Raw genomic sequence first — 230,686 nt, forward strand, 5'->3', positions numbered from 1 at the left:
AAGTGATGGGCGCAGGCCTGCCGGGGGGCGCCTCCTTCATGGAGGACTACACCTACCACCTGGAGGCGGACAACAACCTGGTACTGGGGGCCCACATGCTGGAGGTCTGCCCCTCCATCGCCGCAGGCAAACCCGTGCTGGACGCCCAGCATCTGGGCATAGGCAAGAAGGCTGATCCAGCCCGCCTGCTGTTTGCGGCCCCCGCCGGCAAGGCGGTCAATGCCAGCCTCATCGATCTCGGCAACCGCTTCCGGCTGGTGGTCAATCAACTGGAGGTGGTGGACCTGCCAGAGGCCATGCCGAAACTGCCGGTGGCCAGCGCCCTGTGGCAGCCCCTGCCGGACCTGCAGACCAGCGCCGAGGCCTGGATCCTGGCGGGGGCCGCCCACCACTCGGTGTTCACCCAATCGGTGGACATAGCGCAGCTGCGCACCTTCGCCGACATCATGGGCATAGAGTTCGTGGTCATCGACGAGCACACCCGGATCCCCGAACTCAAAGAGACCCTGCGCTGGAACGAGGTCTACTACAAGATCTGCCACTGACGCCTTAATCGGCCAGCGGCCACCACCATGACAACAGCCCCGCCAGCGGGGCTGTTTCTTGATGACGAGTCGAGCTTGTCTTACAGGGTGCCCCCTTCACTCATCCCTTGCCGGGGCAAACGCCACCCTTGACATGACGATTTAATTAACCTGCTGTTTAAGCTGAATATTTCCATTGGTTTATCGTTTTTGATAGGGTATGGCAACCTTTCCAGCCGACCCAGCCATCATGTCCATCGCTTACTATGATCAGCACGCCCGCGCATTTGCCGACAGTACCTTGAGTGTCGATATGCAGCCTCTCTATCAGCACTTTCTGCCGCTGCTGCCACCCGGTGGCCATATCGTCGATGCCGGTTGCGGCAGCGGACGGGACAGCCACTTTTTCATGGCGGCGGGATTCAGGGTCACGGCATTCGATGGCAGCAAGAAGCTGGCGGCGCTGGCCAGCCACTATATCGGCCTCGCGGTGGCGGTATGTCGGTTCGAGCAGTTTCAGGCCAGCGAGCCGGTGGACGGGATCTGGGCCTGCGCCAGTCTGCTCCATGTGCCGTTGGCGGACTTGCCTGCCGTCATGAGGCATCTGGCCATTCAACTGAGAGCTGGCGGCCACTTTTATTGCTCTTTCAAGTACGGCCGTGGCACGCTTGCCCGTGACGGGCGAACCTTCACGCAACTGGATGAAGATGCCCTTTACGCCCTGCTGAGCGAGTTACCTCTGGTCGCCATCGATGTGTGGCAGACGACCGATCTGAGACCGGGCAGAGCCGAAGAACGCTGGCTCAATGCCGTACTGCAGGTCAAACAGCCATGAACTCGCTGATGCTGGTCGGCGGCGGACACGCAAGCGATCCCCTTTTTACCGACCCCCTGCTCCCCCATCTGCTGGCGGCACTGGCCGAGTGCGGACAAGGGGCGCGGATCGAGCTGTGCGTCTCGTTCATCCGGCAAAGCGGTCTGTTGCTGCTGCGTGAGGCGCTGCAGCAGGCACAAGCCAGAGGGGCGCACCTGCGCGTCATCACCTCCGACTATCTGGACGTGACCCAGCCGGTGGCACTGCGCGAGCTGCTCAAACTGGATCCCGCCCGCACCACGGCCCTTGTCTATCAGAGCGCAGGAAACCGCGGCTTTCACCTCAAATCCTATCTGTTCGTGCGCCAGCATTGCTCACACCACCTCTGCGGCCGGGCCTTTGTGGGCTCGAGCAATATCTCGGCTGCCGCCTTGAACGACTCGCTGGAGTGGAACTGGTCGCTGACCGTGGATGACTCGCCCTGTGTCGAGGCACAGCAGAGCCTGCAACAGCTGATGACACAGGTTGAACTGCTCGCAAGGGATCCACGGGTCGTGCCACTGACTCACCGCTGGATTGATGACTATCTGGCGCGCTATCAGCAAAGCAGCTTGCGGGAACTGAGGGCTCTGACCGGTGACAAAACAAAAGATGCCGAGGCACTGCGCGAACGGCCAATGCCCAACAAGGTGCAGCTGGATGCCCTTGCCGCGCTGCATGCCACCCGCAACGCGGGTTACCAGCGGGGATTGGTGGTCATGGCGACCGGTCTTGGCAAAACCTGGCTGGCCGCCTTCGATGTACATCAGATGCAGGCGGCTCGCTTGCTGTTTGTTGCCCATCGGGAAGAGATCCTGACGCAGGCCAGAGCCACGTTCCAGCGCCTGTCTCCCTCGGCCCGTACCGGCCTCTATCAGGGGGAGCAGCAGCAGGATGTGGACTGGCTGTTTGCCTCCATCCAGACGCTGGGCAAGGGCCGGCATCTGCTGCGCTTTGCCCCCGACCACTTTGATTACATCGTTGTTGACGAGTTTCATCATGCCGCCTCCCCCTCGTATCGCAGGTTGCTCGATCACTTTCAACCTCGCTTCCTGCTGGGATTGACTGCCACACCGGATCGAACCGATCAGGCCGATATTCTGGCGCTCTGTGACAACAATCAGGTCTTTGAATGCTATCTCGCCGAGGCCATTGAACAGCATTTTCTGGTGCCGCTGGTCTACCACGGCATCCTCGACGACACCATCGACTATGCGGCCCTGCCCTGGCGAAATGGCCAGTTTGACCCGGATGCGTTGGAACATGCCTTCGCCAGTCAGCGGCGGGCACAACACGCCCTGCACCAGTGGCAAAAGCTGGGTCAGCAACGCACGCTGGCCTTTTGCATCTCCATTCGCCATGCCGAGTTTATGGCCCAGTGTTTCACTGCGGCCGGAGTCAGGGCGATGGCCATCCATGCCCAGTCATCCCTTGACCGCACCTGGGTACTGAAACAGCTGGAAGCGGGAGAGCTCGACATCATCTTCTCGGTCGACCTCTTCAACGAAGGCACAGACCTGCCCGCCATTGATACCGTACTGATGCTGCGCCCGACGGAGTCTCGCATTGTCTTCCTGCAGCAACTGGGACGCGGATTGCGTCTCCATCCGGGCAAAGAGCGGCTGCAGGTGATCGATCTGGTGGGCAACCACAAGGCCTGCCTTGGCAAACCTATCTTGCTGGAACAGCAGTTGACCCGCCGCCATGGCGTGCACGGCGAACCCGTACTGGCGCCTGGGTGCTTTATCAATCTGGATCCTGCCCTGCTGCCCATGCTGGATCGCCTCAACGCCACGCGCCGCCCGCCACTGCTGCAAACCTATCGCGAACTCAAGGAACAGTTCGGCTACCGACCGACAGCCCACCAGGTCTGGCAAAGCATGCAGGCCAATCAGCTTGAATTCGATACCCGCGCCTTTGGTGGCTGGTTCGCACTGGTGGCACAAGAGGGCGATCTGGACGCAACCAGTGAGCAGGTTTGGCAGCAACTGCGGGAATTTCTCCATCTCGCCGTTGAAACCACCCAGCTGGCGAAAAGTTTCAAGCTTATTTTGCTGCAGGCCCTGCTCGAGCTGGACGGGTTGCGCTCGCCGCCGACCCTTGCCGAGCTGGCCAGCCACTCCCGCTACCTGCTGGAACGCCATCCCCGGCTGTTGAAACTGGATCTGCCCGATCCGCAACAGCAGCTTGCCGCAGACAGCGCAAGCTGGTTGCGCTACTGGCGCAATAACCCGATAAAACACACCACTGGTGAGAATAACGCTGCGCGCCGCCGCTACTGGTTTGTGGTCAAGGATGATCGTTTTTGCACGGATTTCGCGCTCAATGAGACGCAGATAGATCAGCTCCACCATATGATGCAGGAGCTGCTGGACTTGCGCATGGCTCAGTATCTGGCCCGCAAGTCTCGGATTCGGTCGGCACAAAGCACGGCGTCATCAGACACTGGCGAGCGTGCAGAGGTTGTGGCGCTGGGCAGCCTCCGCCAAACAGCGCCTCTCAAGCCGGAGAACAGCGCGGTGGAGAGCGGCTCCTTGCTCTCCTACTTCCCCAATCTCAAGATTGCCTGCGGCCACTTCAAACATGGTGACGAGAGTGATATGGCGCTGCAGCGCCTCGACAGCAGTTGGGGAGAACTTGATCCCAAGCGCCACTTCCTGGCCCGCGCCAGCGGCAATTCGATGGATGGCGGCAAACAACCGATTGTGGATGGCGATCTGCTGTTGCTGGAGTGGATCACCCCGGACAGTGCGGGCTCTATCACCGGCAGCATCATGGCGATCGAGCAAGAGGATGAGAGCGGCCTGAATCAATACCTGTTGCGGGTTGTCACCAAAAACAGCGCGGGCCAATACCGTCTTAAAGCCAATAACCGCGACTATCCCGAGCTGTCCGCCAACGAAAATATGCGGACATTCGCTCGCTTGAAAAACGTAATAAAATTCTATGAAAGCAGGGCAAATTAGATCCTCATATCGTATCCACTATATGTTTCAGAACTGGCGTGATTGTTACGTGTTTTATAGCCGGACCAACTCAGGATCCTGTATGCAGAGGTCCATTGGTAGAAAAGGTTTGCAACATGCAGCATAAAAATCAACGCAGAACGATGCCAACTCTCCCTTTTATCAGGTAAAGTAGCGCCAACCCCATGATCTAATAGCACTAATTATTATCTGGATGAATTGTACCAGATGGAGATGGCTGTTGATGAATCTTCTACTCTCATCTGTTCTCGGAAATGACAAGATCCTCTCTTTTGACCTTGAATTAACACGGGATGATAACTTACGGCACCTTGGTGCACTTCTTGATGATCAGCAATTAAGCCTTAAAGGTCCTCAAGAACTCTCCATCAAAGAACTTAACAATCTAGCCCATCATGCAGACTTGGTTCTCGGCCATAATATTCTGGATTTTGATCTCCCCTGGTTAGCCAAACAGGCGGTGCGTCCCCAACAGCTTCTCGATAAACCGGTGATCGATACTCTCTATCTCTCACCCCTTGCCTTTCCCAAGAATCCCTATCACCGCTTGGTCAAAGATTACAAACTGGTACGAGATGCCCTCAATGATCCGGTCGCCGATGCAAGACTCGCCCTGCAGGTTTTCTCCGAACAATTGGCCGTCCTGCAGTCCTTACCCCTGCCCCAGCTACAACTCTATCAATATCTTTTTAGCCAAGGAGTCACAGCACAGTTCAGCACTCAAGGTCTCTCTCTGGTATTTGCCAGGTTAACGGGTCGTCCTCTGGTCAAGGTTTCTGAGCTGCCCACCCTCATTAAGAGCATTGCCCACGAGAAAGCCTGCCCCAATCAGCTTAACCGGGTGATTGGCGATGCCTTGCGCCAACCCATGCTGTTGTTGCCGCTGGCCTATGCTTGCGCCTGGTTGCCTGTGTCCGGCGGAAACTCTGTACTACCCCCCTGGATTTGGCGTCGCTTTCCTCAAACAGCGGAGATCATCAACACAGTTCGCGAACGCCACTGTGGTCACGCTGACTGCGGCTACTGTCAGGAGAACCACGATGCCCGCCGTCATCTGCAACGCATCTTTGAACTCGACAACTTCCGAAGCCTGCCTGATGGAACCCCATTGCAAAAGACCCTTGTTGAGGAAGCAATGGCCGGAGTCGCGCTACTTGGCATCCTGCCCACCAGCGGTGGTAAATCGCTCTGCTACCAGCTCCCCGCACTGGTACGCAACCAGCGCAGTGGCGCTCTCACTATCGTGATCTCGCCGCTACAGGCACTAATGAAAGATCAGGTGGACAACCTTAAATTCAAGGCAGGTATCGAAGGTGTCGCGGCCATATCCGGACTGCTCACCCTGCCTGAACGTGGTGCGATTCTCGAACAGATCCGCATGGGGGATATCGCCCTGCTCTATATCTCCCCCGAGCAGCTTCGCAATCGCACCGTCAAGCAAGCCATACGACAACGTCAGATCGGTGGCTGGGTATTTGACGAGGCACACTGCTTATCAAAATGGGGCCATGATTTTCGCCCCGATTATCTCTACTGCGCCAAGGCCATCGCTACCATTGCCAGCGAGCAACAAGTCCCCGTTCCACCAGTCTTTTGCTACACAGCAACGGCCAAGCCGGATGTGGTTACAGACATCTGCGACCAGTTTCTCGACAAGCTGCCCCAACCACTGCGCCGACTGGAAGGGGGGGTTGAGCGAACAAACCTCGAGTACGCAGTCATCGAATGCCCCGGTCTCAATAAACACGGACATATCCTCAACTTACTCGAGCAGTTCTTCGGTGAAGATAAGCCTGGTTCCTGCGTTATCTACTGCGCGACCAAACGTAATGTGGACGAACTGGCCGATTTTCTCGGGCAACAACAGCCCCTTCCCGTCGCCCGCTTTTACGCCCGAATGGACAATGCCACAAAGAAGGAGACTCTGGAGCAATTTATCAATGGCGAGATACGGGTCATCTGTGCAACCAATGCCTTTGGCATGGGGATCGACAAAGATGATGTGCGCCTGGTGGTCCACGCCGATATTCCCGGCTCCCTCGAAAACTATTTGCAAGAAGCGGGGCGAGCGGGACGCGATACGAGGCAGGCGCACTGCGTATTGCTCTTTGATGAACAGGATATAGAGAAACAGTTCCGACTCGAGGCCATGAGTGAAGTTAGCCTGCGAGACATCAAACAGATCCTGCGCGGAATACGGATCCGGGCCAATAAGGGAAGCAAACAGGAGCCCCCATCCCCATTGGTTGCAACCAGTGCAGAGCTCATCAACCAACCCGATGTAGAGACCAGCTTCGCCGCCGACGACAGCAATGCCGATACCAAGGTCAAGACGGCTATCGCCTGGCTCGAGCGCACCGGTTATCTGGAACGCAGCGACAACATCACCCAGGTGTTTCAAGGGCGCCCCCTGTTTGCCTCCACGAAGGAGGCGATGGACCTGATTGAGAGCCTGAAACTTGCTCCAAAGGCCAAAGCTATCTGGCAGGCCGTTATCCAGGCACTGATCAATGCAGCCGATGATGACGGTCTCAGTGCCGATAGCATTGCCGAAGAGGCCGGTCAGTACATGGCCGATCAGGGACGCGGCGTACAAGCCAGCGAAGTGATGCGAGTGCTCACCCAGATGGCGGATGTCGGGCTGCTCTCACAAGGCATGCTGCTCACCGCCTGGATCCGTCCCAAAGGGAAAGACAACGCCCGGATACTCACTGGCCAGGTACACAGCATTGAGAAGGAGATGCTCACGACCTTGCGGGAGCAACTGCCCGACCCCGATGCCAGAGTTGGTCACCCTCTCAACATGCGACACCTCAACCAAGCCATCAAGGAACAGGGCCATGAGCAATGTAACCCGGGCCTTTTACGAAATCTGCTGACCAGTTGGTCCCAGGATGGCCGCTCGGGAGGTGAGAAAGGCGCGATAGATGTCAAATACCTCTCCCGAGATCACTACCAGATAACCTTTAACCGACCATGGGCACAAATAGAGCAGACTATCGCTCAGCGCCATGCTGTCACCGGAGCCACCCTCGATTTTCTCTACACCCAACTGGCCAGTAGCGAGGAGAGTGTCCAGCGTCAGGTGATGATCTCGTTTGCTCTGGAGCAATTGGTTAAATACCTGCGTGAAGATATGGATGTTACCCAGCTGATGAATAAGCGAGAAGCTAGCAGCCAGCAGGAGTGGCTACTCAAAGGGGCCGAACGGGCGCTACTCTATCTGCACGAGCAACATGCGGTGGTGCTGCAAAATGGCCTCGCCGTTTTCCGCACCGCCATGACCCTCACCCTGACCTCGGAGCGTCAACAGCAGTACGGCAAGACGGACTACCAACCCCTCGAACATCACTACCGCCAGAAGGTCATCCAGATCCATGTGATGAACGAATATGCCCGCATTGGACTGGAGCACTTCAAAAGAGCCAAGGAGCTGGTGACCAATTACTTCTCAATGGAGGCCGACAAATTCCTCGGTCACTACTTCAAGGGAAGAGGCAAGATCCTGGAACTAGCAACTAGCGAACACTCTTGGAAGCGCATTGTCGAAGATCTGCACAACCGGCCTCAGGAGCAGATAGTCCAGGCCCCGCCCGAACAAAATTTGCTGATACTGGCTGGCCCAGGTTCGGGCAAGAGCAAGGTAATCATCCATCGCTGCGCCTACCTGCTGCGAGTCAAACAGGTCGATCCGGCCAAGATCATGCTGCTTTGCTACAACCACAACGCAGCAATCTCACTGCGCCGCCGTCTGGTTGAACTACTGGGACGCGATGGCGCCCGGGTATCGGTATTCACCTTCCACGGTCTTGCCATGAGCCTGACCGGTAATGCAATGCAAAACCGAACATCGGACGATATCAATTTCTCCGCCATCATCGATGATGCAATCAAGCTGCTCCGCGGTGAGCAAAGTCAGCTCGGCCTCGAGCTCGAAGAACAGAGAGAGAGACTGCTTGGTGGTCTGCAATTTTTGCTCGTCGATGAGTATCAGGACATAGACGAGCAGCAGTACCAACTTATCGCGGCACTGGTGGGCAAGAGCGAAGAGGATGAAGAAGCTCGTTTGCATCTGATGGCAGTGGGTGATGACGACCAGTCCATCTACGCCTTTCGCGAAGCAAATGTGAGCTTTATCCGCCGTTTTGAGCAAGACTACAACGCCCAAACCCACTTTCTGACCTGGAACTACCGATCCACGGCCCACATCATCGAAACGGCCAACCGCTTGATAGAGCACAATCAGGATCGCATGAAGCGAGCGCACCCCATCGTGATCGACGAACGGCGCAAGATGGAGGTCCCCGGTGGCCACTGGGAGGAACTGGAGACTGCGCGAGGCAGAGTCATCATCCAGCAGTGTCTGGATGCGCCCCAACAGGCGGCCGAAGTCGTGAGACATATCGCGCTCATCCGTCAGAAGGATCCGGACTGTCCACTGGAGTCGATCGCAGTGCTGGCCCGTAACGGGCTGGAGAAAGAGGAGCTGACCTGGGTTCGCTCGGCTCTGGCGGATGCCGCCATCCCCTGCCGCTTTAACCTGGATAAAGAGCACGGTTTCCCGGTTCACCGCTGCCGCGAGATCTTGCGCTACCAGAGTTGGTTACAACAGCAAGGCCATTCCCTGCTGACAGTTGAGCAACTTGCTGCCCCACTCCCCCCGCTAGAGCAGGCCAATCGTTGGGAGACTCTGCTGCATGAACTAATCGAGCAATGGCAAGGCAGTCAGGGGGAGCATGCCCTTTCCGCCCACCACTTCCTGATGTTCCTCTACGAGTATCTTGGCGAGCAAAGACGCCAGATCCGCTTTGGCAAGGGAGTACTGCTGAGCACAGTACATGGGGTCAAGGGTGAGGAGTATCGCTATGTACTGATCCTTGATGGCGGATGGCAACGCTGCGCAGAACGCAACTCGAACAACATCGAGGAAGAGAGACGCCTTTTCTATGTAGCAATGACCCGAGCAATACAACGTTTAGTGGTTATGTCCCGCGTGGATCAGCGGCATCCGCACCTTCCTCTTATCAACGAATGTTGTTACAACGAGTCGCACCAAGCCACATCACCTGCCCGACTACGCCGTTTTACCATTATGGGAATGCGTCAACTTGATATTGGTTTTGCAGGACGTAGTAACGAAAACAATCCTATCCACCACCAACTTCGCCGATTACAAGTCGGAGACGCAGTGCGTATTGATATCGATAATCTTCAGAAACTTCATGTGTTCCATGGCCAAAAAACCGTTGCTCGGCTTTCCCAAAGTGCTCATCAAATATGGCAAAGCCAATTTTCAGCAATCCGGCATGCCACAGTGATCGCTATGGTTGAGCGAAGCAAAGAGCAGGAAGACGAGCCCTACCAAGCACAAATTCGAAGCGAACGATGGGAGCTCCCCATTATCGAGTTGGAGTTGTAACTGTGCCGCGAGAGGAGGTGCGCCAAGTCCACAGCACATACCTATCTGCACACATCTCATCCGTGTGGCGTGACGGGTTCGACTAGATGGTATCCCCCTCCAGCAGCCAGCGGCAGACCCTGTCTACCCCCTGGCGCCGGCTGTCTGGCCGGGCGAGCAGGGCGTACTCGTGGTCCGTCTCCAGCACGGGGGCGAAGGGAGCGACCAGGGCGCCGCTCTCCAGCTCCTCGGCCACGATTGTGGGATCCCCGAGGGAGAGGCCAAACCCCTGCAGCGCGGCATTCATCGCCAGGTCCAGGGTATCGAACAGCTGTCCCCCCTGGGGCTGCCAGGGGGTGGCGAGGAAGGCGGCGAACCAGTTGCGCCAGTCCCGTCGATCCGCGCTGGCATGGAGCAGGGGCAGCCGGGGCAGCTCTTCTATGGTGCGCTCGAACAGACGGTGCTTGGCGGCAAAGGCGGGGGCGCAGACCGGGGTCAGCCGCTCCTGGAACAGCGGCTGGCTATGGGGGTACCTGGCCTGACAGGGTTGATAGACGATGGCGAGATCGAAGGACTCCCGGGAAAAGTCGATGCCATGGCTGTGGCTGCCGCGCACTTCGACTGCCTCCCCCTCGAACGCCTGCAGCCGTCGCAGCAGCCAGCGGCTGGCACAGGAGGGCACCTTGATGCTGATGGCCTGCTCGTGGGGCAGAGTCTGCAGGGCACTGAGCCCCTCCCCCATGCGGGCCAGCCCTTCGCGAACGAAGGGCAGCAGGCGCTCGGCGGCCGGGGTCAAGGCCAGGCAACGGGTACCTCGCACGAACAGCAGGTGGCCGAGGCGGGCCTCCAGCTGGGCGATCTGCTTGCTCACCGCCCCCTGGCTCACGCACAGCTCGTCGGCGGCCAGGGTGAAACTCAGGTGGCGGGCAGAACACTCGAAAACCTGCAAGCCATAGAGGGGCAACTGGCTGCGGGGTTGGCTGGACAACATACAAGCCTCCATGCTTGAGAAAAACTCATGCATAACATGCCGAATAATCCGTTGTCCGGCAAGGAAGCGAGGGCTAAAAAGGGACATCTTTCACACACATCGGTGACGGCGCCATGTCTTCCCCCCGCATTGTCAGCAAACTGCCCCAGGTGGGCACCACCATCTTCAGCGTGATCGGGGATCTGGCCGCCCGCCATCCCAGCATCAACCTCTCCCAGGGGGCCCCGAGTTTCCCCTGCGATCCCGAGCTCATCCGGGTGACCCATGAGGCCATGCTGGCCGGGGAGAACCAGTATGCCCCCATGACGGGGCTGCCCGCCCTGCGCGAGCAACTGGCGGCCAAGATTGCGGCCAGCTATGGCCACCACTATGACGCGGGCGAGGAAATCACCATCACCGCCAGCGCCAGCGAGGCACTGTTCTGTGCCATCACCGCCCTGGTGCACCCGGGGGACGAGGTGATCATGTTCGAGCCGGCGTTCGACAGCTATCGCCCCATGATCCAGCTGCAAGGGGCCACCCCTGTGGTGATCGCCCTCAAGGCGCCGGACTTTGCCATCCCCTGGGATGAGGTGGCGGCCCGCATCACCCCGCGTACCCGCATGATAGTGCTCAACACCCCCCACAACCCCACCGGCACCGTCTGGCAGGCGGGGGATCAGGAGCACCTCGCCCGCCTGGTGCGCGGCACCGACATACTGATCCTCTCGGACGAGGTGTACGAGCACGTGGTGTTCGACGGCGCCCTGCACCAGAGCGTGATCCGTTACCCCGAGCTGGTGGAGCGCTCCGTCGCCGTCTTCTCCTTCGGCAAGACCTTCCACGTCACCGGCTGGCGGGTGGGTTACTGCGTGGCGCCCCGCCCCCTGATGGAGGAGATCCGCAAGGTGCACCAGTTCGCCATGTTCGCCGCCGACACCCCCATGCAGTACGGCTTCGCCCACCTGTTGCAGCAACCGGCCCACTATCAGGGGCTGGCGGCCTTCTATCAACGCAAGCGGGATCTGCTGGTCTCGGCCCTGGGGGATTCGCGCTTTACCCTGCTCCCCTCGGCGGGCAGCTTCTTTATGCTGGCGAGCTACGAGCGGATAAGCGACGAGCCGGACAGCCTCTTCGTGCAGCGGCTCATCCGCGACCACGGGGTCGCCACCATTCCGGTCTCCGCCTTCTATCACGACGGCACGGATCAGCGGGTCATCCGCCTCTCCTTCTCCAAAGATGACGACACCCTGCTGGCGGGCGCCGAGCGCCTGTGCGGCGTCTAGGAGGCACCATGGATTCTGTGCGCGTTGCCGTCCTGCAGATGGTCTCCGGGGATGATCTCGCCAGCAACCTGGTCCAGGCCGAGGCGCTGCTGCGCCAGGCCGCGGCCGAGGGGGCCGAGCTGGCCCTGCTGCCCGAATACTTCTACCTGATGCCTGCCGACGAGCGGGCGCGGGTGGCCCTGGCCGCCCCCGTGAGCGATCACCCTCTGCTGGCCTGGGCCCAGGGGCTGGCCCGGGAGCTCGGGATCTGGCTGCTGGCGGGCACATTGCCACTCGTAAGCGACGAGCCCGGCAAGATGCACAACAGCAGCCTGCTCATCGACCCGCGAGGGCAGCTCGCCAGCCGCTACGACAAGCTGCACCTGTTTGGCTTTTGCACCGGGCAGGAGCAGTATGACGAGGCCGCGACCATGAGCCCGGGCCGGGAGGTGGTGAGCCATCCCCTGCCCTGGGGCGTGCTGCGCTTCGGGATCTGCTACGACCTGCGCTTCCCCGAGCTGTTTCGCCTGGGGCCCGCCCCCGACTTCATCGCCCTGCCAGCGGCCTTCACCCACACCACGGGGCTCGCGCACTGGGAGCTGCTGCTGCGGGCCAGGGCGGTGGAAAATCTCGCCTTCGTGCTGGCCTCGGCCCAGGGGGGAGAGCACCCCGGCGGGCGCCGCACCTTCGGCCACAGCATGATCATCGATCCCTGGGGCCGGGTGCTGGCCCAGGTAGAGGAGGGTCAGGGACTGGCCATCGCCACCCTGGATCTGGCGGCCCAGCGCAGGGTGCGCAGCCAGCTGCCGGCCCTCACCCATCGCAAGATAGCCGTCGGCCCCTGAGGCCGGCACCATTTAGAACCATAGGCATGACACCACACTTCAAGGGACTGACCATGAAACTCAACACCGCAATGATGCTGGTGGCTCTGGCCACCGCCGGCCAGGCGGCCGCCAAACCCCTGGTGATCGCCACCGACGCCACCTACCCCCCCTTCGAGATGGTCGACAGCAGCGGCAAGCTCGGCGGCTTCGAAGTGGATCTGGCCTATGCTCTCTGCGCGGCCATGAAGACAGAGTGCGAGGTGATCAACCAGCCCTGGGATGCCCTGCTCCCCGGCCTACAGGTGCGCAAGTACGACGCCATCATGTCCTCCATGAACATCACGGACGAGCGGCGCCAGAAGGTCGCCTTCAGCCAGGTCTACTACATGATGCAGAACCGCTTCGTGGGGCGCAGCGACAAGACAGCCGACTTTGCCGACACCCCTGAGCACTTCAAGGGCAAGGTGATAGCGGTGCAGGAAGGCACGCCCCAGGATAACTTCATCACCGCCCGCTACGGTGAGGTGGCCAAGATCAAGCGCTACGTCAACGCCCAGTCCCCCATGCTGGATCTGCAGTCCAGCCGCGCCGACTACACCTTCGGCAACATGGTGCAGTTGAAGGTCGGCTTCCTCGACAAGGAGATGGGCAAGCAGTTCGCCTTCGTCGGTCCCCAGTTCAACGGCACTCAGGACAAGATCCTGGGAGAAGGGGTGGCGGTGGCCCTGCGCAAGAACGATGACAAGCTCAAGAGCCAGTTCGATGCCGCCATCGAGAGCGTCAAGGCCGATGGCACCTTCGACACCCTGCTCAAGAAGTACCAGCTCGAAGACCTGCTCTGATCCCGACGCCGGGCATCCGTCAGGCCATACCTTGCATGCCAGTCGACACCGACTGGCATCTTTTTATCCGGGATCTGCCGGCAAGGCGGCAAACTGCCCTCCGTTATGCAGGCCGCCTGTCACCTCGACGGGGAGAGCCTCCCCCACCTGCCTCTACTATGAGGAGGCAGAGCATGCCATGCTGCACTTATCCACGAGCCCCTGATCCCCCATCGGTCATCCGGCGGCGCCGCGAGCCGGTCACACCAGACAAGGAGGCAAGCCATGAACCCGTCCCCGCTGATCCGACGCTTCTCCCGCAATCCTCTGGGGCGGGATCTCGCCGTCGGCGATATCCACGGCTACTTTTCGCGGCTGGAACAGACCCTGAACCAGGCGGGATTCGATCCCGCTCGGGATCGCCTCTTCTCCGTGGGGGATCTGACGGATCGCGGCCCCGACTGCACAGCAGTGCTCGAGTGGCTGGCCAAGCCCTGGTTTCACCCTGTCTGCGGCAATCACGACGACTACGTCTGCCGTTACGAGAGCTGCGATCGGGAGAACTGGCTCCAGAACGGCGGCGGCTGGTTTCAGCAACTGACCCCGGGCGAGCAGGCGACCTTCGCCGCCCACTACCGCACCCTGCCTATCGCCATCGAAGTAGCCACTCCGGCCGGCCCGGTCGGGCTGCTCCACGCCGATTGCCCCTTCTCCTCCTGGCAGGGGCTGCTGGACCAACTGGATACGGGGGTGAGCGGCGGGAAGCTTCGGGCCATCAAGAACGTCTGCCTCTGGTCAAGGCGCCGCATCGAGCGGCTGGACGAGAGCGGTGTAGAGGATCTCGTCGCCCTGGTGGTGGGCCACACCCCGGTAGGCCGCCCGGCCCGCCTTGGCAATGTCTACTACATAGACACCGGCGGCTGGTATCCCGACGAAGGCGGCTTCTTCACCCTGCTCGACCTCCACACCCTGATGCCGCTGCCCCCGGGTACAGCCCGATAACCCCCATCCAGCCGCAGTCATGTACCTCCCTTGAGCCGACACCCTTGAGCGTTCAATAAACCGGCAGCCAGGGCGCCCGGGCTTCGCTCTGCCTGCGCTATGGTTTACCATGCTGGCAACTGCGGTGCATGGCACCGCCCACCCAGGCGCCATGGCGCCGCCATCGGACACCTCACCTCGAGCAACATGAGCAAAACAGCACAGCCCGGCAGCGAGCCTACCTTCTATTTCCACGATTACGAGACCTTCGGCATCAGCCCCGCCAGGGACAGACCGTCGCAGTTTGCGGGCATTCGCACCGACGCCGACTTCAACCTCATCGGCGAGCCGCTGGTGATCTATTGCAAGCCGCCCGCGGACTACCTGCCGGAACCGGAGGCCTGCCTCATCACCGGCATCACGCCGCAGAAGGCGATGAAGGACGGGCTCTGCGAGGCGGATTTCATCCGCCAGATCCACGAGCAGTTCGCCACCCCGAACACCTGCGTGCTGGGCTACAACAGCATCCGCTTCGATGATGAGGTGACCCGCTACACCCTCTATCGCAACTTCTATGACCCCTATGCCTACGCTTGGCAGAACGGCAACTCCCGCTGGGATATCCTCGACATGCTGCGGGCCTGCTATGCCCTGCGCCCGGAGGGGATAGAGTGGGCCCTTGACGACGAGGGCAAGCCGAGCTTCAGGCTGGAGAAGTTGACGGTGGCCAATGGCGTGGCCCACGCCAACGCCCACGATGCGCTGTCGGATGTGCTGGCCACCATAGAGATGGCCAAGCTGGTGAAAAAGGCCCAGCCCAAGCTGTTTGACTACCTGTTTGCCCTGCGCAACAAGAACAAGGTGAAGGCGCTCATCGACGTGGTGACCATGAAGCCCCTGGTCCACGTCTCCGGCATGTTCTCCCCCTGGCAGGGGTGCGCAAGCTGGGTGTCGCCGCTGGCCTGGCATCCGACCAACCAGAATGCGGTGATCATGGTGGATCTGACCCGTGACCCGACCCCCCTTGTCGAGCTCACGAGCGAGGAGATCCGCGAGCGCCTCTACACCAGGAAGGATGATCTCGGGGATCTGGCGGCCATTCCGGTGAAGCTGGTGCACATCAACAAGTGCCCGGTGCTGGCGCCGGCCGCCACCCTGACCCCGGAGCGGGCCGATCAGCTTGGCATCGACCGGGAGCAGTGCCGCAAGAGCCTGGATCTGCTGCGGGCCCATCCCGAGGTGCGGGAGAAACTGGTGGAGGTGTTCAATCAGGAGTTTGCCGGCAGCAATGACAGCGATCCCGATACCCAGCTCTACGCCGGTTTCTTCGGTCACGGTGACAAGTCCACCATGGATCTGGTGCGCGCCACCCCGGCGGATCTGCTGGGCGAGCGGGAGTTTGCCTTCACCGACTCACGGCTGCCGGAGATGCTGTTCCGCTATCGCGCCCGCAACTGGCCCCACACCTTGAGCGAAGCGGAGCAGAAGCGCTGGCGCCTGCACTGCAGCGACTACTTCAGTCGCCGTCTGCCGGACTATGTGCCCCGTCTCGAGGCGCTGGCGGAGCAGAATCAGAGTAACGAACGGAACTTTGCGATCCTAAAGAGTCTCTATCGCTATCTGGAAGATCTATGAGATGTGAGGTATTTCACACTTAAAACCCTGTCGGCTCCCCGCGCCCGCGACATAATGAGCAGGGGAGCCAAGCTCCTGATAGTTTGATAATTACATGCGCTGCCGGCATGGATGCCGTGCTCTCGACCGTTGGGGATCTCTCGTCTTATGCGTTCAGCTCTGCCTGCTCTCACCCTTGTCGCCTGTGCCTTGCTGCCCCAGGCCGCCCTGGCCGGGGTGCGTTTCGAGGTGCCGGACTACCTGCTGCGCCTGCCAGAGCAGACCTATCGGCTGATCGAGCGCAATTTCAATACCCTCTATCAGCAGACCGACTTCACCCCCCAGATCACCAACAGCTATTTCAACCACTCGGACCTCTATCGCTTCGCCGGCATTCCCCTGGCCATCACGCCCCAGAACGGCTTCCAGATGGAGATCTTCGGTCAGCTCTACAACAAGTCGTCCCAGATCTATGCCCAGATGAGCCAGGATCTCTCCCTCTATCGCACGCTGCGGGTCGACATGATGGGGGATCAGAGCGACGAGGTCGCCATCGGCATGGGGCTCGGCATTCCCCTGGGCGCCCGTCTCACCCTCAAGGCGCTCGCCTCCAGCAACGAGATCCCGGGCTATGGCTCCGCCAACTACGCCATCGGGATGGAGTGGCACTTCTAGGGATCAACATCATCCAGCAGCAAAAAGGCTCCCGAGGGAGCCTTTTTGCTGAGTGCGGCACTCAAAGATAACGGATCACCCGCCCCTGGCCCCCCGCCAGTTCCAGCGTCTCTCCCAGGGCAGTGTCGTCCCAGAAATCCGTGCCCCCTGCTGGCAGTTCAAACTGTGCAGCATGCTCGCCCCAGTTGAACAGGCAGAGCAGCTCGCCGCCCCCGGGCAGGGCCACCCGGCCTCGGCCAAACCCCATGTCATCGAAACGGGCCGCCGGGGTGCGCGCCGCGCACAGGGCCAGCAGCTTGCCAAGGTGCGTCCCCTGCACCTCGTCCAGATCCTGCAGCCGGTCGCCGGCCAGCACCATGCCACCGCTCGCCACCAGGGCGGCCAGGTGGAACTGATACTCGGACTCGCTGGCGTGCTGGCCCGGGATATCCCGCAGGCAGACGCAGTCGGGATCCAGCGCCCAGAGCCGGTCGTTCTGCCAGGCGCGGCAGAAGGCTTCCCGCGCTATCTGGCGAAAACGGGGGCCCTGGCGCTCCACGTCATCGCTCACCCGCATGCCGTGCACCAGGCCGAGGCTAGGCCAGATCGGGGCGTTGCAGCCGAGCAGGAAGGCGCCCTCCCCCGCCCCGCGCAGCACTGCGGCCATGCCACGTCTATAGGCCTCGACCCGAGTGGCGGCGGAGTCATGGAAGCGGCCGCCGTGGATGGCGCCCCAGAAGTTGGCATCCAGCTTGAAGTAGTGGATGCCCCACTGCTCGCGCAGGGTGCGAAACACGCTCTCGAGGTGGGCCTGCACCTCGGGATGGGTGCCGTCCAGCACATACCAGGGGGTGCAGCGCCAGCCGCCGTAGGTGACCCGCTCCGAGGGCAGCGGCAGGCCATCCTCCCCTTTCACGAACCAGTCAGGGTGCTGGCGGAACACGTCGGAGCCAGGCTCTGCGATGAAGGGGGCGACCCAGAGCGCGGGCTCGCAGCCGGCGGCGCGGATCTCCCCTGCCAGGGTTGCTACCCCCTGCTCGAACTTGGATGAAGGGGTGAGCCAGTCCCCCATCTTCGCCTGATAGCCGTCATCTATCTGCACGTAACGCAGAGCCGGGAAGCGCATCGCCCGCACCGCCAGGTTCTCGCGAATGTCGGCGGCGCTCACGTCCGCATAGTAGTGATACCAGGAGCACCAGCCACTCGGGCGCGCGGCCAGGTCCGCCACCAGCGAAGGGTGTTCGGCCTCGATATAGTTAGCCAGCGACCCCAGCAGTGCTTCCCTGTCCGGCCCCTCCAGGCAGATCAGCGCCTCGCTCTGCCAGTGCTGGCCGGGTGCGAGGGTGCGCCCTTCGGCGTTCATCACTATCTCCAGGCGGCCGTCCGGATAGAGGCGGAACTCGCCGCCGAAGCGGTGGCAGCTCGCGAACGCCAGCAGCAACCAGCCCCCCTCGCAGGCCAGCAGCAGCAGGTTGTGGACGGTGTGATAGCCGTCATCCTCGGTGATGCGATAGACGCCGGCGTCGGGGCAGCGACCCACCGGCTCTGGAGCCTGCCAGCTGCCCATGGTCTGGGCCAGCATCTGGAACCCCTCTCCGTAGATGGCCGCGTCGGGAGAGAGGCCAAGCGTCCCCTCAAACAGCCGCCAGTGGCGAACGGCCTCGGGACTGGACCCGGTATTGTCCAGCCTAACCCGGCACAGGGGGCCGTCCCACTGGCGGGTTTGCAGCAGTTGGGAAGGCAGGGCGGGATCGGCGGGCAACTGGCGCAATCTGGCCAGGAAAGAGGGGTACGACATGGGAGCTCCTTCTTGTGAATGGGGATGATGCCGGGACCATTGTATCCCCTGTGGGTCAGTTGACCCTGTTCCATGCCCCCCGTGCCTGTTAAACTGCGACCTCGCTCACAGTTGCCAAGATGAGGCCCCCGTGTTGTTGCAACGCGCCTTGCGCTACCTTCGTGATTTTCTGGTCATCATCGCCTGCCTGCTGGCGGGCAAGGCCCTGGCCGCCCTGCTGCCCTTCGCCTTCCCCGGCAGCATCATCGGCATGCTGCTGCTGTTCGTGCTGCTCTCTTTGCAGCTGATCCGCTTCTCCTGGGTCGAGCAGGGGGGCGGCCTGCTGCTGCGTCACATGGGGGTCCTGTTCGTGCCGGTCGCCGTCGGTCTGGTGGCCTGGCTCGAGCCCCTGCGTCAATCCTTCGGCCTCATCATGCTCTGCGTGGTGCTCGGCATAGTGCTGATCCTCGGCGCCGTCGGCCATCTCTACCAGAGGATGAACAGACAATGATGTTCTGGTTGGCCATTCCCCTGACCCTGGCGCTCTATTTCATGACCAGGGCCCTCTACCGCCGCCTGCCCTGGCCCGTCATCAATCCGGTGCTGATCCCCACCGCCGTCATCATCGGCCTGCTGCTCTGGCTGGATCTGCCGCTGGACCAGTACCAACGCGGTACCGCCCCCATCACGGCCCTGCTGGAGCCCGCCGTGGTGGCGCTGGCGCTGCCCCTCTACCAGCAGGCCCGCCAGATCCGGGACAAGCTCAAGCCCATCGTCCTCTGCACCCTCACCTCTGTGCTCATCTCGGTCTGCACCACCCTGGGCATTGGCCACCTGATGGGGGCGGATCCGGCGCTGCTCGCCTCCATCGCCACCAAGTCCATCACCACGCCGCTCGCCATGAGCGTCAGCCAGTCCCTCGGCGGCATTCCCGCCATCGCCGCCGCCGTGGTGGTGGTGGTGGGGATTGTCGGCGCCCTGATCGGCTACCCGCTGCTCAAACTACTCAAAGTGACCGATCCGGAAGCGCAAGGGCTCGCCATGGGGGCCTGCGCCCACGCCATCGGCACCGCCGCCTCCGCCGAGCAGGGGGTCACCCAGGGGGCCTTCTCGTCGCTGGCCATGGTGGTGTGCGGCGTGCTGACCGCCGCCGTCGCCCCCCTGCTGTTTGCCCTCTATCACTGGCTGACCTGAGCCCCCTCCCACGACTCCCCTGCCATGGCCGCCCCCTGCGGCCATGGCCTCTTTGCCCCTTCAAGCAGTCCATATGACACCGCCATGCCCTCCGTGCTGCGAGCAAGCGCACAGATTGCGAAAGACAAACGTTTCCTTTACCATCCCCGGCCCTTTGCCCATCAAGGCGTGAGCGCGCTCACACATTTTGCCGCGCTTGCTCCCTACAATGGCCCCCCAATTGGCCTTTGAGGACACAGTATGCATCCCCGCTTTGCCAAGCCGTTCGAGACCCTTTCCGCCCCGCTCCAGGCCGCCCTGCTGCCCATGCTGGGGGACGATTTCCAGGCCCGTTTTACCCCTGAGCAGGTGGCGACCCTGAAAGCCGCCACCGGGCTCGACGATCGGGCCCTGCGCCTGGCCCTGCTGCCGCTGGCGGCCGCCTGCTCGGTCGCCCCCATCTCCAGGTTCTTCGTCGGCGCCATCGCCTGCGGCCTGAGCGGCAGCTGGTATTTTGGCGCCAACATGGAGTTTGCGGGCCAGGGACTGTTCCACTCGGTGCACGCCGAGCAGTCCGCCATCTCCAACGCCTGGCTCGGCGGCGAGACCGGGATCAGTGAAATCACCGTCAACTACACCCCTTGCGGTCACTGCCGCCAGTTCATGAACGAGCTGAGCACCGCCAAGACCTTGAAAGTCTCCCTGCCGGATGACCTGAGCGAGCTGCAGTCCTTCCTGCCCCACTCCTTCGGCCCCGCCGATCTGGAGATCACCGATGCCCTGATGAGCCCTCAGGCCCACGACGAGCTGGTGCTCGAGAGCGACGACCCCCTGTGGCAGGCCGCGCTGGCCGCCGCCCGCCAGAGCTATGCCCCCTACAGCCAGGGCTATGCCGCTGTGGCGCTGCAGTTCGAGGACGGCCGTATCTTCTGCGGTCGCTACGCCGAGAACGCCGCCTTCAACCCGAGCCTCCCCCCCATGCAGATGGCCTGCGCCCATGCGGTGCTGGGTGGCGAGGAGCTCACCAGAGTGCGCCGCGCCGTGCTGCTGGAGAACAAGGATGGCCAGATCAGCCAGCGGGATTCGGCCCAGTCGACCCTCAAGGCCCTGGGATCCGTCCAGCTGGAGTACCAGGCGGTCTGATCCGGCGCCGGAATCTATTAGGGGAGCCACTGGCTCCCCTTTTTGCATTCATTTTCCAAATACCTTTGCCCCCTGCCAGGCCCCCCGGATCATGGGCCTGCACTGGCCGCGGCGCGCTGATTCGCGCCCAAGATGCATCAGGGGAGCCGCCGGCTCCCCTGATCTCATTGATGTTCCAGCTAGTGCGCGCCCCTGTCAGGACTCCCAGATGATGGTCCTGGCACCGGACCAGCGCTCGCCTATGTCCGCGTACTTTTGCTCCAGCAGGTGGCGGCGGATCTTCATGGTGGGGGTCAGCACCCCGTTCTCGATGTTCCAGGGGCTCTTGACCACCAGGATGCCGCGCAGGCGGGCATGGGATTCGAGCTGGCCGTTGACCCGGGTCAGGGCGGCCTCCAACTGGGCGTCGACCGCAGCCTTGTCCCCCTTCATGGCACTCTCGGCCAGCTGCACCAGGGCGACCGGTTGCGGCATGCCGTAACCGATGACGCACAGCTGCTCTATGATGGGCTCCTGCCCCAAGAGCCCCTCGATGGGCACGGGGGCGACGTACTTGCCCTTGGCGGTCTTGAACACGTCCTTCATACGGCCCGTGATGGTGAGGTAACCCTCCCTGTCCAGCTTGCCCATGTCGCCGGTGTGGAGCCAGCCCTCGGCGTCGATGGCCTCGGCGCTGTGCTCGGGATCCTTGTAGTAGCCCAGCATCATGCCGTCGCAACGGCAGAGGATCTCCCCCTCGTCGGAGATCTTGATGGTTACCCCGGGGCCCGCCTTGCCGACTGTGCCTATCTTGTCGGCCCTGAAGGGGTAGTTGAGGGTGGAGTAGGCGTGGTTCTCGGTCATGCCCCAAGCCTCGGTGATCTCGAGGCCTATGCTGTGATACCACTCGAGCAGCGCCGGGGCCACCGGGGCCGAGCCGCAACCCAGCACCCGCGCCTGATCCAGCCCAAGCCCCTTCTGCAGCTTGCGCTTGATGAGACCCGAGATGAGCGGGATCTTGAGCAGCAGCGCCAGCTTCTTCTGGGGCAGCTTCTCGTGGATCTTGATGCGGAACATGGCCCACAGCCGCGGCACCGAGATGAAGACGGTGGGTCGGCAGCGCTTGACGTCGTCGATGAAGGTATCGAGGGACTCGGGGAAGGCGATGGTGGCGCCGCTGAACAGGCTGCCGCCGTAGATGTAGACCCGCTCGGTGATGTGGGCGAGGGGCAGGTAGGAGAAGCCGCGATCCGCGGCCGTCAGGGAGACCGCTTCCACCAGCTTCTCGCAGGACCAGGCGTAGCGCTCCACGCTCAGCATGGCGCCCTTGGGCTTGCCGGTACTGCCCGAGGTGTAGACCAGGCTCAGCAGGGCATCCGGCGCCTGCACCGGGCTGTCCGGGATGGGCTCATGGGCATCGAGCAGCGCGTCCCACTGGTGGGCCGCCGGCATGGTGTCATAGGGCAGCGCTATGCGCAGCAGATCAGCGGGCACCCCCGCCTCCTGGCTCTTCCAGTCGTCCAGCTTGCCGACGAAGATCGCCTTGGCCTCGCTGTGACGCAGCACGTATTCGATGGTGTCGACGTTGGCGGTCGGATAGATGGGCACGCTCACGTACTGCCCCATCTGCATGGCGAGATCGGCGATGAACCACTCTGCGCAATTCTTGGAGAGCAGGGCCACCTTGTCCCCCGGGACCAGCCCCAGGGCACGCAGTGCCGTCACCATGCGGCGGGCCTCGTCGGCGACCTCACCCCAGGTGAAGTCGACGTATTCGCGGTTGATGGTCTGGCGAAGATAGATCCGGTCGGGACACTGCCGCTCCCAGTGATAGAGCATCTCGAGCGGCAGTTTGGTGGCAATGCGTGAGGTGGAGGCCATAGTTTAATCCCTGAAACAAAAGGCGAGCCTCATTATTAACCTTTTGATAACACTCAGGGAAGCAGATTACTTAAACTTCTGTTTGAATTGCGAATGGGATCAAGCTTCCGCCTGCTGCTGCAGACGCTTCCACATCTCCTGCACCAGCACCTCATCCTGCTCGGAGAGCTCCCCCTGCAAGATGGCCTCGTTCAGGCTGCGCAGCACATAGCTCTTTACGTCCCGCACCAGGGTCTTGCCCTCCAGCTCGGCGCGCGCCACCGCCAGGGAGATATGACCCCGAAGATAGCCGCCCGCAAACAGCTCGTCCTCGCTGGCCGTGGCGACCATGGCGTCGATCAGTCCCAACAACTTGTGTTCAAAATCGTGAATCGTCATTTAACGCAGCCTCATTTCCGGGATTGCCGGCAAAAAATTCGGGGGAGTGGAACCGCGATCTTGTTGATCGCGGCTCTCTGGCGCCAGGCCAGCCGCATCCTTGATGTCCTATTCCGGGCTGGCCACCGGGTAGATGACCTGATCCTTGTATCCCGTGGTTATGCGCAGATAACCACTTAACGACCGGTTCAGTGCCGGGTCATCGGTATCCACCAGCAGCGGACGGCCATCGAAGGCCGCCAGCTTGGACTTGGTGGCGAGCACCTGAATATGGTCTCGCCCGACGGCCCGGATCACCTCTGGACTCAGTTGCTGATTTCCGCGCCCGAACAGATGTCCCTGACCACCGATCAGGGTAATGATCAGGCGGCAGCGACGACCGCGGATCCGGGTCAGGATCTCGGCGGCGCTGAGATCCTGCCCGATAAGTTGGCCATTTTCCACCAGATCCACACCGAGCAAGGTATTTTCCAGACCCAGCTCCGCCATGCAGGCGGCCACTGTGCTCCCCGACCCCATCAGATAGAGGGTGTCAGGCTCCATCTGCTCCACCACGCCGGCGGCGAGATCGGCGAGCACCAGCTCCTCGGACTCCCGCCCGCCCTGCTTGACCGCCTGGACGTAGCGCAGATCCCCGGGCACCAGCAGCTGGCCGTAGTGGCGGGCGCGCACCTTGCCGGCGCGAAACGCCTCCTCGTCGATGTCCATCACCTCGGCATCCACCAGGCTCAGCAGCTCCCCTGCGATCATTCTGGCCGCCACCCGGCCACTCGCCGCCGGGGTCACGCCGTAGACCCCGGAGTGGATCTTGCACCCCGCCGGGATGCCGAGCACATGGCAGGACTCCCCCACCGCCGCGCAGATGTCCCGGGCGGTGCCATCGCCACCGGCAAAGAGCAGCAGATCGACCCCGGCTTCGCGCAGGGCCAGGGCGGCGGCCCGGGTATCCTCGGCGCTCGTCTGGGCCCCGGCAGGCTGGTAGAGGATGCGGTGAGGCAGCGCCAGCTCGGCGGCCAGTGTCTCCCCCATCTCCCCCGCCACCGTCAGCAGCTCGAACTGCTCTGTGAGCGAGCACAGGGGCAGCAGGGCCTGACGGGCCCGCTCCCGGGCCTTGGGCATGGCGCCCCGCGCCAGCGCCTCGGCCACCATGCCGTCGCTGCCCTTGAGACCGACCGCACCGCCGATGCCGGCGATGGGGTTGATGATGAGCCCTAATCGAAACATGTTTTCCTCCCGTTGGATGGCTGCCATTTTTATCTTTTCGCGCTACTGGGACAAGCCATAACCCCCTGCTAGAATGCGCTGCTTCAAATTTTTCAACCAAGGTTCAATCATGCTGGAATGGATTGCTGACCCCTCAGCCTGGGTGGCGCTCGCCACCCTGACCCTGCTCGAGATCGTGCTGGGCATCGACAACATCATCTTTATCTCCATCCTGGTGGGGCGACTGCCGGAGGCTCAGCGCCAGAAGGCGCGGATCCTGGGGCTGGGGCTTGCCATGGGCACCCGCATCCTGCTGCTGCTCTCCCTGGCCTGGGTGATGCGTCTCACCGAGCCGCTGTTCAGCGTGCTGGATGAGGCCATCTCGGGCCGGGATCTGATCCTGCTGGTGGGGGGCCTGTTCCTCATCGCCAAGAGTACCCACGAGATCCACCAGAGCCTGGAGGGCGCCGCCGAGGAGCCCGGTGCAGTGAGCAAGACCGCAGGCTTCCTGTCGACACTGGTGCAGATCGCCATCCTCGACATCATCTTCAGCCTGGACTCCGTCATCACCGCCGTCGGCATGGCAGACCACGTGCCCGTCATGGTGCTGGCCATCGTCATCGCCGTCGGTGTCATGATGTTTGCCGCCAAGGCCATCGGTGACTTCGTCGACGAGCACCCCACCATCAAGATGCTGGCGCTCGCCTTCCTGATCCTGGTCGGCGTCGCCCTGGTCGGCGAGGGGCTGGACATGCACATTCCGAAGGGCTACATCTACTTCGCCATGGCCTTCTCGCTGGTGGTGGAGATGATCAACATCCGCCTCCGTGGTCATCAGGAGCGGGCCAAGTAAGCCCCTCTTGCTGAGCCAAAAAAAAGCGCGACCCTGGGTCGCGCTTTTTTATTGCCGTGAGCGGGGCATCCCCGCCCCGGCCTCAGAGTGCGTTGCGGGTGGCGACCGCATCGGCCAGATTGCGCAGCAGCACCTCGGTATCGGCCCAGCCGATGCAGGCGTCGGTGATGCTCTGACCGAAGGTGAGCTCGCACCCTTCCACCAGATCCTGGCGACCCTCCACCAGGTGGCTCTCCACCATGACGCCGAACACCGCCTTGCTGCCGGCGCGCAGCTGACCGGCCACGTCCTCGGCCACCAGCATCTGGTTCTTGAACTGCTTGCTGCTGTTGGCGTGGCTGAAGTCGATCATCACCTTCTGGGGCAGACCGGCCTTGTCCAGCCCTTTCACCACCTCATCCACGTGGGCGGCGCTGTAGTTCGGCTCGCGGCCACCGCGCAGTATGATGTGACAATCCGGGTTGCCTCTGGTCGAGACGATGGCGGAGTGACCGTACTTGGTCACCGACAGGAAGTGGTGCGGTGCGCTGGCGGCGCCGATGGCATCGATGGCCACCTTGATGGTGCCGTCGGTGCCGTTCTTGAAGCCCACCGGGCAGGAGAGACCCGAGGCCAGCTCGCGGTGCACCTGGGATTCGGTGGTGCGGGCCCCGATGGCGCCCCAGCTCATCAGATCCGCCACGTATTGCGGGGTGATCATGTCGAGGAACTCGGAGGCGGTCGGCAGCCCCATGTCGTTGAGATCCAGCAGCAGCTTGCGACCCAGGCGCAGGCCGTCGTTGATCTGGCAGCTGTTGTCGAGGTAGGGATCGTTGATCAGCCCCTTCCAGCCCACAGTGGTGCGCGGCTTCTCGAAGTAGACCCGCATCACGATCTCCAGCTGGCCCTTGAGCTCGTCGCGCAGGGTCTTGAGGCGCTTGCCGTATTCCAGCGCGGCCACCGGATCGTGGATGGAGCAGGGACCTATCACCACCAGCAGGCGCTGATCTTCACCGGCCAGGATCTGATGGATGGCCTGACGGGATTCAAACACGGTATTTGAGGCGGTCTCGGTCGCCGGAAACTTCTCAAGCACCGCAACCGGGGGCAATAACTCTTTGATTTCACTGATACGAACGTCGTCGGTTTGATGCTGCATGACCAAGTTTCCTGCTAAATGACTGCGATGAAGAAACTTCAATCTAGCCCGCGACCGGGACGGTGTAAATAGAAAATTACATTCTTGGACAAGGAATTTTATCGGCGCACCTTGCAAGTTTTGATAATGCTGCTAGGGATGTTGGCAAACCGGGGGAGAAGACGGGAGGCAGAAACGAACAGGCCCGCACAAGGCGGGCCCGACGGACTTAAGCCTGGCTGATGCTGGCCAGCTTGGTGAAGTAGTCCGGGAAGGTCTTGGAGGTACAACCCGGATCATTGATGGTGACAGCGGTATCGGACAGCGCCACCAGGGAGAAGCACATGGCGATGCGGTGATCGTTGTAGGTATCGATCTCGGCGTGCTTGAGCTGCTCCGGCGGGGTGACGGTGATGAAGTCGTGCCCCTCCTCCACTTCCACGCCCAGCTTGCGCAGCTCGGTCGCCATGGCGTGCAGGCGATCCGTCTCCTTCACCCGCCAGTTGTAGATGTTGCGAATGGCGGTGGGCCCCTTCGCAAACAGCGCCGCAACGGCGATGGTCATGGCCGCATCCGGGATGTGGTTCATGTCCATGTCGACGCCGTGCAGGGGGGCCTGCTCGGCCTCGATGAAGTCGTCGCCCCAGGTGATGCGGGCGCCCATCTTCTCCAGCACGTCGGCGAAGTGGATGTCCCCCTGGATGCTGTGCTTGCCGATGCCGGTGACCCGCACCTTGCCCTTGATGGCGCCTGCCGCGAGGAAATAGGAGGCGCTGGAGGCATCCCCTTCCACCAGGAAGTCACCGGGGCTGACATAGGTCTGGTTGCCCTTGATGTAGAACACCTTGTAGTCGTCGTGCTCGATGACCACCCCGAACTGCTTCATGATGTGCAGTGTGATGTCGATGTAGGGCTTGGAGACCAGCTCCCCCTTGATGTGGATGCGGGTGTCGCCGGCCGCCATGGGTGCCGCCATCAAGAAGGCGGTCAGGAACTGGCTGGAGACGGAGCCGTCGACGTGCACGTCGCCGCCCCACAGACCCTTGGCATCCACCACCAGGGGCGGATAGCCATCTTTTTTCAGGTACTGGATATGGGCACCCGCTTCCCGCAGGGCATCCACCAGATGACCGATGGGACGCTCTTCCATGCGAGGCTCGCCCCCCAGCATGTACTCACCGGAGCCCAGGCAGAGGGCGGCGCAGAGTGGGCGCATAGCGGTGCCGGCGTTGCCGAGGAAGAGGTTGACCGGTGCCGATACCGCAAAGCTGCGACCCAGGCCATGCACGGTGCACTCGGTCTTGTCGGCGGAGAGCTTGTACTTGACCCCGAGCTGGGTCAGCGCCGCCAGCATGTGGCGGATGTCATCGCTGTCGAGCAGGTTGGTCAGCCGGGTAGTGCCCCGTGCCAGTGCTGCCAGCAGCAGGGCTCGGTTAGAGACACTTTTGGAGCCAGGCAGATTGACCACCCCGGCCACGCTAGAAATGGGTTCCAAACGCAACGAATTCATAGACTTCCTGTACAATCTCAAGTAAATCACCTGACCGGACGTTAACAGCCCGCGCACCGCGCGGCAAGACCGTCTGTGGCACAAAACCGGGGCAGCCGGGCTGGCGGTCAGGATCTTCTGGAAAAACAGACGCCGGGGAGTCCCCGGCGCCTTGCTATCGGGGGAAGACGCCTCAGCCGTGGCGCTTGGCAAAGCCATCCATAAAGCTCACCAGGGCCTTGACCCCTTCCAACGGCATGGCGTTGTAGAGGCTGGCACGCATGCCGCCGACGATGCGGTGCCCCTTGAGCGCCAGCAGACCGGCGGCTTCAGACTCCGCCAGGAACTGCTTGTCCAGGGCCTCGTTTTTGAGCTGGAAGGGCACATTCATGCGGGAGCGGCAGGCCGCATCCACCTTGTTGCCGTAGAAGCTGGAGTCGTCGAGGTAGCCGTAGAGGAAGTCGGCCTTCGCCTTGTTGCGCGCCTCCATCGCCTCCAGCCCGCCCTGTTCTTTGAGCCACTCGAACACCAGGCCGGCCAGATACCAGGCGTAGGTGGGGGGGGTGTTGAACATGGAGTCGTTCTTGGCGGTGAGCTGGTAGTCAAAGATCGAGGGCACGTCGGCTCTCGCCTGGTTCAGCAGGTCGTCCCGCACTATGGCGATGGCGAGGCCAGAGGGGCCTATGTTCTTCTGGGCACCGGCGTAGAGGATGCCGAAGCGGCTCACGTCGATGGGACGGGAGAGGATGGTGGAGGAGAGATCCGCCACCAGGGGCACATCGCCGGTGGCCGGGATGTCGAACATCTCGATGCCATCTATGGTTTCGTTCGGGCAGTAGTGCACATAGGCCGCATCGGCGCGAAACGCCGGGGTCGGCAGCAGGTGGCTTATCCCCTGCGCGTTCTTCGCCACCCCCTGGAAGGTCTGGATGTCCCCGTATTTCTGGGCCTCATCCACGGCGCTCTGGGCCCAGACGCCGGTCAGCAGGTAATCGGCCTTTTTATTGGCGCCGCCGAGCAGGTTCATGGGCACGGCAGAGAACTGGCCGCGACCGCCACCGTGCATGAACAACACCTTGTAGTTGTCCGGCACCGCCAGCAAGTCGCGCAGATCGGCTTCGGCCTTCTCGGCGACCGCCATATAGGGCTTGCCGCGATGGGACAGCTCCATGACCGAGGCTCCCAGCCCCTGGAAATTACAAAATTCGCGCTGGGCGCGCTCCATGACTTCAACCGGCAACATGGCGGGGCCGGCGCAGAAGTTGTAAATCTGTTTGCTCATGACGCTTTCCGTGGATGAATGAGAGTGATCGATGACTTGAATGTTTTTACACGACAGGCCCCCGTGGGGGCAAAGGCTTTTTGGGATCCGGCGCAACCTTTTGCCCCCATGGCCGACGCCACCACCATGGAAAAAGCCCTGAACGGGCCAGGGCTTGCAGAGAACATGCATGGAAACGGAGGCGAGACAGCACGGACGGCTTTCTGCCCCCCTTTTTGGCAACTTTACAGCTTGGCGGTGAGCTCGGGCAGCAGGCTGAACAAGTCCCCCACCAGGCCATAGTCCGCCACCTGGAAGATGGGGGCCTCCGGATCCTTGTTGATGGCGACTATCACCTTCGACTCCTTCATCCCCGCCAGATGCTGTATGGCCCCCGAGATGCCGACCGCGATGTAGAGCTCGGGGGCCACTATCTTGCCGGTCTGGCCCACCTGCAGATCGTTGGCGACGAAACCCGCATCCACCGCCGCCCGCGAGGCACCGACCGCAGCCCCCAGCTTGTCGGCCAGGGCGTCAATCAGGGCAAACTGCGCCTTGGAGCCGAGCGCCCGCCCGCCAGAGACCACCACCCGCGCCGCGCCAAGCTCGGGCCGTGCGGATCGCACCGCACGCCGCTCGATGAGCCGGGTCCGGCAGGCCAGCTCGGGAACGGGGAGGTGCTCGACCCTGGCCTCAGCCCCCCCGCTTTCGGCACAAGGGAAGGCCGATGCCCGTATGCTGAGCACCTTGACGGGCGCCGCACTCGTCACCCGGGCAATGGCGTTGCCCGCATAGAGGGGGCGCAGGAAGGTGTCAGGCCCCTCTATGTCCGTCACCTCGGAGATCATCTCCACCCCCAGCCTGGCCGCCACCCTCGGCAGCAGATCCTTGCCGTGGCTGCTCGCCGCCATCAGGCAGTGCTGATAGTCCCGTACCACGGGGGCCAGCAGCCGATCGATACCGTCATTGAGCCCTTCCGCCAGCATGGGATGTTCGGCCAGCAGCACCCGGGTGACTCCCTGCAAGGAGGCCGCCTGCTCCCCCGCCTCCGCCAGCCCCTGACCCAGCAGCAGCAGGTGGACCTCGGCGCCGATCCGGGTCGCCGCCGTGACCAGACGGGCGGCGCTGTCCGCCAGCTGGCCCTGATGATGTTCGGCAATAATGAGTACGCTCATGGCTGCACCTTGATGATGTCCGTTGATGTTCCTGTCTGTCCGCCAACGCGCCCGCTGGTGGCAGCCGGCCGGCCTGGGGGATAGGCCGTGACCCTGCATGTGCTCATGGGATCACCTTGGCTTCGTTCTTGAGCCTGTCCAGCAGCTCGTCCACCGAGCCCACCCTGATGCCGGCGCGCCGGGGGGCAGGCGCCATCACCCCGAGCAGCCGGGTCTGACCGGCGGGCTCGACCCCAAGGGCCGCAAAGGGGGCGCTCTCAATCGGCTTGCGCTTGGCCTTCATGATGTTGGGGAGCGAGGCGAAGCGGGGTTCGTTCAGGCGCAGGTCCACCGTCACCACGGCAGGCAGCCCCATGCCGAGGGTCTCGAGACCACCGTCTATCTCGCGGGTCACCTGCAGCTCCCCCTCCACCAGCTTGATGGCGGAGGCGAAGGTGGCGAGCGGCCAGTCGCAGAGGGCCGAGAGCATCTGGCCGACCTGGTTGTTGTCGGAATCGATGGACTGCTTGCCGAGCAGCACCAGGCTGGGCTGCTCCCGCTCGCACACCTTTTGCAGGGCGCGGGCCACGGTGAGCGGGGTCAGAGTCTCGTCGGTGACATAGTGCAGGGCCCTATCCGCCCCCAGCGCCAGGGCATGGCGCAGCTGCTCGGCCGCCGCCTCCGGGCCCAGGGTCACCACCACCAGCTCGGTGGCCACCCCGGCTTCGCGCAGCCTCACCCCCTCCTCCACCGCGATTTCACAAAACGGGTTGATGCCCATCTTCACATTGGCGAGCTCCACATCGGAGCCATCGCTCTTGACCCGGATCCTGACGTTGAAATCAACGACCCGTTTGACAGCGACCAGCAGCTTCATGGCGGTCATCCCTCGTATCGGTTGAGTGAATCCATTTTGCACCCTCACACTTTTATGCTGACAAAATGGTTTACGTTTACGTAAACTACCAGCACTACCCTAGGCCAAGTCGAGCGCAGAGGCAAGATGGAACGCGAAGCAATGGAATTTGATGTCGTCATCGTCGGTGGCGGCCCGGCTGGCCTCAGTGCCGCCATCGCATTGAAGCAGCAGGCCCCGGATCTCTCGGTCTGCCTGCTGGAGAAGGGGGCTGAAGTGGGTGCCCATCTGCTCTCCGGCGCCCTGCTCGATCCCGTCGCCCTCAAGGAGCTGCTGCCGGCGCGCTGGCAAGAGGCGCCCCTCGGCGTACCGGTCACGGATGATCGGGTCCATCTGCTGCAAAGCGCGTCGCGCGCCCTGCAACTGCCCAACTGGGCTGTGCCCCCGCGCATGCACAACGACGGCTGCCACATCATCAGCCTCGGCAACCTCTGCCGCTGGCTCGCCCGGGAGGCCGAGGCGCTCGGTGTCGAGATCTACCCCGGCTTCGCGGCGAGTGAACTCATAGTGGAAGAGAGCAGGATAAGAGGGGTGCTGACAGGGGATCTGGGTCTCGACAAAGAGGGCAACCCAAAGCCGGATCACGTGCCCGGCATGGCGCTCTATGGCCGCTACACCCTGTTCGCCGAGGGGGCCCGCGGCCACCTCGGCAAGCAGCTTGGCGCCCTGTTCAAGCTGGAAAATACCGCCCAGCCCCAGCACCAACCCCAGCACTATGCCATCGGCTTCAAGGAGCTGTGGCAGGTGCCCGCCGGTCAGTCTCATCCCGGCCGAGTGCTGCACGGCAGCGGCTGGCCGCTCGGGGAGCTGCGGGGCAGCAAGAGTCAGGGGGGCTTTTACCTCTATCATCTGGCGGACAACCAGGTAGCGGTCGGCCTCATCGTCGATCTCAACTACCAGAATCCCTGGCTCAGCCCCTTCGACGAGTTCCAGCGCCTCAAGCACCACCCTCTCATCGCCGCAACACTGCAGGGGGGGGAACGCATCAGCTACGGCGCCCGGGCCATCACCAAGGGGGGCTGGCACTCATTGCCCCGCATGCATTTCCCCGGCGGCCTGCTCATCGGCTGCGATGCGGGCACCCTGGATTTCTCCCGCATCAAGGGCATTCACACCGCCATGAAGTCCGGCATGCTGGCGGCCGGCACTGTCGCCATGAGCCTGCGCGGTGGCGATGAGGGCGGGCGGGATCTCGCCGAGTATGGCGATGCGCTGCAACAGAGCTGGCTGGCCCGGGAGTTGATCGCGGCCCGCAACTTCGGCGCCGCCCTGCACCGCTTCGGTCCCTGGCTCGGCGGCGCCTTCAACTGGCTGGAGCAACGGCTGTTTACCCGCGCCTCTCCTTTTACCCTGCTGGACAAGGAGCCGGACTACCGCCAACTGCGCCTGGCCAGCCGCTGCCAGCCCATCGACTACCCCAAGCCGGACGGGCGACTCAGCTTCGACAAGCTCTCTTCGGTGTATCTGGCCAACACCAGCCACGACGAGGATCAGCCCTGCCACCTCAAGTTGCAGGACGAGCGCATCCCGGTGGCGGTCAACCTGCCCACCTGGGCGGAGCCCGCCCAGCGCTACTGCCCGGCCGGCGTCTTTGAGATCATTGAGGCCGAGATCCCGGAGACGGAGGGCCAGCCTCGCTTGCAGATCAACGCGGCCAACTGCATCCACTGCAAGACCTGCGACATCAAGGATCCCAGTCAGAATATCGTCTGGACCCCGCCTCAGGGAGGCTCGGGTCCCAACTACCCCAATATGTGAGATAGGCAAACGGATGTGTGACACCAAGGATGCTCAGCCCCAGAACATCGTCTGGACCCCGCCTCAAGGAGGCTCGGGTCCCAATTACCCCAATATGTGAGATAGGCAAACGGGCCTGTGACATCAAGGATGCTCAGCCCCAGAATATCGTCTGGACCCCACCTCAGGGAGGATCCGCCCAATATGTGAGATAGGCAAACGGATGTGTGACATCAAGGATGCTCAGCCCCAGAACATCGCCTGGGCACCGCCCCAGGGAGGCTCGGGGCCGAACTATCCCAATATGTGAGATAGGCAAACCGGCTAGTGACATCAAGGATGCTCAGCCCCAGAACATCGTCTGGACACCACCTCAGGGAGGCTCTGGCCCCAACTACCCCAATATGTGATCCCTGAGATCCCAGGGATCCTGGTCAATTTACCTCTCGGCATTCCCCCGTCCGGGCCGGGTTATGCCGGCCCAGGCAGCTGCTCCGACCTCGCCGTTTTTTTGAGCAAACAGGCTGAACCCCCGATGAATAGCCCCTGACAAGCGGTGCCCGCCCCTGTATAGTTCGCCGCATTCAGGTTGTCCATCGGCCTCGTTATGCTATTTCATGGGATCGCTTTCTGTGCGATCTAGGGCCGCATGAACCTGTGCAACCATCCCTGATTACCCACGACTTCTTAAGGGGGGACAGATGATCACCGCCTACATTCTCAATAACAAGGTGCTGGACATAGTCACGCTCGGGCCGGACGACATAGTCCCCGACAACACCGTCTGGCTGGATGCCTACAAGCCGGACACGGCGGAGCGAGAATGGTTGACGGGCCTCTTCCTGGAAGAGGTGCCCGACAAGGAAGAGCTGGACGACATCGAGGCCTCCGCCCGTTTCTACTGGGACACCGATGGTCTGCACATCCACTCCCTGTTCCCCCAGCGGATCGGCCGCGACACCAAGGGTGTCCACGTCTCCTTTACCCTGCGCAACAACCTGCTGATCAGCATTCGCGAGGATGACATCGGCCTGGTGCGCCTGCTGCGCCACTACATGCGTCAGGACAGGCTGGAGGTGGAGAACGCCCTCGACATCCTGCTGGAGGTGCAGAACCTCAAGGTGGAGTACCTCTCGGACCTCATCGAGGATGGCTACAAGACCCTGGAGAACACCGCCGATCAGATCTTCGAGCCGGATCAGATCAACTCCATGCTCAAGGAGCTGATGGCCCAGGAAGAGGCCAACGGCCAAATCCGTCTCTCCCTGCACGATACCCGCCGTGCCCTGCGCTTCCTCAAACGCAGCCTGCGCCAGCGGATGACAGGGGAACAGAACAAGTGGATCGACGAGATGTTGCACGACGTGGAGTCCCTCTTGCCCCACACCCAGTTCCTGTTCGACAAGATCAACTTCCAGCTGGAGGCCTCCATGGGGGTGACCAATCTGGAGCAGAACAAGGTGATCAAGATCTTCTCGGTGGCCGCGGTGATCTTCCTGCCCCCCACCCTGATCGCCAGCATCTACGGCATGAACTTCGGCCGCATGCCGGAGCTCGCCTGGGAGTATGGCTATCAGATGTCCCTGGTGCTGATGGTGATGTCGTCGCTCGGCACCGGCCTCTTCTTCAAGCGGAAGGGCTGGCTGTAACGCCATCCGGCGTCAGACAGGCTGAACAGAGATTGGGGGGCATGGCCCCCCGATTAATTCCCCCGCCTTGCAAAGGGCATCTCGCCGCCCCATATCCCCCTGCATCAATAGTTCAACCCCGGAACGGGCCTTATGACCCTCTACCCCGAACATCGATATGACGATCACGGCCAGCTGCGCCCGCCGCTCTGGTTCTGGCCCATCGCCCTCTTGTTGACCCGCTCGGTCTGGCTGTTTCTGATGGCCGGCGTCACCCGGGAGAGCGGCAGCGCCATCCTGACCCTCTTCTACCCGGACAAGATGAGCCTCTACATCAGCCTGCTGACGGACGTGCCCGCCATGCTGGCGCTGCTCGCCTGCGGCGGCACCTACCAGCAGACCAGGAGTGCGCGGGCCTGGCTCAGACGCCACAGCCGGGGCCTGTTGCTCTGCTCCACCGCGAGCGGTCTGTTGATGCAGCTGCACAGCCTCAATCTGCAGAAATGGTCGTTCAGCTGGCCCACCGCCCTGGTGCTGGTCGCCAGCCTCTGGGCCCTCTGGTATCTGCTCAAGAGCCGCCAGCTGCGGGATTACACCCGGGATCAACCCCATTAATGGCCGCCGTCGGCCGCCTCATTGGCGGGTGACCCGGATCTGCAGGGTCTGGTGTTCACTGCCGCTCGCCACCCCGACCCGTGACGGATTGGACAGCGCGGCCCCCTGGCCCTCCTGACTGGTGGAGAGTTCCCCCACCGTCAGCCACTGCCCCGGGGCGCCGCTCACCTCGGTGGCGCTCTGCCCGGTCTTGATGTCACCCCGCTCAAGCCTGGCCTGCTCGCTGCTGAGCGCTATCTGTACCCTGTCCCCTATCAGGGTGGCGGTGGCGTAGAGGCCGTTCATCAGCGGCATCATGCCCACCACCCGCCCCCCCTGCCAGCGATAGAAGGTGACCGGCTGATAGGAGCCCATCTGCAGCAGCACGGGCCGCCCCGAGAGGCCGCGCACCTGCCAGTTGTCCTGCTGGGTGCGCTGGTAGTCCTCGGCCCCCCCCTCCAGCAGCCACTGCCGTTTGGCGTTGTCATTGCCGATACCTATCCCCGCCTGCCGGCTGCTGGACGCTCCCGCCACCCGCCACTCAATGAGCAGACTCTGGGGTGGCTGATTGAGCCGATCCAGCACCCTCTCGGCCTCCTGCAACTGGGCGGGCGTTCCGCTCAGCACCAGCTGGTTGCCCATGGCACTGACCCCAAGCTCGGGGTATAGCTCCTTCAGGGTCTGCACCATCCCCTCTGCCTCAAACACCGATATGACCTTCACCTCGGCCCGCAAGGGCAAAGCCCAGAGCCCGCAGCACCCGAGCACCCAATACCATCGCCAAGCTCTCATCCTCGTCTCCCTCTTGCCGTCCCTTTTGCCGTCTCTCATGGCGCCTCTCTCATCACTCCTTGCGATCATGGGCCATGGCGCCCCGATTGCAATGGCAAGGGGCAAGCTGTCTGGCCCATGACAGTGTCATGGAGGTCCTTATCCGGCTCGTTTTCGAGCCCAAACAAAAGACTCATTGAGAGACCACTCAATACAAATAAAAATGGTTATCATTTGTTGTCACAACAATATCCCTCGGATACAATTCGGACTCATTTTTTCGAGTCAGCCTCTGATGAAGCCAGAACCTGTCGTCTCCTCCCCTGCAGCCATCCATCTGGCCCTGCTGATCAACATGCTCTCTATGGGCAGCATGATGATGGTGATGCCCCTCGGGCCGGATCTGGTGACAAGCCTCGGCATGGCCCCGGAGCAGACCGGTTACTTCAGTGGCGGCGCCACCCTGGGGGCCGCCCTGATGGGACTCCTGGCCGCCCCCTGGCTCGATCGGGTCAACCGCAAACCCGCCCTGCTCCTGTTGCTGACGTTGCGCTTCCTGCTGCTGATGGCCTGCGCCCTGGTGCAAGACAGCCTGCAACTGCTGCTGCTCTTCATCCTGTCCGGCTGTGTGGCCGGGCCCCTTGCCGCCATCCTGATGGCCGCCGTGCTGGATCTCGTGCCCCCCGCCGAGCGTGGACGCCGCCTCGCCTACGTGGGGATGGCGTTTTCACTTGCCGCCATCCTGATCGTGCCCGTCGCCCTGGTGCTGGCCCAGTGGCTCGGCTGGCAGAGCCCCTTCCTGCTGTTTGGCGCGAGCGGCCTGCTGCTGGCCCTGCTCTGCGCCCGGCTGCTGCCCTCACTGCCGGTCACCCGCGCCCCGCAGGGCCAGGGGCTGCGCCAGCTGCTGGGGTCACCGCTCTGTCAGGGGGCCCTGTGCATCCTCTGCCTGCAGATGTTCGGCCACTTCCTGCTGATCCCGCACTTTGCCAACTACTTCCAGTTCAACCTCGGTTTCCCGCGCGAGCAGATCGCCGCCCTCTATCTGTGCGGCGGCCTCGCCAGCATGGCCACCATGCGCCTGTGCGGCGGCTGGATAGATCAGGGCCGTGCCCAGGGCGCCATACTGCTCACCAGCCTGCTGCTGGCGCTGATCACTTTGCTCGGTTTCGCCATGCCGGTCGGCCTGCCCGTCTACCTGCTGTTCACCCTCTTCATGGCGCTGAGCTCGGCCCGCGCCAGCACCACCCTCGCCATCACGGCGGCCATTCCGGCCCCCCATCAGCGCGCCGCCTTCATGTCCTTCCAGGGCACCGTCACCAATGTGGCGGCCGGGCTCGGCAGCCTGCTGTCGGCCAAGTTTCTCATCTCGGACGAGAGCGGCGCCCTGCAGGGTTTCTCCACCCTGGCCTGGATCAACATCGGCTGCGGCCTGCTGGCCTGTGCCGGCGTCTGGTTCCTCATCCGGGGGCTGGAGCGAGCAAGAGATAACAATAATCCTGCCTCTGGTACTGCCAGACAAGGAAGTCAGTGAGCATTTGGGCCCACAGCGCCCTACCCCATAACCTCTGTTTATTCATGGAGTTTTGACAATGCAGTTGCAGCATGGCGTATTTCGTTTGAACCCGATTTTGCTCTCCCTCGGCCTGCTGGCCGTACCTGGCCTGGCCCAGGCAGAGTCGGTCAAGGCCAACGAGACCATGGTGGTCACCGCCACCCAGACCAAGCACACCGAGCTGTCCGCCCCGGCCAGCGTCTCGGTGGTGACCCGTGCCGATCTGGACAAGATGAACGTCAACAACATCGGCGATGCCCTCAAGCACGTGCCGGGTGTCAACATCGTCTCCACCAACCCCACCGGCCGCAACGAGATCAAGATCCGTGGCATGGGGGGTGACTACACCCTGCTGCTGATCAACGGCAAGCGGGTCAACGCCCGCGAGACCCTGGGCAGCGCCTACGGCAACGACTTCGACTTGAGCTCCATCCCCATGGCCGCCATCGAGCGCATCGAGGTGATCCGTGGCCCCGTCTCCTCCCTATACGGGGCAGATGCCCTGGGCGGCGTGGTCAACGTGATCCTGCGCCAGGCCAGGGAGAAGACCGAGGCCGCCGTCGGTTACACCCACAGCATGCCCACCAAGGGAGATGGCGGCGATGCCAACCAGGCCAGCGCCTATGTTTCCGGCGCCCTCATCGACAACAAGCTGCTGGGCAGCGTGGTGGTGGAAGGCTATCAGCGCGACAACTGGAAGAGCGATCAGTCCAACAACCCGGACGCCGATGCCCTGGAAAAACGGGAAGTGGTCAACGTGCTGACCAGCCTGAAGTGGCTGGTGGCAGACAACCAGGACATCGACTTCGATCTGGGTTACAACCAGAACGACATGGACAGCTACTTCAACAACGTGCCCCGCGCCCCGACCGCACCGGCCACCCCCCACAACGTGCAGAACCTGGATCGCCTGAGTCTGGGGCTGACCCACAACGGCCGTTGGGAGCACTTCGACAGCCGCGCTCGTTACTACTTCGAGCAAATCGATCTGATGGATGACTCCCAGCTCAATGGCGGCGCCGCCGATGTCACCCAGACCAACAACACTGTGGACGGTCAGGTCAGCGGTTACCTGGGTGATCACCTGCTCACCTCCGGTGCCGAGCTGCGCAAGACAGAGCTGGAGCACAGCCGCAACATCGCCAATGGCAGCGTGGATGCGACCCAGAGCGCCGTCTACCTGCAGGATGAATTCGGCTTCGGCGATCTGGCCCTGACCCTCTCCGGTCGTCTGGATCACCACGAGACCTATGGCACCGAGTTCAGCCCGCGCGCCTATGCCCTCTACACCCTGACCGACGAGTGGGTGATCAAGGGGGGCGCCGGCAAGGCGTTCAAGGCCCCGACTCTGGCCCAGTCCAGCGAAGGCTTCTCCACTACCGCCTGTCGCGGCGCCTGCCAGGTCATCGGCAACCCGGATCTGAAGCCGGAAACCGCCGTCAGCTACGAGCTGGGCACCGCCTACGAGGCCGCGCGCTTCGGCGCCGGGGTGACCGGCTTCCACAACGAGATCGAGGATCTGATCCAGAGCGATCAGTGGGGCCCGGGCTACCGTCCGACCGTGATGACCTACCTCAACGTCAAGGAGGCCCGCATCAAGGGTCTGGAGCTGACCGGCTGGGTCGACGTGCTGGACAACGTGAAGCTGACCGGCAACTTCACCCTGCTGGACTCAGTGGACAGGAGCACTGGGGACGATCTGGCCAAGACCCCGGATCACACCGGCAACCTCGGCCTGGACTGGCAGGCGAGCGAGCTCGTCAGCGCCAACCTGGCCTGGCAATACGTTGGCAGCCAGGTGCTCAAGGTACCGGCCCGCAACTCCCAGGCGTTCACCTCCAAGCACTACCAGACCCTGGACGTCAACACCAACTGGACCGTCACCCCGGCGCTGGACTTCAAGCTCGGCATCACCAACCTCACCAACACCAAGCGTGACGAGGTGGCCACCGACGCCGACTTCATCCTGGAAGGACGCACCGTCTACGCAGGTGTCGATTACAAGCTGTAAGCTCTCCCAGCGGGAGCCCCGAGATCGGGGCTCCCTTTTTGCGTTTCTACTGCCCCTATCAAAGGAGTTGTTGCGTGCTCAGATACCAAGCTCAGCTGTTCTGGCTCGGAGTGCTGCTCCTCTTACTACTGATTTCTCTGTCACTGGCCACCGGCGCCGGTGTCTATGGTGGCCGCGAGGTCGCCGGTTTCCTGCTGGGCGATCCCGCCCTGGTGGCCGATGAAAAACTCGCCATGATAGTCAATACATTGCGATTGCCCCGCACCCTGGCGGCCCTGGTGGTGGGGGTCTGTCTCGCACTCGCCGCCTCCATGCTGCAAAGCGCCACCCGCAACCCCCTGGCCGAACCCGGCCTGCTCGGGGTCAACGCCGGTGCCGTCTTCGCCCTGGTGATAGGGCTGACCTATTTCGGTGTCGAATCCGCCTACGGTTACCTGCTCTGGTCCGGCATGGGGGCCCTGCTCGGCAACCTCATAGTGCTGGGTCTCGGCCTCATGGTAGGGCGCTCCAACCCCCTCAAGCTCATCCTGGTGGGGGTCGCCCTCTCCGCCACCTTCGGCGGCCTCTCCAACTTCCTGCTGCTCTCCAACCGGGTAGTGCTGGAACAGTTCCGCTTCTGGAACTTAGGGTCGCTCGCCGCCTCCAGCCTGGAGTCCGTGCTGACGGTGATCCCCTTCGCGCTGGCCGCCCTGCTGCTGACTCTGGCGCTCTGCCGTCAGCTCACCCTGATGCAGATGGGGGACAACCAGGCCCAGGCGCTCGGCATCCGGCCGACCCGGGTGCGCATCGGCGTGCTGCTGGCCGCCACCCTGTTCACCGCCTGCGCCATCGCCATCGCCGGTCCCATCGGCTTCGTCGGCTTCCTCGCCGCCTACTGCGCCCGCCTGGTGGAGCCGGTGCGCCTGGCCATCCAGGTGCGCTTCTCCGCCCTGTTCGGGGTGCTGTTCCTGCTCGGTGCCGACATACTGGCGCGCTGGCTGCTGCAGCCGTTCGAGTTGCCCAACGGCGTCATTCTGGCGCTGATCGGCGCCCCCGTGCTCATCCTGGTGGTGCGCAGCGGCGGCTTCCGCTCCCTGCTGGCCGTCAAATAAGGTGCCCTCCCATGAATAACGCCATAAACATGAGGGCCCCCCTGCCCGAGACCCCAGTCCCCACCGGCACCCTCTGCCTGCGCCTCGGCCGCCGCACCCTGCTGCTGGAGCGCCGCGCCTGGCTTATCACCCTCGCGCTGATCGTCGCACTGGTGCTGCTCTCCCTGCTGGCCCTGACCCTGGGCTCCGGCAAGATCACCATGATGGGTGTCGTCCAGACACTGCTTGGGGAGGGGAGCCGGCTCGACCAGGTGACGGTGTTCAAGATCCGGCTGCCGCGCATCGTCGCCGTGCTGGTGGCCGGCGCCGCCATGGGCCTCTCCGGCTGCCTGGTGCAGACCCTGGTCCGCAATCGCCTCGCCACCCCAGACATGATAGGGGTCAACGAGGGGGCCTCCCTGGCCATCATCATCTTCTCCCTCTATCTGACCCTGGGCAGCTGGCCCTGGTGGGCCGCGCCCTTCGGTGCCCTGTTTGCCGCCGCCGTGCTCTATGCCCTGTGCAACAAGCCGGGGGAGCAGGGCTACCTGTTCGTGGTGATCGGCATAGGCGTCTCCGAGCTGATGAACGCCATCGGCCAGTTCGCCATGTCCACCCAGTCCCTGGTGCACCTCACCAGCCTCTACCTCTGGAACATGGGCAACTTCGTCGGCCAGGGCTATGGCACTGTGCTGCCGGTGGGGATACTGATCCTGCTCATCTGCCCCTGGATCCTCTATCTCTCCCGCGCCCTCGGCGTGCTGCGCCTAGGGCCCGTCACCGCCAGAACCCTGGGGGTCAACGTGAACCGGGTGCAGCTCGGGGTGCTGGCCCAGGCCATACTGGTGGCGGCCCTTGGCACCGCCATCGGCGGCCCCGTGGTGTTCATCGCCATGGCGGCCCCCATACTCGCCTCCTGGCTCTCCCGGGATCGCATAGTGCCGCTCTGGATTGCGGCCCTGTGCGGCGCCCTGATGCTGCTCGCCAGCGACACCCTGGTGCGGGTGCTGGCCAGCCCCCACGAGGTGGCCACCGGCATCATGACCCGTATCCTCGGCGGCCTGCTGCTGCTGTTCATCCTTATCAAAGACAGGCAGAGAGCCGACTGATGATGCACTCCATCCTTTTCCAAGACCGACAAGGGGCCCTCCTATGACCCTCTGCGTGAATAACCTGCGTTTCGGCTATCAGCACAAGCCCGTGTTTGACGACGTCTCCTTCACCCTGCCCAAAGGCAAGCTGGTGGGCATCGTCGGCCCCAACGGGGGTGGCAAGTCCACCCTGCTCAAACTGCTGGCGGGCCAGGAGCAGCCCCAGTCCGGGGAGATACTGCTCAAGGGCAGGCCCCTGGGTAGCTATGGCATGAAGGCCCTGGCCCGGGAGCTGGCCTACCTGCCCCAGCGCCCCCTGGTGCCGCCTGGCATCCGGGTCGAACAGCTGGTGCAGTACGGCCGCCATCCCCATCAGGGTTGGTTCACCCAGTGGAGCGAGGAGGACGCCCGCATGGTGGACTGGGCCAGGCAGCGGATGCAGCTCGATGCCATCTGGCAGCAGAGCGCCAATTCGCTCTCCGGCGGCCAGGCCCAGCGGGTCTGGCTCGCCATGGTGCTGGCCCAGGATGCGGATCTCATCTTGCTGGACGAGCCCACCAGCGCCCTGGACATAGGCCACCAGACCGAGGTGATGGAGGCCATCCACAGGGTCGCCGCCGAGGGCAAGACGGTGCTCATCGTCATCCATGATCTCGCCACCGCCGCCCGCTACTGCGACGAGCTGATTGCCCTGGGGGACGGCGGCATCCAGGCCATGGGCCCGGCCCGGGAGGTGGTGACCAAGTCCCTCATCGATCGTCTCTACCAGACAGACGTGGACATATTGCACGCCCCCGGCGATGGCGCCCCTGTCATAGTGCCCCGCAGGCGCTGTGAAGAGGTACCGCGCCGGCGCCAGGATACGGCCCCGAGCAAGCAGTCGGCCTGAGAGAGATAGCAAGAAACCGCCTGATGGCGGTTTCTTTGTCTGGGCAGTGGCGGGGCACGGGAGCCCGGGCGCCGCTCACAGCAGCAAGGTGGTGAGCACGCCCCCCGGCAGCGGTTGCCAGCGCAGGGTACAGCGCCAACCGGCCGGCAGGGTCGGCGCCAGGGGGACCTTAAGCTCGAGGGTGAGGGTCTGATCCGTCATCCCCAGCCAGCGGGCATCCAGAAAGTCGAAATAGCGCCCCACCCTGGGGTAGAGCGCCTTGAACAGGCTCTCCTTGGCGGAAAACACCAGGGTCAGCCCCCGGGCTCTGTCGAGCCCGAGCGAGCGGACCCCGGCCTCCAGCCGCCCCCACTCATCCTCATCGACGATGCCGGGCCAGAGCTGCGCCCCTTGGTCGGCCTCGAGCCAGGCCTCCAGATCCAGCCCCATCCCCCCCTGGGCGGGGCGCACCCCGCAGAGCGCCACCCCCTGCCCCGCCAGCTGGCTGTGGCTGATGCTCCCCTCCATCCCCACAGGCCACAGCGGCTCGCGGGCGCTCCCGATGGCCACCCCATGCGCGCCCAGTCCGAAGGGGCGCAGGGCCTCACGGGCCGCGAGGCGTCCCGCCAGAAACTCCCCCAACCGCTTGGGGGCTGCCCCTTGCAGGCTGGCGGGCAGCGCCATGCCCAGGGCCTCGAAGCAGGCGGGGGTAAAGGCGGCGGCATCGAAGCAGATGCGATGGAGGGTCAATGGGGACGTACCCGGCAGCAGCAGGCGATCCCGTTGCAGAAGGAAGGGAGTGATAGGGGATAAGGGGGGCATCAGGGCTCCTCGCAATGGAGCCTTATGGTAACAAAATCGCCAGGGCTGGCACCACAAATACAAATGACAATGTTTCTCACTTGAGCTTCTGTGGTAGCATGTCCCCGCCCATTTGGACCCCGGTTTTAGGCTGACTGGCAGGCACGACCAACAGGGGCCGCCCGGCATGGGCCAAGAGTGCCGCCGATTTCACCCATTAAGGATGTAACCATGAAGATCTTCTCCCCCCTGGCAGCCGCGCTCGTGCTGGCCAGTCTGGTCGGCTTTCAGGCCCAGGCCGGTACTCGCCAGGTGCTCGATGCCAACGGCCAGTCCCAGACAGTCCCCGATGATCCCCGGCGCGTCGTGGTGCTGAGCGAGCTCGATCTCGACAGCGCCCTGACCCTGGGGGTGCAACCGGTCGGCACCGTCAACGGCCGCGGCCAGTCCACCCTGCCCCGCTATCTGCTGGACAAGGCGGGCAAGGAGATAGCAGTGGTCGGCGATCTGGACAACCCCAATCTGGAGAAACTCATCGATCTGGAGCCCGACCTTATCCTGACCGGCCAGACCAAGCCAGAGCTGCTGGCCCTGCTCAAGGAGATAGCCCCCACCGTCGTCACCGGCAACTGGGGCGATCCCTGGAAGACCGTGTTCAACCGCAGCGCCAATGTGATGAACAAGGAAGCCGAGGCCAAGGCCTTCCTCACCCGGTATGACGCCCGCCTGGCAGAGGCCCGCAGCAAGCTTGCCAAGCACCAGGGGGAGCAGGTGAGCATAGTGCGCTGGAACCCCAAGGGGCCGAGCTACATGCATGGCGGCACCTTCGCCAGCAGCGTGGTCACCGAGATGGGGCTGGCTCGCCCTGCCCACCAGATAGGCGACAAGAGCCCCCACTCCCCGGCCCTGAGCCTGGAGTCCCTCAACCTGCTGGACGGCGACTGGCTGGTGATCGGCACCCTCAGCGCCAGCGGCGATGCGGTAGATGCCATGAAGCAAGCCGAGCAGACCCCGGCCTTCCAGCAGCTCGGCGCCATCAAGGGCAAGCGCTTCGGCGCCGTGGACGGGTCGCTGTGGACCTCCACCGGCGGCCCCCAGGCGGCCCTTAGGGTCATCGACGACGTCGAGCAACTGCTCGCCAAGCCGGACGCGGCCCCCATCACCCAATAAGTCCGCGTGATTGACCGCCCACAAAGAAGCCCGCATTTGCGGGCTTCCTTTTATCTGCTGTGCGGCGCCTACTCCGGCAAGGGCAGCGCCTTTCTATCCAGTTTGCCGCTGCCGGTCTTGGGCAGGGCATCCAGCAGGATAAGCCGCGCCGGCACCATGTAGTGAGGGAGCGTCGCCTGCAGCCCCTTGCGCAGGGCCAGCCGATTGAGGGCCACCCCGGCCCTGGCCTCCACATAGCCCACCAGCATGGCGTCGTCCCCCTCGCCCACCAGGCGCACCGCCGCCTCCTGCACCCCGGCCTGGCGGCGAAGGCCCGCTTCCACCTCGCCCAGCTCGATGCGAAAGCCCCGCAGCTTGACCTGATCGTCGCGCCGCCCCAGATAGAGGAAGCGGTCCGCCCCCAGCCGCCGCACCCGATCGCCGGTGCGATAGAGGCGATGGACATCGACCCGCAGGAAGGCCGCCGCCGTCAGGGCAGGCTTGCGCCAGTACCCCTCGCACAGGGCCGGGCTCTCGATACAGAGCTCGCCGCACTCCCCCTCTGCCACCGGCTGCCCCGCCTCGTCCAGCACCCAGTGACGATAGCCGGGCAGGCTGTGGCTGATGGTGATCTGGCCATCAGTCGGTGGCCAGATCACCTCGCTCACCAGGGACCAGACGGTGGCCTCGGTCGGCCCATAGCAGTTCCACAGCCGCCGGGTGCGGGCACAGAGCTGCTCGGCCAACCCTGAGTCCAGCGCCTCGCCGCCGCACAGGGCGGTGAGGGTATGGCGCCCCTGCCAACCGGCCTTGAGCAGCATGCGCCAGCAGGCCGGGGTGGCCTGCAGCCAGTTGATGGAGGGGTCGGCCTCGAGCAGCGCCAGCATCCCCAGGGGATCCTTGTTGTGCTCGCCACCGGCCACCGTCAGCCGGCCACCGCCCCAGAGCGGCCCCAGCATCTCCAGCAGGGAGATGTCGAAGGCCGGGGTGGTGATAAAGAGCCAGTGACAGTTCGGGGAAAGTCCGAGCCGCTCGCGGATCCCGTCGAGGAAGCAGAGCAGGGCCCGCCGACTGATGACCACCCCCTTGGGTTCGCCGGTGGAGCCCGAGGTAAACATCATGTAGGCGGCCAGGGCGTCATCCACCCTGGGCCAGGAGAGGGTCCCGCCAGGGGCCGGCCCCTTGAGGGGGCGCAGGGGACAACCGAAATCCGGGGCCCCCACCTCGTCGTCGCAGATCACCGCCGACAGGCGCGCCTGACGGGCGATCCCCTGCAGCCGCGCCAGCGGAAAGTCCGGCTCAAGGGGCACGAAGCAGAGACCGAGGCGCAGGCAAGCCAGCAGGCTGGCCACCAGATCGGGGCTGCGGGAGAGATAGAGACCGACCCGCTCCCCCACCGCCAGACCCTGCAGGCGAGCGGCAATCCGGCCCACGCGATCATTGAGGGCGCCGTAGCTAAGCCACTGCTCATCTGATCCGCCCTCACTGATGCCCTCCCCGCCCATACGGATGGCGGGAGCCAGCGGGGTGGCGGCCAGACATGCCGCCAGCCGTTTGCCCAGATTGGCCGCCCCCTCGAGGGGGGCGGGCCGGGCCTGTATGGCCGGGACCTCATGCCTGATGGTCACTGTCATGATACGGCCTCCGTTTGGCGCACCAGCCAGTGGCGATAGAGCCGGCTGGGGGATGGATGGGCCTTGAGGGTCTGCAGGGTGAGTGGCACCCGATCCTGCGCAAGCGCCTCGTTGAGGGCCGCCAGCAGGGCGAGCTGCTGCACCGAGTCTATTCCCAGATCCATCAAGGTTTGCTGCCAGATGCCGGGCACGCCGCAATGGCGCTCCCACAGGGCCACCAGCGCGCGGGCCTCGGCCGGTGGCTGAGCCTGGTCGGACTCTGCTCTTGTGGCTGCCCCTTGTGCCATCGCCGGGGACGACGCGGCCGCCGCCGGTTTGGCCGGCTGGTTAAGATCCGCCTGCGCCAGCCAGCCGAGCTCGGCCCGCCAGTCAGCCAGCACCGCCTCGGCCTGGGCCTCGGGGATCTGCTCGCCGTCGAACTCGAGGCGCAGCTGGAGCGTCTCGCCCCGGCTGCTGACCACGAGCGACAGAGGAAGCTCCACCTTCTCTACCACGGCGCCAAACTGCGGCACCAGCTGGTAGGGTTCGGGGGTGGCAGGGACCGCCGGCATGGGGTAGTTCTCGAACACGAACAGGCTCTGGAAGAGACGCGATCTACCTTTCGTCAGCGCCGCCAGCGACTGGGTGCCGTGCTCATTGAGCGCCATCAAATCCGTCTGCAACTGGGCGATATGCTCGGCCAGGGTCAGCTCGGTGCGCCACTCCAGCGCCAACGGCAGGCTGTTGATGTAGAGCCCGACGCTCGCGGTGATCCCCTCGATGGGATAGTCCCGGCCCGGGGTCACGTTGCCCACCAGGGTGACAGCATCGCCAGAGCGGCGAGCCAGCAGACGGTGCCATGCATATTGGGCCAAGAGGCCCGCGGTCACCCCAAGGTCGCGGGCACGGTGGGCGAGCAAGGTAGCCACCTCGGTCGGCAGCGCCGTGGCGCACACCGCCGGTCGCTGCTGGGTATGGCGCCCGCTTGAGCGAGCGTCCAGGGTCACCCCGAACAGGCAGGCGAGATCGTTAGGCGTTGCCAGCAGCTCGCCCCGCCCCTGCCAGTAAGCCTCGGCGCTGCGGGCTTGGCTCGCGATATGGCGGCCAAATTCGAGCCAGGCGGTATCCGGCTCGCCCTGCGGCAGCAGGCCGTTCATCAGCGCCTGATAGCCGCGATGCAAGGACCCCAGCAACACGGGGCCGCTCCAGCCATCCAGTACGCCATGATGGGCGCTGAAGACAACCTTGTGGTGATCGGGGGCCACTTTGAAGCAGGCAAGGCGCAGCAGGGGGGCTTGCTCGAGCGGGATCGGGCGGGCCAGATCCTGCTCCCGGTAGGCCTGGACCCGTGCCTCTGCATTTTCCACTTCAGACAAGTCCTCATAGTGGAATGGCAACTCGGCATGCTTGAGGATGCGCTGGAGCGCGACCCCGTCCGCCAGCACCAGCTCGCTGCGCAGGGCCGGCCAGCGGGCGATCTGCCCCTGCCAGGCCTGACGGTAGACGGCCAGGTCCAGTGGCTGGCGGTACTCCATCTCGGTCTGCAGGTGGTAAGCCGTGTCACGAGGCGCCAGCGCCCTGTGATGGAACATGCTCTGCTGAAGCGAGGTCATGGGCAGCAATGTCTCCACCTCGCGCCCGCTCAGCACCCGATCGAGCGCAGCTTGCGAGAGAGCGATCTCCGGGAAGTCGCTCGGGGTATGGCGCGGGGCCTTCTGGGCGCAGCAGTGTTCCACCAGCGCCGTCAGGTTGTCCGCCAGCCGCGCCATCAGGGCGTCGCTCCCTTGCTGGTTGAGGGCGCCCACCTGGCGCAGGGTGAGGCGGCCGTTGTAGACGCCCCCGTGCAGGCTCACCAGCTCCCTCGGCAGGTTGTCAGGGGAACTGGGTGCCCCCGGTGCCAGCGGCAGGGGGTGCCAGGGCTGAGCGGCCTCGCCCTGATGGCTGACCCCCAGGTAGTTGAAGACCAACAGGGCCTGGGGCAGCTCAGACCCACGAGGGTGGTGCAGCCGCAGGGCGTTGAAGCCCACCCCCTTGTCCGGCACGGCGCGCAGCTGCTCTTTGGTGGCGCACACCAGCGCATCCCACGCCCCGGCATCCGCCAGCGCCAGCGGGTAGGTGCTGGTGAACCAGCCCAGGGTGCGGCTCACGTCTAGTTCAGCATCGATGGCCTCACGGCCGTGGCCTTCCAACATCACGCAGTGACGGTTGCCGTAACCCAGCTCGCTCAGGGTACGAGTCAGTGCCGCCAGCAGCAGGTCGGGCACCCGGGTGAAGTAAGCCTGGTTGGCGGTGTCGATAAGACGGGCCGTGGTCTCCTGACTCAGTTGCAGCAGGCTGGCGGCGGCGCGGCCATCGGTGGCACGCGCCGCTTCCAGCAGGTGACCCTGGCTGCCTTCCCCCTGAGCCAGCCAGAAGCCAAGCTGCTCCTCTTCCCGTTTGGCGTAGGCCGCCAGCCCCTCGCCCCACTGGCGATAGCTGCTGCCCTTGGCAGGCAGCGGCTCGCCCCTGCTCACCCGTGCCAGATCTTCGGCCAGGATGCGCCAGGAGACCGCATCGATGACCAGATGATGGAAGGCGAGGAAGAGCCCCTCCACCGCCTCGCTCTCCCCCTCGAGGGAGAGATTGCGCAGGCGAGCCCAGGCCAGGGTATGGCCGCTGGCAGGGTCGAGATCCCCCTGCAGCTCGGTCAGGCGGGCCTGCAGCCCGGCCTCATCGAGATTGGCGGCATCCAGGGTCGGCAGCGGCGGCAATGGCAGTTCGGCCAGGTAGCGCTGGCCGGTCGGGGTCACCGCCAGGCGCAGGGCATCGTGGTGCTGGCGCAGGGCATCCAGCCAGCCGCGCAGGGCCTCATCGTCCACCCCGGCCGGCAGGCGCAGGATCACCCCCTGATTCCAGTGACCGGACTTGGCAAAGCCCTGCTCGAAGAACCAGTGCTGGATGGGGTGGAGCGGGAACTCGCCGGTCAGGCTGCCCTGCTCGCTCCTGTGGCTGACTGCCTGCTGCTGGCCGAGCTGGCGGCAGAGGCGGCGCACCGTCTTGGCTTCGAACACGTCCTTTACGCTGCAGTGCAGTCCCGCATCCCGCAGCCTGGTGGTGAGCTGGATGCTGAGGATGGAGTCACCGCCTAAGCGGAAGAAGTCATCCTCCACCCCGAGCGGTTGCTTGAGCACCCCTTGCCAGATGGCGAGCACTGTCTGCTCCAGTTCGTTTTGCGGCTCGCCCTTGCTCTGCTGCCAGACGATGGCGGGCAGGCGGCGCAAGTCCAGCTTGCCGTTGGGGGTGAGCGGCATCTCGGGCAGCCAGCAGAGGCGCGCCGGCACCATGTATTCGGGCAGACACTCGCCGGCCCGCTGCAGCAGGGCATCGCCGTCGGGCTCGCTCGCCCCGGCCTGCAAACAGGCGTAAGCGAGCAGGCGCCCCTCCTGCACCACCACCTTGATCTGGCGGATGACCGGGCACAATTCGGCGAGCCGGGTCTCTATCTCACCCGGCTCGATACGATAGCCGCGCAGCTTGATCTGCTTGTCTATCCGGCCCAGATACTGGATGTTGCCGTCGCGGCGCAGCAGGGCCCGATCGCCGGTGCGATAGAGGCGATGGGTACGTTCCGCCAGCGCCAGCTCGATAAAGGCCTCCTCGGTGCGCTCCGGCAGATTGAGGTATCCGCGAGCCAGCCCCAGCCCCGCCAGGCAGAGCTCGCCTGGCACCCCCACCGGGCAGAGGTTGCCCGCCTCGTCCAGGATCAGCGCCTTCAGGTTGTTGACGGGGCGACCTATGGTGATGGGCGCCCCCGGGGTGAGCCGAGCGCAGAGCGCGGTGACGGTGCACTCGGTCGGGCCGTACATGTTGAAGAGTGCCACCCGCGCCCCCCAACGCTCCACCAGGCTGCTCGGGCACGCCTCGCCGCCAAAACCGATGGCCTTGAGGGAGCCGAGATCCGTCGGTGGCAGCAGATTCGCGAGCAGGGCGGTCGGCAAAATCATATGGCTGGCAGCGCAAGCGATCGCAGCACTGATCACCCCCTCCCCCGGCTCGCCGAAGTGCAGGGCCGCGCCGCAGTACAGGGGCAGCAAGCTGGTCATGTTGCCCGCATCGAACGAGAGGGACATGCAGTTGAACATGGCCCCATCCTGATCAAGGGCGATGCGCTCACCGTGATCCGCCATCAGGTTGACCAGGCTGCCCTGCTCCACCATGACCCCCTTGGGCAGGCCGGTGCTGCCGGAGGTGTAGATGATCTGGGCCAGCATGGCGGCGTCCCGAGGCAGTGCGGGCGTGCTGGTTGGCATCTTGTCCAGCGCAAGCTGGTGCAGGTTGTGGTAACCGGCATCTGTGCCCTTGATGGCCTCGGCAAGCCGGGCATCCGGCTCTCCCCCGAGCACCAGCGCAATACTGGCGTCGCCAAGGATATGGGCCAGCCGCTCGGCGGGATAGGCAGGGTCGAGGGGCACATAGGCTGCCCCCGCCTTCCAGCAGGCGAGCAACGCGATAACGAAGGCGACATCGCGTCTGGCCTGGATGCCGATGGCGGCGCCCGGGGTGACCCCCTGAGCCTGCAGCCAGTGAGCCAGCCGGTTGGCACGCACCTCCAGCTCGCCATAGGTCAATGCATCAGCGCTGTCGCTGACCGCCAGCGCGTCCGGCAACTGAATAGCCCGCCGCTCGATATGGCAGAGCAGGGTGTCACGGCTCGGGTAATCCGGCGGCAGGTCGGCAAGCTGTGCGGCCATCGCCGCCTGATCGGTGCCCGCCTCCAGCGGCAGTTGCCAGATGTCGGTCTCGGGGGCCGCCACCACGGCGCGCATCAGGTACAGCAGGCGATCGGCAAGAGCCTGGATGGTCTCTCGCTCGAACAGGGCGGTGGCAAACAGCCAGTCCACTCTGACGGAGTCCATCAGCTCGGTCACCTTGACCGAGATGTCGGTCTTGGCCGGCAGCACAGGCGAGGTCTCCTCCACCAGCTGGCAGCCGGGGATGAGATCGTTGAAGTCCACCTTGGCCTGATAGACCAGCATGATCTGGAAGATGGGGTTGATGGCAGTAGTGCGATCGGCACCGATGGCCTCGGCCAGCGCCTCGAAGCGGTAGAGCTGGTGATCGAAGGCCGCCAGATCCTCCTCCCGGCACTGCTGCAGATAGTCGACAAAGCTGGGCTTGCCGCTGAGTTGAGTGCGCAGCACCAGCGTATTGACGAAAAAGCCCACCAGCGACTCGATCTCGTGGCGCTCGCGATAGGCGAGCGGGGTGCCGATCACCACCTCCTTCTCGCCGCTCTGGCGCACCATCAGCAGGGCAAAGAGGGCGTGCAGACCGATGAAGTTGGAGGTGCTGTGGCGCTGACAGAGGCGCTTGAAGCTTTCCCACAGATCGTTGTCGATGGTGGAGAAGACCAGCTCGCCGCCGCTGTCCTGATGGGCCGGGCGCGGCTTGTCGAGCGGCAGACCGTGCACCTCCGGGCTGCCACCGAGCCGGTCGACCCAGAACGGCTTGAACTCGGCGTGATAATCGAGAAAACGGTCCGAGTTGAACCAGTGGGCATAGTCGATGTAGGTGAGCGGCAGCTCGCTCACCTGCAGAGGCTCGCGGTTCTGGTGGGCAAGAAAGGCGCGCTTGAGATCCGCGAACATGTTCTTGACCGACCAGCCGTCGGAGATGATGTGGTGCTGGGTGATCAGCAGCACGTGCTCGCGGCTGCCGAGCCGGATCAGGTGCACCCGACTGAGATCCCCTTTGGTCAGGGAGAAGGGGCGCCCTATCTCCTCGCGCACCCGGCGGGCCACATAGGCCTCCCGCTCGGCTGCCGGCTGCTCGCTCACGTCCTCAATCTGCAACGTGAAGGGCGTGTGGGGCAGGATCTCCTGCGCGCCCCTGCCCGCCTCGTCCTTGATGAAGCGAGTGCGCATGCTGGGGTGGCGGGCAAACAGGTGGTCGAAGGCAAACTCCAGCGCCGCCGTGTCCAACTCTCCCTTAACGCGAAAATAGACCGGCATGTTGTAGAGGTGGGAAGCCTCCTCGTACTGCTCGATAAACCAGAGCCCGCTCTGGGACGAGGAGAGCGGCCCCTGCCGGGCGCCCTCGGCGACGATAGGTGCCTCGAAGGCTGCACGGGCCGCCAGGCAGCGCACCAGCTCATCCTTGTGGGCCTTGATGGTGGCACCGATGGCCGGTGTCACCGCCTCCTTGCTCGACTGGGAGATAAGCTGGCCCTTGTCGTTCAGCGCCAGCTTCACTCCCTGCCGTTCCAGCTGTTTCAACAGCAAAATCATATTGTTCATCTGTTTTTCAAGCCTCAGGCACTCAGGGTGGCGCCACCGTCGACGACCAGATCCTGCAGCGTGATGTGGCTGGCCAGATCCGAGGCCAGGAAGAGGACGGTATGGGCGATCTCCGCCGGGGTGGCGACCTTGCGCAGGGGAATGCCGAGCTTGAACTGCTCAGGCAACCCGGCAATGGTGCGGGCCATGGCCTCCTCGTTTGGCAGCATACCGCGCAGCATGGGGGTATCCGTCGAGCCCGGCGACACCAGGTTGGCGCGCACGCCGAAGGGGGCCAGCTCCAGCCCCACCGTCTGGGTCAGGCTGGTGACCGCCGCCTTGGAGGCGCAATAGGCCGCCATCTGCATGCGCGGCACATGGGCGGCGTTGGAGCCGATGGTGACGATGGCACCGCGCTGCTGCCCCTTGAAGTGGGGCACCAGGGCCCGCAGCAGATAGAAGACGCCGCTGGCGTTGACCGTCATGCAGTCGTGCCAGTCATCATCGCTTAAGGTTTCGGTAGGACCGAGGCGCAGCACCCCGGCCCCGTTCACCAGCACATCCAGCCCGCCGTCCGCCAGCAGCGCTGCGCAGCAGGCGTTGACCGCCTTCGAATCGCCAATATCGAGCAGCCGGGTGGCATAGGGGTAGTCGGCATCGGGAAACGCCAGATCCAGCCCCACCACGATTGCTCCGGCCGCCACGAACTGCATCGCCACCTCGCGGCCGATGCCGCGCCCGGCCCCGGTCACCCAGACCCGTTTGCCAGTAAAATCAAAGGCCATTTTTTGCTGATCCTTCGTTATCTTGCTCATCACCACACCATCTCCACGCTCTCTTCGTCCTCGGCAAGCAGGCCGTCGAGGAAACGGCAGAAGTCGTCGAGGCGCGGGTGATCGAACACGTCGGAGACCTTGACCTGCACCCCGAACTCGGCGCCGAGCCGGTTGACTATCTGGATGGTCTGCAGGGACTGGCCCCCCAGCTCGAAGAAGTTGTCGGCGGGCGCCATGGTGGCCAGCCCCAGGATCTGCTGCCAGATGGCGCCGACCCGGTTCTCGGTCTCGCTGCCAAGGGTCAGGGCTTCGCCGCCAGCCTGGTAGGCGGCCAGCAGGGCCTTGCGATCCAGCTTGTTGGAGCCGGTGCGGGGCAACTGGTCATAGTGGCGATAGTCGGTGGGGATCATGGCGGCAGGCAGCACCCTGGCCAGCTGCGCCTTGATGACCCGGCTGTCGCGCTCCGGCCCCGCCACGAAGGCCACCAGCCGGCGCACGCTGCCGATGCTCACTCCCTGCACGCAGGCCTCATCGACCCCCGGCAGGGCCAGCAGTTGGGCCTCCACCTCGCCGGGCTGGATGCGATAGCCGCTTATCTTGAATTCGTTGTCGCGCCGGCCGAGGTAGACCAGCCGGCCGGCCACCAGGCGCACCCGATCGCCGGTGCGATAGACGGGCATCTGTTCAGCACCGACACACAGGGTATCGAAGCTGCCTTGCACGCCCCCCACGTAGCCGTTGGCCAACTGCGGGCCGAGCAGCACCAGCTCTCCCTCGCTGGCGGGTTGCTCCCCCGCCCCCAGGATCAGTGCCTGCATGCCGGGCAGCGGCAGGCCGATGGGCAGCTGGGCCTGGCTCGGGTCTTCCTGCTGCAGCTCCTGGGTGGTCACCACCACTGTGGTCTCGGTGGGGCCGTAGGTGTTGAAGAGGCGCACATCGGAGCGGCCCTGACGCTGCCACTGGGCCAGTTGCTCGGGGTAGACCGCCTCGCCGCCGATGATGACGGTGGCCAGATTGGCAGGAATATGGGCCTGGCCCGCCGTCAGCGCCACCACCCACTCGTTCCAGAACGCGGTGGGCAGGTCAAGGTGGGTGATCCCCATCTGCTCCACCCCGGCCGCAAAGGCGGGCATGGATTCGAGCAGGGCGTCGGTGCGCAGCACCAGGGTGGCGCCGGCGCTCAGGGTGGCGAACACCTCCTCGATGCTGGCGTCGAAGTTGAAGGGGGCGAATTGCAGCATCCGCGCCCCCTCGCCCAGGTGATAGCGGCAGCGGGCGGCGGCGGCGAAGTGATCCAGGGCGCCGTGACTGACTGCCACCCCCTTGGGCAGGCCGGTCGATCCCGAGGTGAACATCAGGTAGGCGACGGCGCGACCGGCGGCCGGCTGGTTGAGCCGATCATCGCTTACCAGGTCCCCCGCCAGCAGGGTGCGCCCCTCAAACAGGCTGGCCAGCTTGTGACGGTACTCGGCCTGGGTGAGCAGGGTCTTGACCTCCCCCAGCCGCAGGATATGGCCCTGACGCTCCAGCGGCTGCTCGGGGTCGAGCGGCACGTAGACGGCGCCCGCCAGCAGCACCGCCAGCTGGGCGAAGATGGCCTGGGGGGTACGAGCCAGCATGACCCCCACCCTGTCCCCGGGTTGCACGCCGGACGCCTGCAGGGCGGCCGCCATCTGTTCGGATCTGGCCAGCAGCGCCTCGTAGCTGAAGCGGGCCTCTCCCTGCGCCGTGCTCTGAATCAAGGCGATCTTGTCCGGGGTCTGGGCAGCGAAGTGGCTGAGCGCCTCCAGCACCGGCCGCACCTGGAGAGCTTCCTGGGCGGGGCCGGCGATCAGGGCCCTGGCTCGCTGCTCGGCCAGCCAGTCGGCCTTTAGCGTCCCCAGGGTCTGGGCGGGCTCGGCCAGCCAGCGGCCCAGCAGGGCAAACAGGGTATCGGCGATGGCCGCCAGATCCCCCTGCTGGTAACAGCCGGGGTTGGCGTCCAGATCCAGGCGTGGCTGGCCATCGACGCCGACCTGCACCTCGATGGTGAGATCCTCCACCGGGCCGGCGCTGATGTTGAGAATATGGGCAGATAGCGGCCCGAAGCGGCGAGCGTGATCGAACGGCATGATGTTGACCAGGGGGCCGAACAGGCGTTTGTCGCCCCCCACCAGGCCAAGGTCGCGGCGCAGCAGCTCGTAGCGGTAGTGCTGGTGTTTGCGCACCCCGCGTTTGGCCTTGGCCACGGCGCCGGCGGCTCCCGCCAGATCCAGTTCTTCACCCAGTGTCAGCGCCAGCGGGGTGATGTTCATCTGCATGCAGGGCACGGTCAACGACGCCGAGCCGATGCGGTTCATCATCATCAGGCCGAGCAGGGTCTGGCGCTGGCCGCTTGCCAAGGAGAGCTGGGCAGAGAGGCCGGCCAGCAGCAGATCGGGCCAGCCCAGCTTGTGCTCGTCGGCAAAGCCGGTCAGGGATTGCCACAGCACCGCCGGCAGCGGACGGCTCTCGCGGATAAATTCGGCGGCAATCGGCGCCCGTAACGAGCCAAAGGATGTCACCTCGGGCCAGCCTTGCAGCTGCTCCTGCCAGAAGGCGCGGGCGGCGGCGTTCTTGCCGCTCAGCTCGCGGCTCGCCTCTTCGGCCAGCACCTCAGCCAAGGAGCCGAAGGGGGATGGGGAGTTCATCTCACCGGCCAGCCCCTCTGCATACAGCTCGGCAATGCGCTGGAACAGCAAGGTGGTGCCAAAGCCGTCGAGGGCGATGTGGTGCACGCAACTGTAGAGGTAATCGCGGCCGGGGCCGCGCAACAGGGCGAAGCGGCAGGGCGCTTCTTGGGTCAACTCGAACGGGCGGCGCAGATCGGCCCGGGCCCAGGCGCGGGCCAGCGTCTCGTCGTCGCGTTCGAGGGAGACCTCTTCATAGGCCAGGGGCAGCCCGGCCGGGACAAAGCAGACCGCCTCCTTATCGTCTTCGAAGTGGCCCTTGAGCGCCTCGCATTCCCCCACCGCCTTGGCAAGGGCTGCGGCCAGCACGGCCGCCTCGACCTTGCCGTCGAAGGCGATGCACTCGGCGGTGTTGAACATCGCCTTGTCGTCGTTGAGCAGATGTCCGGACCAGAGCCCCTGCTGGGGGATGGTCAAGGGGAAGCGGTTCATGGGGTCACCTCCAGCGCCTGGGCTGCCAGCTTGGCCTCGATGAGGCGCCACCAACCGTTGAGGGTCGGCAGCTTGGCGAGATCCACGAAGCCGAGCTCCACCCCGGCGGCGCGCCATTCGGTGAGCAGGGCCATGATCCGTACCGAATCCAGACCGTAGTCGATGAGGTTCTCGTCGGGGTCAAACTCCCCTTCGTCCTCGTCGATGTGGCTCAGCAGCCGCGCCTTGAGTCCCTCATACGTCAGCAATGGGTTGGTCAGCAACGGATTGCTCTGGGCGGCAGAAGCGGAAGCCGGAGCAAGGGCCAGCACCTCCTCGCAGCGGATCACCTTGCCGCAGCGGGTCGCCACGTAGTCGAGCGCCATCTGGTGGTCGGCCAGGGAGAAGTCCGCCACCCCGTCCGCCAGGAAGAAGGGCTGGATGTCGCGCATGAAGGCGTCGCAGGCGGTCATCATGCAGCCAATATGGCCGTAGATGCCGCCGATGATGAGCTGATCCCGCCCCAGCTCCTTGAGCATCTGCTCGAGCTCGGAGCGCTGGAAGGCGCTGTAGCGCCACTTGACCAGCACTGTGTCGTCACGCTCCGGGCAGAGTGCTGCCACCACCTGCTGCTGCTCGGGCCGTTTGTTGAGCCCTGGGCCCCACATGTCGTTGAGCAGGGCGCGATCTTCAGGGGATTGATCCTTGGGCTGGGCGGTGTAGAAGACCGGGATGCCGAGGGCCTTGCACTGCTTGCGCACGGCGGCCAGGCGCTCAGTCAGGGCAGCAATCAACGGGCTATTTTCGCCATAGAAGGCGGTGAAGTACTCCTGCATGTCGTGGATCAGCAGGGCGGCGCGTTTGGGATCCAGGGTCCAGTCGACCTTGTTGGCCTTCCACTGGCTGGGCATGGCGTAATTGTTCAGGGTTGGGATAGCCATAACGTCATGATTCCTTTTTAGTTTTATGCTGTTGTCAGGGGCTGGTTGGCGGCGATGGCGTGCGCAATGCGCGCCCGCAGCCCCTGCTTGTCAATCTTGCCTACCGCCGTCATAGGCAGGGCATCCAGGGTTTCGAAACGGTCGGGCAGCTTGAAGTCCGCTACCCCGCGCTCGCGCAGAAACTTGCGCAAGGCAAGCGGCTTGAGCCCCGGCTCGGTGGTGACGATAAAGGCGCAGCTCTTCTCCCCCATGGCGCTGTCGGGCATGGAGACCAGAGCCGCATGTGTGATGGCCGGGTGATGCAGCAGCTGGTTTTCCACCTCTTCCGCCGCGATCTTCTCGCCGCCTCTGTTGATCTGATCCTTTTGCCGCCCCACCACGGTGAGGCAACCATCGGCATCCTGTACCACCAGATCGCCGGAGCAGTAGAAACCCTCGCTATCGAACACCCGGGCGTTGTGGGCCGGGCTCTGGTAGTAACCGCGGAAGGTATAGGGGCCGCGGGTGTGCAGGGCGCCAGGCTCGCCGGGGGCAACCGGATTGCCCGCCTCATCGAGGATGCGCACCTCGTCGTCCGGGCTCATGGGACGGCCCTGGGTGTGAATGACCTTCTCGTCGGGATCAGAGAGCCGGGTGTAGTTGACCAGCCCTTCCGCCATGCCGAACACCTGCTGCAGCCGGCAGCCGAGCAGCGGCCCAATCTTGCTGGCCACCGCCTCCCCCAGCTTGGCGCCGCCCACTTGCAGCAAGTCGAGGCTCGCGAGCTGAGCGCGCGCGGTGGGATCCGTTTCCGCTGCCTGCAGCCAGAGCGAGACCGCCGGCGGCACCAGCGAGGTGAGATTGACCCGGTGGCAGGCAATCAGCGGGAAACAGCTGATGGGGCTGGGGTCGGGTGCGAGCACCACTGTGCCGCCCGCCTCGAACACCCCCAGGGCGCCCGGGGAGCTCAGGGGGAAGTTGTGAGGCGCCGGCAGGGCGCACAGATAGCGGGTATGGGGGCCGAGGCCACAAATTTCGTTGCTGCGGCGCACGCTGTACAGGTAGTCGTCATGGGTGCGGGGAATGAGCTTGGGAGTGCCGGTGCTGCCACCGGAGAGCTGGAAGAAGGCCACCTCGTCCGCCGGAGTCGGGGCAAAGGAGACGGATGGGGGGCCCCCCTCATCCCCCTCTCCGAACCAGCGGGTCAGCCCCAGCTCCCCCCCATCGCCATCGAGCAGCACCAGTTCGGCGCCGATGGTTGTCAGCAGCTCGCTCTCGCGACCCTTGCTCGCAAACAGCGGATGGGCCAGCGAGCCGATAAAGAGGCGCGGTGTGATCTGCTCGGCATAAGAGAGGAGCTCCAGCCGGTTGTGGCTGAAGAGCGCATTGACCGGCGCTATACCCGCTTTGAGCAGGGCAAAGAACACCAGATAGAATTCGGCCACGTTGGGGAGCTGCACCAGAGCGGTATCCCCCACCCCCAGGCCGCGGTGGGCCAGACGCCCGGCCAGCCGGCTCGAGGCAGCGTCCAGCTCGCCATAGCTGAAGCGGCGCTCGCCGCAGAGGATGGCCTCGGCCTCGGGGGCCAGCTCGCACTGGCGTGCCAGCATGGCGGTCAGCGGCTCGCCGCGCCAATACCCCTTGGCGCGGTACTGCTGGGCCAACTCCTCGGGCCAGCGGGTATAAGGCAGGAAACGTCGAGTCTCGCTCATTGCGCTACCTCCAAATCCAGGCCCAGGGCTTTTAGCATGGTCCCCAGCTTGGTGCCGGTCTCGGCCCACTCCATGGTGGGGTCCGAGCCCGCGACTATACCTGCGCCGGCAAACAGCTCCACCTGATGGCCGTCGAGCACGCCGCAGCGGATCACCACGGCCCACTCGCCGTTGCCCTGGCTGTCGCACCAGCCGACGATGCCGCTGAACAGGGCGCGCCGGAAGGGCTCCTGCTCGCGGATGAACTGGCGCGCGAGATCCGTGGGATAGCCGCACAGGGCCGGGGTGGGGTGGAGCTGGCAGGCCAGGGAGAGCACTGAGGCGTCGCTGCCGTGCAACTGGCCCGCTATGGGGGTGCCCAGATGCCAGAGGGTGTCAGTGCTCATCAGGGTGGGTTTTTGGGGGATCGCCAGCTCGCGGCAGTGGGGCGTCAACACCCGGCGGATCTCGTCGATCACCAACTTGTGTTCATGCTGATCCTTGCGAGAGGCCAGCAGATCGCGGGCCACCGCCTCGTCCTGCACCGGCTCGCTCGCCCGTCTGGCGGAACCCGCCAGCGGGTGGGTGAAGACCTCTCCCCCGCTGACCCGCAGCAGCAACTCCGGGCTGGCACCGAGCAGGCGACGGCCCTGGCCCAGTGGCAGGGAGAAGTGGAAGGCGTGGGGATTCTGAGCCATCAGACGGGCCAGCACCCGCTCGGGGTCGGCGGGCTTGTGCAGGGTGAGGATCAGCTTGCGCGACAGCACCACCTTGGCGAGCTTGCCTTTGGTGAACGCATCCAGCGCCGCACTGACCGAGGCCTTGAATTCACCCGCAGCCGGGGTGCTCTGCACCGCGATGACACTGTTGGTCTCGGGGGTCTGCTCTTCTGGTGCGATGCGATCGCCCCGCTCATAGCGGCCGGGCACATAGAGACAGGAGGCTTCCGCCGGATCGAAGGCGAAGGCGCCGATGAGCAAGGGGTTGGCCTGGCCTGCGGCCCTGGCGGCATCGAGGGCCCGGGTTATCTGCTGTGCCAGCAGTGGCCACTCGCAGGCGGGGGTGGTGATGGGTTGCCCCAGGTCAGTGGCACTGATCGCGCCCTGACCCGAGGTAAACAAGAAATCAGGCGACATCTTCGCCTCGGCAGGTGCGCCATTTTCCATTACTCGAGTATTCACGTTACACCCTCAAAGAAGATTCAAAATGATAATGATTATCAATTTGACTTTGTGCGGCGGTAAAATACTCGTTTTGAAATCATGGGGTCAATGGGATTTTGAGTCGGTAAAACAGGAGCCTGTCTGTGGGTATTGGCACTATGGCGCCACGGCGGGCCTGCTGGCACAGGGGACGACAACGCTACTCGAATGAACACGGATTGCCATCCCCATATGGGGGATGCGACAGAAACGGGGTCAGGCTGCCCCCACTGGCGGCCGACCCGCTTTGCCCCTAAGATGGCGCCATCCGTTGTTGCCACCCATTTGATGGAACCTTCCCATGTTGAAACACCTGCTTCTGCTCCCCTTCGCCCTGCTGCTGGCGGCCTGCTCGCTCACCCAGTACAGCGTCAGCGAAGGGGAGATCAACCAGTACCTCAAAGAGCGAGTCGCCTTCGAGAAACAGCTGGGGATCCCCGGCATCATGTCGAGCAAGATCCGCCTGGACGACATGGAGAGTCGCATCGGCCGCAACCAGACCGACAGGGTCGAGCTGGATGCCGCCGGTGATCTGGAGGTGGCGAGCCCCCTTGGCAGCCAGCAGATGAAGATCCGCCTCTCCCTCAGTGCCCGCCCGGACTATGTGGCGGAGCAGGGCGCCATCTACCTGCGTGACCTCGAACTCATCTCGGTCAAGACGGAGCCGGCCGACGTTGGGGCCGCCCTCACGCCGCTGCTGCCCACCTTCAACCAGTCCCTCTCCCTCTTCCTCTCCCAGACCCCTGTCTACCGGCTGGATGGCAGTCGCAAGAACGAGGCGCGTATCAAAGAGAAGGTCGAGGCCCTCAAGGTGGAGCCGGGTCGTCTGGTGATCCCCTTCAAGCTGATGTAACCCCTGCCGCCGCGCCCCCCTCTCCCCAGAACCCCGGGGCGCGGTTTTTCGCTTCTAAAGTTCCCTCCGTTGCCTCATAATGCACACCATTCTCATTTAGATTCATGAGAAGCGTCATAATAAAATCAAACATATGGGTGAAAAGGACATGAGAAAAACCGTACTGGTGCAGGCGATCGCCTGTGCTCTGCTCAGCAGCGCCGCGCACGCTGCCGTCAAGGTGGAAGACAAGACCTTCAACACCGCCGCCAGCATGTTGGCCTATACCGAATTCGAACTCTCCGGCGAGCCGCTGGCCGAGGCCCTGGGGCTGGATCTGGATGTGCTGGACGCCAACCGTGCCAACGAGCCGACTCCCTTTGACTTCGCCGCCGGTATCGAATCCTACGAATACTCCGAAGAGGCGATGTACGCCCTCAACTATCAATCCGGCATGGGCCCGCACCTGGTGAACGGGCCGCAGAACCTGGCTCGCGGTGGCACCCTGGCCGACCTTGGCAAGCGGGTGCTGGCCATGGCCGATGCGGTCGGCTTCCCGGCAGATGAAGTGCCGCAGGGCATGTATCCCCTCTCTCTGCCCTACGCCTCCGCCAACCCGGAGTTCGCGCAAGCCGTCAACGCCACCCCGGTCAACGGCGATCAGCTCACCATCAAGACCGCCAAGGGCACCGAGAAATCGGTCAAGACCCAGGTGCCTGCCTACTTCCGCGACTACGCCACCCTGCGCTGGAGCGGCAGTGACAACCTGCTGGTCCCGGCGGCCGTGGGCGGCATACTGCTCAAGGAAGTGATGTGGTCCCAGGACTTCCTCGGCGGCATGCACGTGGCCGAGAGCGATGAAGAGGTGGAAGCCGCGTCCGCCACCATGGATCAGGATGGCAAGCACAAGCTCGGCGTTTCCGCCGCCGACGGCTTCAACGGCATGATGCTGACCGAGCAGTCCATCGACAAGCTGGCCATACTGCAGGGCCAGCTCGGCTTCGATGGCAAGCAGCTCGGCGCCAAGATCAGCCCCCAGTACGATCCGGCCAAGGGTATCGTCTATTTCCCCCATCAGGTGAAAGTGACCGAAACCAGCAAGAATGACGTCGGTGCCATCGGCAAGCTGGAGGTGGTGGACGGCTCCGCCCAGCTGCGCGACGCCTGGATGCTGCTGTGGCCACTCTCCGAGTTCTACGCCTTCAGCGATCAGCGCAGCGCCAACACCAACCAGAACCCGGCCTTCCACGCCGTGTTTGACGGCGCACCGTTTGCCGCCGCCCCGGCCGCCAACAAGGCCAATGATCTGGCCAAGGCAGTGGCGGGGAGCGATGCCTTCTCCCTGGCCCTCAACCTCTCCAACCTGACCTTCAAGAACCTGGCCGCCCTGCACTTCGAGCCCAAGGCCGGTACTCTGGTGGACAGCTGGCAAGGGGGCAAGCAGAGCGCTCACGTCACCACCTTCGACGCCGCCTACGCCCTGGTCGCCCTGCAGATCTTCCAGCGTGCCCAGGATGCCTTGCCAGTCGGTTACGCCGCCGGTGACAACGGCGAGCTGAACCTCAAGACCCGGCAGGGTCAACAGGCCCTCGAGCTGGTGCGCAAGCAGGCTGACTTCATCCTCGGCAAGCTGGTGGGCAAGAACGGCCTGGTCCACGACGGCCTGACCCTGGGCGGGTCGCTGGATGCCGGTCAATCCATAGAGGCGCAATTTGCCGCCATCCGTGGCCTGACCGCCGCCTTCCTGGCCACCTCGGATGCCAAGTACCGCACTGCCGCGCGGGATCTCTTCATCGCCACCGACAAGGCCTACTTCAATGCCAAGGCGGGTACCTGGCTGGCGGGCAAGCAGGGGGAATACACCCCCTGGACCCAGGCCGCCATCTCCGGCGCCCTGCGCTCTGCCATGCTGAACCTGCGCAACGAAGGGGCCGAGAAGGCACCCGAGCTGGAGCTGGCCAAGCTGACCGGCCAGTACGTCAGCTGGTTCCGTGGCACCGTCAACGGCGGCATGCAGATGGCCGAGTGGGTCGGCGACTCCGGCGAGAACGTCATCGACGGCGCCGGTGGTGACACCGACGAAGACGGCGTGCCCCAGGTGACCGCCGCTGGCGGCAAGCACGGCACCGCCATGGTGATGGCCGGCAAGGCCATCGTCAGCGAATAAGTCAGCGATGACCGCATGAAAAAGGGAGCCTTCAAGGCTCCCTTTTTGTTGGTCTCGATCTCATCAGGCGAGCTTGGCCAGCATCTCCTTGGTCACCAGCACTATGCCCTGCTCGGAGCGGTAGAAGCGACGGGCATCCTCGTCCGCGTTCTCCCCCACCACCAGGCCATCGGGCAGCACGCAGCCCTTGTCCACCACCACCCGGCGCAGGCGGCAGCCCGCCCCCACTTCGACCCCGGGGAAGATCACCGCCTGATCCAGGGTGCAGAAGGAGTGCACCCGCACATTGGTGAAGAGCACGGAGTTCAGCACGAAGGAGCCGCTGACGATGGAGCCGCCCGCGAACATGGAGTTGATGGTCATGCCGTGCTGGCCGTTTCTGTCCTGCACGAACTTGGCGGGAGGTGACATGTTCTGGCTGGTCCAGATGGGCCAGTTCTCGTCATAGATGTCGAGCTCGGGCACCACGGAGGCGAGATCCATGTTCGCCTCCCAGAAGGAGTCCAGGGTCCCCACGTCACGCCAGTAGGGCTTTTGCCCCTCCTTGGCCCCGACGCAGGAGATGGTGAAGGGGTGCGCAAAGGCCTTGCCCTCTCCCACTATGCGCGGGATCACATCCATGCCGAAGTCGTGCTTGGACTCCTGGTTGTGGATGTCCTCCTCCAGCAGCTGATAGAGGTATTCCGCATCAAAGATGTAGATCCCCATGGAGGCCAGGGAGACCAGGTCATTGCCCGGCATGGCGGGCGGGTTGGCCGGTTTCTCAACGAAGGCGCGGATCTTGCGCTGCTCGTCGATGTCCATGACCCCGAAGGCGGAGGCCTCCGCGCGCGGCACCTCGATGCAGGCCACCGTCACCTTGGCGCCGAGGCGCACGTGATCGAGCAGCATGGCGGCGTAGTCCATCTTGTAGATGTGATCCCCCGCCAGCACCACTATGTATTTGGGGCCGTAGTCACGAATGATGTCGACGTTCTGGTAGATGGCATCGGCGGTGCCGCGATACCAGTGCACCTCGTCCACCCGCTGCTGGGCGGGCAGCAGATCGATGAACTCGTTCATCTGATAACGCAGGAAGGACCAGCCAGACTGCAGGTGGCGCAGCAGGCTGTGGGACTTGTACTGGGTGACCACACCCACCCGGCGAATGCCGGAGTTGATGCAGTTGGAAAGCACGAAATCGATGATACGGAACTTGCCGCCGAAATGGACGGCGGGCTTGGCGCGATTGTCGGTCAACTGCTTCAGGCGACTACCGCGTCCCCCTGCGAGCACCAAGGCCATACTCTGATTCAATAGTTGCCGTGCTTTGGCTGTGTCTACGGGTTCTAGCAACATATCTACCTCTGCTCTGTTGGGGCTGTTTTCAACCCATCTTCGCTTTTTTTGCGAACTGTGAAAGTGTTTTCACTCACATTTAGTTGCTTTCCGACGGCCCTTTTCATGGAGTTGCGTGAGTACTCAAGCTTTGTGCCGGCGGCTTGGTTAGAATTTCTACATCACGAGCATCATCAAGGATGAAACGATGTTGAATAAACACGAGGGAAATCTGCTGCTGGTCAGCACCCTGGTCTGTATTCCCATGCTGTTGCTGCAGGGGCTCTGGCTTGCACCTCCGGCCTCCCCCCTCACCCTGCTGCTGGTCCTGATGACCACCCTCATCGGCTTCGCCCTGCTGCTCTTTCTCACCCACAGCGTGCGCAAGGGAGAGCGGGAGAGGCAGGAGCAGCGCTGGTTGCTGGCGCTGCAACAACGGGATCCCGCCATGCTGGAGAGCCCGCAGGCACAAACGGCGCTACGCCAGTTGCTTGCCTCCTTCAGTGAAGCCGAACTCGATGCACACCGCCAGATAAGCGAGCTGCAACAGCAGGCGACCCAGGACGAGATGACGGGCCTGCGCAACCGCCATGCGTTCAGGCGCGATCTCACCGAGCTGCTGCTGCAGGAGACGACCCAGACCGCCATCCTGGTGCTGATCCGCGCCACCGAGCTGGCCCGCCTCAATGCCCAGCGCGGCTTCCAGTCCGGGGATGCCTACATCAGGGATATTTCCAACCTCATCAATCTGGTGGTCAACCGCTTTCCCGGGCATCAGGTCTATCGCATCTCGGGCTCTGATTTTGCGGTGCTGCTCCCCTCTGACATCAACATTCCACCCCATTTGCTGGGACAGGAGTTCAAGCGGGCCTTCGATCATTATCATCGGGAACGGGAATTGGAAAATGTGGCCTACACAGGGCTGACCCAGCTCTCCCGCGCGCAGAATATCGAGGCTATCCTGGCCCGCGCAGATCTCGCCCTGGCACGGGCTCAGACTGAAACCATCAACGGCTGGGCCATCCAGCAACATGATCACTCCAGCAACCTCCATGGCCAGCAGCACTGGAAGAGAGTGCTGGAGGACCTGCTGTCACAGCCGGATTGCATCACGCTCTTCAGCCAGCCGGTGCAGGCGTTCAATCGGGACATGGTGCCCTACCAGGACATCTCTGCCCGCTTCAGCAATCGAGAAGGCATACAGCTCCCCACGGACACGCTCTTTGCCATGGCACAACGACTGGAAATGCTGATGCGGCTGGAGCAGATGCTGATCACCCATGTCATGCGCCAGTATCGTGCCTTCGACCTGCAGACCCACCGCTGGGGGCTCAACCTCTCCAGCTGCCTGCTGCAAAACAGCGCCTTTTTGATCTGGTTTGATCACCAGTTGCAAAAGGATGCGAACATCAGCGCCAATCTGGTCTTCGCTCTGGATGAAGAGCACCTGAAACACAACATGGTCGGTGGAAAGCGGCTGTTTGAACTGCTCAGGCGCCATGGCAGTCGCTCCACCATTCGCAACTTTGGCAAGGGGATGGACTCCTTCACCCTGCTTCATGAGCTGAGGCCGGATTATGTGAAGCTGGATCCGCTGCTGCTTGGCACCCTGGAACGGGACATTGCCAACCAGCAGTTCGTGCGGATGATAGTCGACGTCTCCCATCGCATGGGCTGTCTGGTGATAGCGGAAGGGGTGGAGGAGCTCGGTCAAAAGCAGTTGTTGCAAGGCATGTATGTGGACGGATTGCAGGGATATCTGATCGCACGGCCTCAGGAGCTGAGGCCTGACATTCCCCATCCGGGGGTCTTCACTGGGGACGTTTCAACTTCAGCAGGGTCAGAATGATGTCATTGAGCTGGCGATAGCGCTCCAGCTCCTTCTGATCGTAACGGGTCGCCAGCATGGTCGGGTTGTGGCGGTTCTTGAGGTAACGGTTGATCTGCAGACGATTGAAGCCGGCCACCTTGTAGACCTGTCCCAGCAGAGCATTGAGCTCTTCGTCATCCAGCCCGGCACGGGTCAGATAGTCCTCCTGGGACGGGCTCTCCAGCTGGCAGCTCTGCTTGTCGAGGTGGCCGTTCTCCTGCAGATAGGCGAGCCACTGCTCCACATAGAGCGGCTTGCAACCGGCCAGCAGATCGAAATAGCCCACCGCATCGCAGCGGCAGCCGGTCAGCAGTACCAGGGCCAGGGCATCGCTGTCACACTGGAAGGTCACGGGGCCGCTCTGGCCCCAATCCAGCGCCTGCACCCGGATCCGGGCCCGCGCGCCCGCCGCTGTGGTCACGTCAAAGACAAACATGGCACCTCCCGATCGGCAAAGGGTTGATGATGACCCATCTCGGTGACGGGTGCAAAGCCAAATCGCCCGCTCATGCTGGCGCCCAGCCAGACATGAAAAAACCGACGGCCTCGCAGCCGTCGGTTCTGGTCTCGGCGATGGCCCGCGTCGGGGCCATCAGTGCAGCACGGTTCAGGCGTCCAGCTCAACCAGCGCCTTGGCCAGCTCGATGGGCTCGAGCTCCTGGCCTTCCAGATCGGCGTTCCAGTTCGGGCCGACCAGCACATCGTCTTCGTCCAGATCGTTGATCCAGATATCGAGGAACTCTTCCAGCTCGATCACTTCCGGCTCGTAGTCCGCCCACTCGTCCACGCAGTGCAGACGGGCATCGCCCTCGGCAGACCAGAGCGGCATGACGTCGGCATCTTCAAACTCGGCGGAGCGGCACACCACCCAGTCTTCACCGTAACGCAGACCCCACACCTGACCCGACTCGCGGACTTCTTCGATAAACAGCTGGAAATTGGCGTCAAGATTGTCAGTTAGTTTGCTCATGGGGTCTCTCTCTTGCAGGCGGTTGGCCAACGCTGGCCAATAATGGGGCTGATGGTGTCCCAAAAGCCCCCCAGACTCAAGCCTTATCCCCAAAAAGGCGGGGATAAGCGCCATCAGGTACGATATTGGGCGACCAGGGCCCCCAACTCGTCGCAGGAGAGCGCCAGCTGGCTTGCCGCCTGCTCGGTCAACCGGTTCTGGGCCAGGGCATCCGCCGCCAGCTCGGTGATGGCCACCAGCCGCTGGTTGATCTCCTCGGCCGCCCTGCTCTGCTCGGCGGCGGCCGTGGCGATCTGGCTATTCATGGCATTGATGGTGTGCACAGATCCATCGATGGCATGAATGGCGCCGTCGGCATCACCGGCCCTGTCCGCGGTCGAGCGGGAGAGTTGCTGCAACTGGGTGATGCCGCTGACCACCCGGCCCGCCCCCTCCTGCAGCCGCTGGATCATCTGCCGGATCTCGTCGGTGGAGCTGTGGGTGCGGGTCGCCAGGGTGCGCACCTCGTCGGCCACCACCGCGAAGCCACGCCCCTGTTCGCCGGCCCGGGCCGCCTCGATGGCGGCGTTGAGGGCCAGCAGGTTGGTCTGCTCCGCCACCCCCCGGATCACGTCGAGCACCGAGCCAATCTGCTGGGTCTCCTGCTCGAGCCGGCTCACCGCCTGCACCGTCTCCACCATCTCGTCCGCCAGCTGGCTGATGGTCTCCCTGGTCTGGGCCACCACCTGACGCCCGTGCCGGGCGAGATTGAGCGCGGAGTCTGCCGCCTCGGCGGCCTGGGCCGCATGCTGGCCCACCTCCCGGCTGCTCACCGTCATCTGCTCCATGGCGCTGGCCACCCTCAGGGTATCCTGCTCCTGGCCGGTGACGATGGCGCCGGTCCGATCGACGACCTGGGCCAGCTGGTGGGCCTGCTCCCTGTTCTGGGCCGTGATCTGCTGGCTGCGCCCCACCAGCTGTGCCATCTGGCCGGCAAAGAGGTTGAAGTTGACCGAGAGCTGACTCAGCTCGTCCCGGCCCGACTCCGGCAGGCGAAAACGCAGATCCCCCTCCCCCCTGGCGATGTTGCCGAGGGCCGATACCGACTGGGAGAGGGGCACCACTATGCTGCGTACTATGAGCCCGACCACGGCAAACAGCAGAATGGCCAGCACCAGGCCTATCCCGAGCAGAGTGCGCAGCACCTCCTGATATTGGGCTTCGACGTCGTCCACATAGACACCGGTGCCGATGATCCAGTCCCAGGGGGCGAAGCGCTTGATGTAGGAGACCTTGCGCACCGGCTCCTCCACCCCGGGCTTGGGCCAGTAGTAGGCAACCTCACCGCCCCCCTGCGCCCTCGCCAGATCGGCGAAGGCGACGAACAACCTGAGCCCCTGCTTGTCCTCCACCCCGGAGAGATCCTTGCCATCCAGCTCGGGTTTCATGGGGTGCATCACCATGGTGGGGTGGCTGTCGTTGATCCAGAAGTAATCGTCAGCGCCATAGCGCAACCCCTTGATCAGCGCCAGCGCCTCGGCCTTGGCGCTCGCCTCGTCCAGCTCCCCCTTGCGCACCCTGGCCTCCAGCCCCGCCACCAGGCTGTAGGCAGTCTCGACCTGAGCCCGGGTCTGGCGGCTCTTCTCCCCCATCAGCCCCTGCTGATAGATCTGCAGGCAGAAGAACAGCAGCAGTCCCAACAGGGCCAGCACCATCAGGGTCACCAGCGACAGGCGCCGACCGATACTCCATTGTCTCAACATACCCTCGCCCCGCAGCAGCTACATATCCTTAACACAAGGTATGCCGCCACGACGCAGCCTGTCCACGATGTCAGCAAAAGCAGTGCCAAAAACATGATCCAGCCCAAAAATAAGAAAGGGCGCCTAGTGGCACCCTTCTCATTGTCGACCGGATGACGGGATCACCGCTCCCAGTACACCTCTTCCAGGCTGTCTTCCTTCTCCGGCAGGCCGCGGGAGAGACGCGGGCTGCTCTGGGCCAGCACTTCGTAGCTCACCCGGTTGGCGTACTTGCACACCTGGGCCAGGGAGGAGTAGGTGAGGAACTCGGAGAGGTGCTTGGCGGAGTTCGGCACATTCATGCGGTGATAGTCGTTGGCCACCATGTCGTGCAGCACCGCGGACAGGGCGCCGTCCCCGGCGCCATTGGTGTTCTTGATCTTCTCCGGGCCGCCCATGTAGGGGGAGATGTGGGAGTAGATCCGCGCCGGCTTGCGGCACTTGGCGCGGGCCATGGGGCGGCTGAACTCATACATGTTGAACTCGGGGATCACCCCGGGCAGCAGGGTATGGGTGGTCTCGCGCTTGTAGTCTTCCTCGGTGTAGCTCGCCATGTAGAGGCCGATGGGACCGGCGGTACAGAGCACCATGTCGGCCCAGTCCAGCGCCTTGTCGGCGGCGCCGAGCGGGTCTTTTATCCCGGTCAGGGCCTCGGCCTCGTCCTCGTTCATGGCGAGCACAGTCACGTTCTCGCTGATGAAGTCACGCCACCACTGGGGGTTCTCGTCGATGACGAAACGGGTGCCCAGGGTCAGCACCACGGGCACACCGGCCTCTCGGGCATAACGGACGGCAGCCATGGCCGCCTCCTTCATGGGGGTGCCGTCGGCGCCGCGCACCAGATAGGCGGTGATCACCAGGGCGGAGGAGTCCTTGATGATGGCTTCCGGAATGTGCGCCACGTCCAGGTGGTCCATCTTGCCGGCGTTGATGCCAAAGCTGCGCTCGCCCCCTTCGGTGATGAAGGTGAAGCAGCGACCGACAGGGCCGTCCACCGGCTGCAGGTAGTCGAGGTTGACCCGGGACGAGGTATTGCACAGATAGCGGTAGGCGTAGCTGCCGATGCGGATGTCCTGGCTCATCACCCCGAGCAGGATGGAGTGGGAATCGGCCAGCACAGAGTAGTTGTGCATGGTGTTGCCGATGGTGCCGCCGGCAAACTCGCTCACCACCATGTTGTTGGCCTTGAGCTCTTCATAGATCCGCTCGGCCACGTCGTCGCCTATCACCACCGAGTGGCCCTTGCTCAGGCCGTACCGGTTCAGAAAGTCCTCGTCCACATGGGCTTCGATATCCACCAGAGTCTGATCTATACCCACCACATAGGCCTTGCCCAGTTCGGTGAGCTGGGGATTTTGCGGGATCAGGGGATCACGCCTGTCGACCGGGAAGTAGTGTTTGGACTTGCGCTGACCGGGAAATTTCATGGCAATCTTCTGTGCTCTGGGGGAAAGAGGGGCGGGATTTTAACACAATCCACCCCGCCGAAAAGTCGCCCGATTAAAATATGGGGTCAGTATAGGCAAGGGTTTGCGAGGAAAACGTTTGATCTTTCCCCCTCAAAAAACCACCTCGCGGTGAGGTGGTTTTTCGCACTCAAGTGGCCCCCGGCCTCAGCCGAATGACAAACCCTGCACCAGCGCCAGCACCGAGAAGAGCCCCAGGGACAGCCAGAAGAAGAGGGTGCCAAACAGGCGCGGCTTGTTCGGCGCCTTGGGGATCTGGATACCGATGGCGTGCAGGATGCGCCCGACCAGCAGCAGCGCCCCACCCAGGTGCAGCCAGAGCGCCCCCACCCCGGCCAGTTCGCACAGGGCCATCAGCAAGAGGGTGAGCGGCACGTACTCGGCGAAGTTGCCGTGGGCACGGATGGCGGAGAGCATCTCGGGCGCCTCCCCTTCCCCTATCATCACCTTGAACTGGGCCCGGCGTTTGACCACCCAGAACGAGAGCAGCAGGAACAAGAGCCCCAGCAGGCCACCGTAGATCAGCGTGATATGCATCATCAAGACACTCCTTTATCGTTGAACCCGAACACCCGGCGCGCATAGTCGCGGCCGTGTAGACCCCTCACGCCAGCTCGCGGCAGATCAGCGACACCATCATGCGGATGTGGGCCTGATCGCTGTTGAGGGCGGCTATGTAGTGGAACTGCTCTCCCCCCGCGTCCATGAAGACGGCGCGGTTCTCGACCTGGATCTCCTCCAGGGTCTCGAGGCAATCCGCCGAGAAGGCCGGGCAGATCACATCGAGCCGCTTGACCCCTTGTTCCGCCAGCTGGGCTATGGTGACGTCGGTATAGGGCTTGAGCCACTCCTGCTTGCCAAAGCGGGACTGGAAGCTGGCACTCCACTGCTCGGGGGACAGACCCAGCGCCTCCGCCAGCAGGGCGGCGGTGCGGCGACACTGGTGACCGTAAGGATCCCCCTCGTCCTCGCTGCGCTGGGGAATGCCGTGGAAGGACATCAGCAGATGCTCCCCCTGGCCCTGCTGCTCCCACTGGCGGCGCACGCTCATGGCCAGCGCCTGGATGTACTCGGGGTGGTTGTGATAGTCGCGGATGAGGCGCATCACCGGCAGGTGGCGCTCCTTCTTCATCACCCGGGCCCAGCCGTCGAACACGGCGGCCGTGGTGCTGGCGGCATACTGCGGATAGAGCGGCAGCAGTATCACCCGGTTGACCCCCTGGGCCTTGAGCGCCTGCCAGCCCTCGTCGAGGGAGGGCGAGCCATAGGTCATGGCCAGCACCACGGGCACATCGACCCCTTCCCGCTTGAGCTCCTGCTCCAGCGCCGCCCGCTGCCGCTGGCTGATGGCCATCAGGGGTGAGCCCTGCTCGGTCCAGACCTGCTGATAGAGCTTGGCGACCCGGGGGGCCCGAAACGGCAATATGGCGAAGGTCAGCAGCGGGGCCCACAGCAGGCGAGGTATCTCGACCACTCTGGGGTCCTGCAGGAACTGACTGAGAAAGGCCTTGACGGCCGCCGAGGTTGGCGCCGCTGGGGTCCCAAGATTGACGAGCAAGATCCCGGTTTTCGTGGTCACGTTAGCGTCCTGTCGTGGGGTGTTTGTCGTGCTTGTGATAATGCAAGAAAGGGCCCTGTGTGGACCCTTATCTCAGACTCGTTATCGACCGATTGCGGTTGGCAATGGCAGGCTTAGCCCAGGATGGCGGCCAGCTGCTGGCTGACCTGATCCACCGGCTGGGTGCCGTCGATCTTGACGTAACGGGTGTTGCCCGCTTCCGCTTCCTTGCCGTAGAAACCGATGAGCGGTGCGGTCTGCTGATGGTAGACATCCAGACGCTTGCGAACCGTGGTCTCTTCGTCGTCGGCACGGATCACCAGATCCTCGCCGGTCACGTCATCCTTGCCTTCCACTTTCGGCGGGTTGAACACCACGTGGTAGGTACGGCCGGAGCCGGAGTGCACACGGCGGCCGCTCATGCGCTTGACGATCTCTTCGTCCGGCACGTCGAACTCCAGCACGAAGTCCACCACCACACCGGCATCCTTCATGGCTTGCGCCTGGGGAATGGTGCGGGGGAAGCCGTCCAGCAGGAAGCCGTTGGCGCAATCCGGTTGCGCGATACGTTCTTTGACCAGGCCGATGATGATGTCGTCGGAGACGAGCTGACCTGCGTCCATCACGGCCTTGGCCTTGAGGCCCAGCTCGGTACCCGCCTTGATCGCCGCACGCAGCATGTCGCCGGTGGAGATCTGCGGAATACCGTGTTTTTCCATGATGAACTGAGCCTGGGTACCCTTGCCGGCACCCGGTGCTCCCAACAGAACAATGCGCATACACGCTCCTAATTGATTGGTTATTCAATTCTTGAGAAGGCAAAAAACTACACGTTTTCGCCCATATTAACAAGCTCGCCCCGTGTGAGTGGCCAGATTATCACCAGCCCCTGGCGCCGTCTCTGCGACCAAAGACGCAGACCCCTGCCACGAAAAATGATTGAAAATGCAGCAGACACTCAGGGCGGACAACGCCGCCCCGGGGGCGGCGTCGGCCAAAAAAAAGCCCACTGCCTTGCAGTGGGCCAATTACATCACGCCTGGAGTAGCAGACGGTTGATACGGGAGACGAAGCTCGCCGGATCATTGAGGCCGCCCTGCTCCGCCAGCTGGGCCTGCTCGTGCAAGAGGCTGACCCACTCACCAAACAGCGCCTCGTCTTCGATGGTGTCGAGTTTCTTCACCAGCGCATGGTCGGGGTTGAGCTCCAGGATGTACTTCTGCTCCGGTACCGGCTGGCCGGCGGCGCGCATCAGCTTGATCATCTGGGTGCTCATGCCGTGGTCGTCGGTGACGATGCAAGACGGCGAGTCGGTCAGGCGGTGGGTGACACGCACCTCTTTCACCGCATCGGCCAGGCTCTGCTTGACCCGCGCCACCAGACCGGCGTTGGCTTTTTCAGCCTCCTCCTGGGCCTGCTTGGACGCCTCGTCCTCCAGCTCGCCGAGATCCAGCTCGCCACGGGTGACGGAGACCAGCTGCTTGCCGTCGAACTCGGTGAGGTGGCTCATCAGCCACTCGTCCACCCGCTCCCACATCAGCAGCACTTCGACGCCCTTCTTGCGGAAGATCTCCAGATGCGGGCTGTTCTTGGCCGCGGCATAGGAGTCGGCGGTGATGTAGTAAATCTTCTGCTGGCCTTCCTTCATGCGGCCAACGTAATCCTCCAGCGACACTGTCTGGGCTTCGCCCTCGCCGGCGGTGCTGGCAAAGCGCAGCAGCTTGGCGATCTCTTCGCGGTTGGCGTAATCCTCGGCCGGGCCCTCTTTGAGCACGTTGCCGAACTCGCTCCAGAACTTGGCGTACTTCTCGCTATCGTCCTTGGCCAGCTTGTTCAACATGGTCAGGACGCGCTTGGAGCAGGCCTTGCGCAGGGAGGCGGTGACCTTGTTGTCCTGCAGGATCTCGCGGCTAACGTTGAGGGGCAGATCGTTGGAGTCCAGCACCCCTTTGACGAAGCGCAGGTAGGTCGGCATAAACTGCTCGGCGTCATCCATGATGAAGACGCGCTGCACGTAGAGCTTGAGGCCGTGCTTCTGCTCGCGGTTGTAGAGATCAAAGGGCGCGCGGGCCGGGATGTAGAGCAGGCTGGTGTACTCCTGAGCCCCTTCCACCCGGTTGTGACCCCACAAGAGCGGATCTTCGAAGTCGTGGGCGACGTGCTTGTAGAACTCCTGATACTCCTCGTCCTTGATGTCTTTGGGGTTGCGGGTCCAGAGCGCGGTGGCGCGGTTGACCTGCTCCCACTCGCCGGGGGTGCCGACGATGGTTTCACCGTCTTCTTCGCGATCCGGGGTGCCCTCCTTGAACATCTCAACCGGCACAGAGATATGGTCGGAGTACTTGGCGACCACAGAGCGCAGGCGCCAGTCGTCCAGGAACTCCTCTTCCTCGGCGCGCAGGTGCAGGATGACGTCGGTGCCGCGACCTTCTTTGGTCACGTCAGCTACCGTGAAGGAGCCTTCCCCTTCGGATTCCCACTGCACGCCCTGGCCCGGCTCTGTGCCGGCGGCGCGGGAGATGACGGTCACCTTGTCGGCGACGATGAAGGCGGAGTAGAAGCCCACCCCGAACTGACCGATCAGCTGGGAGTCCTTGCCTTGATCACCGGAGAGGTGCTTGAAGAACTCGGCGGTACCGGATTTCGCTATGGTACCCAGGTGTTCGATCACCTGGTCCCGGGTCATGCCGATGCCGTTGTCCGAGATGGTCAGAGTCTTGTTCTCTTTGTCCACCACCAGGCGCACGCGCAGCTGGCCGTCGTTTTCGAACAAAGAGGCATCGGAAAGCGCCTTGAAGCGCAGCTTGTCCGCCGCATCGGATGCGTTGGAGATCAGCTCGCGCAGGAATACTTCTTTGTTGGAGTAGAGGCTGTGAGCCATCAGGCTCAGCAGTTGTTTGACTTCAGTCTGAAAGCCGTGGGTTTCGGCGTGAACACTTTGGGTCATCGACCAGTCCTCAAAACGTCGGGTTGAACAGATTCCCAACCTAGATGGGGCTGGCCCACCAAATATCAAGGGGCTTGCGTGCAAACTTGAGAGCAAACTTGCACACTGGCCCCTGGTGGCGGGCTTGGCTGCCCATTTCTTGTACCATCCAGCCAAACCTGTTGATGAGCCGTCGCGAGAAGCCGTCAGCAAGGTATCGATCCGCGCAGGAACCGGAGCGTATAAACATACGTGAGGCTTCCGAGCAGCACATGAGCCTTGATCACGGCTTCGCAGCAGGTTTAGATGCGTTGGCGTCCCATCAGGGAGTGCGACAGCGTGGTGCCATCCACCAGCTCCAGCTCCCCGCCCACCGGCACCCCGTGGGCGATGCGGCTCACCTCCACCCCGGCGGCGCGGGCCATGTCGGCGATGTACCAGGCGGTGGCATCCCCCTCTATGGTGGGATTGGTGGCGAGGATCAGCTCCTTGATGTGCTCATCCTTGAGGCGCCGCTCCAGGATCTCCAGCCCCAGCTCCTCCGGGCCTATGCCGTCGAGCGGCGACAGATGGCCCATCAGCACGAAGTAGCGGCCGGAGAACTGGCCGGTCTGCTCGATGGCAGCCACGTCTGCCGGGCTCTCCACCACGCAGAGCAGGCCGTTCTCCTCGCGCTTGGGATTGGCGCAGATCTCGCAGCGATCGTTCTCAGTAAAGGTGCGGCAGTGGCTGCAATGACCGATCTCGGTCAGCGCCCGATTGAGCAGGGAGGCGAGACGCAGGCCGCCGCTGCGCTCGCGCTCCAGCAGGGTGAACGCCATGCGCTGGGCCGATTTCGGGCCCACGCCCGGCAAGACCTGCAGCGCCTTCATCATCTCATCGAGCAGGGGACTGAATTTCATGGGGATATCCTTTAAAGCCGCGCCGAAGGAGTGATTCGGCCCGCTTGCCTGAAGCGGTGCCGACTCCTCCATCCGAACCTATCTTGTTGGCGCAGGACTATACCCGAGCCGACCCCGGGCGCCAATGATCGGTGCCACACCGAGTGACCACTCAAGGTAGCCTCAACTCTGGACGCAACGCCCGGTCCGGCATGAAACGACGCACGCCACCTCACAGGTACGACACCCAATGCAGAGACTGGGATCGGCAATCACGAAGCTGTTCATAAAAGAGGGATCCTAAATGGTTCGTTACACCGGGCCGCCCGCCGACAGGCAAAGAGGCGGCCAGCCCCCCACAAAGCATTTATCAGACCAACACCGGGAGATGGCCCGTCAAAAAATCACAAGCCAATGAAAATAAAGGGGTAATCTGGATGATAAAGGCGGTATTAGCCGCCGATAACGAGAGCGACGAAGGGGCTGTCCCCCTGATCGACATGACAAAAGTGACGAGGTCGACACTGGCTGAGAAGCCCCTGTCCCAACTGTGCCAAGGAGCAGTTTGAAGGCGATTGGCTCAAGGATCGTCCGCCATAAACCATGCAAGCGGAGGGACGGAAGCCGGGGAGAAAAGCCATACCAAGAACCAAAAATGGGATGGGCAGCATACAGAAGCAGCTAGGGACTACGGCAAATTGTTTGGTTTTGCTATCTAGCCTGCAGGTCAGGCATCAACCCAAGTAGGACAAAACGAGCCACCTCTTGGCTGATTTGTTGAGCCAGAGCCGGTTTTATGCCCCTGCCCCTTCAGTTTTCTATCCCTCAGGTTACTATGTGCCACTTGGCAACCAACTCCGTTGGGGTCGTTTGTATGAGAAATAGTGCAATGTAAATGCAGCAGATCGGTGCGGGAGCCTATAAACCGTTTATGAACAAACTCCAACATTACCAATTTTGTAAAAAATATATTTATTGTTAAATGTACTTCAACTAATTTAAATTTGATTAAGATGGAATGTTTTAAATATGATCACACAAATAAATTTCCTACTTATTCCCAGAGGGGAGAAAATTCCATCTTCATTAAAAAATACCGCATGTTTAGATATAGATCGCTGGGACGACTACACATTCAAAACACAATTTTTCCTATCGTTTTTCGATTCAAAAGGGACTTGTCATAAAATAGGAAGTGTGAAAATCGGTTTTAAAAATCAACCAGAAAAGTCCTCCACATATTAAAAAATGCCTGGCTCATTCTTGACATTATCAGATGATTATTTCTCTGTAGGCCAAGATGTAGATTATTACGAAAATATTTTCAAGTTAGATTCAGATGTGCAACGGACAATATTGACCGCGATCAGAGATATTCCATACTCTCTCCCGATATTACCCCTTATAGAAGATGAAAAGGTATTCAACACATCATTACTCAGATCTGTTAGTATATCTGCGATAAAAGGCCAGTTTGCTAGAGTTTTAGCTGGCCATCCCCCATTAACAGATTTCAAATTTAAATTTCTCCGCGCACCTACGGCTCATATATCGAGCACTATCGACTTAGATTTCATAGTTAAGGTGGAATCTAAACCAAGCACCAATATACATGCAATAATAGGCAGAAATGGTGTAGGCAAGACAACTTTATTAAACGGCATGATAGATGCAGTTATGAAAAGTGGCGATTCAGATTCACAGTTCATTGATATTGATACCTGGAATAACAGCCCAATAAAACAAGATTATTTTAGTAGTTTAGTGTCTGTATCATTTAGTGCTTTTGACATCTTTTCACCACCCAAAGAACAATCAGATCCATCCCTTGGAACATGCTATTTCTATATCGGACTAAAAAAAGACAACAATCAATTAAAAAGTTTAAGTGATATCCATAAAGACTTTACTAGTGCACTTGGATATTGTTTTAGCCAAGCCCCCAAAAAGGCGAGATGGTTGAAAGCGATAAACACTCTGGAATCTGATGAAAACTTTGCACAAATGAAGCTAAAGGAGCTTGCATCAAGCTCTGAGAGCAACTTTGAAACTACAGCATTGAAGAAAATTCAGTTAATGAGCTCTGGTCACGCAATTGTATTATTAACAATTACGAGGCTTGTCGCCACCGTTGAGGAAAAAACATTAGTTTTAATTGATGAGCCAGAAAGTCACCTTCATCCACCACTTCTTTCCGCATTTATTCGTGCATTATCTGAGTTGCTCTACGATAGAAACGGTGTATCGATCATTGCGACACATTCACCAGTTGTGCTTCAAGAGATACCTAAATCATGTGCTTGGAAAATGAATAGAACAGGCTCTGTTTCTGACTATAAAAGACCCAAGATTGAAACCTTCGGTGAAAATGTGGGTGTACTAACTAGAGAAATTTTTGGTCTTGAAGTCGTGAAATCTGGCTTCCACGGATTATTAGTAAAATCGGCTGAAAGTGGAAAGTCTTATGAAGATATTGTGGATGAGTATAATGACCAGTTAGGGGTTGAAGCAAGAGGGATATTAAGAGCCATCGTGACCATTCGTGATGGAAACAGTATATTATGATAAAGTTAAAACTTCCTAATTACACTTACATTCAAAGCATCAATGTATGCCAAGAGGGTATTACAGGCAATCACGAACTCCTTAATAACGTCATAAATCATAAGACTCAACTAAGTGAAGGTGAGGTAATTTATACTGCATCAGCATCCACTGGCGAACTATATAATATCAACCCGCTCCTCCATAATAAAGAGGATGATCCTGCAGTTATTGGTAATCTCACAAAATCAGATCTACTCTCACTTTACAACAATTACTTTTCAAAACAGAATAAACCTGCAAGATCTATTTATGATTCAATAATGATAGCCGCAGATGAAAGATGCCCCTACTGTGGTGGCATCGGGCGGCCTAGAAATCTTGACCATTACTTACCTAAAGCTTTTTACCCACAATTTTCTGTCTTACCTATAAATTTAATACCATCATGTCGAGACTGCAATATGGATGGGAAGGGCTCTGATTATTTCAAGGTAAAGGATGAGCAAGTCCTTCAGCCATATCTAGATAGCAAAGCTTTCTTTGAAAATCAGTGGATTTTTGCTAAATACATTAAAAGCAATGATAATAATGAACCAGGCATGATGGATTTTTTTACAAACCCACCTAATGAATGGACTGAGGAAAATAAAAACCGGGTCAATAATCATTTCAAGCAATTTGACCTTAGGTTAAGATATTCAAAAGAGGCAGCACCTCGTCTTATCACATATTTGTCTCAGATAAAAAAACTGACAGAGGTTGGCCTGAGCCTTATTATGGCTAAAGAAACCATACTCGAACCAGTGATCAAATCTGCACCATTTGTTAATCATTGGGAAAGAGTTATGTGTCTAGCACTAATAAATGAATTATGAATCACTGGCTTTGATTTTTTAGTCTTAGTAATCGTATGGTGCAATAAGCGCAGCGCATTGCCCCTCTTGCATTTTTAACTAGCGGTGCAATTCACTTCGTTCATTGCACCATACTTGCTGTCTCTTGATAAATAAAGACTCCATTGCAGCCTTACCCCCTTCTCTTTTACTGCCAGAGCCACTCTTTATTGGTCAGCATTTTATCGTTTATTTCTTGGCCAGCTTGATGCAAAACGCTGGTAAAAATGGATAGCCAGCTAAAACAATCACTTGCCAGGGCCTGGACGGGGTATTTCAATCAGCGGCCAATTAATAATTTCGTTAGTCACCCCTTTTTGATTATTTATACCTGAGCATACTCCCACAGACTCTGTGTCATCATACGCCAAATCGCAGATAAACAGACTGTGTCCCATGATGAGCCTCTTTATATCCAGTTAGCTCCCTTTCCCATTGCAATCCTTGAATACCCTCCCGAATAACGATCCCGGTTTTCCGATCGCTCGGGACCCCTGTGTTGGCGACTATGCCACCGGTAATCTGACAAGATAATTTCATGAACTGTACTAAGAAACCCGCCCTGTCCGGCGTCATGCTGGCGGCGATCGGCGTGGTCTATGGCGATATCGGCACCAGCCCGCTCTATACCCTGCGCGAGTGCCTCTCCGGCCAGTTCGGTTTCGGGGTGGAGCCCGCCTCCATCCTGGGCTTTCTCTCCCTGATCTTCTGGCTGCTGATCCTGGTGGTCTCGGTCAAGTACCTCTCCTTCGTGATGCGGGCAGACAACGCGGGCGAAGGGGGCATACTCACCCTGATGTCGCTCGCGACCCGCAACACCCCGGCCAAGTGGACGCCGGTGCTGATCATTCTGGGGCTCGTCGGCGGCAGCTTCTTCTATGGCGAGGTGGTGATCACCCCGGCCATGTCGGTGATGTCGGCCATCGAGGGCTTGAAGATAGCGGCCCCCTCCCTGGATCCCTATATAGTGCCGCTCTCGGTGCTGGTGCTGACCCTGCTGTTCGCCATCCAGAAACACGGCACCGCCACCGTGGGCAAGCTGTTTGCCCCCATCATGCTGATCTGGTTCCTGACCCTGGCGGTGCTGGGCCTGAACAGCATCCTCCAGCACCCCGAGGTGCTGGGGGCGCTCAACCCCATCTGGGCGCTGCGCTTCTTCATGACCTACCAGAGCGCCTCCTTCTTTGCCCTGGGCGCCGTGGTGCTGGCCATCACGGGGGTGGAGGCGCTCTATGCGGACATGGGGCATTTTGGCAAGAGCCCCATTCGCCGCGCCTGGTTTATGGTGGTGCTGCCATCGCTAGTGCTCAACTACTTCGGCCAGGGGGCCCTGCTGCTCGGCAATCCCGAAGCCATCGCCAACCCCTTCTTCCTGCTCGCGCCCAAGTGGGCGTTGCTACCGCTCTTGCTGCTCGCGACCCTGGCCACCGTCATCGCCTCCCAGGCGGTGATCTCCGGGGTCTTTTCCCTCACTCGTCAGGCGGTGCGCCTGGGCTATCTCAACCCCATCCGCATCGTGCACACCTCGGAGCAGGAGTCCGGCCAGATCTATATTCCGGTCATCAACTGGCTGCTCTATCTCTCTGTGGTGATCGTCATCATGAGCTTCGAGCACTCCAGCAACCTGGCGGCGGCCTATGGCATCGCCGTCACCGGCACCATGGTGCTCACCTCCATCCTCTCCTGCTCGGTGGCCCGCCACAGCTGGCACTGGCGCAAGCCGCTGGTGGCCACCCTCTTCGCCCTGCTGCTCGCCATCGACGTGCCGCTCTTTGCCGCCAACCTCGCCAAGATCTTCTCCGGCGGCTGGCTGCCGCTCACCCTGGGGGCCGTCATGTTCACCCTGATGACCAGCTGGAAGAGCGAGCGCTTCCAGCTTATTCGCCGCCTGAACGAGCACGGCAACTCGCTGGAGCCCATGATCGCCTCCCTGGAAAAATCCCCGCCGACCCGGGTGGCGGGCACCGCCGTCTATATGTCGCGGGTGGTCAACGTCATTCCCCATGCGCTCCTGCACAACCTCAAGCACAACAAGGTGCTGCACGAGCGGATCATCCTGCTCACCCTGAAGGTGGAGGATGTGCCCTATGTCCATAACGTGCGCCGGGTCTGCATCGAACAGCTCTCCCCCACTTTCTGGCGGGTGGTGGCGAGCTACGGCTGGCGCGAGACCCCCAACGTGGAGGAGATCTTCCACCGCTGCAACGCCGAGGGGCTGAGCTGCCGGATGATGGAGACCTCCTTCTTCATGGCCCACGAGTCCCTCATCATGAAGGAGCGCCCCTGGTACCTCTATCTGCGGGGCAAGCTCTTTATGCTGCTGCAACGCAACGCCCTGCGGGCGCCGGATCAGTTCGAGATCCCGCCCAACCGGGTGATAGAGCTGGGATCCCAGGTGGATATCTGATGGCGGGCGCCGCGCCCAAGGCCATGACACGCAAGAGGGAGGCAACCGCCTCCCTCTTGCGTGTCTGGAAGCCTGGGTTTTCCCACGGGTTCTCGAGCCACCAGCGAACGTGGCGCCCCTCACAGGATCGCAAAGAAGCGTCGCGTCTGGCACTCAAACCGGTGCGAGATCAAGGTAATGGGGGCCACTGACCCGATAAACTTGGCCCCCGCGGCAGGATGAGAGGCCCTCTTCCCTCCCCTGCCCAGGCTACGCCCCCGCTATCGAGACGCAGCCCGTTGCAACCCTGCGCATTGCATTCCTGTCCTGCCCCTGTCCGTTGTACCCAATGGCCGGCGCCGTGGTGGCAGGCCTGCAGATGGGAGTTCGATATCACATGACACCCCTCAAGATGATCGCCATCTGGCCCAGCCTGACCCCCCTCAGGATGGCGCCATGACGGCACGGACCCAGACTCGCTCCAGACTGCGCCGCAAATTTCATATCGACGGCATAGTGCAGGGGGTCGGCTTTCGCCCCTTCGTCTATGGGCTGGCGCTGCGCCACGGCCTTGCCGGTTATGTGTTGAACGACGCCAACGGCGTCACTATCGGCGCCGAAGGATCGCCTGAGCAGCTCGCCAGCTTTGCCCGCCAACTGCGAGAACTGGCGCCGCCACTGAGCCGAATCGATCATTTCAGCGAGCAGGAACTGCCCCTTGCTCATGATCCCGACTACAACGGCGCCTTTCATATCAAGGCCAGCCAGCAGCTAAGCGCCGCCACTGTCGCCATCTCGCCGGATCAGGGGATGTGCGAGGCGTGCGCCACGGACGTGGCCAACCCCGCGGATCGCCACCATCGCTATCCCTTTACCAACTGCACCCACTGCGGCCCGCGCTACACCATCATCCGCCGCCTCCCCTACGACAGGCCCCATACCGCCATGGCGGGCTTTGCCATGTGCCCGCGCTGCGCGGCGGCCTATGAAAACCCGCTGGACAGACGCTACCACGCCCAGCCGGTGAGCTGCCCCGAGTGCGGGCCCCATCTCAGCTGGCGCTCCGGCCGCGGCGATGCGCTGGCCGAGCGGGAGGATGCCCTGCAAATGGCTGCCCGCACCCTGCGAGCGGGCAAGCTTATCGCGGTCAAGGGGATGGGGGGCTATCACCTGATATGTGATGCCCGCAATGAACAGAGTGTTGTCAGATTACGAATGCTCAAGCGGCGCGAGCGCAAGCCGCTGGCGGTGATGATGGGCTCCCTTGCCGAGGCCAAACTGCATGTCACCGGCTGCGAGGCAGAGTGGAAGCTGCTCGCCTCTCAGGCCAGACCCATTACCCTGCTGCGCAAGCGCACTCACGATGATCGGCTCTCAGAATCACCACAACCAACCGCGCCGCTGGCCGACGGAATAGCCCCCGGCATTCCCTACCTCGGGGTCATGCTCCCCTATACCCCGCTCCACCAGCTGCTGCTGGACGCCTGCGCCATGCCGCTGGTGGCGACCAGCGCCAACGGTCGCGGCAGCCCTATCCTTATCGAGTGCGAAGAGGTGGTCAGGGAACTCGGCAGCGAGATTGACGGCATTCTGGATCACAACCGCCCCATACTGCACCCCTGCGACGACAGTCTGGTGCAGTGGGCAGGCGGACGGCGCCAGACGTTGCGCCTCGCCCGGGGCTATGCCCCCTGCACTCCCAGCCTGAAACAGGCGGTCAATTTGCCGCTATTGGCTGTCGGGGCGCAGCAGAAGAACCAGCTGGCGCTGGCCTTCGGTCGCCAGCGCATCTACAGCCCCTATATCGGCGATCTGCACAGCCTGCCGATGCAGGATCACTTCGAGCAGACCCTGGCGACCTTTCGCGATCTCTACGATCTCAAACCCAAACTGCTGGTCTCGGATCGCCACCCGGGCTACCTCAGCCACCAGTGGGCCAAGGACTATTGTCTGGCTCAGGGTGCAACCCATCTCGAGGTGCAGCACCATCACGCCCACCTGCTCGGGGTGATGGCAGAGCACGACATCAGGGGCCCTGTGCTGGGAGTTGCCTTCGACGGCACCGGCCTTGGGGATGACGGCACCCTCTGGGGCGGCGAGCTGCTGCTGGCCGATGTGAAGGGCTTTGAGCGGGTTGCCCACCTCACCCCCTTCAAGCTGATCGGCGGCGAGGCGGCGATTCGCGAGCCGGTGCGCCAGCTGCTGGGGCTGCTGTTTGAATCGCATAGCCCTGAGGAGATCAGCACCCTCGATATTCCGGCGATCAAGCAACTGCCCCTTAAGCGGATCAGCAATCTGCACCAGCTCTGGCAGCTGGGTCGCAACGCCCCCCATACCAGCTCCATCGGCCGGCTGTTCGATGCAGTGGCGGCGCTGCTGGGGGTGATCGATACCCCGGATTACGAGGGCGAAGCGGGGCTCCTGCTGGAGGCGGCCGCCTTGCAGCTGGCCCCCGATGAAGCGCCCTTCCCCCTCGCCTTTGACCTCAGCCAATCAACAGAGGGCCCACTGCAGATCGAGTGGGCCGAGCTGATCCATACCCTTGTCAGCGAGCGGCGCCAAGGCACCTCAACCGCCAGTCTGGCAGCCGGTTTTATCCACGCCATCAGCAATCTGGTGGTTGTCCTGGCCGAGCGCTTCCCCGGCTATCCGGTGGCGCTCGGGGGCGGCGTCTTTCAAAACCGGGTGCTGATGGATCAGCTTGTGCCCGGCCTCGCAGCCGCCGGCCGCCAGGTATTAACCTCTGAAACCCTGCCGCTCAATGACGGTGGCATCGCCGCCGGTCAGCTCTGGTTTGCCATCCACCATCTTGCCACGCACCAGCCTGCCACAGCCGGTTGTGCCACCTTGTCGGAGTCCTGAAATCCATGTGTCTATCCATCCCCTCTCAGGTGGTGCAGTTGCACCCCGAAGATAACTGCGTCACCGTCGACACCCTGGGGGTACAACGGCGCGTCAGCTGCATGCTGCTCGAAGAGCCCCTCCAGGTGGGGGACTATGTGCTGCTCCATATCGGCTTTGTGATGAGCAAGATTGACGAAGCGGAGGCGCAGGCCAGCCTCGAGAGCTTCCGCCAGATGGTGGCCCTGATGCCCAAGCAAGATGTGTTGCCATGCTGACCTTGAACGACCTGTTTCAGGGCTTTCGTCAGCCCGACGTCATCCGCGCCCTCGCCGCGCAGATTACTGAACTCGCAAAAGATCTGCACGAGCCGCTACGGGTGATGGAGGTGTGCGGCGGCCATACCCACACCATCATGAAGTACGGCCTGCCCCAGCTGCTGCCGGCCAGCATCGAGTTCGTCCACGGTCCCGGCTGCCCGGTCTGCATCATGCCCAAAGAGCGCATCGATCAGGCCATCGAACTGGCTAGAGAGCCCAACGTCATTCTGGTCACCCTGGGGGACATGATCCGGGTGCCGGGCTCCAAGGGCACGCTGGCCCAGCAACGGGCCAAGGGGAGCGATATCCGCCCGGTCTATGACCCCCTCGATGCGCTACGCATCGCCCGTGAGAACCCGGACAAAACCGTGGTCTTCTTCGCCATCGGTTTCGAGACCTCCACCCCCATGACAGCCGCGCTGCTGGCAGCAGCCGACGCTGCGGGGGTGGAGAACCTGCTGTTTCATATCAACCATGTGCTGGTGCCGCCTGCCATCCACGCCGTGATGGCCGACGGGGTTGCCAAGGTGAACGCCTTTATCGGCCCCTCCCACGTCAGCGTCATCACAGGTGCCGATATCTACCTTCCCATCGTCGATCGCTATCAGGTGCCGGTGGTGGTGAGCGGCTTCGAGCCGGTGGATGTAATGGAGGCGCTGCTGATGATGGTGCGCCAGAAGGTGGAGGGTCGCTACGCGCTCGAGGTGCAGTACAGCCGCGCCGTCACCGCCAGCGGCAACCGCGCCGCCCAGCGGCTGGTCGACCAATATTTTGAAACCCGCGAGCACTTTCGCTGGCGAGGCCTCGGGGACATCAACGCCTCCGCCCTGCGCCTGCGCGATGCCTTCGCCAGGCGCGATGCGGAGCGCCACTTTCAACTCAGTGAGACCCCCATCGATGACCACAAGGCGTGCCAGTGCGCCGATATCCTGCGCGGCCTGGCCAAGCCGAACCAGTGCAAAGTCTTTGGCCGGGGCTGCACCCCGACCCAGCCCATGGGCAGCTGCATGGTCAGCTCCGAGGGGGCCTGCAATGCCTACTACCGCTATATGGGGATCCAGCAGCAATGAGAGAAATTCAACTTAGCCACGGCGGTCGGGTGATGGGTGGAGATGAACCAGCCTGTTTCGGCAATCTTGTGGAGAACCAGACCCGATGAGAGAAATTCAGTTAAGCCATGGGGGCGGCGGCGTGGAGATGAACCAGCTGATCAACCAGCTCTTCTTTCGCCATTTCAGCAACGAGATCCTGCTGCGCGGTGAGGATGCCGCCCTGCTGCCGGTAAGCGGGCCCATCGCCTTCACCACCGACAGCTTTACCGTCTCGCCGCTGTTCTTCGAGGGGGGCGATATCGGCAAGCTGGCCATCGCCGGCACGGTCAACGATCTCGCCATGATGGGGGCCAAACCCGAGTATCTGAGCGCCAGTTTCATTATCGAAGAGGGCTTCCCCTACGCGGATCTCGTCCGCATCGTCGAGTCGATGGCCGCAGAGCTGGCCAACAGCGGCGCCCGCATCGTCTGCGGCGACACCAAGGTGGTGCCGAGGGGAGCGGCCGACAAGATCTTTATCAACACCAGCGGGGTCGGCACCTTCCCGCTGCCTGAGCAGAGCCGGGGTATCTCGGTGCGGAGCCTCAAGGCCGGTGACGCCATTCTGGTATCGCGGGATATCGGCAGCCACGGCGCCTGCATCCTGATGGCCCGCGACGCCCTGCAGCTGGGCTCGACACTCAAGAGCGACTGCACCACCCTCTGGCCCCAGGTGGAGGCGCTGCTGCAAGCGGGGCTTACCCCCCATGCCCTGCGCGATGCCACCCGCGGTGGCCTCGCCGCCGTGCTCAACGAGTGGAGCACCGCCTCCCAAGTAGGTATCGAGCTGGAGGAGTCCGCCATTCCGGTCTGCGATCCGGTGCGCGGCCTGTGTGAACTCTACGGTTTCGAGCCCCATGATCTCGCCAACGAGGGCACCATGGTGCTGGCTCTGCCTGCCGAACAGGCGCAGGACGCGCTGGGCATATTGCGGCAGTTCAACCCCTCCGCCAGCCAGATCGGCGTGGTGCAGACGAGCGATCGCCACAAGGTGGTGCTCAACAACCCCTGGGGCAGCCGCCGTTATCTGGAGCTGCCGCAAGGGGAACTACTCCCGCGGATCTGTTAAGGAATCACCATGCACGAAATGTCTCTGGCCATGGCCGCCATCGATCTGGCGGCCGAACAGGCCACCCAGCGGGGCTTTACCAAGGTGACCGCCCTCTGGCTCGAGGTCGGCAGCTTCTCCTGCGTCGACCCGGATACTATTGCCTTCTGTTTCGAGGCGGCCGCCAAGGGCACCGTGGCCCAAGGCGCCCAGCTCCACTTTCAGCACCAGGCGGCAGAGGCCTGGTGTTACGACTGCAACAAGACGGTCACCCTCACCGAGCGCGGGCAAGCCTGTCCCGAGTGTGGCGGATACAAATTACGAGTCGCGCAAGGCGATAGCCTGCGCATCACCGACATCGAGGTAAGTTGATATGTGTAGCGTATGCGGATGCGGCCAGGCGCGGATTGCCGGCCATGAAGAGGATCACGACCATGCACACCCCCACGCTCACGATCATGAGCACCATCATCACCATGACCATGAGCACGGCCACCCTCATGCCCATGATGCTCATCACGAACATGAGCAGAGCGCACCGCGCACCCTGATCGTTCACCACCACTATCACCATCAGGGGGATGTCCATCACCACTACCACGGGGTACGGGCGCCAGTGGGAGCAGAGGGTCATGAGCACCATCACGATCACCCCCACGACCATCATCATGAGCATGCCCACCCGCACCACCATAGTCATGCTCATGACCACGAGCATCCCCATGACCATGGTCATGACCATGACCATGACCATGACCATGACCATGACCATCAGCAGGGTGATCTGCACTATGGCAAAGGGGAAGCGGGATTGTCGGTACCCGGCATGGGGCAGCGCCAGCTGATCGCCATCGAGATGGATGTGCTGGCCAAGAACAATGCGCTGGCGGCCCACAACCGCGAACACTTCGATGAGGCGGCCCAGCTGGTGCTTAACCTGGTGTCGAGCCCGGGGTCAGGCAAGACCACTTTGCTGTGCGAAACCCTGCGCCAACTGGTCGACAAGCGCCCTTGCGCTGTGATCGAGGGGGATCAGCAGACCAGCGCCGATGCGGATCGCATCCGTGCCACCGGCGTCCCTGCCGTGCAGATCAACACCGGCAAGGGCTGCCATCTGGATGCCAAAATGGTCCACGACGCCTGCCACCAGCTGCCTGCCAATGAAGGGGGCATCCTCTTTATCGAGAACGTGGGCAATCTGGTCTGCCCCGCCAGCTTCGATCTCGGCGAGAAGTACAAGGTGGCGATCCTCTCCGTCACCGAGGGGGAAGAGAAGCCCCTCAAATACCCGGACATGTTTGCCGCCGCCCAGCTGATGGTGATTAACAAGATCGATCTGCTGCCCTATGTCAGCTTTGACGTGGCCCGCTGCATCGAGAACGCCAAACGGGTCAACCCCTATATTCAGGTGATCCAGGTCAGTGCCACCACGGGTGAAGGGATGGATGCCTGGCTCAACTGGCTGGCCACTGCCTGAAGATGAACCGATTAAACGCCGTTGCTAACGGTGGGTAACAAAAGAGGGAGGCTGATGCCTCCCTCTCTTTTATCTGTAGACCTTGTCGGCTGTGCTATCTGTCCAAAATGGACAGCGTCCCACACTCGCTTCCCCTCACCCTGGCCCTCTCCCCAGGGAGAGGGAACTGGTTTGTGGATGCCGCAACTATACGACCCCCTCAAACCCCTCAGGGGGGCTTCTAGCATAACAACCAGCCATATATTCAAGCCCCGAGATTCTCCAAACCCTAAACCCTGAGCGTGGTGAGATGGCACCTTCAGCTCCCTTCTCCCCTTGCGGGAGAAGGGTTGGGGATGAGGGGGAACCAACTATCAGGCTGCACTTTCGGCAAGCACCATAGTCTCAGGCTGCATCTCACCAAAGCGCAGCACCCGATGGCAGATCTGGCGCAGCAGCGCCTGCTGATGACTGAAGACAAGCATGGCGAGCCCACGTTGCTCGCACTCAATCATCAACTCCAGCCAAATATGACGCTGAATTTGCGGATCCAGCTGGGCAGTCACCTCGTCGGCAATCAGCAGACGGGTACGGGGATCGAGGGCGCGCAGCAGGGCGATGCGCGCCAGCTCGCCACCGGAGAGCTGACCGGGTTTACGACCGAGCCACGCAGGCTTGACCATAAAGCGGGCCAGCATGGCGTCATCGGGGCGCCAAACATCCCAGAGCGCCTGCCCTGTGGTGCGATAGGGGTTGAAGGTGAGTTCCGGGTGCTGGGGCACCAGCTGGATGGGGTTATAACCTTTTACCTGCAGAGGTACCGGCTGCCCATCCAGCAGGATCTGCCCACCTGCCCGAACCGGTTGCCAGCCCGCCAATACCCGCCCCAGCGTGGTTTTGCCATAACCGCTCGGGGCAGACATCCCCAGCCGCTCGCCCGCCTTCACCGTCAGCGACAACCCCTGCCAGAGAGGGCGTTCCCCCTGGGCGATTGTGAGATCCCGTACTTCAAACATCAGCAGACCTCCGGGGTAACAAAGGGTGAACGGCGTTGTTGCAAGCCCTGAGATTGGATCCCCGCCATTGCATATTTGCCGTGCAGCAAGCTGCCTGTTTAAGAGACGCGAACATCAGGAAACCTCCGGCACAGAGAAGAGAGCATTCAATTCCGGCAGCGCCTGCCAGTGGGCGCGGAGCATCTCGCTCCCCTGCCCCTGACGAAGATGGTGGCTACTCAGGGTATCGCTCACCTGCCCCTGATGCAGGGCCACGATGCGATCGGCAAAGCGGGCCGCCAGCGCCAGATCGTGGGTCACCCAGAGGATGCCGCTGCCCTGATTGGCCAATTCACGCAACTGGCTGAGCAACTGGCAGGCCAGCCCCTCGTCGAGCCAGGCGGTGATCTCGTCCGCCAGAATGTAGCGAGCGCCGCCAAGGGCCGCGGTGCAGGCCAGAATGCGCTTGGCCATGCCGCCGGAGAGCTGGCGCGGGAATCTGTCCAGGGTGGTCGCGGGCAGCTGGTAGCGCAGCAGTTGCTCGCCGAGCCGCTCGCGAGAACCGCTCTGGCCACAGAGGCGTGCCGCCCGGCCCAGCTGACGCTCCACCGTCAGCAATGGATTGAGGGCGCTTACCCCCTGTGGCACATAGCAGAGGGTGTGGCCGCGCAGACGAGCGCGGCTGGCATCGCACAGAGGTGTGCCATCAAGAGATATGCTGCCGCGCATCCGCAGATTGTCCGGCAGCAGGGTCAGGGCGCTTTGCAGCAGCAGGCTCTTGCCCTCGCCGCTCCCCCCCACCAGCGCCACTATCTCCCCTGGCGACAGTTGCAGGCTGATATCGGTCAGCAAAGGCTGCCAGCTGCGCCGCCCCAGCCAGGAGTAGTGGGCCGCCTCTATGGTCACATGGTCAAAACTCAGCATGGTTCACTCCTGTGCCACAACAGCTGTTGCAAGGCGCGAGTAGCCTGATCAAACAGCAGTACCAGTAGCAGCAACATCAGCCCTGGGAAGAGGGCCAGCCACCAGCCGCCACCGGCCAGATAACGCAACGCATCGGCCAGCAGCAGACCCAGCGAAGCCTCGTGGGCCGCCAGGCCAAAGCCGAGGAAGCTTAGCGCCGCGCTATGCAGCACCGCGTGGGGAAACATCAGCAGGGTGCCGATAAACCACTGGGGCAACAGCCCCGGCAACAGGTGGGTGCGCCAGCGGCGCAGCGCCCCCATCCCCTGACAGCGCGCCAGCACCACGTAATCGCTGCTGGCGATCCGCCGTGCCTCCGCGCAGAGAATCAGCGCCAGCTTGGGCCAGTGGGTCAGCGCTACCGCCAGGATCACCCCGCGCATGCCGCCCCCTGCGGTAAAGCAGATAAGGATCAACAGCAGCATATGGGGCAGCGCCAGCATGGCGTCGATAACCAGCCGCACCGCCGCATCGCACCTGGGGTGAATAAGCGACACGCTTGCCGCCACCATGGCCAGCAGGCCGCTGCACAGGGCTGTGCTGATGCCCAGCTCCAGACTGGTGAGGGTGCCCTGAAAGGCCCGTAGCCAGAGATCCCGCCCCATCTGATCGGTACCGAACCAGTGCACCAGCGAGGGAGGCTGCTGGCGGGCCAGCAGATCCATGGGCACATCCTGAGCCGACAAGCTCCAGCCATAGGCGGCCAGCAGTGCCAATCCAAGCAGGGCTACAGCGAGGCGCACTATGGAGGGAAGCGGATTAAACAGCATGCACACCCTCCCAGCCGTGGTTGATGCGGGCCAGCAGCAAACCGGCCACCGTATTGCCAATAAAGACCAGCAGGGTGCAGAAGAGCACTATGCCCATCAGCAGGGGGATATCCCCCCTCAGCCCCGCATCCACGGTGGCCTGGCCGAGCCCCGGATAGGAGAAGACCTTCTCTGCCAACAGGGATCCACCGATCAGCTCACCGAGGGAGGCAAACTGCAGGCAGAGCGCCGGGGTCAGGGCGTGGCGCAGCACGTGAAAACGCAGCATGGGCCAGCCGCCATCCCCCTGGGCGCGGGCGTAGCGGATAAAGTCGCTCGCCAGCACCTCGGCCACCCGCCCCCGGGTATGCAGGGCGATATTGCCAAGCCCCAGCAGGGCGAGGGTTGTGACCGGCAGCAGCAGATGACGCAATCGCATCAACCAGTCCGCCTCATCGGCAGCGAGCCCCGGCGTCCAGGCGCAGCAAACCGGAAGCCAAGGCCAGTGCACCGCAAACAGCGCCAGCAGCAAGAGGCCAACCCAGAAGGTGGGCAGGGAGGCGAGCAGATAGGCAAAGCGGCAAATCAGGCGATCGGGCCAGCGATTGAGATAGCGACCGGCGCAGAGCCCAAGCAGGATGCCAAAACAGCCGGAGAGCAGCCAGGCCCCCGCCAGCAGCAGGAAGGAGGCGGCAAAGCGCTGGCCTATTACCTCACCCACAGGCGCGTTGTAGAGCATGGAGTAACCGAGATCTCCTTGCAGCACCTGGCTGAACCAGTGCCAGTAACGCAGCCAGAGCGGCTGATCCAGCCCCCAGCGGGCGGCGATGCGGGCGTACTGCTCAGGCGGTACATGGAGCAGATCGTTGCCGATATAGGCCTTGATGGGATCGATGGGGGAGTAGCTCAGCAGCACAAAGGTGGCGACCGAGACCAGACACAAGAGCCCTGCCAGTCGCAGCAGGGCTTTCAGAGTTGCCATCATCATAGTGGACGAACTTAGCGGCACGTCCACCGCCAATCTTGCAGATTGTTGAGCAGGGACCAGCTACCGTGAATTTCCGGCGCCCCCTTGCCAAGATCGATGCAGCGGTTGGCGAGATAAGTGTGCTGCACATTGAGCAGCCAGGCCCAGGCCGCATCCCCCTGTACCCCGGCGCCACTCTTGCCATCCCACTCCACTTGCTGCCAGAAGGGCACGGCCGCCTGCCAGTTCGGGGCATCCAGCGCCTGCTTGAGGTGGCCATCCACCACAGGGTTGCTGTAGTAGCCCGGGTTGTAGAACTCCACCCCACCCGAACCGCTCTGGTAGTGGTGATAGAGCTCCATGGGATCCAGACTCCCCCACCCCATCAGCACCGGATTGGCGTGCATCTCGCGCTCCACCTGCTCCCAGCTGCCGGACTTGAGGCTCACCTCGAGGCCGATGGGTTTGAGCATGGCCCGCACCGCTTCCGCCAGATCCCGGCGGGTGCTGTCGCCACTGGTGTACCAGAGGGTAAAGGCGGCGCGCAGGGAGCCCTTGTGGCGAATGCCGTCACTCCCCATCTTCCAGCCTGCCTCGTCGAGCAGGGCATTGGCGTGGGCAGCATCGCCATCCTTGAAGGCGGTGGCTTTGTTCAGCCAGGGCAGGCCTTCTACCGCGCTGTAAGCAGGGATGGCGTGCCCTTCCAACAGCTGATCGGCCAGCAGCTTGCGGTCGATGGCGTAGTTGATGGCGCGGCGCACCGCCACGTCCGAGGTCACGTCGTTGCCGATGGGATAACCCTTGGCATCTTTGCCACCCGCTGGCGGAATGGGGAAGACGATGCCGCGGTTCTCCACGCTTGGCCGCACCCACAGCTTGAGGGAGGCAGGGACTGTGGGCGCCAGCGAGGGGGGAATGCGCACCAGGTCGAGCTGGCTACTCTGGGCGGCAGCATAGGCGCTCTCTTCATCGATAAAGACAAAGACCAGCCGCTTGAAGTCATTGTTGCCGCCAGCGTAATGGGGGTTGGCCTCCACCACCAGCTGCTGGCCGGGCAGGAAGCTCACCAGCCGGTAAGGGCCGGCGCCGACCGGCTCGCGGGCATAACGCTTGGGATCGTAATCCTGCTTCGACACTATGCCCAGCGACCCCAGCACATTGACGAAGGTGCTCTGGGGGGCACTCAAGCTGATGGCAACTTCGGTGGGCGACACCACCTCGGCCTTCACGAAGTTACCCATATCGATCTTGCCGCCGCCCTTGGCGGCGCTGTTGTAGGTAAAGGCCACATCCTCGGCATCGAGCGGCGCGCCGTTGGAGAATTTCAAATCCGGCTTGAGGCGGATAAGCCACCCCTTGCCATCCTGGTTCGGGGTCACCGCTTGGGTGAGCAGGTTCTGCCAGCCGAGATCGGCGTTTTGCTTGAGCAGCGGACTGTGCAGCAGCAGGTAGCTGCCGTGGCTCCAGCCGAGCAGAGGGTCGAACCCTTCGGTGGGCTCGGCGCCGATGGCGAGCTTGAGTTCGGCGGGCAGCGCCTGAGTGGCGGGGGCGGCCTGCACCCAGGGGCTGGCGCCGAGCAGCAGAGCCAGTACAGCAGTGGCGCCGCGTGGATCACAAGGTCGGATGGTCATGGTATTCCTCGTTCATGGGTTGCCAGGTTGAGTGAGAACGCGAGAAAGGTGGCACCGATAGAAGCGAATAAGGGGCCGATAGGGCCCCGTCTCTTTTTTGCCAATGCAGGCAGGCTAACGCCCGCGCGCACCGAATAGCCGTCTGCGACCCAGATCCACGCCGCCAACCCCTTGCTGCACCGGCAAGGAGAGCAGCATCTTGAGGGTGCTGCTCACCAGCGTTCTCCCCTGCTCGGCCCCGAGATGGGGATCCAGCGGCGACATCAGCGAACAGGCCAGCAGCTGCCCCGTCTCGGGCAATTCACCCACCATAAAGGTCAGGTTGCCGCAGGGGAGCTGCAGGGCGAGCCGATCGCTGCTGCTGCGCACCGGCCAGAGTTGATCCGGCCCCGGCAGCACCACCAGGCTCAGCATCCAGGGGGTGAGCACGCAGCCGAGCCACTGACCTTCAAACAGCGTGCACTCCGCCACGATTGGCATGGCCGGGTGATAGAAGGGCAGCCCTTGCATCTCTTCCCGGGCGATCCGCTCATATTGGGCCACCAGCAGGGTTGCGGGATTGCTGGCAAAACCGATGAACTCCTGCACGTATTCCTGCACAGCATCAACCTCGCTTAAATGGGACTGCGCCATAGACTCTCCCGTGCTTGTTCAGCTTTTTCTTGCTCAGAGAGCGGGATGGCGGGGGCGCCAACACTGGCCAGCAGGGTCAAAATCCGATCCTTGGCCTCCCCCATGGCCGCCGCCACCACTGGGGTGAGGCCGATGCGGGGTTCGAGGGATTCAGGCTCTATGCCGATCAGGGTGAGCCGCTTGGGGGATTCCCCCGTCATGTGCAGCGCCGAGAGCACGTCCGCCAGCCCCAGCTGATGGGGGGAGATCTTGCGGCCAAACAGGGTCGGGATCTCCTCATCCTTCAGGGTCACCACTGTGCCCGGCGGATTACCGCTGCGCACCGCATCCGCCAGAATGATGTGATCGCGATCGGCCATGGCTTCGAGCAGCTCCATGCCGGCGGTGCCGCCGTCGAGCAGCTCTATGCCGGGGGCGAAACGGTATTCGCGCCCCAGCGCCTCGACGATGCGCACCCCCACCGCCTCGTCACTCAGCAAGAGGTTGCCGACCCCCAGGATCAGGGTGTTCATCACAGCACCTTCACCTGAGTCGTTTCACCATTCTGGGTATCCACCACGTGGACCGCACAGGACATGCAGGGGTCGAACGAGTGGATGGTGCGCACCACCTCCAGCGGTTTGGCCGGATCGGCCACCGGGGTGCCCACCAGCGCCTGCTCGTAGGGGCCGGGCTCGTCGTTGAAGTTGCGCGGGCCCGAGTTCCAGGTCGACGGCACCACCGCCTGATAGTTCTCTATCTTGCCGCCCTTGATGACGATCCAGTGGGAGAGCATGCCGCGCGGCGCCTCTTCAAAGCCCACCCCGCGAAACTCCTTGTCCGCCGGGATCTCGGCCTTGATGTAGGCGGTGGTATCCCCCTTGCCGATGTTGTCGATAAGCGCCTTCCATTGGTGGGACAAGCTGTCTTTGAGCACACAGCAGCGCACCGCCCGGCCTATGATACGGCCCAGGGTGGAGTGCAGCTGTGCAGGTGTGATAGCAGAGCCGGTCAGCGCCTTGTAGATGCCGTTCAACTGGTCGAAGTGCGCCACCGTCTCCGGGTGCTTGGCGGCGAGTTTCACCAGGAGGTCGGCGAGCGGCCCCACCTCCACCACCTTGCCGTAGAAGGTGGGGGATTTGACCCAGGAGTATTTGCCGTCATCCTGCCAGCCGGTGTAGTTCGGCTCCGTCTTGCCCTCCCAGGGCTTGAGGGGGGCGTCATCCTTGTACCAGGCGTGCTTGTTGCTCTCGGCGATGCCATCCATCAGCCAGGCGTCCTGATGGCTCTCTATGGGGCGGTAAGCCGCCAGATCGCCGTTCTCGATATAGCCGCCCGGCATCAGGAAGCTGCCGCCGTTGGCGTCGGTGGGGAGCTCCGGCACGCTCAGGTAGTGTTTGGCCCCCTGCCCCAGGCTCAGCCACTCGGGGTAGTGGGCGGCGATGATGGCGGCATCCACCTTGTAGACCTGCTCGATAAACTCGCCGAGCCGATCGATAAAGCTCTTCACATAGAGCAGGCGTTCCAGGTTGAGCACGCTCGGCGCATCCAGGTTGATGGGGTTGGCCACACCACCCACCGCCAGATTCTGGATGTGCGGGCTCTTGCCGCCGAGAATGGCGACGATGCGGTTGGCATCGCGCTGGCACTCCAGGGCCTGCAGGTAGTGGGCCACGGCGATGAGGTTCACCTCCGGGCTCAGCTTCATCGCCTTGTGGCCCCAGTAGCCGTTGGCGAAGATGCCGAGCTGGCCGCTCGCCACCAGGGCGCGGATCTTCTCCTGCACCTTGGTCAGCTCTTCGGCGCTGTTGAGGGACCAAGTAGACACCCCTTTGAGGATGTCCGCCGCCTTTTGCGGATTGGCCTCAAGCGCCGCCGTGATGTCCACCCAGTCCAGCGCGGAGAGCTGGTAGAAGTGGACGATGTGATCGTGGATGTTGTGGGCCGCGATGATGAGGTTGCGGATGTACTGGGCGTTGACCGGCACCTTGGCACCGATGGCGTTCTCCACCGCCCGCACCGAGGCGATGGCATGAATGGAGGTACATACCCCGCAGATGCGCTGCACTATCATCCAGGCATCGCGCGGGTCGTTGCCCTTGACGATCTCCTCCATCCCGCGCCACATGGTGCCGGACGACCAGGCCTTGGTGACTATGCCGCCTTCGATTTCGCAGTCGATACGCAGGTGCCCCTCAATGCGGGTGATGGGGTCTATGGTGATACGTTGGCTCATACGTTGGCTTTCCCTCGGGCCTGATAATCTTGGTGAACACGTTCAAGTGATGGCAGTACCGGCAGCAGCCGGATCAGCAGCAAATAGGCACAGACCTCGATGGCGACGAATCCAAGGGAGATCAGCACTTCCGCCGCGGAGGGGAAGTAGTGGTAGCCATTGCCGGGGTTGAAGGCGAGCAGGGAGTAATCCAGTCGCCAGAGGGCTGCGCCCAGCAGCATGCTGAGGGCCCCCAGGAACAACATGCGCGAATCGCGGCGGCTCTTGTCCCAGTGGAACACCAGCAGCGGGAATATCATCAGCGCAATCTCGCTCCAGAACATGACGGCGTAGCGGTTGAACTCGGAGAGATAGGCCGACTTGTCGTTGATGACGATCTCGGCAAAGCGCAGCGCCACAAACAGGATCAGGAAGATGTCGATCACCTGGGTCAGCTTGTAGAACAGCGACTTCTCGTTGGGCCCCCGTCCCGCCAGCCCCGCCTGCACCAGAGAGCCCTCGAACACCACTATGGAGAAACCCATGATGAAGGCGGTCAACAAGGAGAAGACAGGCAGCAGCTCGTAGCTTTGCCAGAGCGGATGGATCTTCTCCCCCGCCACTATCATCAAGGATCCCATGGAGGACTGGTGCATGGTGGGCAACAGGGCCCCCAGCGCCAGGATGAAGAACATGATCTTGTTGAGCCGGGCCATGGAAGTCTTCCAGCCGAACTTCTCCAACAGCACGGGTGCGAACTCCAGCGCCATCACCCCGATATAGATGGTCATGCAGACCGCCGTCTCGAACAGCACCGAGGAGGTGTTGAAGAAACCCGGAATGTAGAAGTAAGGCAGGTTCCAGTAACGGCCTACATCTATGGTGATGGAGAGGCCGCCCAGCGAATAGCCAAACAGACTGGCCAACAGGGCCGGTCGCACCAGGGGGTGATACTCGCCCCGGTTGAAGACGTAGACTGCCCAGGCCAGTGCCCAGCCGCCGCAGGCGAAACCTGTACCGATCAGCAGATCAAACGAGATCCACAGCCCCCAGGGATAACCCCCGTTGAGATCGGTGACCGAACCCAGCCCGAAGATGAGGCGTTTGAGGATCAGCATGCCGCACAGGATGACGAAGGGCGCCAGCACTATGACGGGCCAGCTGACCAGCTTGCCACCGAGCGGATGTGCCTTGTGGTTACTCATGATCCTTGCCTCCCTTGTCAGAACCCGGCTCTTTGCCCTGCCCAGGCGCATGGTCCTCGTCATGAGGGTGCGCCTGATCGTGCTTCTTGGCATTGCGGCGAATGAGGACCGAGAGGCCGGTCAGCACCACCATGGGTAGCACCATCCCCTTGTAGAGGGTGTGCTGGATATGCTCCGAGCGCGCCCCTGAGGAGAGCTCCGGCAGATCCGGCATGTCGAGCTTGGTGTAAGGCACCCCGGCCAGCACCAGTACCTGGGTACCGCCCCCCTCCTTCTCGCCATAGACGTAAGGCTGGTAGCTCGGCACCTGGTGCAGGTAGGGATCGTTGGCGGTGAGGGTCTGGCGCGGATAGGCATATTCGCTGCCCGGGGTCGCCAGCAGGCGGCGCTTGGCCTCGGCCATCAGATCCTCGCGGCTGCCGAAGATCACGGCGCCGGTCGGGCACACCTCGACACAACCGGGCAACTTGCCCCGATTGATCCGCTCAAGCCCCTGCTGGTTGCAGAGCTCGCACTTGTGGATGGCCCCGAACGGGTTGTCGTAGTCATATTTGGGCACATCGAACGGGCAGCCCACCATGCAGTAGCGGCAGCCGGTGCAGACGCTCGGGTCGTAATGGACTATGCCGGTCTTGGGATCTTTTTTAAGAGCCTGCACCGGACAGACGGAGACGCAGTTGGGATCGACGCAGTGCATGCACTGCTTCTTGATGTAGGCATAGCCATCCACCAGCTGATCCTTGTGCTCACCCGTGCCGCTCTTCCACACCTGAATGATGTTGTTGGTGTAGGGCGTCAGCTTGTCGTTGTTGGACCAAGTCTGATCCCCCGCCGGGTTGGCCGGGTTGCCGTTGAGGCGCTGACACTCCGCCACGCAGGCCTGACAGCCGACGCAGAGGGTGGAGTCGTAGAGCATGCCAAGCGATCCGGGAATGGGCGGCTTGTTCTTGGCCGCCGCCATGGCGCTGCCGGGCACGGCGGCCCCTGCCGCCAGCGCGCTGGCGGAGGCAAACTTGAGGAAATTGCGTCTGTTCACGGTCACTCCTCCCGTGATGGGTGCTGCCCGGCTTCGTGGCGCTTCTGCTGGCGACCGAGTTCACGCACCGTCATCAGACTCACCCCCACCAGCACCCCGAGGGCGCCACCGATAAGGCCAGTCGCGGTGGGCGAGGTATAGCCCCCCTCCTGGATCTTCACATCGGGTTTATCCACCCGCGGAGTCGGGTTCTCCACCTTGGCGAGCTGGAAGATCCCCTTGCTGAACCCCACCCCCTGCTCGTTGCAGCCGTAGCAGGGGTGACCTATGCCCACCGGCCAGATACCGCCGCCCACGTCGCAGAACTCTAGGGTCGAGCAGTTGCCGTAGGTCTCCGGCCCCTTGCAGCCCAGATGGTAGAGACACCAGCCCTGACGGTGCCCCTCATCGCCAAACTCCTTGGCAAAACGGCCTGCGTCGAAGTGCGGACGACGCTCGCAGTTCTCGTGGATGAGGCGCTCGTAGGCAAAGAGCGGACGCTTCTTGGCATCCAGCGCCGGCAGCTTGCGGTAGGTGATGTAGTAGGCGACCGTGGTGAGGAAGTTGTGGGGATTGGGCGGGCAACCCGGGATATTGATGATGGGAGTGCCGATATTGCCGAGGGCCTCTTCCAGACTGACGGCGCCGGTCGGGTTACCACCACTGGCGGGGACGCCGCCCCAGGCGGAGCAGGAGCCGATGGCGATGACGGCAGCAGCATCGGCGGCGGCACGGCGAATATGGTCGACGATGGGCTCACCGGCCACCATGCAGTAGACACCGCCATCCTTGAGCGGAATGGAGCCATCCACCACCAGCACATACTTGCCTTTATAGCGCTCGATGGCGTTGTGCTTGTTCTCTTCCGCCTGATGACCAAAGGCCGCCGAGAGCACCTCGTGGTACTCCAGCGAGATGGTGTTGAGGATCAGGTTTTCTATGGTGGGGTGGGTGGCGCGCAGCAGTGACTCGGTACAACCGGTACACTCCTGCGCCCCAATCCAGATCACCGGCGGCCGCTCCGGGCTGGTGAGCGCCGTGGCCATCTTGGCCACGGCATTCTGGCTTAATCCCAGGGTTGCGGCCATCCCGGCGCACAATTTCATAAAGTCACGGCGATTAATTCCATGAGCCGATAAAAATGTATCCTCGACCATTCTTTTTATTCCCGTCAGTGAGCATTGTTTGACAAATGCTTAATGGCGGGAATGCTATGCCTCCCCCTCGCTCTGTATGTTGATCTTTATCAAGTCGGAGGGTATTAGTCGCCGATAAAACTCATCAACAAAAAACAAAAAATCCATATACAGCAATAGGTTATCGAAAACCATTCTCAACTAAAAAATACCCATTAGGGGTTATTTGTTGAAAATTTGGAATTAAAAACATTTAAACTTCGAGTTATTAGAATGATCCATCTCTCAAAATGAAAGCGATATCACAGAATCATTCTCCTGCGGATGATATTGGCTGTTATCGATACTGGGACCGCAATTTTTCCAAGTGGGGCTCATAAAGAAAGCTTGGAAAAAGCACTGTAATACCAAGTAATTAATCAAAATTGGATTGCGAATCATCAAATGACATACCACAGCAGCCTACACTCTGCTAGCTGATGCCATGCCTAGAGTGAGACTCAAAGCCCCCCCCACCAGAGACCTCCTGCAAACACGAAAACAACCGAACTCTGCTCCCTGACTCAAGGGAAAAACCAAGAAAGATAGTGATGCTGCCGCTGTTGCGTACTACCGGATATAAAAACACCGGCTAAAAGCCGGTGTCAGGTGATAACTAGATCTTTACAAACAATGAAATCAATCCGAAAAACTATTTATTTCCATATTAACCAAGCCCCCACTCTCTTTAAAATACACTTCAGTTTCGCCACCTTCCATGAAACTAATCAACTTAAGAGAATCTTTCGTCGGAATTTTATATGTTATAGAAATTTCACCGGTATCATTATTTTTCTTTGCAGAAGGAATTGTAAATTCATTATTTTTTTTACTACGAGAATGAGAAACTACATCATTGTAACTAGGAAGAAGAGAACCCCAACCACTATTGTCACTTAAACTGTTTACATAAAATTGTTTGTATGCAGCGTCTAGATTTCCATTATAGACACAATGATCATTTCTTTCATAATCACCATTATCATATCCAATAACAGTACAGACTATATCACCAATATTGTATTTTTCTTTATCAGAGATAGGAGTGAAGGAATCTTTATTGTTAGATGTATAAATCACACTCCATCCTTTATTATAAAAAACAATATCGCTTCCTATTTTTATAGCAAAGTGGTAAGGAAAGTCACACTCACTCTCGCCACTGTGCAATGGCTCAGAACGAGTTATAAAATCAATTTTGCTATCTTTTACTTTTTTGTATTCCCCATTATCACCTATATTTTCTTTGACATAGTGAATACTATCTAGATCAGACTTACCTCTTTTTTTGGGAAGATCAGAACGCATATTAACTTTACAAACACCAGGAATAGAAAGAACACCCTCATCTAATATAATCTTGCTATGTGACACAGCCTCCTTTAAAGCAATGCTTTTACTCTCAGATATAGTTAAGTTACCGATTGATTCTGGCGAACTATTTTTATCTGAAATTTTCTTGAAAAAATACTCATCAGCATAACTACTAGATGAAAAAAAACACAAGCACCAAATCATTCCTAGATAAAGCTTCATAACAATCCCTCTAAAAAACTAATGCGTTGAATCATATACATTATTTAAAAACATGTTGTGTTCTGCTTTGCGCCGCTTTACCAAACCTTTCTCTCCACCATTGGTAATATCAAGAAACTCTTTAGCAATTCCTTCATAATTTCTGCTAGCGATATTCTGTCGTAGTTTTGGTGCCTTACCGATAATAGGCAAAAGAAAATTTGCACCTGTATTGAAAAGCAGACTAACAAATGCATCAAACTCATTCTGGGATAAATCAATGTTTACATCTCTAGCCACCGCCCTCTCAAATTCACTTAGATCCTCACTAAATATTTCAAGCGCTGTTGCCTCATCAAGTCCATGCACAAAACGACTAGGGATAGAAATGTCTTCGCAACGTCCCTTCTCTATCAAGTGCCCATACCCAATAGTACAATAACCTTCAGAATCATTATAAGGAACATGCTTACCATTTTTAATTTTCACACTTTCCCAAGCTTTGATGAAAGCGATGCCTTGGGCGGAGGTTTTCCACTCTGCTGCAGGTCTACGGACAGTACTCTTTCTTTCCATGCCTTCGAAACTATTATGATACCCCTCTTTTAATATATCTATGGCATCTACAAGATCTTCGCGACGTTGATAAGGGCGAACACCTCTATTGGTCAATGGCTTTTTAAGATCACGACCAGACTGACAAGAATATATTTCAACATGTAGCATAAACACTACCGAGCCATTGATTTTAACTAGAGGTATCCCACGTTGTAATAATTTCCCCGTATAACCTACAGACTGCCCTTGCATAACAAAATCACCAACAGATACTTTTATGCGGTCAGGTGCCAGCTCACCATAACGCATAATAAATTCTCGGCCATCGTTGGTTCTATGCAGAATAGTTACTTCATAAGTCTCACAATAGAAATTAGCTACCTGTAGAACTTCTCCATTAGATACAGCAATAACCTCTTCAAAAGGATTCGTATAAAGGTCCCTAGCTGCATGCCTACGACCATTATTCCTTGGGTAACTAAATGTTGCCGCATTATTTCTCTCATCTGCAGACCAACATTTATTTTCCCATTTCTTACCTATATCATTCTCTGGTTTTACTTTTAGCGGAAAGATTATAGGTTTCGTGTTAGTACTGTTACGAAGCACTGCTATTGGATAAATATGCCAGATATCCTTACCAAGATTTAACTTGACAGCACTTTGCATCCACTCAAGCTTATCGATGCGCTGTTTTTCGTGATCTACCAATTTGTCAAAATCGGGTAGGTCAATTTTAGCCATCAGCTTGTCCAGCCACAGATAACTACTGGCCGAGGATTTTTCATACCACTCGCTGGGGTGCTTGACGATTAGCTTATGAAGTTGATCGGCATTACCGCTATTTTGCAGGGCAGCCTGGATCTCTTCACTGCTGAGCTCACCATTGCCATCGGTATCAAAACTATTTACCAGATTGGTAAAAAATGCAGACGGTGCATCGGGATCCAGATAGCCGTCAGAGCCTGAACCATCGACCTTTTTAAAACCTATCTTCAGCCAGTCATGTTGGCTCAAAAGCTCCACTTGCTCTTTCTTGACATATTTTCCTGACGAGACGCTGACCCACTCCTGCTTGGCAGCGTCTTTTTCCAGCTTGGGTGATTCAACCAGCTCTTCCAGACTCTTGTCACCGGTCGCAACCCAGAGATCTTTACCGTCCTGCGTTTTCTTCTCATGCAAGACGAGTTCGGCCGGCACCTTGGCATAGCTGGCACCGCCTTTTGTATTAGCTTTGTTGGCTAATACATCGTCCAGTCTGGGATCCTGGGTGAACACCTCAAGATGTACTTGATGCTTGCTCTTCTTGCCCCCGATGAGGGAACCCGGCGTTTCCACCAGGCCGAGGTAACCTATGGTCTCTCCCGCCGCTATGGCAACTGATGATGGCAACACATAGAGCTCACCGAGATGGGAGGGTGTACGCGCATTGACCTTGATAAATTCATCCTCAACGCACACCCAGGCCATGCCACAGCTACCGGGCGCCCCCTCCATAGTCGGCATCACATAGTTGCATCTGGCCATCTTGCGCGCCTTGTCACCAATCCAATGGAATTCCAATTGGTGCGCATCATACTGCAACTTGGTGCCCGCAGGCAGAGATACACTTCTGTCTCCCGCCATCAGACGACCTGTAGGTCCATTAAGAACAGGGTCCGCACGGCCAACCATATTAGTCAGCAGTTCCGCCTCTATCTGATCGAATAGCCAGGTAGGCAGGTTGGGTTTAATCACCTCGACAGCGTCCTGGCTATTGGCAATCCAGACTGCACTTCCTTCACTGACCAATACTCCCGCCTTCTCCGCCTCTTTTATCTGGGCACTGGAAAGCGGGCTCTTGATGATCACCTTGATGAAGTCATACACCTTGCCCCCGACATTCCCCTTTTGGGATGGCACACTGCTGTCCATTTCCAGTTCGGTATCCTTGGGCAGGGTGAAACGAGGCAAGGCGGCATCGGCACGCTGCTGATCGGCATCGGGATTGGCGTGAGGAACGGAATTGCGTGCATTCCAGCCCTTTTTCAGTACCAGTTTCTCGGCGGTTTGGTACTGATCCCAAGGCAGCAGATGCATATAGAGCGAATAGAAGGTGAACTCATTTTTCGCCTTCGTCTCGGGGTTTATTTCGCAATACTCATGTTCGACCAAACAGAAGCAGTTGGAATAGCGTAAGGATTCCTCTTGATACGCGGAGGTCAGGTAATCCTTCATCATCCGGAATGCCACCACCTTACCATCGGCCATGGCTCTGACGGGGTATTTATCCTTGCACCAGGGGGCACTCTGGTCGCTGATATGAATTCCGCCGTGCCATTTGTTGTGATTACCAAGGAGGTAATGGCCCGACTTTTCGCCATTGATGAGTGCCGTCAGCGCCTTGACGTCCTTGAATTCTTCCCCTTTGGCCGTGAGGATGGGAAATGCAAACTTCATGCTTTCTCCTTATTCAGAAAAGAGGTAGAACGCCGCTGGCTTCTGCTCCTTGAGCAGTGCCTCCATCGTCTTCTCGGTGGGGATGGCCTTGATGATCTCAACCAGCTCGGGGGCCTTGACCACTTCTACCCCCTTGGGTACAACGGGAGCCTTGCCAGCCCAGCCGGATCCTGACCCTGCGCTGCCGCCGGCATTGAGCTTGATGGCGGGGCCCACCAGCTTGATGCCGCTCGGATCCACTTTTACAAAGCTGCCGCCGCCCTTGAGGGTGATCTCGGAACCTGCCTCCAGCACCAGCTTGTCGCCCACCTTGATATGCACTTCCTCCCCGGCCTCCACCAGCAATGACTGGCCAAGCTTCTGATGTATGCTGGCATCCACGGTGAGGGAGTAGTCCGCCTTTATCTGGTCCCGCTTCTCCCCCTCCACCGTCAGGTGGTCGTTGGCCTTGATGCGGGTCACCCGCTCGTTGTCGATAACCCGATGCTCGTCGTGCTTGATATGCCAGGCGGCGTCGTTTTCGATGAGCAGGTTCAGGTCTTTCTGACCGTGGATATAAATCTCTTCCTGCCCCGCCTGGTCTTCGAAGCGCAGCTCGTTGAAGCCCTCCCCCTGGTGGGTTTCGGTGCGCAGCACTGTTCGGGTCTTGTTGGCCGGCAACTCGTAGGGGGGCCGGTTGGTAGCGTGGAAGGTGCGACCCGTCACTATGGGCTGGTCCGGGTCCCCTTCGAGGAAACTCACTATGACCTCGTGGCCGATGCGCGGGATGGCCATGATGCCGTACTGGCCACCCGCCCAGCCCTGGCTCACCCGTACCCAGCAGGAGCTCATGTCGTTGGAGCTGCCGTAGCGGTCCCAGGGGAACTGCAGCTTCACCCGGCCGTGCTCGTCGCAGTAAATCTCCTCCCCCTCCGGCCCCACTACGATGGCGATTTGCGGGCCATCCACCATGGGCCTGGCCGGCATCAGCGCTCGCCAGGTAGTGCTCGCCTTCACCACCCCAAACTCGTTGTGGTAGACGGTGGGGCCGCTCCCCCCCTCCTCTTCCAGCGCCTGGGGCTGCAAGCCGGTGTGGCTGATACGCACCACTTGCCAGTCGGTGTTGAGCGCCCCGTTAGGGTGCTCGCTGAGGGTAAAAGTCTGGCCCGGCAGCAGGGCCGCGCTGTTGGACTTGCCACTGCCGGTGACAGCGTCATTGCGCAGGGCATCCAGCCGGTGCTGGGCAAAGGCCTTGCCGCTCGGGTCCAGCTTGTAGCGGCCCGGGTAGTCGAAGTGCTGGTAGGTATCGCGCTGGTGCGCAAGCTCTGCCCCCAGCTTCTTGTGGGAGAGCCCATAGGCCGGGGTCTTGAAGCTGTAGTCTTTGAGCTCCACATCCGAGGGGCGCACCGCCTCCCGGTAGTGGAACTGGCGCACATAGTGGCCCTGTTCCAGGGAGCGGTTGCCGAGGTTGAAGAAGAGCGCGGGGCCGGCGGTCAGGGCCGCCGCGTCGTCGGCAAAGACGATGCGATGCTTGCCCTGCTCGAACTCAAAGAAGTAGAAGAGCCCCTCTTCGGCAGCGAGGCGATTGACGAAGTCGAGGTCGGTCTCCCGGTACTGGACGCAGTATTCCCGCTTGGCGTGCTCATTCTTGAGCGCAAAGGCGTAGTCGGTGATGCCGTGCTCTTGCAGCAGGATGCTGAGGATTTCGTCGGGCTTCTGCGCCTGGAAGATGCGGGAATTCTGGCGAAGCGACAACCGCCATAGCGCCGGTTTAACGTCAAGGGTGTAGCGGGTACGGCGAAAACCGCTGTCCCCCTGTGCCATGTCGCTCACCACCCCACACACCCGCCGTTGCAGCTCGCCGTTGTACCAAACCAAGAGCTCACAGGGCTGGTCCAGCGCGGCGCCGAAATCCACATCGGGCTCGGGGCTTGCCAGCTCAAGGCGCAGGTTGAACGGTCGGTTCAACCCCTCTTCCAGGGCAAACTCCGCCACCACAAAGGTGCTCTCGGGCAGGGCCCCCACCTTGACGGTAAATTGTAATCCTGTGCTGTCTGCCATCAGTGACTCCTTATCCTGCCTGTCCGCTGCCAGAACCAATGACAACGCCGCCGCAGCCGATGGCGGTGCCGGTCACGGCGATGGGCTTGCCATTGACCAGTACCGAGCCGACCCCCCCCGAGATGCTGCGCGGATGAGGGGGATTGTTGGGTTTGTCGTGGGGGGCCAGCGGATCCCCCTGCCGGGCCACCGGCTTGCCATCGAGGAACACATCAGGGCTGGCGGCAATCACCGGGGAGGGGTGAAATCCCTCGTGGTCGGTGCCTATGTCACCGAGCAATGCAATGGAAGGGCACATCTGGATTCTCCGTGTGGGCAAGGGCGCGCCACTGATGACGGCCCTGCCATGGCTCCTGCCACCCGGGTGGGCAGGAGGCGTAAATGCACATTGGGCTGGCTGTCCAGCAGCCTCCATGCCAACGCAAATGACGCGAAAATGTTGTTTTATATCAGTCAATTACAACCGGTCACTCTGACCATGACGCAGCGCACTGCAATGGATGGCACAAGACTGCGTGAAAAGATGGCAAAACATTGCCCACATAGAGAATTTCTCTATTCCTTGCGCAACGTATTGCTCGGGGCAGCATGATCACCCACCAACATTGCCTTGCTGCAACTGATAGAGGCGGATATTGAGCGCCTTCAGATCGTTCTCCAGCCCCTTCAGATCCGCCGCCGTGATGGGCTCCTGGGCTGCCCTTCTCGCCTCCAGCTCATCAAGGCGCAGGCTGAACGGAATGTTCTGCATCAGGTTCTTCTGCACCTCGTAGAGCTGGGACTTGAGATAGGAGATGGTCACCGTCTTGCGCTGGCGCTCCAGCTCCAGCAGTTGATCCAGCAGGGCATCCACCCCGGCGCGGGCATCCAGATAGGTCGGCACGCCGAGGGCGTCGCCCTGCTGGCCGGCCAGCGCACTCTGCCACTGCTTGTCGAGCGCCTTGACTGCCAGCGAGTCGGGGTAAAGCATCTGCAGCGAGGCACGCAGTCCCTCGCCGTAGCGATACCAATAGAGCGGTGAGGTCTGCTCCAGCCGGGCAAGCTGGCTCTGATAACGGGCCACCAGATCGCTCTCCATCCCTTGCAGGGCCTGCTCCCCCAGCACGATGCGCGCCTGGCGGATATCGTCATAGCTGAGGGCCCTGGGCAACTCGGCGGCTGGCTGCTGCAAGCGCTGGGCGACCACCATCTTCTCCTGCTGCTGCTGCTGCCAACCCAGCCAGCCCATCACCGGCAGGGCGCAGCTGAGCAGGCCGCAGCCAAACCAGAACCAGGCCGGACGCTGTTTGCGATGCTGCTCAATCTTGAGCACTGTCGGTTTGACCTGCCCCTTCTCCCGGCCCACCAGTATGCTGCCCTGGGGCAAGTGCCCGGTCGCCACCCCGGCAGAAGCGCCGTGGTCGCTCTCCATATCGGACTTGAAGAAGACCATGGGCGGGATCTGCAGCTCATCCTTGAGGCCGGGCTCATCGGAGACGATGACGATCTCGGTCTCGTCAAAGAGGTGGGTATAGCCTTCGATGAAATGCACCAGGTTCTCGACCCGGGGAATGCGGCTCAAGCCCGCGTTGTGCAGCTTCTCGCTGATGAGCTGCAACGCCCGCTCGCAGCGGTAGACCAGCCGCTTGTCCTCGTGACTGATCTGGTACTGGCGAATGACGTCGCTGATGCGGGCGATGAACCAATCCAGCATCTCGATGCGGGCCCGCTCCTGATGGACCGGTGGCCAGAAGCTATCCCACTGGGTGACGATGAGGTTGGCGAGAAACTCGCACCCCTCGGTAAAGCCGCTCAGACCCTGCAGGCGTGAGCGTGCCAGGGTGAAATAGATGGCGGTCTGCAGATCCACCCCGTGCTTTTCGAAGATCTGGCTCGCGAGCTGATGGATCCTGAGCCAGTCCACCTCGGGGCGGGAGGCGTGGCTGAGCTTGTTGATCTCCGCTCGCAGCGCCTCGTATTCCGGCAACATTCTGGGGTCGCGCCCCACCTTCAGCGCCTGCTGGCCTTGCTGGTCATGTGTCATATCGGCTTCCAAAACAGGGGGGGCACTGCCTGCCCCCCGCGCTATCAATAGAGGGATTCAGGCAATCTGAACTGGCTGAACAGGCCGCCGGCGAAGGGGTTCTGCGCGCTGTCGGTATAGACGCGATAGGTCATGGCCCCCTGATCCACCGGGAAGCGCACATCGAAGGTGGCCTCGTTGACCTGGGTCAGCTCCCCCTTGTCCATCAGGCGGAACATGGCCCAGGGGCCGACGAAGCCTTCGCTGCGCGGCGAGCGCTCGCGGGCGGCCGGCACCAGGGTGATCTTGCTCTCGGCCCCGTCGCGCATGGTGTTGGGCCACACCAGCGGGATCTTGGTGCGACGACCATGGGCATACTCCAGCAACTGGCCATCCAGGTTCAGCACGCTGCGCCGCTTGTTGGCGGTGAGCTCGATGGGCTCGAGGGCAAATTGCACCTCCAGGTTACCCTGCTGGCTGAAGAAGATCTGGCGGATGCGGGCGGCTCTATCCAGCTGTTTCACCAGTTCGGCCTGGATGGGCGAGCTCAGCTCCCCCTCCATCAGACCGCTCTCCACCATGGGCTTGAGATTGACCTGGTAGAAGCTGTCCAGGGTCCCGCCCGGCGCGAAGAAGCGCTCCATCTCGGAGAGGGGCACATCCTTGGCGGAGCCGGGTTCGAAGGGATAACGCCCCGCCAGCTGGCTGTTGAACGGGGCCAGCACCTTGTCCTGCCACTCCTGATTGAGGGAGGACATGGCGAGATCGATGACCAGCCGAGAGCTCTGATCGGAGAGCTGCCCCACCCAGCGATCCAGCGGAGCCGGCAGGCCACGGGCATACTGCTGCAAGGCAAAGACGGGGTCGGCGTACTTGTTGGTCAGGCGCAGCTGCACCGCCTTCAGGGCCGACTGGCCCGGCTCGGTGGCGTTGACGATGAGCTCCAGATAGTGCTGCAACTCCACCAGCTTCTGGTTCACCTCCTGGATGAGCGGGCCCTGCTCGCCCCGGCCAGCCAGCGCCGCGTTGGTGGCCATGAAGGGGCGACCGATGCGGGCCGTGATGGCCTGGGCCGGATCCCCTTCCACGTCGGAGATCTTGCGAATGCGGGTGTTGTCATCGAGGGCCGCCAGCACCCGCTGGAACGGCTGATCGTTGCCGGTGATGGCGGAGAGCACGTCCAGTGCCTGCTCAGGGCTCTCCAGAGTCTGCACGTCCAGATTGGTCAGCAGTTTTTGCCACTGGTTGACGTAGTCGGTGACGTAACGCTCATTGACCTGACGGGTGATCTCCTTGCGATCCGCCTCGCTCAGCTGAGTCAGCTTGCGCTGACCCAGCACCCAGGCATCCATGGCGGTGAGATCGATCAGCGTCTTGTCCTGCTTCTGGAAGAAATCGCTGAAACCGGGCCAGGTCAGCAGACGGGGCACCTGGCCGGCGCTGTCGCTGCGCAGGGCAAAGACGGTGTCGAAGGTGGGTCCCACCTCGTCGCGCACGTAGAGATCCGGCGGCAACACATCATTCGCCTTCACCACCAGGTTCTGGTAGACCCGCTGATACATGGGCAGCTTGCCAAGCTCGCGCTGGGCGCCATAGATGGGCTCCTTGAAGGGTACGAAGGCGGTGATGGCCCCCTGATCCCGGGCGGCACGGGCGCCGTGCCAGTCGGTGTGATCGAGGGCGTAATCCAGATGCGCCATCAGCTGCTCCTGCACCGCCCCCTGCCCCGGGAAGGCCTTCTGCCAGCGGCTCGCCATGTATTGTGCCACCAGCTCCTTGTTGCGGCCGGAGGCGTCATCGAGCATCCGCATCACCCGCAGTATGGCGAGTTTCTCCTCGCTGCCAGCCGGTGCCTGCTCAAGATCCGCCAGCAGCCCCTGCATCTGGGCCGGCAGGAAGCGCAGGTTCAGCAGTTGCAGATAGGAGCCTTCCACATAGGGGCCAATCTCGTCCCCCTGATAGAGGCCAAGGTCGGCCACCAGCGGGGTACGATCGCGGTAGTTGCCAAAGGAGAGGGTCGCCTCGCGAATGAGATTGAGGCGCGGCAGCTGGCTCACCCCGAAGGCATGGGCGTCCGCCACCTCGTTGGTCTCCATGAAGGCCTGGGCCTTGGTCAGCACGTTGCGACCCGCCTCCTCGTTGACCCGGTAGAAGTAGTGCCAGCCACCGATGAGGGCTGCCGAGAACAACGACAGACAACTCAGACCGATGGCCATGCGGCGACGGCGATAGAGGGTGTGCAGCCGGTTCTCCCCGGCCAGATGGGCCTCGGGGAAGATGATGGTGGAGAAGAGCTGGCGCACGAAATAGGTGTTGGACTCCCCGCGCAGGGCGGAGTGAATGGGCTCCGGCAGGTTGTAGCGGCGGGAGGCGGCCTGGGCGAACGCATCGAACGGCACCCCCTGCTGATAGACGGAGCTGATGTAGACACCGCGCACCAGCAGCGGCTTGCTCTCCTCTATGGCCAGGGTCTCGTCGAGCAGGCTGGTGACATAATCCTTCAGCCCCGCCAGCTGGCGCACGAAGGAGAAGAGGGCATTGCGCTGGGCGGCATCGAGCCGGGCCAGCATCAACTCCGGCAGGTTCTGGTTGAGGTTGTCCACCCACTGATCCCAGAACAGGGCCAGATCCTGCTGCCAGGATTGACCGCCACCGGGTTGGAAGGTCACCCCCAGCACGGCGTCACGGGCCTCCTTGTCGAGCTGCTCATACACCACATCGAAGCCGCGCAGCAGGTCGAGCTTGGTGAAGGTGACATAGAGCGGCAACCGGGTGTTCATGGTGGCCGACACCTCCTGCAGGCGCGCCCGCATCAGCTGGGCGTAGGCCTTGCGCTCGGCCACGCTGGCGTGGGAGAGCCAGGCCAGATCCACTGTCAGTACCAGGCCGTTGAGGGGCTGACGACGACGATGTTCGGACAGCCAGGTCAGCAGGTGCAGCCAGAGCCGCTCGTGCTTGCGCGCCAGGGGCTCCAGCTCGGGTTCGGACTGGGACAAAAGCTCGCCGGCGGGATCCAGCATCACCGCCTGCTCCCCCAGCCAGCAGTCCACCAGCTGATCCTGCGCCACGTCACGCAGCTCGGTGTCCAGCCTGGGATTGAGCTTGTTGGCCGGGTTGGCACGGTGAATAAGGCTGCTCTTGCCGCTGCCGGGCAGCCCCAGCACCAGGTACCAGGGCATGGCGTAGAGCGCCCCCTTGCCCAAGTGATCCCCCAGGGCCTGCAGCCAGCGGTTCAGGAACAGCGCCTGCCTGTCGAGCAGCCCCTTGACCGGATCCTGCTCCAGCACCACCTCGTGCTGGCGTTCGGCCTTGAGCTGCTGCATCTTGCGCCACACCCGCCAGGAGAGTACCCCCAGCAGCAGCCAGAGCCAGAGCAGGGTGAACACCACCCGCCCCCACAGCGGCGCCAACGGCTTGGCGTCACGGATCTCGAGGCGAGGGCCCAGCCACCACACCAGGATCAGGGCAAGCGCCCAGAACACCACACCGAGCAGAGGCCAGGAGGGTTTCAATTTCGGCAGCTGTTGCCGCAGAAAGGTAAAGATGGTTTTGAACATAAAATGTGATCCAACTCCGACTCAATGACTCATTTCGGCACTTATTTCGACAACGGGGTCGCCTGGCTCTCCAGGCGACTGACCAGCCCGGGCTCCCAGTGCGACAACCCAAGGCGACTCGCCTCTTGCCACAAGTGTTGATAGTGCTGGCGCGCAAGCGCCTCCATGCCTTCCTGTGCCAACAGCTCCGCCTGCACCAACTGGGCGTGAAAGCGATCTCTTGGCTCCTTCATCTGCGCCATTCGTTCATCGAGCAGGGCCAGGGCCGCGGCCACCCCCTGCTCCCCATGGCGCTGGGCTATCTCTTCGGCCAGGCAGGACTCCCCCTCGCCTCCCCCACCACCCCTGCCGGGTTGCAGCCAGCGGCCACATTCGGGGGAGAGGAAGGGGCTGCCGTCACTGAAGGCGAGGTCCCGCAAGGCTGGCAGACGCTGCAAGAAACCATCGAGCTCCTCTGCGATGGCCTGGGCCACTGCGGCAAATCCCAGCTTCTGCGCCACCTCGGCCGAGAGGCGATGCCCCTCGAACCAGTAGGGGGCCAGGGTCAGGCTCTGCTCGATGCGCTGCCAGAGCCCCTGATCGGGGCTGTTCATGGCGGCGCGATATTCATCCACCATGTCCACCGACATGGGGGCCAGCTGGGTTTTGTTGTCCCGGGCCACCATGGGCGGAGTCGTGATACCAGCCCAGATGGCGTGACGGCGCAGGCGATAGCCCACCGCCGCCTCCGGCTGGCGCTCGATCAGCAGATCCGCCACCTTGAGCTGGGTCTGGCGCCAGGCCCTGTCATTGGAGCTGTCGATCTCGACGCCGGATCCCTTGGTGCTGCCACTGAGCACCATGGAACCCGCCATGCCGGTAGCGGCGGCCGTCGCCACGACGGCGCTGCTCCCGGGTAGCACACCGGCATCCGCCTGGGCCTGGGCCACCTGCTGACGCTGGGCCCGCTTCAGCCCCATCAGCAGGGGATCGAGCAACTCGCCCTTGTCCGGGCACAGGGCCAGCCAGACCCGCTCCAGCTGCTCGGCCTGGGCCAGCAACTGGGCCAGCTCGGCTGCCGAGGCGCTGTCACTCACCCGCGGCAGAGCCCCCTCGAAGCGCTTGACGATTTGCACCATCAGCCGCTGTTTCTGGCTGGCATTGCCGGGCCAGGCCAGCAGCCAATAAGCCTGGATCCAGGCTTCCAGCAGACTGAGCGCGGCCCCCAGGGGGGTCGCCTTGGCCGGGTGCTGCAAACAGCGCAGCAGCTGGGCCAGCACCCGCATGTCCTTGGTGCGGCTCTCCAGCAACCCCAGACAGGCTTCTGCCACCGCATTGAGATCCACCTGGCCATGGGCCAGGGATCCCAGCTTGACCAGCTCTGTCTCCACATAATCCCAGCGCGGCTCGTCGGCCAGCACGGCGCCGCTGATCTGCTCATCCGGCAAGGGGGTGAGCAGACGGGCACACCAGGGGTGTTGATAGCTCATGGCGCCCCCTACCAGCGACACTGCTGGCGCAGGGGAAGCAGCGCCTCTTTCAGGCCGCTCAGATCGACCCGCAGCAAGGCGCCGTTGGCCGCCTTGACCTGCAGCTCGCGATGGCCAATCCAGCGCTTGAGCTCCTCGATGGCGGGCAGACCGCGGCCATACTCCAGCAGCATTCCCTTGTCCCGGATAAACCAGCCCTGGGCGCTGTTGCTGGGGGAGCCATCGAGCGCTATCTGCACCTCCTCGCCGACCCAGGGCGTATCGAGCCGCAGGCGGATATGGGTGATGCTGTCGACGCACCCTATGGCCAGGGTCGCTCCTCGCAAGGCGGGACGGGTGAGCGTCTCGCTACCCCGTCCCTCGTCGCTTTGCCGCAGGAAGGGTGGGCTGTCAGGGGTACGGCTCTGCTCCTGATCCCGGATGGCTTGCCAGGCTGCCGACTTGGGGGCTCCCCCCTCTGCGGCACTGACCGCGCCATTGCCAAGGGCGTCATAGCAGGAGAGCCGCACCAGCGGAGAGGGTTCGCGGCGGCACTGCTGCCAACCGTGCATATCCAGCTGCGGCGCCGCGCTGCCGGCGGCCAGCAGCAATAGGCCGAGGACGCTCATCAATTCACCTCCAGTTTCTGGCACTTGTGATCCAGGGTGCGCTTGGGAATGTTGAGGCTCTCGGCCACCAGCATGCGGTTACCCTGGAAGTGGCGCAGACGTGCCTCGATGACGGAGGCTTCGTACTGCTGCATGGCCCGGCGCAGATCCCGGATATGGTTGTAGTCGTCCATCGAGGCAGGCAGCTCCACGCAGACCCGCTCCCGCAGCTCAGGCGGCAGCGCCTCCAGCCCCACCTCTTCCCCGTGACGGCTGTGGGCGCAGGCCACCTCCAACAGGTTGCGCAGCTCGCGCACGTTGCCGGGAAAGTCATAACTTTGCAGCTGCTTCAAGAACTTGCGCTGCAGCCCCGCCAGGGTCTTGCCATCCTGGGCGGCAAACTGGTCCATGAAGTGCTGGCACAAGAGCGGCACGTCGTCCATGTGCTCCCGCAGGGGGGCGATCAGCAGCAGGCACTGGCAGAGCCGGTGGTAGAGATCGGCCCGAAATTGCCCCTCCTCCACGTGACGGCTGAGGGGCTGATGGGTGGCAGCGATGAGACGAAAATCGGAGTGGTACTCCTGCTCGGCCCCAAGGGGCCGATAGCTGCGGGTTTCCAGCACCCGCAGCAGCTTGGCCTGCATGGCGGCGGGCATGTCCCCCACCTCGTCCAGGAAGAGGGTGCCACCATTGGCCTGGGCCACCAGCCCCGCCTTGTTGGCCAGCGCCCCGGAGAAGGCCCCCTTCTGGTAACCGAACAGCTCGCTCTCGATGAGATTTTCCGGGATGGCGGCGCAGTTGATGGCGACGAACGGCTTTGCCGCCCGATCGGAGCACTGGTGCACCAGCCGGGCCACCACTTCCTTGCCGCTGCCGGTCTCCCCCTGAATGAGCACGGTCAGCTTGTGCTGACCCGCCAGGCTTATCTGCTCACGCAGCCCGCGGATCACCGCCGACTGGCCGACCAGCTGATCGCCGAGCAGCTTCTCGTGCTGGCGCAGCCGCTCTCCCTCCCCCTTCATCTGGCGCAGGGAGTCCCGCAGCACGCTCTGATCCCGCCGGCTGCGCCCCAGATCCCGAATAAGGGTGAGCTGGTTGCAGAACACCTGGGAGAGCTGGGCCAACTCGGGACCTTCTGTCCACTCCTGCAGTTGTTCGGCGCTGTCCATCATGGCCAGCACGGCGAACGGCTTGCCGTTGCCGTCCAGCAAGGGGAAAGCGTGCAGGCCGCACTGCTGGCCGAGGTTCGAGAGCAGGGCACGAAACTCCTTGTGTTCGATGCGGGCGCCGCCATGGAGGGAGTCCCAGGTGCGGGACTGGGCCTTGTGCAGCACATAGGCGAGCGGGTGGGAAAAGTCGTCCACCGCCAGGGCCAGGGCAACGGCCTGCCCCTTGACCCAGCCGGTGCATTCGAGCTGGCGTCCGCTCACATCCAGCATGCCGAGCAGTATTCCCTTGGGCTGGAAGCTGGCGTCCAGGGTCGAGCTCCACCAGTGGCACAGGTGCTGCTCGTCTCGCTGCTGGGTCAAGGCGAGGGCAAAGGCGAGGGCTTGTTCCATGGTCAGCCCTCCACCTCGGCCACGAACTGGTGATCGGCCACCGAGAAGCGGACGCACTTGATGGGTTCACCGGCCGAAAGGCGTTGCAGCAGTTGCAGGGAGACCGGCGGCAGCAGGGCGCCGTCGATAACCGATTCGAGCATGCGGGCCCCGTTTTCGCTGCGGTTGGCGCGGCGCAGTATCTCCTCGGCCACCTCGTCGTCCAGCACCACCTCGGCACCGAAGCGCTCCTTGAGCAGTCTGACCAGTCGGTTGAGCTTGCCGCCGACAATCTGCACTAGCGTGTCGTGACCCAGCGGCAGATAGGGGATCACCTCCATCCGCGCCAGCAGGGCCGGCTTGAAGAAGGCGGCGAGCTCCGGATAGAGCGCATCCAGCAGATCGTCCGGCTGCTCGGCATAGTCGACTATGGTCTGGAAACCGAGGTTGGAGGTAAGGAAGAAGACCACGTTCTTGCAGTCGATGATGCGCCCTTCCCCGTCCGCCAGCTCGCCCTTGTCGAACGCCTGATAGAAGAGGTTGAGCACGTCCGGATGGGCCTTCTCCACCTCGTCCAGCAGCACCACCGAATAGGGCTTCTGCCGAATGGCCTCGGTCAGCACGCCCCCCTCGCCGAAGCCGACATAGCCGGGGGGCGAGCCGATCAGGCGCGAGACGGTGTGCTTCTCCTGATACTCGGACATGTTGATGGTGGTCAGATACTGGCGACCGCCAAACATCAGCTCGGCAATCTGCAGCACGGTTTCGGTCTTGCCGACCCCGCTTGGACCCACCAGCAGGAAGGCACCCAGCGGTCGGCCCGGACGACGCAGGTCGGCGCGGGCGGTCAGCAGGTGCTTGTGCAGGTGGGCCACCGCCACATCCTGCCCCTTGATAAGCTCGCCAAGGTACTCCGGCAGCCGGGTCACCACATCCAGCTCCCCCTGGGAGATGCGATTGAGGGGCACCCCTGTCCACTCGGCGATCACAGCCGCAATCTGGGTCTTGTCGACGTGTGCGGAGACCAGCACCTCCCCCTGTTGCAGGGCGGCCAGCTCGCGCTCCAGCCCGGCAAGCGTCTCGGCGGCGGCTTGGGGATCCAACGGCGCATCGGCGAGATCCAGCGCCTCTCTGGCCAGCATCTCATCCTGCTGATCGGCGAGCAGCGCCGCGCGCAGCTCGACTATCTGGTGCACCAGCCCCTGCTGCTGCTGCCACCGGGCCTCCTGCTCGGCCAGCGACTCGCGGCAAGCCTGTTGGGCGGCCTGCAACTCGGCCAGGCGCTCTGCATTGTCACCAAGACCAATCAGGCTCTGGCGCTCCAGCTGGCGGATCTCCAGCTCGCGCTGGCGCAGAGCGTTTTGTAGATGGCTGACCGCGCGCGGCGGCGTGGTCAGGTTGATGGCCACCCGGGCACAGGCGGTATCGAGCACGTCGATCGCCTTGTCCGGCAGTTGACGGCCGGAGATGTAACGGGCGGAGAGCTGGGCGGCGGCTTGCAGCGCCTCCTCGTCGATGAGCACTCCGTGGGCCTTCTCGTAGATGCTGCGCAGGCCGCGCAGTATCACGGTGGCCTCATCGGCATTGGGCTCGCCCACCTTCACCAGCTGGAAGCGGCGCGACAGGGCCGCGTCTTTTTCCACGTATTTCTTGTATTCGCCCCAGGTGGTGGCGGCGATGGTGCGCAGCTCCCCCCGGGCCAGGGCCGGCTTGATGAGGTTGGAGACATCCAGGCCGCCGGCCTGGTTGCCGGCCCCGATCAGGGTGTGGGCCTCATCGATAAAGAGGATGACAGGACGTACCGAATCCTTGACCTCCTGCATTACCCCCTTGAAGCGTTTCTCGAACTCCCCCTTGACCGAAGCACCGGCCTGCATTGCGCCGAGATCCAGGGTCATCAGCTCGACCCCGCGCAGCTTCTCGGGCACCTGGCCCGCCACCATGCGCAGGGCCAGCCCCTCGATGAGGGCACTCTTGCCGACCCCCGCCTCCCCCACGACTATGGGGTTGTTCTTGCGACGACGGGAGAGGATGTCGATCATCAGGTCAATTTCATGATCCCGGCAGAGCACGGGATCCAGCGTCCCCTGGCGAGCCTGTTCGGTGACGTTGACGGTGAAGCGGGCCAGCAGGCTGGCATCGGCCGGCAGAGCGGCCTGGGTAGCAGTGCCGCTGGCGGACAGAGTGACCTGGGTTTCGGCAGAATCCTTGACCCACTCGTCGAACTGCTGGCGCAGCAGCTCCCGATTGACGTTGGCCAGCAAACGGGTCACCGAGCCCGGCAGGTAGCGCTGGGGTGTCATCAAGAGCACCAGCAGCATGACGCCGCTGCGCAGCTGGGCCTGTTGCAGCTCGGCCGAGGCCAGCAGCCAGCTGTCTTGCAGCCACTCCACCAGCAGCGGCGAGAAGGAGGGGTACCCCTGACCATAACCGCTGTCGGCGCTCGAGGGTTGCAGCAGGGTCTTGAGTTCCTCGACCTCCACCCCGGCCATTTTCAGGATCTGGCGCACATCGCTGAGGGGGGTCTCCAGCATCTTGAGCAGCAGGTGCTCGATGCGGATCTCGGCCCCTTGATGGTTGACGCAGAGGGCCGCAGCCTCCTCCAGCATGTGACGGCAGATGGGGTTGAGTCTTTCCACCAGTACGGGTAGCTCTATACGGATCAAGGGGTGCTCTCCTTAAGTATTTATTTTAATAATTCGCCCAGTTGACGCAGCACGTCCTGGGTCTGGTTATTGAGTTGGTGGTGATAGAGGCCAAAGATGATGGCCAGGATCAGGGCGCCGCCCATGAACAGACTGCGCAGGGAAACCTGCTTGCGCAGCTGGTAGCGGGAGGCCTGGCGACCGAGGTCGAGGTGAAACACGCTGGGGGCCTCGCCACCGGCCTCGGGGGCCAGCTGCTTGTGCAACTGCCTGACGATGCGCTCGAATTCGCCTTGCCCCTTGCTCATCACCTTGTAGCGCCCCTCGAAACCGAGGCAGAGGCACAGATAGATGAACTCCAGGATGTCGCGATAGCGCACCGGATCTTCCTGCAGGCGGGCCAGCAGCACGAACACCTTCTCGCCGCCCCAGGTCTCGTTGTGAAAACGGGTCAGCAAGGAGTGCTCGGACCATTCGCTTTGGCTGCCCCAGTCACGACCCATCACGGCCTCGTCGATGAAGGTGCAGAGGATGTAGCGAAACGACAGCACCACCCCGTTCTCGTAGCCCTGGGCCATCAGCTCCTGCTCAATCGCCTGGATCTCGGTCACCACCCGCTGATAGAGCTCGGGCACCCTGTCGTGGCGCGACAACAGGCGCACCCGCTGTACCAGTCCCAGCAAGGGGGTCACCGCATCTATCATGGGGTTGATGCTCTGGCCGCGCAGGCGGAACCAGTGGTCCGAATCCATGTCCAGCTGCTCGGCATGATCGAACAGCAGGTCGCTCAGTTGCTCGTTCTTGATAATGTCCGTGGTCATCTTTGCTTGTTTCCTTGGTGCTATCACTGGCTACGGATGGCCCAGAGCTGCATGTCGAGCTCCGGGAAATCGCCGGCGATGTGGAAGGCGAGCGTGTTGCCCACCGCCAGCATCTGCCAGGCCGGGCTCTGCCGGTCGAGCTGGAAGTAGCTGTAACCGGCGTGATAGGGCAGCTGACGCGGCGCCACCGGCAGCGGCAGCAGCGGAATGCCGGGCAGTTGCAGGCTGATGAGCTCGCGGATCTTGTCGCTCGACGCCACCTTGGTCTGTTGCAGCAACTGCTTGCGCAGCTGCTCCTGGGGCATCCGGGCGCGCACCGCCAGCACGAAGTCGGCGCTCTGCATCAGCTCGCTCTCCCCGACCACGGCCACCATGACGCCGTACTGGTGCTTGCGCAGCTGGATGGAGACGGCGCGGGGCGAGAGCACTGTGCTCAGCGCCTGCCGCAGGGCCAGCATCACCGGCTCGAAGCTCACCTGCTGATCGTCGTGACGATAGGCGGGGAATTCCGGGGGCAGGCGGGACTCGTCGGTGAAGGTCATCAGCTCGCCGCACAGCTGCACCAGCGCCTCGTGCAGCCGCTCCGGGTGCAGGGTGCCAAGACGCGCGAGGTGCGACAGCTGGGGCTGGGCCCGGTTGAGCAGTTGCAGCATCATGAACTCGGCCACATCGGCGACCCCCTGCTGACCCGGCGCCGCGATGCGCTGGGAGAGGCTGCGGGCCCGCTCTGCCACCAGACCCGCCGACTCGCCGAGGAAGCGCTTGAGGGTCGGGATGGCCGACACGCTGATGCTGCAGGGCATGAAGTTGGGATCCAGCACCAGGCCGCCATCCGGGCGCTTGTCCAGAATGCGGGCGATGGCAAGGGAGGCATAGGCGCTGCGATCTTCCCGCTCCAGCATCAGCCGTAGGCTGACCCTTCCCACCTCGAGGGAGACCACGTCCCCCCCTTCGCTGTGCAGGTCCCGCACGTCGTGGCGATGGGCCTGCAACCGGCTGGAGACCAGCCCCCCCTGCCCCACCTCGTTGACTCCGCTCACCGAGAGGGGCAGCGCCAGATAGACCTTCTGGTTCGCCACCGAGGCGTCGGTGACCTCCAGAGGGGATGGCAGCACATCGTCATTGGGAATATTGAAGACGGTGCCGTCCGGCAGTATGCCGGTGGCTCCCACCAGGGCGATGCGGCCAAAGCCGAGGTAATCCTCGTTGATGGCCAGCGACTGCAAGCCATAGAAATAGTCGGAGAGTGCGCTCAGGCGAGCGTGCAGCGCGTAGTCCGAATGCCTTTGTTGTTGCTGGAAGTGCTGGGGCTTGATGAAGAGCCCCTCACGCCAGATAACCCGATTTCGACTCGACATGGTTATTCTTCTTCTTGTTGCAGTTCCACTTCATCCAGACGCAGATGAACCAGGATTTGATAGGCCGTGCCCTTGCTCTTGACCTTGATGACCTTGCGCCACTCGGCGCTGTCGGGATCGGCATAGCGCGCGATCACCCCGATGTAGCGGGTCTTATCGTCAAGCTTGATGGGGGGCAGATACTTGAACTGCCCCGGCAGCAGGGTGTAGTCCTGATGATCCAGGTAGTTCTTGCCAAGGGCCTTCTCCACGTCCTCTGTCACCTGGTCGTAGTCGGTGGCGAGCAGCTTGGAATCTTCCGCCAGCAGCAGCACCTGAAACTCAATAGGCGCCGCCTCCCCGCTCTCGTTGGGGTTGACGTCGGGCTCGGCCACCAGGCTCAGCCCCAGGGTGGAGGGCTGGCTGTCATTGCTGCCCACCTGGATATCCGGGTTCATGGCCACGTCGGCCATCTTGCCCATGGTGGTACAAGCTGCCAGGGTCAGCACACAGGCCCCCAGCATCAACGCACGAATCATCAAATCAGTCCCTGTTGCTGACGCACGGCCTGGTCATAAGCCTGGGCATACACCTGGTGGAACAGCTTGTCGAACCCCTGCTGGCGGGCCGAGGTGAGCTCGCGGTAGTAGTGCTGATACATGTTCCAGGCCCAGCCCTCGTCGGCCATGCCGGGGGTGCCGGTGCGGCGGTAGTGCTCGAAGCGACCGAGCAGGGCCTCGGGCGAGAAGGCTTGGAGGATGCTGTCCAGCGCCGCGCCGATCGCCTGCTGGTTCGCCACGTGGTGGATGCGCACATTGCGCAGGCTCTCGGCCACCGCCGCCGGGGCAGTCAGGTGCACCGGGCTCTTCTGCTCGGCAAACATCACCGCCAGGGTCTCGTCATAGTCGAGCCCGAGCCGCAGCGGGTTGTCCTCGATGGGACGCAGGTGCTTGTCCGCCAGCGCCGCCTGATCGCTTTGCAGTTGCAACAGTCCCTCCACCATGGCCCGCACCGTCTTGCCCATCTCTTCGAGCATGTCGTGGGCCTGCTGGGTATCCTGCAACTGCAACGGCTGACCCAGGCCACGCATCAGCGGGGTCAGGGCGACGTGATCAACCCCCTCCAGCGGATGGGCATAATCGGGATGGTTCTCTATGGTGGGCATATCCAGAAATTCTTGGTTCATGGTGTTCTCGGCGGCAGAAAAGGGGGACAGGGAGGAGTATTCCCTGCCCGGTTGCGGGTTCGAGTCAGGCTGGTGACGAGCATCGACCAGCGGGGTCAGGGGGTTGCGCTCATGCTGCAGCGCCAGCAGGGGGTCGACGGCCAGGGCACGCGGATCGGCCATGGGCTGGCTGACCGGCTCATCGCCGGTCAGCCACTCGTCGAGCTGTTCGGCCGGGCGCGTGCCCAGCACCTGCTGCAGGCTCTGCTCGGCCGAGATGGCCCCCAGATAGGCACGCAGCCGGAACGGGCCGACGACGAGCTCGTCCCCCTGCTCCAGATACACCTTGCGGGCCCGTCCTATGGGCGAGGTCGCGCCATTGATGTAGGTCTGGCCGCTCAGATCGCACAGGCAGAAGCGGCCATCCTGGTGCTCGACCCGGGCGTGGGCCGGTATGACCGCCCCCAACCTGTCTCGCAGTTGCCAATCATCCTGCTCGGAGGCCCCCAGGGTCCCCCCCATCTCGTCGAAGCGGTATTGCCCCTGCTGGTTGCCGTCGAGCTGCTCGCTGTTGAGCACCACCAGGGAAAGTTGCTGGTTAAAGTCGTCCACATTCACTCCTGCACACAAATGGTCACGAAGGGATCACTCGGCGGCTGGCCAAGAAAGGTACTCCACCCCAGGCGGGCACTCTGCTCCTCCCCCAGCCGCAGCCCCCTGGCCTGCTCCTGGCCGAAACCAAGTCGCAGATCCCAGGCCAGCTGATCGCGCAGGATGAAGGAGACAAAGGTCACCAGGGCGGGGAAGTGCTCCCCGTTCGGCAGAAACCCGAGAAACTGCCCAAAACTCAGGTTGTTGATCTTCAATAGAAACTTGCCCGCACAGTCATTCACCTTGTCGCCGATGACAAAATCGTCCCCCAGGGTGGCGCAGGCGCTGCCCAGCCGGTTTTGCTGGTCCTGATGAATGGGTACCCTGCGCCATTGCCAGGCACTCACCTCCACCTGCGCCAGATCGAAACAGTGCGCCACCAGACCGGCCACCACCTCGGGGGAGCGGCTGGGGCTGGCCAGCAGCCCTGCATAGGAGAGCATCTTGGCGCGGTTGACCGGCAGGCTCTGGCAGACCGCCTCGTTGCCCAGCCCCACCAGGGCGAACATCAGGCGGGAGAAGCCATCCTTGCCGTTGTCCTGAAAGCGCACGTGATAGCGATACTTGCGCCAGATCCGGTGCAGCAGGGTCAGCAGACGGTGGTGGAAAAAGTCCAGAAAGAGACCCAGCTTCTGCTCCCCCTGGGCGTATTCCCACGCCAGGGAGTCCAGGTAGTAGCCGGGCATGGGCGACTGGCTGCCGTGCAGGCCGAGGAAGGCCACTTCCAGCTCGTGGCGCCCCTTGCCATCGCGGCCGATCTGCAGCACGTCGCTGGTGGGAAAACCGAGGGAGGCGGTCGCCTTGAAGCGGATCCCCTCATCCCCGGGCAGGTGATCGAGCCTGCGCTCCTGATCGGTACCGTCCAGCCGGTTGAGCAGTTCAACCAGCTGGAAGAAGCAGAAGCGGGGCGCGTCCCTGGCGGACGTCACATCAGGGAGTGCTGACCGATCTGGACTGGCCACAGGTAACGCTCCTTGTTGTCGAGATTGACCACCTCAAGCAGGTGGAAGGCATTGACGCTGGCATAAAGCGAGAAGAAGTGGGCCAGCACTGTGCTGAACAGATAGAGCTCCCCTTCGCTGCCAAAGGCGGACTGGCGAATGGAGAGCACCGACTTGAGCCCGCGCACCGGCATGCCCCGCACCAGCCTGTCTACCGGGCTGGTTTCGATCTGCTCTATCCCCGCCAGCCGCTTGCGCGACGCCTGCTCCGCCTGCTTGTCGTGCAGCGCCGGGAAATCGTAGGTGCGCAGCACCTGCACCAGTGCATCGCGGCGCAGCAGGGAGACATAGTTGAGCGAGAGGTTGGAGATCAGCGTCCAGTGCAGGCTGCCATCGAGGGCCGGTCGCAACGGCCGGGTCGGCCGGATCAGGTTGCGGAAGGTGGCAAACGAGGGCGAGCTGCCGGTGGGCACGCAGATGCTGCCCACCTTGAGACGGGCGGCACGGGAGCGGTTGGTGCAGGTCAGGGTGACAGAGATGGACTCATCCAGATTGACTGTGGTGGTTTCATCCCCCCGCACGAAGGAGAGGCTGTGCTCGAAACCGTCGCCGCTCACCGACTCTCTGACCCGCACCCGGTAATAGAGCGCCAGCCGCTGCTTGGCCCGCTCTATCTGGTGCTGGAAACTCTCGAACGGCTGATAGATGCGCGGCGTACCGCGGGAGCGCCCCAGGTTACCCTCGACCCAGCCCTCGACCTCATCGACCGAGAAGATCTCGAAGCTGTCCGCATGGCGATAACTCGCCTTGAGGGGGTACTCCGTCTGGCGGCCGTTGAGGTTGACCGGCTCGCTGTCGTGCTGGAACAGATTGATGGCCGGCACGCAGTTGAGCATGAAGGAGTCGGGGCGGATCTTGAGTTCCGCTGGCAGGGGCCGGTCGAAACAGAAGTGGATCTTGAATTCGCTCACCGGCAGTGGCTGTTTGGGCCAGTCGCCACCGCAGAGTTCGAAGAAGAGGAAGCTCTCCGGGAAGCAGAAGTACTCCTGCAGGATCCGGTAGCCGGAGTAGACGTTGTTCGGATAGGGCAGGAGCGCATCGTCGCGCTCGAAGCCGACGGGCTTGAGCGCCTTGGCCTCCTGACGAAAGCGCTTGCCGTCGATCTCCAGCTCTATGTGGGAGAGCTGGTTGGAGAGCCAGAAGTAGAGCTCATAGGCGGTGTAACTGTCGCCACCGAGGAAGAAACGCAGCTTGTCCAGCTGCAGTTCGCTCAATGGCAAGGGGGCATGCAGGGCGATATCCAGCGAAATGGTGGAGAGATCGTTGCCGCTTTGGGCAGCGATGTGGCGGATATCGGCCGGATAGACCCAGGCATCGTGACTGGTCTGGAAGTGACAGGTCACCTCGTCCATGGGCAGGCTGTCGAGCTGGCAGCCTTGCTTCACCAGCGCCGGCTGGGTGATGGCTCCCGGTATCACCGAGAACTGCATGATGGTCATGCTGGGCACGGGGCGCAGATAGTTGGGCCAGAGCATATTGAGCAGACCGTGAGTCAGCTCGGGGAACTCATCCTCTATCTTGGCGCGCAGATTGCCGGTGAGAAACGCGAAGCCTTCCAGCAGGCGTTCCACGTCCGGATCGGTATTTTGCTCCGACAGGAAACGGGTGAGTTCGGGATGCGCATCGGCAAATTCGCGCCCTTGCAGGCGCAAAAATGCCAATTCATCCCTGAAGTAATGTTCCAGCGACATTGAGATCAGACCATGCGGTAGTGACGGTGGCTGTCCATATGGACGTTGAACGAGGTAACCTGCTCGATATGCTCCAGTCTCACGTGGGCCGTCACCTGAAACGACATCTCAAGCGGGCTCGCCTGATGGTCGGGTGAACGCACATCCACATGAATGATCCGCGGCTCATAGCGGCGGATGCATTGCCGGATCGCCTCACGGATCCGCCCACGGATGTCGGCGCTGCCCTGGGTGGCATCATTGAGATCGATGACACCGAGCTCGGGCGCGCTGCGGCAATTGCCGGGGCGAGTGTTGAGGATCTGATCGAGCTGGCGTTTGACCGAGTCGATCAGCTCCTCAACGTCCGATTGGGGGGAGGAGACAAGCCCCTCCCCCCGGATCCGGTCAAACAGACTGGCCGCATTGCCTCTATCCCAGGAAGAGAGATACGGCATCGGGCATTATTCCTTGTCCAGACGACCCACCAGGGACAGCTCGAAGCTGGCCCCCATGTACTTGAAGTGCGGGCGCACGGCCATGGCGACCTGATACCAGCCCGGCTCCCCTTCCACGTCCAGCACCTTGATCTGGGCGGCACGCAGCGGGCGACGGCTGCGCACGTCTGCCGGCGGGTTTTCCTGATCGGCCACGTACTGCTTGATCCAGCCGTTCAGCTCACGCTCCAGATCCTGACGCTCCTTCCAGGAGCCGATCTGCTCGCGCTGCAGCACCTTGATGTAGTGCGCCAGGCGATTGATGATGAACATGTAGGGCAGCTGGGTGCCGAGCTTGTAGTTGGTCTCGGCTTCCTTCCCTTCCTTGGTGTTCGGGAACACCTTGGGTTTTTGCACCGAGTTGGCGGAGAAGAAGGCCGCGTTGTCGCTGTCCTTGCGCATGGTCAGGGTGATGAAACCCTCTTCGGACAGCTCGTATTCACGACGGTCGGTGATGAGCACCTCGGTCGGGATCTTCGCCTGCAGCTGACCCATGGCCTCGTAGACATGCACCGGCAGATCGTGGATGGCACCGCCGCTCTGGGGACCAATGATGTTCGGGCACCAGCGATACTTGGCGAAGCTGTCGGTCAGGGAGGTGCCCATCAGATAGGCGGTGTTGCCCCACAGGTAGTGGTCGTGATCCGAGCTGATGTCTTCCTGATAGTTGAAGCCCTTGATGGGGTTTTCGGTCGGATCATAGGGCAGACGAGCCAGGAAACGCGGTGCGGTCAGCCCCAGATAGCGGGCATCTTCCGATTCACGCAGGGAGCGCCACTTGGTGTAGGACGGGCCTTCGAAGACCGACTTGAGATCCTTGATGGACGGCAGATCGGTGAAGCTGTCCACGCCAAAGAAGGCAGGTGCGACAGAGGAGATGAAAGGTGCGTGGGCCATGGCGCCCACCGCACTGACATACTGCATCAGCTTGATGTCGGGGGAGCTGTGAGTGAAGGCATAGTCGCCGATCACGGCGCCGACAGGCTGGCCGCCAAACTGGCCGTAACCGGTCGAATAGACATGCTTGTAGAGGCCGGACTGGGTGATCTCGGGCGAGAACTCGAAATCTTCCAGCAGCTCTTCCTTGGTCGCATGGAGCACCTGGATCTTGATGTTTTCACGAAAATCGGTGCGATCCACCAGCAGCTTGAGGGAGCGCCAGGAGGACTCCAGCTCCTGCACCTCTTTGGCGTGCAGGATGACATCCATCTGCTTGCTCAGCTTCTTGTCGAGCTCGACAATCATGCTGTCCACCAGCGCCTTGTTGACCGGCTCCGAGGTGGTACCGCTGTCCAGAATGTTGGCGATCAGGGCGGCAACCCCCTGCTTGGCGACACTGTATCCCTCATCCACCGGGGTGATGCGGGCCTGCGCCATGATTTCGTCCAGCAAGGACGAGGAGGCCGCACTCGCCCCCGCTTGAACCTGTTCTTCGACCAAAGACATATTTTTTCCTTATCAGTCAGTCAATTAATCTGCGGATCACTCGGCAGGCTTAATCAGATCCAGCTCTTTGAGCAGTTGCTCGCGAGCCTCGTCACTGGACAGCAGATCCTGCAAACGATTGCGGAAGGACGGGATATTTCCCAGGGGTCCTTTCAGGGCAACCAGGGCCTCACGCAGTTCCAGCAGCTTGCGCAGCTCGGGAACCTGCTGGGCCACGCTGTCGGGGGTGAAGTCTTCCAGAGACTGGATCTTGATCGACACTGGCAACTCGTCCTGGCTGTTTTCTTCCAGACGGTTGGGAACGGAGAACTTCAGCTCCAGTGCAGATTCTTTCATGACAGAGGAAAAATTATTCTTGTCGATGGAGACGGTCTGACGCTCCTCAATGGGGGTCTCTTCCGTGCGTCCTTTCATATTGCCAACCACCATCATGGTCAACGGAAGCTCTATTTCCGCCTGTTGACCACCGGTTGCCGGCACATATTTGATATTGATACGCTCTTTGGGCGCAACAGTGGCGCCATCAATTCCTTTTCCCATGCTCTAAATACCAAGTTAAGGATCCATGAAGACCCTAAAGCTTATAGCCAATGCATCTGTCAGCAACTGTAACAAATGACAGTTGACGGGATCGGCAGGGATCCTGACAAAAAAACATCAGCCGACGGTGTATTCTCGATATATGACAAGGCGAGGCTTGGCAACCGAGAACACAGTATGCATCTTGTTACTTAATACAACCCGATAACGTCTCTACTCTTTGTTAGAGATCATCTTGGCTAGAGAGCCATTTGCGACAAATGGTATATTTTCAAATACAGATCAGTCAACAATAAAATATTTAAGATGGATTTAAAAACAAGAAAAAATAAAAAATATCAGTTAAAACATGAGGTTGCAATCATGCTGTCGAACTTAACACTGCATTGTGTCAAACAAGCGTAAATCAGAAAAGCCATTATTCATGTAGGATAAATCTGATATTTACCCAAGAGATTAAATGAACTTCACATCATGAAAAGGTCAATCGACAACCTATTTCAAGATTGATTTTGTAACAAAAAGTGTCTACTGATAAATAAGAAAGCCGCCATGAGGTGGTTTCATGACGGCTTCATGACTGATTAGTGACAAGAGAACCGGAGCAATATGAGGGAAAAGATATCATTCATTCACTGCGAATATGTGACATCGGCAACCATATTCATGGCGCTAAATGTCGTTGCGTGGCTGCATCAGCTGTCGGTTTTTTTCCAGTGTCACAAACCAGTGCTGCGCCAGTTTCTGTCCGGCTCCCTTCTCTTGTTCTGTCATGCCTTTTTCCAGCTCACGGCTGGCGGCAGTCGCATCTGTATTGCCATCCGTGGCTGCCAGCAAATACCATGCATAGGCATGCAATCTGTTGCGAGGCGCACCCCAGCCCTGTTCACGCATGGTGCCCATCCGATACTGCGCCTGTCGGTGGTTGGCATTTGCCGCCAGTCGGTACTGTTTCAATGCAAGACTGTAATCCGCCTCGCCGCCGAGCCCCAGCCGCAACATCTCGCCATAGGCATAGCGGGCATCCACATTGCCTTCACCCGCCGCAAGGGAAAGGCTCTGGCGAGCCGCCTTCAGCTCCCCCCTCTCCTGCTGCAAGATTGCCAGCTCAAGCTGAGCCTGACTCACACCGCCAGCAGCGGCCAGAGTCAGCCAATGTTCACGGGCAACCGCATCGGTCTGCTGCAGGCTCAACTGGTATTCGGCCTCATGGAAACCCTGGCCTGCGGCCAGCTCCAGCCAGTACCGGCCCAGCGCCAGATCCTGGGGCACCTGTTCACCCTCCAGATAGGCCTGTCCCAGCCACAGCTGAGCTGATGGGGAGCCCGCATTGGCGGCACGCTGATAAAGGGGAAACGCCTCTGTCATATTTGCTTGGCGAGCCAGGGTCAACAAGGCATCCGGCTGCTGCTGGGCGGCTGCCTTTTCGTACCAACGCAGGGCAAGGTCGGGACGCTTGCTCACCCCCTTGCCCTGCTCATAACGCAGGCCGAGCCGATATTGGGCGTCACGATTCCCCTGCTCGGCGGCCTTTTCCAGCCACTGAACCGCATCGGCATCGGCGCCGGGCTGGCTGGCGTACCACTCTCCCAGGACCAACTGAGCACCGACATGATCCCGTTTGGCAGCCTGCTCGAACCAGTCGAGACACGCGCTTACCAGCTTGTCCTGGTGCTGATGCTGGCACTCCTTGCCGAGTTGATAGCTGGCGTCGCGATTGCCCAGCTTGGCCGAACGCTGCCACCAGTCATGGGTCAGCCTGGGGTTCTTGGGTTCACCCAAACCAGCCTGATACCAGCTCCCCACCTGCAGCGCCGCTTTACCGCGAATATCGGCATCCGCCGCCAAAGGCCCGGTTTGCTCCGCGGCCTGCTTCATCCAGCGCATGGCCTCTGGATAATCGGGCTTGGCGGCCAGACGATTGGCCAGCTCATATTGCGCCTTGCCCTGGCCCTGGCGGGCGGCTTGAGAGAGTTCAGACTCGGTGAGTGGTGTAGTTGTGGTACAAGCGGTTAACCAGCTGCTCGCCAGTGCCAACCATAATATGCGGTATGTCATTATCTATATCTGCGAATAATTAAGATGGGAGGGGTGGCTGCGTGTATAACACTTTCTGACCACCTGGTGTATTTGCTATTTCTCTTCAGCTCTCTTTAAAATTGACCGTGTTCTAGGGACCCTCATGCCGATACAAAGCACTATTGCTCGTTCACATGGTCCAGCTTGACCAGGTCCAGACCCAGCTTACGCCCCTCATTTAACAGCTTATCGAGAATATCTGAGCGACAAATAAAGCCTGTATATTGATCTGCATCTAAATCCCAAAGCACGACTTCATATCCTCGCGCTTGCAGCCACAAGTCATAAAGCACCAACATGCTCCAAACCGATGCATCCTCATCCGGCTCAGAGCAAATGAAGTGCTCCTTCAAACCATGAATATCCGCCAATGCGTTGCCCTGTAACTCAACTTCCTCGACGTCTCGCCAGTCGATATTGAGACATCCCCAATGCTCATCGGAATTCAGCGCAACAAGTATTGACACTATACCGTCCTGAAGCTCATCGGCATTGGTATTCATCAGCGCGTTCACTCTGTCGACTCGGATCTCTTCAGGCAGAGGGGATAGCAACGTTGATAGAAACCACTTTTTTCTTCGTCTTTCGGCATAAACCATGGGTATCAACAGGGGAGACAAGATGATGACAGAGAGGAGCAGGAATACTTTTTTTATCACCTTCACTTGTTTTCCTCGACTGCTTTTCATACAAAACCACGGAACCAAGCAATGTCGCAATAGTATAAAAATGTCGCGCGGTTCGAGATAAATCGATCATGCAGGCTATACATGATCGATAAATGCGGACTACTCCTTTACCCAGAACAACATGTCATCCTCGTTGATATGGGTCTGCGAGGGCAGCCTCTGCCCTTTGCGCAGTTGCCACTGCTCATCGGTCAGGTTGCACCGCCAGTTGCCATCTTGCTCCGCCACTGAGCCCGGCATGGCAATGGGGTGTTGAGCCACTCGCAGTGCCTGCCATTTTTCTGCAATACCATTGTCTCTGGCATAATCGACCAGATCCTTGGGGTAATAGCGCATCTCCCGATAGCTGCTGTCATCCAACTCATAGAGCAGGGTCACGAGCGCCGCTTCAAAGGCCCAATAGCCAAAATAAATGGCATGCTTTGCCTTGTGTCTGTCGTACCAATAGCACTCTTTACAGCCCTTGTACCATCCCTTGAGATATTGCTTGATACTCACCTGACACTCAACCTTGGTGGGATTCACACCATCTCCCTTGATGGCATCGAATAAAGGGCGATAAACCTCTGGAATATAGGATTCGGGACCGCGAGGAAAACCGGGATAGCCCAAGCGAGCCAACAATACGCTCCACAGCGGATCATCGTCTCCTTCCGGATTTTTGCTGATATAGCGTACCAACTCGGGCAGCATCTCATCCTGCTCATAGAGGATGCTTAAAGAGAACATCCAGAGCAGATATTGATATGCATCTTGCTCCCAATAATAAAAAACACTATCTAAAAACTCTTTCTTATGACGTAACAGTTCTTTTTTTACTATCGAGAGACATGCTCTTACATCTTCGTGGGATGCACCACCAGAATAGAGGAGGATCGCATGTTCCAAGTTGTCCATGAACATACTTTCACTGGCCATGGAGCGTGTAGGACGTCTATGCGGATCACTCCAGCGTTCGTGTAAAGGATCGTTTATTTTAGCCCACCAACATGGGTCAAAATATGATGACTCTTTATAATCCTCTATCTGTTCTAAAAAAAATGGCTCAGATAGTAGTGGATCTCGACGCTGTTCAATAAACGAACTCATTCACTGCTCCTACTTGATCAAAATCGTACCTACGGCATTGGCTGACTTATCCAGCTTGGTTATCTGTATCACCTGACCAGACTTATTGACCACCATAAGCCAAGAGTCATAACCCTGCTCCTTTGACCAGGGCGAAACACGACCATCCTTTCGAGGTCGAAAACCTGACCTCATCATATGAATGTATCCAGTTTCCTTAGGACACGAACTTGATCTTTTGTCCCGCGAGCCGGGTGATCTTCTGATCTTTCATGCTGATCAATACATCTTCGGACAAGGCTTTGATCTTGACTCTACTGCCGACCCGGGCCAATAGCGCGTAAGCGTAACCAGCCCTGGGATCCCGGCGGGTGGTCTTGGCCAGGTTGTAATCAAATGTCGTCACCTTGAGCGCACCTCGGCTCATAGTGGTGCCCGTCTTACCTAAGTAGGTAATGAAGGCCCCCTCGTAGGAGGAGAAGATATCCAGCAAGCTGTCGTTGTTTCCCGGTAAATCCCCAGGATCTCGTCCGGCCAAGAGGCTGTGACATGCCGCTGTAGTTGCGATTCCATCTACCCCAGTTCGCCAATCCATGCCACCCGGCTGGCCCGTGTGGTAGGCGTAGAAGAAGTCTCGATCATGGGCGTAGATCATCGTACATCCGCTCAGCGCTCCCGAGGTTAGCACCACGGGCTGGCCTTCAACCAAGTTATCAAGAGGGATTCGGATACCGACCGTGCCAGCCGTGCCATTAACCACGTTGATTAAACTGACCTGCTCCCCCAGCACCTCCTTGCCCCAATGGTTACCAATCTGTAATCCCCCCTCAAGGGACGTTGCCTGAGCGCCGGTGGCAGTGAGGACCTTCTCGGTGAAGATGGCATCCTCGCGATTATAGGCCCGTGGCGCGTCCAGCCGAACCTCGGAGTCGACTCGGCAAACCTCGAACCCCAACATAATGGGCTGGGTCGGCTCACCGACCAACAAGCCACGCTTGGCCAAAGGCGTAATATAGCCCTTGATCAGTTTCTGAGTATCCTTGTTTGGTTTGCCCGGCTTGCGATCAGGCTTTGTCACACCTCTCGTTAACACGCTATCGGAGTGAATCGCCGGTGTACTGGCCACAAGGGGACCAGAATTAACCAAGGGGCTCGACAACGTCTCGCCCTGATTGATAACAGCTTGCACCATCATGGGTACGGCCGATGTCTGGGATGGCACCGAGCTAGCAATTAGTGAGGCTGGCGGAGCATCCGGCTTGGCTACCCCCTTCGGGAATACCGGAGCCTGCCCTGCCCAGCCTGAGCCTGAACCAGCGCTGCCGCCGGAGTTCATCTTGATGGTGGGGCCGACCAGGGTGACGCCACCGCCATCGACCTTGATAAAGCAGCCGCCGACCTTGACGGTAATTTCAGAACCCGCCTCCAGCACCACCTTGGCGCCGGCCTTGACGTGCACCTCCTGACCCGCCTGAGTGAGCCAGCTCTGCCCGAGTTTTTGGTGCATGGACGCATCCACGGTCAGCGAATAATCGCCCTTTATCTGGTCGCGTTTTTCGCCCTTCACCGTCAGGTGGTCATTACCCAGGCTCGGTGGGACCCCCTCCTTTCCCGGCACCTTTCTGATGCGGGTCACCCGCTCATTGTCGATGTCCCTGTGCTCGTCGTGCTTGATATGCCAGGCGGCGTCGTTTTCTATCAACAGGTTCAGGTCTTTCTGACCATGGATATAGATCTCTTCCTGCCCCGCCTGGTCTTCGAAGCGCAGTTCGTTGAACCCTTCACCCTGATGGGTCTCGGTGCGCAGCACTGTGCGGGTCTTGTTGGCCGGCAACTCGTAGGGGGGCCTGTTGGTGGCGTGATAGGTGCGACCGGTCACTATGGGCTGGTCCGGGTCCCCTTCGAGGAAACTCACTATGACCTCGTGGCCGATACGCGGGATGGCCATGATGCCGTACTGACCACCCGCCCAGCCCTGGCTCACCCGTACCCAGCAGGAGCTCTGATCGTTGGAGCTGCCGTAGCGGTCCCAGGGGAACTGCAGCTTCACCCGGCCGTGCTCGTCGCAGTAAATCTCCTCGCCCTCGGGGCCAACAACGATGGCGATTTGCGGGCCATCCACCATGGGCCTGGCCGGCATCAGCGCCCGCCAGGTAGTGCTCGCTTTCACCACCCCAAACTCGTTGTGGTAGACGGTGGGGCCGCTGCCCCCCTCCTCTTCCAACGCCTGGGGCTGCAAGCCGGTGTGGCTGATGCGCACTACTTGCCAGTCGGTGTTGAGGCTGCCGTTAGGGTGTTCGGTCAGCGAGAAGGTCTGACCCGGCAGCAGGGCCGCGCAGTTGGACTTGCCACTGCCGGTGACAGCGTCATTGCGCAGGGCATCCAGCCGATGCAGGGCAAAGGCCTTGCCGCTCGGGTCCAACTTGTAGCGGCCCGGGTAGTCGAAGTGCTGGTAGGTATCGCGCTGGTGCGCAAGCTCTGCCCCCACCTTCTTGTGGGAGAGGCCATAAGCCGGGGTCTTGAAGCTGTAGTCCTTGAGCTCCACATCCGAGGGGCGCACCGCTTCCCGGTAGTGGAACTGACGGACATAGGGGCCCTGCTCCAGGGAGCGGTTGCCGAGGTTGAAGAAGAGCTCGGGGCCAGCGGTCAGGGCCGCTGCGTCGTCGGCAAAGACGATGCGATGCTTGCCCTGCTCGAACTCAAAGAAGTAGAAGAGCCCCTCTTCGGCAGCGAGGCGATCGACGAAGTCGAGGTCGCTCTCCCGGTACTGGACGCAGTATTCCCGTTTGGCGTGATCATTCTTGAGCGCAAAGGCGTAGTCGGTGATGCCGTGCTCTTGCAGCAGGATACTGAGGATTTCGTCGGGCTTCTGCGCCTGGAAGATGCGGGAGTTCTGGCGAAGGGAGAGCCGCCATAGCGCCGGTTTAACGTCAAGGGTGTAGCGGGTACGGCGAAAACCGCTGTCCCCCTGCGCCATGTCGCTCACCACCCCGCACACCCGCCGTTGCAGCTCTCCGTTGTACCACACCAAGAGCTCGCAGGGCTGGTCCAGCACGGCGCCGAAATCCACATCGGGCTGGGCGCTTGCCAGCTCAAGGCGCAGGTTGAACGGCCGGTTCAACCCTTCATCCAGGGCAAACTCCGCCACCACGAAGGTGTTCTCGGGCAGGGCCCCTACCCTGACGGTAAATTGTAATCCTGTGCTGTCTGCCATCGGCGCGCCTCTGCTGTGAACCCGGCCCTGCAATACTGCCGGGTGACGTCAAGGGGAGTGAGAGATCCACCCTGGCCGCCGTTTTTTCGCCGCCATGGCTACCGCACGCCCAAAGGCGCGCGGTTGGAACTTCAGTCGTGATCTTTCTTGTGCTCGCTCACAGCTGCAAACGAGCAGAAGAAAAACAGACGGGGGCGTTATCGGATGGGAGTCACAAGCAGGCCGGTATCCCGGCCTTCGAGGTCACGCCAGATTGGCCTGGATGTATTGCGCCATCTGCAGGCTGCGGGCATCACCGCGTCTTTGCAGCTCGGCAATGACCTCCTGCAGGGTGCCGCGATACACCAAAGAGCCCCGCACCAGGGTTCTATGGCTGTGGCCAATGTCGGTGAAGGTGGCCCCCCCTCTGTGCAGGTGAATGTGTGGTTCATTGGTATCGGGATAGAACGACTCTCTTGGCATGCTGCCTCCTTGTCTGATTCAGAAAAGGGAGCACCCGAACGAGTGCTCCCTCATGGCATCAAGCCTCGATAGGGGCACGCCAGTCGTCAGCACCCGAGGTACCGGCTACTGTGTGTTCCCAGTCGATCTTGCGGTAGGCCAGGGAGACCTGGATCAGCTGGGTGAAGTCGGCGTTGGCCGGATCCTGGCAGTGGGGCATCTGGCAGTCGATGTCGACGATGGTGGCATCGGTCAGCACGGTAGAGAAGAAGTGCTCCTGCTTGCCCTCCACCGAGGTGCGGTACCACTTCAGGGTCACTTTCGGCAGCATCTCGCCGGAGGCCAGGGAGTTGTACATCAGCGGCACGGCCTTGTTCAGGGCCACGGTGAACTTGAACGGCTTGTGGACACGCTGGCCCGCAGGCTGACCGGATTGCGGGTCGGTCGGGACTGTGACCACGTGCTGGAACTCTTGCACCAGCATCTCGTCTTCGTGACCCTGCACGAAGATGTTGCCGACGGAGTCGGAGGTGAAGGCACCGGCGGTGATGTTGCCCTGGGTTTTACCTTCGATGCTGATATAACATGGAGTTGGCATGAGTTTGCTCCTGATTGGTTGAACGGTAATGACACTCAACCGAAACCATTAGCAGTGACCATGCCAATTCATTTTTTTGTTATAAAACAAAAATTTGAAGTTATTTCTCGCCCACGTCCCTATCTGCATACCGCAACGCCTTGCGCATCCAGAGTCTATCGCTGGCATTTATTGCAATGACAGTATTTAACCCCGCCATCACGGCAAGATATTGCCCATACCAGCATGTGATACTGCCATCGACGATGAAAGCACGGCTCTTTTGCCGTTATCTCACCCATTACAGCCCCTCTTTCTCTGACACGGCTCGGCCCTGAGGCAAGGAGCCGTACCAGCCATCATCGGGAGCGCTGGCGCTTCCCAAGGGGAAAATTGTCGTGGGCTGATCACATCGCCAGTCCATGGCAAACGCTATACCTATAACCATGGGGCTTGGCTCAGGGACATTGCGGTGGACCCCGCCGTCACGGCAGTCATTTTCCTCTGCTAATCCTGTTGCATATGGGGTTTTCAGCCAATAAAGAGGTTGAGTTCAGAGGATCTGTCATGGTGCACTCATGACACCAAGCCCGGATCCCGGCCCGCAGCCCCCCTTCCACCTTGGTGGCAGAGGGAGCCGATGGCGGCCGGATGGCACATTTGTCGCACAGCAAGGTGGTCCCATCATGTCGCATCACAGGCCTGTCACCCCGCCCGATCCCCTCAGCCCTCCCCTGTCCGATCCCAGCAACTTCTCCCTGATCCTGGGGGGCCCCCTCTATCAGCTGTGGAGTCGGGCACATCTTGGTGACATAGAGGCGCACATCAGACGACGGATCCTCGTACTGAGCGGGATCTGCTGGCTGCCCCTGTTGCTGCTATGCGGGTTGGAAGGCAGCCTGCTGCAAGGGGTGGCAGTGCCTTTTCTGCTGGACGTAGAGACCCATGTCCGCTTTCTCATCTGCGTCTCCTTGCTGGTGTTCGCCGAACTCGTCGTCCACCAGCGCATCCGGGGGATCGTCAGCCAGTTCATCGAACGGGGACTGATCTCGCCACTCTCCTTGCCACGCTTTCATGACGCCATTCGCAGCGCCATGATCTGGCGAAATTCTATCCCCGCGGAGGTCGGGCTCATCCTGCTGGTCCTCTCTATGGGGTACTTCATCCGGACCCACACCTTCGTCCTGGAGTCCTCGACCTGGTACGCCACCATGGAAGGGGGTCGCCCGACCCTGACCCTGCCCGGTTTCTGGTTCTTCTGGGTGAGCAACCCCATCATCCAGTTCCTGCTCCTGCGCTGGCTCTACCGGCTTCTTATCTGGACCCGCTTCCTCTGGCAGGTCTCCCGGATCCCCCTCTCCCTCATACCGACCCATCCCGATCGCAACTGCGGCCTCGGCTTTCTCGGGGGCTCGGCCTACGCCTACTCGCCGCTGCTGACCGCTCTGGGGGCCCAGCTGGCCGGCTTTATCGCCAACAAGATCTTCTATGACGCCGCCGTGCTCACCGCCTACAAACCAGAGATCATTCTGCTCGCCGGCTTCGGCTTGCTGCTGGTGCTGGCACCGCTGACGGTCTTTGCCCCCCATATTCTGGCGGCCAAGCGTCTGGGGCTGCGGGAATACGGCGCCCTCGCCGCCGAATACAGCCGCAGCTTCGAACACCGCTGGCTGCGCACGGCGGACAGAGACGGGGAATCCCTGCTCGGCGCCTCGGATATCCAGTCCCTCGCCGATCTGGGCAATGCCTATGCCGTCATCAAGGAGATCAAGCCAATACCATTCAGCCGGGACATGCTCCTGCAACTGGTGCTCGCGACTGTGGTGCCCTTCCTGCCCCTGCTCCTCACCCTCTTCTCCTTCGAGGCTCTGCTCGACAGGCTGGTGGGGGTGATCTTCTGATGCAGATAGGGAAGGAAAAGGTGGCATAAGACGGACGTATTGCCGTCTCCGGCAAGGAGACACAGCCACCCTGCGCTGAAGCCGAGGAAATTAGGGCACCAAAAAACAAAAAAGCCCGACCATCAGGTCGGGCTTTGAATGTGACGGTGGGCTTGGATTGACTGACGCCATCCCTGGCGCTCGCCCTGCGGGCAGCCTGCTGCTGTCCAAGGGGGCTATCCTGCCCTCTTGTCGAACCAGGGTCCGAACCGAGCAGCCCAGCAAACTGCTCTGCTCGAACCCGGCGAGGGTTCTCACCCTCCCTCTATGGGCATCAGGTTTACGGTGCCCCCAGATGCAAAAAACCGACCCTGAGGTCGGTTTTTCAATTTGGCGGTGGGTCGAGATTGACTCGCGCCATCCCTGGCGCTCGCCCTGCGGGCAGCCTTCGGCTGTCCAAGCGGGCTATCCTGCCCTCTTGTCGAACCAGGGTCCGAACCGAGCCGCCCGTCACCGGATAAAGTAAAAGGGCCTGTCTTGCGACAGGCCCTTTTACTTTATTTGGCGGTGAGGGAGGGATTCGAACCCTCGATACGTTGCCGTATACACACTTTCCAGGCGTGCTCCTTCAGCCACTCGGACACCTCACCAAATTTTTTACTGCTGTTTAACGTGTTCAATCGCCACGTGGTTCGTTGCGCTGCTGCGCTGGAACGGGGCGTAATGTAAGGGATAGGAGCAAGCCGGTCAATCTCATTTTTCATCTTTCGCCATCGTTTGCTCAATTTGCGAACCAACTGACCAAAAAGATGCCGTTTCCTATCCCTTTACATCAATTTTCAACCGCTTCGTGCAAATGTTCCCCTCTGATAGCCTCCTCCAGCGAGCCGTAGAACTCCAGCTCACCCGGGACAGGACGCACCTTGGCCCGCGCCAGGGTCTTGAGGGGCTGGAACTGCAACTCGGCCACCTTGAGCTGGACACCCGACTTGGCCATGCGTTTGGCAAATTGCTGGAAGGCAGAGAGCCCGCCTGCGTCTAGGATGGAGACTGCCTCCATCTGCAGGATCAGCACCTTGTGCTCCCCCACCTGGGCCAGCAGCTCCTCGAAGACCCGCTCAGCGGCGGCAAAGAACAGGGGACCGTTGATCTTGTAGAGCAGGGTCTGCGCCGGCACTTCGCTGGCATATCGACCGTGCTCGGCCAGGTTGTGCAGTCGGGTCATCTTGGCGATTTCACGCATGAATAGCAGGGACGCCAGGATCACCCCGAAGGTGATGGCGATGACCATGTCGAAGATGACGGTGAGGGACAGGCAGACCAGCAGCACCAGCACATCCGAGCGGGGCGCCCGGCGAACCAGATCCACCACCTTGTGAGCCTCGCTCATGTTCCAGGCCACCAGCAGCAGCAGAGCGGCCATGGCGGAGAGCGGCAGCCAGGAGAGCCAGGGGGCCAGCACCAGAATGGCGGCCAGCACCACCAGCGCATGGACTATGCCGGAGATGGGCGAGGTGGCCCCCGCCCGCACGTTGGCGGCGGAGCGGGCGATGGCGGCCGTCGCCGTGATGCCGCCGAAGAAGGGGGCCAGTATGTTGCCAAGCCCCTGCCCCACCAGCTCGCCGTTGGAGCTGTGCTTGCGCCCCGTCATGCCGTCCAGCACGACGGCACAGAGCAGGGATTCGATGGCTCCCAGCATGGCCATGGAGAAGGCGGCGGGCAGCAGCCGCTCTATGGCCGTCAGATCCCAGACCACGGGAGCACCGTCCGGCCCGGGCAGGGACCAAGGCATCACCAGGGTCGGGGCTATGGGGGGTATCCCCATGCCCTGGGTGCCATCGGCCAGGGTATAGCTGAACTTGCTGCCGATGGTGGCCACGTCCACTCCCAGGGCGTGCAGGCCGACACCCAGGCCCACCCCCACCAGCACGGCTGGCAGGTGACCCGGCACCGGCAGCCGCAATCTTGGCCAGAGCAGCAGCACCGCCAGGGTGGCCACCCCCACCAGGGTATCACCCCACTGCCAGCTGGGCAGGGCATGGGCCAGCGCCTGCACCTTGCCGACATAGGTTTCCGGCATTTCGGCCACGGTAAGGCCGAAGAAGTCCTTGATCTGCAAGGTGGCGATCACGATGGCGATGCCGCCGGTGAAACCCAGGGTCACCGAGGGCGGAATGTATTCGATGAGGCGACCGAGGCGCGCCATCCCCATGGCCACCAGGAAGAAGCCAGAGAGCAAGGTCGCCATCAGCAGGCCCCCCACCCCGAATTGCTGGGCCACCGGATAGAGGATCACCACAAAGGCGGCGGTCGGCCCCGAGATGGAGAAGCGCGAGCCCCCCGTCACGGCGATGACGATGCCAGCGATGATGGCGGTGTAGAGGCCGTGCTGGGGCGGCACTCCGCTGGCGATGGCCAGCGCCATGGCGAGCGGAATGGCGATGATGCCGACCGTGATGCCGGCGATGAGGTCGCGGCCGAAGCGCGCCACGCTATAGGGTTCATCGATGCAGGATTGGCGCAATGCGATAGCCAGCTTCACGCCTTGTAAGGAAGCTTGATTGTGCATGTCTAGGGTAATACCAGAAGAGGGAGACAAAGGCCGGAGTGAACCGGCACCCGATCATCATCAAGGGCCGGCAGAGCTGTCGACGCGGCGATGGTATCCAGGGCAACCATACCCGAGCCGGCCCGATAATTCGATGGGCAGGATCAAGAAATGGCCATTACCCCGCATTATTGTCATCGATAGCTCGCATATCGCCGATTTTCCCAGCCATCCCTTCCGTTACCCGGTCATCGCAAACCAGCTTCTTTCCCGCATCCCTCGCCCATCGCCTCAGAGGCAAGCCTATCGAGAGGCACATGCATCACCTCCCCCCCTCCATGATCGGCTTATCCATTGCCCCGCCCCCTCCAGGCCGGGGTGCGCCTTCACGGCCAGATCAACCTTGGCTGCCGGCGGGGCACCTCAAGCTGCTGATTGTGCTGAAAATAGTCCACAGCGCCCAAGTTTTGGGCAAACGGGCCGAAAAGCCATTTTTCCGTGGGATGGCGGGTTGACACCCGTCCGGGGGATCATTAATATCCGCTCCGTCTCGACGAGACAGGCAATTCCTCCTTAGTTCAGTCGGTAGAACGGCGGACTGTTAATCCGTATGTCACTGGTTCAAGTCCAGTAGGAGGAGCCAATTCCCTCGTAGTTCAGTCGGTAGAACGGCGGACTGTTAATCCGTATGTCACAGGTTCAAGTCCTGTCGAGGGAGCCATCTTCTAAAGCCCAGTCTCAGGACTGGGCTTTTTCGTTTCTACTGCCCCGGCACGGGGCAAGGCGAAGCAGCGCGGCCTCCCCTCCCTGTCCGCCTCTGCTCATCGCGTCTGGGGACGCTGCCACAAGATGACGCAGGACTACCCTCTCTGGGGTACCAGTCTGGTGCAGCGACATTTCCCCCTTGATGACAACGCACTCATCTCTCTGATTTATCAGTATAAAATTACTGATATCGGCCTTCATAGCGACTCAATTGACTGGCACAGCCCTTGCAATTCCTGACCTCAGGGACGTCACAAGGAGTTGCCTATGCTACCCATCAAGCCGCCCGGACCCGGTTGCTACGACGAGATGCTGCTCGCCAACAACCAGTTTCGCGATCACTACCACGCCTACCTGGCGTGGCTGCACCAGACCGACGAGAAGAGCATAGAACGCAAGCGTGAGGAGGCCGATCTGCTGTTTCACCGGGTCGGCATCACCTTCAACGTCTATGGGGATGGGGACGGCGCCGAGCGTCTCATCCCGTTCGACAGCATTCCCCGCATCATCCCCGCCCAGGAGTGGCAGCATCTGGACAAGGGGATCCGCCAGCGCGTCACCGCCCTCAACGCCTTCCTGCACGACATCTATCACGATCAGCGCATCCTGAAGGCGGGGGTGATCCCGGCCGCCCAGATCCTCACCAATGCCCAGTACCAGCCCTGCATGCAGGGGGTCGACCTGCACCGCAACACCTATGTTCACATCACAGGGGTGGACATCATCCGCAACAGCGACGGTGACTACTACGTGCTGGAGGACAACCTGCGCACCCCCTCCGGGGTCTCCTACATGCTGGAGAACCGCAAGATGATGATGCGCCTCTTCCCCGAGCTGTTTCACAACCAGCCCATAGCGCCGGTGGAGCGCTACCCGGCCCTGTTGCTGCAGACCCTGCGCGAGAGCAGCCCGGTGGACAACCCCTGCGTGGTGGTGATGACCCCGGGCCGCTTCAACAGCGCCTACTTCGAGCACAGCTTCCTCGCCCAGCAGATGGGGGTGGAGCTGGTGGAGAGCGCAGATCTGGTGGTCAAGGATGGCCAGGTGCTGATGCGCACCACCACCGGGCTGAAACGGGTGGATGTCATCTATCGCCGCATCGACGACGACTACCTGGATCCCCTGGCCTTCAACCCAGACTCCCTCATCGGCGTGCCGGGCCTGCTCTCTGTCTATCGTGCAGGCGGCGTGGTGCTGGCCAATGCCATCGGCACCGGGGTGGCCGATGACAAGTCCATCTACCCCTATGTGCCGGAGATGATCCGCTTCTACCTGGGAGAGGAGCCCATCCTCAACAACGTCCCCACCTGGCAGTGCCGGGAACCCGACGCCCTGGCCTATGTGCTGGCGCACCTGGAAGAGCTGGTGGTCAAGGAGGTCCATGGCGCCGGCGGCTACGGCATGCTGATCGGCCCCTGCGCCAGCCGCGAGGAGCTGGCCCGTTTTCGCGAGCTGCTCAAGGCGCGCCCGGACAACTACATAGCCCAGCCGACGCTCTCCCTGTCCACCTGCCCGACCTTTGTCGAGGCGGGCATAGCCCCCCGCCATATCGATCTGCGCCCCTTCGTGCTCACCGGCCAGGAGCTGCGCCTGGTGCCAGGCGGCCTGACCCGGGTCGCCCTGACCGAGGGTTCCCTGGTGGTCAACTCCTCCCAGGGCGGCGGCACCAAGGACACCTGGGTCATGGAGGGCAACCCATGCTGAGCCGCACCGCAAGCGAACTTTACTGGATGTCCCGCCACCTGGAGCGGGCGGAGAACACGGCGCGCATGCTGGACGTCACCCAGACCATGTCGCTGATGCCCTCCATCGACGCCGATCACAGCGAGCTGCTGGCCCCTCTCACCATCAGCGGCACCCACGAACCTTTCCTGGCGCGCTACGGCCAGGTGAACATGGAGAACCTGCTGCAATTTTTCTGCTTCGACGAGGAGAACCCGAGCAGCATCTTCAGCTGCCTGCGCATGGCCAGGGACAACGCCCACGGGGTGCGCGGCAAGATCCCGGGAGAGGTGTGGGAGAGCATCAACGCCGCCTGGATAGAGATACGCAGGCGCCGCAAGGGGGGGCTTTCCAGCGGCCAGGCACAGGAGTTCTTCGACTGGATCAAGGAGCGATCCCACCAGTTCCGTGGCGCCACCTACGGCACCATGATGCGGGGTGACGTGCTCTGGTTCCTGCGCCTTGGCACCTTCATCGAGCGGGCCGACAACACGGCGCGCATCCTCACCGTCAAGTATCAGGTGATCCGGGAAGACGAAGACAGCGTGCGCGAGTTCTACCGCTGGAACGCCCTGCTGCGCTCGGTGGGAGCCTATGAGGCGCACCAGACCCTCTACAAGACCCTCTCCCACGCCTCCATCGCCGAGCTGCTGATCCTGCGCAACGAGGTGCCGCGATCCCTGCGCGCCTGCCTCGACGAGATGGAGCTGATCCTGGCCCAGATCGAGGGCAACGCCGGCCAGACGCCCCGGCGCCTCACCACCATACTCAACGCCCATCTGACCTATGGCACCATCGAGGATGTGTTCGCCCTCGGCATGCAGGCGTACCTGAGGGATTTCCTCAGCGACATCGGCGCCATCGGCCAGAGCATCCACGCCGCCTACCTGGAGGTATTATGAGACTCATCATCGATCACCAGACCCGCTACCACTATGCCGACGTGGTGCGCCGCAGCACCCAGTACCTGCGCCTGACCCCTCACAGCACGGCCCGCCAGCAGATCCTCTCCTGGCAGCTGGAGCTGCCGGGCGAAGCCACCTGCACCACGGACGGTTACGGCAACATATTGCACGTGCTGAGCCTGGAGTCCCCCCACGAGGGGATATTGATCCGCGCCCATGGCGAGGTGGAGATCCGCGACGACGCCCTGGAGGACGAAGAGCCCTCCCTCATCTCCCCCCTGAGCTACCTGAGGCCCACCGCCCTCACCTGCCCAAGCGAGGCCCTGCGTGCCCTGGCGCAGGAGTGCCTGCCATCCGAGCCGACCCTGGCCGATCTGCAGGAGCTGATGGCGCGCATCCTGGCGCTCATGCCCTATCAGCCGGGCAGCACGGACGCCACCTTCAGCGCCGACGAGGCCCTCGCCTCGGGCAGCGGCGTCTGTCAGGACCACACCCATGTCTTCCTGACCTGCTGCCGCCACGCCGGTCTGCCGGCCAGGTACGTGAGCGGTTACCTCTACAGCCAGGACAGCAGCCACGTGGCGATGCATGCCTGGGCCGAGGTGTGGATTGACGGGCGCTGGCAGACCTTCGATGTGACCAACCTCACCTGCTCCGCCAACGAACACCTCAAGCTGGCGGTCGGCATGGATTACCTGGATGCCTGCCCGGTGCGCGGGGTGCGCTACGGCGGCGGCTGCGAGCTGTTGCAGAGCCAGGCGCGGGTCACCCGCCTGGATGGGCAGCAACAATGAGGGCCCAGGGAAAGCTGGCAGGAGTGCGGCCATGACCTATTGCGTCGCCATATGCCTGCAAGATGGCATCGTCTTCGCTTCAGACTCGCGCACCAATGCGGGGGTGGACCACATCGCCACCTTCCGCAAGCTGCACCTCTTCACCCGGGAGGACAGGGTGATAGTGCTGCAAAGCGCCGGCAATCTGGCCACCACCCAGAGTGTCATCAGCCTGCTGGCACAGGGGCAGGAGCTCCTTGCCCTTCCCAGCCTGTACGAGGTCGCGGCCCTCATAGGCCAAACCATACGTACCGTCATCAACCGGGATGGGGGCCAGCAGCAGGGGCATGTCAACTTCGGCTGCAACATACTGCTGGGGGGCCAGATCCGGGGGGAGCGCCACCGCCTGTTCCACATCTATCCGGAGGGCAACTTCATCGAGGCGGGCCCGGACACCCCCTACTTCCAGATTGGTGAGAGCAAGTACGGCAAGCCCATCATAGATCGCATCATCCAGTACGAGACGCCGCTCCAGACCGCCCTGCAGTGCGCCCTCATCTCCATCGACTCGACCCTGCGCAGCAACCTCTCGGTGGGCTTGCCCCTGGATGCGCTCGTCTATTCCGAAGGGAGCTTCTCGGCGGCACAGCTGCACCGCATCACAGAGCAGAACACCCACTTCCAGGCTCTGCGCAAGGCCTGGGGCGAGGGGTTGCAACGGCTGTTCCGAGAGCTTCCCCCCTTCCCTCTCTGAACGGGCGGGGGAGCGCCGTGGCGCTTTCCCGTCCCCCTCTTTCCAGATATTCTGGCTGCCATTCGCTTCCCTCTCGATGGAGTCCCCATGCGCCGCTTCAACCTCATGCTCAACGGCAGCCGGCTGATGATGTTCCCCTTCTATGTCTGCATCCTGGTTTGCGTCGCCCTCTTGATGGTGAAGTTCGCCATGCAGCTCTATGTGCTGTGCCGCGACATCATCGAGATCGACTATCTGGATCTCATCACCGGGGTGCTCACCCTGGTGGACTTCGTGCTGGTGGCCCAGATGCTGATCCTGGTGGCCATCTGCGGCTATGTGCAGTTCATCAAGACCCCGGAGCAGCGGGCGGCCCTGGGGGACAACTGGCTCAGCAAGATCAACTTCGCCTCCCTCAAGCTCATCGTCATCAACTCCCTGGTGACCATAGCCGGCATCGAAGTGCTCAAGGCCTTCCTGGAAGATGGCACCGGCAACGAGATAGAGATGAAGTGGTCTGTCATCGTCTTCCTGGCCTTCTCCACCGCCGCCCTCATCTACGCCATCACGGAGCGGCTGGCGGATCACAAGTGACCCGCCCCTGATTTCATTCAGGATCTATTCATCAACAGCCGAATTGATAACTCTTTTCATTACCCTTACCCCATTGTAAACTTGCTCGCCCCGGGCCGAACCGCCCGGGTGCTGGAGCACCTATGACAAGCCTTTCCCTCTCACCGCGACACCTCTGGCAATGGCTGGCCTATCACCATCAGGCCGCCGAGGGCTCCCTCTACCTGATGTTCTTCTCCGGCCTGCTGCTGTGGGAACCCCTGACGCCGACCTGGTCCCTGGCGCGCTGGAACCTGTTTCTCCATGTGATGCTCTCGCTCTCCCTGTTTCCCCTGTTGTTTGGCGCCTTCTGGCTCTCCCATCGCAGCCTGCTGAACAAGAGCCGCAAACCCTTTCTGCGCACCACGGGCCGCATCATCGAAGCCTTGTTGCTCATCTGTCTCGCCAGCGGCCTGCTGCTGGTGCTGCATGGCACCCCGGGGGACAGCCTGGGCAAGCTTGCCAGCTGGGCCCACTGGCTGAGCGCGCTAGCGTTGACGCCTCTGGTGCTGCGCCACGCCTGGCGCTGGACCATCTTGAAATGGCGCACCTGATCCCATGTTGAAGTTGTTGTTATCCCTGATGTTCGCCGCCCTGCTGCTGGCCAGCCCCCTTGCCAGCGCCCAGGAGATGGGCACGGCCATGGTAGCCTATGACGAGGGGAACGCCCCAAGCCTCGTCACCGCCAACCAGAGCGCCGGTTCGGTCACCCTGCTTGAACGAGAAAGCGGCAAGCGAATAAAAGAGGTGCAACTGGGGGGGGATCTGCGCCAACTGGCCCGCACAGACGACGGCACCCTGCTGGTCACCGACTACAACGGCGATCGCCTGCTGCTGCTGGACGAAGATCTCGACCTGGAAAAGGTGATCCCCACCGGCCACAGGCCCTATGGCGTCATCTTCGACCCCAAGCGGCGCTGGTTCTGGGTCACGCTGTTCGAATCAGCTCGCCTGCAGGCCTATGACAGCGCGGGCAAGCTGCAGCTGGATGTGGCCACCGCCGAGACACCCCGCGGGCTGGCGCTGACCGACGACGATCGCCTGCTGCTCACCCACGCCATGACGGGCCAGCTCGCCATCTATGATCTCGCCAAGCTAGCGGACGGGATCACGGGCGTCACCCTGCCCAAGCCACGCCTCATCACCCTGGCCGAAACCCACAGCGACACGCCAAGCGACTCCCAAGGGCTGCCGCGCCTGCTGGATGGCATCGCCCTCTCCCCCGATGGCAGCGAAGCCTGGCTGCCTCATGTGCTCTGGAGCTTCGATCACCCCTTCCAGTTTCAGAGCACCGTCTTCCCGGCGGTCTCCATCATCGATCTGGATGAGGAGAAAGAGCGAGTCGATGAAAGAAAACAACTCTTCCTGCAGATCAACCTGCCAAGCCTCGGCAACCGCAGTCAGATCGTCTCCAACCCCTTCGCGGCGCGCTTCGCCGCCGATGGCAAACGGGTCTATCTGACCCTGGCGGGCTCCGAGGATCTGCTGGTGTTTGATCTCTCCCGCAGCGGCAAATCCAACAGCAACCGTCACAGACGCAAGAAGTTCCAGGGGGGCGCCAAGGCGACCCAGCTCCTGCGCCACCTGCCGGGCCAGAATCCACGGGACTTGTTTGTAGACGGTGACCATATCCTGGTGCACAACGCCATGGGGCAGGATCTCACCCGCCTCCATACCGGCGGCAACGGCCCCTTCGCCCGGGTCACTGTGGATGTGCCCCACTTCGCCAGGCTGGTAGAGACGGATCCCCGCCCCGAGCCCCTCAAGCGCGGCGAGCGGCTATTCAATCTGGGTAACACAGCTTCCAACTCACGTTTCCCCATGGCGGGGGACAACTGGATGAGCTGCAACTCCTGCCATCTGGACGGGTTCAACTTCACCAACCGCCATCTGATGGCGGCCCATCGCCAGCAGAGCGGCGACAACGCTATCAACGGCCACGCCAACCTCGCCAACATGGTGGCGGGGGACTTTGTCGGCGAATACCTGCGCATGACCCAGCAGACCCAGGGTGGCATGGGCCACGACACCCGGGATGGGGCCGAGCCGGTCGATCCCGCCAGGCCGCAACCGGAAGTGAAGGCGATGATGGAGGATCTGCATGCTTTCGTGACCGCCGACGGCAACCTCCCCTATCTCGCCAACTGGCTGCGACTCGATGCCCCGCGCCCTGACCTTGACAATCAGCCCGCCAAGGCGCCGACGACCCACCCCAAGGAGTGGCTCAACTCCGCCTCCTGCCAGAACTGCCACAGCCAAGCGTTCCAGGACTGGAGCGAGAGCAACCACAGACTGATGGGCAACTCCCACCCCTACTACAAGGTGGTGCAGGCCCTGGCCCGCGAGACAGAAGGCGAGGCCTTCGGCCAGTGGTGCCAGGGCTGTCACATGCCCCAGCAGGTGATGACCGGCCAACTCGACCTGCCCAAGGGCTCCCACATGTTCGAGCAGGGAGGCGCCTCGCTGATTGCCGCCCACAAGGCAGGCGAGCCAGTGGTGGAGGAAGGCACCGGCTGCGTGCTCTGCCATCGCATCACCCGGCTCGAGGATGCCGGCGGCAACAGCGCCTTTACCGTGAATTTGAAGGACCGCGAGAGCTATGTGTTCGAGGATGCCCCGGGGGGGAGCCTCCAGCACTGGCTGGCCGAGCGGCAGATCAACGCCCGCCCCGCCATGCACAAGGCCTCTTACCAGAAGGATTTCTACCGCGATGCGGCCCTGTGCAAGTCGTGCCACAACGAGTTTGCCCCGGGCACCGGCGCCAATATCGTCAACACCTGGGATGAGTGGGAAAAATCCAGCTTCGCCAAGGCCGAGGATCCCGCCAAACGGCGCAGCTGCATCGACTGCCATATGAACCCGGAGCCGGGCAACGGCGGCGCGCCGGTGGCGGGCCAGTCCACCGAAAACGGCACAGTGAAAGAACGGCTCTATCGCCACTACTTTACCGGCGCCCAGCATCAGCTGGTGGGGCTGCGCAATCCAGACCTTGAGCAGGAGAGCCTGGCCCTGCTGCGCTCAAGCGCGACGCTCTCTGCCCGTATCGAACAGGCTGCCGATGGGCAGCAACTGGTGGTGCGGGTCGCCAATACGGGCGCGGGCCATGCCCTGCCCACCGGAGTAGCCGATTTCCGTGAACTCTGGCTGGAGCTGACCCTCACCGACGCCAACGGCAAGGTAGTGCTTGCAAGCGGGCAGCCGGTGGACGGCGCAGTGCCCGAGGACGCGCGGCTGTTTCGCAAGGTGTTCGGCGATGCCGAGGGCAAGCCGGTAGGGCTCAAGTTCTGGCGCTACACCAAGCTCCTGGAAGACACCCGCATTCCGGCCGATGGCTGGCGCGATGAAGCCTGGTCGCTGCCGGCGGATGCCAAGGGGCCCTTCAAGGCCGACATCAAACTCAATTTCCGCACCTACCCCAAGTGGGTCAATGATGTGGTGCGCGCCGCCGAGCCGAGCCTGCCGGAGCCACCCATAGTGCAACTCACTCGGCTACAACTCAACCGGCTGCAACTGACCCTGCAGCCCCTCCCCGTCACGCCCGATACGGAGCCTCAATCCTGATGTTTGCAAGTTTTCTCATTACCCTGCGCGAGGGGCTGGAAGCCTTCCTGCTGGTCGGCATCTGCCTCTCCTACCTCGCCAAGCTGGGAGCGAGCCGCTACAACAAGTTCATCTATCTGGGGGTGGGCCTGGGCCTTGTCGCCTCCCTCGTCGTCGCCTTCCTGTTCCAGGTGGTGGTGAGCCAGTTCGAGAGCGAGCGCTACAACCATTTGCTGATGGCGGGGATCCTCATCTTCGCCACTTTGGTGCTCACCTACATGGCGGTCTGGATGCAGAAGCAGGCCAAATCCCAGGTGGGGGCCATGACGGCGCGCATCGACGCCGCCATCGACGGGGGCAACCTGTTCGGTCTGGTGCTGCTCGCCTTCCTGGCGGTGATGCGGGAAGGCTTTGAAACAGTGCTGTTCTTCTCGGCCCTGGTCTATTCCGGGCAAGGGGTGGATCTGCACCAGGGGCTGATGGGGGCGCTGGCGGGACTGCTGGTCTCTGTGGTGCTGGTGTGGGGGCTGCTGCGCTCTACCCGCAAGGTGGCGCTGGCCCCCTTCTTCCGCTGGACCGGCCTGCTGATCATCATCATCGCCGCTGGGCTGCTGTCGTCCGCCATCAACATGTTGCAGGCGGCGGACGTCATCACCTTCTGGACGACGCCCGTGTTCAACATCAGCCACATCCTCGACGATCAGGGGGTCTTCGGCACCTTCCTGCGCGCCCTGTTTGGCTACAATGCCTCACCAGCCGGCTTGCAGTTGCTGACCTGGGGCGCCTATCTGGCCATCTTCGTCACCCTCTGGCATCGCAGCTATCGACCGCAGCCACAGCAGGCAGGATCCGGCGCCAAGGCCTGATATGCTGAGTGCCCGACATGGCATGGCGGCTCACCGGGGTGAGCCGCTTTTTCACCCGCACCTCTTCTCTTTTGCCAGCCGTTTTGGAACACCGTCATGAGCGACAACAACAAGAAAAACATTGCAGTGCTGGGAGCCGGTCCCGCCGGTCTGATGGCCGCCTGGCGCCTGTGCCAGGCCGGTTTTGCGGTCACCCTGTTCGAGCAGGAGAGCGTGGTGGGCGGCATGTGCGCCACCCAGACCTTCAAGGGGCGCGATGGTGAGTACCGCTTCGACTACGGCGGCCACCGCTTCATCACCAAGAACCCCGAGCTACTCGCCTTTATCGACGAGCTGATGGGGGAGGATCTGCTCCACGCGATGCGAAAGAGCGTGATCCGCTTTGGCGGGCGCACCTATGACTACCCCCTGAACCTGCCGAACCTGCTCAAGACGGCGCCGCTCGCCCTGATGGCCGGGGCGGTAAAAGACTTGCTGCTGTTGCCCTTTAGCAAGAAGCCGGATGATTTTGCCAAGGCGAGCTTTGCCGAGTGGATCCAGAGCCACTTCGGTCGCACCCTCTATCGCCAGTTCTTCGAGGGCTACACCGGCAAGCTGTGGGGCATCAACCCGGACAAGCTCTCCGCCGACTGGGCCGGTCAGCGCATCAGCCTGATCGACCTCAAAGACGTGGCCCGCCGCCTGCTGCCAAGGCGCAACGGCAGTATCTCGGTGCGCACCTATGCCCGCAAATACCGCTACCCGAAATATGGCTTCGGCCAGATCTTCACCACTCTGGGGGAGCGGCTGGTGGCCGAGGGCGTTGAGCTCAAAACCGGCGCCACCATCAGCCGCCTCGAGCAGGCTGATGGCCGCATCGAACGGGTTTATTGGAAACAAGATGACGTTGAGCAGAACGAGCGCTTTGATCAGGTGATCTCCACCCTGCCGCTGCCGCTCACCTGCCAGCATCTTGGCTTGCCGTGCGACCTCCAATACCGGTCGCTTCGCTTCGTCAATATGCCGCTCAAGCAGGAGAACCTGTCGGACAACACCTGGCAGTACCTCTCCGACCCCCATATTCTGGCCACCCGCCTGCAGGAGCCGCGCCGCCGCAGCCCCTTTATGGCGCCCCAGGGCCAGACCTCGGTGATGCTGGAGATCCCCTGCAATCCGGGGGATGCCACCTGGCAGGCGCCGCTGGCCGAGCTGCGCGGTCGGGTTACCGCCGATCTCGCGAGCCTCGGTGTCGATACCGCCAAGCTTGGCGATGAAACTTTTGAAGCGCGTAGCGAATACGCCTATCCGCTGATGGATCTCGGCTATCAGGCCCGTCGTAACGAAGCGATCAAGGCGCTGATGCCCATCACAAACCTCATCATGACCGGCCGTCAGGGGACATTCCGCTACATCTTCACCGACACCGCCATGGAGATGGGGATGATGGCCGCCGACATGGTGATCGATGGGGTGGACAGACGCCACGCCATCTTTAACCATCGCAACGAAAATACCGTGATCGAAACCCAGAGCGTGGCCTGATGGCCACGCCATTGGCATAAGTAAGGAGAACAGGATGACCATCCGCCCGGGTTTACTCGCCCTCACCCTGCTGCTGGCCCTGAGCGGGCAGGCACAGGCTTACTCCTACGCCGCCGCCGGCAAGGAGCCACTGATCGACGCCCGCGAAGCGCTGCTGGGCGCCGCCACTGACGGCAAGGATGCCAGCGCCACCTTGAGCGAGATTGCCGACGAACTGACCTATCTGGAACAGCACCACAAGGTCGAGTTGCAAGGGCCGCTGACAGCCGCCATCAAAGCCAAAGACGCAGCAGCCACCGCTGCCCTGCTCAACCGGGCCTACAAGGCGGAGATCGAGCGCCGCCTCGAAGGGGCCAGCCAGAATCTTGGCGACTACCAGACCGCCAAGGTGCTGGTGGTCAAGAGCAAGCGCTTCCTTGATCTGATCCTCCCCTCCCTCGGTGAAGGGGATCGCAAGGCCGCCGAGCAGGCGCTGGCCAGGGTGCTGGATGCCATCGGCAACCCGGGGGTATTCGGGGTAGGTGCCAAACCCGCCGATGCCGCCGCCTTCACCGAGGCCGAAAAAGCGCTGATGGCCGTGCTGGCGCCGCTTTGATGACCAACGGCCAATCATTGCGCAATCTCACTGTGACAAACGGTGGGTTTCGCTTCTCGCTACCCACCCTACCCACAGCCTGCCGATAGATGCACCCGGATGCCGGTTTGCCCCCTTCTCCCCTTGCGGGAGAAGGGCTGGGGATGAGGGGGAAGGCAGCGTCTCGGCGTTGGGCTTCCCCCTGCACAACCACCATTTTGCTGCTTGCCCTGCTGCAAGGGGTCTGGACGGGCTGGCTATTTACCTTCCCTGTGGCGCTGGATTCCGACGATGCCCTGAACTTTGCCCACGGGGTGGTGCGCTTCAGCGTGCTGGAGTTCTCCCCCCACTTCCCGGGCTACCCCGCCTTTATCTGGCTGGCGCGACTGATCCATCTGGCGGTGGACGACCCCGCCGCTGCGGTGCAGTGGTCAAGCCTCCTGGGCACAGCGCTGATAGCGCCGCTCGCCGCCTGGCTGGCGGTGAGAATATGGCAGCGCCCAAGCCTGCTCGCCCCCGTCTGGCTGCTGGTGCTGGCCCTGCCGCTCACGCCAACGCTGGCCCTCTCCGGCCTCTCGGACGGGCCGGCGCTCGCCGCCTGGCTCGGGGCGCTGCTGGCCTTGCAGCATCGCAGGATAGCGCTGACAGGCCTCATGCTTGGATTGCTGCTGGCCCTGCGCCCCTCCTACTTAGTGCTGGCCCTGCTGCCGCTCTGGCTAGGGTGGCAACAGAAGGGTGAGAGGCTTAAGTTTCTGTTTCCCATCGCCCTGGTGGGGCTTATCAGCCTGCTCTTTGTCTGGCAGGCCGATGGCTGGGCCTATTTTGGCGAGGGGCGACGCTTTACCGACGGCCACTTCACCCTCTGGGGCAACACGGCGGCGGCCCACGGCGATCGGCTGCTAAGCTGGGCGAGCACCTTCAACGATCAGCTCACCCCGCTCTGGCCCTTGCCGATGGGTGCCTTGCTCCTGCTGCCAGTCTGGCAGCGGTCAAAGGGCAAGACTGCCGCCCTCTCCCCGCTCTGGACCCTCTACTGGCTCGCCCTGCTGCTCTGGACCCTGTTTGGCCAGAACCCGGACAATCCCCGCCATCTGGCGCCCATTACCCTGCTCGGCATAGTGCTGCTGGCAGGTTGGCTGCCACACCGTGGCGAGATGCTGGTCGCGGTGGCCGGATTGCTGCTGCTCGCAGCGACCTTCACCCTACCCCTTCCGCCCGCCATGGTGCAGGCGGCCATGCTGGCAGAAAAAACCTGCCCGGCCCTGGTGACCCAGTGGGGGGTGCGGCTGCTGCGCGAAACCACCACCCTGCCCGTCACCGATGGCTGGTACCAGGGGGATGCCGCCCTTGCACTCACTCAGGGAGCCTGTCGCCTCAGCCGCCGCCCCATAGAGCAGAGCGAGATGCCGCTCCCCTACCAGGTGCACTGGTTTGCCCCCCGCTTTGGCGCCGAGCCCGGCCTCTGGCTCGCCCTGCCACGCTGACAGGCGCAGGGCTCTGACCCAAACGCATCGCTGCGTCAGCTGACTCGTCTACACTCACTGCGCATGGGCGTGGCAGGGAGAGGATGCATGGAGGGAGGCAAGGAGTGGGCACTGGTGCCCCTGATCCTGGCGCTGGCCAGCGCGCTCCTGGTGCTGCCTGCCTGGCTGCAGGGGGGCACTCAGGGGCACGATCTGTTCCACCACCTGCTCTCCGGCCACTATTTTGCCCGCCAGCTGTGGCAGGGGGAGCTCTATCCCCGCTGGCTGATGGCCATGAATGGCGGCTTTGGCAGCCCCACCTTCTTCTTCTATCCCCCGCTCCCCTACTACGTCAGCGCCCTCTTTGCCGGCCCGGCTGCCCCCGCCCAGCAGGCCATCTATCCCCTGCTCGGCAGCGCCACCCTGGCGCTGCTGCTCTCGGGCGCGTTCGCCTATCTGTGGCTGCGCGCCACCACGCCCCCTGGCCGGGCCCTGGCGGTCAGCCTGCTCTACCTGATCCTGCCCTATCACCTGGCCATGGATCTCTATGCCCGCTTCGCCCTGGCGGAGTTCTGGGCCTTCGCCTGGGCGCCGCTCATCCTGCTTGGCCAGGATCTCGCCCATCGCGGCCTGCGCCAGGGCCTGCCCCTGCTGATCCTGGGGCTGGCGCTGCTGGCCTTCTCCCACCTGCCCAGCCTGCTGCTGATGATGGGTCTGGTCAGCGTGCGCGCCCTCTGGTTCGCCTGGCGATCCCGCACCCTGGCGCCCTGCTGGATAGCCCTGGGGGCCCAGGGGCTGGGACTTTGCATGGCGGCGGCCCTGCTGCTGCCCGCCCTGGCGGATCAGGGGGCCATCTCCATGGAGCTGATGCGCGGCGGCATGTTCGACTTTCGGCGCAACTTCCTCGATCGCCTGCCCTCTGGCTGGGGGGACTGGCGCTTTCGCGGCCACCTGGCATGGCAGAGTCTTCTGACCCTGGCCCTGCTGCTCATCGCCTGGGCCGCCGCCCGCGAGCCGCGCCACCCCGAGCTCCTGTGCTGGGGGGCGCTCGGGGTGGGGGCCTTCCTGATGATGTTGCCCCTGAGCCAGCCCCTCTGGAGCCTGCTGCCCCCCCTGCAACGGGTGCAGTTTCCCTGGCGGCTCAATCTCATCCTCACCCTGGCCACGGTCGCCGTGGTGGCGCTGGGCACCCCCACTCACCGCCCCTGGCAGTGGCTCTGGTGGGGAACACTCCTGCTGACCCTGATCACCACCCTCACCTACGTCCGTCACGCCCCCCTCACCCAGGCCCCCACCCGGGAGGCCATGGCCTTCGAGTTCGACAGCAAGCGCAGCGCCCGGGAGTACAGGCCAAGGCAGGTGCCGGGGGGCATGTTCGCCCCGACCCTGCTCGCCTGGAAGGACGAGTTCCAGCCCCCGGTGAGCGCCGAGCCCCCGGGCGCCAGCTGGACAGTGCACCGCTGGCAGCCCAGGGCCCTGACCCTGGCGGTGACGGCGGCCGTGCCGACCCGGCTGGTCCTGCATCAGTATGATTACCCCGGCTGGCAGGCCTGGCTAGACGAGCGCCTGATGCTGACGGTGGGTGCCAACCCCCAGGGCCTGATGCAGCTCTGGGTGCCGGCGGGCAGCCACAGCCTCACCCTCAGACTGACGGCGCGCTGGCCCGAGCGGGCAGGCAATGCCCTCTCCTTGCTCGGCTGGCTGGGCTGGCTGGGCTGGCTGCTGCTTCTGTGCCACCACAGGGCAAGGCGTCCGGGGCGCTGATCCCGCCGCAGATCTGACCTCAAGGGCCGGGGCAGGATAGACCTGCTCAAGCCTGCCAAAGCTGATAGACTCAACACTCGCCCCTTTTCCCGGCCCTGCCACGACTCGGATACCCTATGCCTCAAGCCACGACCCTCTCTCCCCGTTTCCTGTTCATCCTGCTCGGCGCCCTGGCGGGCCTGACCCCGCTCGCGGTGGACATGTACCTGCCCGCCATTCCGGCCATAGCCCGGGATCTGGCCACCAGCATCGACGGGGCCCAGCTCACCATCAGCGCCTTCCTCGGCGGCTTCGCCATCGGCCAGCTGTTCTACGGGCCGCTCGCCGACAGCTTCGGCCGCAAGCCGGTGATCCTGGCGGGACTGACGATGTTCGCCGTGGCCTCGGTGGGCTGCGCCATGGCCGACTCCCTGCCGGAGCTGCTGGCCTGGCGTATGCTGCAGGCCGCCGGCGGGGCGGCGGGATCCGTGGTGGTCAATGCCCTGCTGCGGGATCTGTTCGAGAAGGATGCGTTTTCGCGGGCCATGTCCTTCGTCATCCTGGTGATGACGCTGGCCCCCCTGGTGGCCCCGGTGGTGGGCGGCTACATCAGCGCCCATGCCGACTGGCGGGTGATCTTCTGGCTGCTGGTGGGCATCAGTCTGCTCATCTGCGTGGTGATGCAGTGGAAGATCCAGGAGACCCTCAAACCCGAACACAAGCAGCCCCTCAAGCTCGGCCAGGTGCTGCGCAACTACTGGGGCGTGCTCTCCCACCGCGGTGCCATGGGCTATGTGCTGTGTGGCGCCCTGTCGAGTTCCGGCATGTTCGCCTTCCTGAGCGCCTCTCCTTATGTCTATATCGAGTACTTCAAGGTACCGACCGAGCACTACGGCTGGCTCTTTGGCCTCAATATCCTGCTGATGATGGTGGTCACCTTCGTCAACAGCCGTCTGGTGAAGGGGGTGGGCGCCGAGCGCATGCTGCAATACGGCCTGACCGTACTGCCGCTGGCCGGGGCCCTGCTCATCTACAACGCCTGGAGCCAGACCGGGGGCCTCTGGGGCATCGTCATCCCCGTGGTGCTCTTCGTCGGGCACATCAGCCTGGTGGGGGCCAACGCCATGACCGGCCTGATGGGCCATTTCCCCCAGTCGGCGGGCACCGCCTCGGCACTCGCGGGCACACTGCGCTTTGGCATAGGCGCCGTGGTGGGCATTTTGGTCAACCTCAATCCCCCCGAGTCGCCGCTGCCCATGGCCATCGCCATCGCCGCCTGTGGCCTGAGCTCGGCGCTCAGCTACTGGCTGCTCACCGGCAAGCGTGCCAGGGCGGCCTGAGGATCCCTTCGGCTCACCGTTATGCCGACACGAAAAAGCCCTGTCCACCGGACAGGGCTTTTTGCATCAGGGACACGGGTCCTCAGGGATCTGCCGGCAAGCCGCTGCGGGCCAGGATCTCGCTCTCCACGCCATCCAGGCTCAGCTGGTTCTTCTTGCGCCAGTAGGCCTCTATGCCCTCCTTGCCCTGGCGGGCCGACCAGTTGGCGAGATCCTCCCTGTCCCCCTGGTAGTCAAACAGGGGCACCGACATGCCGCAGGAAGTCTGGACCCGTTCAATGTCGAGCAGGAAGATCTGGCGGGCCGCCACGCTGGCCGGGAAGCGCGCCAACGCCCTCTCCCAGTCCGGGTCGCCCCGGTGCAGCACCCGCGCCTGACCATAGACCCGCAGTATCATGGGCGCCCCCTCGAAGGCGCAGAACATCACCGTCATGCGCGGGTTCTGCAACACATGGGCCGCCGACTCGTTACCGCTGCCGGTCAGGTTGAGCCAGGCCAGGGTATGGGCATCGAGAATGCGCAATGAATCCCCGCCCTTGGGGGAGAGGTTGACCGTGCCCTCCCCCGCCGCCGTGCCGACAAAATAGATCTTCTGCGCCGCGATAAAGGCCACATGGCGCGGCGAGAGCGCCTCGAACAGCTGTCCCATAGTCCCTTCCCCTGCAATCTTCATGGTGCTCAGAACAGGGCGCTGTTGAGCCACAGATGCGCCCCTATGCTGACCATATAGCCAAGCAAAATGGCAGGCAACCACTTGAGATGGCCGAGGAAGGTATACATGCCCCTGGCCTGCCCCATCAGGGCCACCCCGGCGGCGGAGCCGATGGAGAGCAGGCTGCCCCCCACCCCCGTGGTCAGGGTCACCAGCAGCCACTGCCCGGTGGACATCTGCGGCTCCATCGACAGCACGGCGAACATCACCGGGATGTTGTCGATGACGGAGGAGAGCAGGCCTATGACCACATTGGCCTGGGTCGGATCCCCCTGGTAGAGGAGCTGGGATGCCAGCGCCAGATACCCCATGAAGCTGAGCCCGCCGACGCACATCACCACCCCGTAGAAGAAGAGCAGGGTGTCCCACTCGGCCTTGGCAATCTTGTTGAACACATCGAACGGCACTATGGAGCCGAGGCGCAGCAGCCGCGCCTCGTCACCGGTGCGCTCATAGAGGGCGCGCTCCCGCGCCAGGGCACCAGGCTGGGTCTTGCGCAGGTAGAAGCCGAAAAATTGCAGATAGCCCAGCCCCGTCATCATGCCGAGCACCGGGGGCAGCGCCAGGAAGTGATGGCAGGCGACGGCCGTCCCTATGGTGAGGAGGAAGAGCAGCACTATGGTGGCGGCCCCGCGCCTGAGCGTCACCTCCTCGCCCTGCACCCTGGGGGCATGGCGCGGCACCATCAGGCTCATCAGGAGGGCCGGGATCAGAAAGTTGAGCAGGGCGGGGATGAAGAGCGCGAAGAACTGGCCGAAGGGCACCTTGCCCGCCTGCCACACCATCAGGGTGGTGATGTCGCCAAAGGGGCTGAAGGCGCCGCCGGCATTGGCCGCCACTACGATGTTGATGCAGGCCAGGTTGATGAAGCGGCGATCCTCGTTGGCCACATTGAGCACCACAGTGCACATCAGGAGCGCAGTAGTGAGGTTGTCCACCACGGGGGAGATGAAGAAGGCCAGCCACCCGGTGAGCCAGAACAGGGTCCGCAGGCTGAGTCCGGCCCGCACCAGACGGGCGCGCAGGGCGGCAAACAGCAGCCGGTCCTCCATGGCGTTGATGTAGGTCATGGCCACCAGCAGGAACAGCATCAACTCCCCGTATTCCAACAGGTTCTGCCGAAACCCCTCGTGGGCCAGGGGGCTCTGCCCCGCGTCTGCATAGACGACGCCAATGGCTATCCAGATGATGCCGGCGGCGATCAGCACCGGCTTGGATTTTCGCAGCTTCAGGTACTCTTCGGCCATCACCAGGAGGTAGGCGAGCACGAAGATGACGAGGGCAAAGAGGCCGACGCCGCTGTGGGTCAGGGCTAGGGGACCGCTCTCGGCCAGGGCGGGGCCGCAAAACAGGCAGAGCCCGGACAAGGGGGCAAGGGGTGAGGATCCAGACATGAGTGCGCGTCTCTTGAGAACTGTCTGGCATTGAGGCTAGCAGCGGACAGGGAAGTCACCCTCATCCCTATCCGGATGATCGAGCCACCCGCCTCGGCCGGGCAGGCGGCGTGGCTCACTCAGGGGACATCAGGGGGATTTTTTGCCAAAACCGGATTGCTTGAGGGTGTAGCCGGCGCTGTTTTGCCAGGCATCCAGCCCGCTTCTGTTGTTGCCCGCCACCCGCCTCGGCCGGGCAGGCGGCGTGACTCACTCAAGGGGCGTCAGGGGGATTTTTTGCCAAAGCCGGATTGCTTGAGGGTGTAGCCGGCGCTGTTTTGCCAGGCATCCAACCCGCTTCTGTTGTTGCCCGCCACCCGCCTCGGCCGGGCAGGCGGCGTGGCTCACTCAAGGGGCATCAGGGGGATTTTTTGCCAAAACCGGATTGCTTGAGGGTGTAGCCGGCACTGTTCTGCCAGGCATCCAGCCCGCTTCTGTTGTTGCCCGCCACCAGACTGGCAGCCAGGCTCGGGCTGTTGAACAGCTGATCGGCGCTGAACACGAAGCCCCCCTCGGCTCGGGGCACAAGTACCCCCTTGGCCAGCAGCTCCTGGCGCAGCTCGATCACCGCCTCGCGCAAGGAAGCGGCATCCTCGCCGTTGGCGGTGGAGCCCGCCTGCACCATGAAGCCGGGGTTCTGCCGCTTGCCCACCGGATAGCCATGGGCCTCGGCCCCCTTGCCGTTGAAATGGTAGAGCTCGCGCTCGCCGGGCTTGTTGTCGGAGAGCGCCTTTTGCAGGGTCATCAGCTCGTTGTAGATATCGATGGGGACCACGGCAGCCTGCTTGGCCCCCTTGCTGTCGACGATAAAACTGACTTGCTTGTGTAACATCCTTGCTCATCCTGTGACCCATGGAAGCCCCTATTCTAACCACCTCTGGCAAGCGGGATCCAGCAAGGATCCTCATCCCTTTTGCAGGCGCGATCACTAACTGGCATAGTGACTGACATTGTGAAAGCCATTGGCCATCAACCGGTTATCCCATGCTGAATCTGCGCAACCTCGGTAAACACTTCGCCAACGGCGGTGAGACGCTCCCCCTGTTTGCCGGGCTGGATCTCAAGCTCAACCCCGGCGAAACCTGTCTGCTGCTGGGGCAGAGCGGCTGTGGCAAGTCCACCCTGCTCAACCTCATCGCCGGTCTCATCCCCCCGGATGAGGGAGAGATTTGGCTGGGAGAGACCCGGCTCGACACCCAGTCACCGGACGAGCGGGCCCGCCTGCGCGGCCGGCATTTTGGCATCGTCTATCAGGACTTCAACCTGCTGCCGACTCTCACAGTGCTGGAAAACCTCTGCCTGCCCCTGGAGATAAACCACCTTCCCCGCGACATGGCGCGCCTCGATGCCCTGCTCGAGCGCCTGGGGATGAGCCACAAACGCCACGCCTGGCCGGAGCAGCTCTCCGGCGGCCAGCGCCAGCGGGTGGCCCTGGCCCGGGCTCTGGTTCACCGGCCCCAGTGGCTGCTCGCTGACGAGCCCACCGGCAGCCTCGATGAACACAACGCCGAGCAGGTGATGGGGCTGATGATGGCGGCGGTGCGGGACACGGGCGCAGGCCTCTTGCTGGTGAGCCACAACCCCGGCTATGGCGCCCTGGCAGACAGGGTGCTGCGCCTGGAAGGGGGGCAGTTGCTCGAGGCCGGACCCCATGGGTGACGGCCGCCGCTGGTATGCATCATGCTGCCGCTGAAGGCGCTGCTGCGCCTCTATCGCGCCCACCCCTGGCTGCTCCTGATGAGCCTGGCCGGGCTCATGCTGGGGGTCACCCTGGTGGTGGCCATCGAGCTTTTGAACCACAGTGCCCGCACCAATTTCGTCGCCGCCCGCAGCCAGCTCGCGGGGGAAGCGAACTACCGACTGGCCCCGAGCGGTGGCCTGGATGAGGGGCTCTACGTTCGGCTGGTGCGAAGCCAGCCCGCTCTTGACGCCATGCCCCAGTTGCACGCCTGGCTCAAGGACCCGCAGGGGCGCAGCTTCCAGCTCCTGGGGATGGATCTCTTCAACCCAGGCCCCCTGCGCCGACTCTTTGGCGAGCAGCAGGGGCGCGAACCCGACTTCACCCTGAGTCGCGCCGACAGCGTCTGGCTCTCGGCCCCCGAGGCCAAACGCCTCGGCTGGTCCCCGGGGCAGTCGCGGAGCTTTATGCTGGGCACGGACGCAGAGCGCGCCCGCACGCTCACCCTCACCCTCACCCTGGCGGGCACCTTCGAGCCGGGCGCCGTCCCCATGGAGCGGCTGCTGGTCACCGACATAGGCCTGGCCCAACCCCTGCTTGGCAAGGCAGGAAGGCTGGATCGCATCGTCTTCAAGTTAAGCGACGAAGAGGCCAATACCTTGCAAAGAGCCTTGCAGGCTGCGCAGGGAGCCGAGTTCGCCCATCAGCCGCTCTGGCTCGAGCCCATCAGCCCGGCCCTCGATGCCAGCCAGCTCGGGGATGCCCTGGCCCTCAACCTCAGCGCCCTCTCCCTGCTCGCCATGGCGGTGGGATTGTTTCTGGTGTTCAACGCCCAGCGCTTCGTGCAGAGCGTGCGTCGCCCCCAGCTCGCCCAGCTCATCATCCTGGGGATGCCGCCAAGCCGGGTACTCCGCTATCTGGCCCTGGAGCTGCTCATTCTCGCCACCATAGGCACCCTGCTCGGGCTGCTGCTGGGCAGCCTCTTGGCGTTGGCCCTCATGGGGCAGCTCACCCAGGCGCTGGCAGACCTTTATGGTCCCAACCCCATCGATCTGCTGCGCCTCTCCCCGACCAGCCTCATCAAGGCGTTGCTGATAGGCCTGTTGGGGACGCTTGCCGCCAACCTCCCCGGCTGGTGGCAGTTGCTGCGCCAATCCCCTCTTGAACTGCGGGAGGGGAGCAGCCGCCCGCCGACTCACCCCTGGCAACGTCGGGGGCTGGCCATCGCCATACTGCTGCTCTGCGCCCTCTGCCTCTTGTTGCCGCAGACCGGCCTGGGGGGCGCCCTCTTCGTGGCCGGGGGCTGGCTGCTCGCCATGGCCCTCGCCCTGCCCGATGCCCTGCGCGCTCTGCTGGGGCGGCTGCGCGGGCACGGCCCCCTCAGCGTCCGGCTCGGGGTGGCCGAGACCCAATACCATCTGGATCGCACCGCCATCGCCGTGATGGCGCTGCAACTTGCCATCGCCGCGGCCATCGGCATCGGGGTCATGGTGTCGAGCTTTCGCTCGAGCGTGGAGATCTGGCTCGGCCAGCGGCTCGCCGCCGACCTCTATGTCAGCGCCCCCAAGGGAGTGGCAGGCAGCAGAGGCCAGCTGAGCGAGCAGATCCTGACAGCCATACTCGCCGAGCCGGACGTGCGTGCCGCCTCCCGCCGCGCCGTGCATCCCGCCCGCTGGCAGGGGCAGCCCATAGAGTGGGCGCAGATGGACTTTATCCCCGAGCTCAAGGCCGCCTATCCGCTGCTCGCCGGGCGCTGGCCCGCCGCGCCCGACGAGGTGCTGGCGAGCGAGCCGCTCACGGTGCGCCTCGGGGTCAGAGTGGGTCAGACCCTCGAAGTAACGAGCGAAGGGGGGCCAAGGGCCCTCACCGTCACCGGCGTCTATCAGGATTACGGCAGCGACAAGGGGCAGATACTGCACGCCTTCGAAGGGGGCGCGGTGCAATCCCTCGCCCTCTTCAGCACTGACCCCGAGGGCCTAAGCGATCGGCTGCGCGCCCGTTTTGGCGAGCGGGTGAATCTGCTGCCCGCCCCCGCCATCCACGCCGCGGCGCTTAAGGTGTTCGATCAGACCTTCGTGGTGACCGAGCTGCTGAAATTGCTGATCCTCGGTATCGCCTTCGTCGGCATCGGCTCCGCCTTTATGGTGCTGGGGTTGGCCCGCCGTGGCGAGTTGCAGACCCTGCAGAGCCTGGGGATTGGCCCTCGCCACTGCCGCCGCCTGCTGGTGTGGCAGGGGGCGGGATTGGGGCTGCTCACGGCGCTGCTGGCCCTGCCGGTGGGCTATGGCCTCGCCTGGGTGCTGATTGAGGTGGTCAACCCCCGCGCCTTTGGCTGGCGCCTCGCCTTCGAGGCCGCCCCGCTGCACGCCGTCACGGCGCTCTTGCTCGCCCCCCTGTGCGGGGCGCTCGCCTCCTGGTATGCCGCAAGGAGAGTGGTATGAAATTGAGTTGGAAGTGGCCGCTGATGATCGCCTGCATCCTCCATGGCGCTGCGGTCGGTGCCAGCGATCTGGGCACCCTGCTCGGGGGCGGCAGCGATCAGTTCAAGAAGGCCCTGCCCGGCCAGCCCATCCGCCTGCCCGCCGATCACGGCGCCCACCCCGACTACAGATCCGAGTGGTGGTATCTCACCGGCAACCTGAAAGACGAGCAGGGACGCGACTACGGCATCCAGTGGACCCTGTTTCGCCAAGGTATCGAGCAGCAGATAACATCGGACAACCCCTGGCTCAGCCCCCAGCTCTGGCTGGCCCAGTTCGCCATCACGGATCTCGCCCGTGGTAGCCACCACCAGGATGAGCGCACCAGCCGCCAGGGGCCCGGGCTCGCCGGCGCCAGTGGCGGCGAATATTGGCTCAAAGAGTGGCGACTTGCCTCTGAAGGAAAATCGCTCTTTCCCGCCACCTTGAAGGTGCAGAGCAAGATGGGTGAGCTGAACCTCAGGGTGAGCGCCGCCAAGCCGGTGGTGCTGCAAGGCAAAGCGGGTTACAGCGAGAAGAGCCCGGGCAACGCCTCCTTCTACTACTCCTACCCGCGCCTGACACTGAGCGGCACTTTGACGCTCGATGGGGAGACCCGCAATGTCACGGGCCAGGGGTGGTTTGATCACGAGTGGAGCAGCTCGGTGCTGGCGGACTGGCAGGCTGGCTGGGACTGGTTCTCCCTGCAACTCATTGATGGCCGGGAGCTGATGCTGTTTCGCCTGCGCACCAAAGCGGGCCGCGCCAATCCAGAAAACAAGCCGGAGAACCGCTACGGCATACTGATCGAGCGGGATGGCAGCAGCCGGGTGCTCGCCCCCGAATCCATTGTCCTCACCCCCGGTAAAACCTGGCGCGGCCCCAAGGGCCAGCCCTACCCTATCGAGTGGCAACTTAAGGCCGCTGATTTGAATCTCGTTATCAAGGCGCGCCAGCCCAATCAGGCCATGACGGGGCGCTTCGATTACTGGGAAGGGGCTGTGACTGTGGAGGGGGATGCCCAAGGACTGGGCTATCTAGAGATGACGGGGTATTGAGCACCTTGGAATCTGATCGGCTTCAAAAAATCATTCAGATTCCATGTACTGAGTGAATTTTTACTCAACAGACTGACTAGTGCTTGATACCATCTTCATCTGAACCCTTTGCTGCCTTGCTACATATGATTTTAACCATCGGCTTACAAGACCAAGACGAATTCGCGAAAGTCCGATTACGCTTCGCTAATCGAACCTACCGAGCTACGTTTTTATAATTAAAAGGAGTATCTCTTGAAAAGAAAACTACAAGTATTCATATCCAGCACATACCATGACTTGCAGGAAGAGCGGCAGGCTGCTGTTAGCTCGATCTTAAAGGCTGGTCACATTCCTGCAGGAATGGAGTTATTTACGGCAGGTGATCGCTCCCAAATGGTAACAATTAAGGAGTGGATTGACGAATCTGATGTCTACATGCTTATTCTAGGAGGACGCTATGGGTCTATTGAGAGAACATCTGGTATTAGCTATACCGAACTCGAATACGACTATGCACAAGAGCAGGGAAAGCCAGCTTTTGCAGTCGTCATAACCGAACAAGCCTTAGAAACGAAGATCCGTGCAAAAGGTTCCAGTTTCGGTGAAAAGGAGAATCCTAAAGAGCTAGCTTTGTTCAGAGAAAAGGTTCTTGGCAACATTTCTTCTTTTTTTGATGATTATAAAGATATAAAACTTTGTGTACACGAAAGTTTAGCGGACTTCGCATCCAACAGGGAACTCAAAGGTTGGGTTTCGGCCGATGAAATTATCGACACACGACCATTATTTGAAGAAATAAGAAAACTATCGGAAGAAAACAAGAACCTCATAGAAACAATTGCTCAACATGAACGTCGAGCACCAACCATCACAAAAAAAGATGTAAAACCAGACAACTTCGTTGAGTTGGAAAATATCCTAAAAAAGATAGAAATTAAGATTCCTGGAAGTCTAAGCGATGGGAAGGAAAAAATAAGCAACCTATTACGTATATTTTACAACAATAAAGACACACTTATAAATGGAGTGACGAATGCGGCAAGTGTGTCGGCAGCAGAGTCATTTTTCTATCACAACGTCTGCCCCAAACTCCAAGTTCATGGTTTGGTTATTAATGAGAAAGTGCCCAGCGTTCGTTATAGAAGAAGTTATGTTTCCCCCTCAGGGAATGCATTTTTGGCACAAATGGAGAGAGTTATTCATCTTGCTGATTATGAGGATAAAGATAGGGCCGTAGGTTCGATTAGCGAAGCGTAATCTGATTTTCGCGAGACGTCTCTTGAAATTAACACCAAGGGGCTGCATCCATATATAAATCTAGCCTTGGATAAGAGTGAATCACGCGACCAAAGAGATATTTCCTTCCCGTACGTTCGATTACGCTGCGCTAATCGAACCTACTTTAAATACTCCAAACCGACGATCAATGGGATGGAAATAATATTCCCGTGTTGGGTTTCGCTCAGATCAACCCAACCTACGCCAAACCATATCTATTGAATGGCTTATATCGCAACCGTCTGGCTAGACAAAAACGCCAGCGACTGCCGATTGAAATGCTCCGGCTGCTCCACGTTGCAGACATGGCCGCAGTTTTCGATGATGGCGAGCTGGCTGTAGGGATCGCGGGCCACCTGCTCGCGCACCGGGGCGATAAACATATGGTCCTCCTCCCCCATCAGGTAGAGGGTCGGGATCGGCAGGGCACGCTCCTTGAAGTAGCGCATCAGGGGGTTCACCTCGGTGGCGAGGCGGAACCAGCGTTTGAACTCCTTCTGGCAGAGTTTGCGGGCCTCGCGCACGAAGAGGTTGCGGGACTCCTGATGGTGCTGGCGCGGCATGATGATGAAGGCGAACAAGCGGTAGAGCCACATGTAGGGCAGTATGTGCTGGCCGACCCGACCAAGCTGCACCAGCACCCGGGAGCGTATGTCGAGGCGCAGTATGGCGCCGCCGAGCACCATGCTCTTGACCCGCTCGGGGCAGAGCTCGGCCAGGTGGCGAATGAGGATGGTGCCAAGGGAGATGCCGACAAAATGGGCGCGGGAAATGCGCAGGTGATCGAGCAGCCGCAGTATGTCCTCGGTCACGGCCCGAAAGCTGTAGTGGCCCTTCACCACCTGTTGCAACTGATTGGATTGGCCATGGCCGCGAAGATCCAGCAGCAGCACGTTGAAGTGCTCCCGGTAGGCGCGCAGTTGCTTGAACCAGATGGAGGAGCTGCCGCCGGCACCGTGCACGAACACCACCCAATCCCGATCGGGGCCAAGCTCAAAGGTCTTGTGGTACAACATCTTATGGGCTCCCGAGGGGGTTGGGGGATATACTCGGCGGGCATATTAACAGAAGGGGCGCCCCGCTGAATATGCTGCCACCCATCATCGGACCAGCATGGAGTCCTGTATGAGCCTTGCATCGTTACGTGAATTTCTGCTAAGCCAGCCCGGCGCCACCGAGGATACCCCCTTTGGCCCGGAGATCCTGGTCTATCGCATCGCCGGCAAGATGTTCGCCCTGGTGGACTGGCAGGCCGAGCCGCTGACCATCAACCTCAAATGCGAGCCCGAGCTCGCCCTGTTGCTGCGAGAGATCCACCCCGAAGTCAAACCCGGCTGGCACATGAACAAGCAGCACTGGAATACGGTGACCCTGAGCGAGAATCTGGACGCCGAGCTCTGGCAGGGCTGGATTGAACACTCCTACCAGCGCGTGGTGGCGGGGCTGCCCAAAGCCAAGCGGCCGCAGGCGCCGACCTTAGCAGCAAAGGCAGGATAACAGCCATGCCGCAGACACAAAACACCGCGCCCGCCCGGATCATCCCCCTGAGGGAGCAGCATATCCCCGCCCTGCTCGCCCTGTTCGAGCAGTCGGTGCGCCGCCTGGGCCCGGAGCACTACAGCCCGGAGCAGGTGGAGCAATGGGCGATGGGCGCCCGCCATCCCGGCCTCGCCAGCCAGTTGCGCGAGCACCACGGCTGGGTCATGGAGCAGGAGGGAATCCCCCTTGGCTTTGTCACCTTAAGCGATGACGGCCACCTCAGCCTGCTCTATGTGAGCGCGGATCATCAGCGCCAGGGGCTCGGCGGCCAGCTGCTGGAGCAGGCCTTGCAGGCGGCCAGCCAGCTGGGCCTGCACAGCCTGACCACAGAGGCCAGCACCTTCAGCCTCGCGCTCTTTCTGCGCCATGGTTTCGAGCAGGCCGGATTGGAAACCGTGGAGCGCGGCGGGGTCAGTTTTGTCCGCCATCGCCTCTACTGCCGCTTGCCAAGCCAGGGCCAGCCACTAAAATACCCACCATTTCCCCAAAGCAATGAATGAAGGCAGCCATCATGGTGGTAGAGAGCGACGGTTATATTGCGCTTATCGAGTATCTGGTAGAGAGTCTGGGCCTGTTCGAGAGCCAGCAGCAGGGCACGGGCACCCAGACCATTGAGGATCTGGTGAGCAACCGGGTGGCAGACAACCTCATGGCCATCTGCGAGCAGAACCCCCAGCTCGACCCCAAGGTGCGTTTCATGATCATGCAGGAGGCCGACGCCGTGGTGGCCGATCTGGAGGAGGTGCTCTCCGCCGTCTGGCTGCGGGCGCCGACCCCGGCCCAGCACGCCTTCCTCGATGAGTTCATCGATCTCATCAAGAACCTGTTCGACAGCACCATCGGCTAGTCCCCTCCCCCGCGGCCGCATGGCCCGCAAAGATCCGCAATGAAAAGGGCCGCCTCAAAGGGCAGCCCTGCTTGCTATCACTTCCGATTCATCGCGCTTGTCAGTTGAATGAATATCGAGGCAAGAAATGTGTCTGGTCTTGGCTGCCGTCCATGGTAGCTACCCAGTTAGTCTGCCGAGGTTCGGTTAAGTTCCCGGCCAGGGCGCTTTTTTTAATATTTCTTTCAAAAAAACGAAACAGGGGCCTAATGGCCCCTGTTTTATCCAGGCTGCGCCTCAGCGGTTCAGGCTGGGCGGCAGGCAGACGCCAATGCCCCCCAGTCCGCAATAGCCTTCCGGGTTTTTCTCCAGATATTGCTGATGGTAATCCTCGGCGTAGTAGAAGGGCGCCAGCGGCAGGATCCGGGTGGTGATGGCGCGGGCATCGCCGCTCGCCATCATCGCCTGCTGATAGGCCGCCAGGCTCTGCTGGGCGATGGCCTCCTGGGTTTCATCCCCGTAGAAGATCACCGAGCGGTACTGGGTGCCGATGTCGCCGCCCTGGCGCATGCCCTGGGCCGGATCGTGCTGCTCCCAGAACAGCTTGAGCAGATCGCCATAGCTGATGACCTTGGGGTCAAACACCACCTGCACCGTCTCCGCATGACCGGTCAGGCCGCTGCACACCTCCTTGTAGGTGGGGTTCGGCGTCAGGCCCCCCTGATAGCCGGCGGCGGTGGAATAGACCCCGGGCTGCTGCCAGAACAGGCGCTCCACGCCCCAGAAACAGCCCATGCCAAACCAGGCCAGCTCCATCCCCTCGGGCCAGGGGCCCTGGGTCGGGTGGCCGTTGACGGCATGCTGCTGGCCGATCGCCAGCGCTTCCCGTCGTCCCGGCAGGGCCTCTGCCGGTGAAATAATCTGCTCCATATGCCCTGTCCTTGAATAAAATCCCGCGCGAGGCGGCTGACGAAAAGGAACCCCGAAGATAACAGGTTATGAGCCCGGATCAACCAAGGCGGCCTCTTCAGCGGGCTGACCGGCGCCCGGCTCGCCCAGGCACAGGGCGTCTGCGGCTGGTCAAAATGACGGCACAAAACAGCAAAACCAATATTTAGTCTTGATTTGTGAATTTATTTTCATATATTGAGCAAATTGCTGCTTTTTTATGGAACGAAACACGTGCGTGAACGCGAACCCAGCCTGGTCCATGCCTTTCGGCAATCCACCCCCTATGTCAACGTGCACCGGGGTGCCACCTTCGTGCTGATGATGGGCGGGGAAGCCATCTGTCACCCCAACTTTGCCAACATAGTGAGCGACATCGCCCTGCTGCAGACGCTCGGTATTCGCCTGGTGCTGGTGTTCGGCTCGCGTCCGCAAAACGACGAGGCGCTGGCCCGTGCCGGCATCGAGGCCCAGTACCACAGACGAATTCGGGTCACCGACGATCAGAGCTTCGCCATCATCAAGCAGGTGTGCGGCGGCCTGCAATACGACATCACCGCCCAGCTCTCCATGGGGCTGGCTAACACCCCCATGCAGGGGGCGCGCATCAGCGTGGTGAGCGGCAACTTCGTCACCGCCCAGCCGCTCGGGGTGGAAGATGGCATCGATTACTGCCACAGCGGCCGGGTGCGGCGCATCGACGTGGAGGGGATCACCCGCCAGCTGGATCAGCATGGCCTGGTGCTCATCTCCCCCATCGGCTGCTCGGTCACCGGCGAGAGCTTCAACCTGAGCTCGGAAGAGGTGGCGCGCCGGGTCGCAGTGGATCTCAAGGCCGACAAGCTCATCTGCTTCAGCAGCACCCAGGGGGTGATGAACAGGCAGGGCGTGGCCATCTCCGAGCTTTTCCCCGAGCAGGCCGAAGAGCTGCTGGTGGAGCTGGAGCAGGCGGGCGAGGAGATGTCCGGCACCGCCCGCTACCTGCGCGCGGCCATCGCCTCCTGCCGCGGCGGCGTGCCGCGCTCCCACCTGGTGAGCTATCAGGATGACGGCGCCATGCTGCAGGAGCTGTTCAGCCGCGAGGGGCTCGGCACCCAGATAGTGCGCGAAAGCGCCGAGCGGGCGCGGGCCGCCACCATAGAGGACATCGGCGGCATCCTGGACCTCATCCGGCCGCTGGAGGAGGAAGGCATACTGGTGCGCCGCTCCCGCGAGCAGCTGGAGATGGAGATAGACAAGTTCACCATCATAGAGCGCGACGGCCTCATCATCGGCTGCGCGGCGCTCTACTGCTTCATGGAAGAAGCCATGGCCGAGATGGCCTGCGTCGCCATCCACCCCGAGTACCGCAACTCCAACCGGGGGGATCAGCTGATCGCCAAGGTGGCCGAGCGGGCCAAGCGGCTCGGCATCCGCCGCCTGTTCGTGCTCACTACCCGCTCCATCCACTGGTTCCGGGAGCGGGGCTTCGATCCCCTGGAAGTGGAAGATCTGCCGGTGGCGCGCCAGCGCCTCTACAACTGGCAGCGTCGCTCCAAGGTTTTGTCCAAGACGATTTCGTAACTGATTGATCTTGTGCCTGGTTGTTGCCAATTGTGTACTTTTTTACAAACTCGATTGACAGTGCAATCCAGTGCAGGGTATTTCTACATGCACGCCACCTTCCGAGGTGGCACCAGAAGAGGAGCGCTGCCCAGGCAGCCCAAGGGAGGACACCAGAGTCCGGTGAACTTGGGTCAGGGGGAGCAGCGCCGAGACGAGTGAGGCAACTGGATACCTCAACGTCGGCTGCGGGGGCTGAATCCCCCGGGTTGTCATCGGTCGTGTGCATCCCACAGGCATCCAGCAGGATCCTTGTGGGATGGGCACCGCGGATGGAGTGCTTCTGGCCGGGATCCTTCGCTATTCCTGCCATTTTCTGCCTCCTCCTCTCTTTTGCCCGATGAAACCGGATTTTCACCTTGAGACAGGAGTATGCAATGAACCCGATCAACGTCGCCAAGTTTGGCGGAACCAGTGTCGCCGATGCCGCGGCCATGAACCATTGCGCCGACGTGGTGCTGGCCAATCCGGCGACCCGGGTGGTGGTTCTGAGCGCCAGCGCCGGTGTCACCAACCTGCTGGTGAGCCTGGCCCAGGGTGAACTGGACGAAGCCGGGCAGGATGCCCAGCTCGACAAACTGACCGGGATCCAGCAGGCCATACTGACGGCGCTCGGCAACCCGGGGGAAGTGAGCGCGCTCATTCACGCCCAGCTCGGCGAGATCCGCACCATGGCCCGCCAGGCCTGCCAGCACACGGACGCCGAGCTGGCAGACCGTCTCATCGCCTGCGGCGAGCTGATGTCCACCCGCCTCTTCACCGAGCTGTTGCACCAGCGGGGCATCAAGGCCCAGTGGCAGGACGCGCGCCAGCTGCTGCGCACCGACAGCCGCTTTGGCAAGGCGACCGTGGATCTCGCCGCCACCCGCACCCTCTGCCAAGCCACGCTGGGCCCACTGCTCGGTGACAGTCTCATCATCACCCAGGGCTTCATCGGCGCCGATGCCGATGGCCGCACCACTACCCTCGGCCGGGGCGGCTCCGACTACAGCGCGGCCCTGCTCGCCGAGGCGCTGGACGCAGGCAGCATAGAGATCTGGACCGACGTGCCCGGCATCTACACCACGGATCCGCGCCTGGTCACCCGGGCCCGCCCCATCCCCGAGATCAGCTTCGTGGAGGCGGCCGAGATGGCCACCTTCGGCGCCAAGGTGCTGCACCCGGCCACCCTGCAACCCGCCCTGCGCCAGGACATTCCGGTGTTCGTCGGCTCCGCCAGGGATCCCGCCGCCGGTGGCACCTGGATCCGCGCCAGCACCGAGACCAGCCCGCTGTTTCGCGCCGTGGCCCTGCGCCGCCAGCAGGTGCTGGTCACCCTGCACAGCCTCAACATGTTCCACGCCTACGGCTTTTTGGCGGAGGTGTTCGGCATCCTGGCCCGTCACCGCATCTCGGTGGATCTCATCACCACCTCCGAGGTGAGCGTCTCCCTGACCCTGGATCACACCGGCAGCCAGAGCAACGGCGAACCCATCCTGGGCGACAAGGTGCTGGCGGAGCTCGGCCAGCTGTGCAAGGTGGAGGTGGAGACCGACTTCGCGCTGGTGGCCCTCATCGGCAACCGCATGAGCGAGGCCGCCGGGGTGGGCAGCCGGGTGTTCGACGCCATTCGCGAGCACAACATCCGGATGATCTGCTACGGCGCCAGCGCCCACAACCTCTGCTTCCTGGTGAAAGAGAGCGAGGCGGGCAACATCGTCAACCGCCTCCACCAGGAGCTGCTCGACTTAGCCTGACCAAACCTGGGCAGACCCTTCTCCCCCTGGGGCAGAAGGGTCTGGTATCGGGGGAAGGCCATGGCGCCAGAGCCGATAACAACGAAGAGGGGCGCCCATGCGCCCCTCTTGTCACTCTGTCATCCCCATGTCAGCGCGCAGGCTGGCTGGTCCGGGTCGGCAGCAGATTGGCCCGGATCTGCTCGCGCAGCCCCCCCAGCCGTTGCAACAGCGCCGCCTGACCGAGCCCGGCCTCATCAAATCCCAGGTTATCGGCCAGCGCCGGGAAGTGCTCCCGCACCGCCTGCTCCAGCCAGTCGAGGCGGCGCAGGGTCATGGGGCCGCAGCTCTTGCCGCTGAGATCGTCCGCAATGTCGAGCCGGTGGCTGCGATACATGTCGCGCCACCAGTTGGCGGCGAGCGCCTGCTCGCTTGCCAGCGCCGCACTCCACTCCCCCACCAGCCCCTGCATCCGGGCCAGCACGGGGGCGCTGGCCCCCTCCCGTGACAGATATTGCAACTCCCCCTTCGCCCAGGCGAGGCAGAGCTCGCGCCAGTGGCGAAACAGCGGCAGGGGGTCGGCCTCCTCCAGCCAGAGCCCCGACAGGGTGCGGGTCTCCAGCCGCTCAGGCACATGAAATGCCGGATCGGTGAGGCCGTTGGAGTTGAACTCGTGCAGGGGATCGAAGGGCCACATGTAGCCAAAGTCGAACACCGAGATCTGCTGGCCGTCGTCGAGCAGGTTGCCCGGGCTCGGATCCCAGTCAAACCAGCCCCAGCGGGCCAGCTCGGCCTCCACCGCCAGCATCTGCGCCAGGTTGCGCTCATTGAGCCTGCGTACCGGCTCTCCCCTCAGCCAGGGGGAGACCAGCACCCCGGCGCGGGCGGAGCCGAAGCTGGTGCAGACCACGTTGGAGAGTATGGTGGGGTGCAATTCCCGCAGGCTCTCTATCTCCCGGCGCCGCTCCAGCTCGGTGAGAAAGGCGGTCTTGCCGTCGACATTGGCCACCAGGGAGTCTGGCCGGCAGCGCTTCAGGCACCAGTGGTGCCCCTCCACCTTGAGGTGAAACACCTCGGCGGTGAGCCCCTGACCATAGACCTTGACGACGTCCGGGTGATCCTCGGTCAGCCTTGTCAGCTGGGCCAGGGGCAGGGGACAGTCTCGCTCACGCCCGATCCGGATCTCGTCCCCGTTCTCCAGCATCTGGAGCAATCTTGCCTGACGTGCCGCAACCTTGGGATTCATACATGTACCTCCAACCGTTACTGAGAGACTAAACAGCGCCCCCCTCCCAGACCAGCGGCAAAGGCCCATGATGACGCTTTCATCACAGAATGAGTGCCCCTGCCGGATCGGGATCACAATTTGCACGCACAGGCCGTCACCCAATATTCATCCCGTCGTCATTAAATTGACATCAAGGAACAAGCCCCTCACCATCGGGTCAAAATAGATGCAGCGTTGCTGCCCTGCCCGCTCCAAGGATGAGCCCCTATGAATGCCCCCGTCTGTGATCGCCCCCCCTCTTCCTCCCAGTCTCTGGCCGGGTGGTTGTTCGGTCTGCTGATCGCCCTGCTGTTGCTGACTCTGGCCCTGCCGCTGCTCAATCCCGTCGGCTGGCTCGGGAAGGCACAGCCGCTGATCCTGGGGCCCGCCGATCAGCCCATCGCCACCCTCAGCCGCCACAGCCTGCTCTACAAGAGCGACAGTCGCGGCCTCTATCTGGTGGTGCGCAGCCAGTGGCAACTGCTCAAGCCGCTGCAGGCGGGGGACAAGGTGCGGGTGGAGCTGCTCAACGACAAGGGCATTCGCATCGATCAGCTGAGCCAGGCGGTGGAGAAGCGCCAGAAGTGTCGCCAGAGCCGCTGCACCCTGGATCTCAACAGCGCCCTGCGCGCCCCCGACGACGCCCTGGACAGCCGCTATCAGCTGCGGATCGGCCTGCTGCTGGCGGACAGACCCGAGAGCGCCGAATACAGCCAGATCCTGCAGACCCTGCCGGAGCGCGGCTTCAATCTTGTCTACCTGATGACCAGCCTGCTGCTGGTACTGCTGGTGAGCGCCGCCGTACTCAGGGCCCTGCTGCCGCGGCTGCGCCGCAGCTACCGCTCCCGGGTGCTGGGCAGCCTGCTGCTCGGCAACCTCACCTTCGTGCTGCTGCACGGCTTCGTGGTGTTCAAGCTGGGGGAATTTCTGCTCTGGTCGGGTTTCAGGCCCGAGCACTACTACCTCGCCTGGGGCAGCATGGTGCTGGGCTGGAGCCTCTGCGCCCTGGCGGGCTTCAACCTCTATATGGGGCTGGTCTTTACGGCGCTTTCGGGGATAGGGCTGCTGGCGAACTTCATGAAGATAGCCATCTACGGGGTGCCGCTCGGGGGGGACGATCTCGGCAACCTGATGGCCCTGCTGCACATACTGCTCGATCAGCACCCCGTGCTGCCGGTGCTGGCCGTGCTGGGGCTCTTGTTCCTGTGCTGGCGCTTCGCCCTGTCTCGCTGGATACTGCGCACGGCCGCCGCTACCGCCGCCTTCTTCGCCCTGTGCGTATTCGCCACCCAGACCGGCAACAAGCTACTGGGGGCCAACATCCGCTACGTGGACAGGGCGGTCAACTACCACAGGGACATCATCCGCGCCGGTCCCGGCCTCTACCTCTTCAACCTGGTGGACGAGATGCTGCAAAGCGGCAACATCTTCCGCTACCCCCTGCAGATCAACGAGCGCACCCCCGAGCTCAGCCAGCCGGCCCCGGGCCAGCCGCCCCGTTTCGATCTGGTGATAGTGCTGCAATATGAGTCGCTCTGGCTCGACTGGCAGGGCAAGATCTGCGCCCCCGCCCCCACCCTGAGCCTGCCCGCCGGCGTGGCCCAGTGGCACAAGACCATCCACTCCCCCACCACAGGGGGCATGACGGTGCTGGCGGAGTTCGAGATGAATACCGGCCTGCCGGTGGGCCTGCTCAAGCAGGGGGTGGTGCCCTACTACTACCTCTCGGATCAGGTGCCCGGCCTTGCCAGAAGCGCCAGGCAGAACGGCTACCAGACCCTGTTCGCCCACCCCTATGTGGAGAAGTTCTGGGGCCGCGCCAAGGCGATCCCGGCCCTCGGCTACCAGGAGCGCTGGTTCGACACCCGCTTCACCACCCTAGAGCACAAGGGGCTCTACATCTCGGACGATGCCCTCATCGATCACCTGATCAGACGCAGCGAGCAGGATGACAAGCCGCTGTTTGCCTATGCGGTCACCATGCAGGGGCACGGCCCCTTCGACGGGGATCGCTATCGGGCCCAGCAGATCGATCGGGCCTGCCCGGATCAGAGCCCGGCGGACAGGCAGTTGCTCAACACCTACTACACAGGGGTGGTGGACGCCATGGCTTCCCTGGAGCGGTTGCTCAAGACCCTGGACCGCTCCGGCAAGCGCTACCTGGTGGTGGCCTTCGGGGATCACCAGCCCTTCCTGATGTCGGCGGGCAAGAACATCCACGGCGCCAAGCCGCCCCGGGATGCCCCCTACCAGATCCCAATGATGGCCTTCACCCGCAACGACGGCGCCATCACGCTCGAGCGCCAGTTCGCCCCGGTGCGCCAGCTCTACCAGATGGGACAGGCCACCCGAGCGCTGCTGGCAGGGGATCTCACCCCCATAGAGGACAAGCCCGTGCTCCATCCGGTGCTGGGGGAGGAGAAGGGCTTCGACCCCTCACCCCTGGTGCCGCAGATCCGCGCCAGCTTCCGGGCCGATGCCCTGCCCTGAGATCAATGAACATTGAAGAGACGGGGGCCGCAGATCCTTGCAACACCTTCAGGGCCGATGCCCTACCCTGAGATCAATAAACATTGAAGAGACGGGGGCCGCAGATCCTTGCAACACCTTCCGGGCCGATGCCCTGCCCTGATCCTTGACCTGAGAAAGTGAAAGAGGCCGCAACTGCGGCCTCTTGGCATAAAACGGGACAGAAGGGCTGAACCTGCTGACGCCCGGTGTTTTCTTCCCGACAAGGGCTCGCTGGCCCCAGACAGGTCGTTTTTTGTTTGGATAAATCGAACGACATAACCAGGTCGGATAGAAAAATTAAACAACATTCCCGGTCCGGGGCCTCCCCCTCATCCCCAGCCCTTCTCCCGCAAGGGGAGAAGGGTGAATCGCCCCCCACACCATAGGGGTGCCGCGTCCAATAAAAAGCCGACCTTGGGGTCGGCTTTTTACTGGGTGAACGGCCATCAGAGGGCTGGGAGCGCTGGCGAGCTAGATCACCACGGCGGTGCCGCTGATGCTGACCATCAGCATGCTGCCGTTCTGGCCCACCACCTCGTAGTCGATGTCGATGCCGACCACGGCGTTGGCGCCCAGGGCCTGGGCACGCTCCTTGAGCTCCTCGAAGGCGATCTCCCGGGCCCGGGCCAGCTCCTTTTCGTAGGCGCCGGAGCGGCCACCTATGATGTCGCGGATGCCGGCGAACAGATCCTTGAAGATGTTGGCACCCAGGATGGCTTCACCCACGACTATGCCGCGGTATTCACGAATGGCCTTGCCTTCCAGGGTGGGGGTGGTTGAGAGGATCATCTTGCGCTCCTTGGGGTGAAAATGGGCTCCAGACTACCCCAAAGCGGGGCAGGACAACATCCTCCATCGCAAATAACCGGCCAGGGGGACGGGCAGGCAGGGCCGGTCTCCCCGCCCCGCTCCCAGCGGCACTTGCCGGGTCGCGGTCGTCAAAAACGGCCATAAAAAAGGAGAGGCCTAGCCTCTCCTTGTCGTTTGTCTTGTGCTTGCCACTCAAGGCACAGGCTTAGTGCAGCTTCATGCTCGGGCGCAGCACCCGGTTGATGCGGCCCACCAGCATGATGAGGCCGGTCTTGATGTAGCCGTGCAGGGCGACCTGGTGCATCCGGTAGAGGGAGATGTAGACGATGCGGGCGATGTAACCTTCCACCATCATGGAGCCGCGCATCAGATTGCCCATCAGGCTGCCCACGGTGGAGAAGCGGCTCAAAGAGACCAGGGAGCCGTGGTCGTGGTAGAGGTAGGGCTTCATCTCGCCGCCGTTCATCTTGGCCAGGATGTTCTTGAACGCCTGGGTCGCCATCTGGTGGGCGGACTGGGCGCGGGGCGGCACGAACTTGCCGTCCGGCTGCGGGCAGGCGGCGCAGTCGCCGATGACGAAGATGTTCTCGTCACGGGTGGTCTGCAGGGTCTCTTTGACCACCAGCTGGTTGATGCGGTTGGTCTCGAGGCCGGCGATCTCCTTCATGAAGTCCGGTGCCTTGATGCCGGCGGCCCACACCATGAGGTCTGCTTCAATCAGCTCCCCATCCTTGGTGTGCAGCCCATCGGCAGTGGCTTCGGTGATCATGGTGGCGGTGCGCACGTCCACACCCAGCTTGACTAGCTCCTGGTGGGCAGAGCCGCTGATGCGCTCAGGCAGCGCCGGCAGGATGCGGGGGCCCGCCTCCACCAGCGTCACCTTGAGGCTGTCGGTGGTGAGGTTCTTGAAGCCGTAGGCGTAGAGCTGCTCCACAGCGTTGTAGAGCTCGGCGGAGAGTTCGACGCCGGTGGCGCCGCCACCCACTATGGCGATCTTCACCTTGTCACCGGGCTTGTATTCGGTGGCGAACTGCAGGAAGCGGTTCATCATGCTGTTGTAGAAGCGATGCGCCTGGGAGGGGCTGTCCAGGAAGATGCAGTGATCCTTGATGCCCTTGGTGTTGAAGTCGTTGGACACAGAACCGATGGCCATCACCAGCACGTCGTAAACCAGCTCCCGCTCATTGACCACCAGGGCGCCGCTCTCATCGTGGATCGGCGCCAGCACGATGCGTTTCTCGTCGCGCTTGATGTCGGTCAGGCTGCCGAGCTGGAATTCGAAGCCGTGGTTCTTGGCGTGGGACTGGTAGCTCAGGGCGTCGATGCCCGCGTCCATGGAGCCGGTGGCCACTTCGTGCAGCAGGGGCTTCCACAGGTGGGTGCGGTTGCGATCCACCAGGGTGATCCTGGCCTTGTTCTTCTTGCCCAGCTTGCGGCCCAGGCTGGTCGCGAGCTCGAGACCGCCGGCGCCACCGCCTACAACGACAATATTCATCATGATGATTTTCCTTGGTTCCTCAAAACGAAAGGGAGCCATTGGCTCCCTAAAACGAAATCGGTTGACGTGATGGCTCAGGCTTCTTTGAAGGCCTTCATCCGTTGCAGATGGTGCGAGATGTTCTTGAACTTATGGGTCTCGCGCTCATCCCATACGATGTCGTAATAGTTCTTCAATTCACGTTCAGTGTCCCGATTATCGCGGATTTCATCCTGAACGGAAAGGATGCACAGGCAGTTTCCTGAATTTTTATTACGAAATTCGGTTACACACTTGGTGCCGATGTCCTCGTACTCTTCCGGCCTGTCGATCTTGCCCTGCATGTTCTCTTCCGGGTGCAGGTTGGGGTTGAAGACCACCTGTTTGATGCCGCACAGAAAACCGATCCGCTCGCTCCAGTAGCCGCCGAGCCCTACCCCGCAGATGAGGGGCTTGGGGTCGGTGCTCATGTCGAGCTGCTTCTTCACCTCCTTGAGCAGGTGGCTCATGTCGTGGCGGGGGTGAACCGTGCTGTAGTGCACGAAGCGCACATCATCATCGATAAACTGCAACTGCAGCACTTTCTCATGATTGCCGGGGCTGGTGGCATCAAAGCCATGCAGATAGATGATCATGGATAAGACCTCAAGAACTGTGTCGGTTCTATCGAAACTACCCCAGCGAACGGCCGAGGCGCCACCAAAACATCGCACTTTCTTGCTTTGGATCACGCCCCCCGCCGCCGGAAATTCCTTTTCCCACCCCCTTTGGGCGCATTTGGCAGGGGAAAAGGGGCGCCAGGCCCCTGACGCAGCGCCCGGCCTCAGCTCTGGGTCTGCTCGAAGCGATCCACCGCCGCCGCCACCAGGGCCAGGCTCCCCTGCCAGAAGGCCGCCTCGCGGATGTCCTGCCCCAGGTGTTTGGCGACCAGATCCTCGGCGCTCATGCGGCCAGTGTCTCGCAGCAGGGCGCGATAGGCCTCGGCCACGTTCGCCTCCCCTGCCCCCTTGCGGCTCATCAGCTGCTGATAGACCCCGAGGCTGAACAGGTAGCCAAAGAGGTAGGGGTAGTTGTAGAAACCGAAGCCCGCAATGGAGAAGTGCGCCTTGGCGGCCCAGAACATGGGGTGATAGCGGCTGAGGCTCTTTTCATACCAGCGCCCCCAGGCCTCGTCGGTGAGCGCCTTGAGCCGGGCCGATGACACATAGCCCTGCTCGCGCTCGGCCACCAGGGCCTGCTCGAAGTCAAAGCGGGCCGGGATGTTGACCAGGAAGGTGGCGGCGCCGTCGGCTTCCGCCCAGGCGATGGCCTGGCGCTCCTCGGCGCTTCGGGCCTGCTCGAACAGGGCGCTGTGCACTAGCGTCTCGGCGAAGATGGAGGCGGTCTCGGCGAGCGTCATGGGGTAGCTGCGCTGGCTCATGGGCAAGTCCCGGATGAGCCAGTTGTGCCAGGCGTGTCCCAGCTCGTGAGCCAGGGTGATGACGTTGTCCATGGTGCCCGCATAGGTGATGAAGACCCGCGGCTCCACCGGATCGGCAAACTTGGTGCAGTAAGCCCCGGTACGCCGGTTCGGGGTGGGGGCGGCGTCAATCCAGCCGCGCTCGGCCATCATGCGGGCGAACGCCCCCATCTCGGGATCGAAACCTGCAAAAGCCAGTGCGATGATCTCGATCGCCTCCTCGAACGGGATGCTGCGGTGGCTGCTTGCCGGGGGCGGCGCGAACAGATCCTCCGGCCCCAGCTCCTCGATGCCGAGCCGCCGGGCCATCAGCCCCAGGGCCCGCTGGCCCAGCCCCCGCGCCTGCCAGGTCTCCCGCATCAGGGTATCCAGGGTCGCCCGCTCGATGTGGCTCTGGTGGCAGGAGAGATCCAGGGCATCCAGGGTCCGCACCCTGCCGCGCTGGCGAGCCAGTTCCAGGCGCCAGCCGTTGAGGGCGTTGAGGATGGCGGCCACCGTCTCCTGCTCCCCCTCCCAACCGGCGCTGATGGCGTCGAAGGCCTCTTTGCGCTGCGCCCGAACCGGGCTGGAGAGCAGGTTGCTCGCCTCTGCCAGCCCCCGCTCCTGACCGGCTACCTGCACCCGGATCTTGCCCACCAGATCGTTGTAGAGGTTGCCCCAGGCATGCAGGCCGTCGGTGCCAAGGCCGATGACCAGCTGCTCCGCCTCCACCGGCAGCCGTTGATCCTGCAAGCGGCGCTCGTGGCGCAGCCGGTACTCCTCCTCCCCGAGCAGGGGATCCTGCATCAGTTGCCCGAACTCGGCCTCGGGCAGCCCCAGCATCAGATCTTCGATGGGCGCCAGCGTCTTGAACAGGTCCGCATTGAGGGCCCGGGCCCGGGAGGCCAGCTGCTTGGCCAGGGGATCCCGGGCATCCTGGCTCCCCGTGCAGGCCGCCAGCACGGCGATGTTCCAACCGATCTCGCGGATACGCCGGGCCCGCAGCCGCACCTCCCGTAAGCCATCTCGTAAGCCATCCCGCAAGCCATCCTGCAGGGCGGCTCCCTGCTCACGCAGCGGGCCCAGGCCGTCGATGAAGACCGCCAGCTCGGCGAGGCTGGCGCGGGCCAGGCTCATGTCCGCTTCCAGTACGCTGCTGTCGAGGGAGGGGTAGATGTGCTGATTTTGCCACTGCTGTGGGTAGACTCGTTGTTGCATCGAACGCTCATTGTCAGAGACGGGTCCGGCCCGTCGTGAAACAGGGGTGGCCCCAGGGCCACGAACAGGAATACCAAGGCTGGCGGCGACACCAGCCGGATCAAACACGGGCGACTACACCAGCCGCTCGAGGGGAACCAGTGCCTCCTCCATAGAACACAGGCTCTCTTGCCAAAACTCAGGAGGATCCGCGACTACACCAGCCGCTCCAGGCGCTCCACCGCCTCCTCCACATAGCGCAGGCTCTCTTGCCAGAAGGCGGGCTCGCGAATGTCGACCCCCAGGTGCTTCTCCACCAGGCTCTCGGCGCTCATGCGGCCTGTGTCGGCGAGCAGCGCCCGATAGGCCGGCACGAAGTCGTCACCGACCCGCTCCTTCTGGGCATAGAGCCCCAGGCTGAACAGGTAGCCAAACAGATAGGGATAGTTGTAGAACCCGAACTCGGCGATGGAGAAGTGACTCTTGCTGGCCCAGAACAGCTCGTCATATTGGCTGAGGCTGTCACCATACCACTGCTGCTTCGCGGATTTCATCATGGCCCTCAGCTGGCCCGCCCCCAGATACCCCTCGGCCCGGCCCGCCACCAGCGCCCGTTCGAAGTGGAAGCGGGAGGGGATGTCGAGCAGCAGGCTCGCGACCCGCTCCCCGTCCATCCAGGCGATGGTCAGACGCTGCTCGCGGGTCTGCGCACGGGCGAGCAGGGCGTCCCGCACCAGGGTCTCGGCAAACAGGGAGGCGGTCTCGGCCAGCGTCATGGGGTAGTCCCGCTGCTCCAGCGGCAACTCCCGCAGCAGCCAGCTGTGCCAGGCGTGGCCGAGCTCGTGGGCCAGGGTGATGACGTTGTCCAGGGTGCCCTCGAAGGTGAGGAAGACCCGGGGCTCGGCGGGGTCGGCATATTCGGTGCAATAGGCGCCGCTGCGCCTGTTGTCGCTCGGCGCGGCATCTATCCAGCCCCGATCCGCCATCATGCGGACGAAATCCCCCATCTCGGGATCGAAGGCGGCGAAGGCATCGGCCACCAGCGTCAGCGCCTGTCCGAAGCCAAAGCCGGCCTGCGCCCCATAAGGCGCAGGGGCATAGAGATCCCAGGGGGCGAAATCGTCGATTCCCTGGGCGCTTGCCATGGCTCGCAGGGTCCGCCTGCCCAGCGCCTTGTGGGCTTCGGCCTGCGCCATCAGGGTCTCCAGGGTGGCGCGCTCCAGGTGTCCCTGGTGGCAGGAGAGGTCCAGCGCATCGAGCCGCCGCCCCTTGCCGCGCTGGGCCGCCAGCTCGTTGCGCCAGCCGTTGAGGGCGTTGAGGATGGCGGCCACCGTCTCCTGCTCCCCGGCCCAGGCGGCCTGAATGCCGTGCCAGGCGCTGGCGCGCCGCGCCCTGTCCGGGTGGGAGAGCAGGTTGTCCGCCTGGGCCAGCCCCATGGGCTCCCCATCCACCACTGGCCTGAGTCTGGCCACCAGGCTGTCGTAGAGATCCCCCCAGGCTTGCAGGCCGTCCACCGCCAGCCCCTCGATCAGCTGCTCGCTCTCGAGGGAGAGGGCCTGATCCTGCAACCGGCGATCGTGGCGAATGAGGTAGGCCAGCTCGAACAGCTCGGGATCCTGCAGCAGGGCCCGCACCTGATCCTCGGGGGCGTTCAGCCAGAACAGGGCCACCGGCTTGACGAGCTGGGCCAGCCTCGCCTGCAACTGCTGGCCACGGGAGAGCAGCACCCGGGCGGCCTCGTCGCGGCCGTTGCGGCTGAGCCGGTTGTAGGCGAAGGTCTGGCTGTTCCAGGCTTGTGTTCTCACGGCGTTGGCCTGACGGCGAATGGCCCTAAGCAGGTGGCGCAAGGCGTTGATGTCCCGGGTCTCTGGCAGGCTGACCAGCAGGTTGGCGATCTCGGTCAGGGCCTCTGCGGCGCGCTGGAAGTCGGCGTCGATGGCCGGGCAATCGGGGGCGGCATAGATGTGATCATCCTGCCAAAGGGTGGTGGTCATAACTGTCCTTGTCTGTTTGCGTCCATGTGGGCGCCCCGCCTCTGTGGGCAGTGGCCGCCAAATAGTACGAAGGGGGCCAGCCCTTGCCTAGCCCCCATTCTGGTCAACAAACAGCAGATCCGGCCTGCGACGCCCCCTGTCGGCAGGGGACGATTCCTGAGCGGCCGCCGCTATTATTTCGCGGGGGTCAGCTTGCCCACCAGGGTCATGGCCAGCACCAGCAGCAGACCGGCCACCACCCCCACCAGGGCGCTCAGCAGGGTCGGCGTCACCGCGGCCAGCACGGCGCCCCCGGCCAGAGGCGCCAGACTGGCGGCCACCCCCTCGATGAGGTGATGGGCAAAGGGCCAGCCGTGGACCAGAATGCCGCCCCCCACCATGAACATGGCGATGGTGCCGACCAGGGCCAGCAGGTGCATCAGCCGGGGCGCCGTTACCAAGAGCCCCCGCCCCAGGGCCCGGCGCAGGACGCTGGCATCGGGTTTTTGCAACAGGTGCAGGCCTATGTCATCGAGCTTGACGATGAGCCCCACCAGGCCGTAGACCCCCACCGTCATCAGCAGGGCTATGCCCGCCACCACGGCGATCTGCAGGCCGAGGCTCGAGCCCTGCACTGTGCCGAGGGCGATGACGATGATCTCGGCGGAGAGGATGAAGTCGGTGCGAATGGCCCCCTTTATCTTCTGCTGCTCGAAGGCTTCCAGATCGTCCGGGATCGCCTGCGCTGACGAAGCCGCCTCGCCGCTGTCGTGGGGCAGGAACTTGTGGGCCAGCTTCTCGGCCCCCTCGAAGCAGAGGTAGGCACCCCCCAGCATCAGCAAGGGGGTAATGAGCCAGGGGATCAGGGCGCTGATGGCGATGGCGGCGGGCACCAGGATCAGCTTGTTGCGAAACGAGCCCTTGGCCACCTTCCACACCACAGGCAGCTCCCGCTCGGCCCGCACCCCGGAGACCTGCTCCGCATTGAGGGCGAGATCGTCCCCCAGCACACCGGCGGTCTTCTTGGCCGCCATCTTGGTCATCAGGGCCACGTCATCGAGCACGCTGGCAATATCGTCGAGCAGGGCCAACAAACTGGTTCCGGCCATATCAGGCATTCCTTATATCAGTGGGAAACATCTCCCCAGGCAGCACGGCGCTCTTCCTGGTCACAGCCTTGGTCATCAGGGCCACGTCACCCGGCACGCTGGCAATATCGCCCGGCAGGGCCAACAAACTGGTTCCGGCCATATCAGGCATTCCTTATATCAGTGGGAAAATCCCCTCCGACATGCAGGCCATCTCACCTGGCCGATGCCACACGCGAGTGCCGAGCAGAGGGGGCTCCTTGTTTCAGGCAAAAGATGGCACAGTGTAACGAGAAGCCGCCCTTTCGGCAGCCCCCATGACAGGGTCAATTGGCCTTGTTTCACCTGAAGGCCCCAGGCCCAAGGAGTTCCCATGCAACCCTGGCAACCTCTGCTCGATTTCTGGTTTGGCGACGACTCAGGCGATGCCCCCCGCGCCGCCCGGCAAGCCCCCCTCTGGTGGGGCAAAAGCAGCGAGACGGACGCGCTGCTGGCGCACCGCTTTGGCGAGCAGGCACAAGCCGCCGCAGAAGGCGAGCTCGCCCACTGGGCCGAGGTGCCGGTGGGCAGGCTGGCGCTGATCCTGCTGCTGGACCAGTTGCCGCGCAACATACATCGCGCCATGCCCGCGGCCTTTGCCCAGGATGCCAAGGCCCGGGATCTCTGCCTCAGGGGCCTGTCCCTTGGCGCGGACAAGGCCCTCTCCCCGCTGGCGCGGGTCTTCTTCTACCTGCCGCTGGAACATGCTGAGTCCCGGGAGCAGCAGGCCAGAAGCGTGGCCCTGTTCGAGGCACTGGCGGCCGAGCAGGCGGACGGCCCTGCCCGGGAGACCTTCGAGGGATTCGCCGACTTCGCCCGCCGCCATCAGGTGATCATCCAGCGCTTTGGCCGCTTCCCCCATCGCAACGCCATCCTGGGGCGCACCAGCACCCCGGAGGAGGCCGAGTTTTTGCAGCAACCGGGCTCTGGCTTCTAGGGCATCAGGCCTCCCCGGCCAGAGCCGCCTCTTTCTTCTGGCAGGCCTGGAGGGAGCGCCCCAGCATCCCCTGCACGGCAGAGACAGGGTTCCTGCACCAGCCCGGCTCCGGCTTCTGAGCCGCTCCGCCAAAGGCGCATAAAAAAACGGGCCCAGTGGGCCCGTTTTGCATGCAAGGGGTGACAAGTGGATCAGGCCGCCTCGGCCAGATCCTCCTCCTTCTTCTGGTAAGCCTGGGGGGAGAGCCCCAGCAGCTCCTGCACAGTGGAAGCCACAGTGATGGAGGAGATGGTGCCCACTAGGATGCCGGCGAACAGGGTGAAGGAGAAGCCGAACAGGGCGTCCCCCCCGAACAGCAGCAGGGCCCCCACCGTGAACAATGTGGTGCCGGAGGTGATCATGGTGCGACTGAAGGTGGCCTTGATGGCCACATCGGAACACTGGTGTATCCCCATCTGGGTGCGCGAGCCGAGCAGGTCCCGCAGCCGGTCCGAGATGACGATGCTGTCGTTGAGCGAGTAGCCGATCACCGCCATCAGCCCGGCGATGACGTTGAGGTCGAACTCGATATTGAACAGCGCCAGCAGCCCCAGGGCCACCAGACCGTCGTGCAGCACAGAGACCAGGATGCCGATGGCCTGGCGCCACTCGAAGCGCACCGCGAGATAGGCGGAGATGGCGAGGGAGGCCACCAGCACCGCCAGCATCCCCTGCTGGAACAGCTCGGCGCCCACCTGGGGGCCCACTATGGTGGTGCGCAGCAGCTCCACCGGCAGGGCGAGTTGCTGCCCCAGCATGGTCGCCAGATCTTCCGCCGCCCAGGGCAGCTCGTGGGGAGGCAGCTTGATGAGCCACTCGCCGGGCACGCCGGCGCCGTGCAGCTCCACCGCCCCGGCCAGGGGGGCGCTCAGCAGGGCGTTGAGCTCATGGGCCTCCTTCAGGGTCTGGATGCGAAACTCCAGCAGTATGCCGCCGGTGAAGTCGAGCCCAAGGGAGAGCCCGTTGATGGCGAGCACGGCGATGCTCGCCACCGTCAGCAGCACCGAGGCCCACATCCCGATGTAACGCCAGCGGGTCAGGCCCATGGCAATGATCATTCTCAGCATTCTTCTTCCCTCGACAGCAGATGGCTTGGGCTTCCCAACCGGAAGCAAGTGGCGCCGAGCTCGCTCGGACGCGCGGTGCTATGACGCAGGCAATGGGTGTCAGTCATGGTCATACCCTCAGCAGCTTGGCGCGGCTGTTGCCCCACAGGGGGTTGATGATGGCGCGGGTGCCCCAGATGCCGGTCACCATGCTGGAGATGAGCCCCAGGATCAGGGTGATGGAGAAGCCCTGCAGCGGCCCTGAGCCGATGGCATAGAGCACCACGGCGCAGATGAGGGTGGTGATGTTGGCATCGAAGATGGTGCGAAACGCCGAGCGATAGCCAAAGTCGATGGCGTTGGCCAACGAGCCCCCCTCCCGCAGCCTGTCCTTGATCCGCTCGAAGATGAGCACATGGGTGTCCACCGCCATGCCCACCGTCAGCACCAGACCGGCGATCCCGGGCAAGGTCAGCACGGCGCCGGGCAGCACCGCCAGCATCCCCACCTGCATCAGCAGGTTGCCGATGAGCGCCGTGATGGCGACCCAGCCGAACTTGCGATACCAGGCCATCATGAACAGCATCATGCCCGCCATGCCGAACGCCAGGGCGGTGAAGCCCGCCTCTATGTTCTGCAGCCCCAAGGTCGGGCCTATTGAGCGCTCCTCCAGGATCTTCAGCGGCGCCGTGAGGGCGCCGGCCCGCAGCAGCATGGCGAGCTCCTGGGCCTCCGGCAGGCTGCCAATCCCTGTGATGCGGAACTGGTTGCCAAGGGCGGTCTGGATGGTGGCGACGTTGATCACCTCGCTTCTGGCCCGCAGCTTGCCCTCGGCGTTGGTCTTGTACTCGGTGAAGACGGTGGCCATGGGCTTGCCCACGTGCTGGCGGCTGAACTGGTTCATCTTGCTGCCACCCAGGGTGTCGAGCACTATGTTGACCTGGGGCTGACCCATCTCCCCCATGTTGGCGCGGGCATCGACGATGTGCTCGCCGCTCAGCACCGGCTTGCGGGCCAGACCGACCGCCTGGCCGTTGCGATCCGCCATGAAGAAGCGGCTGTCGGCCTTGGCCTCGTAGAAGGCCAGGGACGCGGTGGCGCCTATCACCTCTTTCGCCTGCTTGGGGTTGTGCACCCCGGGCAGCTCGATGCGGATGCCGTCCTGACCCTGACGCTGGACCGAGGCCTCGACGATGCCAAGCTCGTTGATCCGTTTCTTGAGGATCGACAGGTTCTGGGTCACGGCGTTGTTCACCAGCAGGGTGCGCTCAGATTCGCTCAGCACCAGCTTGAGCTCATTGCCGGAGCGGGAGAGCTTCCACTGATCCTGACGGGTGCCGGCACTCTCCTTGATGATAGTGAGCCAGCCCTCCTGCCCGTCGACGTCCGGCAGGGTGACGGCCAGGGCCCCCTGGGCGGTGCGCATCACGCTGGCGCCGCGCAGGTTGGCCTCACGGAAGCGGGTGCGCAGGGTATCCACCAGGTTCTTGGTCTGGTTATCGATGACAAAGTCCACATCGACCCCGATCAGCAGCTGGGAGCCGCCGCGCAAGTCCAGCCCGAGCTTGATGGGATCGGCGCCGAGCTGGCTTATCCAGGTCGGGGCATTGGAGTGAAACTCCAGGGTGAGGGCCGCGCTGTCCACCCCCTGCTGCTCCAGCAACTGCTTGGCCCGCTGCTGCTCGGCCTGGGTGGCGAACACCAGTTCGACCCGTTCCTTCTGCTCGATCTGCTTCTGGGGCGCTATCTGGTGCTCCTGCAGCAGGCGCTGCTGCGCCTCGCTCAGGCGGGTCTGGCCATGGAGGCCCAGAGAGGGCTGCTCACCGAAGAAGGTGGGCAGGGAATAGAAGGTGAAGGTGAGCAGCATCAGCAGCAGCAGGGCGTACTGCCACGGGCTCATGCGGTTCAGTATGGTATGACTCTTTTTTCTCATGAAATCGGCCTCTGTCAGGCGATGGCAAGGGCGACGCCGGGTCGCACCGTGCAAAAAAATGAAACAAGACAGCCTAGCCGTTCACTAAAAGTGAACAGCAACAGAGAGAAGATGGGGCAACAGCAGGCAGACTGACCCCATCGGGGTCAGGCGAGGAAGCTCTGGGAGAAGCGGTATTGCAGGTGCCGGCGCTGCAGGCGGCGCCGGTGGATGCTGGCGAAGTGATCGCGAAAGCTCGTCCTCGGGTAGAAGAGGGCGGCATAGAGCAGCAGGCCGCACAGCAGCAGCAGTATGGCCTGCTGGGCCCAGCTCATGACGAGCTCGTAGACCACGCTGCCGGGCTGATGATCCCGGCTCAGGGAGTGCTCGAGGCGCAGCAGGTGGCTCTGGTGGGAGCCGACAAACTTGACGACACCGTCGTCGCTGTCGCTGGCGCCGTGGTTCATCTGGGCGCCGTCGGCGGGATCCGCGGCCTCCCCCATCAGCTGGGCGGCGTGCTGGGAAGCGGGTACCTTGAGCCCCTCCACCGAAACGGTAGAGAGCAGCAGAGTGAGCGCGATGAGCAGGGTCATCGCCGCCAGTTTCACTTTGTCCAGCAGGCTCAAAAAGTTAATTCCCGAATAATAGAAAGGGCAAACTACCATAGCCCCCCCACAAGGACAAGGGCGGCAGGCCATGACGCCTGCCGCCCTTGCGGTGCGGATCGCGGCCGTCAGCGGCTGCGGGTCATGGCGTCGAAGTCCTCGGCATAGTCCTTGAGCAGGGTGTAGAGGTGGGCGCGCTGGGAGAGATCCATCGACTGGCTGAGGGCGCTGAGCCACTGTATGGTGCGCTGGCGTGACTGGTCGGTGTAACCGGTGAAGCGACCATCCATCAGGCCGTCCCCCTGTTGCAGCAGCCGGGTCAGCTCCCTGCCGAATTCCGGATCCTGGCGCTGCTTCATCAGCCGCTCCAGCTCCTTGGTCCAGGCCTCCTGGAACTCGAGCCAGGGGGGCATCATCTCGTATTGCCACTCGGCCCATTGGGCAATGAGCGGCTCCTGGGCCGGCTTCACCTTGCCAATCCAGAACACCAGCCGCTCGCTCATCTTCTCTCTGAACTCCTTGAGCATCTGCACCTTGGGCTCGGTGGCGAAATCATGCTTGCGCTCCTGCTGGCGTTTCACTCTATCGGTCATGAAGCGCGCCACCTGGGCATCGGTCAGGGTGCTGGCGAGGCGCACTGTGCGGGGAATGGCGTTCTCCAGGGTGCGGGTCAGGCTGGCCTGGGTGCGGTCCAGGTGCAGGGTGACCTGGGGCGGGGTCATGGGGCTGGCCACTGCCCTCGCCAAGGCATCGAGATCCCGGGCATAGATGGGCAGCTCGTGTTGGCGATGCCAGGCCATCAGCCCCTTCACCTCCCTGTCCAGCAGGGTCTTCTGGCTGCGGTCCAGGGAGAAGTAGTCGTCCAGTTGCCAGACGATGGCCGAGTCGAGCCAGTAGTAGATCACCCGGGTCGCGCAGCCGGTCATCAGCAGGCAGAGCAGCAGCAGGCTCCAGCTGCGGGGTTGACGCCATGAGAATCTGGTCACCATGCATGCCTCCAAGTCGTAGAAAATAAGCGTCGCGCTGGCCTCTGGCCTATCTCATTCCAGGCGCTGGCGGTTCGTGTCGATGAGGGCCTGATAGTCGGGCCCGGGTTGCTGCTCCGCCATCAGCAGCGCCCACAGCAGGCCGATGTAATCGACCCAGGGCAGGAAGGCATCGGCCTGGAATCCCTTGCCATTGAGCAGCTTATGAGCGCCTCCCCTGCCTTCAAGATAGCAGCTCTCCAACTGGCACCGCAGCTCTTCGCTCCAACCATGGGTGCGCTGTATGCTGGCCAGCTCGAAGCCAGGATGACCGGCGGCGCCATACTCCCAGTCGATGACCCAGGGCCTGTGGCCCAACAAGTTAGCCGGATTGAGATCATGATGGCAAGGGAGCCAGCAGTTGTCCGGCTCGCGGCTCGCGAGCAGGGCCCGCTCCAGCGCCGGCAACCAGGGGGGCACCTGGGCCAGGCGCTGCCGATAGCCGGCGCTGTGGGCCCGCACCGCCATCACCACGGCGGGCAGTGCCAGTCGGTGCAGCCGCCTCAGCACCTCGGCCAGCAGCCGTGGTTGTGCCTCCAGCGGCGGTGGTGCCACCTGCCAGTTCGGCTCGTCGCACCAGTCCAGCAGCATCAGGCCGGTGGCGGGATCGCCGTGATGACAGGGCAAGGCCAGCCCCCGCCCCACGGCCCCCTGATAGAGCTGCCACTCGGTGGCGCGATCGATGCCGAGCCGGACCGGATCCGGGTGGCCGCGCCGCAGGAAGCCGCTCTGCCCCGAGGGCAGATACAGCCGGTAGTTGCCGTTGGTCAGGCCGCTCGCCAGTGGCTCAAGGCGCCCCTGGTGCCAGGGGGCCGGCAGGCTGGCCAGCAGACTCAGCTCCGCCAGATCCCCCTGCTGCCGGGTCACCTCACCAGCCAAAGGTGGAGGTCTTCGCCTGCTTGCGGATCTCTTTCTGATCGGCCCACAGCAGCTCGCCGTTCTCCAGATCCATCAGGTTCATGGTCATCTGGTAGTAGACGTCCTTCACCTTGCCATTGTCCTTGACGATGCTGGCCAGGTTGCCATAGACCATGTAGCGGGCGCCGGTCTGCTTGCCCAGGCGCACCATGGAGGCGGGATCCACCATGCCGCTGCTCTGCTGGTACTCGAGCTGCTGCTTGACCGCGCTCACCTTGCTCATGTCGACGAAGCGGAACTTGCCGGCGCGCAGCAGCTTGGTGCGGATGGTGTCCGTGATGGCCTCGGTGTCGATGTGCTCCGAGGTCTTGTTGCGGATGGAGTCCATGAACATCACGGGACGGCCCCCTGCGGTGATTTCGCCGGTGACCGGTGAGGCCAGCATGGAGTCCGCCATCTTGTCGGCGATGGCCTGCAAGTCGGAGGAGCCGTAATCCACCGTCACCGTCTCTGTCTCGGTGGGATCGCCATAGCTGACGGTGGTGCTGGAGCAGCCGCCGAGCAGCAAGGCGGCGGTCAATATCAGCAAGGCATGGTTCATTCTCATCAGTTCGATTCCTCAATCACTTCGCGTACGTAAATCCGGTAGCCCCGGGCGGCCGGACTCGGCGCCAGGGCTGACAGGGTGCGGGTCTGGTAGCCGTGCAGCTTGATGGGGGTCCAGCCGCGACCATCGCTGGCCACCTCCTGCCCGGCCTCATCATACCAATAGAACAGGTATTGCAGCTTGTTGTCGCCACGCTGGGTGCTGGCGGCGGCCACGTTGACCTGCAGCAGGCCGTTTTGCTGACGGCGGCTGAGTTCGGTCAGGGTGACGTTGACATTCTGGTGCTGCTCCTGCACCGCCGCCGCCCCGGCCGCGCCATAGAGCGCCACGCCGGACGTATTGGTGGCGCACCCCGCCAGCAGCAGTACCAGCCCAAGGGCCAAGCCATGTGCTTTCATCTTGTTCTCCTTGCCGGTGGCCGAGGGGCCGAACCGGTCAGTCTGTGATCCTTGCCCAAAGGGGCACTCATAGGGGCATCACCCGGGTGCTCAGGCCCGCGCCGAGGCGCTGCACCCAGACCAGGGTGGTGCGCCCGGCATGCACTGTGAGGGGGAGTGTGCGCATGGCGCTGCCCGCCCCCAGCCGGAGTTGCACCTCCCCGGCCGGCAACACTCCCTGCCAGCTCGATGCCTCGGCGGGCAGGGTCAGCCAGCTGCGGGTATCGGCCCGCTCAGAGAGGGTGTTGAAAATGCCCACCAGTATATTGCCCACATCACCCCCCTCCTTGGCGGCGCTGCGGCGCAACTGCTCCTTGGCCACCAGCCGCAGCGCCTGACGGGTCAGCATGCCGGGCAGCTGCTCCTGCAGATCCTTGGCCGCCAGCGCTTCGAGTCGCACCAGCGAGCTGGTCCGCCCGGCCTGCTTGCCCACCGACACCGTCAGCGGGCCTGTGTCGCTGGCCCTGTTGTCGTAATAGGGTACCGCCACGGTAAAGGTACGAAAATCGCCGCTGGAGGTGGAGATGGGCAGCGGCAGGAAGATCTCCCGCCGCGCCGGGATCAGGCCATCTTCAAACAGCACCACCAGCTGGCCCTGATCCTTGGCCAGTGGCGGCGCCTTGCGACCCACCTTCTTCTCGGTCTCCTTGAGCTCATCGGGCGAGCCGCGAAGCTGGGCCAGGCGCAGCAAGGCATCCTGCAGGCTCTGGTTGTCCGGCGCTATCTGGTAGCCTCGCTGATAGTCGACCCAGGCGTCGTTGAGATCCCCGGCCGCCTCATAGAGCACGCCGGAGAAATAGAAGGTGTAGGCGTTCTGGAAACCGTTTTTCACCTGCCCTATCAGGCGATCGAGCTCCGGTGCCCCGCGCGACATCAGCTGGCGCATCTCCCCTTCGGCTTCTGATTCTTCGCTCTTTTCCTTCGCCTTGCGCACCTCGTCGGCCCGCGCCTTGAGCGCCCGCTCCTGCACCTGGTTGGCGCGGCGCACCTCCACCAGGGCCCCTTCGGCATCCCCCCGTTGCAGGTAGTTCAGCGCCAGATAGTGGTGCAGCATGGTGCGCTCGTAGTCCGGCGCCCGGTAAGCCATGGTCTGATCGTTGGTGAGCAGGCTGCCCGCCTGGGCCAGCCCCTGGCTCAGGCGATACCGGGCCTGATTGTCCTCCCAGGCGAGCCGGCTGTCGGCGGCGGCAAAGCCTTGCTTACTGATCGCATCCTGACCCGCCAGCCAGGCGATGCGCCCTCTCTCAAGCTGATCCAGCACATAGGTGTCGTCCCCCGGGGTCGATTCCCGCACCTTCGGCAGGGCCTCGGCGGCATGACCCAGCAGCAGCTGGTTGCGCAGGGGCACCATCTGATCGGAATAGGAGACGAAGAGATCTTGCCAGCGGGAGGCGCAGCCTCCCAGCAGCAGACCGGCCAACAGCAGGCCGGTCAATGAGGCGGGACGCATCACAGGCTGAGCAGGGGTCCCAGCGGCTGGCCACCCACCAGGTGCAGGTGGATGTGGTAGACCTCCTGCCCGCCGTGGCGGTTGCAGTTCATGATGAGGCGGTAGCCGTCCTCGGCGATCCCGGCATCCGCCGCCAGCTTGCGGGCCACGGTGAACATGCGGCCGAGCGCCAGCTCGTGATCCGCTTCCACGTCGTTGACCGTGGGAATGAGCACGTTCGGCACTATCAGTATGTGGGTCTTGGCCTTGGGCTGGATGTCGCGGAAGGCGGTCACCAGATCGTCTTGATAAAGGATGTCGGCGGGGATCTCCTTGCGGATGATTTTGCTGAAAATGGTTTCTTGCGCCATGGGTAACTCCTTTATATGAAAAAGAAAATTCAATGCAAAACTCAAGCGACTCCCAAAAATGTCGCCACAGCCCGCCAAGTGTGACACAAGCCGACATTTGACACAGCCGTTGTCCCAATCACTTCAGTTATTGTGAAGAATACCGATAGTGAGGATGACGTCCCGAGTACCCCAGCGGCATTCCCCGTGGGGGCATGCAGGGTACCAAAGGGACGGGGTACTCAGGCAAGGGACTTTTGCATAGACAGCGGGACAATAATGAAACAAACAATGTCAGACCTCTCGATCTTACAGAGAGTCTATCTGGGCTTTGCCATCCTGGTCGCCGTCATGGTCGCCAGCGCGGTACTGACCTTTCGCGGCCAGAGCGAACTCAACGATGCCCTGGACCAGGTAACACAAGAGTCCATGCCGCTGGTGATCGCCAGCAGCCAGACCCAGATCAGCCTGCTCAGCGCCAACAAGTGGCTCACCGACGTGCTGACCGAGCAGGATCCCAAGCAACTGCCGGCGGAAGTGGCCGAGCTGCAGCAGGCCAAGGGTCAGGTCGACAAGATGCTGACTTCCCTCAGGCAGCAGGTGGCGGTGCACCCCGAATTGCAGGGGGAGATGACCGCCCTCGGCAAGCTGGTGGCCGACTACCTGCAGCTGACCCAGACCCTGCCCACCGAGCACGAAGCCCTGCTCACCCGGCTGCACAAGGTCAACCAGGCCAAGGGCCAGTTCCAGGTCAGCCTGCCCCAGTTCAAGAAGAACCTCGGCGACATGATGGTCACCGTCGACGACAGCTTCATCAAAATGCTCTCCGAGACCCTGACCACCAAGCTCTCCGCCATCGAGCTCTCTACCATGGATGCCCTCAACCAGAGCATCCCCGCCCCCATCGAAGCGGCGCTCAAGCGCAACAGGATGCAGATCGAGGGCTTCAACAGCACCATCAAGGATCTGCAAGGGGAGCTCAAGGACTTTGACAACAACATGGGCCACTACGTCCATGGCTTCGTGCGCGACACCACCGCCACCGAAGGGGTGCTCGCCCAGTACCTGGCGCTGATGAAGCAGCAACAGACCATGCGCGAGCAGAGCAAACAGGCGAGCCAGCTCATCGTCAGCATCCAGAACAAGCTGGAGGGGATCACCGCCCAGAGCCAGCAGCTGATGAACGCCAGCATCAAGGCCTCCGATCGGGTGCAGACCCAGAGCACCCTGACCCAGGGGATCAGCATAGTCATCGCCATCTTCGTCGCCATACTGGTGGCCTTTACCCTCGGCAAGGCCATACGCCGCCCCCTGAAAGAGCTGCTGCGGGTACTGACCGAGGTGACCCAGGGTGACATGACCCAACGGGTCGGCTTCAAGAGCCAGAACGAGTTCGGCCAGCTCGGCAGCCAGATCAACCTGCTGATCCAGCAGATGGGAGACGTGCTCAGGCAGCTCTCCCAGGCCTCGACCCAGCTCAACAGCGCCGCCCACGACAACCGCCACACTACCGAATCGGTGCGCGCGGATCTGGAGAAACAGCGTCAGGAGACCGCCTCGGTCGCCGCCGCCATGACCCAGATGGAAGCTTCGGTGCGGGAGGTGGCGCAGGCCGCCAACCAGACCCTGGAGCGGGTGCAGGACGTGGAGAAAGCCTCCGAGATGGGCCGCAAGGTGATGGCAGGCAACATCACCACCACCCATCAGCTGGCGGGCAAGCTGCAGCAGACCGGCAAGGTGATCGGCGACGTGAGCGCCATGAGCGGCCAGATTGGCAACATCCTCGACGTCATCCGCGGCATCGCCGAGCAGACCAACCTGCTGGCCCTCAACGCCGCCATAGAGGCGGCCCGCGCCGGCGAACAGGGCCGCGGCTTTGCGGTGGTGGCGGACGAGGTGCGCAACCTGGCCGGTCGCACCGCCCAGTCCACCAGCGAGATCCAGACCATGATAGAGAACCTGCAGCAGGGGGTCGCCCGGGCGGTCAACGTGATGCAGGAGTGCTCCCGCGAGATGGACAGCTGTGTGGATCAGAGCTCCCAGGCGAACAACGCCATGGAGGAGGTGCAGGGCATAGTGGTGCTCATCAGCGACATGTCGAGCCAGATAGCCTCCGCCGCCGAGCAGCAGCAGGCCACCAGCGCCGACATCGCCACCAACCTCAACCGCATCTCCGACATCTCGGATCTCAACTATCAGGGCATAGAGCGGGTCGCCGAGACCAGCCAGCAGCTCGACAGCCTGGCCGAGCAGCAGGAGGGGCTGGTGCAGCGCTTCCGGCTTAGCGCCTGAGACCCCTGAGCCACGGCAGTGAAACGACGAGGCCCCGCAGATGCGGGGCCTCGTTTTTATTGCGGCTTGCGCCTGGGGATCAGGCGTACGCGATGGCGCCCTTGCCGACCCCTTCATAGGCGACAATCTTGACGAACTTGTCCCCCACCTGCTTTTTCACTTCGCGGGCAATGTAGTGGGCCAGCAGCTCTATGGTGGTGTCGGTGTCGATCATCTCCACCTCGGCGGCCGGCATGGCGAGCTGGAACAGCCCCTGGGGCGCTGTGTACTTGAAGCCGAGGTGATGCTCTCCCAGCTCGGCCTTGGCCAGCTCGCTCAACGCCAGCTCGGAGAGGGCCACCTTGTCCTCCAGGGTACCGAGGTAGATGTCGGCCCAGCGCTCGGCCCAGTTCAGCTCCAGCTCCTCGTTGCGCGCCCCGTCCACCTCTATCTCGACCGGAGAGCGATGGCCGTGGGCGATGCGCTGGCAGTTGCCGTCGTGCTTCTTCAGACCATGGCTGTAGTGGTAGAAGGCGCCCTCGATCTTCTCCTGACGCAGGGTCAGGGAGAGATCCTTGATGTTGCCAGGCAAGCGCTTGGCCAGCACCGCCAGCAGATAGCGGGTCACCGACTCCTTGTCCACCTGGGGGGCGGGAATGAAGGCAAACCCCTGGGCCGGGCAGCGCAGGTGGATGGAGCGACCCGGGCGCAGCAGATCCACTGTGCACTCGTCGTTATCCAGGGGGTGGATGTGCACCAGGCCGCTCTCGGCCGGCACCAGCAGCTTGTGATCCACCTCTTCATCGATGATCGACTTGACGAGCTTCTTCACCCGGCCAAAATCCAGCAGCATGCTCATCTCGTTGAGCTCGCCGCTCATCTCGATGTCCACCAGCCAGCTCTCCCCTACCATGCCGCGACGCTCGCACAGAAAGCTGGAATCGATCACAGTCAAATCTCTAACAAATAACTTCATCACTCAGGCCTTGCTACAGAGAAAGTGCAGTTTGCGATATTATGACCCCGGATTATCGGCAAAGGAACTGGAACCCCCCATGAACAAATTGCTTATCAAGAATGCCACCCTGGTCAACGAAGGCCGCATCTATGCTTCCGACGTCTTGATCGAGGGTGAGCGGATCGCCCGCATCGCCCCGGACATCAGCGCCCCCGATGCCGTGGTGATCGATGCCGCAGGCCGTCACCTCATCCCCGGGATGATCGATGATCAGGTCCATTTCCGGGAACCTGGCCTGACCCACAAGGGGACCATCGCCAGTGAATCCCGGGCCGCCGTCGCCGGTGGCACCACCAGTTTCATGGAAATGCCCAACGTCAATCCCCAGACCACCACCATCGACGCCCTCGAAGCCAAATACCAGATAGCCGCCAACTCCGCCGCCGCCAACTACAGCTTCTACCTCGGTGCCACCAACGACAACCTGGAAGAGATCAAGAAGCTCGATCCCAAGCAGTCCTGTGGCATCAAGATCTTCATGGGGGCCTCCACCGGCAACATGCTGGTGGACAACCAGGAGACACTGGCGGCGATCTTCCGCGAGAGCCCGGTGATGATCGTCACCCACTGCGAGGACACCCCCACCATCAAGGTGCTGGAAGACGAGGCCCGCGCCAAGTGGGGCGAGGATGTGCCCATGCGCGAGCACGGCCGCATTCGCAGCGCCGACGCCTGCTACAAATCCTCCAGTATGGCGGTGGGGCTGGCGAAGCAGTATGGTGCCAAGCTGCACGTGCTGCACCTGACCACGGCCAAGGAGCTGTCGCTCTTCACCGCCACCCCGGATCTGAAGGATCTCAAGGACAAGAACATCACCGCCGAGGTGTGCGTCCATCATCTGTTCTTCAACGAGGCGGACTACGACACCCTGGGCAGCCAGATCAAGTGCAACCCGGCGGTGAAGAGCGCCGCCGACCAGCACGCCCTGCTGGATGCGGTACGCAACGATGTGCTCGACATCATCGCCACCGATCACGCCCCCCACACCTGGGAAGAGAAGCAGAACAGCTACTTCAAGGCGCCGTCCGGCGTGCCCCTGGTGCAGCACTCCCTGCAGGCGCTGCTGGAGCTCTACCACAACGGCGTCTTCTCGCTGGAAACCATCGTCAAGAAGACCTCCCATGCGGTGGCCGAGCGCTTCCAGGTGCAGGATCGCGGCTACATCCGCGAGGGCTACTTCGCAGACCTGGTGCTGCTGGATCTCGGCAAGCCCTATGTGGTCAACGACAGCAACCTGCTCTACCTGTGTGGCTGGTCTCCCTTCAACGGCTACCGCTTCCAGAGCACCATAGAGATGACGCTGGTTAACGGCCAGATCGCCTGGCAGAACGGTCAGGTCACCGATCAGGTATTGGGCAAGCGGCTCACCTTCAACCGCTAAGCCGGTCATCGCTGATACCAAACGGCCGCCCATCAGGGCGGCCGTTTTTCATGCAAGACGGCGGCAAGGTGCTGACAAAATGCGCAACCGGTCGCACTTTGATCCGAAGTTGCTCGCAAAGCAGGCAAACGATCTCGGCGCGGGGTTTCCCCTGTTGACAGGGTCGGGGCATCTCCATAAACTCCCTCCCGGTCAGCCGAGCTGACTCCGTCGGTGTGTAGCGCAGCCAGGTAGCGCATCTGCATGGGGTGTAGAGGGTCGGAGGTTCGAATCCTCTCACACCGACCAAATTCCCCGAGAAAGGCCTTGTCAAACGACAAGGCCTTTTCTTTTTGCCTCCCCGTGGCGGCACCCAGGCCAGCGATTGTCTCTTGGGGGGCGTTGTGCTGTAGTGACCTCTTCTCAGCCAAGGGCCAGCACCATGTCACCAAGCTCCCCCCTCTTGTTCGTCCTCGCCCTGTGCGGCTCACTGCTGCTCGGCGGCTGCGCCACCGCCTACGACAGCGAAAAGTCCTTCTGGAACGGCCAGACAGGCTTCTCCCAGACCCAGCTCGGGGCGACGCGCTGGCAGCTGGAGTTTGTGGGCAACGATCTGGTGGACAGGGAGACAGCCCGCAAGTACGTGCTCAAGCGAGCGGGAGAGATGGCGCTGGCGCAGGGGTACGCCTGGGTGCTGGTGCAGTCGCTGACCCTGTCGCGGGATGCGGTCAGGGTCACCCCGACCCGTCCCCGGTTCGGCTTCGATGAGTACGAACCCGACACCTTCATGGACGAGATGCAGGTAGAGCACCGCACCTCGGCACTGCTGATCTTCTCCCTCGGGAGAGCCCCATTGGACGACCAGAGCCTGGAAGCTATTTATCTGGCAAAGATGAAAATAAACAGTGATTAATATAATTAATTTACAAGATCTACATCACATACAACTAATTGCAACATAAAGTTCTGATATAAGTCGCTGGATTTCCCCTCCGTGATTAGGCATGCTGCCAGCATACCGGCTGTCAGGATTCCATGGCCCGGATCACAAAAACGGACTTAGGTGGCACCACACCCACCTGCACAGGCACTGCACATATCGAGACTGTCCCCCCATGAAAATGAACAAATTGACCGTTGCCATCCTCATTGCGATGTTGCTTGGCATTTTTACCGGGCAAGGCTATCGCCTGTTTGCCCCGGCCCAGGCCGCCACCTTTGCCAGTGACATCACCATACTGACCGACATCTTCCTGCGCCTCATCAAGATGATCATCGCCCCCCTGGTGTTCACTACCCTGGTGGTCGGCATCGCCAAGATGGGCGACACCCGCACCGTGGGCCGCATCGGCGCCAAGACCCTGGGCTGGTTCATGCTGGCTTCCCTGCTGTCATTGACCCTGGGGCTGGTGATGGTGCACCTGATGCAGCCCGGGGTCGGCCTCTCCCTCTCCCTGCCCGATGACGGCGCCAGCTCAGGGGTGGCCGCCACCGCCATCTCCCTCAAGGACTTCGTGACCCACGCCATCCCGAAAAGCGTGATCGAAGCCATGGCCACCAACGAGATCCTGCAGATAGTGGTGTTCTCCCTCTTCTTCGGGCTGGCCGCCGCCGCCCTGGGGGATGCCGCCAAACCCGTGGTCAAGCTGATGGCAAGCAGCGCCGAGATCATGCTGAAGGTGACCGGCTACGTGATGAACTTCGCCCCCTTCGCGGTGTTCGGCGCCATCGCCGCCATGGTCGCCAAGGAAGGGCTCGGCATCCTCGCCACCTATGGCACCTTCATGGCCCAGTTCTACCTGGCCCTGGCCTGCCTCTGGCTGCTGCTCATCGCCATGGGCAGCCTCTTCATCCGCCGCCGCATCCTGACCCTGCTGGCCATGATCCGCGAGCCCATACTGCTCGCCTTCTCCACCGCCAGCTCCGAGGCCGCCTATCCCAAGACCCTGGACAGGCTGGAGAAGTTCGGCTGTGACAAGCGCATCGCCAGCTTCGTGCTGCCCATGGGCTACTCCTTCAACCTGGACGGCTCCATGATGTACTGCACCTTCGCGGTGATGTTCATCGCCCAGGCCTATGGCATCGAGCTCAGCATGGCCCAGCAGATCACCATGCTGCTGCTGCTGATGGTCACCTCCAAGGGGATGGCCGGGGTACCGCGCGCCTCCCTGGTGGTGATCGCCGCCACCCTGAACCAGTTCCAGATCCCGGAGGCCGGCATACTGCTGCTGCTCGGCATCGACCACTTCCTCGACATGGGTCGCTCCGCCACCAACGTGTTGGGCAACGCCATCGCCGCCAGCGTGGTGGCCAAGACCGAAGACAGCCTGGGAGAGACCCAGCCCGAGGGCGAACTCGCCAAGGCTTGAGTCAACGCCCCCCAGTAAAAGGCCCGCAACTGCGGGCCTTTTTTCGTTTGGTGGTCAGCACCAGCGCCTCACCCGCCGGCAGTACTGCACATAGCTGATGCCGAAGCGGGCACGCAGGGCGCGCTCCTCAGGCAGGATCTGAAAGCGGGTGAGCCAGCCCAGCAACAACAGCGGCCCGAGCCAGACCCAGGGGCCCCCGAGATAGCAGGCCAGCGCCAGCAACCAACAGAGCAGCCCCAGGTACATGGGGTTGCGGCTGATACGATAGACCCCCCGGGTCACCAGCACCCGGCTCTGCTGCAAGCGGATTGGATGGACGCTGGTACGCTCCCGGCGAAAGTGCAGCAGCGCCCCGCCCCCCAGCACGGTACCCGCCAGCAGCAACGCCGTGGCCAGCACCAGCAAAAACCCGCTCCCCCTCTCCTCCCCTCGCCCCAGCCACATGGCAAGGGCGAGCAGGACAAAGAGCAACAAGGGCGGAATACGCAGCTCAAAACACATATTTTCTTCCTGCAACAAGTGCCACGAATGACGCCATTGCGATACACTCGCAGCGTCGGTATCTGGGTAAAAAGTGAAACATATCATTAGCATAGCAACATGCTGACCCAGCCATGCCGCGGCCCGCATCTGACACGGGCCCATCCTCAACGAAACAATAAAAAGGAACCATCCCATGCACAAGAAAACCCTGCTCGCGACCCTGGTCTTCGGGTTGCTCGCCGGCCAGGCCGTCGCCGCCCCCTATCTGCCCTTGGCCAGCGACACCCGCAACGGTCAGGAGCAGACCGCCGCCAACGCCTGGCTGGAGGTGGACTTGACCGCCTTCGAGCACAACATCCAGACCCTCAAGGGTCGTCTCGGCGACAAGGGCCCGCAGATCTGCGCCATCATGAAGGCCGACGCCTACGGTCACGGCATCGATCTGCTGGTCCCCTCCGTGGTCAAGGCGGGCATTCCCTGCATCGGCATCGCCAGCAATGAAGAGGCCCGCGTGGCCCGCGAGAAGGGCTTCGAGGGCCGCCTGATGCGGGTCCGTGCCGCCACCCCGGCCGAAGTGGAGCAGGCCCTGCCTTACAAGCTGGAAGAGCTGGTCGGCAGCCTGGAGAGCGCCAAGGGGATCGCCGACATCGCCCAGCGCCACCATACCAACATTCCGGTGCACATAGGTCTGAACTCCGCCGGCATGAGCCGCAACGGCATCGACCTTCGCCAGGCGGACGCCAAGGAAGATGCCCTGGCCATGGTCAAGCTCAAGGGGATCACCCCGGTCGGCATCATGACCCACTTCCCGGTGGAAGAGAAAGAGGACGTCAAGCTGGGGCTGGCCCAGTTCAAGCTGGACTACCAGTGGCTGATCGATGCGGGCAAGCTGGATCGCAGCAAGCTCACCATCCACGCCGCCAACTCCTTCGCCACCCTGGAAGTGCCGGAAGCCTACTTTGACATGGTGCGCCCGGGCGGCATCATCTACGGTGACACCATCCCCTCCTACACCGAATACAAGAAGGTGATGGCGTTCAAGACCCAGGTCGCCTCGGTAAACCACTACCCGGCGGGCAACACCGTCGGCTATGACCGCACCTTCACCCTCAAACGTGATTCCCTGCTCGCCAACCTGCCACTGGGTTACTCCGACGGCTACCGCCGTGCGCTCAGCAACAAGGCCTATGTGCTGATCCAGGGCCAGAAGGTGCCCGTGGTGGGCAAGACCTCCATGAACACCATCATGGTGGACGTGACCGATCTCAAAGGGGTGAAACCCGGTGACGAGGTGGTGCTGTTCGGCCGTCAGGGTGAGGCCGAGGTGAAGCAGGCGGATCTGGAGGAGTACAACGGCGCCCTGCTGGCGGACATGTACACCATCTGGGGTTACACCAACCCCAAGAAGATCAAGCGCTAAGCACAGATCCGATATGAAAAAGGGCTCCCGAGGGAGCCCTTTTTTGTGGGTGCTTACGCCGTCTTCTGGTCAGCCACCTTCTTGCGGGTCACCCAGAGGCTGAGCCCCATGGAGGCCAGCAGGATCAGCGCGACCACGCCCAGTGCGATGCCGGTCGGTATCTTGAAGATGTCCAGCAGCAACATCTTGACCCCGATGAACATCAGGATCAGCGCCAGGCCGTATTTGAGCAGGGCGAAGCGCTCCGCCACCCCGGCCAGCAGGAAGTACATGGCACGCAGGCCCATGATGGCGAAGATGTTGGAGGTCAGCACTATGAAGGGATCCGTGGTCACCGCGAAGATGGCCGGGATGCTGTCCACCGCGAAGATGAGATCGCTCACCTCCACCAGCACCAGGATGAGCAGCAAGGGCGTCGCATAACGCACCCCATCACGCCAGACGAAGAACTTCTCCCCCTCCAGGGTTTCCGTCACCTTGAAGCGGCGGCGCATCCAGCCCAGCAGCGGGTTGTTGGCCAAGTCAGGCTCCTTGTCGGCGGCCCACAGCATCTTGACCCCGGTCAGCAGCAGGAAGGCGCCAAAGAGGTAGAGGATCCAGTGGAACTGCTCGATGAGCCAGCTGCCCGCGAACACCATGCCGGCGCGCATCACTATGGCACCCAGTACCCCGTAGAGCAGCACCCGGCGCTGCAGCTCGGCCGGAATGGCGAAGTAGCCAAACAGCATCAGCCAGACGAAGACGTTGTCCACCGCCAGCGCCTTCTCGATGAGGTAGCCGGTGAGGAACTCCAGCCCCTTCTCGTTGGCGATCTCACGGCCGGCACTCTGATCCAGCCAGAACCAGATGGCCAGGTTGAACAGCAGGGCCACGCTGACCCAGACGAGGGACCAGATCCCCGCCTCTTTCAGGGACACCTTGTGCGCCTTGCCGCCGCCGACAAAGCGGATATCAATCCACAACAGGACCAGCACTATGCTGAAGAAACCGGTCCACATCCACCATTCACCCATTTTCACTTCTCCCAAAACGACAAAACCCACGACCGAGAGGCGTGGGTTTGCGTTTGGAGCAGATACACCTTGCCTCTCGGCAAGGTCTCACTTACAGCCAATGTTCATCGACTGCCCGGCTGCCGGGTGCACTGCAGGATATGGGTGCACCGTAATGACGACAAACCGGCGAGAAGTTACTCCCCTTGTGCGGCGGATAGTAACAGCCTCCAAAGATGGCGCCAAGGGGCATCTTCACCGCGGATGGAAATAAAACGGGGCACCACCTGGGTGCCCCGCATACTCGTTCACGTTCTCGCCCTCAGAGCGGATCCACCTTGAGGCAGGAGACGGCGTGATCGAAGTTCCCTTCCAGCATGGGACGGGTCTTGGCGCACTCGGGGCCCGCCACCGGGCAGCGGGTACGGAACACGCAGCCGGATGGCGGATTCATGGGGGACGGCAGGTCCCCCTCCAGGATCTGGATGACCTTGCTGCGCTCCAGATCCGGATCCGGAATGGGCACCGCCGACATCAGCGCCTTGGTGTAGGGATGCAGGGGATTGGCGAAGATCTCCTGACGGGTCCCGAGTTCCACCGCGTTGCCCAGATACATCACCAGCACCCGGTCGGAGATGTGTTTCACCACGGACAAGTCATGGGCGATGAAGATGAGGGAGAGCCCCATCTCCTTTTGCAGGGACTTGAGCAGGTTCACCACCTGGGCCTGGATGGAGACATCCAGCGCCGAGACAGGCTCGTCGCAGATGATCATCTTGGGCTCCAGGATCAGCGCCCGGGCGATGCCGATGCGCTGGCACTGGCCGCCGGAGAACTCGTGGGGGTAGCGGTTCACCAGGTTGGGCAAAAGGCCCACCTTGGTCATCATGGCCCGCACCTTCTCCTTCACCTGATCCTTTGAGAGATTGGGATAGAAGGTGACCAGGGGCTCGGCGATGATGTCGCCGATGGTCATGCGCGGATTCAGGGAGGCCAGCGGGTCCTGGAAGATCATCTGGATCTCCTTGCGCTTCTCCCGCAGCGCCCCCTGCTCGAGCTTGGTCAGATCCTGGCCCAGCCACACCACCTTGCCGTCGGTGGCCGGCACCAGACCGATGAGGGCCCGGGCGAATGTGGATTTGCCACAGCCTGACTCCCCCACTACGCCCAGGGTCTCCCCCTCGTAGAGGCGCAGGGTGACGCCATCCACCGCCTTCAAGGCGGAGGGCTTGGCCCAGGGCCAGGCCTTGTCACTCTTGATGCTGAAGTGGACCTTGAGGTCGGACACTTCCAGCAGCAGTTTCTTGTCAGTACCCATCAGTTCACCCCCTTGATCATGGCATCCGAAACCCAGTGGCAGGCCCTTGTCCGTCCGTCGCCGAAGGGGGTCAGGACTGGAGATTGCTGGCCGCAAATCTCGTGCGCCCGGTGGCAACGCTCCTGGAAGGGGCAGCCGGTGGGCAGACGCAGCAGGTTGGGCGGATTGCCGGGTATGGTGGGCAGCACTTCCCCTTCGGTATCGAGACGGGGAATGGCGCGCAGCAAGCCTTCGGTATAGGGGTGGCTCGGGCGATAGAAGATGTCGTTGACCCGGCCGTACTCCATGGTGCGACCGGCGTACATCACCAGCACCTTGTCACAGATGCCCGCCACCACGCCAAGATCGTGGGTGATCATGACGATGGCGGTGTTGAACTCCCGCTTGAGCTCGTTCATCAGAGTCATGATCTGGGCCTGCACCGTCACGTCCAGCGCCGTGGTCGGCTCGTCGGCGATGAGCAGTTGCGGCCGACACAAGAGTGCCATGGCGATCATCACCCGCTGGCGCATGCCGCCGGAGAACTCGTGGGGGTACATGTTCATCCGCTTGCGCGACTCGGGGATCTTCACCGCGTCCAGCATGCGCACCGACTCCTCGAACGCCGCCGCCTTGCTCACCCCCTTGTGCAGCATCAGCACTTCCATCAGCTGATCCTTCACCTTCATATAAGGGTTCAGGGAGGTCATGGGGTCCTGGAAGATCATGGCGATCTTCTCGGAGCGGATCTTGTTGAGCTTGTGCTCCGGCAGATTCAGGATCTCGTCCCCCTGAAACTTGGCAGAACCGGTGATGATGCCGTTCTTGGCGAGCAGCCCCATGATGGCAAAGGCCGTCTGGGACTTGCCTGAGCCTGACTCACCGACGATCCCCAGGGTCTCGCCGGCAGAGAGGGAGAAGTTGAGGTCGTTGACCGCCACCACATTGCCATCCGGGGTCTTGAACTCGACCCGCAGATCTTTCACATCCAGTAACTTCATATCAAAACTCCTTATCGATCTCTCGTGATGCTTTCCTGCCCATCCGGCTGACGCCGCGCGTTCAGCGGATGGGTCTTATGGCGCCGTTGGCGTCTTATCGATCCTTCGGATCGAGGGCATCACGCAGACCATCCCCGAGGAAGTTGAAGCAAAACAGGGTTACCACCATGAAACCGGCGGGGAACAGGAGTTGCCAGATGGCCACTTCCATCGACTTGGAGCCTTCATCCAGCAGTGCGCCCCAGCTGGTCATGGGCTCTTGCACACCCAGCCCCAGGAAGCTCAGGAAGGATTCGAACATGATCATGCCCGGCACCAGCAGGGTGGCGTAGACCGCCACTATGCCCAGCACGTTGGGGACTATGTGGCGGGTGATGATCTTCCACTTGGAGACGCCGCAGACGTGGGCCGCCTCGATGAACTCCTTGCTCTTGAGGCTCAGGGTCTGGCCTCGCACTATCCGCGCCATGTCGAGCCAGCTCACCGCGCCTATGGCGAGGAAGATGAGGGCCAGGTTGCGACCGAAGAAGGTCACCAGCATGATGACGAAGAACATGAAGGGGAAGGCGTTGAGGATCTCCAGCACCCGCATCATCAGGCTGTCGACCCGACCGCCGATGAAGCCGGAGGCGGCGCCATAGAGGGTGCCGATGATGACGGCCACCACGGCCCCCATGATGCCGACCATGAGCGAGATGCGGCCCCCCAGCAGGGTGCGCACGAAGAGATCGCGCCCCAGGCTGTCGGTACCGAAGTAGTGCCCCGTCTCCATGTCAGGGGCGGCCTGCATGGCGCCCCAGTCCGGATCATCGAAGGTGTATTGGGACAGATGGGGCCCCGCGATCACCGCCAGACCGATTATGGTCAGGATGATGAGGCTGGTCAGGGCGGCCTTGTTGCGCAGGAAACGACGACGGGCATCCTTCCACAGGGAGCGTCCTTCCACCACTTCCACTTTCTGGGCGAACGCCTCTATGGCTTCGCGTTTTTCAGTTGTGACTACCATGATGTACTCCCGGCTTAGTAACGGATCTTGGGATCGATGACGGCATAGAGAATATCGACCACGGCGTTAAAGGTGATGGTCAGCGCCCCGACCAGTATGGTCAGGCCGAGTACCATGGAGTAATCACGGTTGAGAGCACCGTTGACGAACAGCTGGCCAATCCCCGGCAGGCCGAAGATGGTCTCGATCACCACTGAACCCGTGATGATGCCCACAAACGCCGGGCCCAGGTAGGAGACCACAGGCAGCATGGCCGGACGCAGCGCGTGCCTCAGTATGATATGGCGCAGCGGCAGCCCCTTGGCACGGGCGGTACGGATGAAGTTGGAGTTCATGGTCTCGATCATGCTGCCGCGCATGATGCGGGAGATGGCGGAGATGTAGTACATCATCATGCCGAACACCGGCAGCACCATGAACTGCACCCCGCCCCCCTGCCAGCCTCCCGCCGGGAACCAGCCCAGATAGATACTGAAGAAGAGCACCAGCAGGGGTGCCAGTACGAAGCCGGGGATCACCACCCCGGCCATGGCCGACGACATCAGCAGATAGTCGATGAGGGTGTTCTGTTTCAGGGCCGCAATGGTGCCGAAGGTGACTCCCAGGGTTACCGCCAGCAGGAAGGCGACCGAGCCTATCTTGGCGGAAACAGGCAGCGCCTGGCTCACCAGATCATTGACGGTGAAATCCTTGTATTTGAAAGAGGGCCCCAGATCGCCCTGGACCAGGTTGCCCAGATAGCTGAGGTATTGCACGCCTATGGGCTTGTCCAGGCCATATTTGGCCTCGATGTTGGCCAGCACTTCCGGCGGCAGGGCGCGTTCGCTGGTAAAGGGGTTACCCGGGGCGAAGCGCATCATGAAGAAGGAGACGGTGATCAAGACCAGCAGAGTCGGGATCGCTTCCAGTAGACGTTTGAGGATGAATTTCAACATAGACATTTCCTGTCCTGTACTGCTTCCAAAGGGTCGCGGTTGTAATAAAGGCCCGCCGTCCGGCGGGCCTGCTTGTTATGCGACTTGTTTCTTTACTCAGTGAGCAATGATGTACATGTCTTTGCTGTAGAGGTTGTCCAGCGGGTTGGCCGGGTAGCCGCCCACATAGGGCTTGACCATGCGCGAGGTCACGTACTGATAGATGGGGGCGATCGGCATGTCCTTGGCCAGGATATCTTCGGCCTGGACATAGAGTTTGTTGCGCGCATCCGCATCCACCTGGTTGCGCGACTCGCTCATCAGCTTGTCAAAGGCGGTGTTGGAGTACTTGCCGTCGTTGTTGCCGTGAGTGGTCTGCATCAGATCCAGCATGGAGGAGGCTTCGTTGTAGTCGGCGATCCAGCCGGCGCGACCCACGTCGAAGTTACCCTGCTTCTTGGTTTCCAGGTAGGTCTTCCACTCCTGGTTGACCAGGCTCACCTGTACCCCCAGCTTCTTCCACATGGAGGCGACGGCCACGGCCACCTTCTTGTGGTTGTCGTCGGTGTTGTAGAGCAGCTCGAACTTGAGCGGCTTGCCCGGGCCGTAACCGGCTTCGGTCAGCAGCTCTTTCGCCTTGGCGTCACGCTCGGCCTGGGTCAGCTTGGACCAGGCCGGGGCCACCGGCTTGAAGCCATCCACGAAGTCAGGCACCAGGGTGTAACCCGGGGTCTCGCCCTTGCCCATCACCTTGTCGGCGATCACGTTGCGATCGATGGCATAGGAGAGCGCGGTACGCACCCGCACGTCGTCAAACGGCTTGTGCTTGAAGTTGTACTGGTAGTAGTAGGTGCCCACATAGCCGCTCACCTGCACCTCGTTCGGGTGCTCCTTCTTCATCTGCTTGAAGCGCTCGATGGGCATGTTGTAGGTGAGATCGACTTCACCGGCCAGGTAGCGGTTCAGCTCGGCGTTGGTGGACTGGATCGGCAGGTAGGTGACCTTCTCGATCACCGTTTTGGCGTTGTTCCAGTAGCTGGGGTTGCGCTCGACATCGACGCGCTCGTTGACCACCCAATCCTTCAGCACATAGGCACCGTTGGATACCATGTTGCCGGGCTGGGTCCACTTGTCACCGAACTTCTCGATCACCTTCTTCGGGACCGGATAGGTGGTGGTGTGGGAGAGCATGCTGACGAAGTAAGGAACCGCCTTCTCCAGCTGCACCTCGAAGGTGTGATCGTCAACCGCCTTCACACCCAGGGTATCGGCCGGCTTCTTGCCCGCGATGATATCGGAGGCATTGATGATGGTCGGGATCTCCATGTACCAGGAGTAGGGAGAAGCCGTCTTGGGATCCACCGCGCGCTGGAAGGCAAAGACGAAGTCATGGGCGGTAACCGGATCTCCGTTGGACCACTTGGCATCCTTGCGCAGGTGGAACACGTAGTGTTTGTTGTCCTTGGTTTCCCAGGACTCGGCGACGCCGGGCAGGGTCTCACCCTTGGGGCCGGAAGAGACGAGACCTTCAAACAGGTCACGCAATACATTGGATTCGGGGGTACCTTCCACTTTCTGGGGATCCAGGGTGGCTGGCTCGGAGCCATTGCCTTTCACCAGGGTCTGCTCGGGAGCGAGCTTGGTACCGGCGGGGACGTCGGCGGCGTGGGCCAGGGTGGCGCCACCAAAGAGTGCGGTCAATAAAAGGGTATTAATAATTGTTTTTCTATGAGTCATTTCCATACTCCAACAAGAACATTCCATGCATTTGTCCATTCACGAGATAAAAATCCCGCTGCCCGCATAATTCCCTGACAATTCTGATAATGCAATAGATATCATCAGGTCGGGACGGCTTTAGCGGTCAAAAAAACAGCTTTAAACCATTTATTCAGCATTTAAATATCGCGAAATGGGTGTTTTTCATACAAAGCCGCTCGATTCTAGGAAATGACTAACAAAAAAGAAACAATAAAAAGCCGGTCACGAGGACCGGCTCCGACAAAACAGACCTGAATCACATCAATCCGGGAAAGACTCCCTTGATCCCTGCCACCATGATCTCGATACCAAGAGACATCATGATGAGACCCATGATACGGGTCACCACGTTGATGCCGGTATTGCCCATCAGCTTGAACAGCAGAGGGGCGGCACGGAAGATGAGCCAGGAGCAGTAGGCAAAGGCCACCACCACCACGAACATGCCCATCAGCTCGGGCAGGGTCTTCTGGCTGGCATAAACGATGGAGGATGAGATGGCACCGGGGCCGGCCATCAGGGGCAGCGCCAGCGGTACCACGGCGATGGATTCTCGCGCTGCCAGTTCCCCCTTCTCCTGCTTGTTGTGCTTCACCTCCCCCAGCTTGCCCTGCAACATGGACCAGGCGATCAGGGTGATGAGCGAGCCACCGGCAATGCGGAACGACGCCAGCGAGATGCCGAAACCGTCGAGGATCAGCTGCCCCATGCACATTGAGACCATGAGGATGATCATCACGGCAATGTGGGCCGTGGTGTTGGTCTTCCTGCGCTCATCCGGTTGCATGTGGCCCGTCAGGCTCACAAAGACCGGCAACAGACCCAGCGGGTTGATGATCGCAAACAGGCCGACGAAAAATTTCAGGTATAAAGAGAAGTCAATTGCTGCCATAAGCGCCATCCAGAACCAATTCGGGCCACCGAGGGCCATCCCCGTCAAACTGCGCGTAAATTTACACCATGATATTTCCCTTCTCCAATCAAATAATCTCACCCTTTCCGGGGCTTTTCAGTTAGTTCCGCTAATGAATCGACAAAAATCAACATATCGAGTTGTTAACCGTCATGGAGGCCATTTAACACGCCTGCAAAGTGTGGCGACGTTTTATGTTGAAACTCCCGGTCTTCACCCTATTTCCCTTCAATAAAGTGTCATTTTCATGGATTTATCCGGAGGACCCCTGGGGATAACCCCTATTCACCCCCACGGCTCGCCCCAGGCTGGCGCCCTATCTTCACCCTGATGTGCCCTGGGCAGCCATGACACACGCAGTGCCCCCACCAAGGCGTCGCTATGGGATTCGCCGAACAGCCACCCGGAGTTCGGCGCAAAGGCCCGGCGCTGGATGAAAACAACCACCATTTTTTCCAACAGAAATGAAACGCCTGCCTCTCTTCGGGGCGAGAGGCTTTCAAGGGCCGCCACCCGGCGGAGCCTCAGCGCCCTCCCTCCCTGCGGCTAAACAGCGGGAGGATCTGAGGCAACAGTTTGATACCTGGCGCAAAAAGGGCTGTTCACCTGGTGTTCATCCCCACGGCGCTCTACTCTACAAATGCGCAACATCTGGCCGGCCGGGATGGTGAAACAAAATTTCTTTTGTTCTTTTGTTACATATGATCCAGATCAATCTTTTCTGACACATCCCGGCTCTATAATCGAGCCAGAAAACAATTTAGTAAGGCATGTAAATACCCCGTTATGGTGATTCTCTCCTTGACAGGGCGGCTATAATTGCCGGGCATTGCCAAGGTCTTACTAAACAGTTTTCAAATCATCAGGAGATAAACATGGCAGTAACCAATTTGGCTGAACTGGATGCACTGGTTGCCCGCGTCAAAGAAGCCCAGCGTGAATTCGCCAGCTTCTCGCAAGAGCAGGTAGACAAGATCTTCCGCGCCGCCGCACTGGCCGCCAGCAACGCCCGTATCCCCCTGGCCCAGATGGCAGTGGCTGAGTCCGGCATGGGCATCATCGAAGACAAGGTCATCAAAAACCACTTCGCCTCCGAATACATCTATAACGCTTACAAAGACGAGAAGACCTGCGGCATCCTGAGCCAGGACGACGAGATGGGCACCATCACCATCGCCGAGCCGGTAGGCATCATCTGCGGTATAGTACCGACCACCAACCCGACTTCCACTGCTATCTTCAAGGCCCTCATCTCCCTGAAGACCCGCAACGCCATCATCTTCTCCCCGCACCCCCGCGCCAAGAACTCCACCAATACCGCAGCCAAGCTGGTACTGGATGCAGCCATCGCCGCCGGTGCCCCGAAGAACATCATCGGCTGGATCGACCAACCGTCCGTCGAGCTCTCCAACGCGCTGATGAAGCACGATGACATCAACCTGATCCTGGCCACCGGTGGCCCGGGCATGGTGAAAGCCGCCTACTCCTCAGGCAAGCCCGCCATCGGCGTGGGTGCAGGCAACGTGCCCATCGTCATCGACGAGACTGCCGATGTGAAGCGCGCCGTCGCCTCCATCCTGATGTCCAAGACCTTCGACAACGGCGTGGTCTGTGCGTCCGAGCAAGCCGTCATCGTAGTTGACTCCATCTACAATCAGGTCAAGGAGCGTTTCGCGACTCACGCCGGCTACATCCTCTCCAAGGACGAAGCCGACAAGGTGCGTAAAGTGCTGCTGATCAACGGCGCCCTGAACGCCGACATCGTGGGCCAGCCCGCCACCAAGATCGCCGCCATGGCCGGTGTGACAGTGCCTGCCACCACCAAGATCCTCATCGGTGAAGGTCTGGAGCTCTGTGCAGAGGACGAGTTCGCTCACGAGAAGCTCTCCCCGACCTTAGGGATGTTCCGCGCCAAGAACTTCGAAGAAGCCGTCGACATGGCCTGCGACATGGTCAACATCGGTGGTATCGGCCACACCTCCGGCCTCTACACCGACCAGGATCGCAACGCCGACCGCATCAAGTACTTCGGCGACAAGATGAAGACTGCTCGTATCCTGATCAACACCCCCTCCACCCAGGGCGGTATCGGTGACCTGTACAACTTCGCTCTCGCCCCGTCCCTGACCCTGGGTTGCGGCTCCTGGAGTGGTAACTCCATCTCCGAGAACGTCGGTCCCAAGCACCTGATCAACAAGAAGACAGTCGCAAAACGGGCAGAAAATATGCTGTGGCACAAACTTCCGAAATCCATCTACTTCCGTCGTGGTTCCCTGCCGATCGCCCTGGGCGACCTGGAAGGCAAGAAGCGCGCCATGGTGGTCACCGACCGTTTCCTGTTCAACAACGGCTATGCCGATGAAGTGGTTCGTCTGCTCAAGAAGCTGAACATGGAAGTGGAAATCTTCTACGAAGTGGAAGCCGACCCCACCCTGTCCGTGGTACGCAAGGGCGCCGAGATGGCCAACTCCTTCAAGCCGGACGTGATCGTCGCCCTGGGCGGTGGTTCACCCATGGATGCCGCCAAGATCATGTGGGTCATGTACGAGCACCCGGACACTGCGTTCGAAGACTTGGCCATGCGCTTCATGGACATCCGCAAGCGTATCTACAAGTTCCCGAAAATGGGCGTGAAGGCCGAACTGGTCTGTATCACCACCACTTCCGGTACAGGTTCTGAAGTGACCCCGTTCGCGGTCGTGACTGACGACGCCACCGGCATGAAGTACCCGCTGGCCGACTACGAGCTGACCCCGAACATGGCCATCGTCGATGCCAACCTGGTGATGGGTATGCCCAAGTCCCTGTGTGCCTTCGGTGGTATCGATGCCGTAACCCACGCCATGGAAGCCTACGTTTCCGTACTGGCCAACGAATACTCCGACGGTCAGGCGCTGCAAGCCCTGAAACTGCTGAAAGAGTATCTGCCGTCCAGCTACCAGAACGGTGCCAACGACCCGGTTGCCCGTGAGAAGGTACACAACGCCGCCACCATCGCCGGTATCGCGTTCGCCAACGCCTTCCTGGGTGTGTGCCACTCCATGGCCCACAAGCTGGGTGCCGAGTTCCACATCCCGCACGGCCTGGCCAACGCCCTGCTGATCAGCAACGTCATCCGCTACAACGCGAACGACAACCCGACCAAGCAGACCGCGTTCTCCCAGTACGACCGTCCGCAGGCTCGTCGTCGCTACGCCGAAGTGGCCGACCATCTGGGTCTGACTGCCGCCGGTGACCGCACCGCGGCCAAGATCGAGAAGCTGCTGACCTGGCTGGACGAGCTGAAAGCGACTCTGGGCATCCCGGCCTCCATCCGTGAAGCCGGCGTGAACGAGACCGACTTCCTGGCCAAGGTTGACCAGCTGGCCCTGGAAGCCTTCGATGACCAGTGCACCGGCGCCAACCCGCGCTACCCGCTGATCACCGAGCTCAAAGCCATACTGATGGACACCTACTATGGCCGTCCCTTCACCGAGGAAGCTCAGGTAGCGACCAAGGTTGAGGCCAAAGTCGACGCCAAGGTAGACAGCAAGAAAAAATCCAAAGCCTGATAACCGGCCAGGATGACAAGAGCCCGCGCACATGCGCGGGCTTTTTTGTTTGTCTATCTGTTTAATTTTGCTAGCTTGTTGATAGGCAAATTCGACAGAAGAGTGAGTCTATGGCGCTGATCCAGGCCTCCATCGAACAATTGAGAGTCGGCCACTACATCCATCTCCCCACGGGATGGACAAGCCACCCTTTCATGTTCAATGCCTTCAAGATCCGCGACCAGCAGCAACTCGACATTCTCCGCCACCTCGAACTCACCCTGCTGATGGTGGATCCCGACAAGAGCGATCTCCCCGTCGAGCCCCTGCTGCGGGCCGAGCCGGCCCCTTCACCCGATCTCGGGGCGACGCAAGATGCCTCCGCCCTCCCGACTGAACCCGCGTTCGACGAAAAGGCCTTTCGCCGCTCCCTTCGCACCGCCGACAAGGCATTCGGCCAATCTCTGTCTGATCTTCGCGACGCCCTCGGCGCCCTCAATCTCAAGCCCGACGAGGGGCTGGCCAACACCGCTCAGATGGTGCGCACCGTCGCCACCCGCCTCGCCGACCATCAGGGCCCCCTGGGCCTGCACCTGATCCGCAGCCAGCACACTGACATCCTGCTGCAACACAGCCTGAGCGTGGCCTTCATCGCCATGCTGATGGCAAGAGAGCTGGGCATGAGCCCCATCGAGATCGAGGAGGCGGGGCTGGCTGGCCTGCTGCACGATATCGGCGAGCTCAGGATCCCGAGCCAGATCACTCAGAAGCGGGGAGAGCTCAGCAAGGCGGAGATCAACTTTCTCAACATGCATCCCCAGTACGGGCTGGAGATGCTCAACCAGTTGCACGCCTTCGAGCCCAGGATCCGCGAGGTTGCCCACCTCCATCACGAGCGGCTGGACGGCAGCGGTTTTCCCCTCGGCATCCAGGGGGACAGGATACCTCCCCTCGCCCGCCTCGTCGGCCTGGTGGACTATTACGACGAGCTGCTGCACCCGCGCAGCGGCCTCCACCCGGCGGGGCCGAGCCAGGCCATCGGCCAGCTCTACAAGTTGTCCCAGAAAAAATTCGATCAAGATCTGGTCAGATTGTTGATAAAGGTGCTGGGGGTCTATCCGCCCGGATCCCTGGTGCGTCTGGAGGATGATACGGTGGCGCTGGTGCTCTCGACCGAACCCACCATGCCTCTCAAACCCAAGGTGCAGCCCTATATCAAGGGGCAGCGCCCGGAAGCCGTGGCCATAATGGACCTGCGGGAAGATGGGAGAAGCATCATAGCCACCCTCAGACAGGAGGAACTGGACGACGCGCAACGCGCCTTTTTCGGTCTGGGTCGGCGGGTCTGCTACTATTTCGCCTTCTGAGTTATCCCCAGAAGCTGGGGATAACTCATTGGACAAACCTGAATAATTGCTCGAGCCCCCTCAAAATCGTCCGCCATTGGAGCTGGATAAAAAACGCCCAGCCGAAGGCCGGGCGGAGCATGCCACCTCCGTGTGGCGTACCCAGTGGGCACATTCATGCTCCCTCCAGCAATATCAAGCGCCGCCCGGTTACACAAATATCAATTTAACGTGCTGATTTTATATGGTTTTATTTTTCCATTCTGGCAAACTGCCCCCGCCATGGGGCCGCGTCCTGCATCAAGACGGGATCTTGATCACAGTACGTCCTGGTGGCGTTCTGACCCGGGACCATTCTTGAGGAAGGTTTTTTATGCAATTAGTCCTCTCCCTGCTCCAGCAGATGAGCGTCAGCCTGGTCATTGCCTACCTCTTCTCCAAGAGTCCCCTGCTGCGTCCCCTGGCCAACTACTCGGTCCGACTGCCGCACAAGATACTGATATACGTCATCTTCTCCTGCTTCTGCATACTGGGCACCTATGTGGGGCTGGACATAGACGACGCCATTGCCAATACCCGCGCCGTCGGCGCCGTGCTGGGGGGGCTGCTGGGAGGCCCTCTGGTGGGCTTTCTGGTGGGACTGACCGGGGGCCTGCACCGCTATACCCTGGGCGGCTTTACCGATCTCGCCTGCGCCATCTCCACCACCTGCGAGGGACTGCTGGGGGGCCTGGTGCACTGGCGGCTGATGCGAACGAACCGGGTGGATGCCCTGTTCAACCCCCGGATTGCCTTCTTCACCACCCTCTACGCCGAGATCCTGCAGATGGTCATCATTCTGCTGGTCGCCACCCCGTCCGAGCAGGCCCTGCAGCTGGTGCGCACCATAGCCACCCCCATGATCCTCGCCAACTCCTGCGGGGCGGCGCTCTTCATCAGCATGATCCGCGACCAGCAACGGATGTACGAGAAGTTCTCCCGGGTCTTCTCCGCCAAGGCGCTCACCATCGCCAACCGCACCCTGGGGATCATGACCCAGGGCTTCACCCCGGAGGCGAGCCGCAAGATAGCCCACATAGTGCAAGAGGAGACCGGGGTCGGCGCCGTCGCCATCACTGACACCGACAAGATCCTCGCCTTCATCGGCACCGGGGAGGATCACCACAAACCGGGCACCCCCATCACCTCCGCCATCACCCTGCAGGCCATAGCCCAGAACAAGGTGCTGTTTGCCGATGGCAACCGCCGTCCCTATCGCTGCAGCATCTCACCCCAGTGCCAGCTCGGCTCGGTGCTGGTGATCCCCCTGCAAGGGGATCAGGGGGTGATCGGCACCATCAAGCTCTATGAACCCAAGAAGCGGCTCTTCCTCAAGATCAACCACACCCTGGGGGAAGGGATAGCCAACCTGCTGTCACAGCAGTTGCTGAGCGGGCAGCTGGAGCAGCAGCAGCGATTGCTGGTGCAGTCCGAGCTCAAGCTGGTGCAGGCACAGATCAATCCCCATTTTCTGTTCAACACCCTCAATACCATCAGTGCCATTACCCGGCGCGACCCCGAGCGGGCACGCCAGCTGCTGCTGCACCTCTCCCTGTTCTTTCGCAAGAACCTCAAGCGCCAGAACGATCTGGCCACCCTCCAGGAAGAGCAGGAGCACTGCCAGTCCTATCTGGAGATAGAGCAGGCCCGCTTTGGCGAGCGTCTGACCGTCATCAACGAGATACCGCCGCACCTGGCCGACATGCAACTGCCGAGCTTCACTCTGCAACCTCTCATCGAGAATGCCATCAAGCACGGTATCTGCTCCCTGCTGGAGCAGGGGCGGATCCGGCTCTTCGCCGAGGAAGGACCAGAGAGTGTCACCCTCTGCGTGGAGGACAATGCCGGAGCCTGGCTCGCTGGTCCCCAGGGGGACGGCCTTGGCATGAGCATTGTGGACAGGCGGCTCAAGAGTGCCTTCGGCGAGCGCTTTGGCATCCAGGTGCAGTGTGAGCCGGAGCAGTGGACCCGGGTCTCTTTCACCCTGCCCAGACAGCCGGATTCCCCTTCCAAGGAGATCACATGATCCGCACCCTGATAGTCGACGACGAACCCTATGCCCGCGAGGAGCTGGCCGAGCTGCTCGGCAGCGACCCCGACATCGAGATCCTCGGCTCTGCCGCCAATGCCATAGAGGCGCTCTCCCTCATTGCGCGGCTCAAGCCGGAGGTGGTGTTTCTCGATATCCAGATGCCCAAGCTCAGCGGCATGGAGCTGGTGGCCATGCTGGATCCCCTGCCCCGCATCGTCTTTGTCACCGCCTTTGATGACTACGCCATCCAGGCCTTCGAGGAGAATGCCTTCGACTACCTGCTCAAGCCGGTAGAGCCCGCCCGGCTGGCCAAGACGCTGGCGCGCCTCAAGCAGGATCTCAGCCCCCAGCCGGTGGCTGCGCTGACACCGGCCATTCGCCACATCCCCGGCTATCTGCACAACAGGGTGCGGTTGCTGCCCATCGAGCAGGTGGAGTATGCCTTCTCGGATCTCGGCGGGGTGCATGTCGCCTGCCAGGGGGAGCTGTTTCACACCCAGCTCACCCTGAAATCTTTGGAGGAGAAGACACCGCTGCTGCGCTGCCACCGCCAGTACCTGGTGGCCCCGGGCGCCATCTTCGAGATCCAGTTGCTGGAAAACCAGTTGGCCCAGATTGTCACCCCGAGCGGCGCCCGGGTGCCGGTCAGCCGACGCTATCTCAAGGAGCTCAAAGACGAGCTGGGGCTGGAATGAGGGCGCCCGCTGTGCGCCGGATCACAGCGGGCGACCGCTCGGGTCGCCATGTCGCCGCTCACCATCATTTACCTGCCGTTAACAGAAGGCCCCACCTAGACTGACCGCGCACACCATAAAATAACAATGCTGGAGCGTAACAATGATCTGGTTCTTCCTCTGTGTCGGTCTGCTGGTCGCGGGCTACTTCATCTACGGCAAATTCGTCGAACGGATATTCGGCCCCAAACCCGAGCTGGCCACCCCCGCCATCACCATGGCCGACGGCGTGGACTATGTCCCCATGTCGGACAAGAAGGTCTACCTGGTTCAACTGCTCAACATCGCCGGTGTCGGCCCCATCTTCGGCCCCATACTCGGTGCCCTCTACGGCCCGGTGGCCATGCTCTGGATAGTGTTCGGCTGCATCTTCGCCGGCGCTGTTCACGACTACTTCTCCGGCATGCTGTCGGTGCGCGCCAAGGGGGCCTCGGTACCAACCGTGGTCGGCGAGCACCTCGGCACCGCCGCCAAGCACTTCATGAACCTGTTCGCCGTGGTGCTCTTGATGCTGGTGGGCGTGGTGTTCGTGCTGAGCCCGGCAGGCCTGCTCGCCAACCTCACCTCCACCGATCTGGTCTACTGGATAGTGGCGATCTTTGCCTACTACATACTCGCCACCATAGTCCCCATCGACAAGATCATCGGCCGTTTCTATCCCATCTTCGGCGCCCTGCTGGTCTTCATGTCAGTCGGCCTCATCATAGGGCTCATCGTCTCCGGCAAAGGCTTCTACAACACGGGTATGGACTTCTCCAACCTGCACCCGACCGAGCTGCCGCTCTGGCCGCTCTTGTTCATCACCATCGCCTGTGGCGCGGTATCGGGCTTCCACGCCACCCAGTCACCGCTGATGGCCCGTTGCATGCAGAACGAGAAGTCCGGCCGTTTCATCTTCTACGGCGCCATGATAGGGGAAGGGATCATCGCCCTCATCTGGTGCACCCTGGGTCTCTCCTTCTACGACAGCACCGAAGCGCTCAACGCCACCATGGCCAACGGCGGCCCGGCGGCCGTGGTACACGAGGTCTCCACCAGCCTGCTCGGCACAGTGGGTGGCATCCTGGCCATCCTGGGCGTAGTGATCCTGCCCATCACCTCCGGTGACACCGCGTTTCGCAGCGCCCGCCTCATAGTGGCGGACTTCCTGAAGATGACCCAGAAGCCGCTGGTCAAGCGCCTGCTCATCGCCATCCCCATGTTCATCCTCGGCTTCATCATCTCCAAGGCCGAGTTCGGGGTGATCTGGCGCTACTTCGGCTGGGCCAACCAGACCACAGCCGTCATCATGCTGTGGGCCGCCGCCGCCTACCTCATCAAGGAGGGCAAGCTGCACTGGATCTGCACCATACCCGCCATCTTCATGACCGCCGTGGTCATTACCTACCTGGCCAACGCCCCCATCGGCTTCGGGCTGGCGATGAACGTCTCCACCATCATAGGTCTGGTGAGTACCGCCCTCATCACCCTGGCCTTCCTGGTGAAGTTCAGACCCTCCCAGCTGAGGGAAGCCAAGGAGAGCTGAGTCCCGAGACTGAGCCTTCCCCATGACAAGAGGCCCGGCATTGCTGCCGGGCCTCTTCATTTTCCAGGGGCTTACTCTTTGGTGGGCGTCCCGGGGGCCTCGGCGGGCGCCTGGTACCAGTGCTCCCTGGCCACCAGTACCGCCTGCTCCGGCTGGGCGATGAAGTTGGGGGACATGATCTGCACCCCGAACTCGTTGAACACATCCTGGATGTGGCCATGGAGCTCGGTCTTGACCACAGCGGGGAGCAAGTCCGCCTTCATCCGTACCTGCAACTCATACTCCACATACCAGTCCTGCAGATTCAGCTGACGCACCAGGGGCGGCTCGGACTGATTGAGCATGGTGCAGCGCCGGGCCGCCAGCTCCAGCATGGCGTGCACCTGACGCCAGGGCGCATCGTAGCCGATAGTCACCTTGGTCAGCAGTGCGACCCCCTTCTCCCCCGCCAGCCGTGTCAGGTTCACCACCTTGCCCCCCACCACCACGGCATTGGGCAGGGTTACCTCGTGATCCTGGCGGGTCACCAGCTTGGTGGAGAGGGCATTGAGCTCGCTCACCATCCCCTCCACCTCGCCAATCTGCACCAGATCGCCGGGCCGCAGGGCGCGGGAGTAGATGAGCACCAGGCCGCTCATGGCATGGTTCATGATGCCCGCCGACCCCAGTGTCACCATGAGGCCGAAGAAGACGCTGATCCCCTTGAAGGCGTCGGAGTCGGCGCCGGGCAGATAGGGGTAGGCCACGGTCAGGGCAAACAGCCAGATCACCACCGAGAGCAGCCGCCGTGTCGCTCCTATGGTCTCGGCGTGCAGCCCCTGCACCCGAAACTGTCCCCGCTCGATGCGATCGAAGAGGATGGCCAGCATACGGATGAAGAAGCGGGTGATGATCACGATCAGCACCACTGTCACCAGGCCCGGCATGGCCGCAATCATGCCCTCCAGCATGCCGCCACAGAGGGCAAACAGGGAGTCTCCCAGCCGCTCGCTCCAGGCCCGGGTATGGGGGAAGAGGCCAAGCACATAGGTGAGCCAGCCATAGGTGAGCATGAAGATCAGCAGCAGGGTCAGCAGGCCGAGCAGGCGGACCTCCACGTTGCCCGCCACCTGGCGCCACTGATGGGGGATCAATCCCTTCTGCAGCAGGAGACGATTGGCGAGCCACTTCCTGAGCCGCCGATGACCACATTGCAGCGACCAGATGAGACCGAAGAAGATCAGGCTGGCCAGGAGCGCCATGCCGCCAGCCTTCACCAGATAGGGGGTGGAGTGCAACTCGAGGTATTTGAGCCGTACCTTGTCGAGCCGCTGGCGGACACGCTCGCTCGCCTGATCCAGGCTCAGCTCGTCGAGGGTTTCCAGATCCCCCTCCACCAGCACCAGGATCCGCTTGCCATTGACCAGAAACTCCCGGCTGTCCTGCCCGAAGCGCCTGGCGCTCACCAGGGTCACCGGCTGTTCAAGATCCGAGGCCTGCAGCTGCTTGATCCGCTCCTGCACCAACCGGACTCTGCCCGCCCCGTCCAGACGACCAAACTTGGCCTGGAGCATGACGATGGGTTCATGGAGCAGCACCAGAGTCTGTGCCTTCTCCTGCACGGTCGGCTCCAGCCGGGGTTCGGCGGCCCATGCCACCGTGACCTGGGCTAGCATGAGCAGCAGCCCCAACCCGAGGTTCATTGTGTATCGCCTTTTCATCGCGCACCTTTTTTGTCACGAGACATACGACTCTCTTTCATGCTTGATTTTATAGAAAGAAATCAATGGTGCGCGATAAATAGCCAACCGATTAACCGAGCCTGTACTGATGATCCAACTCCCTGCTCGCACCCTTGCGCTCTGCTAATATGCTGTCATCATGAGCCGATTATTGTGAATGCCAGGCTCCGGGTATGGCCTCGCGACTTAGATGGGAGAAACCGATGGTACTTGACTACATTGCCCTGGGAATATTGGTGTTCGTTGTCTTGATCATGTTCTATGGAGTCATCGTCATCCACGACATTCCGTATGAAATCGCCAAGCATCGCAATCACCCGCACCAGGATGCCATTCATGTGGCCGGCTGGGTCAGCCTGTTCACCCTGCACGTGCTCTGGCCTTTCCTCTGGATCTGGGCCACGCTCTATCGCCCCGATCGCGGCTGGGGGTTCAGTCAGCGTCTTGAAAAAGACGAAGACGAAATCACCGCACTCAAGCAAGAGCTTGCCGTCCTGCAGGCCCGTATGACCACGCTCGAACAGACTGAAAAATAGGTAACCCTCCATGGATTTGCTACTTATTCTCACCTATACGGCCATCTGTGTAGGGATTTTCAAGATCTTCAAGATCCCGCTCAACAAGTGGACTGTACCGACCGCCGTGCTTGGTGGCGTCTTCATCATAGGGGCCCTCATCACCCTGATGAACTACAACCACCCCTATGCCCAGACGGCCCGGGATTACTACGTCTCCACCCCCGTCGTTCCCCTGGTGAAGGGACGAGTGACCGATGTCCCGGTCAAGCCCAACCAGGAAGTGAAACAAGGCGACGTGCTGTTCAAGATAGACCCGATGCGCTTCGAGCAGAAAGTCAACAGCCTGGCCGCCCGTCTCACCGCCAGCAAGGAAAACCTCAACTCCATCAGCGCCAGACTCCGTTCTGCGAAGCTTGACCGGGATCGGGCGAAAGAGCTGATGCGCCGTGGTATCGGCAAACAGCGCGATCTGGATGTGACACAGGCCAATGTCGATGACATCACGGCGCAGATAGATCAGCAGAAAGCAACCATCGAAGATCTGCAGGCCCAACTGAGCGAAGCACAGTACAACCTGGAGCAGACAGTGGTCTATGCCCCCTCGGATGGCTATGTGCTGCAAATGGCCCTGCGCCCCGGCATGGTAGCCACCCCCTACCTGTATCGCCCCGTGATGACCTTCGTTCACAAGGACGAGAACTTCTATGTGGGCTGGTTCTGGCAGAACAGCATGCAACGCCTCAAGGCGGGTGACGAAGCGGAAGTGGTCATCGATGGTGTCCCCGGACGCATCTTCAAGGGCAAGGTCGAGGCCATCATCCCGGCCATAGCGTCCGGCAACGTGCAAGCCAACGCCCCCTTGCTGGATCAGAACTCGGCGCAGCAACCGGGTCGCCTGCCGGTGCTCATCCGCATCACTGACCCAGACTGGGCCCAGTATCAGGTGATTGCCGGCTCCAGCGGTCAGGCCGCCATCTATACCGAACACATGCACCATGTGGCCATCATGCGCAAGATCCTGTTGCGCATGGGCAGCTGGCTCAACTACCTGTTCCCCTTCCACTAAGCACCTTGGTGGTACCTGCGGGCCGGCATCATGCCGGCCCGCTGTTTTTGTGGCCCCAAGATCCATATAATGGCGCCATCCTGCGCCGCACCATGTTCACACGCCACGCCCTCATGTTCGTTCTCAGACCCTATCAAACCGACGCCGTCAACGCCGTGATCAGCCACTTTCGCAAGCACCCGGATCCCGCCGTGGTAGTGCTGCCCACAGGGGCGGGCAAGAGTCTGGTTATCGCCGAGCTGGCCCGCAAGGCGCGTGGCCGGGTGCTGGTGCTGGCCCACGTCAAGGAGCTGGTGGAGCAGAACCACGCCAAGTACGAGGCCTGGGGGCTCAAGGCCGACATCTTCGCCGCCGGATTGGCTCGCAAGGAGGCGAGCGCCCAGGTGGTGTTCGGCTCGGTGCAGTCGGTGGCCCGCAACCTGACAGCATTTGACGGGGCCTTTTCCCTGCTCATCATCGACGAGTGCCACCGGGTCTCGCTCGATGACGACAGCCAGTACCATCAGGTGATCGAGCATCTCAAGGGGACCAATCCGGCCCTCAAGATCCTGGGGCTCACCGCCACTCCGTACCGGATGGGGCTGGGCTGGATCTACCGGCGTCACTACCACGGCATGGTGAAGAGCCACGGGGAGCGGCTCTTTGGCGACTGCGTGTTCGAGCTGCCCCTGCGCTTCATGGTGAAGAACGGCTACCTGACGCCGCCACGCATGATCGATGCCCCCATAGTCCACTACGACTTCAGCAGGCTGGTGCCGAGGGAGAACGGCCTGTTCAGCGAGGCGGATCTCAACGGCGAGCTCAAGCGCCAGCAGCGGGTCACCCCCCACATCCTCAATCAGGTGCTGGAGTATGCCGCCGAGCGGCAGGGGGTGATGATCTTCGCCGCCACCGTCGAGCATGCCCGGGAAATTCAGGGGCTGCTGCTCGCCAAATCCCAGACGGCGGCCCTCGTCACCGGCGAAACGCCAGGGCCGGAGCGCGATACCCTCATCCATGCCTTCAAGGAGCGGGAGATCAAGTTTCTGGTCAACGTGGCGGTGCTCACCACCGGCTTCGATGCTCCCCATGTCGATCTCATCGTGATGCTGCGCCCCACCGAGTCGGTGTCGCTCTATCAGCAGATTGTGGGGCGCGGCCTGCGCCTGTCGCCGGGCAAGACTGATTGTCTGGTGCTCGACTACGCCGGCAACAACTTCAACCTGTTTGCCCCCGAGGTGGGGGAGCCCAGACCCCACACCGGTACAGAACCGGTACAGGTCCCCTGCCCCGCCTGCGGCTTTGCCAACACCTTCTGGGGCAAGACAGACGAGGAGGGCAAGGTGGTCGAGCACTACGGCCGCCGCTGCCAGGGGCTGTTTGAAGATGACGAGGGCCACCGCGAGGAGTGCGACTACCGCTTTCGCGCCAAGATCTGTCCCGCCTGCGGCGCCGAAAACGACATCGCCGCCCGCCGCTGCCAGAGCTGCGATCAGTTGCTGGTGGATCCGGACGACAAGCTCAAGGAAGCCCTCAATCTCAAGGACTGCATGGTCATTCGCTGCGCGGGGCTGACCCTCACCGCAGGGCGCGGCAAACAGGGGGAGCGGCTGGAGGTGACCTATCACGATGAAGACGGTCTCACCCTGACGGAATACTTCGCCTTTCACACCAGCGGTGCGCGGCGCTTGTTTCAACAACGCTTTGTGCGTCATCATTGGCCCGCCCCGGGCCTGGAGCCCGAATTTACCACTCTGGCGAGCGTGCTGGCTGCGCAAAGCCAGTTCCGTCACCCGGATTTCGTCATCGCCCGCAAGTCGGGGCGTTTCTGGCAGGTGAAGGAGAAAATTTTTGATTATGAAGGGCGGTACCGCACTGCCAACGCCTTTGCCTAGCCACGCCATCTGGCGGGCAAATGACAGTTACCAGGTTTGATTATCAGGGGCGCATCGCACTGCCGGCGCCCTTCGTTCAGTTAGAGGATCTTATGCAGCGGTTGTTGATTGGTTTTTGTGCTCTCTTTTCCCTGGTGGCCCAGGCCACCCCGCTGACCCCGCCCAAGGGGGGCCAGTACGCCGTCATAGTCCAGGGCAACAGCGGGGTGGAGTTTGCCCGTCACGCCGACGACATGATAGCCCCCGCCTCCACCATGAAGGTGCTGACCGCCCTGGCCGCCCGCATCGAGCTCGGCGCCGACTTCCGTTTCGCCACCGACATTCAGGCCCAGCCCGGCGCCAAACAGGGTGACGCCATCAATGGCGACATCTGGATCAACTTCGTCGGCGACCCCACACTGTCGCGGATGGATCTGGTGGCCCTGTTCAAGCAGCTCGGGGTTACCCGCATTCAGGGCAATGTCTACGTCAACACCGGTGCCTACAACGGCTATGAGCGCGGCAACGGCTGGTCCTGGGGGGATCAGACCCTCTGCTTCGCAGCCCCCGTCTCAGCCGTCATCATCGACAAGAACTGTGCCTACGGCACCGTCACCGCCACCCAGATTGGCAGGCCCGCGGTGGGCAACGTCGCCACCGGCGTCCCTATCGGCATCGGCGCCGACAACGTGGAGGTGATGAGCTATGGCGACATGGCGCGTCAGTTCTGCGCCCTGGAAGTGGACATGGCCAAGGGCAACTTCTACGAACTCAAGGGCTGCATCACCCCGAACAAGGAGCCGCAGGGCCTGCGCTTTGCCATCCACGACGTGGAAGCCTGGGGCTGGGACAACATCCGCTGGGCCATGAACCGCGCCGGGATCAGCCACGACGGCCTGCTGCGGGTCACCCATCAGGCCCCGGTGAGCGCCGATACCCTGGCCACCCATTACTCGGTCTCCCTGCCGGTGATGCTCTCCAAGATGCTGAAAAAATCCGACAACCTCTACGCCGACACCTTCCTCAAAACCGTGGGTCGTCACTACTACAACAAACCGGGCAGCTATCGCAGCGGCACCATGGCGGTGCGCGCCATCCTGACCAAGCACGGCATCGATCTGGGCAACGCCACCCTGGCAGACGGCTCCGGCCTCTCCGCTCACAACCTCATCAGCGCCCGCCAGATGCTGTCGGTGCTGAACTTCATCCAGAAGAACGACGCCGAGCTCGACTTCATCAAGCTGCTGCCGAGTTCCCAGGTGGACGGTACCCTGGCCTGGCGACGCAGCGTCACCGCCCCCATGATGAAGAACAAGGTGCACGCCAAGACGGGCACCATCACCGGCACCTCCAACCTGGCCGGCTTCATCGACACCGCCAGCGGCCAGCGCAAGGCCTTCGTGATGTTCCAGCGCGGTCTCTCCCAGGATCCGGCTACCCACGAGCGCTATCGCGCCAGCAAGGCCGCCTGGCCGTGGACAGTGTTCGAGAAGGGGGTGCTGGAGAGCATCTATCAGCAGCAACCCATCCAGATTGCCGAGCAATAAGGCAGGCTTGGGTGGAGCGGAGCGCATCGCTCAGCAGCCACGAATCCTGAGTGCCGAGCAGTAAGGCAGGCTTGCTTGAATGGAGCGGAGTGCATCGCTCGGCAGCCACGAATCCTGAGTGCCGGGATTGTCGAGCAATAGGGCTGGAATAGTTCGCCGCCGCTCAACGTGCAGGCCTCCGTGTCGTCACCTATCCAGGGTGCAATCGAGCACGGCGAATGCACGCATCGGTATTTTCAGCTTTGACTGGTCCAAAGCCGAGGCTATGCTGTTGCCAGCCTCGTCTCAACGGCCTTATCTAACGGAGAGAAAAGATGTTTGTAGAAATTTTTGGTCGCCCGGGTTGCCCCTATTGCGTTCGTGCCAAGCAGATTGCCGAGCAGTTGACCGAGGAGCGCGATGACTTCGAATTCCGCTATGTGGATATCAACGTCGCCGGGCTCACCAAGGACGATCTGGCCGCCAAGGCGGGCAAGCCCGTCACCACAGTGCCGCAGATCTTCCTGGACGAACGGCACATCGGTGGCTGCACCGATTTCGAGGCCTATGCCAGAGCCAATCTGGGCCTGTAAGTCCGATACCCACATAAGAAAAGGCGCCTGGCGCGCCTTTTCTTATGGACCTTGATCACTCCCTCATGCCACAGGTGTGAAGCGGCTCACCACCTGCCCCTGATGCTCAATCCACTCCATGAACATGGCGACCGGACGGGCATAGACCTGTGCATCCTGCTCGGATTGGTAGACCACCAGCTGTTCCTTGGTTTCGGTGTGCAGAGCCAGGGCAAGCACTTGATAGTAACCCCCCTTGAAGTGGCGGTAGCGACCGGTTGCGGGTGCGTGCATGAAGATCCTCGACGACAGGATGAAAGGACGCCCTGAGCTGCGCGTGCCCTAGGCCGGCAGCAGGGGTTGGAGCAGATTTTTACCCCAGCCAATCGTGCCAGATGGGGTGGATAATTCAATACACTCTTGCTGCTTTATGAACCTCCCCCTCATCTTTCACTAGTCTCTCGCGAGACAGGCAAACGATCCTGCTGAATTTAACAGACTGGCAACCCTGTTTCAGGGGTAAATATCAGGGATTTATTCCATAAATTAGATTGTTCTAGCATTCAATTCTGTGAAGAATAGGGGTAGAGAAATTTGATACTAAAAAAAGCTTTTCTGCCAACGCGCCCCCAGGGGAAGGAATCACGCTCACCATGTTCACTATCGACAAGTCGCACAAGCTCGACGATGTCTGCTATGACATTCGCGGCCCGGTGCATAAAGAGGCCCGCCGTCTCGAGGACGAAGGCCACCGCATCATCAAGCTCAACATCGGCAACCCGGCCCCGTTCGGTTTCGATGCGCCTGAAGAGATCATCAAGGATGTGATCCTCAACATGCCCCAGAGCCAGGGCTACTGCGACTCCAAGGGGCTCTTCTCGGCCCGCAAGGCGGTGATGCAGTACTACCAGCAAAAGGGGATGCGCAAGGTCGACATCGACGACATCTACATCGGCAATGGCGCCAGCGAGCTCATCGTGATGGCCATGCAGGCGCTGCTCAACAACGGCGACGAGATGCTGGTGCCCTCCCCCGACTACCCGCTCTGGACCGCCGCCGTCACCCTCTCCGGTGGCCATGCGGTGCACTACCGCTGCGATGAAGGGGCTGACTGGCATCCGGATCTCGACGACATCCGCGCCCGCATCACCCCGCGCACCCGCGGCCTGGTGCTGATCAACCCGAACAACCCTACCGGCGCCGTCTACGGCAGCGAATTCCAGCTGGAACTGATCGAGATCGCCCGCCAGCACAACCTCATCATCTTCGCCGACGAGATCTACGACAAGATCCTCTACGACGACATCTCCCACACCAGCGTCTGCACCCAGTGTGACGATGTGATGGTGGTGACCTTCAACGGCCTCTCCAAGGCCTACCGCGCCTGCGGCTTCCGCCAGGGCTGGATGGTCATCACCGGGCCCAAGGGCCGTGCCAGGGGCTACATTGAAGGGCTGGAGATGCTGGCCTCCATGCGGCTCTGTGCCAACGTGCCCATGCAGCACGCCATCCAGACCGCGCTGGGTGGCTACCAGAGCATCAACGAGCTGATCCTGCCGGGCGGCCGCCTGCGCCGCCAGCGGGACAAGGCATGGGAGCTGCTCAACGAGATCCCCGGGGTCTCCTGCGTCAAGCCCAAGGGGGCGCTCTACATGTTCCCGCGCCTCGATCCCAAGGTGTATGACATCCGCGACGACCAGAAGATGGTGTTCGACCTGTTGCAGCAAGAGAAGCTCTTGCTGGTGCAGGGCACCGGCTTCAACTGGCCGGCACCGGATCACTTCCGGCTGGTGTTCCTGCCCCGGGAAGAGGAGCTGGAAGAGGCCATAGGCCGCCTCGCCCGCTTCCTCAAGGGCTACAAGCAGTAAGCAAGGCCCATGAAAAAGGCTCCCTCGGGAGCCTTTTTGTTATCTGTCGTTTTTCATCCGTGCCATCAGCCGTGGAGCAGGGTACCGGCCACCAGCACCCCCATGGTGATGAGGGCCACGCCGATGATGAAGGGCAGCACCCAGCGCACGAAGCGATCGTAGGGGATCCTGGCGAGCGCCAGACCGGCCACCAGATGGGCAGCGGTGGGAGCGAACAGGTTGATCCAGCCGGAGGCGGACTGATAGGCGGTGATCACCAGATCCCGGGAGATGCCGGAGAAGTCCGCCAGTGGCCCCATCAGAGGCATGGACACGGTCGCCAGCCCCGAGGTGGAGGGGATGAAGAAGCTCAGTATGATGTGCACCAGATAGGCCATCAGGATGAAGACCGACGAGGAGAGCCCGGTCACCAGCCCTTCGGCCCAGTGCAATATGGTGTCGATGATGACGCCCTGCTCCATCACCACATAGATGCCGCGCGCCACCGCCACCACCAGCGCCACCCCGATGAGATCCCGCGCCCCGTTGAGGAAGGTCGCGACGTAGTTGGACTCCGGCATGCGGTTGATCAGCGCGATCAGGATGGAGGCGCTGAAGAACAGGGTGGAGAGCTCGTCAAACCACCAGCCAAGGGTTGGCAGGAAATCGATACCCAGATCGGACCAGGGCACCACCGCATAGATCATCAGCAGGAAGGTGCCGAAGAACACCAGCATGGTGAGCTTCTGCTTGCCGCTGAAGGCAAGATTGCCGCTCTTCATCTGGGAGAATTCGTCGTCATAGGCGATGTCGGCCAGCACGGAGCGGGACTTGTCCTGCTGCACCTGCTTGGCGTAGCGCATCACGAACCAGGAGGCGAAGATCACCAGCAGCAGCCACTGGATGACCCTAAGCCCAATCCCCTCGCCGATGGGGATACCCGCAAAACCGGAGGCGATGCCGGTGGCAAAGGGGTTGACGGTGGAGGCGAGCACCCCGACCCCGGAGCCGAGCAAGATGATCCCCGCCGCCACCATGCGATCGAAGCCCGCCGCCATCATGACCGGCACTATGAGCGCCCAGAAAGCCACCGTCTCCTCCGCCATGCCGAAGGTGGAGCCACCGAGGGCAAAGAGAGCGATCAGCACCGGGATCAGCAGTCGCTCGCGCCCGGCAAAGGCGCGCACTATGGCTCCCACCCCGGCATCGAGCGCCCCGCTCTGCATGGTCACCGCCAGGAAGCCGCCGATGATGAGCACGAAGAGCGCCACGTCGGCCGCCTTGTGAAAGCCCTGAATAGGGGCCTTGAGCACCTCGAATACCCCTTGGGGCCGGGAAGGCAACTCTGTGTAGCTGCCGGGCACCGGCAGCAGCCGCTCGCCGCCGCTATAGTCGGCCACGGCCGCCGCCGCCACCGGCTGCTGGGTCTTGGCGGTCACATAGTTGTACTTGCCCGCCGGCAGCACCCAGGTGAGGGCCGCCATCAGGGCGATGATGATGAAAAGCAGGGTATAGACAGTGGGGAGTTGGCGCTTCTTGGGCGCCTCATTTGGAGTGGTCATAGCTTCCGTTCCTCGGCAATGCCTTCAATGTTCCGATCAGCGCAAGACTAGCGGGTTTGATATGGGAAAAAGGTGATCGCTGATAATAAAATTCCGCAACTTGGCGGAATTTTTGACAAAAAAACAGGGCCCCGCAGGGCCCTGTCTTCACTTGGGTCAGACTCAGAGCTCGACCACATCGAATGTCACGTCCGGATTCACATCCGCATCGTAATCGACCTCGTCCAGTCCGAAACCGAACAGGCGCAGGAACTCCTGCTTGTAGCCGGCGTAGTCGGTGAGCTCACAGAGGTTCTCGGTGGTGATGGAGGGCCAGAGATCGCGGCAGGTCTGCTGCACGTCTTCACGCAACTCCCAGTCATCCATACGGATACGGGCCTGCTCGTCCAGCGCCATGTCGGACGTGTAGAGACGGGTGCGCAGCATGCGATCCACCTGCTCCATGCAGCCTTCGTGGATGCCCTTCTCCTTCATGATCTTGAAGGCCATGGAGATATAGAGCGGCATGACCGGAATGGCGCTCGATGCCTGGGTCACCACGGATTTCAGCACGGCCACGTGGGCGGTGCCGCCCTTGGCAGCCAGATCGCCACGGATGGCGGTAGCGGCGCGATCCAGATCTTCCTTGGCGCGGCCCAGGGTGCCATGCCAGTAGATGGGCCAGGTCAGATCGGTGCCGATGTAGGAGTAAGCCACGGACTTGGCGCCCTCGGCCAGTACGCCTGCATCACGCAGGGCAGCCATCCACAGCTCCCAGTCCTGACCGCCCATGACGGTGATGGTGCTCTGGATCTCTTCCTCGTTCGCCGGCTCGACGGTGGCGGTGATGATCTGATCCTTGTTGGTGTCGATGGCGGTGGAGGTGTAGACCTCGCCGATGGGTTTGAGGGCTGAGCGCACCACTTCGCCGGTGTCCGGCATCTTGCGCACCGGAGAGGCCAGGGAGTAGACCACCAGATCGATTTGACCCAGATCCTGCTTGATGAGCTCGATCACCTTGGCGCGGCACTCGTGGGAGAAGGCATCGCCGTTGACGCTCTTGGCGTAGAGACCAGCCTCTTTGGCGGCCTTGTCGAAGGCGGCGGAGTTGTACCAGCCGGCGGAGCCCGTCTTGGTCTCGGAGCTCGGCTTTTCGAAGAAGACGCCAATGGTGGCGGCGCCGCTACCGAAGGCAGTGGCAATCCGGGAGGCCAGACCATAACCGGTGGAGGCGCCGATCACCAGTACCTTCTTGGGACCATTCTCGATGGTGCCCTTGGCCT

General features: G+C 62.1%; 180 protein-coding genes, 4 tRNA genes, 4 pseudogenes and 1 riboswitch (2 of these 189 running past the window's edge). Of the genes and pseudogenes, 82 read left to right on the plus strand and 106 right to left on the minus strand.

The features are described 5' to 3' along the window. From araA to WIR04_RS11965, 4 genes are all read left to right on the plus strand, one after another. Window positions 1-545, plus strand: the 3' portion of a protein-coding gene (gene araA / locus WIR04_RS11950; protein ID WP_338887132.1) for an L-arabinose isomerase. The gene continues 955 nt to the left of window position 1, outside the view; 545 of the gene's 1,500 nt are visible here — the last part of the coding sequence; its start codon lies off the left edge, out of view; it ends in the stop codon at window positions 543-545. Between the two features lie 199 nt (window positions 546-744). Further along, complete coding sequence (locus WIR04_RS11955; RefSeq protein ID WP_338887134.1) at window positions 745-1,359, plus strand: class I SAM-dependent methyltransferase; 615 nt, start codon at window positions 745-747, stop codon at window positions 1,357-1,359. Then, window positions 1,356-4,343, plus strand: coding sequence for a DEAD/DEAH box helicase family protein (locus tag WIR04_RS11960; protein ID WP_338887136.1), 2,988 nt, complete (start codon window positions 1,356-1,358; stop codon window positions 4,341-4,343). The genes WIR04_RS11955 and WIR04_RS11960 overlap by 4 nt, the downstream gene beginning before the upstream one ends. A gap of 244 nt (window positions 4,344-4,587) precedes the next feature. Further along, window positions 4,588-9,783 (plus strand): RecQ family ATP-dependent DNA helicase, encoded by a 5,196-nt coding sequence (locus WIR04_RS11965; protein WP_338887138.1) that lies wholly within the window; start codon window positions 4,588-4,590, stop codon window positions 9,781-9,783. Between the two features lie 82 nt (window positions 9,784-9,865). Here WIR04_RS11965 and WIR04_RS11970 read toward each other — a convergent pair whose 3' ends face one another. Continuing rightward, window positions 9,866-10,753: a LysR family transcriptional regulator gene (locus tag WIR04_RS11970; protein WP_338887140.1), complete on the minus strand. Its 888-nt coding sequence runs from the start codon at window positions 10,751-10,753 to the stop codon at window positions 9,866-9,868. 113 nt (window positions 10,754-10,866) lie between these two features. Between WIR04_RS11970 and WIR04_RS11975 the strand changes: the two genes are divergently transcribed. From WIR04_RS11975 to WIR04_RS12000, 6 genes are all read left to right on the plus strand, one after another. After that, window positions 10,867-12,018, plus strand: coding sequence for a methionine aminotransferase (locus tag WIR04_RS11975; protein WP_338887143.1), 1,152 nt, complete (start codon window positions 10,867-10,869; stop codon window positions 12,016-12,018). Between the two features lie 8 nt (window positions 12,019-12,026). Beyond that, complete coding sequence (locus WIR04_RS11980; RefSeq protein WP_338887145.1) at window positions 12,027-12,842, plus strand: carbon-nitrogen hydrolase family protein; 816 nt, start codon at window positions 12,027-12,029, stop codon at window positions 12,840-12,842. Window positions 12,843-12,895: 53 nt separating this feature from the next. Beyond that, complete coding sequence (locus WIR04_RS11985; RefSeq protein ID WP_338887146.1) at window positions 12,896-13,666, plus strand: ABC transporter substrate-binding protein; 771 nt, start codon at window positions 12,896-12,898, stop codon at window positions 13,664-13,666. 264 nt (window positions 13,667-13,930) lie between these two features. Continuing rightward, window positions 13,931-14,647, plus strand: coding sequence for a metallophosphoesterase (locus WIR04_RS11990; protein WP_338887148.1), 717 nt, complete (start codon window positions 13,931-13,933; stop codon window positions 14,645-14,647). Window positions 14,648-14,833: 186 nt separating this feature from the next. Beyond that, window positions 14,834-16,261 carry an exodeoxyribonuclease I gene (gene sbcB, locus WIR04_RS11995; protein ID WP_338887150.1) on the plus strand — a complete coding sequence of 476 codons (1,428 nt, stop codon included), beginning with the start codon at window positions 14,834-14,836 and terminating at the stop codon, window positions 16,259-16,261. Window positions 16,262-16,408: 147 nt separating this feature from the next. Next, window positions 16,409-16,915: a hypothetical protein gene (locus WIR04_RS12000; RefSeq protein ID WP_338887152.1), complete on the plus strand. Its 507-nt coding sequence runs from the start codon at window positions 16,409-16,411 to the stop codon at window positions 16,913-16,915. A 61-nt stretch (window positions 16,916-16,976) separates the two neighbouring features. Here WIR04_RS12000 and WIR04_RS12005 read toward each other — a convergent pair whose 3' ends face one another. Beyond that, window positions 16,977-18,692 (minus strand): glycoside hydrolase family 36 protein, encoded by a 1,716-nt coding sequence (locus WIR04_RS12005; RefSeq protein ID WP_338887154.1) that lies wholly within the window; start codon window positions 18,690-18,692, stop codon window positions 16,977-16,979. 130 nt (window positions 18,693-18,822) lie between these two features. Here WIR04_RS12005 and WIR04_RS12010 point away from each other — a divergent pair, with 130 nt between their 5' ends. The 3 genes from WIR04_RS12010 to cdd all read left to right on the plus strand — a co-directional run bounded on the left by WIR04_RS12010 (window position 18,823) and on the right by cdd (window position 20,987). Further along, window positions 18,823-19,182, plus strand: a complete 360-nt coding sequence (locus tag WIR04_RS12010; protein ID WP_168234897.1) for a CidA/LrgA family protein — start codon at window positions 18,823-18,825, stop codon at window positions 19,180-19,182. Then, on the plus strand, window positions 19,179-19,865 hold the full coding sequence (locus WIR04_RS12015; protein WP_338887159.1) for an LrgB family protein: 687 nt from the start codon (window positions 19,179-19,181) through the stop codon (window positions 19,863-19,865). Before WIR04_RS12010 ends, WIR04_RS12015 begins: the two co-directional genes overlap by 4 nt. A 240-nt stretch (window positions 19,866-20,105) precedes the next feature. Then, the gene (gene cdd / locus WIR04_RS12020; RefSeq protein ID WP_338887161.1) at window positions 20,106-20,987 is read left to right on the plus strand and encodes a cytidine deaminase; all 882 of its coding nucleotides are present in this window, start codon (window positions 20,106-20,108) and stop codon (window positions 20,985-20,987) included. 195 nt (window positions 20,988-21,182) lie between these two features. On the opposite strand, the gene WIR04_RS12025 is transcribed toward cdd, so the two are convergent. The 3 genes from WIR04_RS12025 to WIR04_RS12035 all read right to left on the minus strand — a co-directional run bounded on the left by WIR04_RS12025 (window position 21,183) and on the right by WIR04_RS12035 (window position 24,449). Then, window positions 21,183-22,847, minus strand: a complete 1,665-nt coding sequence (locus WIR04_RS12025) for an AMP-binding protein (protein ID WP_338887163.1) — start codon at window positions 22,845-22,847, stop codon at window positions 21,183-21,185. 99 nt (window positions 22,848-22,946) lie between these two features. Continuing rightward, window positions 22,947-23,225, minus strand: a complete 279-nt coding sequence (locus tag WIR04_RS12030) for a YfcL family protein (protein ID WP_005332956.1) — start codon at window positions 23,223-23,225, stop codon at window positions 22,947-22,949. A gap of 108 nt (window positions 23,226-23,333) precedes the next feature. Further along, window positions 23,334-24,449, minus strand: a complete 1,116-nt coding sequence (locus WIR04_RS12035) for an ATP-NAD kinase family protein (RefSeq protein WP_338887167.1) — start codon at window positions 24,447-24,449, stop codon at window positions 23,334-23,336. Window positions 24,450-24,558: 109 nt separating this feature from the next. Between WIR04_RS12035 and WIR04_RS12040 the strand changes: the two genes are divergently transcribed. Next, entirely contained in the window at window positions 24,559-25,281 is a 723-nt protein-coding gene (locus WIR04_RS12040) for a TerC family protein (protein WP_420883422.1), read from the plus strand. A gap of 82 nt (window positions 25,282-25,363) precedes the next feature. Here WIR04_RS12040 and aroG read toward each other — a convergent pair whose 3' ends face one another. The 5 genes from aroG to WIR04_RS12065 form a co-directional block, all read right to left on the minus strand. Continuing rightward, on the minus strand, window positions 25,364-26,419 hold the full coding sequence (aroG, locus tag WIR04_RS12045; protein WP_163156475.1) for a 3-deoxy-7-phosphoheptulonate synthase AroG: 1,056 nt from the start codon (window positions 26,417-26,419) through the stop codon (window positions 25,364-25,366). A 208-nt stretch (window positions 26,420-26,627) separates the two neighbouring features. Next, window positions 26,628-27,908 (minus strand): 3-phosphoshikimate 1-carboxyvinyltransferase, encoded by a 1,281-nt coding sequence (aroA, locus tag WIR04_RS12050; protein ID WP_163156478.1) that lies wholly within the window; start codon window positions 27,906-27,908, stop codon window positions 26,628-26,630. Between the two features lie 172 nt (window positions 27,909-28,080). Continuing rightward, window positions 28,081-29,169 (minus strand): 3-phosphoserine/phosphohydroxythreonine transaminase, encoded by a 1,089-nt coding sequence (serC, locus tag WIR04_RS12055; RefSeq protein WP_338887171.1) that lies wholly within the window; start codon window positions 29,167-29,169, stop codon window positions 28,081-28,083. 224 nt (window positions 29,170-29,393) lie between these two features. Then, window positions 29,394-30,323, minus strand: a complete 930-nt coding sequence (locus tag WIR04_RS12060; protein WP_025326695.1) for an electron transfer flavoprotein subunit alpha/FixB family protein — start codon at window positions 30,321-30,323, stop codon at window positions 29,394-29,396. Between the two features lie 103 nt (window positions 30,324-30,426). Further along, the gene (locus WIR04_RS12065) at window positions 30,427-31,179 is read right to left on the minus strand and encodes an electron transfer flavoprotein subunit beta/FixA family protein (RefSeq protein WP_163137020.1); all 753 of its coding nucleotides are present in this window, start codon (window positions 31,177-31,179) and stop codon (window positions 30,427-30,429) included. Between the two features lie 126 nt (window positions 31,180-31,305). Here WIR04_RS12065 and WIR04_RS12070 point away from each other — a divergent pair, with 126 nt between their 5' ends. From WIR04_RS12070 to WIR04_RS12080, 5 genes and pseudogenes are all read left to right on the plus strand, one after another. Then, the gene (locus WIR04_RS12070; RefSeq protein ID WP_338887174.1) at window positions 31,306-32,976 is read left to right on the plus strand and encodes an electron transfer flavoprotein-ubiquinone oxidoreductase; all 1,671 of its coding nucleotides are present in this window, start codon (window positions 31,306-31,308) and stop codon (window positions 32,974-32,976) included. A 202-nt stretch (window positions 32,977-33,178) separates the two neighbouring features. Further along, window positions 33,179-33,265, plus strand: a complete 87-nt coding sequence (locus WIR04_RS20945; protein WP_374048940.1) for a 4Fe-4S dicluster domain-containing protein — start codon at window positions 33,179-33,181, stop codon at window positions 33,263-33,265. Window positions 33,266-33,284: 19 nt separating this feature from the next. Beyond that, window positions 33,285-33,365 (plus strand): annotated as a pseudogene (locus tag WIR04_RS20950) (4Fe-4S dicluster domain-containing protein); the annotation flags it as partial. 291 nt (window positions 33,366-33,656) lie between these two features. Next, window positions 33,657-34,604: a magnesium/cobalt transporter CorA gene (corA, locus tag WIR04_RS12075; protein WP_005332981.1), complete on the plus strand. Its 948-nt coding sequence runs from the start codon at window positions 33,657-33,659 to the stop codon at window positions 34,602-34,604. A gap of 132 nt (window positions 34,605-34,736) precedes the next feature. Next, on the plus strand, window positions 34,737-35,198 hold the full coding sequence (locus WIR04_RS12080; protein WP_025326692.1) for a DUF2919 domain-containing protein: 462 nt from the start codon (window positions 34,737-34,739) through the stop codon (window positions 35,196-35,198). An 18-nt stretch (window positions 35,199-35,216) separates the two neighbouring features. Here WIR04_RS12080 and WIR04_RS12085 read toward each other — a convergent pair whose 3' ends face one another. Continuing rightward, a complete protein-coding gene (locus WIR04_RS12085) occupies window positions 35,217-35,969 on the minus strand; it encodes a hypothetical protein (RefSeq protein ID WP_338887177.1) in 753 nt (250 codons plus the stop codon). 274 nt (window positions 35,970-36,243) lie between these two features. Here WIR04_RS12085 and WIR04_RS12090 point away from each other — a divergent pair, with 274 nt between their 5' ends. The 5 genes from WIR04_RS12090 (at window position 36,244) to WIR04_RS12110 (ending at window position 42,561) form a co-directional block, all read left to right on the plus strand. After that, window positions 36,244-37,479 carry an MFS transporter gene (locus WIR04_RS12090; protein ID WP_338887179.1) on the plus strand — a complete coding sequence of 412 codons (1,236 nt, stop codon included), beginning with the start codon at window positions 36,244-36,246 and terminating at the stop codon, window positions 37,477-37,479. Between the two features lie 58 nt (window positions 37,480-37,537). Further along, window positions 37,538-39,511: a siderophore amonabactin TonB-dependent receptor gene (locus WIR04_RS12095; protein WP_338887181.1), complete on the plus strand. Its 1,974-nt coding sequence runs from the start codon at window positions 37,538-37,540 to the stop codon at window positions 39,509-39,511. 74 nt (window positions 39,512-39,585) lie between these two features. Continuing rightward, window positions 39,586-40,602, plus strand: a complete 1,017-nt coding sequence (locus WIR04_RS12100; protein ID WP_307764607.1) for an amonabactin ABC transporter permease subunit 2 — start codon at window positions 39,586-39,588, stop codon at window positions 40,600-40,602. 29 nt (window positions 40,603-40,631) lie between these two features. Next, window positions 40,632-41,690, plus strand: a complete 1,059-nt coding sequence (locus tag WIR04_RS12105; protein WP_420883465.1) for an amonabactin ABC transporter permease subunit 1 — start codon at window positions 40,632-40,634, stop codon at window positions 41,688-41,690. 43 nt (window positions 41,691-41,733) lie between these two features. Beyond that, window positions 41,734-42,561 carry an amonabactin ABC transporter ATP-binding protein gene (locus WIR04_RS12110; RefSeq protein WP_338887186.1) on the plus strand — a complete coding sequence of 276 codons (828 nt, stop codon included), beginning with the start codon at window positions 41,734-41,736 and terminating at the stop codon, window positions 42,559-42,561. Between the two features lie 75 nt (window positions 42,562-42,636). On the opposite strand, the gene WIR04_RS12115 is transcribed toward WIR04_RS12110, so the two are convergent. Further along, a complete protein-coding gene (locus WIR04_RS12115; RefSeq protein ID WP_338887187.1) occupies window positions 42,637-43,362 on the minus strand; it encodes a 4'-phosphopantetheinyl transferase family protein in 726 nt (241 codons plus the stop codon). Window positions 43,363-43,572: 210 nt separating this feature from the next. On the opposite strand from WIR04_RS12115, the gene WIR04_RS12120 reads away from it, so the two are divergent. Next, complete coding sequence (locus WIR04_RS12120; RefSeq protein WP_338887189.1) at window positions 43,573-44,511, plus strand: iron-siderophore ABC transporter substrate-binding protein; 939 nt, start codon at window positions 43,573-43,575, stop codon at window positions 44,509-44,511. Between the two features lie 68 nt (window positions 44,512-44,579). Here WIR04_RS12120 and amoH read toward each other — a convergent pair whose 3' ends face one another. Genes amoH through WIR04_RS12155 form a run of 7 tightly spaced genes read right to left on the minus strand, consistent with a single transcriptional unit; the run spans window position 44,580 to window position 60,044 of the window. Then, on the minus strand, window positions 44,580-46,124 hold the full coding sequence (amoH, locus tag WIR04_RS12125; RefSeq protein ID WP_338887191.1) for an amonabactin biosynthesis glycine adenylation protein AmoH: 1,545 nt from the start codon (window positions 46,122-46,124) through the stop codon (window positions 44,580-44,582). After that, window positions 46,121-52,378, minus strand: a complete 6,258-nt coding sequence (gene amoG, locus WIR04_RS12130; protein ID WP_338887193.1) for an amonabactin biosynthesis non-ribosomal peptide synthetase AmoG — start codon at window positions 52,376-52,378, stop codon at window positions 46,121-46,123. The genes amoH and amoG overlap by 4 nt, the downstream gene beginning before the upstream one ends. A gap of 14 nt (window positions 52,379-52,392) precedes the next feature. After that, window positions 52,393-53,142, minus strand: a complete 750-nt coding sequence (gene amoA / locus WIR04_RS12135) for an amonabactin biosynthesis protein AmoA (protein WP_338892554.1) — start codon at window positions 53,140-53,142, stop codon at window positions 52,393-52,395. 29 nt (window positions 53,143-53,171) lie between these two features. Next, window positions 53,172-56,273: an amonabactin biosynthesis non-ribosomal peptide synthetase AmoF gene (amoF, locus tag WIR04_RS12140; RefSeq protein ID WP_338887195.1), complete on the minus strand. Its 3,102-nt coding sequence runs from the start codon at window positions 56,271-56,273 to the stop codon at window positions 53,172-53,174. Then, a complete protein-coding gene (amoB, locus tag WIR04_RS12145; RefSeq protein WP_338887197.1) occupies window positions 56,270-57,193 on the minus strand; it encodes an amonabactin biosynthesis bifunctional protein AmoB in 924 nt (307 codons plus the stop codon). Before amoB ends, amoF begins: the two co-directional genes overlap by 4 nt. A 23-nt stretch (window positions 57,194-57,216) precedes the next feature. Then, window positions 57,217-58,884, minus strand: a complete 1,668-nt coding sequence (locus WIR04_RS12150) for a (2,3-dihydroxybenzoyl)adenylate synthase (protein ID WP_338887199.1) — start codon at window positions 58,882-58,884, stop codon at window positions 57,217-57,219. Further along, a complete protein-coding gene (locus WIR04_RS12155; protein ID WP_338887201.1) occupies window positions 58,881-60,044 on the minus strand; it encodes an isochorismate synthase in 1,164 nt (387 codons plus the stop codon). The genes WIR04_RS12150 and WIR04_RS12155 overlap by 4 nt, the downstream gene beginning before the upstream one ends. A 322-nt stretch (window positions 60,045-60,366) precedes the next feature. Here WIR04_RS12155 and WIR04_RS12160 point away from each other — a divergent pair, with 322 nt between their 5' ends. Next, window positions 60,367-60,918: a lipoprotein gene (locus tag WIR04_RS12160; RefSeq protein ID WP_338887203.1), complete on the plus strand. Its 552-nt coding sequence runs from the start codon at window positions 60,367-60,369 to the stop codon at window positions 60,916-60,918. 148 nt (window positions 60,919-61,066) lie between these two features. Next, on the plus strand, window positions 61,067-63,064 hold the full coding sequence (locus tag WIR04_RS12165; RefSeq protein ID WP_338887205.1) for a hypothetical protein: 1,998 nt from the start codon (window positions 61,067-61,069) through the stop codon (window positions 63,062-63,064). Between the two features lie 63 nt (window positions 63,065-63,127). Here the strand turns inward: WIR04_RS12165 and glgC are convergent, their stop codons facing one another. Then, window positions 63,128-64,402 (minus strand): glucose-1-phosphate adenylyltransferase, encoded by a 1,275-nt coding sequence (glgC, locus tag WIR04_RS12170; RefSeq protein WP_338887207.1) that lies wholly within the window; start codon window positions 64,400-64,402, stop codon window positions 63,128-63,130. Between the two features lie 187 nt (window positions 64,403-64,589). Here glgC and WIR04_RS12175 point away from each other — a divergent pair, with 187 nt between their 5' ends. Continuing rightward, the gene (locus tag WIR04_RS12175) at window positions 64,590-66,230 is read left to right on the plus strand and encodes an EAL domain-containing protein (RefSeq protein WP_338887209.1); all 1,641 of its coding nucleotides are present in this window, start codon (window positions 64,590-64,592) and stop codon (window positions 66,228-66,230) included. On the opposite strand, the gene WIR04_RS12180 is transcribed toward WIR04_RS12175, so the two are convergent. The 10 genes and pseudogenes from WIR04_RS12180 to WIR04_RS12225 all read right to left on the minus strand — a co-directional run. Then, the gene (locus tag WIR04_RS12180; RefSeq protein ID WP_025326672.1) at window positions 66,193-66,687 is read right to left on the minus strand and encodes a hypothetical protein; all 495 of its coding nucleotides are present in this window, start codon (window positions 66,685-66,687) and stop codon (window positions 66,193-66,195) included. The genes WIR04_RS12175 and WIR04_RS12180 overlap by 38 nt on opposite strands. A gap of 171 nt (window positions 66,688-66,858) precedes the next feature. Then, the gene (locus WIR04_RS12185) at window positions 66,859-67,221 is read right to left on the minus strand and encodes a DUF2750 domain-containing protein (RefSeq protein WP_010674427.1); all 363 of its coding nucleotides are present in this window, start codon (window positions 67,219-67,221) and stop codon (window positions 66,859-66,861) included. A gap of 113 nt (window positions 67,222-67,334) precedes the next feature. Continuing rightward, window positions 67,335-68,963: a methyl-accepting chemotaxis protein gene (locus WIR04_RS12190; protein WP_338887212.1), complete on the minus strand. Its 1,629-nt coding sequence runs from the start codon at window positions 68,961-68,963 to the stop codon at window positions 67,335-67,337. 161 nt (window positions 68,964-69,124) lie between these two features. Then, complete coding sequence (locus WIR04_RS12195) at window positions 69,125-70,429, minus strand: inosine/guanosine kinase (RefSeq protein WP_338887214.1); 1,305 nt, start codon at window positions 70,427-70,429, stop codon at window positions 69,125-69,127. Window positions 70,430-70,615: 186 nt separating this feature from the next. Next, window positions 70,616-71,008: an MAPEG family protein gene (locus WIR04_RS12200; RefSeq protein ID WP_025326669.1), complete on the minus strand. Its 393-nt coding sequence runs from the start codon at window positions 71,006-71,008 to the stop codon at window positions 70,616-70,618. A 64-nt stretch (window positions 71,009-71,072) separates the two neighbouring features. Continuing rightward, complete coding sequence (gene hemH, locus WIR04_RS12205) at window positions 71,073-72,047, minus strand: ferrochelatase (protein ID WP_139744348.1); 975 nt, start codon at window positions 72,045-72,047, stop codon at window positions 71,073-71,075. A gap of 113 nt (window positions 72,048-72,160) precedes the next feature. Then, the gene (adk, locus tag WIR04_RS12210) at window positions 72,161-72,805 is read right to left on the minus strand and encodes an adenylate kinase (RefSeq protein WP_025326667.1); all 645 of its coding nucleotides are present in this window, start codon (window positions 72,803-72,805) and stop codon (window positions 72,161-72,163) included. A gap of 254 nt (window positions 72,806-73,059) precedes the next feature. Next, entirely contained in the window at window positions 73,060-74,973 is a 1,914-nt protein-coding gene (gene htpG, locus WIR04_RS12215; protein WP_289983062.1) for a molecular chaperone HtpG, read from the minus strand. Window positions 74,974-75,254: 281 nt separating this feature from the next. Continuing rightward, window positions 75,255-75,854 (minus strand): recombination mediator RecR, encoded by a 600-nt coding sequence (gene recR / locus WIR04_RS12220; protein WP_025326665.1) that lies wholly within the window; start codon window positions 75,852-75,854, stop codon window positions 75,255-75,257. A 174-nt stretch (window positions 75,855-76,028) separates the two neighbouring features. Then, window positions 76,029-76,121: pseudogene (locus WIR04_RS12225) on the minus strand (electron transporter HydN); the annotation flags it as partial. 975 nt (window positions 76,122-77,096) lie between these two features. On the opposite strand from WIR04_RS12225, the gene WIR04_RS12230 reads away from it, so the two are divergent. From WIR04_RS12230 to hypA, 8 genes are all read left to right on the plus strand, one after another. Beyond that, window positions 77,097-78,398, plus strand: a complete 1,302-nt coding sequence (locus WIR04_RS12230) for an AAA family ATPase (protein ID WP_338887219.1) — start codon at window positions 77,097-77,099, stop codon at window positions 78,396-78,398. Further along, on the plus strand, window positions 78,395-79,255 hold the full coding sequence (locus WIR04_RS12235; protein WP_338887221.1) for an HNH endonuclease signature motif containing protein: 861 nt from the start codon (window positions 78,395-78,397) through the stop codon (window positions 79,253-79,255). The genes WIR04_RS12230 and WIR04_RS12235 overlap by 4 nt, the downstream gene beginning before the upstream one ends. 556 nt (window positions 79,256-79,811) lie before the next feature. Beyond that, complete coding sequence (kup, locus tag WIR04_RS12240) at window positions 79,812-81,680, plus strand: low affinity potassium transporter Kup (protein ID WP_338887223.1); 1,869 nt, start codon at window positions 79,812-79,814, stop codon at window positions 81,678-81,680. 435 nt (window positions 81,681-82,115) lie between these two features. Further along, entirely contained in the window at window positions 82,116-84,521 is a 2,406-nt protein-coding gene (gene hypF / locus WIR04_RS12245) for a carbamoyltransferase HypF (RefSeq protein ID WP_338887224.1), read from the plus strand. A gap of 5 nt (window positions 84,522-84,526) precedes the next feature. Next, window positions 84,527-84,778, plus strand: coding sequence for a HypC/HybG/HupF family hydrogenase formation chaperone (locus WIR04_RS12250; protein ID WP_338887226.1), 252 nt, complete (start codon window positions 84,527-84,529; stop codon window positions 84,776-84,778). Beyond that, on the plus strand, window positions 84,772-85,890 hold the full coding sequence (hypD, locus tag WIR04_RS12255) for a hydrogenase formation protein HypD (protein WP_338887228.1): 1,119 nt from the start codon (window positions 84,772-84,774) through the stop codon (window positions 85,888-85,890). The genes WIR04_RS12250 and hypD overlap by 7 nt, the downstream gene beginning before the upstream one ends. Before the next feature lie 85 nt (window positions 85,891-85,975). Next, the gene (gene hypE / locus WIR04_RS12260; protein ID WP_338887230.1) at window positions 85,976-86,980 is read left to right on the plus strand and encodes a hydrogenase expression/formation protein HypE; all 1,005 of its coding nucleotides are present in this window, start codon (window positions 85,976-85,978) and stop codon (window positions 86,978-86,980) included. Window positions 86,981-86,989: 9 nt separating this feature from the next. Then, window positions 86,990-87,331, plus strand: a complete 342-nt coding sequence (gene hypA / locus WIR04_RS12265) for a hydrogenase maturation nickel metallochaperone HypA (RefSeq protein ID WP_201894708.1) — start codon at window positions 86,990-86,992, stop codon at window positions 87,329-87,331. Here the strand turns inward: hypA and WIR04_RS12270 are convergent. Beyond that, the gene (locus tag WIR04_RS12270; protein ID WP_338887234.1) at window positions 87,309-87,695 is read right to left on the minus strand and encodes a hypothetical protein; all 387 of its coding nucleotides are present in this window, start codon (window positions 87,693-87,695) and stop codon (window positions 87,309-87,311) included. The genes hypA and WIR04_RS12270 overlap by 23 nt on opposite strands. On the opposite strand from WIR04_RS12270, the gene hypB reads away from it, so the two are divergent. Next, window positions 87,576-88,436, plus strand: a complete 861-nt coding sequence (gene hypB / locus WIR04_RS12275; protein WP_338887236.1) for a hydrogenase nickel incorporation protein HypB — start codon at window positions 87,576-87,578, stop codon at window positions 88,434-88,436. The two genes, WIR04_RS12270 and hypB, sit on opposite strands and share 120 nt — an antisense overlap. A gap of 353 nt (window positions 88,437-88,789) precedes the next feature. Here hypB and WIR04_RS12280 read toward each other — a convergent pair whose 3' ends face one another. The 15 genes from WIR04_RS12280 to WIR04_RS12350 form a co-directional block, all read right to left on the minus strand. Then, window positions 88,790-89,431: an ATP-binding cassette domain-containing protein gene (locus WIR04_RS12280; protein WP_338887238.1), complete on the minus strand. Its 642-nt coding sequence runs from the start codon at window positions 89,429-89,431 to the stop codon at window positions 88,790-88,792. 114 nt (window positions 89,432-89,545) lie between these two features. Then, the gene (locus tag WIR04_RS12285) at window positions 89,546-90,334 is read right to left on the minus strand and encodes an ATP-binding cassette domain-containing protein (RefSeq protein ID WP_338887240.1); all 789 of its coding nucleotides are present in this window, start codon (window positions 90,332-90,334) and stop codon (window positions 89,546-89,548) included. After that, window positions 90,328-91,143: an ABC transporter permease gene (locus tag WIR04_RS12290; protein WP_338887242.1), complete on the minus strand. Its 816-nt coding sequence runs from the start codon at window positions 91,141-91,143 to the stop codon at window positions 90,328-90,330. Before WIR04_RS12290 ends, WIR04_RS12285 begins: the two co-directional genes overlap by 7 nt. Then, window positions 91,133-92,137, minus strand: a complete 1,005-nt coding sequence (locus WIR04_RS12295) for an ABC transporter permease (RefSeq protein ID WP_420883423.1) — start codon at window positions 92,135-92,137, stop codon at window positions 91,133-91,135. The genes WIR04_RS12290 and WIR04_RS12295 overlap by 11 nt, the downstream gene beginning before the upstream one ends. Further along, entirely contained in the window at window positions 92,122-93,720 is a 1,599-nt protein-coding gene (locus WIR04_RS12300; protein ID WP_338887246.1) for an ABC transporter substrate-binding protein, read from the minus strand. Before WIR04_RS12300 ends, WIR04_RS12295 begins: the two co-directional genes overlap by 16 nt. Before the next feature lie 114 nt (window positions 93,721-93,834). After that, entirely contained in the window at window positions 93,835-94,353 is a 519-nt protein-coding gene (gene hybE / locus WIR04_RS12305) for a hydrogenase-2 assembly chaperone (RefSeq protein ID WP_338887248.1), read from the minus strand. Continuing rightward, window positions 94,335-94,865 carry a HyaD/HybD family hydrogenase maturation endopeptidase gene (locus tag WIR04_RS12310; RefSeq protein WP_338887250.1) on the minus strand — a complete coding sequence of 177 codons (531 nt, stop codon included), beginning with the start codon at window positions 94,863-94,865 and terminating at the stop codon, window positions 94,335-94,337. Before WIR04_RS12310 ends, hybE begins: the two co-directional genes overlap by 19 nt. Next, window positions 94,865-96,568 carry a hydrogenase 2 large subunit gene (hybC, locus tag WIR04_RS12315; protein WP_338887252.1) on the minus strand — a complete coding sequence of 568 codons (1,704 nt, stop codon included), beginning with the start codon at window positions 96,566-96,568 and terminating at the stop codon, window positions 94,865-94,867. The genes WIR04_RS12310 and hybC overlap by 1 nt, the downstream gene beginning before the upstream one ends. After that, entirely contained in the window at window positions 96,565-97,752 is a 1,188-nt protein-coding gene (hybB, locus tag WIR04_RS12320) for a Ni/Fe-hydrogenase cytochrome b subunit (protein ID WP_042871392.1), read from the minus strand. Before hybB ends, hybC begins: the two co-directional genes overlap by 4 nt. After that, window positions 97,745-98,788 carry a hydrogenase 2 operon protein HybA gene (hybA, locus tag WIR04_RS12325; RefSeq protein WP_338887255.1) on the minus strand — a complete coding sequence of 348 codons (1,044 nt, stop codon included), beginning with the start codon at window positions 98,786-98,788 and terminating at the stop codon, window positions 97,745-97,747. Before hybA ends, hybB begins: the two co-directional genes overlap by 8 nt. A gap of 2 nt (window positions 98,789-98,790) precedes the next feature. Further along, on the minus strand, window positions 98,791-99,924 hold the full coding sequence (gene hybO / locus WIR04_RS12330; protein ID WP_338887257.1) for a hydrogenase 2 small subunit: 1,134 nt from the start codon (window positions 99,922-99,924) through the stop codon (window positions 98,791-98,793). A gap of 657 nt (window positions 99,925-100,581) precedes the next feature. Further along, window positions 100,582-101,478 carry a hypothetical protein gene (locus WIR04_RS12335; protein ID WP_338887259.1) on the minus strand — a complete coding sequence of 299 codons (897 nt, stop codon included), beginning with the start codon at window positions 101,476-101,478 and terminating at the stop codon, window positions 100,582-100,584. Between the two features lie 18 nt (window positions 101,479-101,496). Beyond that, entirely contained in the window at window positions 101,497-104,454 is a 2,958-nt protein-coding gene (locus tag WIR04_RS12340) for a glycoside hydrolase family protein (RefSeq protein ID WP_338887261.1), read from the minus strand. A gap of 9 nt (window positions 104,455-104,463) precedes the next feature. Then, window positions 104,464-106,494, minus strand: a complete 2,031-nt coding sequence (tssI, locus tag WIR04_RS12345; RefSeq protein ID WP_338887263.1) for a type VI secretion system tip protein TssI/VgrG — start codon at window positions 106,492-106,494, stop codon at window positions 104,464-104,466. A gap of 10 nt (window positions 106,495-106,504) precedes the next feature. Further along, window positions 106,505-106,792, minus strand: coding sequence for a type VI secretion system PAAR protein (locus WIR04_RS12350; protein WP_025326642.1), 288 nt, complete (start codon window positions 106,790-106,792; stop codon window positions 106,505-106,507). Between the two features lie 138 nt (window positions 106,793-106,930). Between WIR04_RS12350 and WIR04_RS12355 the strand changes: the two genes are divergently transcribed. Continuing rightward, window positions 106,931-107,086 (plus strand): hypothetical protein, encoded by a 156-nt coding sequence (locus tag WIR04_RS12355; RefSeq protein WP_338887267.1) that lies wholly within the window; start codon window positions 106,931-106,933, stop codon window positions 107,084-107,086. On the opposite strand, the gene WIR04_RS12360 is transcribed toward WIR04_RS12355, so the two are convergent. From WIR04_RS12360 to hcp1, 22 genes and pseudogenes are all read right to left on the minus strand, one after another. Beyond that, window positions 107,087-108,517: a VasL domain-containing protein gene (locus tag WIR04_RS12360; RefSeq protein WP_025326641.1), complete on the minus strand. Its 1,431-nt coding sequence runs from the start codon at window positions 108,515-108,517 to the stop codon at window positions 107,087-107,089. Between the two features lie 44 nt (window positions 108,518-108,561). Beyond that, window positions 108,562-112,053 carry a type VI secretion system membrane subunit TssM gene (gene tssM / locus WIR04_RS12365; protein WP_338887269.1) on the minus strand — a complete coding sequence of 1,164 codons (3,492 nt, stop codon included), beginning with the start codon at window positions 112,051-112,053 and terminating at the stop codon, window positions 108,562-108,564. 41 nt (window positions 112,054-112,094) lie between these two features. Continuing rightward, window positions 112,095-113,522, minus strand: a complete 1,428-nt coding sequence (tssA, locus tag WIR04_RS12370) for a type VI secretion system protein TssA (RefSeq protein ID WP_338887271.1) — start codon at window positions 113,520-113,522, stop codon at window positions 112,095-112,097. Window positions 113,523-113,530: 8 nt separating this feature from the next. Beyond that, window positions 113,531-114,130 (minus strand): type VI secretion system-associated protein VasI, encoded by a 600-nt coding sequence (vasI, locus tag WIR04_RS12375; protein WP_338887273.1) that lies wholly within the window; start codon window positions 114,128-114,130, stop codon window positions 113,531-113,533. Beyond that, complete coding sequence (locus WIR04_RS12380; protein WP_338887275.1) at window positions 114,130-115,668, minus strand: sigma-54 dependent transcriptional regulator; 1,539 nt, start codon at window positions 115,666-115,668, stop codon at window positions 114,130-114,132. Before WIR04_RS12380 ends, vasI begins: the two co-directional genes overlap by 1 nt. Window positions 115,669-115,670: 2 nt before the next feature. Next, complete coding sequence (gene tssH, locus WIR04_RS12385) at window positions 115,671-118,313, minus strand: type VI secretion system ATPase TssH (protein WP_338887277.1); 2,643 nt, start codon at window positions 118,311-118,313, stop codon at window positions 115,671-115,673. Between the two features lie 20 nt (window positions 118,314-118,333). Beyond that, a complete protein-coding gene (icmH, locus tag WIR04_RS12390; protein ID WP_338887279.1) occupies window positions 118,334-119,113 on the minus strand; it encodes a type IVB secretion system protein IcmH/DotU in 780 nt (259 codons plus the stop codon). Window positions 119,114-119,136: 23 nt separating this feature from the next. After that, entirely contained in the window at window positions 119,137-120,471 is a 1,335-nt protein-coding gene (gene tssK, locus WIR04_RS12395) for a type VI secretion system baseplate subunit TssK (RefSeq protein WP_025326634.1), read from the minus strand. A 2-nt stretch (window positions 120,472-120,473) separates the two neighbouring features. Further along, window positions 120,474-120,989: a type VI secretion system lipoprotein TssJ gene (tssJ, locus tag WIR04_RS12400; protein WP_025326633.1), complete on the minus strand. Its 516-nt coding sequence runs from the start codon at window positions 120,987-120,989 to the stop codon at window positions 120,474-120,476. Next, window positions 120,989-122,227: a type VI secretion system-associated FHA domain protein TagH gene (gene tagH, locus WIR04_RS12405; protein ID WP_338887283.1), complete on the minus strand. Its 1,239-nt coding sequence runs from the start codon at window positions 122,225-122,227 to the stop codon at window positions 120,989-120,991. The genes tssJ and tagH overlap by 1 nt, the downstream gene beginning before the upstream one ends. A 2-nt stretch (window positions 122,228-122,229) precedes the next feature. Continuing rightward, complete coding sequence (tssG, locus tag WIR04_RS12410; protein ID WP_338887285.1) at window positions 122,230-123,228, minus strand: type VI secretion system baseplate subunit TssG; 999 nt, start codon at window positions 123,226-123,228, stop codon at window positions 122,230-122,232. After that, a complete protein-coding gene (gene tssF, locus WIR04_RS12415) occupies window positions 123,192-124,958 on the minus strand; it encodes a type VI secretion system baseplate subunit TssF (RefSeq protein WP_338887287.1) in 1,767 nt (588 codons plus the stop codon). The genes tssG and tssF overlap by 37 nt, the downstream gene beginning before the upstream one ends. Window positions 124,959-124,963: 5 nt before the next feature. Next, window positions 124,964-125,395: a type VI secretion system baseplate subunit TssE gene (gene tssE, locus WIR04_RS12420; protein ID WP_025326630.1), complete on the minus strand. Its 432-nt coding sequence runs from the start codon at window positions 125,393-125,395 to the stop codon at window positions 124,964-124,966. A 6-nt stretch (window positions 125,396-125,401) separates the two neighbouring features. Next, window positions 125,402-126,880, minus strand: coding sequence for a type VI secretion system contractile sheath large subunit (tssC, locus tag WIR04_RS12425; protein WP_025326629.1), 1,479 nt, complete (start codon window positions 126,878-126,880; stop codon window positions 125,402-125,404). A gap of 36 nt (window positions 126,881-126,916) precedes the next feature. Next, window positions 126,917-127,420: a type VI secretion system contractile sheath small subunit gene (tssB, locus tag WIR04_RS12430; protein WP_025326628.1), complete on the minus strand. Its 504-nt coding sequence runs from the start codon at window positions 127,418-127,420 to the stop codon at window positions 126,917-126,919. A 672-nt stretch (window positions 127,421-128,092) separates the two neighbouring features. Then, window positions 128,093-129,478, minus strand: a complete 1,386-nt coding sequence (locus tag WIR04_RS12435) for a tetratricopeptide repeat protein (protein WP_338887293.1) — start codon at window positions 129,476-129,478, stop codon at window positions 128,093-128,095. Window positions 129,479-129,618: 140 nt separating this feature from the next. After that, window positions 129,619-130,188, minus strand: coding sequence for a DUF6630 family protein (locus tag WIR04_RS12440; RefSeq protein ID WP_307764659.1), 570 nt, complete (start codon window positions 130,186-130,188; stop codon window positions 129,619-129,621). A 99-nt stretch (window positions 130,189-130,287) separates the two neighbouring features. Continuing rightward, a complete protein-coding gene (locus tag WIR04_RS12445; RefSeq protein WP_338887296.1) occupies window positions 130,288-131,277 on the minus strand; it encodes a PoNi-like cognate immunity protein in 990 nt (329 codons plus the stop codon). Window positions 131,278-131,473: 196 nt separating this feature from the next. After that, window positions 131,474-132,451 carry a cytotoxic necrotizing factor Rho-activating domain-containing protein gene (locus tag WIR04_RS12450; RefSeq protein WP_338892556.1) on the minus strand — a complete coding sequence of 326 codons (978 nt, stop codon included), beginning with the start codon at window positions 132,449-132,451 and terminating at the stop codon, window positions 131,474-131,476. Window positions 132,452-132,520: 69 nt separating this feature from the next. Then, window positions 132,521-134,470: pseudogene (gene tssI, locus WIR04_RS12455) on the minus strand (type VI secretion system tip protein TssI/VgrG); the annotation flags it as partial. Window positions 134,471-134,713: 243 nt separating this feature from the next. Continuing rightward, complete coding sequence (locus WIR04_RS12460; protein WP_025326622.1) at window positions 134,714-134,932, minus strand: hypothetical protein; 219 nt, start codon at window positions 134,930-134,932, stop codon at window positions 134,714-134,716. 58 nt (window positions 134,933-134,990) lie between these two features. After that, a complete protein-coding gene (gene hcp1 / locus WIR04_RS12465) occupies window positions 134,991-135,509 on the minus strand; it encodes a type VI secretion system effector Hcp1 (RefSeq protein WP_025326621.1) in 519 nt (172 codons plus the stop codon). A gap of 665 nt (window positions 135,510-136,174) precedes the next feature. On the opposite strand from hcp1, the gene WIR04_RS12470 reads away from it, so the two are divergent. Continuing rightward, window positions 136,175-137,389, plus strand: coding sequence for a hypothetical protein (locus WIR04_RS12470; protein WP_338887299.1), 1,215 nt, complete (start codon window positions 136,175-136,177; stop codon window positions 137,387-137,389). Between the two features lie 541 nt (window positions 137,390-137,930). Here the strand turns inward: WIR04_RS12470 and WIR04_RS12475 are convergent. Both WIR04_RS12475 and dauA read right to left on the minus strand, forming a co-directional pair. Beyond that, window positions 137,931-138,018, minus strand: a tRNA-Ser gene (locus WIR04_RS12475). Between the two features lie 182 nt (window positions 138,019-138,200). Further along, window positions 138,201-139,937 carry a C4-dicarboxylic acid transporter DauA gene (gene dauA, locus WIR04_RS12480; RefSeq protein ID WP_338887301.1) on the minus strand — a complete coding sequence of 579 codons (1,737 nt, stop codon included), beginning with the start codon at window positions 139,935-139,937 and terminating at the stop codon, window positions 138,201-138,203. A gap of 546 nt (window positions 139,938-140,483) precedes the next feature. On the opposite strand from dauA, the gene WIR04_RS12485 reads away from it, so the two are divergent. From WIR04_RS12485 to WIR04_RS12555, 15 genes are all read left to right on the plus strand, one after another. Beyond that, window positions 140,484-140,559 (plus strand) — tRNA-Asn (locus WIR04_RS12485). A gap of 2 nt (window positions 140,560-140,561) precedes the next feature. Beyond that, window positions 140,562-140,637: transfer RNA gene (locus WIR04_RS12490), tRNA-Asn, on the plus strand. Between the two features lie 311 nt (window positions 140,638-140,948). Then, window positions 140,949-142,385 (plus strand): circularly permuted type 2 ATP-grasp protein, encoded by a 1,437-nt coding sequence (locus tag WIR04_RS12495; RefSeq protein WP_163137298.1) that lies wholly within the window; start codon window positions 140,949-140,951, stop codon window positions 142,383-142,385. Then, window positions 142,379-143,305: an alpha-E domain-containing protein gene (locus tag WIR04_RS12500; protein ID WP_338887304.1), complete on the plus strand. Its 927-nt coding sequence runs from the start codon at window positions 142,379-142,381 to the stop codon at window positions 143,303-143,305. The genes WIR04_RS12495 and WIR04_RS12500 overlap by 7 nt, the downstream gene beginning before the upstream one ends. Then, entirely contained in the window at window positions 143,302-144,102 is an 801-nt protein-coding gene (locus WIR04_RS12505) for a transglutaminase family protein (protein ID WP_338887306.1), read from the plus strand. Before WIR04_RS12500 ends, WIR04_RS12505 begins: the two co-directional genes overlap by 4 nt. A 31-nt stretch (window positions 144,103-144,133) precedes the next feature. After that, window positions 144,134-144,835, plus strand: a complete 702-nt coding sequence (locus WIR04_RS12510) for a peptidase (protein WP_338887308.1) — start codon at window positions 144,134-144,136, stop codon at window positions 144,833-144,835. Between the two features lie 87 nt (window positions 144,836-144,922). Further along, window positions 144,923-145,408 carry a YqhA family protein gene (locus WIR04_RS12515; protein WP_025326613.1) on the plus strand — a complete coding sequence of 162 codons (486 nt, stop codon included), beginning with the start codon at window positions 144,923-144,925 and terminating at the stop codon, window positions 145,406-145,408. A gap of 122 nt (window positions 145,409-145,530) precedes the next feature. Further along, window positions 145,531-145,980, plus strand: coding sequence for a hypothetical protein (locus WIR04_RS12520; RefSeq protein ID WP_338887311.1), 450 nt, complete (start codon window positions 145,531-145,533; stop codon window positions 145,978-145,980). A 4-nt stretch (window positions 145,981-145,984) separates the two neighbouring features. Continuing rightward, window positions 145,985-148,987, plus strand: coding sequence for a hypothetical protein (locus WIR04_RS12525; protein ID WP_338887313.1), 3,003 nt, complete (start codon window positions 145,985-145,987; stop codon window positions 148,985-148,987). After that, window positions 148,987-149,832: an FTR1 family iron permease gene (locus tag WIR04_RS12530; protein ID WP_338887315.1), complete on the plus strand. Its 846-nt coding sequence runs from the start codon at window positions 148,987-148,989 to the stop codon at window positions 149,830-149,832. The genes WIR04_RS12525 and WIR04_RS12530 overlap by 1 nt, the downstream gene beginning before the upstream one ends. 96 nt (window positions 149,833-149,928) lie before the next feature. After that, a complete protein-coding gene (locus tag WIR04_RS12535) occupies window positions 149,929-151,353 on the plus strand; it encodes an FAD-dependent oxidoreductase (protein WP_338887317.1) in 1,425 nt (474 codons plus the stop codon). Between the two features lie 34 nt (window positions 151,354-151,387). Beyond that, entirely contained in the window at window positions 151,388-151,948 is a 561-nt protein-coding gene (locus tag WIR04_RS12540; RefSeq protein ID WP_338887319.1) for a hypothetical protein, read from the plus strand. A gap of 200 nt (window positions 151,949-152,148) precedes the next feature. Further along, entirely contained in the window at window positions 152,149-153,411 is a 1,263-nt protein-coding gene (locus tag WIR04_RS12545) for a hypothetical protein (RefSeq protein WP_338892558.1), read from the plus strand. Between the two features lie 87 nt (window positions 153,412-153,498). Further along, on the plus strand, window positions 153,499-155,154 hold the full coding sequence (locus WIR04_RS12550; RefSeq protein ID WP_338887321.1) for a hypothetical protein: 1,656 nt from the start codon (window positions 153,499-153,501) through the stop codon (window positions 155,152-155,154). A 116-nt stretch (window positions 155,155-155,270) separates the two neighbouring features. After that, window positions 155,271-156,473: a Bcr/CflA family multidrug efflux MFS transporter gene (locus tag WIR04_RS12555; RefSeq protein ID WP_025326605.1), complete on the plus strand. Its 1,203-nt coding sequence runs from the start codon at window positions 155,271-155,273 to the stop codon at window positions 156,471-156,473. 82 nt (window positions 156,474-156,555) lie between these two features. On the opposite strand, the gene WIR04_RS12560 is transcribed toward WIR04_RS12555, so the two are convergent. The 4 genes and pseudogenes from WIR04_RS12560 to WIR04_RS12580 all read right to left on the minus strand — a co-directional run bounded on the left by WIR04_RS12560 (window position 156,556) and on the right by WIR04_RS12580 (window position 159,450). Continuing rightward, the gene (locus tag WIR04_RS12560) at window positions 156,556-157,122 is read right to left on the minus strand and encodes a pyridoxamine 5'-phosphate oxidase family protein (RefSeq protein ID WP_338887323.1); all 567 of its coding nucleotides are present in this window, start codon (window positions 157,120-157,122) and stop codon (window positions 156,556-156,558) included. A 29-nt stretch (window positions 157,123-157,151) separates the two neighbouring features. Next, on the minus strand, window positions 157,152-158,579 hold the full coding sequence (gene nhaD / locus WIR04_RS12565) for a sodium:proton antiporter NhaD (RefSeq protein WP_338887325.1): 1,428 nt from the start codon (window positions 158,577-158,579) through the stop codon (window positions 157,152-157,154). Window positions 158,580-158,842: 263 nt separating this feature from the next. Beyond that, a pseudogene (locus WIR04_RS12575) lies at window positions 158,843-158,935 on the minus strand (DUF4357 domain-containing protein); the annotation flags it as partial. A 41-nt stretch (window positions 158,936-158,976) separates the two neighbouring features. After that, a complete protein-coding gene (locus WIR04_RS12580) occupies window positions 158,977-159,450 on the minus strand; it encodes a DUF4357 domain-containing protein (RefSeq protein WP_025326602.1) in 474 nt (157 codons plus the stop codon). A 152-nt stretch (window positions 159,451-159,602) separates the two neighbouring features. Between WIR04_RS12580 and WIR04_RS12585 the strand changes: the two genes are divergently transcribed. The 4 genes from WIR04_RS12585 to WIR04_RS12600 all read left to right on the plus strand — a co-directional run bounded on the left by WIR04_RS12585 (window position 159,603) and on the right by WIR04_RS12600 (window position 165,052). Then, a complete protein-coding gene (locus WIR04_RS12585) occupies window positions 159,603-160,277 on the plus strand; it encodes an ABC transporter ATP-binding protein (protein ID WP_262109676.1) in 675 nt (224 codons plus the stop codon). A 21-nt stretch (window positions 160,278-160,298) separates the two neighbouring features. Continuing rightward, on the plus strand, window positions 160,299-162,737 hold the full coding sequence (locus tag WIR04_RS12590; RefSeq protein ID WP_338887329.1) for an FtsX-like permease family protein: 2,439 nt from the start codon (window positions 160,299-160,301) through the stop codon (window positions 162,735-162,737). Beyond that, on the plus strand, window positions 162,734-163,813 hold the full coding sequence (locus WIR04_RS12595) for a lipocalin-like domain-containing protein (protein ID WP_420883424.1): 1,080 nt from the start codon (window positions 162,734-162,736) through the stop codon (window positions 163,811-163,813). The genes WIR04_RS12590 and WIR04_RS12595 overlap by 4 nt, the downstream gene beginning before the upstream one ends. Before the next feature lie 234 nt (window positions 163,814-164,047). Further along, window positions 164,048-165,052 (plus strand): DUF4062 domain-containing protein, encoded by a 1,005-nt coding sequence (locus WIR04_RS12600; protein WP_338887331.1) that lies wholly within the window; start codon window positions 164,048-164,050, stop codon window positions 165,050-165,052. Between the two features lie 248 nt (window positions 165,053-165,300). Here WIR04_RS12600 and WIR04_RS12605 read toward each other — a convergent pair whose 3' ends face one another. Continuing rightward, complete coding sequence (locus WIR04_RS12605; protein ID WP_338887333.1) at window positions 165,301-166,089, minus strand: alpha/beta fold hydrolase; 789 nt, start codon at window positions 166,087-166,089, stop codon at window positions 165,301-165,303. 109 nt (window positions 166,090-166,198) lie between these two features. Here WIR04_RS12605 and WIR04_RS12610 point away from each other — a divergent pair, with 109 nt between their 5' ends. The 3 genes from WIR04_RS12610 to WIR04_RS12620 are packed head-to-tail and all read left to right on the plus strand — an operon-like array spanning window position 166,199 to window position 167,459. Beyond that, window positions 166,199-166,570 (plus strand): MmcQ/YjbR family DNA-binding protein, encoded by a 372-nt coding sequence (locus tag WIR04_RS12610; RefSeq protein WP_338887335.1) that lies wholly within the window; start codon window positions 166,199-166,201, stop codon window positions 166,568-166,570. A 5-nt stretch (window positions 166,571-166,575) separates the two neighbouring features. Next, complete coding sequence (locus WIR04_RS12615) at window positions 166,576-167,112, plus strand: GNAT family N-acetyltransferase (RefSeq protein ID WP_338887337.1); 537 nt, start codon at window positions 166,576-166,578, stop codon at window positions 167,110-167,112. A gap of 11 nt (window positions 167,113-167,123) precedes the next feature. Next, a complete protein-coding gene (locus tag WIR04_RS12620; RefSeq protein ID WP_106887973.1) occupies window positions 167,124-167,459 on the plus strand; it encodes a DUF3802 family protein in 336 nt (111 codons plus the stop codon). A 276-nt stretch (window positions 167,460-167,735) separates the two neighbouring features. On the opposite strand, the gene msrA is transcribed toward WIR04_RS12620, so the two are convergent. Beyond that, window positions 167,736-168,368 (minus strand): peptide-methionine (S)-S-oxide reductase MsrA, encoded by a 633-nt coding sequence (msrA, locus tag WIR04_RS12625; protein ID WP_025326594.1) that lies wholly within the window; start codon window positions 168,366-168,368, stop codon window positions 167,736-167,738. 252 nt (window positions 168,369-168,620) lie between these two features. On the opposite strand from msrA, the gene argA reads away from it, so the two are divergent. Continuing rightward, window positions 168,621-169,949 carry an amino-acid N-acetyltransferase gene (gene argA / locus WIR04_RS12630; protein WP_338887340.1) on the plus strand — a complete coding sequence of 443 codons (1,329 nt, stop codon included), beginning with the start codon at window positions 168,621-168,623 and terminating at the stop codon, window positions 169,947-169,949. A gap of 108 nt (window positions 169,950-170,057) precedes the next feature. After that, a riboswitch (Lysine riboswitch) is annotated at window positions 170,058-170,279 on the plus strand. 86 nt (window positions 170,280-170,365) lie between these two features. Continuing rightward, on the plus strand, window positions 170,366-171,724 hold the full coding sequence (lysC, locus tag WIR04_RS12635; RefSeq protein ID WP_338887341.1) for a lysine-sensitive aspartokinase 3: 1,359 nt from the start codon (window positions 170,366-170,368) through the stop codon (window positions 171,722-171,724). A 130-nt stretch (window positions 171,725-171,854) separates the two neighbouring features. Here the strand turns inward: lysC and WIR04_RS12640 are convergent, their stop codons facing one another. Continuing rightward, complete coding sequence (locus WIR04_RS12640; protein ID WP_307764897.1) at window positions 171,855-172,949, minus strand: hypothetical protein; 1,095 nt, start codon at window positions 172,947-172,949, stop codon at window positions 171,855-171,857. Window positions 172,950-173,198: 249 nt separating this feature from the next. Here WIR04_RS12640 and WIR04_RS12645 point away from each other — a divergent pair, with 249 nt between their 5' ends. Next, window positions 173,199-175,460, plus strand: coding sequence for an LTA synthase family protein (locus WIR04_RS12645; protein ID WP_338887345.1), 2,262 nt, complete (start codon window positions 173,199-173,201; stop codon window positions 175,458-175,460). A 492-nt stretch (window positions 175,461-175,952) separates the two neighbouring features. Here the strand turns inward: WIR04_RS12645 and WIR04_RS12650 are convergent, their stop codons facing one another. The 7 genes from WIR04_RS12650 to WIR04_RS12680 all read right to left on the minus strand — a co-directional run bounded on the left by WIR04_RS12650 (window position 175,953) and on the right by WIR04_RS12680 (window position 183,627). Next, window positions 175,953-176,270 carry a heavy metal-binding domain-containing protein gene (locus tag WIR04_RS12650; protein WP_025326589.1) on the minus strand — a complete coding sequence of 106 codons (318 nt, stop codon included), beginning with the start codon at window positions 176,268-176,270 and terminating at the stop codon, window positions 175,953-175,955. Window positions 176,271-176,496: 226 nt separating this feature from the next. Next, on the minus strand, window positions 176,497-177,789 hold the full coding sequence (locus tag WIR04_RS12655; RefSeq protein ID WP_338887348.1) for an NAD(P)/FAD-dependent oxidoreductase: 1,293 nt from the start codon (window positions 177,787-177,789) through the stop codon (window positions 176,497-176,499). Between the two features lie 74 nt (window positions 177,790-177,863). After that, window positions 177,864-178,403, minus strand: coding sequence for an alpha/beta hydrolase YcfP (ycfP, locus tag WIR04_RS12660; protein WP_005331594.1), 540 nt, complete (start codon window positions 178,401-178,403; stop codon window positions 177,864-177,866). A gap of 188 nt (window positions 178,404-178,591) precedes the next feature. After that, entirely contained in the window at window positions 178,592-180,424 is a 1,833-nt protein-coding gene (locus tag WIR04_RS12665; RefSeq protein WP_338887350.1) for a M3 family oligoendopeptidase, read from the minus strand. Window positions 180,425-180,618: 194 nt separating this feature from the next. Next, the gene (locus WIR04_RS12670; RefSeq protein WP_338887352.1) at window positions 180,619-182,397 is read right to left on the minus strand and encodes a M3 family oligoendopeptidase; all 1,779 of its coding nucleotides are present in this window, start codon (window positions 182,395-182,397) and stop codon (window positions 180,619-180,621) included. A gap of 173 nt (window positions 182,398-182,570) precedes the next feature. After that, complete coding sequence (locus tag WIR04_RS12675; protein WP_289987355.1) at window positions 182,571-183,485, minus strand: DUF808 domain-containing protein; 915 nt, start codon at window positions 183,483-183,485, stop codon at window positions 182,571-182,573. Window position 183,486: 1 nt separating this feature from the next. Continuing rightward, the gene (locus WIR04_RS12680) at window positions 183,487-183,627 is read right to left on the minus strand and encodes a hypothetical protein (RefSeq protein WP_338887358.1); all 141 of its coding nucleotides are present in this window, start codon (window positions 183,625-183,627) and stop codon (window positions 183,487-183,489) included. Between the two features lie 210 nt (window positions 183,628-183,837). Between WIR04_RS12680 and WIR04_RS12685 the strand changes: the two genes are divergently transcribed. Continuing rightward, window positions 183,838-184,440 carry a DUF924 family protein gene (locus WIR04_RS12685; protein ID WP_338887360.1) on the plus strand — a complete coding sequence of 201 codons (603 nt, stop codon included), beginning with the start codon at window positions 183,838-183,840 and terminating at the stop codon, window positions 184,438-184,440. Between the two features lie 191 nt (window positions 184,441-184,631). Here WIR04_RS12685 and secF read toward each other — a convergent pair whose 3' ends face one another. The 9 genes from secF to hinT form a co-directional block, all read right to left on the minus strand. Then, entirely contained in the window at window positions 184,632-185,546 is a 915-nt protein-coding gene (gene secF / locus WIR04_RS12690; RefSeq protein ID WP_303805635.1) for a protein translocase subunit SecF, read from the minus strand. A gap of 109 nt (window positions 185,547-185,655) precedes the next feature. Next, window positions 185,656-187,458: a protein translocase subunit SecD gene (secD, locus tag WIR04_RS12695; protein WP_338887364.1), complete on the minus strand. Its 1,803-nt coding sequence runs from the start codon at window positions 187,456-187,458 to the stop codon at window positions 185,656-185,658. Window positions 187,459-187,604: 146 nt separating this feature from the next. Next, window positions 187,605-188,102, minus strand: a complete 498-nt coding sequence (locus WIR04_RS12700) for a hypothetical protein (protein ID WP_168234814.1) — start codon at window positions 188,100-188,102, stop codon at window positions 187,605-187,607. A 68-nt stretch (window positions 188,103-188,170) separates the two neighbouring features. Beyond that, window positions 188,171-189,031 carry a DUF6279 family lipoprotein gene (locus WIR04_RS12705; protein ID WP_338887366.1) on the minus strand — a complete coding sequence of 287 codons (861 nt, stop codon included), beginning with the start codon at window positions 189,029-189,031 and terminating at the stop codon, window positions 188,171-188,173. A 51-nt stretch (window positions 189,032-189,082) separates the two neighbouring features. After that, a complete protein-coding gene (locus tag WIR04_RS12710; protein ID WP_338887368.1) occupies window positions 189,083-189,946 on the minus strand; it encodes a phosphotransferase in 864 nt (287 codons plus the stop codon). After that, window positions 189,936-190,532 carry a penicillin-binding protein activator LpoB gene (lpoB, locus tag WIR04_RS12715; RefSeq protein WP_338887370.1) on the minus strand — a complete coding sequence of 199 codons (597 nt, stop codon included), beginning with the start codon at window positions 190,530-190,532 and terminating at the stop codon, window positions 189,936-189,938. Before lpoB ends, WIR04_RS12710 begins: the two co-directional genes overlap by 11 nt. After that, on the minus strand, window positions 190,532-190,930 hold the full coding sequence (locus WIR04_RS12720) for a YcfL family protein (protein WP_338887372.1): 399 nt from the start codon (window positions 190,928-190,930) through the stop codon (window positions 190,532-190,534). The genes lpoB and WIR04_RS12720 overlap by 1 nt, the downstream gene beginning before the upstream one ends. Window positions 190,931-190,997: 67 nt before the next feature. Further along, complete coding sequence (locus WIR04_RS12725; protein ID WP_338887374.1) at window positions 190,998-192,419, minus strand: hypothetical protein; 1,422 nt, start codon at window positions 192,417-192,419, stop codon at window positions 190,998-191,000. Then, entirely contained in the window at window positions 192,419-192,769 is a 351-nt protein-coding gene (gene hinT / locus WIR04_RS12730; RefSeq protein WP_025326574.1) for a purine nucleoside phosphoramidase, read from the minus strand. The genes WIR04_RS12725 and hinT overlap by 1 nt, the downstream gene beginning before the upstream one ends. 258 nt (window positions 192,770-193,027) lie before the next feature. On the opposite strand from hinT, the gene WIR04_RS12735 reads away from it, so the two are divergent. Beyond that, the gene (locus WIR04_RS12735) at window positions 193,028-195,040 is read left to right on the plus strand and encodes a methyl-accepting chemotaxis protein (protein WP_338887376.1); all 2,013 of its coding nucleotides are present in this window, start codon (window positions 193,028-193,030) and stop codon (window positions 195,038-195,040) included. Between the two features lie 79 nt (window positions 195,041-195,119). Here the strand turns inward: WIR04_RS12735 and WIR04_RS12740 are convergent, their stop codons facing one another. Further along, on the minus strand, window positions 195,120-195,995 hold the full coding sequence (locus WIR04_RS12740) for a 6-pyruvoyl trahydropterin synthase family protein (RefSeq protein WP_338887378.1): 876 nt from the start codon (window positions 195,993-195,995) through the stop codon (window positions 195,120-195,122). A gap of 79 nt (window positions 195,996-196,074) precedes the next feature. On the opposite strand from WIR04_RS12740, the gene WIR04_RS12745 reads away from it, so the two are divergent. The 4 genes from WIR04_RS12745 (at window position 196,075) to WIR04_RS12760 (ending at window position 199,766) form a co-directional block, all read left to right on the plus strand. Then, window positions 196,075-197,418 carry a dihydroorotase gene (locus WIR04_RS12745; protein WP_025326571.1) on the plus strand — a complete coding sequence of 448 codons (1,344 nt, stop codon included), beginning with the start codon at window positions 196,075-196,077 and terminating at the stop codon, window positions 197,416-197,418. Window positions 197,419-197,629: 211 nt separating this feature from the next. Continuing rightward, a tRNA-Pro gene (locus tag WIR04_RS12750) sits at window positions 197,630-197,706 on the plus strand. A gap of 133 nt (window positions 197,707-197,839) precedes the next feature. Beyond that, on the plus strand, window positions 197,840-198,310 hold the full coding sequence (locus WIR04_RS12755; RefSeq protein WP_338887380.1) for a CC0125/CC1285 family lipoprotein: 471 nt from the start codon (window positions 197,840-197,842) through the stop codon (window positions 198,308-198,310). Window positions 198,311-198,512: 202 nt separating this feature from the next. After that, the gene (locus WIR04_RS12760) at window positions 198,513-199,766 is read left to right on the plus strand and encodes a dicarboxylate/amino acid:cation symporter (protein ID WP_025326569.1); all 1,254 of its coding nucleotides are present in this window, start codon (window positions 198,513-198,515) and stop codon (window positions 199,764-199,766) included. 54 nt (window positions 199,767-199,820) lie between these two features. On the opposite strand, the gene WIR04_RS12765 is transcribed toward WIR04_RS12760, so the two are convergent. Then, a complete protein-coding gene (locus WIR04_RS12765; RefSeq protein WP_338887382.1) occupies window positions 199,821-200,267 on the minus strand; it encodes a methyltransferase family protein in 447 nt (148 codons plus the stop codon). A 175-nt stretch (window positions 200,268-200,442) separates the two neighbouring features. On the opposite strand from WIR04_RS12765, the gene alr reads away from it, so the two are divergent. Then, a complete protein-coding gene (gene alr / locus WIR04_RS12770; protein ID WP_338887384.1) occupies window positions 200,443-201,669 on the plus strand; it encodes an alanine racemase in 1,227 nt (408 codons plus the stop codon). A gap of 53 nt (window positions 201,670-201,722) precedes the next feature. Here alr and WIR04_RS12775 read toward each other — a convergent pair whose 3' ends face one another. From WIR04_RS12775 to WIR04_RS12805, 7 genes are all read right to left on the minus strand, one after another. Next, complete coding sequence (locus WIR04_RS12775) at window positions 201,723-202,682, minus strand: TerC family protein (protein ID WP_338887386.1); 960 nt, start codon at window positions 202,680-202,682, stop codon at window positions 201,723-201,725. A gap of 301 nt (window positions 202,683-202,983) precedes the next feature. Further along, window positions 202,984-203,979, minus strand: a complete 996-nt coding sequence (oppF, locus tag WIR04_RS12780; RefSeq protein ID WP_025326565.1) for a murein tripeptide/oligopeptide ABC transporter ATP binding protein OppF — start codon at window positions 203,977-203,979, stop codon at window positions 202,984-202,986. Then, on the minus strand, window positions 203,979-204,959 hold the full coding sequence (locus WIR04_RS12785) for an ABC transporter ATP-binding protein (RefSeq protein ID WP_043129280.1): 981 nt from the start codon (window positions 204,957-204,959) through the stop codon (window positions 203,979-203,981). Before WIR04_RS12785 ends, oppF begins: the two co-directional genes overlap by 1 nt. A 94-nt stretch (window positions 204,960-205,053) precedes the next feature. Next, window positions 205,054-205,965: an oligopeptide ABC transporter permease OppC gene (oppC, locus tag WIR04_RS12790; protein WP_338887389.1), complete on the minus strand. Its 912-nt coding sequence runs from the start codon at window positions 205,963-205,965 to the stop codon at window positions 205,054-205,056. A 14-nt stretch (window positions 205,966-205,979) separates the two neighbouring features. After that, on the minus strand, window positions 205,980-206,900 hold the full coding sequence (gene oppB / locus WIR04_RS12795) for an oligopeptide ABC transporter permease OppB (protein WP_025326562.1): 921 nt from the start codon (window positions 206,898-206,900) through the stop codon (window positions 205,980-205,982). A 96-nt stretch (window positions 206,901-206,996) separates the two neighbouring features. Further along, on the minus strand, window positions 206,997-208,616 hold the full coding sequence (locus WIR04_RS12800) for an ABC transporter substrate-binding protein (RefSeq protein WP_338887391.1): 1,620 nt from the start codon (window positions 208,614-208,616) through the stop codon (window positions 206,997-206,999). A 280-nt stretch (window positions 208,617-208,896) separates the two neighbouring features. Beyond that, window positions 208,897-209,532, minus strand: coding sequence for a YchE family NAAT transporter (locus tag WIR04_RS12805; RefSeq protein WP_025326560.1), 636 nt, complete (start codon window positions 209,530-209,532; stop codon window positions 208,897-208,899). Between the two features lie 896 nt (window positions 209,533-210,428). On the opposite strand from WIR04_RS12805, the gene adhE reads away from it, so the two are divergent. The 5 genes from adhE (at window position 210,429) to WIR04_RS12830 (ending at window position 218,759) form a co-directional block, all read left to right on the plus strand. Next, entirely contained in the window at window positions 210,429-213,104 is a 2,676-nt protein-coding gene (gene adhE, locus WIR04_RS12810) for a bifunctional acetaldehyde-CoA/alcohol dehydrogenase (RefSeq protein ID WP_025326559.1), read from the plus strand. 110 nt (window positions 213,105-213,214) lie between these two features. Next, entirely contained in the window at window positions 213,215-214,450 is a 1,236-nt protein-coding gene (locus tag WIR04_RS12815) for an HD-GYP domain-containing protein (protein ID WP_338887395.1), read from the plus strand. Between the two features lie 352 nt (window positions 214,451-214,802). After that, on the plus strand, window positions 214,803-216,494 hold the full coding sequence (locus WIR04_RS12820) for a sensor histidine kinase (protein ID WP_338887397.1): 1,692 nt from the start codon (window positions 214,803-214,805) through the stop codon (window positions 216,492-216,494). Then, window positions 216,491-217,195, plus strand: a complete 705-nt coding sequence (gene btsR / locus WIR04_RS12825) for a two-component system response regulator BtsR (protein WP_319912958.1) — start codon at window positions 216,491-216,493, stop codon at window positions 217,193-217,195. The genes WIR04_RS12820 and btsR overlap by 4 nt, the downstream gene beginning before the upstream one ends. A 142-nt stretch (window positions 217,196-217,337) precedes the next feature. Further along, window positions 217,338-218,759: a carbon starvation protein A gene (locus WIR04_RS12830; protein ID WP_106887196.1), complete on the plus strand. Its 1,422-nt coding sequence runs from the start codon at window positions 217,338-217,340 to the stop codon at window positions 218,757-218,759. 71 nt (window positions 218,760-218,830) lie between these two features. On the opposite strand, the gene WIR04_RS12835 is transcribed toward WIR04_RS12830, so the two are convergent. Beyond that, window positions 218,831-220,441 carry a mechanosensitive ion channel family protein gene (locus WIR04_RS12835; protein WP_338887403.1) on the minus strand — a complete coding sequence of 537 codons (1,611 nt, stop codon included), beginning with the start codon at window positions 220,439-220,441 and terminating at the stop codon, window positions 218,831-218,833. Between the two features lie 242 nt (window positions 220,442-220,683). Here WIR04_RS12835 and WIR04_RS12840 point away from each other — a divergent pair, with 242 nt between their 5' ends. The 5 genes from WIR04_RS12840 (at window position 220,684) to WIR04_RS12860 (ending at window position 226,036) form a co-directional block, all read left to right on the plus strand. Beyond that, window positions 220,684-221,016, plus strand: coding sequence for a DUF3302 domain-containing protein (locus WIR04_RS12840; protein ID WP_025326553.1), 333 nt, complete (start codon window positions 220,684-220,686; stop codon window positions 221,014-221,016). Between the two features lie 10 nt (window positions 221,017-221,026). Beyond that, window positions 221,027-222,064 carry an HlyD family secretion protein gene (locus WIR04_RS12845; RefSeq protein WP_025326552.1) on the plus strand — a complete coding sequence of 346 codons (1,038 nt, stop codon included), beginning with the start codon at window positions 221,027-221,029 and terminating at the stop codon, window positions 222,062-222,064. A 113-nt stretch (window positions 222,065-222,177) separates the two neighbouring features. Continuing rightward, window positions 222,178-223,938: a DEAD/DEAH box helicase gene (locus tag WIR04_RS12850; RefSeq protein ID WP_338887407.1), complete on the plus strand. Its 1,761-nt coding sequence runs from the start codon at window positions 222,178-222,180 to the stop codon at window positions 223,936-223,938. 92 nt (window positions 223,939-224,030) lie between these two features. Beyond that, a complete protein-coding gene (dacB, locus tag WIR04_RS12855; protein ID WP_338887409.1) occupies window positions 224,031-225,464 on the plus strand; it encodes a D-alanyl-D-alanine carboxypeptidase/D-alanyl-D-alanine endopeptidase in 1,434 nt (477 codons plus the stop codon). Between the two features lie 314 nt (window positions 225,465-225,778). Then, the gene (locus tag WIR04_RS12860; RefSeq protein ID WP_025326549.1) at window positions 225,779-226,036 is read left to right on the plus strand and encodes a GrxA family glutaredoxin; all 258 of its coding nucleotides are present in this window, start codon (window positions 225,779-225,781) and stop codon (window positions 226,034-226,036) included. 63 nt (window positions 226,037-226,099) lie between these two features. On the opposite strand, the gene WIR04_RS12865 is transcribed toward WIR04_RS12860, so the two are convergent. Then, entirely contained in the window at window positions 226,100-226,309 is a 210-nt protein-coding gene (locus WIR04_RS12865; RefSeq protein WP_338887412.1) for a DUF1653 domain-containing protein, read from the minus strand. Between the two features lie 359 nt (window positions 226,310-226,668). On the opposite strand from WIR04_RS12865, the gene WIR04_RS12870 reads away from it, so the two are divergent. Further along, entirely contained in the window at window positions 226,669-227,883 is a 1,215-nt protein-coding gene (locus WIR04_RS12870; protein WP_106887201.1) for a pyridoxal phosphate-dependent aminotransferase, read from the plus strand. 65 nt (window positions 227,884-227,948) lie between these two features. On the opposite strand, the gene WIR04_RS12875 is transcribed toward WIR04_RS12870, so the two are convergent. Then, window positions 227,949-229,424 (minus strand): YfcC family protein, encoded by a 1,476-nt coding sequence (locus WIR04_RS12875; protein ID WP_338887415.1) that lies wholly within the window; start codon window positions 229,422-229,424, stop codon window positions 227,949-227,951. 162 nt (window positions 229,425-229,586) lie between these two features. Continuing rightward, window positions 229,587-230,686, minus strand: partial view of an enoyl-ACP reductase FabV gene (gene fabV, locus WIR04_RS12880; RefSeq protein ID WP_338887417.1) — the 3' portion only. It continues 94 nt past the right edge of the window; only the last 1,100 of its 1,194 coding nucleotides appear in the window; its start codon lies off the right edge, out of view — the gene reads right to left on this strand; its stop codon occupies window positions 229,587-229,589.

The sequence above is a fragment of the Aeromonas rivipollensis genome, from assembly GCF_037811135.1.
Taxonomy (GTDB): domain Bacteria; phylum Pseudomonadota; class Gammaproteobacteria; order Enterobacterales; family Aeromonadaceae; genus Aeromonas; species Aeromonas rivipollensis.

Coding starts and splice junctions, on each gene's coding strand:
- WIR04_RS11955 (WP_338887134.1), top strand. CDS start 745: ATGGCAACCTTTCCAGCCGACCCAGCCATCATGTCCATCGCTTACTAT.
- WIR04_RS11960 (WP_338887136.1), top strand. CDS start 1,356: ATGAACTCGCTGATGCTGGTCGGCGGCGGACACGCAAGCGATCCCCTT.
- WIR04_RS11965 (WP_338887138.1), top strand. CDS start 4,588: ATGAATCTTCTACTCTCATCTGTTCTCGGAAATGACAAGATCCTCTCT.
- WIR04_RS11970 (WP_338887140.1), bottom strand. CDS start 10,753: ATGTTGTCCAGCCAACCCCGCAGCCAGTTGCCCCTCTATGGCTTGCAG.
- WIR04_RS11975 (WP_338887143.1), top strand. CDS start 10,867: ATGTCTTCCCCCCGCATTGTCAGCAAACTGCCCCAGGTGGGCACCACC.
- WIR04_RS11980 (WP_338887145.1), top strand. CDS start 12,027: ATGGATTCTGTGCGCGTTGCCGTCCTGCAGATGGTCTCCGGGGATGAT.
- WIR04_RS11985 (WP_338887146.1), top strand. CDS start 12,896: ATGAAACTCAACACCGCAATGATGCTGGTGGCTCTGGCCACCGCCGGC.
- WIR04_RS11990 (WP_338887148.1), top strand. CDS start 13,931: ATGAACCCGTCCCCGCTGATCCGACGCTTCTCCCGCAATCCTCTGGGG.
- sbcB (WP_338887150.1), top strand. CDS start 14,834: ATGAGCAAAACAGCACAGCCCGGCAGCGAGCCTACCTTCTATTTCCAC.
- WIR04_RS12000 (WP_338887152.1), top strand. CDS start 16,409: ATGCGTTCAGCTCTGCCTGCTCTCACCCTTGTCGCCTGTGCCTTGCTG.
- WIR04_RS12005 (WP_338887154.1), bottom strand. CDS start 18,692: ATGTCGTACCCCTCTTTCCTGGCCAGATTGCGCCAGTTGCCCGCCGAT.
- WIR04_RS12015 (WP_338887159.1), top strand. CDS start 19,179: ATGATGTTCTGGTTGGCCATTCCCCTGACCCTGGCGCTCTATTTCATG.
- cdd (WP_338887161.1), top strand. CDS start 20,106: ATGCATCCCCGCTTTGCCAAGCCGTTCGAGACCCTTTCCGCCCCGCTC.
- WIR04_RS12025 (WP_338887163.1), bottom strand. CDS start 22,847: ATGGCCTCCACCTCACGCATTGCCACCAAACTGCCGCTCGAGATGCTC.
- WIR04_RS12030 (WP_005332956.1), bottom strand. CDS start 23,225: ATGACGATTCACGATTTTGAACACAAGTTGTTGGGACTGATCGACGCC.
- WIR04_RS12035 (WP_338887167.1), bottom strand. CDS start 24,449: ATGTTTCGATTAGGGCTCATCATCAACCCCATCGCCGGCATCGGCGGT.
- WIR04_RS12040 (WP_420883422.1), top strand. CDS start 24,559: ATGCTGGAATGGATTGCTGACCCCTCAGCCTGGGTGGCGCTCGCCACC.
- aroG (WP_163156475.1), bottom strand. CDS start 26,419: ATGCAGCATCAAACCGACGACGTTCGTATCAGTGAAATCAAAGAGTTA.
- aroA (WP_163156478.1), bottom strand. CDS start 27,908: ATGAATTCGTTGCGTTTGGAACCCATTTCTAGCGTGGCCGGGGTGGTC.
- serC (WP_338887171.1), bottom strand. CDS start 29,169: ATGAGCAAACAGATTTACAACTTCTGCGCCGGCCCCGCCATGTTGCCG.
- WIR04_RS12060 (WP_025326695.1), bottom strand. CDS start 30,323: ATGAGCGTACTCATTATTGCCGAACATCATCAGGGCCAGCTGGCGGAC.
- WIR04_RS12065 (WP_163137020.1), bottom strand. CDS start 31,179: ATGAAGCTGCTGGTCGCTGTCAAACGGGTCGTTGATTTCAACGTCAGG.
- WIR04_RS12070 (WP_338887174.1), top strand. CDS start 31,306: ATGGAACGCGAAGCAATGGAATTTGATGTCGTCATCGTCGGTGGCGGC.
- WIR04_RS20945 (WP_374048940.1), top strand. CDS start 33,179: ATGTGTGACATCAAGGATGCTCAGCCCCAGAACATCGCCTGGGCACCG.
- corA (WP_005332981.1), top strand. CDS start 33,657: ATGATCACCGCCTACATTCTCAATAACAAGGTGCTGGACATAGTCACG.
- WIR04_RS12080 (WP_025326692.1), top strand. CDS start 34,737: ATGACCCTCTACCCCGAACATCGATATGACGATCACGGCCAGCTGCGC.
- WIR04_RS12085 (WP_338887177.1), bottom strand. CDS start 35,969: ATGAGAGCTTGGCGATGGTATTGGGTGCTCGGGTGCTGCGGGCTCTGG.
- WIR04_RS12090 (WP_338887179.1), top strand. CDS start 36,244: ATGAAGCCAGAACCTGTCGTCTCCTCCCCTGCAGCCATCCATCTGGCC.
- WIR04_RS12095 (WP_338887181.1), top strand. CDS start 37,538: ATGCAGTTGCAGCATGGCGTATTTCGTTTGAACCCGATTTTGCTCTCC.
- WIR04_RS12105 (WP_420883465.1), top strand. CDS start 40,632: ATGAGGGCCCCCCTGCCCGAGACCCCAGTCCCCACCGGCACCCTCTGC.
- WIR04_RS12110 (WP_338887186.1), top strand. CDS start 41,734: ATGACCCTCTGCGTGAATAACCTGCGTTTCGGCTATCAGCACAAGCCC.
- WIR04_RS12115 (WP_338887187.1), bottom strand. CDS start 43,362: ATGCCCCCCTTATCCCCTATCACTCCCTTCCTTCTGCAACGGGATCGC.
- WIR04_RS12120 (WP_338887189.1), top strand. CDS start 43,573: ATGAAGATCTTCTCCCCCCTGGCAGCCGCGCTCGTGCTGGCCAGTCTG.
- amoH (WP_338887191.1), bottom strand. CDS start 46,124: ATGACAGTGACCATCAGGCATGAGGTCCCGGCCATACAGGCCCGGCCC.
- amoG (WP_338887193.1), bottom strand. CDS start 52,378: ATGAACAATATGATTTTGCTGTTGAAACAGCTGGAACGGCAGGGAGTG.
- amoA (WP_338892554.1), bottom strand. CDS start 53,142: ATGGCCTTTGATTTTACTGGCAAACGGGTCTGGGTGACCGGGGCCGGG.
- amoF (WP_338887195.1), bottom strand. CDS start 56,273: ATGAACCGCTTCCCCTTGACCATCCCCCAGCAGGGGCTCTGGTCCGGA.
- amoB (WP_338887197.1), bottom strand. CDS start 57,193: ATGGCTATCCCAACCCTGAACAATTACGCCATGCCCAGCCAGTGGAAG.
- WIR04_RS12150 (WP_338887199.1), bottom strand. CDS start 58,884: ATGAGCGAGACTCGACGTTTCCTGCCTTATACCCGCTGGCCCGAGGAG.
- WIR04_RS12160 (WP_338887203.1), top strand. CDS start 60,367: ATGTTGAAACACCTGCTTCTGCTCCCCTTCGCCCTGCTGCTGGCGGCC.
- WIR04_RS12165 (WP_338887205.1), top strand. CDS start 61,067: ATGAGAAAAACCGTACTGGTGCAGGCGATCGCCTGTGCTCTGCTCAGC.
- glgC (WP_338887207.1), bottom strand. CDS start 64,402: ATGTTGCTAGAACCCGTAGACACAGCCAAAGCACGGCAACTATTGAAT.
- WIR04_RS12175 (WP_338887209.1), top strand. CDS start 64,590: ATGTTGAATAAACACGAGGGAAATCTGCTGCTGGTCAGCACCCTGGTC.
- WIR04_RS12180 (WP_025326672.1), bottom strand. CDS start 66,687: ATGTTTGTCTTTGACGTGACCACAGCGGCGGGCGCGCGGGCCCGGATC.
- WIR04_RS12185 (WP_010674427.1), bottom strand. CDS start 67,221: ATGAGCAAACTAACTGACAATCTTGACGCCAATTTCCAGCTGTTTATC.
- WIR04_RS12190 (WP_338887212.1), bottom strand. CDS start 68,963: ATGTTGAGACAATGGAGTATCGGTCGGCGCCTGTCGCTGGTGACCCTG.
- WIR04_RS12195 (WP_338887214.1), bottom strand. CDS start 70,429: ATGAAATTTCCCGGTCAGCGCAAGTCCAAACACTACTTCCCGGTCGAC.
- WIR04_RS12200 (WP_025326669.1), bottom strand. CDS start 71,008: ATGATGCATATCACGCTGATCTACGGTGGCCTGCTGGGGCTCTTGTTC.
- adk (WP_025326667.1), bottom strand. CDS start 72,805: ATGCGCATTGTTCTGTTGGGAGCACCGGGTGCCGGCAAGGGTACCCAG.
- htpG (WP_289983062.1), bottom strand. CDS start 74,973: ATGACCCAAAGTGTTCACGCCGAAACCCACGGCTTTCAGACTGAAGTC.
- recR (WP_025326665.1), bottom strand. CDS start 75,854: ATGAAATTCAGTCCCCTGCTCGATGAGATGATGAAGGCGCTGCAGGTC.
- WIR04_RS12235 (WP_338887221.1), top strand. CDS start 78,395: ATGATAAAGTTAAAACTTCCTAATTACACTTACATTCAAAGCATCAAT.
- kup (WP_338887223.1), top strand. CDS start 79,812: ATGAACTGTACTAAGAAACCCGCCCTGTCCGGCGTCATGCTGGCGGCG.
- hypF (WP_338887224.1), top strand. CDS start 82,116: ATGACGGCACGGACCCAGACTCGCTCCAGACTGCGCCGCAAATTTCAT.
- WIR04_RS12250 (WP_338887226.1), top strand. CDS start 84,527: ATGTGTCTATCCATCCCCTCTCAGGTGGTGCAGTTGCACCCCGAAGAT.
- hypD (WP_338887228.1), top strand. CDS start 84,772: ATGCTGACCTTGAACGACCTGTTTCAGGGCTTTCGTCAGCCCGACGTC.
- hypE (WP_338887230.1), top strand. CDS start 85,976: ATGAGAGAAATTCAGTTAAGCCATGGGGGCGGCGGCGTGGAGATGAAC.
- hypA (WP_201894708.1), top strand. CDS start 86,990: ATGCACGAAATGTCTCTGGCCATGGCCGCCATCGATCTGGCGGCCGAA.
- WIR04_RS12270 (WP_338887234.1), bottom strand. CDS start 87,695: ATGACCATGGTCATGGGGATGCTCGTGGTCATGAGCATGACTATGGTG.
- WIR04_RS12280 (WP_338887238.1), bottom strand. CDS start 89,431: ATGTTTGAAGTACGGGATCTCACAATCGCCCAGGGGGAACGCCCTCTC.
- WIR04_RS12285 (WP_338887240.1), bottom strand. CDS start 90,334: ATGCTGAGTTTTGACCATGTGACCATAGAGGCGGCCCACTACTCCTGG.
- WIR04_RS12290 (WP_338887242.1), bottom strand. CDS start 91,143: ATGCTGTTTAATCCGCTTCCCTCCATAGTGCGCCTCGCTGTAGCCCTG.
- WIR04_RS12300 (WP_338887246.1), bottom strand. CDS start 93,720: ATGACCATCCGACCTTGTGATCCACGCGGCGCCACTGCTGTACTGGCT.
- hybE (WP_338887248.1), bottom strand. CDS start 94,353: ATGGCGCAGTCCCATTTAAGCGAGGTTGATGCTGTGCAGGAATACGTG.
- WIR04_RS12310 (WP_338887250.1), bottom strand. CDS start 94,865: ATGAACACCCTGATCCTGGGGGTCGGCAACCTCTTGCTGAGTGACGAG.
- hybC (WP_338887252.1), bottom strand. CDS start 96,568: ATGAGCCAACGTATCACCATAGACCCCATCACCCGCATTGAGGGGCAC.
- hybB (WP_042871392.1), bottom strand. CDS start 97,752: ATGAGTAACCACAAGGCACATCCGCTCGGTGGCAAGCTGGTCAGCTGG.
- hybO (WP_338887257.1), bottom strand. CDS start 99,924: ATGGTCGAGGATACATTTTTATCGGCTCATGGAATTAATCGCCGTGAC.
- WIR04_RS12335 (WP_338887259.1), bottom strand. CDS start 101,478: ATGAAGCTTTATCTAGGAATGATTTGGTGCTTGTGTTTTTTTTCATCT.
- WIR04_RS12340 (WP_338887261.1), bottom strand. CDS start 104,454: ATGAAGTTTGCATTTCCCATCCTCACGGCCAAAGGGGAAGAATTCAAG.
- tssI (WP_338887263.1), bottom strand. CDS start 106,494: ATGGCAGACAGCACAGGATTACAATTTACCGTCAAGGTGGGGGCCCTG.
- WIR04_RS12350 (WP_025326642.1), bottom strand. CDS start 106,792: ATGTGCCCTTCCATTGCATTGCTCGGTGACATAGGCACCGACCACGAG.
- WIR04_RS12355 (WP_338887267.1), top strand. CDS start 106,931: ATGTTGTTTTATATCAGTCAATTACAACCGGTCACTCTGACCATGACG.
- WIR04_RS12360 (WP_025326641.1), bottom strand. CDS start 108,517: ATGACACATGACCAGCAAGGCCAGCAGGCGCTGAAGGTGGGGCGCGAC.
- tssM (WP_338887269.1), bottom strand. CDS start 112,053: ATGTTCAAAACCATCTTTACCTTTCTGCGGCAACAGCTGCCGAAATTG.
- tssA (WP_338887271.1), bottom strand. CDS start 113,522: ATGAGCTATCAACACCCCTGGTGTGCCCGTCTGCTCACCCCCTTGCCG.
- vasI (WP_338887273.1), bottom strand. CDS start 114,130: ATGAGCGTCCTCGGCCTATTGCTGCTGGCCGCCGGCAGCGCGGCGCCG.
- WIR04_RS12380 (WP_338887275.1), bottom strand. CDS start 115,668: ATGGAACAAGCCCTCGCCTTTGCCCTCGCCTTGACCCAGCAGCGAGAC.
- icmH (WP_338887279.1), bottom strand. CDS start 119,113: ATGACCACGGACATTATCAAGAACGAGCAACTGAGCGACCTGCTGTTC.
- tssK (WP_025326634.1), bottom strand. CDS start 120,471: ATGTCGAGTCGAAATCGGGTTATCTGGCGTGAGGGGCTCTTCATCAAG.
- tssJ (WP_025326633.1), bottom strand. CDS start 120,989: ATGATTCGTGCGTTGATGCTGGGGGCCTGTGTGCTGACCCTGGCAGCT.
- tssF (WP_338887287.1), bottom strand. CDS start 124,958: ATGTCGCTGGAACATTACTTCAGGGATGAATTGGCATTTTTGCGCCTG.
- tssE (WP_025326630.1), bottom strand. CDS start 125,395: ATGCCGTATCTCTCTTCCTGGGATAGAGGCAATGCGGCCAGTCTGTTT.
- tssC (WP_025326629.1), bottom strand. CDS start 126,880: ATGTCTTTGGTCGAAGAACAGGTTCAAGCGGGGGCGAGTGCGGCCTCC.
- tssB (WP_025326628.1), bottom strand. CDS start 127,420: ATGGGAAAAGGAATTGATGGCGCCACTGTTGCGCCCAAAGAGCGTATC.
- WIR04_RS12435 (WP_338887293.1), bottom strand. CDS start 129,478: ATGACATACCGCATATTATGGTTGGCACTGGCGAGCAGCTGGTTAACC.
- WIR04_RS12440 (WP_307764659.1), bottom strand. CDS start 130,188: ATGAAAAGCAGTCGAGGAAAACAAGTGAAGGTGATAAAAAAAGTATTC.
- WIR04_RS12445 (WP_338887296.1), bottom strand. CDS start 131,277: ATGAGTTCGTTTATTGAACAGCGTCGAGATCCACTACTATCTGAGCCA.
- WIR04_RS12450 (WP_338892556.1), bottom strand. CDS start 132,451: ATGATGGTGCAAGCTGTTATCAATCAGGGCGAGACGTTGTCGAGCCCC.
- WIR04_RS12460 (WP_025326622.1), bottom strand. CDS start 134,932: ATGCCAAGAGAGTCGTTCTATCCCGATACCAATGAACCACACATTCAC.
- hcp1 (WP_025326621.1), bottom strand. CDS start 135,509: ATGCCAACTCCATGTTATATCAGCATCGAAGGTAAAACCCAGGGCAAC.
- WIR04_RS12470 (WP_338887299.1), top strand. CDS start 136,175: ATGTCGCATCACAGGCCTGTCACCCCGCCCGATCCCCTCAGCCCTCCC.
- dauA (WP_338887301.1), bottom strand. CDS start 139,937: ATGCACAATCAAGCTTCCTTACAAGGCGTGAAGCTGGCTATCGCATTG.
- WIR04_RS12495 (WP_163137298.1), top strand. CDS start 140,949: ATGCTACCCATCAAGCCGCCCGGACCCGGTTGCTACGACGAGATGCTG.
- WIR04_RS12500 (WP_338887304.1), top strand. CDS start 142,379: ATGCTGAGCCGCACCGCAAGCGAACTTTACTGGATGTCCCGCCACCTG.
- WIR04_RS12505 (WP_338887306.1), top strand. CDS start 143,302: ATGAGACTCATCATCGATCACCAGACCCGCTACCACTATGCCGACGTG.
- WIR04_RS12510 (WP_338887308.1), top strand. CDS start 144,134: ATGACCTATTGCGTCGCCATATGCCTGCAAGATGGCATCGTCTTCGCT.
- WIR04_RS12515 (WP_025326613.1), top strand. CDS start 144,923: ATGCGCCGCTTCAACCTCATGCTCAACGGCAGCCGGCTGATGATGTTC.
- WIR04_RS12520 (WP_338887311.1), top strand. CDS start 145,531: ATGACAAGCCTTTCCCTCTCACCGCGACACCTCTGGCAATGGCTGGCC.
- WIR04_RS12525 (WP_338887313.1), top strand. CDS start 145,985: ATGTTGAAGTTGTTGTTATCCCTGATGTTCGCCGCCCTGCTGCTGGCC.
- WIR04_RS12530 (WP_338887315.1), top strand. CDS start 148,987: ATGTTTGCAAGTTTTCTCATTACCCTGCGCGAGGGGCTGGAAGCCTTC.
- WIR04_RS12535 (WP_338887317.1), top strand. CDS start 149,929: ATGAGCGACAACAACAAGAAAAACATTGCAGTGCTGGGAGCCGGTCCC.
- WIR04_RS12540 (WP_338887319.1), top strand. CDS start 151,388: ATGACCATCCGCCCGGGTTTACTCGCCCTCACCCTGCTGCTGGCCCTG.
- WIR04_RS12550 (WP_338887321.1), top strand. CDS start 153,499: ATGGAGGGAGGCAAGGAGTGGGCACTGGTGCCCCTGATCCTGGCGCTG.
- WIR04_RS12555 (WP_025326605.1), top strand. CDS start 155,271: ATGCCTCAAGCCACGACCCTCTCTCCCCGTTTCCTGTTCATCCTGCTC.
- WIR04_RS12560 (WP_338887323.1), bottom strand. CDS start 157,122: ATGGGACAGCTGTTCGAGGCGCTCTCGCCGCGCCATGTGGCCTTTATC.
- nhaD (WP_338887325.1), bottom strand. CDS start 158,579: ATGTCTGGATCCTCACCCCTTGCCCCCTTGTCCGGGCTCTGCCTGTTT.
- WIR04_RS12580 (WP_025326602.1), bottom strand. CDS start 159,450: ATGTTACACAAGCAAGTCAGTTTTATCGTCGACAGCAAGGGGGCCAAG.
- WIR04_RS12585 (WP_262109676.1), top strand. CDS start 159,603: ATGCTGAATCTGCGCAACCTCGGTAAACACTTCGCCAACGGCGGTGAG.
- WIR04_RS12590 (WP_338887329.1), top strand. CDS start 160,299: ATGCTGCCGCTGAAGGCGCTGCTGCGCCTCTATCGCGCCCACCCCTGG.
- WIR04_RS12595 (WP_420883424.1), top strand. CDS start 162,734: ATGAAATTGAGTTGGAAGTGGCCGCTGATGATCGCCTGCATCCTCCAT.
- WIR04_RS12605 (WP_338887333.1), bottom strand. CDS start 166,089: ATGTTGTACCACAAGACCTTTGAGCTTGGCCCCGATCGGGATTGGGTG.
- WIR04_RS12610 (WP_338887335.1), top strand. CDS start 166,199: ATGAGCCTTGCATCGTTACGTGAATTTCTGCTAAGCCAGCCCGGCGCC.
- WIR04_RS12615 (WP_338887337.1), top strand. CDS start 166,576: ATGCCGCAGACACAAAACACCGCGCCCGCCCGGATCATCCCCCTGAGG.
- WIR04_RS12620 (WP_106887973.1), top strand. CDS start 167,124: ATGGTGGTAGAGAGCGACGGTTATATTGCGCTTATCGAGTATCTGGTA.
- msrA (WP_025326594.1), bottom strand. CDS start 168,368: ATGGAGCAGATTATTTCACCGGCAGAGGCCCTGCCGGGACGACGGGAA.
- lysC (WP_338887341.1), top strand. CDS start 170,366: ATGAACCCGATCAACGTCGCCAAGTTTGGCGGAACCAGTGTCGCCGAT.
- WIR04_RS12640 (WP_307764897.1), bottom strand. CDS start 172,949: ATGAATCCCAAGGTTGCGGCACGTCAGGCAAGATTGCTCCAGATGCTG.
- WIR04_RS12645 (WP_338887345.1), top strand. CDS start 173,199: ATGAATGCCCCCGTCTGTGATCGCCCCCCCTCTTCCTCCCAGTCTCTG.
- WIR04_RS12650 (WP_025326589.1), bottom strand. CDS start 176,270: ATGATCCTCTCAACCACCCCCACCCTGGAAGGCAAGGCCATTCGTGAA.
- WIR04_RS12655 (WP_338887348.1), bottom strand. CDS start 177,789: ATGATGAATATTGTCGTTGTAGGCGGTGGCGCCGGCGGTCTCGAGCTC.
- ycfP (WP_005331594.1), bottom strand. CDS start 178,403: ATGATCATCTATCTGCATGGCTTTGATGCCACCAGCCCCGGCAATCAT.
- WIR04_RS12665 (WP_338887350.1), bottom strand. CDS start 180,424: ATGCAACAACGAGTCTACCCACAGCAGTGGCAAAATCAGCACATCTAC.
- WIR04_RS12670 (WP_338887352.1), bottom strand. CDS start 182,397: ATGACCACCACCCTTTGGCAGGATGATCACATCTATGCCGCCCCCGAT.
- WIR04_RS12675 (WP_289987355.1), bottom strand. CDS start 183,485: ATGGCCGGAACCAGTTTGTTGGCCCTGCTCGACGATATTGCCAGCGTG.
- WIR04_RS12680 (WP_338887358.1), bottom strand. CDS start 183,627: ATGGCCGGAACCAGTTTGTTGGCCCTGCCGGGCGATATTGCCAGCGTG.
- WIR04_RS12685 (WP_338887360.1), top strand. CDS start 183,838: ATGCAACCCTGGCAACCTCTGCTCGATTTCTGGTTTGGCGACGACTCA.
- secF (WP_303805635.1), bottom strand. CDS start 185,546: ATGCTGAGAATGATCATTGCCATGGGCCTGACCCGCTGGCGTTACATC.
- secD (WP_338887364.1), bottom strand. CDS start 187,458: ATGAGAAAAAAGAGTCATACCATACTGAACCGCATGAGCCCGTGGCAG.
- WIR04_RS12700 (WP_168234814.1), bottom strand. CDS start 188,102: ATGGTAGTTTGCCCTTTCTATTATTCGGGAATTAACTTTTTGAGCCTG.
- WIR04_RS12705 (WP_338887366.1), bottom strand. CDS start 189,031: ATGGTGACCAGATTCTCATGGCGTCAACCCCGCAGCTGGAGCCTGCTG.
- lpoB (WP_338887370.1), bottom strand. CDS start 190,532: ATGAGAATGAACCATGCCTTGCTGATATTGACCGCCGCCTTGCTGCTC.
- WIR04_RS12720 (WP_338887372.1), bottom strand. CDS start 190,930: ATGAAAGCACATGGCTTGGCCCTTGGGCTGGTACTGCTGCTGGCGGGG.
- WIR04_RS12725 (WP_338887374.1), bottom strand. CDS start 192,419: ATGCGTCCCGCCTCATTGACCGGCCTGCTGTTGGCCGGTCTGCTGCTG.
- hinT (WP_025326574.1), bottom strand. CDS start 192,769: ATGGCGCAAGAAACCATTTTCAGCAAAATCATCCGCAAGGAGATCCCC.
- WIR04_RS12735 (WP_338887376.1), top strand. CDS start 193,028: ATGAAACAAACAATGTCAGACCTCTCGATCTTACAGAGAGTCTATCTG.
- WIR04_RS12740 (WP_338887378.1), bottom strand. CDS start 195,995: ATGAAGTTATTTGTTAGAGATTTGACTGTGATCGATTCCAGCTTTCTG.
- WIR04_RS12745 (WP_025326571.1), top strand. CDS start 196,075: ATGAACAAATTGCTTATCAAGAATGCCACCCTGGTCAACGAAGGCCGC.
- WIR04_RS12755 (WP_338887380.1), top strand. CDS start 197,840: ATGTCACCAAGCTCCCCCCTCTTGTTCGTCCTCGCCCTGTGCGGCTCA.
- WIR04_RS12760 (WP_025326569.1), top strand. CDS start 198,513: ATGAAAATGAACAAATTGACCGTTGCCATCCTCATTGCGATGTTGCTT.
- WIR04_RS12765 (WP_338887382.1), bottom strand. CDS start 200,267: ATGTGTTTTGAGCTGCGTATTCCGCCCTTGTTGCTCTTTGTCCTGCTC.
- alr (WP_338887384.1), top strand. CDS start 200,443: ATGCACAAGAAAACCCTGCTCGCGACCCTGGTCTTCGGGTTGCTCGCC.
- WIR04_RS12775 (WP_338887386.1), bottom strand. CDS start 202,682: ATGGGTGAATGGTGGATGTGGACCGGTTTCTTCAGCATAGTGCTGGTC.
- oppF (WP_025326565.1), bottom strand. CDS start 203,979: ATGGGTACTGACAAGAAACTGCTGCTGGAAGTGTCCGACCTCAAGGTC.
- WIR04_RS12785 (WP_043129280.1), bottom strand. CDS start 204,959: ATGAAGTTACTGGATGTGAAAGATCTGCGGGTCGAGTTCAAGACCCCG.
- oppC (WP_338887389.1), bottom strand. CDS start 205,965: ATGGTAGTCACAACTGAAAAACGCGAAGCCATAGAGGCGTTCGCCCAG.
- oppB (WP_025326562.1), bottom strand. CDS start 206,900: ATGTTGAAATTCATCCTCAAACGTCTACTGGAAGCGATCCCGACTCTG.
- WIR04_RS12800 (WP_338887391.1), bottom strand. CDS start 208,616: ATGACTCATAGAAAAACAATTATTAATACCCTTTTATTGACCGCACTC.
- WIR04_RS12805 (WP_025326560.1), bottom strand. CDS start 209,532: ATGGCAGCAATTGACTTCTCTTTATACCTGAAATTTTTCGTCGGCCTG.
- adhE (WP_025326559.1), top strand. CDS start 210,429: ATGGCAGTAACCAATTTGGCTGAACTGGATGCACTGGTTGCCCGCGTC.
- WIR04_RS12815 (WP_338887395.1), top strand. CDS start 213,215: ATGGCGCTGATCCAGGCCTCCATCGAACAATTGAGAGTCGGCCACTAC.
- WIR04_RS12820 (WP_338887397.1), top strand. CDS start 214,803: ATGCAATTAGTCCTCTCCCTGCTCCAGCAGATGAGCGTCAGCCTGGTC.
- btsR (WP_319912958.1), top strand. CDS start 216,491: ATGATCCGCACCCTGATAGTCGACGACGAACCCTATGCCCGCGAGGAG.
- WIR04_RS12830 (WP_106887196.1), top strand. CDS start 217,338: ATGATCTGGTTCTTCCTCTGTGTCGGTCTGCTGGTCGCGGGCTACTTC.
- WIR04_RS12835 (WP_338887403.1), bottom strand. CDS start 220,441: ATGAACCTCGGGTTGGGGCTGCTGCTCATGCTAGCCCAGGTCACGGTG.
- WIR04_RS12840 (WP_025326553.1), top strand. CDS start 220,684: ATGGTACTTGACTACATTGCCCTGGGAATATTGGTGTTCGTTGTCTTG.
- WIR04_RS12845 (WP_025326552.1), top strand. CDS start 221,027: ATGGATTTGCTACTTATTCTCACCTATACGGCCATCTGTGTAGGGATT.
- WIR04_RS12850 (WP_338887407.1), top strand. CDS start 222,178: ATGTTCGTTCTCAGACCCTATCAAACCGACGCCGTCAACGCCGTGATC.
- dacB (WP_338887409.1), top strand. CDS start 224,031: ATGCAGCGGTTGTTGATTGGTTTTTGTGCTCTCTTTTCCCTGGTGGCC.
- WIR04_RS12860 (WP_025326549.1), top strand. CDS start 225,779: ATGTTTGTAGAAATTTTTGGTCGCCCGGGTTGCCCCTATTGCGTTCGT.
- WIR04_RS12865 (WP_338887412.1), bottom strand. CDS start 226,309: ATGCACGCACCCGCAACCGGTCGCTACCGCCACTTCAAGGGGGGTTAC.
- WIR04_RS12870 (WP_106887201.1), top strand. CDS start 226,669: ATGTTCACTATCGACAAGTCGCACAAGCTCGACGATGTCTGCTATGAC.
- WIR04_RS12875 (WP_338887415.1), bottom strand. CDS start 229,424: ATGACCACTCCAAATGAGGCGCCCAAGAAGCGCCAACTCCCCACTGTC.